This is a genomic window from Streptomyces radiopugnans, assembly GCF_900110735.1.
Classification (GTDB): domain Bacteria; phylum Actinomycetota; class Actinomycetes; order Streptomycetales; family Streptomycetaceae; genus Streptomyces; species Streptomyces radiopugnans.
Map to the genome: position 1 here is coordinate 1 of NZ_FOET01000013.1, position 169,778 is coordinate 169,778.

A 169,778-nucleotide genomic window follows, 5' to 3' on the forward strand; every position below is an offset into this window, starting at 1 on the left:
GCCGTCGTCCATGAAGACCAGCGAGTCGCCGACCTCCCGGGCGAAGCCCATCTCGTGGGTGACGACGATCATCGTCATGCCGTCCTCGGCCAGCCCGCGCATGACGTCCAGCACCTCGCCGACCAGCTCCGGGTCGAGCGCGGAGGTGGGCTCGTCGAAGAGCATCAGCTTGGGCTCCATCGCCAGCGCGCGGGCGATGGCCACGCGCTGCTGCTGGCCGCCGGAGAGCTGGGAGGGGTAGTTGCCGGTCCGGTTGCCCAGTCCGACGCGGTCCAGCAGCTTCAGGGCCCGCTCCCGGGCCGCCGCCCTGGACTCGCCCTTGACCTGGACGGGCGCCTCCATGACGTTCTCCACCGCGGTCATGTGCGGGAAGAGGTTGAAGCGCTGGAAGACCATGCCGATGTCGCGGCGCTGGGCGGCGACCTCGCGCTCCTTGAGCTCGTGGAGCACCGAGCCGCGGCGCCGGTATCCGATCCGCTCCCCGTCCACGGTGAGGCTGCCGCCGCCCACCCGTTCCAGGTGGTTGAGGCCACCGTCAGCCACACGGTGGTCCACAGTCCGCTGAACACCAGGTCGTGCAGCAGGTAGTCGCCGACGGTGGGCCAGTCGAGGTTGGGGTTCTTCGCCAGCGACCACAGGGTGCCGCCGCCCGCGGTGAGCGCGGCGGCGGCGGCCGCCCAGCGGCCCCAGTGGCGTACGGGCACGGTCCGCAGCTCCTGGACGCCCCGCTGCGCCGGCGGGTCGTGGTGGTGGGCGGTGACCGCGGTGGAGGAGGCCATGTCAGTCCACCGCCGCGTTCTTGGTGGCCTTCTCCACACCGATGGAGCGGACGCCGTACTTGTCGAGGATCTTCCCGTAGGTGCCGTCGTCGATGAGCTGCTGGAGGGCGGCCTGGATGGCGTCGGTCAGTTCCGGCAGCCTCTTGCTGACGGCGATGCCGTTGGGCGAGGCGTTGTAACCGCCCTTCGCCTCGGGGTCGTCGACCAGGTCGAAGGTGGAGCCGTCGCCGGCGGTCTTGGCGATGTATCCGGCGGCGGGCTTGGTGATGACGGCGGCGTCGGCCTTGCCGCTGCTGAGCGCGAGCTGGGTGTCGGAGTCCTTGGGGTAGGTCTGGAGGTCGATCTTCCCCTTGCCGGCCTTCGCGCACTTCGGTCCGAGTTCCCCGACGAAGTCGGCCTGGTTGGTGGCGGCCTGGGCGGCGACCCGCAGCCCGCACAGGTCCAGTGCGGTGCGGATCTTCTCCGGGTTGCCCTCGCGCACGAGGATGCCGGTGCCGGAGACGGAGTAGTCGACGAAGTCGAGCACCTTCTGGCGCTGCTTGTTGTCGGTCATGGCGGAGATGGCCACGTCGTACTTGCCCGCCTGGATCGCCGGGACGATGCCGTCGAACTTCTGGGGCGTGAAGGCGAACTCGACGCCGAGCCTGGCGCCGAGCGCCTGGCCCAGGTCGTAGTCGAGGCCGGTGATCCGCGTGCCGCCCTCCTTCTCGAACATCTCGAAGGGCGGATAGGGCACGTCGGAGGCGACGCGGACCTTCCCCGCCTTCCTGATCTGCTCGGGGAGTCTGTCGTGCAGCTCCGGGTCGGTCTCGACGGTGACGCCCGCGACCTTCGCCGACCGGGTGCCTTCCGCGGTCGCCGGTTCGGCGTCACCGCCGCAGGCGGTCAGCGATGCCCCGCACAGCACGGCGGCGCCGAGCGCCAGTGATCTACGCATGGATGGTCCCCTCGGCGCCCTCGAATGAGGTAACAGATGTTACACAGACTTCGATTCGATGAATAAAAGTAATATCCATAACGAATCTGTGAAGCCGGGTTCCCCAGGCGGCCGCCGGACGTGGTCGAATGAGGTGTCATGGCCACCTCGTCCCCTCCGCCCCCTCCCCCCGCGCCGGGGCCGGCCGTCCCTCCGCAGGGCGGGCGCCGGAGCGAACCGGCCGGCCTGGCCGGCCACATGGTCGTGTGTGGCGACAACTCCCTGTCCCAGCGGCTGGTGCGCGAACTCGCCTCCGTCTACGGCCAGAAGGTCACCGTCGTCCTGCCCTCGCTGCGCGGCGGCGACCAGGGCCCGCAGATCGCCGCGCTGGTCGGCGACCGGTGCCTGGACGTACGGGCGGTGGAGGCGCAGGCGCCCGACGACGAGGCACTGCGGGAGGCGGGCATCGAGCACGCCGCCGCGCTGGCGCTGACCTCCGGCGACGACCAGCTCAACATCCACACCGCGCTGCGGGCCCGCCGCATCAACCCCGAACTGCGCCTGGTCATCCGGATGTTCAACCGGACCCTGGGCAGCTATCTGGAGGACCTGCTCGACCGGACCATCGCCGCCCGCGTCCCCGGCCTGGACCAGAGGGCCGTGGACGCCTCCACCACCGTCCTGTCCGACGCGGACACCGCCGCCCCCTCCATGGTGGCGGCGGCCGTGGTCGGCACCAGCAAGGTGATCCACGCCGGCGGGCTGCTGCTGCGGGCCAAGGAGCGCACCGTGGGCACCGCCGACCGCCGCGACCCGCTGTGCACCCTGGCCCTGCTGCCCGACTCCCCGGACTCCGACGAGGGCGACGTCTACACCGACCCCGAGGACCACGACGGCCCCGTACTGCTGCCCGACCCGCGCGAGCTGGAAGGGCTGCCGGACGAGCGCGGCACCGTCGTCCTGGAGGCGATCACCCGCCGCCCCGACCGGGCCGGCACCCCCGCTCCCCGCGTACCGCGGTTACCGGTGGGCAGCTTCTTCTCCCGGAAGCTGCGGGCCGCCCTGCTCGGGCTCACCGCGGTGGTCGTGCTGCTCGCCGCCGCCAACTGGTACGTCACCCGCGAGACGCCGCTGCACGCCGCCTACATCACCCTGCTCAACGTCATGTCCATCAACGAGCCCGAACTGGAGGGCAGCACCGGGGAGCAGGTCCTGCAACTGCTGGGCGGGCTGGCGGGCACCGCGCTGCTGCCGCTGATGGTCGCCGTCGTGCTGGAGAGCTACGGCACCTTCCGCCGGGCGGCCACCCTGCCGCCACCGCCGCACGGCATCGAGAAGCACGTCGTCCTGCTGGGCCTGGGCAAGGTCGGCACCCGTGTGCTGGACCAGCTGCTGGAGCTGGGCATCCCCGTGGTGTGCATCGAGCGCGACGACGAGGCCCGCGGCATCGCCACCGCCCGCGCGCGCCGGGTGCCGACCCTGGTCGCCGACGTCACCGAGGGCGGAGTGCTGGAGGAGGCGGGGATAGCGCGCAGCCGCGCCCTGCTGGCACTGACCAGCGACAGCGGCACCAACCTGGAGGCCACGCTCTACGCCCGCCAGGTCAACCCCGGCCTGCGGGTGGTGATGCGCCTGTTCGACGACGAGTTCGCCGCCACCGTCTACCGCACGCTGCGCGACACCTATCCCGGCGCGCAGACCCGCAGCCGCAGCGTCTCCGCGCTGGCGGCCCCGGCCTTCGCCGGGGCCATGATGGGCCGCCAGGTGCTGGGGGCCATCCCCGTCGGCCGCCGGGTGCTGGTCTTCGCCGCGGTGTCGGTGACGGGCAACCGGCTGCTGGAGGGCCGCACCGTCGGCGAGGCGTCCCGCCCCGGCTCCTGGCGGATCCTGGCCCTGGACACCGCCCCGCCCGACCGCCGCCGCGCCGATCTGGGCTCCCTCACCTCCGGCGCCCGCACCTACACCCTCACCGGCGACCTCGCCTGGCGGCTGCACGACGGCTACCTGATGACGGCGGGCGACCGCGTGGTGGTGGCCGCCACCCGCGAGGGCCTGGGCGTCCTGCTCTCCGGCGAGGATCCGCGCGGGGCGGGCGCGAGTGGGGCGGATGCGGGCGGCGCGGGCGGCGCCGGGGCGGACAGCCCGGCCCCGGCGCCGTGAACCGCGCCGCCGTCCGCCCCGGCGCGCGCTACACGGGACTGCGCTCCGGTTCCGTCCCGCCCGCCACCGCCCGGTCCGGTGCCGGAAGGGTGACGCGGATCTTGGACTGGCCGTGCGGGAGCCGCTCCCAGTCGTCCATGAGACGCGCCGTCAGGCCGTGGCTGGCGGCGAGGTCGGTCAGCGTCTCGGTGCGGTAGTAGAAGTCCTCGCGCAGCACGTGGTGCTCGCGGCCCTCGGTGCGGTCGAAGGTGAAGTCGAAGAAGCCGCCCGGGGCGAGGATCCGTCCCACGTTCTCCAGGCACTGGTCGATGACGTCCAGCGGGGAGTGGGAGAAGACGCTGTGGGCGTGGACGACCGTGAAGTGCCCCTCGGGCAGGAAGTCGAAGGTCAGGTCGTCGGCGATCGCCAGGTGGGGCAGCTTGTCCTGGAGCCCGTAGCGCACGACGGTCCGCTTGGCCTCGATCAGGATGTGGGGCGATATGTCGATCCCGTAGTAGTGGCCGGGCCGGAGATGGTCGATGAACAGCCGGCCGGCCCGCAGGTTGCCGCAGCCGATCTCCAGCATCCGGTCGTCCGGCTTCAGCCCGTGTTCCAGCAGGTAGTCGAACTGCATCCGCCCGATGGCCAGCCAGCGCTCGTACGACGGCCTGCCGCCGACCGCCGCCTCCGGGCTGCGGGCGGCGTCGGAGGCCATCACGGCCCGGTAGTACCCGATGTGGTCGTCGCGGTACTTCGCCCGCAGCCAGGCGTCCCGGGCGGCCCGGCGCAGATGGGCGGGGACGCGTTCGGGATGGCCGATCGCGTAGCGCACCTTGTGGGCGAGGGTGGCGCGGTTCCGGGAGAGCCTGGAGTCGAATGGGGTCTTGGTTCCCATGGAGACCTCCGCGTCGCTCGGGGTCGGGCCGGTGGCGTCAGTATGGGCGCGGCGCCCTCGCCGCACCCTCCGGCTGATCCGATCGGGTGCCCGCCGGGCGCCCCGGGTAAGCCCCCGCCCGGCGGGCCGGGGAAGGCATGGAGGCCGGGGAGGCGTGGTACCCGCCCGCTCCAGGCCCTCTCCCCCGGCAAGGAAGCACACCATGATCGTCGTCACCGGAGCCGCCGGACAGCTCGGCCGTCTCACCGTCGAGGCCCTCCTGGAGCGCGGCGTGCCCGCGTCCCGGGTCGTCGCAGCCGTGCGCTCGCCGGAGAAGGCCGCCGACCTCGCCCGGCGGGGCGTACGGGTGCGGGAGGCCGACTACGACCGGCCCGGCACCCTGGCCGCCGCGTTCGAGGACGCCCGGCGGGTGCTGCTGGTCTCCGGCAGCGAGGTCGGCCGCCGCGTCCCGCAGCACCGGACCGTCATCGACGCCGCCGGGGAGGCCGGGGCGGAGCTGCTGGCCTACACCAGCGTCCTGCACGCCGACACCACCACCGTCCCCGTGGCGCCCGAGCACCGCGACACCGAGGAGTACCTGCGCGACTCCGGCCTGCCCCACTGCCTGCTGCGCAACGGCTGGTACACGGAGAACTACGAGCAGGCCGCCCGCCAGGGCCTGAGGACCGGGGTGATCGCCGGGGCCGCCGGAGACGGCCGGATCGCGTCCGCCTCCCGCGCCGACTACGCGGCGGCGGCCGCCGCCGTCCTGGCCGACGAGGGAACCGACGGCCACGGGGCCCACACGAACGCCGTGTACGAGCTGTCCGGCGACACTGCCTGGACCATGGCCGAATTCGCCGCCGTCCTCACCGACCTGACCGGCACCGAGGTCGTCTACCGCGACCTGTCGGCGGACGGATACGCCAAGGCGCTCACCGGCGCCGGGCTGCCCGAGGAGACGGCCCGGTTCCTCGCCGGGACCGACGCCGCCATCGCCGCGGGCCACCTCGGCGACACCCCCGGCGACCTCTCCCGCCTCATCGGCCGCCCCACCACCCCGCTGCGCGACACCCTCGCCGCGCTCCTCGGGACCTGACCCGTCGCCCGCCGCCCTGTCAGGCGGCGGGCACCAGGGCGGACGGGTGCGGTGGTCCGCCCCGGAGCAGTTCGGACCGGACGGTCTCGCCGCCCGGTCCGACGGGCCCGCCCGAGGCCGGGAAGCCGCCCCGGCGGTCAGGCCGTCCCGGGCGGAACCGGACCGGCTCCCCGTTCCGCGGTCGTTCACGGAACCGCCCTCCGCATGCGGTCCGGCTCCCGGAGAACCGTCACAGCCCGGCTCGGACATCTGCCCGAAGCCACCTGACGGCCGCGCCGCCCAGGACGGGACCGGGACGGCGGGTCACATCACGACAGGGCGGACGTCGCCTGATGCGGCACTAGTTCACGTCCACGTAGTCACCGGAGGAGTTGCTGGCGCCGGTCGTGGTGTTGCCGCTGTAGCGCCAGCGCCAGGTGCCGTCCTGGGAGGCGGTCACCGTCGTCTTCAGGTAGCCGGTACTGCTGGCGGTCACCGACTTGACCGTGGTGTAGGTGCTGGAACCGGCGGGCCTGAACTGCAGCTTCACCAGTCGGCCGCCGTAGTTGTCGTAGCGGTGCAGACTCCAGTTGGCGCGCTGCACGGTGCCGGTGACGGTGATGGGCTTGCCCTTGGCGACGGGCTCGGGGGAGGCGTTCATGTTCCGGATGCGCGAGGCGCGCTGGAGGCGGACCGTCGCGGAGAGCAGGTCGGTGTCGTAACCGCCGCCCTTCTTGATGGCCGTGCCGAGGGTCCTCCAGTCGGTGGCGTCACTGTTGACGAGCTTGTTGCCGTTGCCGCCCGGCATGTCGTCCGGGTCGATGATCATCGTCTCGTCGCAGTCGCGAAAGGTGTAGCCACCCGCGGAGGACTGACTGCAGCTCCACCGGATCGTGGAGTTCGCGAGCAGATACTCGTTGGTCCCGTAGGTGCCCCGGTACGCCTCGACCCACCAGCTGTCGAGCGTGACGTTGCTCTTCACCGTGTACGTCAACGGGGCCTCGACCTCGGCGCTGATGCCGACGACGATGGGCTTGCCGTTGTTGAGCACGACGTTCGAGAACGAGATGTCGCTGTCGGCCGCGTGCGCGGCCGGCGCCGTGAGCCCCACGCCCACCAGCGCCGTGCTCCCGGCCACCGCTGCGGCGGCCGCGCGCCGCACGGCCGAGGTTCTGTGCCGTTGCGGAGCACCGGTCGATATCGAAGTGATCAATCCCCACCCCTGAGTCGAATGCCTGCGCGCGGGCCGACCGCCCGCTGCGGAAACTGTAGATCCCCCGGGGCGGCCCTCCCCTCGGCGCGGCCGCGGGAAGCGGCGGCCGCACTCGGCCCGGGAGGAGGGCCGAGTGCCGGACAGGAACGGTCGGCCGTCCACAGGCTGTCCGGGAACCGGCGGTGCGGGAGGGACAACCGGGGAGGGCCGAGGGCGGCGGCGACGGTGAGGAAGAGCGCGCTGGGCCGGTGCAGGGCCGTGTGCTCGTCCTTGTGTCCCTTCAGCCCGGTCCCGGGAAACCTGGACTCCCCTCCCCCGTGCCAGTGCGCCCGGCCGCGTCCTCACCACCGACCGCGCCGCCTTCCGCGCCCTCCTGCGGGGCGCGAAGGCCGGAACCTTCGGCCACCTACTCCCTTAGAGCCGCCCGGGCTAGGCTCCCGGGCGGGACACGCCACCGGTGAAGGGGGGCCGCTCCATGAGCGGGACAGGGACCGTGGTCGCGGTCAGCAGCAGCAGTGAGCACTCCTTCGGCAAGCCGAACCGGGAGAGCGTCACGCTGCTGGCCGGGCTCGGGGTGGAGGGGGACGCACACGCCGGACGGACGGTCAAGCACCGCTCCCGCGTCGCCAAGGACCCCACCCAGCCGAACCTCCGGCAGGTGCACCTCATCCACGAGGAGCTGTTCGCCGAGGTCGGCGAGGCGGGCTTCACCGTGAAGCCCGGCGAGCTGGGCGAGAACATCACCACCCGCGGCCTCGACCTGCTCGGCCTGCCCACCGGCACGCTGCTGCGCATCGGCGCCGAGGCCGTCGTCGAGGTCACCGGCCTGCGCAACCCGTGCCCCCAGATCGACGGCTTCCAGCGGGGCCTGCTCAAGCGGGTCGTCGGCCGCGACGAGGACGGGAACGTGGTGCGCAGGGCCGGGATCATGGGCGTCGTGCGGGCGGGCGGCGTGGTCCGCCCCGGCGACGCGATCGGGGTCGAGCTGCCGGACGGCCCGCACCGCCCGCTGGAGAAGGTCTGACGCCCGTCCGGCAGCCCCGGGTTACCGGGTGACGGCCGCCGCGCCGCGGCGCTCGGTGGCGGCGATGGTGGCCGAGCCGACCACGCGGGTGCCGTCGTAGAGGACGATCGCCTGGCCCGGGGCGACGCCGCGCACCGGCTCGGTGAAGGCGACGCGCAGCTCGTCGCCGTCCGGACCGCCGACGAGCTCGGCGGTGACCGGCGTCTCGCCGCCGTGGGCGCGCAGCTGGGCGGTGTACGCGCCCGGCCCGGTGGGCGGGGTGCCGCACCAGCGGGGGCGGATCGCCCTGAGGGCGACCACGTCCAGCGCGGAGGCCGGGCCGACGGTGACGGTGTTGTCCACCGGGGAGATGTCCAGTACGTAGCGCGGCTTGCCGTCGGGGGCGGGGTGGCCGATGCGCAGGCCCTTGCGCTGGCCGACGGTGAAGCCGTACGCGCCGGAGTGGGTGCCGAGCTTGTTGCCGTCCTCGTCGAGGATGTCGCCCTCGGCGGTGCCCAGGTGCTTCGCCAGGAAGCCCTGGGTGTCGCCGTCTGCGATGAAGCAGATGTCGTGGCTGTCGGGCTTCTTCGCCACCGCCAGGCCCCGGCGCTCGGCCTCGGCGCGGATCTCGTCCTTGGTGGTGGCGGTGTCGCCGAGGGGGAACATGGCGTGGGCGAGCTGCCGCTCGTCCAGCACGCCCAGCACATAGCTCTGGTCCTTGGCCATGTCGGTGGCGCGGTGCAGCTCGCGGGTGCCGTCCTCGCGGACGACGACGGTGGCGTAGTGGCCGGTGCACACCGCGTCGAAGCCCAGTGCCAGGGCCTTGTCCAGCAGCGCGGCGAACTTGATCTTCTCGTTGCAGCGCAGGCAGGGGTTGGGGGTGCGGCCGGCCTCGTACTCGGCGACGAAGTCCTCCACCACGTCCTGGCGGAAGCGCTCGGCCAGGTCCCACACGTAGAAGGGGATGCCGATGACGTCGGCGGCGCGGCGGGCGTCGCGGGAGTCCTCGATCGTGCAGCAGCCGCGGGCGCCGGTGCGGAAGGACTGCGGGTTCGCCGAGAGGGCGAGGTGGACGCCGGTGACGTCGTGGCCCGCCTCCACCGCGCGGGCGGCGGCGACGGCGGAGTCCACGCCGCCGGACATGGCGGCGAGGACGCGGAGGCGGGGGGCGGGGCTGGGCGCACCGGTCGTGTCAGTCATAGCGCCCTCCAGGGTACGGGGCCGTGCGCGGCCCGGCGGAACCGTACGGGCGTTCCCGGGCGTTGTGCGGTCTGTGAACGAGAGAAACGCCCCGGACCACCGCAGGAGCCGCCGGGCGGACGGAACGGACGGCACGGACCGCACCTCCCGGCCCTCGATCGGCCGCCGCGCCCTGCTCGTCGGCGGTGTCGCGGCGGGGCTGGGCGCCCTCGGGTACGCGGCCCGCGACGAGGTGGCCCGGACGTGGTGGAGGGTGCCGGGCGTGGACCGGCCGCGCACCGAGGGCGAGGTGGACCATCCGGGCGCGGACTGGCTGCCGGCGTCCGAGGCGAACTGGCGGCGGGCCGACCGGCCCTACGACTACACCGTCGACCGGGTGGTGATCCACGTCATCCAGGGCCCCTACCCGGTGGCCCTGAAGGTCTTCCAGGACCCGTCCCACCGCGCCGCGACCCACTACGTGGTGCGCACCTCCGACGGGAAGGTGACGCAGATGGTGCGGGAGCTGGACGTGGCGTACCACGCGGGCAACCGCGAGTACAACGAGCGCAGCGTCGGCATCGAGCACGAGGGCTTCGTGGACCGTCCGGAGACGATCACCGACGCCACCTACCGGGCGTCGGCGGCGCTGACGGCCGGGATATGCGACCGGTACGGCCTGCCCCGGGACCGTGAGCACATCATCGGCCATGTCGAGGTGCCCGGCACCGACCACACCGACCCCGGGCCGCACTGGGACTGGGACCGGTACATGCGGATGGTGCGGGACGTTCCGGTCCGCAAGGCGTGAGCGGGCCTTGAGCAGGCCCTGAACAGATCGTGAGCAGGCCGCCGCCGGGGGCGGGCCGGCGGCCGGGAGCGGCCTACGACAGACCGGCGCCGCGGGCGCGCTCCACGGCCGGGCCGATGGCGGCGGCCACCGCGTCCACGTCCGCCTTGGTGGAGGTGTGGCCCAGCGAGAAGCGCAGGGTGCCCCGGGCCAGCTCCGGGTCGGTGCCCGTGGCCAGCAGGACGTGGCTGGGCTGGGCGATGCCGGCGGTGCAGGCCGATCCGGTGGAGCACTCGATGCCCTGGGCGTCCAGCAGGAGCAGCAGCGAGTCGCCCTCGCAGCCGGGGAAGGAGAAGTGCGCGTTGGCGGGCAGCCGCCCGGCCGGGTCGGGGTCGCCGCCCAGGACCGCGTCCGGCACGGCCTCGGTCACGGCCGCCACCAGCGCGTCCCGCAGGGCGCCGACCTCGCGGGCGAACTCCTCGCGCCGCTCGGCCGCCAGCCGCGCGGCGACCGCGAAGGCGGCGACGGCGGGTACGTCGAGGGTGCCGGAGCGCACGTCGCGCTCCTGGCCGCCGCCGTGCAGCAGCGGTGTGGGGGCCCACTGCCGGCCCAGCAGCAGCGCGCCGACGCCGTACGGGCCGCCGATCTTGTGGCCGCTGACCGTCATCGCGGCCAGTCCGGAGGCGGTGAAGTCCACCGGCACCTGGCCGACGGCCTGGACGGCGTCCGCGTGCATCGGGATGTCGAACTCGGCCGCCACCGCCGCCAGTTCGGCCGTGGGCTGGAGGGTGCCGATCTCGTTGTTGGCCCACATCACGGTGATCAGGGCGACGTCCTCGGGCCTGCGCTCGACCGCCTCGCGCAGCGCCTCGGGGTGGACCCGCCCCAGGGGGTCGACCGGCAGCCACTCCACCCGGGCGCCCTCGTGGTCGGCGAGCCAGTGGACCGCGTCGAGGACCGCGTGGTGCTCCACGGGGCTGGCCAGGACGCGGGTGCGGACGGGATCGGCCGCGCGCCGGGCCCAGTACAGGCCCTTGACGGCGAGGTTGTCGGCCTCGGTGCCGCCGGAGGTGAGGACCACCTCGCTCGGCCGGGCGCCGAGGGCGGCGGCGAGGGCCTCGCGCCCCTCCTCCACCGTGCGCCGGGCCCGCCGCCCCGCCGCGTGGAGGGAGGAGGCGTTGCCGACGAGGCCGAGCTGGGCGGTCATCGCCTGCACCGCCTCCGGAAGCATCGGGGTGGTGGCGGCGTGGTCAAGGTAGGCCATGGTTAACCGATTCTACGAGCCGCCCGGGCCGGGACGGGAGCGAGGACCGGCCAGACGGCCGGTCCTCGCTCCGGAGCCCCGCCCCGGACGCCGCGGGGCGGGCGGGCGCCCCTCAGTCGACCTTGTGTTCGGCCTGGAACATCCAGTGGTGCTTCTCGAGGTCGGCGATGATCGAGATGAGGATGTCCTGGGTCACCGGGTCCGGCTTCTCCGTGGCGTCCATGCGCTCGCGCATCCGGTTCACCACGGAGGCCAGTGCGCCGACCATGACCTCGACGGCCTTGTCGTCCTGGTGCCAGCCGCTCTCCACTCCGGTGATGGCGCTGCCGGAGGCGAGTGCGGAGGCACGGCCGTCGGGGGCCAGGCCCAGGGCCGCGGCGCGTTCGGCGACGGTGTCGGAGTAGGTGCGCGCGGTCTCCACGACCTCGTCGAGCTGGAGGTGGATGGAGCGGAACCGCGGCCCGATCACGGTCCAGTGGACCTGCTTGGCCACCAGCGACAGATCGACCAGGTCCACCAGTGCGCCCTGCAGCGCCTCTCCGACGACCTTGAGGTCCTGGTCGGGCAGTGTGCTCTTCACGGCGTACATCCGTTGACCACCTTCACTTCTCTCACGGGGAGATTTGTCGCGTCTGGCGTTTTTCGTCCCTTTTCAGGCTACCCGTGAAGGGCTTCGCCACTCCCGCGCCACCGGCCCCGCCCACCCGGTCGCGCACCGCGTTCACGCCGGTCACAGCGGGTGCCGGGGCACTCGGGCGACGTCGTTACGTGTGCCCCGCGCCGCCCTCCGCATGCGGCCGCGGCCCTGGCCCCCTCCGCGGAGGGGGCCAGGGCCGCGGCCGGGTCCGGGACCGCGCTCAGGCCGGCAGGGCGCGGGCGAGCTGGCGGGACTGGGCGACGAGCCGGTCCTCGCTGTCCCAGACGTCGGCGTCCTCCTCCAGGAAGCCGCCGGCCAGGTTGCGGGTGGTGACGGCCACCCGCACCGGCCCGGGGGCCGGGCGCCGGCGGACGTGGACGGTCAGCTCCACCGTCGGGACCCAGCCCGACAGGCCCAGCTCGAAGGCGGTGGGCGGCAGGGCGTCCACGGCCAGCAGCAGGGAGAGGGGGTCGTGGTCGCGGCCGTCGGCCAGCCCGAACCAGCCGCGCATCTCGCCGCGCCCGCTGGGCGCGCCGACCGCCCAGCCGACGGTGGCCGGATCCAGGCGCAGGTCGATCTGGTGGGTGATGGGCGGAACGGCGGACGGGTCCATGCCGTCCCTGGCCCCGAGGCAGCTCTCGTACGGCGGGATCTGCGGCGGCTTGGCGCTGGTGCGGACGTCGTCGGGCAGCGCGGCCAGGTCCCCGTAGCTCGCCAGCACGCGGATGCGCTCGACCTCCCGCCCGTCCTCGTCCCGCTGGAGGAGGGAGGCGGCGCCGGTGGACAGGGTGCGGCCGGCGCGCACGGCGGTGGTGCGCACGGTCGCCGGGCCGGGCCGGGAGGCGGTGAGGTAGTGCGCGGTGATGGTGAAGGGGTCGGGGTGCGGCAGTGCGTCGCCGAGGGCGCGGCCGAGCAGGGCCAGCAGGTAGCCGCCGTTGACGGCGTGCCCGATGGTCCACTGGGCGGAGAGGTCGGCGCCGTAGACGCCCTCTCCCTGTGCGGTGACGGCCGTGTCGCGATCGAACGCGCTGGTACCGATGGTTGCCTCGGTCATGGCAGTACACGGTACAGGCTTTTATTACCGGCTAGTAGCCAGGTCTCGACAGGCCCCTCACGCCTCCTCCTCGCTCCCCTCGGTCCGCTGGCTGCGGCGGTGCCAGGCCCTCGGCGCGCGCCAGTTGTAGCGCAGGGCCAGCAGCCGCAGGACGAAGGCGAGGGCGGCCGCCGCGCCGCTGGTCACCCCGTTCAGCTCCCCGGCCTTGATCAGCAGTGCCACCGCCGTCGCCCCGACGACGGCCGGCACCGCGTAGACCTCGCGGTCCCAGCGCAGCAGCGAGGGGACCTCGTTGGCCAGGACGTCGCGCAGCACGCCGCCACCCGCCGCCGTGGCCAGCCCCATGACGACCGAAGCGGTCAGGCCGAGCCCGTAGGCGTGCGCCTTGACCGTGCCGGTGACGCAGAACAGGCCGAGCCCGGCCGCGTCGAAGACCATCACCGCCCGGTTGATCCGCTCCACCTGCGGATGGAGGAAGAAGACCAGCACCGTGGCGGCCAGCGGGGTCAGCAGGTAGCCGAGGTCGGTGAAGGCGGCCGGGGGCACCGCCCCGATCACCAGGTCCCGGAAGAGCCCGCCGCCCAGCCCGGTGACCGAGGCGAGCAGCGCCATGCCGACGACGTCGAAGTTCTTGCGGACGGCGAGCAGCGCGCCGGAGACGGCGAAGACGAAGATCCCGGCCAGGTCGAGCCAGTGCTGGACGGAGGGGGTGAACAGATCCACCCCCCGGTTGTAACAGGTGCCGCGTACGCCGCACCGCCCGCCTCCGCGCTCATGGGGCGGAGGCGGGCGGTGCGGGGGGACACGGCGCCCGAGGGGCCGGGAGAGTGGGGTGTACGGCTCACTCGGCCGCGGTCGCGGCCTTCTCCGTCTTCCCCGTGTTCACGGCAGCGGCCGCCCCGGTGCTCTCGGCGCTCCCGGCCGGCTCGGCCGGCTCGGTGTGCCCGCCGTGGACCACCTGGGCCGCGTTGTGCGTGGGGCTGATCCGGCCGTCGGCGATCTCCTCGGCCCAGTGGCAGGCCACCCGGTGCCCGCCGCCCAGGTCCCGCAGTTCGGGGCGGTCGGTCGCACAGCGCGTCTCCTGCTTCCACGGGCAGCGGGTGTGGAAGCGGCAGCCCGCCGGCGGGTTCGCCGGGGAGGGCAGGTCGCCGGTGAGCAGGATGCGCTCGCGGTTGTCCTCGACCTCCGGATCGGGCACCGGCACGGCGGACATCAGCGCCCGGGTGTACGGGTGCCGGGGCTCGGCGTACAGCGTGTCGCTGGGCGCCTCCTCCACCAGCGAGCCCAGGTACATCACACCGACGACGTCGGAGATGTGCCGCACCACGGCCAGGTCGTGGGCGATGACCACGTAGGTCAGGCCCATCTCCTGCTGGAGCTCCTCCAGCAGGTTGATCACCTGGGCCTGGATGGAGACGTCCAGCGCGGAGACCGGCTCATCGCAGATGATCACGTCCGGTTCCAGGACCAGCGCCCGGGCGATGCCGATGCGCTGGCGCTGCCCGCCGGAGAACTCGTGCGGATAGCGGGAGAGCGCGTTGGCCGGCAGCCCGACCCTCGCCAGGATCCCGCGGATCCTCTCCCTGCGCTCGGCCTGGTTCGCGCCGATGCCGTGGGCCTCCATGCCCTCGGAGAGGATCGACTCGATGTTCTGCCGGGGGTTGAGGCTGCCCAGCGGGTCCTGGAAGACCATCTGGAGCCGGCGGCGGAAGCGGCGCATCTCCTCGTCCGGCAGCTTCGCCAGATCGGTGCCGTCGAAGACGACCTCGCCGTCGGTGACGTCCACCAGCCGCAGTACCGCCCGGCCCAGCGTGGTCTTGCCGCAGCCCGACTCGCCCACCAGGCCGTACGTCTGGCCCGGCTCGACGGAGAGCGAGACCCCGTCGACGGCGTAGACGTGGCCGACCGTGCGGTCGAAGAGGATGCCCCTCCGCACCGGGAAGTGGACCTTCACACCGTTCAGTTGGAGCAGGCTCATGCTCCGGCCTCCTTCTCGGCCGTGCCGGCCGTCTCGACCGCGTCCTTCTCCGCCGGGTCGGCCTTCTCCACCGGCCCGTCCCCCTCCGGCCCGGTGCCGTCGGCGGCGGCGTCCGCCCCGGGCACCTCGTCCGGCTCGGGCAGCACGGACCGGCGCAGCTCGGCGGCGCCCCCGGAGAGCACCGGGTTGACGCACCGCACCTGGTGCCCGGGCTTGCGGGGCTCGCCCAGCACCGGGGTGCCCTGGAGGCACTCCAGCGTGTAGTGGTCGCACCGGGGGGCGAAGGCGCAGCCGTCCTCCCAGGCGATCGTGTCGTTGATGGAGCCGCGCACCGGCCTCAGCGGCTCGCCGCGCGGCGCGTCGAGCCGGGGGATGGAGCCCAGCAGCCCGTTGGCGTACGGGTGGGTCGGCGCCTCGAACAGCTCGCGCCGCGCGGCGGACTCCACCACCTTGCCCGCGTAGAGCACGTTGACCTGGTCGCACAGGCCCGCGACCACGCCCAGGTCGTGGGTGATCATCAGCAGGGCGGTGCCCTCCTGGTCGACCAGTTCCTTGAGCAGTTCCAGGATCTGGGCCTGGATCGTCACGTCCAGGGCGGTGGTCGGCTCGTCGGCGATCAGCAGCCGCGGCGCGCACGCCACCGCCATGGCGATCAGGGCGCGCTGCCGCATGCCGCCGGAGAGCTGGTGCGGGTACTCCTTCAGCCGCCGGTCGGGGTCGGGGATGCCGACCCGGTCCAGCAGGGAGGCGGCCTCCTTGCGGGCGGCCTCGCCCTTGAGCCTCCGGTGCCGGGTCAGGATCTCGGTGACCTGGACCCCGATGGGGACCACCGGGTTCAGCGAGGACAGCGGGTCCTGGAAGATCATCGCGAGCTGGGAGCCGCGCAGGTCCCGCATCCTCCTGCCGCTCAGGGTCAGCAGGTCGGTGCCGTCGAAGTCGGCCCGGCCGCCGACCTTCACGCCCCTGGAGGGCAGCAGCCCCATCAGGGCCAGCGAGGTGACGGATTTGCCGCAGCCCGACTCCCCGACCAGGCCGACAACCTGGCCCTGGTCGACGTCGAAGGACACTCCCGACACGGCCTTCACGTCGCGCCGGCCGCGCTGGGTGAAGGTGACGGTCAGTTCGTCCACGGAAAGCAGGGCCATGTGATCAACTCCGCAGTTTCGGGTCGAGGGCTTCCCGCATCGCCTCGCCCAGCAGGGTGAAGCCGAGGGCGGTGACGATGATGCCCAGCGCGGGGTAGATCGCGAGCATCGGTGCGCTGTCGAAGTAGTCCTGCGCCTGGGCCAGCATGACGCCCCACTCCGGTTCGGCGGCGTCGGGGTTGCCCAGACCGAGGTAGGACAGCGCCGCCGCCTCGATGATGGCGGTGGCCAGGCTCAGGGTGGCCTGGACGATCACCGGGCTCAGCGAGTTGGGCAGCACATGGCCGAGCGCGATGCGCCGCTTGCGCACCCCGAGGGCCCGGGCGGCCAGCACGTAGTCCGAGCCGCCCTGCGCCAGCATGGCGCCGCGCAGCAGCCGGGCGAAGACGGGGATCTGCACCACGCCCACCGCGATCATCACGGTGGTCAGGGACTGGCCCAGGACCGCCGCGATGGACACGGCCAGCAGCAGCGAGGGCAGCGCCAGCATGATGTCGATGACGCGCATCACGACGGTGTCGATCCGGCGGCCGACCTTGCCGCCCAGCACCAGGGCGGCGCCCGAGGCGCCGCCGATCAGCGCGCCGATGGTGAAGCCCAGCAGCGTGGCGACGATGCCGACCAGCAGGGTCTGGCGGGCTCCCACCAGCATCCGGGAGAACTCGTCGCGGGCCAGGTGGTCCAGGCCGAGCCAGTTCTCGGCGCGGGGGCCGACGAAGATGTTCTGGTTGGTGAAGACCTCGCCGCGCCACAGCTGTGCGGTGGGGCTGTACGGGGCGACCCACGGGCCCACGATCGCGACCACCACGAACGCACCGATGATGCACGCGCCGATCACGGCCATCTTGCTGCCCTTGAGCCTGCGCCAGGCCTCGACCCACAGACTGGCGCCCGTGGAGGTCTCGGTGGAGGCGGTGAGCTCGGCGAGCCGGTCGATCTTGTCGGTCTTGGTGCTCATCAGTGCACCCGCACTCTCGGGTCGATAAGGCTGTAGGCGAGGTCAACCAGCAGGTTGATGACGACGTACGCAGCCGCGATGAACATGATGAAGCCCACCAGGACCGGGTAGTCGCGCTCGTCGATGGCGGTCTTGATGAACGAGCCGATGCCGCCGAAGGCGAAGACCGACTCGGTGAGCACCGCGCCCGACAGCAGACCGCCGGTGAGCAGACCGATGGCGGTGACCACCGGGAGCAGCGCGTTGCGCAGCACGTGGCGGCCGCGCACCACCTGCCGGCTCAGGCCCTTGGACTCGGCGGTGCGCACGTAGTCCTCGCCGAGCACCTCCAGGACGCTGGCCCGGGTCATGCGGGTGATGATGGCCAGCGGGATGGAGGAGAGCGCCAGGGCCGGGAGCACCAGGTGCATCGCCGCGTCCCAGGCCGCGTCGAACTCGCCGGTGAGGATGCCGTCCAGGACGTAGAAGCCGGTGACCTCGGTGGCGTCGATGCCGGTGGTCTGGCGGCCGAAGCTGGGGAACCAGCCGAGCTGGACGGCGAAGACCGCCTTGAGCAGGAAGGCCAGGAAGAACACCGGGATGCAGATGCCCACCAGGGAGCCGGAGACCGCGGTGACGTCCAGCCAGCTGCCGCGCCGGCGGGCGGCGAAGTAGCCCAGCGGCACGCCGACGGCGATGGCGATGATCATGGCCGAGATCCCGAGCTCGACCGTGGCGGGGAACGCCCGGGTGAACTCGTCCCACACCGGCTGGCCGGTCTGGGTGGAGACCCCCAGGTTCAGCTCGGACAGCCGCTTGAGGAAGCGGCCGTACTGGATCCACACGGGCTGGTCGAGCCCGAGGGCCGCCTCGATGCGTGCCTTGTCGGCGGCCGTGGCGCGCTCGCCGAGCATGGCCGCGGCGGGTCCACCGGGCAGCCGGTTCAGCCAGATGAACAGCAGAACCGACAGGCCCAGCAGGGTGGGTATCAGTTGGAGCAGTCTTCGTACGACGAGACGCAACACCCCGCGATGCCCCTTTCTTGGTCCTCATGGGCAGGTCCGCCCGGCCACTTCGGATGCCGTGGCCGGGCGGACCTGCGCGCGGTCATGCTTTTACTTGAAGGAGACCTCGGCGAAGTTCTCCTGCGTCAGCGGGGAGACCTTCGGGGGGTTGACGTCCTTGGCGAACGCGATGGACGGCGGGGAGGAGGAGACCGGGACACCCGGGATGTAGTCCATGATCACCTCGTTGGCCTTCTTGTACAGCTCGACCCGCTTGGCGACGTCCGGCTCGGCCTCGGCCTTCTTCACAGCGTCGAAGACCTTGTCGTCGCGGAAGCCCCACTGCTTGTCGTAGCCGGAGAACCAGGTGCCGATGAAGTTGTAGGCGTCGTTGAAGTCACCGGTCCAGCCCAGCAGGTGCAGGTCGCACGAACCGGCCTCGGTGGCGTCCAGGTAGTCCGGGGCCCACTTCATGGGCTTGGGCTCGACGTTGACGCCGGCCTTCTCCAGGTCGGACTTCATCAGCTCGTACATGTCGGCCGGGGCGGGCATGTACGGGCGGGTGACCTCGGTCGGGTAGCAGAAGGTGACCTTCAGCTTCTCCTCGCCGGCCTTCTTCAGCAGCTCCTTGGCCTTGTCGGTGCTGAACTCGTAGGTGGCGACGTCCTTCGAGTAACCGTCGACGGTGTCCGGCATGAACTGGGTGGCCGCCACGCCGCCCTCGGGCAGCTGCGTCTTGACGACGTTCTCGCGGTCGATGGCGTGGGTGAGCGCCTGGCGGACGTCCTTCTTCTCCAGGGCCTTGTTCGCCTCCTGCGAGAAGCCCACGTAGAAGATGTTGAACACACCGCGGACCGGGACCTGGAAGCCTTCCTTCTCCAGGGTCTTCACGTCCGAGGGCGCGACCAGGTCGTAGCCGTGGATGTTGCCGGCCTGCAGCGCCTGGCGGCGTGCGGACTCCTCGGCGATGGTGCGGAAGACCAGCTTCTCGACGCCGGCCTTCTCACCCCAGTAGTCGTCGAACCGCTCGAGGGTGACTTCCTTGTTGCCCTTGTCCCACTCGGTGATCCGGAAGGGGCCGGTGCCCGCGACGGTGCCGGCCTCCTGGCTGTACTTGGGGTAGGAGATGGCGTCGTTCTCGCCGGTGGCCTCCTGCTCCTTGTACTTGTCGATGGCCTTCGGGGAGTGGATGGCCAGCGCTTGGAGGGAGAAGCCGCCGGGCAGGTTGGCCGAGGGCTCGTGGACGCTGATGACGGCGGTGTGCTCGTCCTTCGCCTCGCAGCCCTTGTAGTTGGCCTTGGGCGTGTCCTTGTCCTCGTTCTTGGCGAAGCCGCCGAAGACGGTCTGCCAGTAGTACGAGACCGCGCTGTTCTGGTACGTGCCGGTCCAGTTGAACCAGTGGTCGTAGTTCTTGCACACGGCCTCGGCGGTCAGCTTCTCGCCGTCGTGGAACTTCACGCCCTCCTGGAGCTTGAAGGTCCACTCGGTGCCGCTCTCGTCGGCCTCCCACGACTTCGCGAGGCCGCCGACCAGGTCGGTGCCGCCCGGCTCGTGCTCGATCAGGGCCTCGAAGGCCTGGCGGGTGACCCGGAACGTCTCACCGTCACTCGCCAGCGCCGGGTCCAGAGAGCCCGGGTCTCCGGCGGCGCCGAAGACGAAGGTGTCCCCACCCTCGCTCTTCTCGCCTCGTTCACTGGCACATCCAGTGGCGATCACACCAACCGCGAGGGTCGCCGCGATCGTCTGGACGACCCTGGAACCGGTTATTCGCATGTTCCACCTCAGGGGTCGGTGACGGTTTGACTGCTGGTCGCCCGAACAGTACTGCCCCCGACCATCGGTGTGAACTGTCCGCATGTCGGTGATATAGACCTGAGACCCTGGCGCCCGAAACGGCGACAGCGCAGGTCAAAGCGTGGATACCGGACGAAACAACCGGCCGTCGGCGGGCCGCGGACCGGCGCCCGCGGGGCCCTCGGTACCCCACCGCTCCGGCCCCGCCGCAGACCCCGAGGCGAGCCCCGCGGTGCAGGTCCGTCCGGCCGGTGAGTCCACGTCAGTAGGGGCGGGGGTAGCCGTAGCCGTGCCCGGGGGCCGCCGCGGGGGCGGCGGCGTGGGCGTCGCGGTCGAAGAACGGGCGGGAGTTGGCCCGCAGCCACATGGCGACCGGGTCGTACTCGTCCGACATCGACACCGTGGACACCGCCAGTCCGTCCGGTACCGCGGCCACCGACTGCTGCATCATCGACCGCACCGACTCCACCGCCTGCGGCGCGGAGTCGTACAGGTCGAGCCCGATCACCAGTTGCGGCGCGCCCAGGGCGGGCTGCACCCAGGCCCGGCGCAGGGTGCGCACGGCGGGCGTGCGGTGGGCGTTGTGCACCAGCTGGGCGTAGAAGTGGGGTACGTCCACGGTCGGTTCGCCGATGCGCAGCGGTCCGGCCGGCAGCCTCTCCAGCCCGCCCGCGATCCGGCGCAGGTCCAGCCAGGGGATGCCGACGCCGCCACCGGGCGCGTGCGGGTTGAGCCACAGCCCCCAGCGGTCGGGGAAGAGGGCGGCGGCGATCTCGCGCCCGCCGACCACCTCGTGGTCCCTGGTCCAGCCGGAGGCGGCCAGCTCCTGCTCGGAGGTCACACAGGGCGCGTAGCCGTGCCCGGCGACCTCCATGTTCCCGTACTGGGCGTCGGGGGATCCGGCCCGGCCGTGCCAGAGCAGCATCCACACCCGGCCGGAGGCGAGGGCGTGCAGCAGCGATTCATAGGTGTCGTACCGCCCGGGCGCCACCTGCCGCAGCAGCTGCTCAACGCTTCCACCCGCGCTCACGTGGGCCGCCCCTTCTCGCGTCGTCCTCGCTCACCGGGCCGCGCGCGCGTCCCGCCCCGACATCCAACCAGCTTACGGTCCGCACCCGACAGTGCCCGGACCACTCGGCCGTCTCCGGACACGGAGGCCCGGACCGCGACCGGACCGGCTCCCGGGCACAGCCGCCCGGGACACCGTCCGGCCCGGGTGTCAGTACGGCTGGTCCTGGCGGTTGTAGAAGGGCCGCACGCACTGGCGCATCCAGTCCACGACCGGGTCCTGGGCCGCGTCCAGCAGCACCATCTGCACCGGCCAGCGCACCGGCTCCCGGCCCAGCGCGCGGCCGAGCGCGTCGTGCGCCGCCGCACGGGCCTGCGGGTCCAGCAGGTCCAGCTCCACCCCGACGAACAGCGCGGGCGGGTCGCCCTCGACGCTGGCCAGGCCTCGGCGCGCGGTGCGGACCTGCGGCAGCACCGCGAACTCCCCGGCCGCGGCGGCCAGGAAGTCCACCGGCTCCTCCTGCCAGTCGGGCTCGAAGAGCCGGACCCGGGCGCCGCTCGCCATCCCGGGAATCCCCTCGGCCCCGCCCTCCCGGCACAGTTCGGCCACGGCGGCCGGGGGCAGGGGGACGCCGACGGTGCCCTCGGGGTTGACCGCGATGCCCACCTGCGGCGGCAGGCCGCGGGCGAACTCCCGCGCGGGCGCGACGGCGAAGGACATGTGCGAGCCGACGCACTGCAGGAACTGCTGCTCGGAGCTGAAGACGGGGACGTAGGGCGCTCCGTCGAGCTGGACCGTGGGCAGGTCCAGATTGGGGCTCGTCGGCCCGCCGCCCTCGGGCAGCGGCACCCACAGACTGCTGCGCCCGAGCACCTCGAGCAGCCGGGCGCCCGCTCCGGGGGCGCCGAGGGAGGCGGCGAGGGTCTCCTCCAGCTCGTTGCCGGGCCAGCCGCCGCCGTGCCCCGGTCCGTACTGCTGCGGGATGGTCATGGGAAAACCCTATCGGCACCGGGCGGGTGCGTCCGTCCGTCGTCCGCGCCCGCCTCCACGGGGGCGCGGACGGCGGGCGTCAGTCGAACACCACCCCGTGCAGCGCCCCCGCCGCCGTCCGGTCCAGCAGCACCGAGGCGACGCAGCCCCGGGGCAGCCGTCCGGCCTCCGCGTCCGCCACCAGGCGGCGCACCGCCCGCCGGTGCCGGGCGAAGGCGTACGCCGACACCCCGCGCCCCCGCTCCGCCTGCCCGGCCAGCGCCACCCGGGGCGGTACGTCCAGCAGCAGCAGGTGCACGGCCCGCCCGCGCCGCCGCGCGTCCAGGGCCAGCCAGCGGCGCACCCAGCCCTGGGCGCCGCAGTCGTGCACCACCACACCGGCCCCCGAGGCCAGGGCCCGCCGCAGCGCGAGGTAGTGCGCGATCCTCACCAGGGGGCGGTAGACGGCGTACGGCAGCCGGGCGGGCATCCGCCGCTCCCAGCGCTCCCTCATGTCCTGGGAGTCGATCCGCACCACCGCGTCGTCCTCGGCGACCACGCGGCGGATCAGGGTGGACTTGCCGCTGCCCGGCAGCCCGGAGACGACCACCCGGTCGCCCGCGGGGAAGCGCAGGACCCGGACCGCCGCGGTGCCGCGCAGATCGCGGCCGTCCGCTCTCCCCGCCGCCGCGGGCACCGCCTTGCCCGCGGCCTTCCCCGGCACCGCCTTCCCCGGCGCCTTCGCGGGCCTGCGCCGGGGCGGCGCCCCGCCCTGTGCCGTACAAGCACTCTCCAGGCTGCTCACCGGATACGTCCTCCCCGCTTTCGCGCCACGCGCTCGCGGCGTCACCCAGAGCGTGTCAAGAAGGATGACGGCGGACAAGGTGGCCGCTCACCAGGTGTGTCACGACGCCGTACCCGTCTCGTCACCCCTCTCCTCCCGGACGTGGCGGCGCGGCTTCGCGCCCGCCCGGGGGCGGTGTGCGCCGGGCGTGCGATGATGAGCGTGTCAACTGCATACCGGCCGATCGAGTCCGCACGGGAGAGTTCCCGGAAAACGCTGGTCACGACGGTTTCCGGGGCGCCGAAGGAGCAAGTCCTCCCTTGAATCTCTCAGGCCCCGATACCGTGTGGACGAGGCAGATCTGAAAAGCGGGCGGCCCCCGAGCGGAGCCGTCCCACCCAAGGTGCAAGCCGTGGCCCGCCCGTGCGGACTCGTGGCGAACCTCTCAGGTTCCGATGACAGATGGGGAGGGCGTGTCCTTCCCGCCGTCCTCGCACGACATCGCCACCTCGCCTGGGAGCTTGCCGACCATGAGTGATTCCCCCCGCCGTACCGCCCTCGACTCCGTGCACCGCGCCCTGGGCGCGACCATGACGGACTTCGCGGGCTGGGAGATGCCGCTGCGCTACGGCAGCGAGCGCGACGAGCACAACGCCGTGCGCACCCGCGCCGGCCTGTTCGACCTGAGCCACATGGGCGAGATCACCGTCACCGGCCCGCGGGCCGGCGAGCTGCTGGACCGCGCTCTGGTCGGCCATCTGTCCGCCGTCCCCGTGGGCCGGGCGCGCTACACCATGATCTGCGACGAGTCCGGCGGCATCCTCGACGACCTGATCGTCTACCGGCTGGGCGAGGAGGAGTACCTGGTCGTCGCCAACGCCTCCAACGCCCAGGTGGTCCTGGACGCCCTCACCGAGCGGCTCGACGGCTCCGGTCTCACGGGCGCCGCCGTGCGCGACGACCGCGACGCCTACGCCCTCCTGGCGGTCCAGGGACCCCAGGCCCCCGCCGTCCTGGCCGAGCTCACCGACGCCGACCTCGACGGCCTGAAGTACTACGCCGGGCTGCCCGGCACGGTGGCGGGCGTGGAGGCGCTGATCGCCCGCACCGGCTACACCGGCGAGGACGGCTTCGAGCTGTTCGTCGCCCCGGGCGACGCGGAGGCGCTGTGGCGGGCGCTGACCGAGGCCGGCGCGGACGCGGGCCTGGTGCCGTGCGGGCTGTCCTGCCGCGACACGCTGCGGCTGGAGGCGGGCATGCCGCTGTACGGGCACGAGCTGACCCGCTCCACCACCCCCTTCGACGCCGGGCTCGGCCGCGTGGTGAAGTTCGACAAGCCCGGCGACTTCACCGGCCGTACCGCCCTGGAGGCCGCCGCCGGGCGGGCCGTCGAGAACCCGCCGCGCAAGCTGGTCGGCCTGGTCGCCGCCGGCCGCCGGGTGCCGCGCGCGGGGTACGCGGTGGTCGGCGCGGACGGCTCGGTGATCGGCGAGGTCACCTCCGGCGCCCCCTCCCCCACGCTGGGCAGGCCGATCGCCATGGCGTACGTGGACGCCGCCCACGCCGCCCCGGGCACCGGGGGTGTGGCGGTGGACATCCGCGGTACGCATGAGCCCTACGAGGTCGTCGCGCTGCCGTTCTACCGGCGCGAACGCTGACGGCCCCGGCCGCCCCCGCGCCACCAGCCGTACCGCCCCCCGTACCACCAGCCGCACCACCCGCCCGGGACACCGTCCCACCTGGCAAGACCCGTTTCTCACACCGCATCCCTGATCAGGAGAATCACGCCATGAGCAACCCCCAGCAGCTGCGCTACAGCAAGGAGCACGAGTGGCTGTCGGCCGCCGAGGACGGCGTCTCGACGATCGGCATCACCGAGCACGCGGCGAACGCGCTCGGCGACGTCGTCTTCGTGCAGCTCCCGGAGGTCGGCGACACGGTGACCGCGGGCGAACCCTGCGGCGAGCTGGAGTCGACCAAGTCGGTCAGCGACCTGTACGCGCCGGTCACCGGTGAGGTCACCGAGGTCAACCAGGACGTGGTGGACGACCCGGCGCTGGTGAACTCCGCCCCCTACGAGGGCGGTTGGCTGTTCAAGGTCCGGGTGGCGGACGAGCCGGGGGACCTGCTGTCCGCCGACGAGTACGCCGCCTTCACCGGCGAGTGAGCGGCGGCCCGCCCGCCTCCTCCGCGCCCGGATCCGCCGTCCGCCGCCAGCCCACCACGATCGGAAAGACCCGGATGTCGCTTCTGAACAGTTCCCTGCACGAGGTCGATCCCGACGTCGCCGCAGCCGTCGACGCCGAGCTGCGCCGCCAGCAGACCACCCTGGAGATGATCGCCTCGGAGAACTTCGCCCCGGTCGCCGCGCTCCAGGCCCAGGGCTCGGTCCTCACCAACAAGTACGCCGAGGGCTACCCCGGCCGCCGCTACTACGGCGGCTGCGAGCACGTCGACGTGATCGAGGACATCGCCCGCGAGCGGGTGAAGGCCCTCTTCGGCGCCGAGGCCGCCAACGTCCAGCCGCACTCGGGCGCCTCGGCCAACGCCGCGGCGATGTTCGCCCTGCTGCAGCCGGGCGACACCATCCTGGGCCTGGACCTGGCGCACGGCGGCCACCTGACCCACGGCATGAAGATCAACTTCTCCGGCAAGCTGTACGACGTGGTCGCCTACCACGTGGACGCCACCACCGGCCTGGTCGACATGGAGGAGGTCGAGCGGCTGGCGAAGGAGCGCCGCCCGAAGCTGATCATCGCCGGCTGGTCGGCGTACCCGAGGCAGCTCGACTTCGCCGCCTTCCGCCGCATCGCCGACGAGGTGGGCGCGCTGCTGATGGTGGACATGGCGCACTTCGCCGGCCTGGTGGCCGCGGGACTCCACCCCAACCCGGTGCCGTACGCGGACGTGGTCACCACCACGACCCACAAGACCCTCGGCGGTCCGCGCGGCGGGGTGATCCTGTCGAAGCAGGAGCACGCCAAGAAGATCAACTCGGCGGTCTTCCCCGGCCAGCAGGGCGGTCCGCTGGAGCACGTCATCGCGGCGAAGGCGGTCTCCTTCAAGATCGCGGCGACGGAGGAGTTCAAGGACCGCCAGCGCCGTACCCTGGAGGGCGCGAGGCTGCTGGCCGAGCGGCTGGCGCGGCCGGACGCCGCCGAGGCGGGCGTCGCCGTGCTGTCGGGCGGCACCGACGTCCACCTGGTCCTGGTCGACCTGCGCGACAGCGAGCTGGACGGCCGCCAGGCCGAGGACCGCCTGCACTCCATCGGCATCACCGTCAACCGCAACGCCATCCCGAACGACCCCCGCCCGCCGATGGTCACCTCCGGCCTGCGCATCGGCACCCCGGCGCTGGCCACGCGCGGCTTCACCGCCGACGACTTCCGCGAGGTCGCGGACGTCATCGCCGAGGCGCTGAAGCCCTCGTTCGACGAGGCGAAGGCCAAGGAGCTGGCCGGCCGCGTCTCCGCGCTGGCCGACAAGCACCCGCTGTACCCGGGCCTGTAGGCCCGGGGCGCGGCACCCGGGTGCGCCGCCCGACCGGCGGCGCACCCGGACCCCGGCACCGTCCGGCACCACCCGGCACCGTTCCCCGCCCCGCGCATCCGCGGGGCTCCACGCCCGCCGCACCCGGCGGGCCGCGAACCACGAGCAGACAAGGGAGTCCGCCACCGTGGCCATCTCCGTCTTCGACCTCTTCTCCATCGGCATCGGCCCGTCCAGCTCCCACACCGTCGGCCCGATGCGGGCGGCCGGGATGTTCGCACGCCGGCTGCGCAAGGAAGGCGTGCTGGACCGCACCGCCTCGCTGCGGGCCGAGCTGTTCGGCTCCCTGGGTGCCACCGGCCACGGCCACGGCACGCCCAAGGCGGTGCTGCTGGGCCTGGCGGGCCACTCGCCGCGCACCGTCGACGTGGAGGCCGCGGAGGCGGAGGTAGAGCGGGTGCGGCGGTCGGGCCGGCTGGGCCTGCTCACCGCCGGGAGCGGGGAGGGGGACTCCGAGGGCGGCGAGGGTCGTGAGGGCCGTGACGGCCACGAGATCGCCTTCGACGTCGACCGCGATCTGGTGCTGCACCGCCGCCGCTCGCTGCCGTACCACGCCAACGGCATGACCCTGGCCGCGTACGGCGCCGACGGCGCACCGCTGCTGGAGAAGACCTACTACTCGGTGGGCGGCGGCTTCGTGGTGGACGAGGACGCGGCCGGCTCCGGCCGCATCAAACTCGACGACACGGTGCTGAAGTACCCCTTCCGCACCGGTGACGAGCTGCTGCGCACCACCCGCGAGACGGGCCTGTCCGTCTCGGCGCTGATGCTGGAGAACGAGCGGGCCTGGCGGAGCGAGGAGGAGATCCGCGCGGGCCTGCTGGAGATCTGGCGGGTGATGCGCGAGTGCGTGGCCCGCGGCATGTCCCGGGAGGGCATCCTGCCCGGCGGCCTGAAGGTCCGCCGCCGCGCGGCCGCCTCGGCGCGGCGGCTGCGCGCCGAGGGGGACGCCGCGGCGCGCGCCATGGAGTGGCTGACGCTCTACGCGATGGCGGTCAACGAGGAGAACGCCGCCGGCGGGCGCGTCGTCACCGCACCCACCAACGGCGCGGCGGGCATCATCCCGGCCGTGCTGCACTACGCGATGGAGTTCGTGCCCGGAGCGGACGACGACACGGTCGTGCGCTTCCTGCTGACCGCGGGCGCCATCGGCCTGCTGTTCAAGGAGAACGCCTCCATCTCCGGCGCCGAGGTCGGCTGCCAGGGAGAGGTCGGTTCGGCCTGCTCCATGGCCGCCGGCGGCCTCGCGGAGGTCCTGGGCGGCTCCCCCGAGCAGGTCGAGAACGCCGCCGAGATCGGCATCGAGCACAACCTGGGCCTGACCTGCGACCCCGTGGGCGGCCTGGTCCAGATCCCGTGCATCGAGCGCAACGGCATGGCCGCGGTCAAGGCGGTCACCGCGGCCCGGATGTCCCTGCGCGGCGACGGCCGCCACCACGTCTCCCTGGACAAGGCCATCAAGACGATGAAGGAGACGGGCGCGGACATGAAGGTCAAGTACAAGGAGACCGCCCGCGGCGGGCTCGCCGTCAACGTCATCGAGTGCTGAGGGAGCCGCTCCGACCTGCGGTTCCTGACCTTTCGGAGCTGTCGGGCCCTTTCTCGTCCACACGGCGGAAAGTCCCTGAGAAGTCCCTCGGGAGGAGCGGAAAGTCCCTGGGAAGGGGCCGGGCGGAGCACCCGCACAGCGCCTGATCAGCTCCGGGGTCCTCAGGCGGGCAGCCGTACGGCTGCCCGCCTGGGAACTGGCCGTCTCGGAAAGCGCAGCGCAGCGGGCCAGCCACCCGGCTGGTCCGCCTCGTGAGGCTTCCGCCTCACCCCTCTTTCTTCATGCCCACCACAGCACCGCCTCTCTGTCACCATGTACGGGTGACAGAGAGGAACCTAGGTCAAGGAACGGCAAAGCCGTTCTAACGCTGCAGGTCAGGAAGTGTCCTCTCCGCGCGAGCGGAGGTGTCCCGAGAGACAGCAGCCACCGCGACCAGGGCCACCGGTCCTCTCCGCGCGAGCGGAGGTGTCCCAGTAGGTTGGCGGGATGAGCGATCAACGGAATCTGGAGATGGCCTGGCGCCGCCTCACGGACTGGCTGGAGGCGAATGCCCCGGTCTCCTACGCCTCCCTGCTGCTGCCAGTCCCGGAGCAGGCCATTGAGGCTGCCGACGACCGGCTGAGGCAGCACCTCGGCTTCGGGCTTCCCGCTGAGCTGGGCGCTCTCTGGCGGTTGTGTGGCGGTGTGGAACACCAGTACATCGAGGCCAATGAGGAAGAGGGCGAGGTCGGCTCAGGGGCGTTCCTGCCCGGCGGGATCCTGCTCGGCCCGGCGGACGCTCTTAGGGCGCGGCTGCCCGAGACCGGCCGCGGCGACTCGTGGGGCGCCCCGGTGGTGCCGTGGCTGACCGGCGACGAAGCGGGACCCGAGTCCGGGCACTACGTGGGCGCGGACGGCGTCGGCCGCTGGTCGCTGCCGGGCAACCTGGCCTGCGACAAGCCGGACTTCCCGTCGATCGCCGCCTATCTCGATGCCGTGCACCGCACGCTCACCGAAGGGCCGGCCGACGCCATGGGCCCGGACGTGCCCGGTCTGGTGTGGGGCTGCCTGATCTGGGACGACCCCGAGGCCCCTCTGCTGGACGATGCGCTGGAGCACTGGCACCCCGTCCACTGACCCGTGAGTCCGGGGCCCACCTGGCCGGCGGGCCCCGGACAGCGGCGTGGTGGCTACGGCTTCTTCATCTCGCAGACGAGGGTCGCCGCACCGGTGTTGCACTCCTTGAACCACAGCCGACCGGGATCGACGGCGAACGCGTCGCCGTCGATGACCCGCATCTGCGCCAGGAACTCGTTGCCGTACTTGTTCATCGCGCCCTGGTTGACGTACCCGGACATCGAGGAGCGGCCGCACTTCTCGGTGAACGTCGGTGCGTCGTAGCGGGTGTCGTCGAGGAGGTGTTCACTGCCGTCGTCGGCCTTCGCCGCCACGGTCTGGACGCATTCGCCGCCTCCGGCCTTGCCGGCCGGATTCAACCCGCCGGCGGAAGCGGGCAGGCCCACGGTCTCGTATGCCGAGGCGAACGGCACCTCGTCACAGTTCACCTTGTCCGGATTCGGCAGGGGCACCTGCGGACGGAACTCCGGGTGCAGGAACGTCTTCGGATGCGGCACGAAGCCCTTGGTCGGCACGTACCCGTCGGTTCGGCTGCCGCCGTAGTAGCCGCAGACCCGGGCACGGATCCTCTTCTTGGTCCACGTGGAGTTCACACGGCCGTTGTCCGCGTCGGGACGGTAGTGCATCGGCTCGGCGATCGTCCCCAGGCCCTTGACGCCGGACTTGTTCTGGACCAGCCACAGGTGAGCCGCAGCGGCCGGGTAGTGGGCGGCATCCATCTGGTACTCGGGAACGTACTGCGTCAGCACACATCCCGGATCGCCGTACGATTCGACCTTGTCGCAGCGCACATCGATGCCGGGCGAGCGGGCGTCGCCACCGTCGGTGTCGTCGTCCTTGCCCTCGATCGGTACGTACTCGCTCTCCGGGTTGAAGATGAACCAGATCGGCAGCTCCCTGGACAGCCCGGCGTCGGTGGGGCCGACGCCGTCGGTGGAGCCGTCCCACTTGTGCGTGGCGGTACCCGTGGCCATGTGGGAGTCGACCGGGTTGCTGTCGCCTCCACCCTTCCAACTGAGGTCGCCGTAGAAGTCGAAGTTCTGCACGTCCCTGCCGTCGGTGGCGCCTTCGCACGCGCCGCTGAAGCACATCGAGTCGATATGGGCGATGGGATTGCCGTCACCGAACAGTACGGACCTCTCGTCCCCGGGGAAGTCGTTGTAGACCGGGTTCATCTCGATCCACGTCTTGATCGTCCCGTCGTGCCGGTCGGTCTTGACCTGGAAAGCGATCTCGAAGCCGGCATGGTGCTCCGCGATCTTGACGCCGTTGAGGTAGTACTCCTTCTCGTAGTTCAGGTCGTAGAAGACGCAGGCTTCGTTACGGGTGATCAGTGACTTCTGCGCCTCTCCGGACAGCGACGGCTGGCACCAGGAGCCGGTGACGACCGGATCGGGGTAGGACGGGGCCAGCATCCTGCTCCGCTCGGCCAGTTTCTTCGCGGCCTTACGGGTTCCCGCTAGTGACCGCTCGTCCTTCGGAGTGATGGTGACCGTCTCACCGCCCTTGCTCAGGGTCCGGGACGAGCTGCCCTGTTTCCAGCCCGCAATGCGCTGCGGTTCGTTGAGGTACGCGGCGGCGTCGGAGGTCAGGTCCGGCTGTGGCAGCTTGATGTCGATCTTCTGCGCGCGGTTGTAGTCCCGATTGCCGGCGGTGAATCCGTAGTCCCTGATCGGGCCCACGTTTCCTGCGCGGTCCACGGTGCGCGTCTGCGTCACATGGTTGCCGTCGGCGGCCGGGGTCGCGGTGTAGGAGGCTTCCGGTGCTACGGCCCTGGCTGTAGGCGTGGTGGTGCGCACCGATGCCCAGCCGTGGTCCGCCGGGTCGTCCTCGTACGGGTCGATGCGGTACTGCACCTCGTACGGGGACGGATCGCCGGTCGTGACGTCGAAGCGGCCCTCGATCCCGGCGCCGCCGCCGCCCCAGTTCTCCGGGTAGGTGCTCGACGTGATGGACGCCGGCTCTTCCGGTGCGGTGGTGTCGACGACGAAGTGGGTCCAGGAGGACCAGGAGAGGTTGTAGTGGGTGCCGTCGTAGGCGTTGGTGCGGAACTTGTAGGTCTTTCCGTCCTGGAGCTGTCCGGCCGGGACGGTGACGGAGACGGGCTCGCCCTGCTCGCCGGAGCCGGAGACGAGCAGGCCCTCACCGGCCGGGGTGGTGATGGGGGTGTCGGTGGCGGCGTCGTAGACCTGGAAGGTGCCGGTGACGGTGTCGCCGTCGGGGTCGGTGAAGGTGTCGCGCAGAGTGGGAGTGGTGGTGTTGACCGCCCACACCCCGGCGTAGGACTTGAACGGCCCACCGGCCTGGCGGGCGGTGCCGTCGGAGGGCCGGTAGTTGTAGGTGACGGTGAGCTTGGGCTGGTTGGCCGCGTTGTTCGCGGAGTTGACCCGCTTCCAGGCCCGGACGTCGTCGGTGGCGGCGCGCAGGCCCATGTGGCCGCGGGTGGCCTTCGCGGAGGCCCAGGTCTGCACGAGGGTGTCGACGTCGGCGTTGATCCACCCGTCGGGCTGGGATCCGGTGCAGCCGGGGTTGCCGCGGGTCTGGGTGGAGGAGTGGTACTGCTGGTTCCAGGCGGGCTGGCTGGTCCAGCGCGAGGAGGTGGAGGGTGCGCCGGTGTCCCAGATGGTCCACTGCTGCGCGGTGCAGTCGGTGTTGCCGGAGTGGAAGTTCCACAGCGCCAGGTTGGTGTCGATGATCAGCGCGTCCTGGATCGGTGTGGTGTTCCAGGTGATGAAGGAACGGGCCAGGCGGGTGGTGCCGTCGGCGTTGGTGGTGCCCGGGTTGCCGAAGTCGAGTTCGGTGTCGGTGGACCAGTCGACGCTCTCGCCGCGCTGGACGTAGGTGTCGAAGGTGTTGGACAGGGCGGAGGTGGAGGGGTCCACGGTCACCGGGTACTTCGTGGCCGGGTCGGCGAGGAAGCCGGCGTCGGGGGTGACGACCAGGTCGATCCGGCCGGTGCCCCTGTCGATCACGTCCATGTCGACGCGGGCGCGGCGGGTGTGCTCCCCGGAGCGCTCGTCCACCGACGCGTCCCACATGACCGGGGCGGGCATGGTCGCCCGGGCCTCGCCGGTCCCGGTGTCGGTGAAGGTGACCGAGCCGTCCTTGTTCGCCTTGGCCTTCAGCCCCCCGGCCCTGACCGGGAGGGTGTAGGAGTAGTCCCCGGCAGCCGGCTTCTTCTCGATCTCGACGAACTGCTCGAAGCCGGTCCGGGTGGCCTCGACGATGACGTCGGCGCCGGGCACGGCGTCGCGGTAGCGGGCCGTGGTGCCGTCCAGTTCGGGCTTGGGCAGGCCGCCCTTCCACTGCAGGGTCACCGTCTGGTCACCGCTGCCCAGGGTGACCAGATCGCGGGCGGGGGCGTCCTGGGCAGCGCTCAGGGACTTCGCCACCGTCCCGCCCCGGCCGGCCAGGCGCAGGCCGCTCGGGTGCCGCTTGGCCCGCACGCTCCCGTCGGAGGCGGCGGCGAGGGTGACATCGGCCTTTCGCCACGCGCCGTCCTGCCAGACCCGTTCGGGGCCCGAGGTCAGCTCTGTGGTCAGCGTCCCGTCCGGGTTGGCCACGGTGCGGGTGGTGGCCGTGGTCTCGGCGTGGGCCACGGTCTTCTTCCCGGTCTTCTTCGCCTCGGTGATCGCCCAGGCGATGGAGCCCTCGGCGTGAGCGGCGGCCCAGGCGATGTCGGAGGCGAGGATGTCCGCCTCCGACGGGGCGGTGACCGCGTTCGGCGGGGCGCCCGGCTCGGGGGCCGGCGCGGCGGTCGCCGAGGCGCCCGCCAGGAGCACGGTCTCGGCGACCAGCAGCAGCGCTGCCGCGGCCGCCATCCGGGACACCCGTCTGCGCCGTCTCGACCCGGGTAACTGTGTGTCAGGAGACAAGAAGTACTGCCTTCCTCTTGGGAATTCAAACGTGTGCGCTAGGCGCACAGGTCAAGGACGCTATGCGCGTCAAGCGGGCGGCAGAAGTGCATTTCTGGCCCGGTGGAGGACTGCGGATCGCGTAGGCCGCGTCGGCGTTGCGGCTGCGGAGGCGCGGCCTCTCAAACCTCGGATTGGCCACACCTCAGCGTGGCGTCGAGGGGCGTGAGCGACTGCCCGCCGGTCGCCGATTCACGGACATGCCACGAGGAAGCCGTAGCTGTCGGACGAACCATCGGTAAAGCCTCAGGCATCTCAAGTCGTCGTGCCGAGTGGCGAATTCCGGCCGGAAGCAAGCCTCCGGAACCCCCTCGCCGCAGGGAATGGCCGTCATCACCACCGTCGTGTGAAGACTGCCGGACTCGCATGGCGACGTGCCGCAATCACGTCCGCCCATGCCGGTGAAAGCGCAGTCAAGGGAAGCCGGCACCGCCCTACGCGGCGTCCGTCTCCTTCCGCAGCACCCGCGTGATGCGTTCACCGAGCACCCGGTCCACACCGCCCCCGCACTCGACCCCCAGTGCCGCGGCCAAGTCCCGCACATGGAGGTCGGCCAGGGCATCGGTGAGTTCGGCGAACGCCTCCGCTGCTGCGCGTCCGTGCCGTACGCCCGAGGCGGTGGCGACGCACCCGACCAGTGGCCGACCACCACCGATCCGCCGATCTCCGGCTTGGTCAGGCCGCCGTGCAGCTGCTCCCCGCGCAAGCCGAGGCGATCCGCCCGGCCCATCGGTTCAACAGGACTGGGACGCCTGCTCCCCGCGCGAGCGGAGGTGTTCCAGTTCGCGTAGGGCAGCCGATGACCTCACGCGCGTCACCTCCGTGCTTACGGCGTCGCTTCGCCTGAGCGGCTCAGCCGGTCAGAAGGGGGACACGCCCCATACCATCGGAGGGTGCGGGAGACTTGGCGGTCCTGCGCATGGCTCGTCGGGGGCCGGCTGAAGAAAGTCCCTGAGAAGTCCCTGAAGCCTCGGCGATCGCTTTCCCGCTTCCGTAACGGCAGGTCAGAGCTTGATCGACTGTCCGGGAAGCCTGTAGGTCAAGTACAAGGAGACCGCCCGCGGCGGGCTGGCCGTCAACGTCATCGAGTGCTGAGGCCCGCCCCCTTCCCCTCACTCCGTCCCCGGCCCGGATCCCTTCCGGACCGGGGACGGCCGTGTTCCGCCCCGCCCCCACCGCATCCGGCCACACCCGGCACCACAACTTCCGGAATACCTCCGGAAGTTACGGAACCGATCTCCCGAACCCTGGCCGCATGATCGAGACCGTTGCCGGAAGCAGCCGAGAGAATCCCGCAGTGCATGGCATCTGAGCAGCAGTTATGCCAACCCGGAAAGATTCACGGCGTCAGATTCTTTCCGTAATCCTTGCGGAAGGCGTTGACAACCCAGTGGGGTGAATCAACACTGTCGGCGTCGACAGGCCCCGACCGCTGTCGGCCCGGGCCACCCACCGTGGCCCGGCTCCTCGGTCGTCGGCCGTGCGACGACCGACCGATCGACTCCCACCGTCGTCGTACGGCACCGGCGTGCGGTGGCCGGCCCCCACTCGGGGCCGGCGTAACTCACGCCGGTCCGTACGCGCTGCCTGGCATCGCCGCCAACCCCTACGAGGAGGCACGCACATGCACGACGCCCCCGCACAGCGGAAGAGACGCAGACCCGGCCGCATCGGCCTGCTGCCGAGGAGCAGCCGGTTCGCCCGGCTGAAGCTGCTCATCGCCAGTGCCTGCGCCGCACTGCTCGCGACCCTGGCGCTCCCGCCCGGTGCCGCCCACGCCCAGACCGTCACCTCGAACCAGACGGGCAACCACAACGGGTACTTCTACTCGTTCTGGACCGACGCCCCGGGGACGGTCTCCGCCACCATGGGATCCGGTGGCAACTACAGCACCTCGTGGCGCAACACCGGCAACTTCGTCATCGGCAAGGGCTGGAGCACCGGCGGCCGCCGGACCGTGACCTACTCCGGCAGCTTCAACCCGTCCGGCAACGCCTATCTGACGCTCTACGGGTGGTCCAGGAACCCGCTGGTGGAGTACTACATCGTCGACAACTGGGGCACCTACCGGCCCACCGGGACCTTCAAGGGCACGGTCACCACCGACGGCGGCACGTACGACATCTACCAGACCACGCGCTACAACGCCCCTTCCATCGAGGGGAACAAGACCTTCAACCAGTACTGGAGCGTGCGGCAGCAGAAGAGGACCGGCGGGACCATCACCACCGGCAACCACTTCGACGCGTGGGCCCGGGCCGGAATGCAGCTGGGCAGCCACGACTACATGATCATGGCGACCGAGGGCTACCAGAGCAGCGGAAGCTCCAACATCACCGTGGGCGGCACCTCCGGTGGCGGTGGTGGCGGTGGTGGCGGTGGTGGCGGCTGCACCGCGACCCTGTCCGCGGGCGAGAGGTGGGACGACCGGTACAACCTCAACGTCTCGGTGTCCGGTTCCAGCAACTGGACCGTGACGATGAACGTCCCCTCCCCCGCCACGATCCTGTCGACCTGGAACATCACCGCCACCTGGCCCAGCAGCCAGGTGCTGGTGGCCAGACCCAACGGCAGCGGCAACAACTTCGGGGTCACGATCAAACACAACGGCAACTGGACCTGGCCGACGGTGTCCTGCAGCACCGGCTAGCCCCCGAAGACCGCTCCGAGCACCGCACCTGTGGCGCGGCGGCCCACCGGCCGCCGCGCCACAGCGCTCACGAGGAGACCACCGGGTCCCGGACGGGCGGGCGGCACGCGGCAGGCATCAGGTGGCGGGCGTCACCGCGAGCCCGGGGGCTCCCCCCGCCCGGTCCCCGCCCGCCCGCTCCCGCCCCGTCCGGGGACACGCTCACGGCGGCGGACCGCCCACAGGGCGCGGGCCTGGGTGAGGTGGTGGCGCATGCGCCGCTCGGCGCCGTCCGCGTCGCCGGCCAGCATCAGGTCCAACAGCTCGATGTGCTCGCGCGCGGACTCCACCAGCACACGCGTGCCACCGGCGCCGGTGAGGGCGCCGGCCAGCCCGTGGAGGCGGGAGCGGCGGCGCAGGTCGCCCACGGTCTCGACGAGGCGGGGGTTGCCCGCCAGGGAGAGCAGGCCGAGGTGGAAGCGGTGGTCCGCGTCCAGATAGGAGACCAGATCGCCGGCGCGGGCGGCGGCCATGGCCTCGTCGGCGGCGGGCCTCAGCTCGGCCAGTTGCCCGGCGGTGGCCGCCCGCGCCACCCGGCCGGCGGTCGGGACCTCTATCAGCGCGCGGATCTCGGTGAAGTCCGCCAGGTCCCGCTCGGTGGTCTCGGCCACTCGGAACCCTTTGTTCCGCACCGTCTCGACCAGCCCCTCGCGCGCCAGGTCCAGCATGGCCTCGCGCACGGGGGTGGCCGAGACGCCGTACTCGGCGGCGAGAGCGGGGGCGGAGTAGATCCTCCCGGGCCGCAGCTCGCCCGCGGTCAGCGCGGCGCGGAGGGCGTCGGCCACCTGCTCGCGCACGGGCTGGTGCGGCGAGACGGATCTGCGGGGCCGGGAGTCGCTCATGGTGGCCTTTCGTGACTGGCTGGCCCCCAGCGTAGGCGGTGCCGGCCGGCGCCCCGGCCCCCGTACGGCCGCCCCCCGCCGCGGGGACGGGCGCGCACCCGCGCGTCCGTCCCGCGCCGGTCAGCGGCGGGGCTTGGTCTCGTAGCGGGGACCGAGACCGGGGCCGGCGTCCTCCTGGACCTCGGTGGCCAGCTTGTGGACGGCCACCAGGTCGTGCAGCAGCACCCGGGTGCGCTCCTCGGGCAGGTCCGCGGCCCGGGAGACGTCCTGGAGGTGGACGGGCTCACCGGGGTGCCCGCCCTCCTCCGCGGCGAGGGCGCGGAAGACCTTCTCGTGCTCCTCGCCGTACGGCGGCGTGCCGCGGCCGGTGAAGGTGCGGCCGGTCTGCCCCACCGGGCGGGAGCCGGTGTCCGCGGCGCGCCGGCCCTGCTTGCCCTGGTCGCGGGTCTCCAGCCGCTCCTCGTGAGTGATCGCGGACCGGCCGGTGAGGTGGGTGCGCTGCTTGGACGCGCCGGTGGTCTCGCTCCGCTCGCTGGGCTGCTGTCCGGCCCGCTCGGCCTCGCGGGCCGCGGCCCGCTTCTGGTCCTCGTCGCCTTCCATCTTCTTGCCCGACATGGGGCCTCCCTTCAGTGGCTCGGGACCCCGGTCCCCCGGGACCTCGGTCTCCCGGGGCCTCGAAATCCCGGGGTCGCTTTCGTCGGTCGGTCGGTGTCCCTTCCGCCGGGGCCGCGTCCGCGCGCCTTCAGCGGTCCAGCTCGTCCTCCACCGGAGGCTTGGGGGCGTCCCGCAGGTGCTGCGAGAGTCCCGGCTTGCCGCCCTTCCGGGCCTGCTCGGCCTGCTGGGCGGTGCTGTGCCCGAGGTCGGAGTCGGGGTCGACCCGGACCGAACGCGCGACCTGGTCGCGGTTGTCGTAGCGGTCCGGGGGGATGCCGCGCAGCGCCTTGAGCGCCTCGCCGGACGCGCCGCCGACCTTCGCGGCCCGCAGCAGTTCGTCCTTGTCCGCCGGGAAGTCGACGTCCTTCAGGGCACCGAGGATCTCCTGTACGTCCGTATGAGCCATGCCGTGCGGGTCCCCCGGCATACCGGGATGAAAACCGCCGACGGCGACCGGTCGTCCGCAGGGCTCCTGCCGCCGCCCGCCCTCGGATACCCTCGGCGTCCGCAGCACCGAGCACAGGGGGGCGTCGTGGCCGTCGACTACGTGAAGAGACCTGGTTCCGGATCCGGATCCGGTTCCGGTTCCGGATCCGGATCCGGATCCGGATCCGGTTCCGGATCCGGTTCCGGTTCCGGTTCCGGTTCCGCGATCAGCCTGGAGAAGGTGGAGGCCACCGCCCCCGGGCTGGTGAGCCTGTACAAGCAGGCCGCGGTCAGCCTGGAGAAGCACCGGCTGTCGGGGCAGCGCGCCGCGGTCTACCTGGTGCTGGACCGCTCCGGGTCGATGCGGCCGTACTACCGCGACGGCACCGTCCAGCACCTGGCCGAGCAGGTCCTCGGGCTGGCCGCGCACCTGGACGACGACGGGCGGGTGCCGGTGGTCTTCTTCAGCACCGGCGTGGACGGGACCGCCGAGGTGGCGCTGGAGGACTACGCCGGGCGCGTCGAGGCCCTCCACTCCTCCCTGGGGCACATGGGCCGCACCAACTACCACCTCGCGATGGAGGCGGTGATCGGCCACTACCGGGCGAGCGGTTCCACCGATCCGGCGCTGGTGGTCTTCCAGACCGACGGCGGCCCCACCTCGAAGGCCGCCGCCGAGCGCGTGCTGTGCGAGGCCTCGCGCCTTCCGCTGTTCTGGCAGTTCGTCGGGTTCGGGGAGGACGAGTTCCGCTTCCTGCGGAAGCTGGACGACCTGCCCGTGCCGGGGAAGCGGGCGGTGGACAACGCCGGGTTCTTCGCGGCCGGCCCCGATCCGCGCGCCATACCCGACACGGAGCTGTACGACCGGCTGACCGGCGAGTTCCCCGACTGGCTGCGGGCCGCCCGGGACGGCGGCATCGTGCGCTGACCCGGGCGGCCGGCGGCCCGGGTCAGCGGCGGCCCGTCCACAGGTAGGTGACGGTCACCCAGCCGTTGTCGCGCAGCCCGACGTCGCGGAAGGTGCCGTCGGCCAGGTCGATGCCGGCGGGGTTGAGCACCCGGCGGCCCTTCCCGTCGCGCCCGCCGTTGTAGCCCGTGTAGTACGCGGCCTCCGCCTCGGGCACCCCCCGCGGCAGGTCGCGGAAGGTCTGGCGCACCGAGGACGGGTTCCAGTAGTCGTCCCGGATGTTCCAGGGCCCGACGTCCCACACGGGGGCGGTCACGCAGCGGGCCGGGCCGCAGACCCGCACCGAGTACTCCCTGCCGCCCTTGCGCGACAGGCCCCGCCGGGAGGGCAGGGCCACGAACCGGTCGTTCTTCCGGATGACGTGCCCGTTGGCGGTGGTACGGCCGACCAGGCCGATCCGGGTGGCGAAGACCCGGGTGCCGTACGCGGCGGCCGCCTGCGGCTCCGGCCGGGCGTCCGGGTCGGTGTCGGCCCTCACCTCCAGGCCGCGCAGCCGGATCGCGCCTTCGGGGTCCCACATCGCCAGCCGGACCTGGACGGTGGTGACGGCGCGCGGCAGGACGGCGGTGCCGCCGCCCGCGCCGCCCGCCTCGCGCCACTCGGTCCACGGGCCGCTCCCGTCGCGTCCGCGGACGTCGAGGGCGATCCCCGATCCGTCGGGCACCTGTCCGGCGGGCCTGATCCGGATCCGGTTGGCCTGCCGGTCGAGCCGGTGCGGGGCCAGGACCTGGACGCCGTAGTCGCCGGTCGTGCGCAGCTCCCCGCCGGCGTGGCGGACGCCGCTGTCGTCGGCGTCCACCCGGGACAGGTCGGCCGCCCAGGTCTGGACGGGGCCGGGCGCCTCGCGCGCGGCGGGGGCGGGGGCCGGGGCGGCGGGCGGTGCGAGACCGAGGCAGAGCAGGGCCACGGCCGGCAGTGCGGTACGGGTGGCGCGGAGCGATCGGGGGGTCCGGGGCGCGGAGCGTTGGCGGGCTGGGCGTCTGGTGCGCATCGTGGTCCTTCTGTGTCGTGCCGCGCGCCCGGACCCGGTAGGGAAACGGGGCTCGGCGGGCTCGCTGGGCTCGGCGGGTTCGGTGGGCGCGGCGGACCGGGTGGTTTCGGTGGTACGCCGCACCGGTCGGTGCCACATCGGGTGCATCGACCGACAAAAGCCACTTATGACACAGAAAAGCGGGGCGGTCACCCTGGGTTGCTCCCTGTGGTGACCGCCCCGCCGCGCCGCGGGCGGCGCGCCGCGCCCTACGCCGAACGGGTGGCGGCCTTCTGGCGGGCCTGCCAGAACTCCTCGAAGGACAGCAGTCCGTCGCCGTCGCCGTCATGCTGGTCGATCAGGGTCTGGGCCATGTCCACGGTGAGGGTGTAGTCCCCCAGCTCGCCCAGCACCTTGCGGAACTCCGCCGCGGTGACCAGCCCGTCCCCGTCCAGGTCGAATCGGTCGAACGCCTCGCGCGCGGTCTCCATGTCGGCCATCGCCTGTCGTCCCCTCCCTCGTTCGGTCGTGACGCGCACACCCTAACGGGTCATCACTCGCGCCACTGGAGCCACTGGCGCATCTCAGGGCAGCACACGCCACACCAGCACCGAGCGCGCCGGGAGCGCGGCCGTCTCGCCCGCCGGGTGGACCGTGCCCGGCTCCTCCCGCTGCTCCTCCCGCGCGGTGTCCACCAGCAGCTCGTACGCCTGCCCCCACGGCGGCCCCGGCAGCCTGAAGCCTCCGTCCTCGTGTCCGGCGTGGAGGACGACCAGGAAGCTGTCGTCGACGACCGGGCCGCCCAGCTCGTCGCGCTGCGGGATGTCCCTGCCGGACAGGTACATGCCCAGCGTGGCACCGGGCGCGTACCAGTCGGGCTCGCTCATCTCCTGACCGCTCCCGGTGAACCAGGCCAGGTCCCGCAGTCCCTCCGGTCCGTGCGCGCGCCCGGAGAAGAAGGCCTTGCGCCGCAGGACCGGGTGGGAACGGCGCAGCGCGATCAGCCGCGAGGCCAGGTCGTACAGCTCGCGCCAGGCGGGCTCCTCCAGCAGCGACCAGTCCACCCAGCCGATCTCGTTGTCCTGGCAGTAGGCGTTGTTGTTGCCGCCCTGGGTGCGGCCCATCTCGTCGCCCGCCACCAACATCGGCACGCCGGTGGACAGCAGCAGGGTGGACAGCAGGTTGCGCAGCTGGCGCCGCCGCAGTGCCAGGACCGCCTCGTCGCCGGTCTCCCCCTCCACTCCGCAGTTCCAGGAGCGGTTGTCGTCGGTGCCGTCGCGGTTGTCCTCGCCGTTGGCCTCGTTGTGCTTGCGCTCGTAGCTCACCAGGTCGCGCAGGGTGAAGCCGTCGTGGGCGGTGACGAAGTTGACCGAGGCGTACGGCCGCCGCCCGCCCCAGGCGTACAGGTCGCTGGAGCCCGACAGCCGGTAGCCCAGGTCCCGCACGTCCGGCAGGGCGCCGCGCCAGAAGTCGCGGACGGTGTCGCGGTAGCGGTCGTTCCACTCCGTCCACAGCGGTGGGAAGGCGCCCACCTGGTAGCCGCCCGCGCCCACGTCCCAGGGCTCGGCGATCAGCTTCACCCGGCGCAGCACCGGGTCCTGGGCGATGACCGCGAGGAAGGGGGAGAGCATGTCCACGTCGTGCATGGAGCGGGCCAGCGCCGCGGCCAGGTCGAAGCGGAAGCCGTCCACGCCCATCTCCTGCACCCAGTAGCGCAGCGAGTCGGTGATCAGCCGCAGCACCTGGGGCTGGACGACGTGCAGGGTGTTCCCGCAGCCGGTGTAGTCGGCGTAGTGGCGCGGGTCGTCGGCCAGCCGGTAGTAGCCGCGGTTGTCGATGCCGCGCAGGGAGAGGGTCGGTCCCAGCTCGCTGCCCTCGGCGGTGTGGTTGTAGACCACGTCGAGGATGACCTCGATCCCGGCGGCGTGCAGCGCCCGGACCATCTCCCGGAACTCCCCCACCTGCCGGCCGCGCGTTCCGGTGGCGGCGTACGCGGCGTGCGGCGCGAAGTAGCCGATGGAGTTGTAGCCCCAGTAGTTGCGCAGGCCGCGGCGGAGCAGGTGGTCCTCGTGCGCGAACTGGTGCACCGGCAGCAGCTCCACCGCCGTCACGCCCAGTTTCACCAGGTGCTCGACCGCGGCCGGGTGCGCGAGCCCGGCGTAGGTGCCGCGCAGCTCGGGCGGGATGCCGGGGTGGCGCATGGTGAAGCCGCGTACGTGCAGCTCGTAGATGACCGAGTCGGCCCAGGGGGTCTTGGGGCGGCGGTCGTCGACCCACTCGTCCTCGCCTCCCGGCCCCGCGCCGAGGGCCGAGTCGACGACGACGCCCTTGGGCACGTACGGCGCCGAGTCCCTCTCGTCGCGCACGGTGTCGGCCAGGTGCCGCTGCGGCCAGTCGCGCACGTGGCCGTAGACCTCCGGCGGCAGGAGGTAGTCGCCGTCCACCGCGCGGGCGTACGGGTCCAGCAGCAGCTTGGCCGGGTTCCAGCGGGCGCCCGTCCACGGGTCCCAGCGGCCGTGCACCCGGTAGCCGTAGAGCTGCCCGGGGCCGACGCCGGGGACGAAACCGTGCCAGATCTCCTGGGTGTGCTCCGTCAGCGGGTACCGGGTCTCGTTGCCGTCGTCGTCGAAGAGGCAGACCTCGACGGCCTCGGCGCCGGCCGACCACAGCGCGAAGTTGGTGCCCGCCACCCCGTCCGGGCCGATGTGGTGGCGGGCTCCCAGCGGCTGGGGGCTGCCGGGCCGGAGGGCGGGGGCGTCCGCAGGGGCCGCGGGGGGCCCGGTGTACCGGGACCCCCGGCGCGTCTGCTGTTCGGGTGCGCTCGACACGTCCGACACTTCGTGGCCTCCGGCGGCTCGCGGCGGGGGCGGATTCGGGGCCCGTACGGCGTCCCTGCCGCGCGGGTCCGGTGCCCGGGTCTGGCAGGAGTGTTCCCGTTGGGGCCGTCCGCCTCACCCGTGTGATCGTCTTCTTTCCATCCCCCTGCTCCGGCCGGGTGAGGGCGAGGCGGGACCGGCCCGTGCCCGCCGGGGGCCGGCAAGGCCGGGAGGCGGCGGACCGCGCGGCGTTAACGGGGGCTAACCTGCCCCCATGACTGTGACTCTTGAGGTCGCCGAGGGCGTCGGCACCATCCGACTGAACCGTCCCCCCATGAACGCGCTGGACATCGCCACCCAGGACCGGCTGCGCGAGCTGGCCGAGGAGGCGACGCACCGCGACGACGTACGGGCCGTGGTGATCTACGGCGGGGAGAAGGTGTTCGCGGCGGGCGCGGACATCAAGGAGATGCGGGAGATGGACCACGCGGCCATGGTCGCCAGGTCCCGGGGCCTGCAGGACTCCTTCACCGCCGTGGCCCGCATCCCCAAGCCGGTGGTGGCCGCGGTGACGGGCTACGCGCTGGGCGGCGGCTGCGAGCTGGCGCTGTGCGCCGACATCCGGATCGCCGCCGACAACGCCAAGCTCGGGCAGCCCGAGATCCTGCTGGGGCTGATCCCCGGCGCCGGCGGCACCCAGCGGCTGTCCCGGCTGGTCGGCCCCTCCAGGGCCAAGGACCTGATCTTCACCGGCCGCCAGGTGAAGGCGGACGAGGCCCTGGCCATCGGCCTGGTGGACAAGGTCGTGCCCGCGGCCGAGGTCTACGAGCAGGCGCACGCCTGGGCGGCGAGGCTGGCCGCCGGTCCGGCGATCGCCCTGCGCGCCGCCAAGGAGTGCGTCGACGCCGGGCTGGAGGCGGACATCGACACCGGGCTGGCGATCGAGCGCACCTGGTTCGCCGGACTCTTCGCCACCGAGGACCGTGAGACCGGCATGCGCAGCTTCGTCGAGGAGGGGCCGGGCAAGGCGAAGTTCCGCTGACGCCCGGCCGGTGGGCGGGTCGGCTCACCGGTCCGCCGACCCGCAGGAACCGGGCGGAGCACGGGGGCGCGGAACGGCGCGTGAGCCGTTCCGCGCCCCGCCCCGGCGCACACGACCGGTGCGCAGAAGGCACGGCGAGCCCCCAACGGCCCGCCGCCGGAAGGGAATTCGCGCTGTACGGCCGCGGAACGGCCGTTTCGCGGCCATGATGGGCCCATGGCGGGAGTGAACACGGCGCGCACGGCATCGGCACCGGGGGAGGAACCGGCCCCCGCGATCCCCGGCGACGGACTGGGCGGGACCGGCCCGTTCGACGGGAACGGCTCACTCGACGAGCCGGCCGAGTCCGCCGATACGGCCGCGTTCGGCGACCCGGCCGCCGCGGAGGTACGGCTGCCCAACCGCCCCGAGTCCGCGCGCACCGCGCGCCGCCTCGTCCGCTCCGTCCTGCTGACCCGCTGGGGACTGCCCGAGGCCCTCGCCGAGGACACCGTGCTGCTCGTCTCCGAACTGGTCGGCAACGCCGTACGGCACACCGGGGCCCAGTCCCTCGGGCTGCGGCTGCGGCGGCAGCGCGGCCGGATCCGCGTGGAGGTGCGCGATCCCTCGCGCGGACTGCCCTGCCTGCTGCCCGTCCACGAACTCGACGTCAGCGGGCGCGGGCTGTTCCTGGTGGACCACCTCTCCGACCGCTGGGGCGTGGACCTGCTGCCGCTGGGCAAGACGACCTGGTTCGAGCTGCGGGCCGAGGAGCCCTGACCGGCGCCGGTCCCACGCACCCCCGCCCGCCTCCGCCGCGTCCGGCCGTCCCGGCCCGCGCCCGCCTCAGCGCCCTGCGTACCGCCGCGCGCCCGCCCGGCGCCGCCGGTCGTTGCACAGCAGGCACCGCCCCCAGCCCGGCGGCAGCGGATCGTCCTTGTCCCCGTACAGCGGATCGACCGCTCCGCGCGGATGCTCGCGGCAGCCCGTGCCGCCGCGGTCCTCCCCCAGCGCCCGGGCCGCGTCCAGCGCCCGGCGCAGCGCGTCCGCCAGCTGGTCCGCCTGCTCCGCCGAGGGCTCGCCGTCCAGCGTGAAGACGATGTCGGACGCGGTGTGCAGCGCGGCCCGCAGCTCTCGTAGCTCTGCCTGACTCATACCGGGCAGCGTAGGGGCCCGCACCGACAGCCGCCCGCGGCCCGGGGATCGCGCCCCAGGGCTCGCGGAACGAGGCGGGCTCGGTCGTCAGTCCTACGGCGGAAAACCGAGTGTGTCCTGTCAGTGGTGAAACGTAGTCTCACTCGTGATGTCTGCCACCGCCGCCAGTCCACCGCGTCCCGATCCCCCGCACCCCGAGCCCGGCGGCCCCGGCCTCGGTGCGCCCTCCGGTCCCGCGGCACCCGCCGGGGAGCGGAACCGTTCCGCCGTACGCTCGCTGCTGAGGCTGTGGCCCTTCGTCCGCCCGGTGCGGGCCCGGCTGTTCACGGCGGCGTTCGTCGCGATCCTCGCCTCCTGCCTGGGCCTGGTCATCCCCCTGATCCTGAAGTGGATGGTGGACGGGCCGATCGCCGCCCGCGACACGGGCGGGGTGTGGCTGGGCGGCACCCTGCTGCTGGCCGTCGGCGTGCTGGAGGCCGCGCTGTTCGGGCTGCGGCGCTGGCTGGTGGCCCGTCCGCTGGCCGGGGTGGAGGCGTCGATGCGCGCCGCCCTGTTCCGGCACCTGCAGCGGCTGCCGGTCGCCTTCCACGACCGCTGGGCGAGCGGGCAGCTGCTGTCGCGCGCCACGGGCGACCTGCATCTGATCCGCCTGTTCCTGGCGTTCCCGCTCACCTTCCTGCTGGTGAACGGCACCACCATCGTCGTCGGCTTCGCCGTGCTGCTGTCCCAGGAGTGGACGCTGGGGCTGGTGCTGCTGGCCCCGGTGGCGCCGCTGGTGGTGTTCTGCTCGGTCTTCGAGACGAGGTTCTCCCTCCAGGCCCGCCGGGCGCAGGACCAGATCGGCGATCTGACCACGGTCGTGGAGGAGGCCGTGCTCGGCATCCGGATCATCAAGGGCTTCGGCCGCCACCGCAGCCAGGCCCGTGCCTTCCGCGAGCTCTCGCGGCGGCTGCTGGACACCGAGCTGCGCAAGGCGCGGCTGCTGGGGGGCATCTGGGCGGCCGTCACGGCGCTGCCGGAACTGGCCATCGGCGCGACCCTGGTGTGGGGCACGATCCAGGTGGCCGACGGCGAGCTGTCGGCGGGCACCCTGGTCGCCTTCCTCACCACGGCCCTGGCACTGCGCTGGCCGGTGGAGTCCCTCGGCTTCCTGATCGCCATGAGCAACGAGTCGGCGACGGCGGCCGACCGCTACTTCGAGGTGCTGGACGAGCCGGTTCCGCCGGACACCCTCGCCGCCGGGCGCCCCGCCCCCGACCCGCGCGGGGAGACGGAGGCCGCGCGGGACGGTCTGCGCTTCGAGCGGGTGGTCTTCCGCCACCCGGACTCCTCCCCGGACGCCCCGCCCGTCCTGGACGGCGTCGACCTGCACATCCGCTCCGGCGAGACCATGGCCCTGGTCGGTGCCACCGGCAGCGGCAAGACCACGCTCACGGCCCTGATCCCCCGGCTGTACGAGGCGACCTCCGGCCGGATCACCCTCGACGGCCGGGACATCGCGGCGATGTCCCGCGAGGAGCTGCGCTCGCTGGTCTCCGTCGCCTTCGAGGAGGCCACGCTCTTCTCCGCCTCCGTGCGCGAGAACGTGCTGATGGGTGCGGCGGGGGATCCGGCGGAGGGGGATCTGGCCCGTGCTCTGCGGGTCGCCCAGGCCGAGGAGTTCACCGCGGCGCTGCCGCGGGGGCCGGAGACCCAGGTCGGCGAGCAGGGGCTGAGCCTGTCCGGCGGGCAGCGCCAGCGGCTGGCGCTGGCGCGCGCCGTCGTGGGCCGTCCCCGCTTCCTGGTGCTGGACGATCCGCTGTCCGCGCTCGACGTCCACACCGAGGCGCTGGTGGAGGCCGCCCTGCGCGAGGTGCTGGCCGGCACCACCGCCCTGGTGGTGGCGCACCGGCCGTCCACGGTGCTGCTGGCCGACCGGGTCGCGCTGCTGTCGCGGGGCCGGATCGCCGCCGTCGGCACCCATGCCGAACTGCTGCGCTCCAGCGCGGAGTACCGCCATCTGATGTCCGGCGAGCAGCACGGGCAGTGCGAGGAGGAGCGATGACCGCCACCGTCACCGAACCGCCCCCCGGAGACGGGGACGCGCGGGAATCACGGGACGCGAAGGCAGCACCGCCCGGGCCACCCGGACCGCCCGGACCGCCGGAGGAATCCGAGCGGCCCGAGGCGTCCGACGCCTTCGACCGCGATGTGCTGCCCGCGCCGAAGGGCGCCTCGCTCCGGCTGCTCGGCTCGCTGCTGCGCCCGCTCCGGCCGCGGGTCGCGGTGGCCGCCCTCCTGCTGCTGCTCCAGCAAGCTGCCGTACAGGCCGGGCCGCTGCTGGTCGCGTACGCCATCGACCGGGCGGTGCCCGCCCTGCGCGCCGGCGACGGCGGGCCGCTGGCCGCCGTCGCGGCGGGGTACGCGGTGTGCGCGCTGTCCTCGGGCGGTCTGCAATACGCCTTCGTCCGCGCCGCCGCCCGGGTCAACCAGAGCGTGCTGCTGGAACTGCGCGGCCGGATCTACCGGCACGCCCAGGTCCTCAGCGTGGACTTCCACGACCGCTACACCTCCGGGCGGCTGATCTCCCGCGCCACCACCGACGTCGAAGCGCTGCGCGAACTGCTCGACGAGGGCCTGCAGGAGCTGCTGGGCGTGATCCTGTCGGTGGTCTACATCTGCTCGGTGCTGCTCTGGCTCGACCTCGGCCTGGGCGGCGCGGCCCTGCTCTCCTTCGTCCCGCTCCTGCTGATCGTGCGGAACTTCCGGCGCCGCTCGATGCGGGTCTACCGCAGGAAGTCCACGGCCACCGCGGCGATGATCGTGAAGTTCGTGGAGACGATGAACGGCATCCGCCCTGTGCAGGCGTTCCGCCGCGAGCGGGCGGGCGAGGCGGAGTTCGGCCGTCTCAACGACCGGCATCTGCGGTTCAACGGGGACGCCATCCTGGAGATGGCCCGCTATGTGGTCTCCTCCCGGCTGGTGGCCAACACCGCGCTCGCCGCCATCGTGCTGTGGGGCGCGTACCGGGTGGCGTCCGGCTCTCTGGAGCTGGGCGTGCTGGCCGCGGCGGCGCTGTACCTGCGGCGGCTGTACGACCCGATCGACCGGCTGGGGATGTTCCTCAACTCCTACCAGGCCGCGGCGGCCTCGCTGGAGAAGATCGCCGGGCTGCTCGCCCAGGCGCCCGGCGTCCCCGAGCCGGAGCGCCCCCGGCGGCTGCCGCGGCCGGCCGGCGGGCGCCCGGGCCGTGCCGTGGTCTTCGAGGGGGTGCGCTTCGCCTACCGCACGGGCGGTGAGGTGCTGCCCCGCTTCGACCTGGAGATCCCGGCCGGGCAGACGGTCGCGGTGGTCGGTTCCACCGGCGCGGGCAAGTCCACTCTCGCCAAGCTGCTGGCGCGCTTCTACGACCCCACGGCGGGCCGGGTCCTGCTGGACGGCACCGATCTGCGGGAGCTGGCCACCCCCGAACTGCGGCGCGGGGTCGTCATGGTGACCCAGGAGGCGTTCCTGTTCTCGGGCACGGTCGCCGACAACATCGCGATCGGCCGCCCGGAGGCGACCCGGGAGGAGATCGAGCGGGCGGCGCGGGCGATCGGCGCCCACGACTTCATCGCCGCCCTCCCCGAGGGGTACGACACCGACGTGCGCAAGCGCGGCGGCCGGATCTCCGCCGGGCAGCGCCAGTTGGTCGCCTTCGCCCGGGCGCTGCTGGCCGATCCGGCCGTGCTCATCCTGGACGAGGCGACCTCCTCCCTGGACATTCCCGGTGAGCGCGCCGTCCAGCGGGCCATGGACACGGTGCTGCGCGGGCGCACCGCCGTGGTGATCGCCCACCGGCTGTCGACGGTGGAGATCGCCGACCGGGTGCTGGTCATGGACGCGGGGCGCATCGTCGAGGACGGCTCGCCGGCCGATCTCATCGCGGGCGACGGCCGCTTCGCCGGGCTCCACCGCGCCTGGCGCGACAGCCTGGCCTGACGGGCCGTCCGGCGGACCCCGGGCGGCCCAGCCTGACGGGATGTCTGACGGGATGCCTGACGGTGTCCCCTCCGGCGGGCCGCATCCGCCGGAGGGGACACCCCCGCACCCGACCTCCGTCAGCCTGGCAGCGGCCGATGACGGCCCGGTTTCGCCGCCGTTTCCCTCATGTTCGGTCATCGGACAGCGATTTTCCGACAGCGGACAGATTCCGGCCATTTTCTTGACCTGACCCTGTCATCACCACCGTTTCGGTGTCACTCTCTCCACGCTGTGCACGGCCGCCTCCCCCCACGGGCCCCACACCCGCAGGCGCACCATCTCCGTCTCCACACCGCTCTCCAGCGAGGAGTTCAGCGTGACAGGCAGATCCACCCCCCGCAGACGTGCCACCGCCACCGGCGCCCTCGTCGCCGCCTCGGCTCTCCTGGCCGTCGGCCTCCAGGCACAGGTCTCCACCGCCGCGCCCCAGGCCAAGCCCGATCCCGGCGCCCTCTCGGTCAAGCTCTCGCCCTCCCAGCGGGCCGAGCTGCTCCGCGACGCGGAGGCCGACGGCCCCGCCACCGCCAGGGCCCTCGGCCTGGGCACCAAGGAGAGGCTCGTCGTCCGCGATGTCGTCAAGAACGCCGACGGCACCGTCCACACCCGTTACGAGCGCACCTACGACGGGCTGCCCGTGCTCGGCGGCGACCTGGTCGTCGAGGAGTCGCCCGGCGGTGCGATAGCCGAGGTCGCCAAGGCCACCACGGCGAAGATCGCCGTCCCCACCACCACCGCCCCGGCCTCGAAGAAGCCCGCGAAGGCCGCGGCCGAGGGCAGCAGCGCCCCCCGCAAGGTGGTCTGGGCCGCCGACGGCGAGCCCGTGCTCGCCTGGGAGCGCGTGGTCGGCGGCACCCAGGAGGACGGCACCCCCAGCGAGCTGCACATCGTCACCGACGCGGCCACCGGCGAGAAGCTGGCCGAGTGGGAGGGCGTGCACACCGGCACCGGCGAGAGCATGTACAGCGGCCGGGTCGCCCTGGGCACCAGCGGATCCGGCGGCTCGTACACCATGACCGACGCGGGCCGCGGCAACCACCGGACCTACGACCTGAACGGCGGCTCCTCCGGCACCGGCACGCTGTTCTCCGACGCCGACGACCTCTGGGGCAACGGCTCGCCGTCCAACCGTCAGACCGCCGGCGTGGACGCCCACTACGGCGCGGCCCTGACCTGGGACTACTACAAGAACGTCCACGGCCGAAACGGCATCCGCAACGACGGCAAGGCCCCCTACAGCCGCGTGCACTACGGCAACGCCTACGTCAACGCGTTCTGGACGGACTCCTGCTTCTGCATGACCTACGGCGACGGCGCGAACAACGCCAAGCCGCTCACCTCCATCGACGTCGCCGCCCACGAGATGACCCACGGTCTGACCTCCAACACCGCGGGGCTGCGCTACAGCGGCGAGTCCGGCGGCCTGAACGAGGCGACCTCCGACATCTTCGCCGCCGCCGTGGAGTTCAGGGCGAACAACGGCTCGGACGTCGGCGACTACCTCGTCGGCGAGAAGATCGACATCCGCGGCAACGGCACCCCGCTGCGCTACATGGACAAGCCCAGCCGGGACGGCAACTCCAAGGACTACTGGTACTCCGGCATCGGCAGCGTGGACGTCCACTACTCCTCGGGCCCGGCCAACCACTTCTTCTACCTGCTCAGCGAGGGCAGCGGCGCCAAGACCATCAACGGCGTCGCCTACGACTCGCCGACCTCCGACGGCAAGCCGGTGACCGGCATCGGGATCGCGGCCGCCGAGAAGATCTGGTTCAAGGCGCTCACCGAGAAGATGACGTCGACGACCAACTACGCCGGCGCCCGCACCGCCACCCTCTCCGCCGCGGCCGACCTGTTCGGCACGGACAGCGTCCAGCACAAGGCGGTGGCCCACGCCTGGGCCGCGGTCAACGTCGGCTCCCGGCCCGACGACGGCGGCAACGAGCAGCCGCCCGGCGACAACGTCTTCGAGAACACCGACGACCACGCCATCCCGGACCCGGGCACCGTGGAGTCTTCGATCACGGTGAACAGGTCCGGCAGCGCGCCCAGCACCCTGAAAGTGGACGTGGACATCGTCCACACCTACCGCGGCGACCTCGTCATCGACCTGGTGGCCCCGGACGGGAGCACCTACCGGCTGAAGAACAGCTCCTGGGACTCGGGCGACGACGTCCGGGCCTCCTACACGGTCAACGCCTCCTCCGAGGCGGCCTCCGGCACCTGGAAGCTGCGCGTCCAGGACGTCTACCGCACCGACTCCGGCCACATCAACAGCTGGAAGCTGACGTTCTGATCCGCGTCCCGGTCCACGGTCCGCCCCGCGTCCCGGCCCGCCCTCCGGGCCGGTGAACGCGGGGGGTAAGCGGACGGAAGGGGAGCCGCGCCATCGGCGCGGCTCCCCTTCCCCCGTGTCCCGGCCGGCTCAGCGCAGCAGCACCCCGGCGGCCTCCCGGGCGCCGAGGTCGTCCGGCGGCAGGGTCACCAGGCCCATCTCGGCCGGGCTCGCCAGCAGCGGGTGGGACGGCAGGACGCGGACGGTGTAGCCGAACGGCCCGGTGCGGTCCAGCGCCAACGGGCCCTCGTACAGCCAGCTCCCGTCCTCCTCCGGCCCGCCGGAGGGCTTGAGCGGTACGCGCACGGCGTCGTCGCCCGCGATGGAGTCCGACTCGTCCACCCGACCGGCGACCGCCTGCACCTCCACGTCGCCCGGTTCCAGGCCGCCCAGGGCCACCCGCACCCGCAGCGACAGCGAACCGCCCAGCTCGACGGACTCGCAGACCGACTCCACATGGTCGACCGCCACGCGCGGCCAGCCCGCGCGCACCCGTGCCTTCCACTCCGCCAGCCGCCCGGCGGCGCCGGCGTCGGCCTCCAGCGCCCGGTGGGCGTGGGCGGCGGGGGTGTACAGCCGCTCGGTGTACTCGCGCACCATCCGGTCGGCGAGCACCTTCGGCCCGAGCCGCTCCCGGGTCTGGCGGACCATCTCGATCCACCGCTCGGGCAGCCCGTCACCGGCCGGTCCGCGATCGTAGAAGCACGGCGCCACATGCTCGCGGAGCAGTTCGTAGAGCGCCACGGCCTCTATGTCGTCGCGCCGCTCGCGGTCCTGCGCGCTCTCGTGCGCGGCGCCGGGGCCGCCGCCGTCGGCGGTCGGGATGGCCCAGCCGAAGTCCGGCTCGTACCACTCCTCCCACCAGCCGTCCCGCACCGAGAGGTTGAGGCAGCCGTTGAGCGCCGCCTTCATCCCGGAGGTCCCGCACGCCTCCAGCGGGCGCAGCGGGTTGTTCAGCCAGACGTCGCAGCCGGTGTAGAGCTTCTGCGCCATGGCCATGCCGTAGTCGGGCAGGAAGACGATCCGGTGGCGCACCCGGGGGTCGTCGGCGAACCTCACCAGCTCCTGGATCAGCCGCTTGCCGCCGTCGTCGGCCGGGTGCGCCTTGCCCGCGACGACGAGCTGGACGGGCCGGGTGGGGTGCAGCAGCAGCTCTGTGAGCCGCTCGCGGTCGCGCAGCATCAGCGTCAGCCGCTTGTAGGACGGGACGCGGCGGGCGAAGCCGACGGTGAGCACGTCCGGGTCCAGGACGCCGTCGATCCAGCCGAGTTCGGCGTCCGAGGCGCCGCGCTGCCGCCAGGAGGCGCGCAGGCGCCGCCGCACCTCGTGCACGAGCTGCTCGCGCAGGGTGCGGCGGACCTGCCACAGCCCGGCACCGCCGGCGTCGGCGGGCAGCGCCCGCATCTCGTCGGCGGTCCAGGTGGGGGCGTGCACACCGTTGGTGATGGAGGTGATGGGCACCTCGGCGGCGTCGAAGCCCGGCCACAGCCCGGCGAACATCTCCCGGCTGACCGAGCCGTGCAGCGTGGAGACGCCGTTGGCGCGCTGGGCGAGCCGAAGGCCCATCACGGCCATGTTGAACAGCCCCGGGTCACCGCCGGGGTAGGTCTCGGTGCCCAGCCGCAGCACCTGCTCCACGTCCACCCCCGGCAACTCGCCGTCGTCGCCGAGATGGCGGGCGACCAGAGCGCGGTCGAAGCGGTCGATGCCGGCGGGGACGGGGGTGTGGGTGGTGAACACCGTCCCGGCGCGCACGGCCTCCAGTGCGGTGTCGAAGGGGACGCCCTTACCGCTCATCTCCCGGATGCGCTCCAGGCCGAGGAAACCGGCGTGCCCCTCGTTGGTGTGGAACACCTCGGGCGCGGGGTGGCCGGTGACGCGGCAGTACGCGCGCACCGCCCGCACCCCGCCGATGCCCAGCAGCATCTCCTGGAGCAGCCGGTGCTCGCTGCCGCCGCCGTAGAGCCGGTCGGTGACGTCACGTTCGCGCGGGGCGTTCTCCTCCACGTCGGAGTCGAGCAGCAGCAGGGGGACGCGGCCGACGCGGGCCTGCCAGACGTGGGCGCGCAGGGTGCGTCCGCCGGGCAGCCGCAGGTCCACGCGGACCGTTGCGCCGTCCGGCTCGCGCAGCGGTTCCAGCGGCAGCTCGTTGGGGTCCAGGACGGGGTAGTGCTCCTGCTGCCAGCCGTCGCGCGACAGGCTCTGGCGGAAGTAGCCGTGGCGGTACAGCAGGCCCACCCCGATCAGCGGGACGCCGAGGTCGCTGGCGGCCTTGAGGTGGTCCCCGGCGAGGATGCCGAGCCCGCCGGAGTACTGGGGCAGGGCCGCGGTGATGCCGAACTCGGGGGAGAAGTAGGCGACGGCGGCGGGCAGTTCGCCCTCCGCGCGCTGGTACCAGCGCGGCTCGGTCAGGTACTCCCGCAGATCCCCCGCGGCGGCGGACAGCCGCTCCAGGAAGTCGCGGTCGTGGGCCAGCTCCTCCAGCCTCCGGGCGGACAGGGTGCCCAGTGTCCGCACCGGATCGCCGCCGGACGCCCCCCAGCCGTCGGGGTCGGCGCCGCGGAAGAGCTCTCTGGTCTCGGGGTGCCAGGACCAGCGCAGGTTGTGCGCCAGGTCGCTGAGCGGTCGTAGGGGTTCCGGAAGGACGGGACGTACAGAGAATCGACGAATGGCCTTCACACCTCGACGGTAGCCGGATCTCACCCCTTTTCGCCCTGTAACCGGGAATCACGTCCCCAACGGCTCCATAGGCGCATATGCGCGCACTCGTCGTGCGCCCGCGCACCGCCCCTCCCCGGTCCGCCGCCTGGCACCGGGTGCCGCCACCGGCGCGAAGACGGAAGGAGTTTCCCGGCCCGTGGCGGGAACGGTCAGATTGGGCGCGTTTGCTTACGAGTAGTTCACGTTGAGGCGGATGCCCGCCCCGCCCGGGCGGGCAGTCTCTCCTCCTACCGCCCTTCCCGGGTTCTCCCGGAACAACCGTCACGCCAGCCGAGTGAAAGCGGACAGGAGCGGCCATGCCCCCGGCCCGTCAACGGTCTGTGGAACAGATAGAAAGAACAAAACCATCCGTAACGCCACCAGGTGATCCAATGATCGGTCGCATCCCCGTACTGGACGTCCATCCGCTCGTCGACTGCGGGCGCCGCCCGGCGAAGGCCGTGGCAGGCGAGACCTTCCGGGTCTCGGCCACGGTCTTCCGCGAAGGCCACGACGCGGTCGGCGCGAACGTCGTCCTGCGCGACCCGAGCGGGAACCCGGGCCCGTGGACCCCGATGCGGGAACTGGTGCCGGGCACCGACCGCTGGGGCGCCGACGTCACCCCCGGCGCGGAGGGCCGCTGGTCCTACACCGTCGAGGCGTGGGGCGACCCGGTCGGCACCTGGCGGCACAACGCGAGGATCAAGGTCCCGGCGGGGATCGACGCCGAGCTGACCCTCACCGAGGGTGCGCTGCTGCACGAGCGGGCCGCCGCGGGAGTGCCCGAGGACGACGGCCGCGCGGCCGTCCTGGAGGCGGTGGAGGGCCTGCGCGACGCCTCCCGCCCGGTCGCCGCGCGGCTGGCCGCGGCGCTGGCGCCCGAGGTGGTGTCCGCGCTGGACCGCCACCCGCTGCGCGAGCCGGTCACCGCCACCCGCCCCCTGCCGCTGCTGGTGGAGCGGAAGAGGGCGCTGTTCGGCTCCTGGTACGAGTTCTTCCCCCGCTCGGAGGGCGCGGTGGTGCGGGAGGGCGAGCCGCCCGTCTCCGGCACCCTGCGCACGGCCGCCGAGCGGCTGCCCGCGATCGCCGACATGGGCTTCGACGTGGTCTACCTGCCGCCCATCCACCCCATCGGCGAATCGTTCCGCAAGGGACCCAACAACTCCCTGACCGCCGGCCCCCACGACGTGGGCAGCCCATGGGCCATCGGCTCGGCCGCCGGCGGGCACGACGCGATCCACCCGGACCTGGGCACCTTCGAGGACTTCGACCGCTTCGTGGCGCGCGCCCGCGAACTGCGCATGGAGGTGGCCCTGGACTTCGCGCTGCAGTGCTCCCCGGACCACCCCTGGGTCAAGGAGCACCCGGAGTGGTTCCACCACCGCCCCGACGGGACGATCGCCTACGCCGAGAACCCGCCGAAGAAGTACCAGGACATCTACCCCATCGCGTTCGACGCGGACATGGACGGGCTCGTCGCCGAGACGGTGCGGATCCTGCGGATGTGGATGTCCCACGGGGTGCGGATCTTCCGTGTGGACAACCCGCACACCAAGCCGGTCGTCTTCTGGGAGAAGGTGATCGGCGAGATCAACGGGGCCGATCCCGACGTCGTCTTCCTGGCCGAGGCCTTCACCCGCCCGGCGATGATGCACACCCTCGCCAAGATCGGCTTCCAGCAGTCCTACACCTACTTCACCTGGCGCAACGGCAAGGACGAGCTGACCGAGTACCTCACCGAACTCTCCGGTGACGCCGCCTCGTACATGAGGCCCAACTTCTTCGTCAACACTCCCGACATCCTCAACGAGTACCTCCAGAGCGGCGGCCGCCACGCCTTCGAGATCCGTGCGGTGCTCGCCGCGACCCTCTCTCCCACCTGGGGGGTCTACTCGGGCTACGAGCTGTGCGAGTCGACACCGGTCAGGCCGGGCAGCGAGGAGTACCTTGACTCGGAGAAGTACCAGCTCCGCCCGCGCGACTGGGCGGCCGCGGAGCGTGCGGGCACCACCATCGCCCCGCTCCTCACCGAACTGAACCGGCTGCGCCGCCGCCATCCGGCACTGCAGGAGCTGCGCAACCTGCGCTTCCACCACAGCGACAACCCGTCGATCATCGCCTACTCGAAGCACTGCGCACACCCGTACGCCGACACGGTTCTCACGGTGGTCAACCTCGATCCCCACCACACCCACGAGGCCACGGTCTCGTTGGACCTGACGGAACTCGGCCTCACGCCCGCTCAGGCGAGTGGCGCCGACCTTTTTCCGGTGCGCGACGAGCTCACCGGCGAGACCTATCACTGGGGCAGGGACAACTATGTGCGCCTGGAGCCGGGCCGTGCCGCGGCGCCCGCGCACATCCTCTCCCTGCGACCGTCCCCACAGACCGGAGGGTCACCCAACCATGACCGTCAATGAACCCGTCATCGACACGTTCGAGGACACGCCCGCCAAGGACCGCGATCCCGATTGGTTCAAGAGGGCCGTCTTCTATGAAGTGCTGGTCCGGTCCTTCCAGGACAGCAACGGCGACGGCATCGGCGATCTGAAGGGCCTCACCGCCCGGCTCGACTACCTGCAGTGGCTGGGCGTGGACTGCCTCTGGCTGCCCCCGTTCTTCAAGTCCCCGCTGCGGGACGGCGGCTACGACGTCGCCGACTACACCTCCGTGCTCCCCGAGTTCGGCGACCTCGCCGACTTCGTGGAGTTCGTGGACGCCGCACACCAGCGCGGCATGCGGATCATCATCGACATGGTCATGAACCACACCAGCGACCAGCACCCGTGGTTCCAGGAGTCCCGGCGCGATCCCGACGGGCCCTACGGCGACTACTACATGTGGGCCGACGACGACAAGCAGTACCCGGACGCCCGCATCATCTTCGTCGACACCGAGGCGTCCAACTGGACGTTCGACCCGGTGCGCAAGCAGTACTACTGGCACCGCTTCTTCTCCCACCAGCCGGATCTCAACTACGAGAACCCGCAGGTCCAGGAGGAGATGATCTCGGCGCTGAAGTTCTGGCTGGACCTGGGCATCGACGGGTTCCGGCTGGACGCGGTCCCCTACCTGTACGCGCAGGAGGGCACCAACTGCGAGAACCTCCCGCAGACCCACGAATTCCTCAAGAAGGTCCGCGCCGAGATCGACGCCCACTACCCCGACACCGTGCTGCTGGCCGAGGCCAACCAGTGGCCGGAGGACGTCGTCGACTACTTCGGCGACTACTCCAAGGGCGGCGACGAGTGCCACATGGCGTTCCACTTCCCCGTCATGCCGCGCATCTTCATGGCGGTGCGGCGCGAGTCGCGCTATCCGGTCTCCGAGGTGCTGGCCAAGACCCCGGCCATCCCCTCGGGCTGCCAGTGGGGCATCTTCCTGCGCAACCACGACGAGCTGACCCTGGAGATGGTCACCGACGAGGAGCGCGACTACATGTACGCGGAGTACGCCAAGGATCCGCGGATGCGCGCCAACATCGGCATCCGGCGGCGGCTGGCCCCGCTGCTGGACAACGACCGCAACCAGATCGAGCTGTTCACCGCCCTGCTGCTGTCCCTGCCGGGCTCGCCGATCCTGTACTACGGCGACGAGATCGGCATGGGCGACAACATCTGGCTGGGCGACCGGGACGCGGTGCGCACCCCGATGCAGTGGACGCCCGACCGCAACGCGGGCTTCTCCTCCTGCGATCCGGGCCGGCTGTTCCTGCCCACGATCATGGATCCGGTCCACGGCTACCAGGTCACCAACGTCGAGGCCGCCATGAGCAGCCCCTCGTCGCTGCTGCACTGGACCCGCCGGATGATCGAGATCCGCAAGCAGAACCCGGCCTTCGGGCTGGGCACGTACACCGAACTGCCCTCGTCCAACCCGGCGGTGCTCGCCTTCCTGCGCGAGTACGGGGACGACCTGGTGCTGTGCGTGAACAACTTCTCGCGGTTCCCGCAGCCGACCGAGCTGGATCTGAACGCCTTCAGCGGACGCCACCCGGTGGAGCTCATCGGCGGGGTGCGGTTCCCTCCCATCGGGGAGCTGCCGTACCTGCTGACCCTCGCCGGGCACGGCTTCTACTGGTTCCGGCTGCGCGAGCAGGCGTGAGGCGGGAGTAGGGCAGGTATGGACGGCGGCGGCCCGGGAACAAGCCAGGACACGGATTGGGCCCGGGCCGCCGCGGGCAGTATTCCTCCCACCGCCGATCGCACCACCCACAAGAGTTCGCTAGCCCGCTTGGTGGGTACTCCCCGACACGTCCCGCACCGCCGGACAGCCACAGCCGCAATCCGGGACACTCTGCCGTACCTTTCGTGTGCCCGGGGAAAGGACGCCATGTCGGACAGCTCCTCGCCGCGCGCCGCCGTCGTCGCCACGCGCGAGCCGGAGGGCGCGGCGCTGCTGCGTTCGCTCACGCCACTGCTCACCGAATGGCTTCCGCGGCAACGCTGGTTCGCCGGGAAGGGGCGGCCCGTCAGCGGGTTCGCCCTCGTCGCCGCCACCGAGCTGCTGCCGTGCACGAGCGGGGCCGCGCCGGGCCTGCTGCACCTGCTCGTCCGGGCCCGCCAGCCCGGAGGACCGGAGCAGACCCATCCGGTTCCCGCCGACTGCTACCAGTTGCTGCTCGGCGTGCGCGACGCCCTCCCGCCGCCGCTGGCCGGGTCCCTGATCGGCCACCCCGCCGACGGGCCGCTGGCCGGCCTCACCGTCTACGAGGCCCTGCACGACCCGCGGCTGGCCGCCGTACTGCTGGAGCGGCTGCGCTCCCCCGGCCGGCTCGGCCCGCTGCTCTTCCAGCGGGAGCGCGGCACCACGATCCCGCAGGGGCTGCCGCCCAGGCCGCTGAGCGTGGAGCAGTCGAACTCCTCGGTGGTCTACGGCGACAGCCACATCCTCAAGCTGTTCCGCCGCGTCAGCCCCGGCGTCAACCCCGACCTGGAGCTGCCGCTCGCCCTGGCGCGGGCCGGGTCGGACCGGGTGCCCGCGCCGGCCGCCTGGTTCGAGGCGCGCCCCGGCGAACGCCCCGGCGAGGGCGGCGAGGCGGGCGAGCCGATGACGCTGGGCGTGCTCCAGCCCTTCCTCCCCGGCACCAGCGACGGCTGGCAGCTCGCGCTGGACTCGCTGGCGTCGCACGGCGACTTCTCCCCCTCCGCACGTACGCTGGGCCAGGCGATCGCCGAGGTGCACACCACACTGGCGCAGGCCCTGCCGGTGACGGCGCTGGGGCGCCGCCAGCTGGAGTTCATCGCCTCCGGCATGAACGAGCGCCTGGAGGCCGCGGCCGCCGCCGTGCCCGCCCTGCGCCCGTACCGGGGGAAGCTGCACACCGTCTTCGACGCCGTCGCCGGGCTCGGCCGCGGCGGGCGGTCCTGGTCCGCCCAGCGCATCCACGGCGACCTCCACCTGGGCCAGGCGCTGTGCGCGGGGGACGACGGCCGCTGGTCGATCATCGACTTCGAGGGCGAGCCCGCCCGCCCCATCACCGAACGCCGCCGCCCCCAGCCGGTGGTGCGGGACATCGCGGGCATACTGCGCTCCTTCGACTACGCGGCGTGCCAGCACGCCCGCTCCTCCCCCGAGGAGGCCGGGTGGGCCCGCGAGTGGTCCGAGAAGAACCGTGACGCCTACTGCTCCGGCTACGCCGACGCCTCCGGCTCCGACCCGCGCGACGAGGACGTCCTGCTGCGCGCGTACGAGACGGACAAGGCCGTCTACGAAGTGCTCTACGAGGCCAGGCACCGCCCCGCCTGGCTCGCCATCCCGATGTCCGCCGTCCAGCGGCTCGCGGACACCTGAACGATTCCGTGCACAGGAGGCCCCTTCCGTGACCCCCCGTCCCGACAGCCGACCGTTCTCCGAAACCTCCCCGCGGCCCGTCCGCACCGGCGGCCGGGACGAGGACGCCGTCCCGGCCGCTTCCCCCGGAGCCGCCGGCCCGAAGGACCCGGCCGGAGACCCGGCCCCCTCCGAGGGAAAGGCCGCCGTGAAGAAGGCCGCGGCGAAGAAGACCGCCGCCAGGAAGACCGCGGGCGGGTCCGCCGGGAAGACCGCCGCGAAGAAGACGGCCGTCAAGAAGGCCGCCGCCGGATCCGCCGGGAAGGCCGTGACGAAGAAGGCGGTCACGAAGAAGGCCGCGGCGAAGAAGACCGCGAAGAAGGCCGCGGCCGAGCCATCCGGGAAGACGGCCGCGAGGGCCACCGCGAAAACCGCCGGGGAAACCGCCGGGAAGAAGGCCCCGGCGAGGAAGGTCGCGGCCGGGAAGGCGGCGGCGTCCGAGCCCGTGGCGCTGCGCCAGGACGGGCCGCTGAAGGACCACGCCCCCAACTGGCCCGGCGCCCGCCCGCCGGCACCGCGCCGGAGCGACGACGCCCCGGCCGGGCAGGACGTGGGGCGCGCCGCCGCGCTCGACCCCGGCGAGCGGCAGCGCCTGCTGCACGGCTCCCACCACGACCCGCATACGGTGCTCGGCGCGCACCGGGTGCCCGGCGGGGTACTGTTCCGGGCGCTGCGGCCGTACGCCCGCTCCGTCGCCGTCCTGGCCGGGGGCGTGCGGGCCGAGCTGCACGACGACGGGGACGGGCTGTTCTCCGGCGTGCTCCCGCTGGCCGCCGAGCCCTCGATGCCCTCCTACCGGCTGCTGGTGCGCTACGGGGAGGAGCCCGGCGAGGACGAGGTCGAGACCGAGGACCCGTACCGCTTCCTGCCCTCGATCGGCGAGCTGGACCTGCACCTGATCGGCGAGGGCCGCCACGAGGAGCTGTGGCGGGCGCTGGGCGCGCGTCCCATGACCGTCGACGGGGTGGCCGGCACCCGTTTCACCGTCTGGGCGCCCAACGCCCTGGGTGTGCGGGTCGCCGGGGACTTCAACTACTGGGACGGGACGGCCTCCCCCATGCGCTCGCTGGGCGGCACCGGTGTGTGGGAGCTGTTCCTGCCGGGGGTCGGCGCGGGCGCGCTGTACAAGTTCGACATCACCCGCGCGGACGGCTCCCACACCCTGCGCGCCGATCCGATGGCCCGCCGCACCGAGACCCCGCCGGCGACCGCCTCGATCGTGGAGGAGTCGGCGTACACATGGCACGACGAGGAGTGGCTGGCTCACCGCGCCGAACGCGCTCCCCACCAAGCGCCCCTGTCCGTCTACGAGGTGCACCTGCCCTCCTGGCGCCCCGGGCTGACCTACCGCGAACTGGCCGAGCAGCTTCCGGCGTACGTGAAGGACCTGGGCTTCACCCACGTGGAGCTGATGCCCGTCGCCGAGCACCCCTTCGGCGGCTCCTGGGGCTACCAGGTCACCGGCTTCTACGCGCCCACCGCGCGCATGGGCACCCCCGACGACTTCCGGTACCTGGTGGACCGCCTCCACCAGGAGGGCATCGGGGTGCTGATGGACTGGGTGCCCGCGCACTTCCCCAAGGACGAGTGGGCGCTGGCCCGCTTCGACGGCACCGCCCTGTACGAGCACTCCGACCCGGCCCGCGCCGAGCACCCGGACTGGGGGACGCTGGAGTTCAACTTCGGCCGCACCGAGGTCCGCAACTTCCTGGTCGCCAACGCCGTCTACTGGTGCGAGGAGTTCCACATCGACGGCCTGCGCGTGGACGCCGTCGCCTCGATGCTCTACCTGGACTACTCGCGCGAGCCCGGCCAGTGGACCCCCAACGTGTACGGCGGACGGGAGAACCTGGACGCGGTGGCCTTCCTGCAGGAGATGAACGCCACCGTCTACCGCCGCTGCCCCGGCGTGATCACCGCCGCCGAGGAGTCCACCGCCTGGGACGGCGTCACCCGTGCCACCCACCACACCGGGCCGGGCGGTTTCGGCGGGCTGGGCTTCGGCTTCAAGTGGAACATGGGGTGGATGCACGACTCCCTGGAGTACATGGTCAGGGAGCCGGTCCACCGCAAGTACCACCACAACGAGATGACGTTCTCGATGGTGTACGCCTACTCGGAGAACTACATCCTGCCCATCTCCCACGACGAGGTGGTGCACGGCAAGCGGTCGCTGGTGTCGAAGATGCCGGGCGACTGGTGGCAGCAGCGGGCCGACCACCGGGCGTACCTGGCCTTCATGTGGTCCCACCCGGGCAAGCAACTGCTGTTCATGGGGCAGGAGTTCGCCCAGGGCTCGGAGTGGTCGGAGGCGCACGGGCCGGACTGGTGGCTGCTGGACCCGGCGTACTCGGCCGCCGGCGACCACCAGGGGGTGCGGGATCTGGTCCGCGACCTCAACCGCGTCTACACCGCCACGCCCGCTCTGTGGGAGCTGGACACCGATCCGGCCGGCTTCTCCTGGATCGAGGGGGGCGCGGCCGACGACAACGTCTTCGCGTTCCTGCGGTACGCCGCCGACGGCTCGCCGCTGATCGCCGTCTCCAACTTCTCCCCCGTCGTCCGGCACGACTACCCGATCGGCGTCCCCGAGGGGATCGCCGCCTGGCGGGAGGTGCTCAACACCGACGCCGCGCGGTACGGCGGGAGCGGCGTGGGCAATCCCGGGCCGCTGAAGGCGGACGCGGCCCCGGCGCACGGCCGTCCGGCCGGCATCGCCCCGACACTGCCGCCGCTGGCGACGATCTGGCTCGTTCCCGCCTGACCGGCGGCGAGCCGCGGCGGCCCTGTCCCGGGGGGAACGGGACAGGGCCGCCGCGGGTGGCCCGGGGCGTTCACGGGGAGGTCACACGCCCGCGGGCTCCTTGGCGGCGGGCCCGGTGGGGTCGGGGTCCCGCGTGGTCTCGTCACCGGTGGTCCGGTCGGGGGCGCCGTGGGCGGTGCCGTGGGAGTGGGCGTCGTCGAGGAGGGTCCGCTCGTCGAAGGGGACGCGGCCGGCCAGCACCTCGCCGACCCGCTCCTTGTCGATCTCCCTGGTCCAGGTGCCGACCAGCACCGTGGCGACCGCGTTGCCGGCGAAGTTCGTCAGCGCGCGGGCCTCGCTCATGAAGCGGTCGATGCCGACGATCAGGCCGACGCCGTCCACCAGCTCCGGGCGGTGGGACTGCAGGCCGCCGGCGAGGGTGGCAAGGCCCGCGCCGGTGACGCCGGCCGCGCCCTTCGAGGCGATGATCATGAAGACGAGCAGGGAGATCTGCTGCCCCACCGTGAGCGGGTCGCCCATCGCCTCGGCCACGAACAGGGAGGCCATCGTCAGGTAGATCGCGGTGCCGTCGAGGTTGAAGGAGTAGCCCGTGGGGACGGTGATGCCCACCACCGGCCGGCTCACCCCCAGGTGCTCCATCTTCGCGATCAGGCGCGGCAGCGCCGACTCCGACGAGGAGGTGGACAGGATCAGCAGGAACTCGCGGCCCAGGTACCTCAGCAGGGTGAGGATGTTCACCCCCGCCACCAGCTTCAGCAGCGCGCCCAGCACGACGAAGACGAACAGCAGGCAGGTGACGTAGAAGCCGACCATGATGACGGCCAGGGAGGTCAGCGCGTCCACTCCGGTCTCGCCGACCACCGCGGCGATGGCGCCGAAGGCTCCGACCGGGGCCACCCACATGATCATGGCCAGCACCCGGAAGACCAGCCGCTGGACGTGGCCGATGCCCCGCAGCACCGGCTCGCCGGCCGGGCCCATCGCCTGGAGCGCGAAGCCCACCAGCAGGGCCACCAGCAGGGTCTGGAGGACCTCGCCCTCGGTGAAGGCGGACACCAGCGTCGTCGGGATGACGCCCAGCAGGAAGTCGACGGTGCCCTCACCGGCGCCCTCGGCCTGCGCAGCGCCGGCGCTCCTGGCCTCCTCGGTGAGCTGGAGTCCGGATCCGGGGTCCAGCACGTTGCCGACGACCAGGCCGATGGCCAGGGCGACGGTGGACATCACCAGGAAGTAGCCGAGCGCGAGCCCGCCCACCGCGCCGACCTTGGCGGCCTTCCGCACGGAGCCGATGCCCAGCACGATGGTGCAGAAGATCACCGGCGAGATCATCATCTTGATGAGGTCGACGAACCCGGTGCCCAGCGGCTTGAGTTCCCTGGCCACGCCCGGAGCCGCGAAGCCGAGCGCGATGCCCGCCAGGACGGCGGCGATCACGGCGATGTAGAGGTAGTGGGTGCGGTCCCGCCCCTTGGGCCGGGCGGCCTGCTCGGCCTGTTCGTTCTGCGGTGGCACGTCGGGCTCCTCCGTGTTGCGGCTCCGACTCGCGTGGAGTCCCGGCGACTATGCACCCGGCTGTGAGGCCGATCACGGTTGCGTGCATTACGTGCACGGAAAACCCGTTCGGAACGCGGGATTCCGGCCGTACCGGCTCTCGCGGGCAGGGCCGGCCGCCGTCTCCCGCGGTCCCGGGGAGGGCCGCTCGGGGGATGAGCGGGCAGACTGGTGCCCATGCGTCTGTCCCGCCCCCGCAGCCTGGCAGGCCAGCTCTTCGCGATGCAGGTCGTGGTGGTGGTCGCCGTGGTGGCCGGGTGCGCGCTGTTCACCTACCTGAACGACTGGCGGCAGGCCGAGACCGCCGCCCGGCACCGCGCCACCGCCACCGCCCGTGCGATCGCCGACTCGCCCTCGGTGGCGGAGGCGATCGGCTCGCCGGACCCGAGCGCGCTCCTCCAGCCGTACGCCGAGCGGGTCCGCCGCGACACCGGCGTCACCTTCGTCACGATCATGGACCCGCGCGGCATCCGCTGGACCCACCCCGAGCCGGACCGCATCGGCCTGCGCTTCGTGGGCCACATCGGTCCCGCCCGGCGCGGCGAGACCTTCCACGAGACCTACACCGGCACCCTCGGCCCCTCGGTGCGGGTGGTCACGCCCGTGCGCGACGGCGGCGGGCGGATCGTGGGGCTGGTGAGCGCCGGGATAGCCGTCGAGCGGATCACCGACGAGGTGGAGCGCCAGATGGCCGTCCTGCTCGCGGTGGCCTCGGGCGCGGTGCTGCTCGGCGGGCTGGGCACATATGTGATCAACGCCCGGCTGCGCCGCCACACCCACGGCATGAACGCCGCCGAGCTGAGCCGGATGCACGCCTACCACCAGGCCACGCTGCACGCCGTGCGCGAGGGACTGGTCATGCTCGACGGGCAGCGCCGCGTCGCCCTGATCAACGACGGCGCCCGCGAGCTGCTCGGCCTGGCCGGGCGCGAGGTCGTGGGGCTGGGCGTCGCCGAGCTGGGGCTGCCCGCGCCGCTGACCGGGGCGCTGCTGGCCTCCGAGCCGCGGGTGGACGAGGTCCACCTGACGGGCGAGAGGGTGATCGTGGTGAACACCTCGCCGGTCTCGGCGCGCGATCTGCGCGGCACGGTGGTCACCCTGCGCGACCACACCGAACTCCAGGCGCTCGCCGGCGAGCTGGACTCGGTGCGCGGCTTCGCCGAGGCGCTGCGCTCGCAGGCGCACGAGGCCGCCAACCGGCTGCACACCGTTGTCTCCCTGATCGAGCTGGGGCGCGAGCGGGAGGCGGTGGAGTTCGCCACCGCCGAACTGGAGCTGGCCCAGGCGCTGACCGATCAGGTCGTCGCGGCGGTCGCCGAGCCGGTGCTGGCCGCGCTGCTGCTGGGCAAGGCGGCGCAGGCCAACGAGCGCGGGGTGGAGCTGGTGCTCACCCGGGACAGCAGTGTCGACGACGGCCTGCTGCCGCCGGATCTGCCCGCCCGGGACCTGGTGACGGTGCTGGGCAACCTGATCGACAACGCGCTCGACGCCGCCTCCGGGGACACCGCCGGGGACGCCGTCGCCCGGGTCACGGTGACCGTACGGGCCTCGGAGCGTGAGCTGCTGCTGCGCGTGGCCGACACCGGGCCGGGCATCGGCCCGGAGGAGGCCGAGGAGGTCTTCCGGCGCGGCTGGTCCACCAAGCCCGGCGGGCCCGCGAGCCGGGGACTGGGCCTGGCGCTGGTGCGGCAGACCGCGCGGCGGCACGGCGGCACCGTGGAGCTGGCCGGCGCGCCCGGCGGTGGCGCGGAGTTCACCGTGCGGCTGCCGCTGCGCGCCGCCGCGGGGGCGACGGCGTGACCGGGCCGGGAGCGGGGGCCGGGGGCGGGGGCGGCGGTACGGGGCCCGGGCCGATCAGGGTGCTGGTGGTCGAGGACGACCCCGTGGCCGCCGACGCCCACGCCCTGTACGTCTCCCGGGTGCCGGGCTTCGCCGTCGCGGGGGTGGCGCACTCCCGGGCGGAGGCCGGCCGGGCCCTGGAGCGGCTGGAGGTCGATCTGGTCCTGCTCGACCTCTACCTCCCCGACGGCCACGGCCTGGCCCTGGTGCGGGCGCTGCGCGCGGCGGGCCACACCACCGACGTCTTCGCCGTCACCTCGGCCCGCGATCTGGCCGTCGTACGCGAGGGGGTCTCGCTCGGGGTGGTCCAGCACGTGCTCAAGCCCTTCACCTTCCCCGTACTGCGCGAGAGGCTCCAGCGGTACGCCCGCTTCCGGGAGACGATCGCCTGCGCGGGCGCGGAGGCCCGCAGCCAGGCGGAGGTGGACCGGGCACTGGCCGCGCTGCGGGCGCCGGGGCGCGTCACGCTGCCCAAGGGGCTGAGCCCCGCCACCCTGGAGGCGGTCACCTCCGCACTGCGCGCGGCCGCCGGGGAGGGGCTGACGGCCTCCGCGGCGGCCCAGCGGGTGGGCGTCAACCGGATCACCGCCCGGCGCTATCTGGAGTACCTGGCCGGCACCGGGCAGGCCGAACGCGCCCCGCGGTACGGGCAGGTGGGGCGGCCGGAGCTGCACTACCGCTGGCGCGGCTGACGGCGGCGGCCCCGGTGCCGGGTGGAGCGGGCCGAGCGGCCCGGGACCGGGCCCGGACGCGCACCGCGCCCGCGGCGGCCCCGTTGGAGGGGGCGCGCGGCGGGCGCGGCGGCGCGGATGGCGCAGGCGCAGGCGGAGGCGCAGGCGGCGGGAACGGCCTCGGGCCGGTGGGCGCACCGGTCAGAAGACGGCCTCGGTCTCGTCCATCCGGTCCTGCGGCACCGTCTTCAGCTCGGTGACCGCGTCCGCCAGCGGCGCCATGACGATCTCGGTGCCGCGCAGGGCCGTCATCATGCCGAAGTCGCCGCGGTGCGCGGCCTCCACGGCGTGCCAGCCGAAGCGGGTGGCCAGCACGCGGTCGTACGCGGTGGGGGTGCCGCCGCGCTGCACGTGGCCGAGGATGACCGGACGGGCCTCCTTGCCCAGGCGGTGCTCCAGCTCGATGGCGAGCCGGTTGCCGATGCCGGTGAAGCGCTCGTGCCCGTACTGGTCGATCTGCCCCTTCTCGTAGGGCATCGAGCCCTCGGCCGGGCGCGCGCCCTCGGCGACGCAGACGACCGCGAACTTCTTGCCGCGCGCGAAGCGCTCCTCGATCATCTTGCACAGGTCGTCGACCTGGAAGGGCCGCTCGGGCACGCAGATGCCGTGGGCGCCGCCGGCCATCCCCGCCTCCAGCGCGATCCAGCCCGCGTGGCGCCCCATGACCTCGACGACCATCACGCGCTGGTGGGACTCGGCCGTCGTCTTCAGCCGGTCGATGGCCTCGGTGGCCACCGTGACGGCCGTGTCGAAGCCGAAGGTGCGGTCGGTGGCGGAGATATCGTTGTCGATCGTCTTGGGCACGCCCACCACCGGCAGCCCGGCGTCGGCGAGCATCCGGGCGGCGGTGAGGGTGCCCTCGCCGCCGATCGGGATGAGCGCGTCGAGGCCGAGCCTCTCCAGCAGTTCCTCGGAGTTCTGGCACGCCTCCCGCAGCCGGTCGCGCTCCAGCCGGGCCGAACCCAGGATGGTGCCGCCTCTGGCGAGGATGCCGGAGACGGAGTCGATGTCGAGTTCGCGGTAGCGGCCGTCGAGCAGGCCCTTGAAGCCGTCTTCGAAGCCGATGACTTCGTCGTGCCGGTCGACCACGGCGCGGTGCACGACCGAACGGATCACGGCGTTCAGACCGGGGCAGTCGCCGCCTGCGGTGAGGACTCCGATGCGCATGGGGATCGCTTCTCCTGCTCGCTGCTGGTTCGGGGGTGCGCCGCCGCGATTGTTTCACGCCCTGAACGCATCCCCGCCTCCCGTCTCACATACCGTTCGAGACACGACCGGCACGCGGCATCACGGGCCACGGCGGTAGGGTCAAGGGTAGTCAAAGGAACAAGTGCCCGGATAAGCCCTGTCGGGACCGTTTCCAGGGGGTTTCCGCGGAGTTCCCCGGGGTTCTGCGGGGCCCGCGGGGTTCCCCCCGGGTCCGCGCGGTCTCCCGGGGGCCGTCTCCCGGCTTCCGGCACTTTTCCGCCACGGCGTGCCCGGGTACCCGACGGGAGCAGGGCCCGGAGGGGCCCTGGGCACGACGAACAGGGAGAGCACACGTGGCGCGCAGCGTGTACGTGACCGGCATCGGCCGCGGGGACGGCCGCCAGGTCGTGGAGCTGGGAGTCATGGAACTCCTGTCCCGGCGGACCGGCCGGGTCGGCGTCTTCCGCCCACTCGCCCACGACGGCCCCGATCCCATCTACGACCTGCTGCGCAGCCGCTACCGGCTCTCCCAGCCCGCCGGGACCGTGGTCGGGCTCGGCTACGACGAGGCCGTGGCCGTCCTGGCCGACCGGGGCATCGACGAGCTGGTGTCCCGGCTGGTGTACCGCTTCCACACGGTCGCCCGCGGTTACGAGGCCGTCCTCGTCCTGGGCACCGACTTCGCCGACACCGGTCTGCCCGCCGAGCTGGCGCTCAACGCGCGCCTGGCCAACGAGTTCGGCGCCCCGGTGCTGCCGGTGGTGGCCGGCACCGGCCAGGACACCGACTCGCTGACCGCCGAGGTCCGCAACGCCTACCACGCGTACGCCTCGCTGGGCTGCGAGGTCCTCGCGATGATCGCCAACCGGGTCCCCGACGACGCGGCGGCCGGCGCCGCCGGCCTGGACGGGCATCTGCCGGTGCCGGTGTACGCCCTGCCCGAGGACCCCGCGCTGGCCGCGCCGACCGTCGCCCAGGTCGCCGAGGCGCTGGGCGCGAAGGTCCTCCAGGGGGATCCGGCCGGGCTCGCCCGCGATGTGCGCGGTTTCGTCTTCGGCGGCGCCACGCTGCCGACCTTCCTGCCCGCCCTCACCGAGGGCTGCATGGTCCTCACCCCCGGCGACCGCGCGGACCTGGTCGTCGGCGCGCTGGCCGCCCACTCCGCGGGCTCCCCCGCCATCGCCGGGGTGCTGCTCACCGTCGGGGAGCACCCCGGCGAGGAGACGATGGCGCTGGCCGCCCGGCTCTCCCCGGGCACTCCGGTGCTGTCGGTGCCCGGCGGCTCGTTCTCCACCGCCGGCGAGCTGATGTCCCTGGAGGGCAGGCTGACCACGGCCAACCCGCGCAAGGCGGAGATCGCCCTCGGCCTCTTCGAGGGCCATGTGGACACCGCCCGGCTCACCGAGCGGCTCTCGGTGGTCCGTGGCGACCGGGTCACCCCGATGATGTTCGAGCACGAGCTGATCGAGCGGGCGCGGGCCGACCGCCGCCACGTCGTCCTGCCGGAGGGCACCGAGGAGCGGGTGCTGCGGGCGGCCGAGGTGCTGCTGCGCCGGGGCGTGTGCGACCTGACGCTGCTGGGCGACGAGACCGCGATCCGCAAGCGCGCCGCCGAACTGGGCATCGACCTGGGCCTGCTGGGGCCCGAGGAGCTGCCCGAGGGACCGGGGGCCTTCGCCCGTGCCGTGGACCCGTACACCTCGCCGCTGCGCGAGCGCTTCGCCGAGCTGTACGCCAAGCTGCGCGCCCACCGGGGCGTCACCTACGAACTGGCCTACGACCAGGTGGCCGACGTGTCGTACTTCGGCACCCTGATGGTCCAGGAGGGGCTGGCCGACGGCATGGTCTCGGGCGCGGCCCACTCGACGGCGGCGACGCTGCGGCCCGCCTTCGAGATCATCCGCACCAAGCCGGACGCCGAGATCGTCTCCTCGGTGTTCTTCATGTGCCTGGCCGAGAAGGTGCTGGTCTACGGCGACTGCGCGGTCAACCCCGACCCGGACGCCGAGCAGCTCGCCGACATCGCCGTCCAGTCCGCGGCCACCGCCGCCCGGTTCGGCGTGGACCCGCGGATCGCGATGCTGTCGTACTCCACCGGCACCTCCGGCTCCGGCGCGGACGTGGACAAGGTGCGGCGGGCGACGGAGCTGGTGCGCGAACGCCGCCCGGACCTGCTGGTGGAGGGGCCGATCCAGTACGACGCGGCGGTGGAGCCGTCGGTGGCGGCGACCAAGCTGCCGGAGTCGAAGGTCGCGGGACGGGCCACCGTGCTGGTCTTCCCGGACCTGAACACCGGCAACAACACCTACAAGGCCGTCCAGCGCTCGGCCGGCGCGGTGGCCGTCGGCCCGGTTCTGCAGGGTCTGCGCAAGCCGGTCAACGACCTCTCGCGCGGCGCTCTGGTGCAGGACATCGTCACCACCGTGGCGATCACCGCGATCCAGGCGCAGCAGAGCCGACGGGCCGCGGACGCGGCGGCCGGTCCCGCGGATCCCGCCGGTCCCGCGGATCCCGCCGGGCCCACCGAACCGACCGGCCCCGAGGGGAAGGCTGCGAACGAGTGAGAGGCACCCGCGTCCTCGTCCTGAACACCGGCTCCTCGTCGGTGAAGTACCAGCTCCTGGACATGGCCGACGGCTCCCGCCCGGCCGCCGGCCTGGTCGAGCGGATCGGCGAGCGCACCTCGTACCTGCGCCACGCCCCGGCCGGCGGACCCCGGCGCGAGCGCGAGGAGCCGGTGCCCGACCACCAGGCGGCGCTCAAGGCGGTCGCCGACGAACTGGCCCGCGACGGGCTGGGCCTGGACTCCCCCGAACTGGCCGCCATCGGCCACCGGGTGGTGCACGGCGGGCGCCGCTTCACCGAGCCGACCGTGATCGACGACGCGGTGCTGGCCGAGATCGAGCGCCTGGTGCCCGTCGCGCCGCTGCACAACCCGGCCAATCTGGCGGGCATCCGCACGGCCATGGCGCTGGCGCCGCACCTGCCGCAGGTGGCGGTCTTCGACACCGCCTTCCACACGACGATGCCGGAGTACGCCGCCCGGTACGCCATCGACACCGCCGTCGCCGACGCCCACCGGGTGCGCCGCTACGGCTTCCACGGCACCTCGCACGCGTACGTCTCGCGCAGGACGGCCGAGCTGCTGGGCCGGGATCCGTCCGAGGTGAACGTCATCGTGCTGCACCTGGGCAACGGCTCGTCGGCCTCGGCGGTGCGCGGCGGGCGGTGCGTGGACACCTCCATGGGGCTCACCCCGCTGGAGGGCCTGGTGATGGGCACCCGTTCGGGTGATATCGACCCGGCGGTGGTCTTCCACCTGGCGCGGGTCGCCGGGATGTCGGTGGACGAGATCGACGTCCTGCTGAACAAGCGCAGCGGTCTGCTGGGCCTGTGCGGGGACAACGACATGCGGGAGGTCCTGCGCCGGATGGCGGGCGAGGGGCCGGACGCGGAGTCGGCGAGACTGGCCTTCGACGTCTACGTCCACCGGCTGAAGAAGTACATCGGCGCCTACTGCGCGGTGCTCGGCCGGGTGGACGCGGTGGCCTTCACCGCCGGGGTCGGCGAGAACGCCGCCCCGGTGCGGCAGGCCGCCGTCGACGGGCTGGAGGGTCTGGGCCTGGCCGTGGACGCGGAGCTGAACGCCGCGCGCGGCGGCGGGCCCCGGCTGGTGTCCCCGCCCACCGCGCGGGTGGCGGTGGCCGTGGTGCCCACCGACGAGGAGCTGGAGATCGCCGGCCAGACGTACGCGCTGGTGGGCGACGGCACCGCGGGACGGAAGTGAGCCAGCTCACCCCCTGGAACGTTCCGCCACTGAACAAAAGATAGGATCGCCCCCATGCGCCGTTCCAAAATCGTCTGCACCCTGGGCCCCGCCGTGGACTCCTACGATCAGCTCAAGACGCTGATCGAGGCCGGCATGAACGTGGCCCGCTTCAACATGAGCCATGGCAGCCACGCCGAGCACGAGGAGCGCTACCACCGCCTGCGCAAGGCCTCCCAGGAGACGGGGCGCGCGATCGGCGTGCTCGCCGACCTCCAGGGACCCAAGATCCGCCTGGAGACCTTCGCCGACGGCCCCGTCGAGCTGGTGCGCGGCGACGAGTTCACCATCACCACCGAGGACGTCCCCGGCGACCGCACCATCTGCGGCACCACCTACAAGGGCCTGCCGGGCGACGTCTCCAAGGGCGAGACGGTCCTGATCAACGACGGCAACGTCTCCCTCCAGGTGATCGACGTGGACGGCCCCCGGGTGCGCTGCATCGTCATCGAGGGCGGTGTGATCTCCGACCACAAGGGCATCAACCTGCCCGGCGTGTCCGTCAACGTCCCGGCCCTGTCGGCCAAGGACGTCGAGGACCTGAAGTTCGCGCTGGAGATGGGCTGCGACATGGTGGCGCTGTCCTTCGTGCGCGACGCCGCCGACGTCCGCGACGTCCACCGGGTGATGGACGAGGTGGGCCGCCGGGTGCCGGTGATCGCCAAGGTGGAGAAGCCGCAGGCGGTGGAGAACATGGAGGAGGTCGTCCTCGCGTTCGACGGCGTGATGGTGGCCCGCGGCGACCTGGCGGTGGAGTATCCGCTGGAGAAGGTGCCGATGGTGCAGAAGCGGCTGATCGAGATGTGCCGCCGCAACGCCAAGCCGGTGATCGTGGCGACCCAGATGATGGAGTCGATGATCACCAACTCCCGGCCCACCCGCGCCGAGGCCTCCGACGTGGCCAACGCGATCCTGGACGGCACGGACGCGGTGATGCTCTCGGCGGAGTCCTCGGTGGGGCAGTACCCGATCGAGACCGTCAAGACGATGTCGAAGATCGTCCAGGCCGCCGAGGAGGAGCTGCTCTCGCGCGGCCTCCAGCCGCTGGTGCCCGGCAAGAAGCCGCGCACCCAGGGCGGTTCGGTGGCCCGCGCGGCCTGCGAGATGGCGGACTTCCTCAACGGCAAGGCGCTGGTCGCCTTCACCAAGTCCGGCGACACCGCACGGCGGCTCTCCCGCTACCGGGCCGCCCAGCCGATCCTGGCCTTCACCACCGAGCCCTCCACCGCCTGCCAGCTCACGCTGAGCTGGGGCGTGGAGTCCTTCGTGGTGCCGCACGTGGACCACACCGACGACATGGTGGACCTGGTCGACGCCGAACTGCTCAAGCTCCAGCGGTACAACACCGGCGACACCATGATCATGACGGCCGGCTCGCCTCCCGGCATCCCCGGCACCACCAACATGGTGCTGGTGCACCACCTGGGCAACGACAAGCGCTGACCCGGCCCCTCGGCTTCCCGGCCCCTCGCCCGCGGCGCGGCGAACGGCGGCGGCCCGCGTACCTCCGGAGGTACGCGGGCCGCCGCCGTTCGCCGCGCCGTTCCGCGGGCGTCAGTTCCCGTTGTAGAGGTTCATGCCCGGGATGTGCAGGTCGCCACCGAACTGGCCGGCCTGTCTGACCGACACGTCCGTGAAGAACACCTCCGGGATGTTCAGCGGCGGCGGCGACTCGGGGCTGAAGGTGATCGGGACGAGCCCGAAGAGCTTGCCCTTGAGCTCCTCGGTGTACATCGTCACCGTGCCGTTGCGGATGGTGGAGGTGCTCCCCTTGGCCGCCTCGACGTGCGCGGTGCTGCCGCCGGGCCCTTCCACCAGCTGGTGCAGGTCACGGATGTCCACCGAGCGGGCGGTGAACTTCAGGGCGTTCTTGACCGTGCCGTTGTGGGTGCGGACCTTGACGATGCCGTGGTAGTCCAGGCCGTGGAGGGTGAGCAGACTGGTCTTCAGCACCCACGGGGCGTTGGGCAGCACCGCCTCGGTCTGCTCCTCCTCCGCGTCGGCCAGCGCCTCGGCGTCGTAGGTCGGGCAGGGGAAGGGCTCCTTGCCGGAGGCGTCCGCCCCTGGGACGGCCGTGTCGTCCGGTTCCCCGGTGGCCTTCCCGCCCGCCTCGCCGGCCTTCTCACGCGCCTTGCCGACGGTGTCCTCCACCGCGTCGCCGACGCGGTCGGTGGTGTCCTTCAGGCCCTTGCCGACACCGTCGACGGCACCTTCCGCGGCGTCGCCGACGGCGTCCTCCACCGGGGTGCCGGAGTCGCCCCCGGACTCCCCGGACGGCGACGGGCTCGGCGAGGCGGAGGGCTCGGCCGGGGCCGCGGCCTCGGCCTTCTTCTCGTCCGGGGTGAACAGGTCCTTGATGGCGTCGCCGATGCCCAGCGGGTCCAGCGGGTTGCGCTCCTCGGTCTCCGAGGGGCTCGGCTCGGGCTCCGGCGTGCCGGTGTCCTTCTCCTCCCCGCCTCCGGCGCCACCGGAGGCGGAGCCCGGCCCGGAGCCGGTTCCGCCGTCGGCCGGGGGCTCGGCGGGCGGCGTGGCGCCGGGCTCGGGCGCGGGGGAGGCACCGGGCTTCGCGTCCCGGCCGTCCTGCCCGCTCCGGCCGTCCTGCCCGGACTTCTCCTTCTCCGCCTGCCGTCCGCCGTCCTCCTCCGCCTCCTTGTCGGGCGCGGTCACACACGGCCCGTCCCTGAAGGGGTTCTTCGGCAGCGGCTCGGCGAGCGCGAGCTTGGGGGTCAGCCCCATGCCCATGAGCACGGCCGACGGCATGGCGGCCAGGGCTATCGCCTTGCCCGCGGGAACGTGCAGCCGGGTCAGCAGCGGCTTCCTCGGGGCGGCGTGGCGCGGCCCGCTCCTGGTACGCCGGGGCGGCGCGGCCGCGGTCGCGTCCTCCTGGTTCAACTCGTCAGGCATCACGGCGCGTCCCGTTCTGTCCGTCGTCCGCCCCGGCGGGGGCCTGCTCGACGATGGCCAGGCCCACCTCCTGCGGGGCCTCTTCGGGCGCGGGGGCACCGGGAACGTCCCCGGTCTCCGCGGGCTCGGCCGGCCGCTCCTTGTTCTGCACCCAGGAGAGGCCCATCGCGCCGCCGACCATCGCCAGCAGGAAGCCCACGAAGAGGCCTCCGAGGTTGGAGACCACCAGTGAGACCAGCGCCAGCAGGATGGCGGCGACTCCGGCGAACACCCGGGAGTGCGGCTGGAACCACAGGGTCAGACCCAGCACGAACAGCAGCACGCCGATGATCAGCGATCCGGAGCCCGTGGTGGTCGCCAGCCGGAAGGACAACTGGCTCAGGCTGGGGTCGGCGTACGGGATCCAGATGATCGGCACGCCGCCCAGCAGTGTCAGCAGTCCCGCCCAGAAGGGGCGCTGCCAGCGCCACAGACGGAACGACTGCCGCCAGTGGCTGATGCGTTCACGCGCTCCCGGCGACTCGGCACTCATCAGAAAACAGCTCCCTAGGGCCGAACTGTCCATAAAGATCGATGGCACTGCGGGGAGGCGGAAGACCGGCTCGGCGGTCCCCCGCCCCCTCTCCGCTCAGTGCGTCAGAAGCACTCGTTCTTGCCCTTGGCGACATTCAGCGAAAGGCCGGAGAGCTTGAAGGTGCCGGCGCTGGTGGCCCAGGACGTCTGCTTGACGCCGGTGAGCACGGCCTCGTCGGCCTCCTGCGCGAAGGAGCCCGGAAGCACGGCGTCGCCGTCCTTAAGACCCGGGCCCTTGCTGGTGTCGTTCGCCGAGACGCCGATGTTGATGTTCTTGAACGTGGCGTCGGCGTCGAGCTGGTCGAGGTCGATGTAGAGGTTCTTCGCCTCGACGACCTTGCCGTTGTTGCCCGCGTTCAGCTTCACCGAGACATCGCCGAAGACCGGAACGGGGATCACGACGGACTGGCACAGCCCCCTGAGCTCGGCGCTCTTGAAGGCCGACACCGCGACGGGGACCTTCTTGCCCCCGTGCACGGTGTCGATCGTGCCGTACTGCACGAACCCCTTGCCGTCCAGCCGGTCAACCGAGACCTTCGCCTGCTGGCCGGAGACGCTGAACGACGCGGCGAGTGCACCCTGTGCCAGGGCGACCCCGACCGCCGCCGTGGCGGCAACGCTGGGGACCATGACGACGGCGAACCGCTTCCATCTGGTCCCGCCACGAGCCACAGACTCCATGACTTTCCTCCTTCTCGGACGTACATCTCCGGCCCGGGCCGGACCCGGACGGGATGGGAGAAGTGCTACGTCCTCGGGAAGGAGAGCGCCGTTCCCCGGATTCACCAGATTCCGAAGCGCCGGCGATCACCCCCGAGCGACAACCACTGGCCGCGCTCTCGCGCGACTTGCCGGACAGGCCCTGCCCCTGGGCAGAGACCCCCCTGTCCGCGGCCGGCGTCACCGACGCCGGCCCACCCGGTGGGGACCCATGGTCCGGTTGTGCCCGGATGTGGTGTGCCGGGCTGCGGACGATGGACCGAGCGTGGCCGATCGTGGTCCATGAGAGGCCGGGGCACAAGGGGCTCGTTACTTGCGAGTAACAGGAAGATGACCGCACCCGCGCCGAACGTGATCAAGCGGGCACCCAGGGTTGCCGGAAGAAACGATGGGCGAGCGGATCAACCGGACTTCGCGGGACCAAACACCCCAAGCGGTTTACTGCGAGTAACAGCGGCCGCGATTACCAAGTTTTGGCAAAGGCGCGGCCGCTGTTGATCGTTATGTCAACAAGTCCCGGACCACTGGAACCGGCAGGTCAGAAGAGGACACGGGCAAGGGCACCGCGTGCCGCGACCACCCTCGGATCCTCGTGTCCGACCACCTCGAAGAGCTCCAGCAGACGGACGCGTGCGGCCTCCCGGTCGTCACCCGCCGTGCGGCGGACCGTCTCCACCAGCCGCCCGAAGGCGTCCTCGACGTGCCCGCCCGCCAGGTCGAGGTCGGCCGCCCTCAGCTGAGCCCGGACGTCGGCGGGCGCATCGGCCGCCTCCTTGCGCACCTGTGCCGCGTCCAGACCCTGGATGCGCTGCAGGAGCTCGGCCTGGGCCAGTCCCAGCTTGGCCTCGGTGCTGGCCGGGTCGTCGGCGAGCACGTTCCGGTACGCCTGGATCGCACCGCCCAGGTCCCCCGCGTCCAGCGCGGAGTGGGCGGCGGCCAGCGCCGGGTCCTCCGGGACACCGGGTGCGGCCGGGGCCTGCTCGCCGCCCTCGCCGCCCTCCACGGAGATGCCGGTGATGCCGAAGCGCTGTTCGGCGACCTGGACGAGCTGGTCCAGCACCTCGCGCACCTGCTGCTCGGGTGCCGCACCCTGGAACAGCGGCAGGGCCTGGCCGGCCACCACCGCGAAGACGGCCGGGATGCCCTGCACCCCGAACTGCTGGAAGAGCATCTGGTTGCGGTCGACATCGATCTTGGCGAGGAGGAAGCGCCCTGCGTACTCGTGCGCCAGCCGCTCCAGCAGCGGCCCGAGCTGCTTGCACGGGCCGCACCACTCGGCCCAGAAGTCGATGACGACCGGGACCTCGGCGGAGCGCTGGAGCACCTCCTGCTCGAAGTCCGCCTCCTCAACGTCGATCACCAGGGACACCGGGGCCGCTCCGGCCGCGCCGGCACCACCGGCCCCGCCCTGCTGCCGTGCGGCCCGGGCACGGGCCTCCTCGGCCTTCTGCTTGGCCTCCCCGGCCGCCTTCACCGCGGCGAGGTCGACCACTCCGCTCATGGACATGTTGCGTGGCTGCATGTGACCAGTCTCCCCCGTTCCGGGACCGTTCCGTGCAGCGTGTCGCACATCGGCGCCGGGTCCCCGTCCGGCGCCAGTGGCTGCCGCGTGATCACCGCCGCCCCGGGCCCTCTCCGGGCTCCGCGGAAACGGCGCTGGAACCAGCTTTTCGATACGGCTCGTAGCGTAACTCATGGCCCCGGTTACAGTCACCCCATGGCCGATTCCGCTCGACGCACGGGCAGGCCGCGCAGCGCCGCGGCGGACCGCGCGATCCTCGACGCGACGCGCTCGGCCCTGGCCGAGCTGGGGTGGAGCGGGCTGACCATGGGGGACGTGGCCATGCGTGCGGGAGTGGCCAAAACCACCCTCTACCGCCGCTGGACGAACAAGAGCGAGATGGTCGTGGACGCCGTCGCCGTCCTCTTCGACGAGCTGGAGCTGCCCGACCGCGGCAGTCTGCGGGCGGACGTCGAGGGCGTGGTGCTCTCCTTCGCCGCGCTGCTGGAGCGGCCGGAGGCGAAGACGGCGCTGATGGCCGTCGTCGCCGAGGCCACCCGTGACGAGGCGCTGCGCGCCCGCATCCGCACCGCCATCGTGGAACGCCAGAAGCACCTGGTGGTCACGGGCCGCCGCCGCGCCCAGGCCCGCGGCGAGCTCCCGCCCGACGCGCCCGGCCCGGAGGGCACCGCCGCGGCGGACCGCGCCGCGGACCTGATCTTCGACGTGATCGCGGGCGCGGTCCTCCACCGCTCACTGGTCAGCGCGCAGAGGGTCACCCCGGCGTGGGCCCGCGCCCTGACCGCCCTGCTGCTGCACGGTCTGTCCCCCGCCGGGCCGGCCGCCGAGCCCGCCCCGGACGGCTCCGGCGGCGCCTGACGGCGGCCGCCCGCCCGGCCCCGTTCCCGGAGGAACGGGGCCGGGCGGCGGTCCGGTGCGGTGCGGTCCGGTGCGGTCCGGTGCGGTGACCGGCGCGCGGTGGCCGACGGCCGGTCGCACGCCGCGCCGCCTCAGAAGCCGGCGGGCTCGGTGTAGACGCCCCACTCCTCGCGCAGCACCCCGCAGATCTCGCCCAGCGTCGCCTCGGCGCGCACCGCGTCCAGCATGGGCTCGATCATGTTGGAACCGTCCCGGGCGGCGGCCAGCATCCCGTCCAGGGCGGCGCGCACGCGCGCGTCGTCGCGCGCGGCCTTGCGGTCGGCCAGCACGCGCACCTGCTCGCGCTCGACCTCGTGGCTGACCCGCAGGATCTCCAGGTCGCCGGTGACCGAGCCGGTGTGGCAGTTGACGCCGACGACCTTCTTCTCGCCCTTCTCCAGCGACTGCTGGTAGCGGAAGGCGGCCTCGGCGATCTCGCCGGTGAACCAGCCGTCCTCGATGCCGCGCAGGATGCCGGAGGTGATCGGGCCGATGGGATGGTTGCCGTCCGGCACCGCCCGGCGGCCGCGCTCCCTGATCTGCTCGAAGATCTTCTCGGCGTCGGCCTCGATCCGGTCGGTCAGCGCCTCGACGTACCAGGAGCCGCCCAGCGGGTCGGCCACGTTGGCCACGCCCGTCTCCTCCATCAGCACCTGCTGGGTGCGCAGCGCGATCTCCGCGGCCTGCTCGCTGGGCAGGGCGAGGGTCTCGTCCAGGGCGTTGGTGTGCAGGGAGTTGGTGCCGCCCAGCACGGCCGCCAGCGCCTCCACGGCGGTGCGCACCACGTTGTTGTACGGCTGCTGGGCGGTGAGCGAGACGCCCGCGGTCTGGGTGTGGAAGCGCAGCCACTGCGCCTTCTCGCTCTTCGCGCCGTACACGTCCCGCATCCAGCGCGCCCAGATCCGCCGGGCGGCGCGGAACTTGGCGATCTCCTCGAAGAAGTCCACGTGCGCGTCGAAGAAGAACGACAGGCCGGGCGCGAAGGCGTCCACGTCCAGGCCGCGCGAGAGGCCCAGCTCCACGTAGCCGAAGCCGTCGGCGAGGGTGTACGCCAGCTCCTGCGCGGCCGTCGAGCCGGCCTCGCGGATGTGGTAGCCGGAGACCGACAGCGGCTTGTACGCCGGGATGCCCCGGGCGCAGTACTCCATCAGGTCGCCGATCAGGCGCAGATGCGGCTCCGGCTCGAAGAGCCACTCCTTCTGCGCGATGTACTCCTTGAAGATGTCCGTCTGGAGCGTGCCGTTGAGGACGGAGGTGTCCACGCCCTGCCGCTCGGCGGCCACCAGGTACATGCAGAACACCGGCACGGCCGGGCCGCTGATCGTCATCGAGGTGGTGACGTCGCCCAGCGGGATGTCCCGGAAGAGGACCTCCATGTCGGCGGCGGAGTCGATGGCGACACCGCAGTGGCCGACCTCGCCCAGCGAGCGCGGGTCGTCGGAGTCGCGGCCCATCAGGGTCGGCATGTCGAAGGCGACCGACAACCCGCCGCCGCCGGCCGCGAGGATCATCTTGTAGCGCTCGTTGGTCTGCTCGGCGTTGCCGAAGCCCGCGAACTGGCGGATGGTCCAGGTCCGGCCGCGGTAGCCGGTGGGATACAGGCCGCGGGTGAAGGGGAACTCACCGGGCCAGCCGATCCGCTCGAACCCCTCGACGGTGTCGCCGGGCGCGGGACCGTAGACCGGCTCGACGGGGTCGCCGGAGAGCGTGGTGAAGTCGGCGTCCCGCTTGCGTGCGGCGTCGTACCGGGCCTGCCAGCGGCGGCGGCCCTCTGCGATGGCGTCAGCGTCCATACGCACAAATTTACTAGGACGTCCAAGTAATTGTCGATGGAAGACCGCCCGGTGCGGCGTGGCGCACACGGGCGGCCCAGTGGATCCCGAGGGGCGCGCGAGGGCCGGCCCCGGCGCGCGGGGCGGCGGTCAGGCCTCGGCGGGGACGGCCGCGTCGTCCTCGACCAGCGGTCCGACCTCGCGCGACACCTTCCGCTCGACGAAGAACGCGGCGGTGGGGACGGTGCCCGCGAGCAGCACCCAGGCCAGCTTGCCGAACTTCCACTTCGCCTTGGAGCCCAGGTCGAAGGCGAAGACCAGGTACAGCACGTACAGCCAGCCGTGGGCGATGCTGACGACACTGGTGAAGCCCTCGGCGCCGTCCATCTCCAGCAGGTACTTGCCGATCATGCCGATGACCAGCAGGACCAGCAGGACACCGGTGACGTAGGCCATCACCCGGTAGCGGGTGAGCACGCTCTTCTTCATGCACACGAGCGTAACCGGCGCTCCGCGGGGCCCGGCCGGGGCCCCGCGGCCGGCGGATCCCGGCGGAAAGCCGGCTCAGCTCTCCTTGAAGTCCCCCGCGGCCACGCGCAGCGGCCTGAGCAGCGCGAAGATCTCGTCGCACTCCTCGTCGTCGTACGCGCCGAGCCCGAAGTCCATCGCCATCAGGTCGCGGGTGGCCGCCTCGCACACCTCGCGCCCCCGGTCGGTGATGGAGGCGAGCGTGCCGCGGCCGTCGTTGGGGTTGGGGCGCTTGGCCACCAGGCCGGACCTCACCAGGCGGTCGACGGTGTTGGTCACGGAGGTGGGGTGGACCATCAGCCGCTCGCCGATCTTCGACATCGGCAGCTCACCCGCCTTGGAGAAGGTCAGCAGCACCAGCGCCTCGTAGCGGGCGAAGGTCAGCCCGTAGGGCTTGACGACGGCGTCGACCTCGGCGAGCAGGATCTGGTGCGCGCGCATGATCGAGGTGATCGCGGCCATCGAGGGCACGGAGCCCCATCGCTGCTTCCACAGTTCGTCGGCGCGGGCGATCGGGTCGAACGTCAGGCTGAGCGGCTTCGGCACGGTTACGACCTTACCGGCCGGTCATATCGTGGTCAGCTCCGTCTCAGCACTCGGGCCGCCCGGCGGCACGGCCGCCGCCGGGCGGATAAGGGGGCGGCGGTCAGCCCAGGTGCCGCTCGACGGTGGCGACCTTCGAGGTCAGGCCGTCGGTGACACCGGGGCGGACGTCGGCCTTGAGGACGAGCGAGACGCGCGGCGCCCGGGCCTCGACGGCGGCCACCGCCCGCCGCACGACCTCCATGCACTCGTCCCACTCGCCCTCGATCGAGGTGAACATCGCGTCGGTGCGGTTGGGCAGCCCGGACTCGCGCACCACGCGCACCGCGTCGGCGACGTACTCCCCCACGTCCTCGCCGACCCCGAGCGGGGTGACCGAGAAGGCGACGATCACGCGTCCACCGCCCCCGTGCGGGGCCGCTCGGTCTGCTTGGCCCGCTCGGCGCGGGCCCGGGCGGCGATCACGCTCGCCTCGGTCTCGCGGCGCAGCAGCCTGTCGGCGTAGAAACCGCCGCCGGGCAGCACCGAGAGCGCGAAGTAGAGCGCGGCGCGGCCCAGCGGCCACTTGGCGCGGTTCCAGGCGTCCAGCCAGAAGATCACGTAGAGCACGAAGAGGGCGCCGTGGACGGCGCCCATCACCGGTACCGCGTTGAACTCGGTCGTGCGCTTGAGCACGGAGCACACCAGCAGCAGCAGGAAGGAGACTGCCTCCGGGGTGGAGATCAGCCGGAGGCGGCGGAGCGCTGAAGCGGTCTTGAGGTCCACGGGGAGATCCTTTGTGAAGGGATGCACAAGCTATGCCATTGTGGCAGCCTCCCCCCGGAGACCCTCGTCCGGGTAGATTCGCACCGTGGCTCGGTTCCGACTCCAAGGCGGCAAGGTCCTCGCCGTCGACCTGGCAGGCGACACGGTCAGGGCCAAGAACGGCTCGATGGTCGCCTACGACGGCCAGATGGCCTTCAAGAAGCTCTCCGGCGGCGGCGAGGGCCTGCGCGGCATGGTCACCCGCCGCCTCACCGGTGAGCAGATGGAGATGATGGAGGTGAAAGGGCAGGGCACCTGCTACTTCGCCGACCGCGCGAGCGACATCAGCCTGGTGGCGCTCCAGGGGCAGAAGCTCCACGTGGAGTCCAGCAATCTGCTGTGCGCCGACGGTTCCCTGCGCACCGGCACCGCCTTCACCGGACTGCGCGGCGCCTCGCAGGGCAACGGCCTGTTCACCACCACCGTCGAGGGCACCGGCACGGCGGCGCTGATGTCGGACGGCCCTGCGGTGGTGCTGCGCGTCACACCGCAGTCGCCGCTCCAGGTGGACCCGGGGGCGTACGTGGCCCACACCGGGAATCTGCGGCAGGAGTTCCAGACGGGCGTGAACTTCCGGACCTTCATGGGCGAGGGGTCCGGCGAGTCCTTCCAGATCCGCTTCGAGGGCGAGGGGCTGGTCTACGTCCAGCCCAGCGAGCGGAACACGATCGGCGGTGACGTCTGATGCCGTTCAGGGAGATCGGCTCCAAGATGGTCGAGGCCCGGGTGGCGCCCGGGCAGCGGATGTTCAGCCAGCGCGGCGCGATGATCGCGTACAAGGGCGAGGTCTCCTTCACGCCCAACATCCAGGGCGGCCAGGGCGGCATCGGCTCGATGATCGGGCGGCGGCTGGCCGGCGAGGCGGCTCCGCTGATGACGGTCGAGGGCGACGGCACCGTGCTGTTCGGCCACGGCGGCCACCACGTCGAGGTGATCGAACTGTCCGGCGACACCCTCTACGTGGAGGCGGACCGGCTGCTCGCCTTCGACGGGACGCTGGAGCAGGGCACGATGTTCATGGGCTCCCAGGGCGGGGTCATGGGCATGGTGCGCGGCCAGGTGACCGGGCAGGGGCTGTTCACCACGACGCTCAAGGGGCACGGCTCGGTGGCCGTGATGGCCCACGGCGGGGTGCTCCGGCTCCCGATCGCCCCGGGCCGCCCGGTCCACGTCGATCCGCAGGCGTACGTCGCCCACCACGGGGACGTGCGGAACAAGCTCTCCACGGCGCTCGGCTGGCGGGACATGGTCGGGCGCGGCTCGGGCGAGGCGTTCCAGCTCGAACTGTCCGGGCAGGGCGAGGTGTTCGTACAGGCCAGCGAGGAGAAGCTGTGAACGGTCCGGTCGTCCACGACGCCCACACACTGCCGTCGAACGACAACGTCAACCCCTACGCGTTCTGCGTCGACCTGTCGGGCCGGTGGTTCCTGCAGAAGGGGAAGATGATCGCCTACTACGGGCAGATCACCTTCAACGGCATCGGCCACGGCCCCCTGGACCGGCTGGTCGCCGCCAGCTTCCACTCCCCGCTGCACGCCTCGGACTGGGTGGTCGCCGAGGGCAAGGGCAGGATGCTGCTCGCCGACCGGGCGTTCGACGTGAACTCGTACGACCTCCAGGACGGCAACCTCACCATCCGCTCGGGCAACCTGCTGGCCTTCGAACCGAGCCTGGCGCTGAAGCAGTCGATCGTCCCCGGTTTCGTGACCCTGCTGGGGACGGGGAAGTTCGTGGCGGCCTCCAACGGCGAGGTGCACTTCGTGGAGCCGCCGGTCCGGGTCGATCCGCAGGCGCTGGTCGGCTGGGCCGACTGCCCCTCGCCCTGCCACCACTACGACCACCAGTACATGCGCGGTGTGCTCGGCGGGCTGCGGGCGATGACCGGCATCGGCGGCGTCTCCGGCGAGGAGCACCAGTTCGACTTCACCGGGGCGGGCACGGTGCTGATCCAGTCGACCGAGGTGCTGATGGAGGAGCGGGACACCGGCGCCCCTGCGCCGTCGCAGCCGGGCGTCCCCGGCGCGGGCGGCGGGCACGGTGGGCACGGCGGACATGGCGGGCAGCAACTGCCGCAGCTTCCGGGACAGTTGGGCGGCATCCAGCGCCGCTTCGGACTGTGACCGGAGCGCTGCCCCGGGTGAGGGTCCCCGGCGGGAGCGCTTCCGGCCGCCGGGTAGAGTCCGGGGCATGGAGAGCGACAAGGAAACCCGCTGGCTGAGCGGAGGGGAGCAGCGCGCCTGGCGCGTCCACCTCGATGTCAACAGGCTCCTCATGCACCAACTGGAGCGGGACCTCCAGCCGTTCGGGCTGACCATGAACGACTACGAGATCCTGGTGAACCTCTCCGAGTCGGACGACCACCGGATGCGGATGAGCGACCTGGCCGCCGCCACCCTGCAGTCCAAGAGCCGTCTGTCCCACCAGATCACCCGCATGGAGAAGGCCGGGCTGGTGCGCCGGGAGAACTGCGAGTCCGACAAGCGCGGGCTGTTCGCGGTGCTGACCGAGCACGGCTGGAAGACGATGCGCGAGGTCGCGCCGCACCACGTCGCCTCCGTGCGGCGCCACTTCATCGATCTGCTCGCGCCCGAGGCGCTCGACGGACTGCACGGCTCGCTGGTCCCGGTCGCCGAACACCTGCGGTCGCTGCGCGGGCGCGGTTGAGGCACCCCGTCAAACCCCCGCGTCCCGCGGGGAGTCCGTGGGGGATGATGAGGGGGACCCGCTCGACTGCCGTGACGGACAAGACGCGACGGGTCCGCGGCTGACTGGCCCTTTCCGGGGGAGCGCTGGACCGGACGAGCGGGAGGGTCCTCTGCCACCGGACCCGCGCCAAGAGGTAACCGCCGATGAGCCAGCCACCACCGGGCCAGCCCCCGCACGACGGCTTCGGCCCTCCGCAGTATCCGGGCGGGCAGCCGCAGCAGCCCCAGCAGCCGCCTCAGCAGCCCCCGCCGCCGCAGGGCGGCCCGCCCCAGGCCCCGCCGCCGGGCTATGGCGGGCCCGCGGCGTACCCCCAGGGCGGGCAGCCGGGCTACGCCTACCCGCAGCCCGGGCAGCAGCCGCCCCAGCAGCCCTACGGGCAGCCGAACCCGTACGCCGCCTATCCGCCGCCTCCGCAGGCCGGCGGAGGATCCGGTCCCAAGGGGACGCAGGGCAGGGTGGCCCTCATCGTCGGCGGCGCCGTGGTGGCGCTCGCCCTCATCGGCGGCGGGGTCTACCTGGCGGTCGGCGGTGACGACGGCGAGCCCGCCGCCACCGCCGCGAGCCCCTCCCCCGGCGTCTCCTCCGGACCGGCCGAGGAGACGGACGAACCGGAGGAACCGACCGAGGAGCCGACCGAGGACCCGCTCGGCGACTACGACGAGCCCACCGACGAACCGGTCGACGAACCGGCCGGGGCCCCGCCCGCCCAGAACGACTTCAAGGGGCAGTGGCAGGGCGAGGGCGCCAGGACGCTGACCGTCGGCAAGGTGTTCGAGAGCGGGGAGGCCGAGGGGAAGAACTCGGTCTCCTGGATCGAGTTCGGCGGCGACGGCATATGCGTGGGCATCGGCGAGAACCAGAGCCGCGGCTACCGGATCGCGCTCAAGTGCGGCGAGGGCGATGACGAGGAGTACATCGCGGGCACCGCCAGCAAGACCTCGGACGGCGAGAGCATCAAGATCAAGTGGGACGACGGGGGCGGAACCGACACCCTCGACTGGATCGGCGACGACAACGTCTAGTGCCGCCCCGGGCGGGCCGGGGCCGCGGCGGGCAGCCGCAGGGTGAACAGGGCGCCGCCCCCGGCCGCCCGGCCGACGGTGAGGGTGCCGCCGTGCCGGGCCGCCACGTCGCGGGCGATGGCCAGCCCCAGCCCGGCGCCGCCGTCGTCCCGGCTGCGCGCGTCGTCCAGCCGTACGAACCGCTCGAAGATCCTCTCCCGCTCCTCCTCCGGCACCCCGGCGCCGTCGTCGGCGACCTCCAGCACGGCCTGCCCGTGTTCGCGGCCCACCCGCACCCGGACGCGGGAGGCCGCGTGGCGCTGGGCGTTGTCCAGGAGGTTGCCGAGCACCCGGGCGAGCCGGCCGCGCGAGCCCGACACCTCCACCGGTTCCCCGCCATCACCACCATCGCCGCCCTCGTCGTCCTCCAGGACGACGGCGATCCGGTCCCCGGTGCGCTGCGCCAGTTCCTCCCGCACCAACGCGTACAGGTCCACCCGCGCGTCACCGGGGCGCTCCCCGGCGTCCAGGCGGGCCAGCAGCAGCAGATCGGCGGCGAGGGCCTGCAGCCGTACGGTGTCGTGGACCGCGCCGTCGATGTCGAGCAGTCCGGGGTGGGCTGCGGCGACCTCCAGCTGGGTGCGCAGGGAGGCGATCGGGCTGCGCAGCTCGTGCGAGGCGTCGGCGACGAAGCGGCGCTGCCGTTCGACGGAGGCCTCCAGGGCGCTCAGGGTCTCGTTGGTGGTCCGCGCCAGACGCGCGACCTCGTCGCGGGAGGGTGGTTCGGGCACGCGCCGGGACAGGTCGGTGCCGGCCGCGACGGCCGCCATCTCCCGCCGGATGCCCTCCACCGGGCGCAGCGCGCCCCGGGTGACCAGCCAGGTGACGCCTCCGACGACGGCGAGCAGCGCGGGCAGCCCGGCGAGCATGGTGCCGGTGACGGTCGAGACGGCCTCCTCCTGCTCGGCGAGGGAGGCCCCGGCGTAGACGGTGACGGGGACGCGGTCGCGGGTGACGCCCTGCACGGCGACCAGGCGGAAGTCCTGCGTCGCCACCGCCCGGGAGCGGTCGTAGGTCACCTCGCCGTCCTCGTCGACGGGCAGGGCGGCGGTGCGGGTGACGCTGTTGCGGTCCACCGCGACGGGCTCGTCGGACGGCGTCGGGGCGGCGCCGCCCCTGTCATCGTCGTCACCGTCGTCGTCGCGGTCGTCGTCGCTGTCGTCGTCACCTCTGCCGCCGTCGTCGTCGCCGCTGTCCTCCGGAGAGGGCGTGACGGGCGTCCGCCGGGGTTCCGCGGGCCTGTTGAAGTCGGCGACGGGCCCGCGTCCGCGCAGCGGGGCGCCGGCTCCGAGCACCGTGCCGAAGGCGTCCACCACCTGCACCGGCTCGTCGTCCGCCAGCGCGTCCACTCCCGCCACCTCGTCCGCCGGCACGTCGGCGACCCCGGCGGCGACCTCGCGGGCGGTGGTCTCGGCGTGCAGCCGGGCGTTCTCGGCGAGGCCTCCGCGGAGCACCTCGACCACCGCGACACCGGCCGCCACCAGGGCGACCGCCACCACGAGCGTGGCGCCGAGCGCGGCGCGCACCCGGACGGTGAGCCGGGCCAGCGGGGAGGGCAGGGGCCTACGCACCGTTCCGCACCAGCCGGTACCCGGCGCCGCGCACAGTGGCGATCGCCGCGCTGCCCAGCTTGCGGCGCAGCGCGCTGACGTACACCTCGACGATGTTGACGTCGCCCTCGTAGGCGAAGTCCCAGACGTGTTCGAGGACCTCCGCCTTGGAGACCACCTCCCCGGCGCGCACCGCCAGGTACTCCAGGACGGCGAACTCCTTGGCGGTCAGCGCCACCTCGCGCCCGTCCAGGGTCACCCGCCGCGCGGCGGGGTCCACGGTCAGCCCGCCCACCCGCAGCACGGCCGCCCCGCCCCGGGTGCGGCGGCGCAGCAGCGCCCTCACCCGGGCGAGCAGCACCACGTAGGAGAACGGCTTGGTGAGGTAGTCGTCGGCGCCGGTGTCGAGGCCCTCGGCCTCGTCGTACTCGCCGTCCTTGGCGGTCAGCATCAGGATCGGCGTCTCGTCCCCGGCGGCGCGCAGGGCCGAGCAGACCCGGTAGCCGTTCACGCCCGGCAGCATGATGTCGAGGACGATCAGGTCGTAGGAGCCCTCGGTCGCCCGGTGCAGCCCGTCCCGGCCGTCGTGGACCACGTCGACGGCGAACCCCTCGGCCGTCAGGCCCCTGGCCAGCGACAGGGCGAGCCGCTTCTCGTCCTCCACGATCAGTACGCGCATGGGGTCAGCCTGCCAAAAGCCGCCTGAAGAGATCTTCAGGCGGCTTCAGGAAGCCCTCAGCCGCGCCCTGCGACGGTGTTCCACGTCAGATGCGGAACCCGTCTGCAGGGAGGAACACCCATGAACCGCAAGCTGGTCGTCGCCGCCGTCGCCACCGCCGCCCTCGCCGTCGGCGGTGGCACCCTCGCCTTCGCCGAGGACGACACCGATCGGAGCGCCCTGGCCGCTAGCCTGCGGGCCGGCGCCGACACCGACGACCGGGACGACAGCCGGGACGACAGGAGCGACGACGACCGGGGCGAGCGGCAGACGCTGCGCGGCGCCGGGATCACCCTCCAGGAGGCCGTCGCGGCCGCGCTGAAGGCCGTGCCGGGCACGGCGGAGTCCGCCGAGCTGGACGACGACGACAGCGACCGGCTGGTCTGGGACGTCGACGTCCTGGGCGAGGACGGCGCCTGGCACGAGGTCTCGGTGGACGCGGACAGCGCCGACGTGCTGGAGCGGGGCGCCGGCTCGGACGACGGCGACGACGCGGAGGACGACCGGGACGACGACACGGACGACCGGGACGACGACGCGGAGGACCGGGGCAAGGCCGACGCCGACGACCGGGACGACGACAAGGGCGGCGACGACCGGGACGACGACCGCCGCGAGGGCTGACGGCCGTCCCCCGCCGGGCTCACTCGCCCGTCAGCCCCGCCACCAGCTCGTCGGCCGCCGCGTACGGGTCGAGCGTCCCGCCCACGATCCGCTCGGCCAGCGCGTCCAGGCGCCGGTCGCCGCGCAGGTCGCCGATGCGCTCGCGCAGCGCGGTCACCGCGATGGTCTCCACCTCGCGGGCCGCGCGCGCCCGGTGGCGCTCGGCGAGCACCCCGCGCTCCTCCATCCAGGCCCGGTGCTTCTCCAGCGCCTCGACGACCTCGTCGACGCCCTCGCCGCGCGCGGCGACGGTCTTGACGATCGGCGGGCGCCAGTCGCCGGGCCCCCGGGCCTCGCCCAGGCCCAGCATGTGGTTGAGCTCGCGGGCGGTGGCGTCGGCGCCGTCGCGGTCGGCCTTGTTGACCACGTACACGTCGCCGATCTCCAGGATCCCGGCCTTGGCGGCCTGGATGCCGTCGCCCATGCCGGGTGCGAGGAGGACGACGGAGGTGTCGGCCTGCGAGGCGATCTCGACCTCGGACTGGCCGACGCCGACCGTCTCCACCAGGACCACGTCGCAGCCGGCCGCGTCCAGGACGCGGATGGCCTGCGGGGCGGCCCAGGCCAGGCCGCCGAGGTGGCCGCGGGTGGCCATGGAGCGGATGTAGACGCCGGGGTCGGAGGCGTGCTCGGACATCCGCACCCGGTCGCCCAGCAGCGCGCCGCCGGAGAAGGGCGAGGAGGGGTCCACCGCGAGGACGCCGACCCGCCTGCCGGCCTTGCGGTACGCGGTCACCAGCGCCGAGGTGGAGGTGGACTTGCCCACCCCCGGCGAGCCGGTCAGGCCGACGACGTACGCGTTGCCCGTCAGCGGCGCCAGCGCCGCCATGACCTCCCTGAGCTGCGGGGAGGCACCCTCCACCAGCGAGATCAGCCGGGCCACGGCCCGGGGCCTGCCCTGCCGTGCCTGCTCCACCAGTCCGGGGACGTCCACCGCCATGCGTGCTGCGCTCCTCGCGTTACTCGGCCGTCGCCGGCCCTCGTCGGCCTTCATCGGCCCTCGTCGGCCGCCGGGTGGCCACTGTGGCCGGCCGTCCGGTCCGGCCGTCATTCTTCCCGCGCCGCTCGCGCGCCGCCGTGCCGCCGGTCACACGGGCCCGCACCCGCCGGGTACGGCGTACGGGCCCGTGCGACCGCGCCGTCACTTCCTGGGCACCCGCACGATCAGGGCGTCGCCCTGGCCGCCGCCGCCGCACAGCGCCGCGGCGCCGACGCCGCCGCCGCGGCGCTTGAGCTCCAGGGCGAGGTGGAGCACGATGCGCGCGCCGGACATACCGATCGGGTGACCCAGCGCGATCGCGCCGCCGTTGACGTTCACCTTTTCGTGGTCGATGCCGAGGTCCTTCATCGACTGCACCGCGACGGCCGCGAACGCCTCGTTGATCTCGATCAGGTCGAGGTCGCCGACCTCCAGGCCGTCCTTCTTCAGGGCGTGGCGGATGGCGTTGGACGGCTGCGACTGCAGGGAGTTGTCGGGGCCCGCGACGTTGCCGTGGGCGCCGATCTCGGCGATCCACTCCAGGCCCAGCTCCTCGGCCTTGGCCCTGCTCATCACGACCACCGCGGCGGCGCCGTCGGAGATCTGCGAGGAGCTGCCGGCGGTGATGGTGCCGTCCTTGGCGAAGGCCGGGCGCAGCCTGCCCAGGGACTCGGCGGTGGTCTCGGGCCGGATGCCCTCGTCCTTGGAGAACAGGATCGGGTCGCCCTTGCGCTGCGGGATCTCCACCGGGGTGATCTCGGCGTCGAACAGGCCGTTCTTCTGCGCGGCGGCGGCCCGCTGGTGGGAGAGGGCGGCGATCTCGTCCTGCTCGGCGCGGCCGATGCCCAGGCGGGTGTTGTGCTTCTCCGTGGACTCGCCCATGGCGACGTTCTCGAAGGAGTCGGTCAGGCCGTCGTGGGCCATGGCGTCCAGCATCTGCACCGCGCCGTACTTGAAGCCCTCGCGGGACTTCGGCAGCAGGTGGGGGGCGTTGGTCATGGACTCCTGGCCGCCGGCGACGACCACGTCGAACTCGCCGGCGCGGATGAGCTGGTCGGCCAGCGCGATGGCGTCCAGGCCCGACAGGCAGACCTTGTTGATCGTCAGCGCGGGGACGTTCATGGGGATGCCGGCCTTGACGGCGGCCTGGCGCGCCGGGATCTGCCCGGCGCCGGCCTGGAGCACCTGGCCCATGATCACGTACTCGACCTGGTCCCCGCCGATGCCCGCGCGGTCCAGGGCCGCCTTGATGGCGAAGCCGCCCAGGTCGGCGCCGGAGAAGGTCTTCAGGGAGCCCAGCAGGCGGCCCATGGGCGTACGGGCGCCCGCGACGATCACGGAGGTGGCGGCGGACGCCGAACGGGTCTCGGGGTTCGTCTTTTCGGTCACGGTGCGGCCCCTTCGGAGCAGGGAGTTAACGAGGGTTATCGCCAATGTACTGAGCGGTACCGTCCCGGGTCACCGGTCGGTCGGTGTGACCGTGCGCACGTTGCGTAACCACACTCCGAGACGGTGCACTGTCTTCCATGCTGACGCGCATCGACCACATCGGTATCGCCTGTTTCGACCTGGACAAGACGGTGGACTTCTACCGTGCCACCTACGGCTTCGAGGTGTTCCACACCGAGGTGAACGAGGAGCAGGGGGTGCGCGAGGCCATGCTGCGGATCAACGGCACGGACGACGGCGGCGCCTCCTACCTCCAGCTCCTGGAACCGACCCGCGACGACTCCACGGTGGCCAAGTGGCTGGCGAAGAACGGCGAGGGCGTGCACCACATCGCCTTCGGCACCGCGGACGTCGACGGCGAGGCCGAGGCGATCCGGAACAAGGGCGTCCGGGTGCTGTACGACGAGCCGCGCACCGGCTCGATGGGCTCGCGGATCACCTTCCTCCACCCCAAGGACTGCCACGGCGTACTCACCGAACTGGTCACCTCCGCTTCCTCACACCACTGACGCCCGCTCCCCCGGCCGGTAGAGTGGCCGTTCGGCCGGGGCTGCGGGCCGGCAGGGGCCCGTCCCATGTTCCGCCGATGATCTGACACCATTTCTCCGAAGGGTCAGTTCACCTTCACCACGACCAGGGGACGGATGGGACCGCGCAGTGCGGGGCTACGACCGCTACGAGGCTGACGACCACCTCTCTCAGCTCGAAGCCGAGATGAAGCGGCTGAAGGACGAGCGGGAAAAGGCGATCGACCACGCCGACGACCTCGGCTACCAGGTCGAAGTGCTGCGCGCCAAGCTGCACGAGGCGCGCCGCGCTCTCGCCGCGCGCCCGGCCGGCTACGACAACCTGTCGCACCAGGCCGAGCAGCTGCTGCGCAACGCCCAGGCGCAGGCCGAGCAGTTGCGCGCGGACGCCGAGCGCGAGCTGCGCGAGGCCCGGGCCCAGACCCAGCGGCTCCTGCAGGAGCACGCCGAGCGGCAGGCCCGTATGGAGGCCGAGCTGCACGCCGAGGCGGTCGCCCGCCGCCAGCGGCTGGACGAGGAGCTGGCCGAGCGCCGCGCGACCGTCGAGTCCCACGTCAACGAGAACGTCGCCTGGGCCGAGCAGTTGCGCGCCCGCAGCGAGTCGCAGGCCCGGCGGCTGATGGACGAGGCCCGCGCCGAGGCCGAGCAGACCCTGGCCGCGGCCCGCGCCGAGGTGCAGCGGCTGACCGAGCAGTCCCGGCAGCGCCTGAACTCCGAGGCGGAGGCCGCCAAGGCCGAGGCCGAGCAGGTGCTGCGCCGGGCCCGCGCGGACGCCGAGCGGCTGCTGAACGCCGCCTCCACCCAGGCGCAGGAGGCCACCGAGCACGCCGAGCGGCTGCGCACCTCCACCGCCGCCGAGTCCGAGGCCGCCCGCCGCGAGGCCACCGCGCTGGCGCGCCAGGCCGAGCAGCGGATGCAGGAGGCCGAGACGGCGCTGCGCGAGGCCCGCGCGGAGGCCGACCGCGTCCTGGCCGAGGCGCGCGAGGCCGCCGCCAGGCGGCTGGCCGACGCCGAGTCTGAGAACGAGCAGCGCGGGCGTACCGCCAAGGCCGAGATCGCGCGCATGGTCGCCGAGGCCACCAAGGACGCCGAGGCCGCCAAGGCCGAGGCCGAGCAGGTGCGGGCCGACGCCCGCGCCGAGGCCGAGCGGCTGATCGCCGAGGCCCGCGAGAGCGCCCGCGCCAAGTCGGCCGAGGAGTCGGCCGCCCAGCTCGCCGAGGCCGCGCGTACGGCCGAGGAGGTGCTCACCAAGGCGTCCGAGGAGGCCAAGGCCACCACCCGGGCCGCCACCGAGGAGGCCGAGCGGCTGCGCACCGAGGCCGAGGCGGAGGCCGACCGGCTGCGGGCCGAGGCGCACGATCTGGCCGAGCAGCTCAAGGGCGCGGCCAAGGACGACACCAAGGAGTACCGCGCCAAGACCGTCGAGCTCCAGGAGGAGGCTCGGCGGCTGCGCGGCGAGGCCGAGCAGCTGCGCGCCGACGCGGTCGAGGAGGGCGAGCGGATCCGCGGCGAGGCCCGCCGCGAGGCCGTCCAGCAGATCGAGGAGGCCGCCAGCCGCGCCGAGGAGCTGCTCAGCCAGGCCAAGGCGGACGCCGAGGAGACCCGCGGCGCCGCGGTGGCCGAGGGCGAGCGGGTGCGCACCGAGGCGATCGAGCGGGCCACCGTCCTGCGCCGCCAGGCCGAAGAGGCACTGGAGCGGGCCCGTGCCGAGGCCGAGGAGCTGCGGACCGCGGCCGAGGAGCAGGCCGAGCGGACCCGCGAGGAGGCCGAGCAGGCCGGCCGCCGGCTGCGCGAGGAGGCCGAGCAGGCCGTCACCGCCCGCCGCGCCGAGGCCGACGCGGAGCTGGAGCGGCTGCGCGAGGAGGCCGAGCAGCGGCTGACCGCCGCCGAGGAGGAGCTGCGCGGGGCCCGTGAGGAGGCCGAGCGGCTGCGCGAGGAGACCCGCGCCGAGACCGAGCGGCTGCGCGCGGAGTCGGCGGAGCGGCTGCGCGGTCTGCGGGAGCAGGCCGAGGAGGAGGCCGAGCGGCTGCGCACCGAGGCCGTCTCCGACGCCGCGCAGGCCCGCGCCGAGGGCGAGGCCCTGGCGGTGCGGCTGCGCACCGAGGCGGCGACCGAGGCCGAGCGGCTGCGCACCGAGGCGCAGGAGACGGCCGACCGGGTGCGGGCGGAGGCGAACGCCGCCGCCGAGCGCATGGGCGCCGAGGCGGCCGAGGCGCTGGCCGCCGCCCAGGAGGAGGCCTCCAGGCGCCGCCGCGAGGCCGAGGAACTGCTCACCGGCGCCCGCCAGGAGGCGGACCGGGAGCGGGCCCAGGCCCGTGAGCAGAGCGAGGAGTTGCTCGCCTCGGCCCGCAAGCGGGTCGAGGAGGCGCAGGCCGAGGCCGAGCGGCTGGTGGCCGAGGCCGAGCGGCGGGCCGCCGAACTGGTCTCCGCCGCCGAGCAGAAGGCCCAGCAGGTACGCGACTCGGTCGCGGGCATGCACCAGCAGGCCGAGGAGGAGATCGCCGGTCTGCGTTCCGCGGCCGAGCACGCCGCGGCGACCCTGCGCCGGGAGGCGAAGGAGGAGACGGACGCCGCCAAGTCGCTGGCGGAGCGCACCGTTTCGGAGGCGATCGCCGAGGCGGACCGGGTCCGGGCCACGGCGGACGAGGAGGCCGAGCGCACGCGCGCCGAGGCCGACCGCGTACGGGACGAGGCCCGTGAGGCGGCGGCGCGCCGGCTGGGCGACGCGGCCGAGCAGGCCGACCGGCTGGTCGCCGAGGCCCGCGAGGAGGCCGTACGCATCGCGGCGGCCGCCGAGGAGCAGGCGGACACCATGGTGGGCGCCGCCCGCAAGGAGGCCGGGCGGCTGGTGGCCGAGGCGCGGGCGGAGAGCACCTCGCTGGTGGAGAAGTCCCGCAGCGACTCCGACACCATGCTGGAGGAGGCCCGCCGCGACGCGAGCGCCATCCGGGAGCGGGCCGAGGAGCTGCGCTCGCGCACCGAGGCCGAGGTCGAGGAACTGCACGAGCGGGCGCGCCGGGAGGCCGCCGAGGCGGTACGGTCCGCCGGCGAGCGTGTGGACAAGCTGGTGAAGGCGGCCGACGAGCAGCTGGCCGAGGCGAAGGAGAAGGCCCGTCAGACCCGCGCGGAGGCCGACTCCGAGGCGAGCAGGGTCCGTATCGCCGCGGTGCGCAAGGCCGAGGGGCTGCTCAAGGAGGCCGAGCAGAAGAAGGCCGCGATCGTCCGGGAGGCCGAGAAGGTGCTCGCCGAGGCGGAGGCCGAGGCGAAGCGGACCCTGGAGAAGGGCAAGCGCGAGCTGGACGTGCTGACCCGCCGCCGCGAGGACATCAACGCCGAGATCTCGCGCGTCCAGGACGTGCTGGAGGCGCTGGAGTCCTTCGAGTCACCCGGCAGGGGCAAGTCCGACAAGGACGGCAAGGGGGGAAAGGGCTCTGACGGAGGATCGAACGGAGCGGTCAAGGCCGGTGTGGGAGCGGGAGCGGCGCATGGCGGCGGCAAACAGGGCAAGAACTGAGCCACTCGAACGGGCGTACATTGTGCATATCAAACCGGCATCTTCTCGAAGACACGCCGTTTTCCCCCCTAGGATTCCCTCTATCACTCTCCCGTCCGACCCCGTCTGACCGACAGGAACCCCATGAGCGACAACACCTCTCCCTTCGGCTTCGAGCTCGTGCGGCGCGGCTACGACCGCGGTCAGGTGGACGACCGCATCGCGAAGCTCGTCGCCGACCGTGACAACGCGCTGGCCCGTATCGCCTCGCTGGAGAAGCGCATCGAGGAGCTGCACCTCGAGACGCAGAACGCACAGGCGCAGATCAACGACTCCGAGCCGTCGTACGCCGGACTGGGCGCCCGTGTCGAGAAGATCCTCCGTCTCGCCGAGGAGGAGGCCAAGGACCTGCGCGAGGAGGCCCGCCGGGCCGCCGAGCAGCACCGGGAGCTGGCCGAGTCCGCCGCGCAGCAGGTGCGCAACGACGCCGAGGCGTACGCCGCCGACCGCAAGGCCAAGGCGGAGGACGAGGGAGCCCGGATCGTCGAGAAGGCCAAGGGCGAGGCCGCCACGCTGCGCGCGGACGCGCAGAAGGACGCCCAGGCCAAGCGCGAGGAGGCCGACGCCCTCTTCGAGGACACCCGGGCCAAGGCCGCGCAGGCCGCCGCCGACTTCGAGACCAACCTGGCCAAGCGCCGCGAGCAGTCCGAGCGCGACCTGGCGTCCCGTCAGGCCAAGGCCGAGAAGCGCCTGGCGGAGATCGAGCACCGCGCCGAGCAGCTCCGCCTGGAGGCCGAGAAGCTGCGCACCGACGCCGAGCGCCGCGCCCGCCAGACGGTGGAGACCGCCCAGCGCCAGGCCGAGGACATCGTGGCCGACGCCAACGCCAAGGCCGACCGCATCCGCAGCGAGTCCGAGCGCGAGCTGGCGGCGCTCACCAACCGCCGCGACAGCATCAACGCCCAGCTCACCAACGTCCGCGAGATGCTGGCCACGCTCACCGGCGCGGCCGTCGCCGCGACCGGGCAGCCGAGCACCGACAGCGGCGAGGAGTCGCTGGGCGTCCCCGCCCAGCAGTCGCGCTGAGGCACGCCGACTGCGCCGACCGGGTCGGCCGCACCGGCAGACGGTGGGACACCGCGCCCCGTACCGCCCTTCGGCGGTGCGGGGCGCCGCCGTCTCCGCCCGCCTTTCGCGGAGGGCGCCGCGCCCCGGGAGCGGACGGGAACCGAACTCCCCCCGGTAGCCTCCTAGTCCAGACGGGGCCCAGCGCCCGGACCGCGACGGCCAGCAGGGGCGGAAGAAGCATGATCGAAGCAGTCGGCCTGACGAAGCGCTACGGCGCCAAGACGGCCGTGCACAACCTCTCCTTCCGGGTGAGGCCGGGGATGGTCACCGGCTTCCTGGGGCCCAACGGCTCGGGGAAGTCCACCACCATGCGGATGATCCTGGGGCTGGACGCCCCCACCGAGGGGCGCGTCACCATCGGCGGCCACCCGTACCGCAGGCTCCCCAACGCGCCCCGGCAGGTGGGTGCTCTGCTGGACGCCAAGGCGGTGCACGGCGGGCGCAGCGCCTACAACCACCTGCTCTGCCTGGCCCGGCTCTCCGGCATCCCCGCACGCCGTGTGGACGAGGTGCTGGGCGTCGTGGGCCTGCGGGAGGTGGCGAAGAAGCGCTCCAAGGGCTTCTCGCTCGGCATGGGCCAGCGGCTGGGCATCGCCGCGGCGCTGCTGGGCGACCCGCAGGTGCTGCTGTTCGACGAGCCGGTCAACGGCCTCGACCCGGAGGGCATCCTCTGGATCCGCAATCTGATGAAGAAGCTGGCCTCCGAGGGACGCACGGTCTTCGTCTCCAGCCACCTGATGAGCGAGATGGCCCTGACGGCCGACCACCTGATCGTCATCGGCCGCGGCCAGTTGCTCGCGGACATGTCCGTGAAGGACTTCATCGCGCACAACTCCGCCGACTTCGCCCGGGTGCGCACCCCCGACGACGCGCCGGATCAGCGCGACAGGCTCGCCGCCGCCCTCACCGAGGCCGGCGGCAGCGTCCGGCCGGAACCGGACGGCGCGCTGCGGGTGTCCGGGCTGCCGCTGCCGCGGATCAGCGATCTGGCGCACGGGGCGGACGTACGGCTGTGGGAGCTCTCCCCGCACTCGGCCTCCCTGGAGGAGGCGTACATGCGCATGACGCAGGGCGCGGTGGACTACCGGTCCACCGAGGACACGCGGGCCGGGCTCCTGGCGCAGCCGCCGGCGGGGTACGCGGGCCCGCCCGCGGGGTACGCGGCGCCGCAGGCTGCGGGGCAGACCGCGGGGTGGCCGAACCCGTACGCGGTACCGCCGCAGCAGACCTGGCAGCCGCCGCAGCCGCCCGTGTCCGCGCCGGTGCCCTCCCCCGCCCCCGCCCCCGCCGACCCGATGATCGAGCGCGACAGCGAGGACGCCCGATGAGCACTCCCCAGCACAGCCAGGCCGTGCCCCCCGTGCCGCCGGGCGCCCACCGGGCCGCACCGCAGACCGCACCGCAGGCGTTCTCCGGCCCGCCCCCCGGCGGCCACGGCTACGCCTCGCCGATCCCCGTCCGGCGCACCCATCTCGGGCACGCCGTCGCCTCGGAGTGGACCAAGATCCGCTCGGTGCGCTCGACGGTGTGGACGCTCGCCGTGATGTTCGTCCTCGTCGTCGGCGTCGGCCTGCTCATGGCCCTCGCCCTCGGCAGCCAGGACGGCCTCGGGATGCCGGTGCTGGCCGGCGGTTTCTTCGGCCTGATGCTGGGCCAGCTGTGCGTGATCACGCTCGGGGTGCTGGTGATCACCTCCGAGTACAGCACCGGGATGATCCGCACCACCCTCACCGCCTGCCCGCAGCGCGGCCGGGTGCTTGTCGCCAAGGCGCTGGTCTTCTTCCTGCTGTCCTTCACGGTGACGCTGGTCGCCTGCGCGCTGACCGCGTTCCTCCAGGCGGCGATGATCGAGGGCAAGCCCGTCCCCGAGTACATCGATCCGCAGATGCTCAACGAGGAGACGGCCGCCACCGGGCAGGCCGTCGCGTCCGCCGGCGAGTGGCTGGGCGCGACGGTCGGCGCCGCGCTCTACGTGGCGCTGCTGGGCCTGCTGTCGCTGGCGGTCGGCACGCTGCTGCGCAGCACCCCGGGCGCGATCACCACCATGCTCGGGCTGGTGCTGCTGCCCTTCATCGTCTCCCTGTTCCTCTTCACCGAGAGCGTGCGGGAGTTCGGCGAGAAGCTGCGCGAGTACTCGGTGCTCAACGGCCTGTCCTCGCTGTTCCGCATCCCGTTCGAGGGCGGTTCGGCCGACACCGGGTGGCCGCTGCTCTGGCTGCTGGCGGGCGTCACGCTCGCCGCGCTGATCGGCGCGTACGCCCGCATCTCCGCCCGCGACGTCTGACGGACGCCTCCGCCCCGCGCGGTCAGTACCGCGGGGCCTGACGGGACCGCTGGAGCCGTGCGCTCCGGCGGTCCCTGGCGTTCCAGCACGCCCGGTGCCAGTGCCGCCGGTCGTCCACCCGCCCGTCGCGCTGCCAGGCCACGACGTGCGGCACCCCGGGCGGGATCTCCTGGTCGCAGCCGGGGCAGCGGTAGTGCTTGGCGGCGGACTGCCCGCTGATCTGCCGCACCACCCACTCCTCGCCGCGCCAGTCGTCGGTGTGCTCCATGCCGTAGCGGCCGTCCGCCTCCCCGTCGCGGCGGGCGGACCTGCCACCGCCGCGCGGGCGGTTTCGACGCGGGGACAACAGGCACCTCACGTGGTCTCGGGGGCTTTCGGGCCCGTCGGCGGACTGCTCCGTCCAGCCTACGCAGGTCGCGGGCGGCCTCGCGCCGCACGCCCTCGCTCCCTTCCCCTTCCCGCCTCCCGTGCGGTCCGAAAAAATTCCCGGCAGGCCGTGCCCTTGGCACGTGTCAGGCGTTGTTGCCTCAAGGGGACCGCTCGGAGATCCGTCGCGGGGCGGCGCCGGGGCGGTCCGGTACCGGGCAGGAGGCTGTGGCGATGCGCATCGGGACTTTCGTACTGGCGGGGCAGTTCCCGGGGCAGGGGCAGGGGGAGGCGCTCCACCGTGCCCTGCGCTCCGCGGAGGCCGCCGAGCAGGCCGGACTGGACTCCGTGTGGGTGGCCGAGCACCACTTCGTCCCCTACGGGGTCTGCCCCTCGGCGATCACCATGGCCGCGCTGCTGCTGGGGCGCACCCGGCGCATCGAGGTGGGCACGGCCGTGAGCGTGCTCCCCACCGTGCATCCGGTCGCCCTGGGCGAGCAGACCGCGCTGCTGCACCTCGTCTCCGGCGGCCGGTTCACCCTCGGCGTCGGCCGCGGCGGCCCCTGGGTGGACCTGGAGGTCTTCGGCGGCGGCGCCGAGGCGTACGAGCGGGGCTTCCCCGAGTCGCTGGACCTGCTGCTGCGCTGGCTGCGCGAGCCGCGCGTCGGCGCGGACGGCGAGCGCTACCGCTTCCGCGAGGTCCCCGTCGTGCCGCGCCCGGACCAGGGCCTGGGCGGGCCGGACGCACCGCCCGTGCTGGTCGCCTGCACCTCCCCCGCCTCCGTACGGCTGGCCGCGGCACGCGGGCTGCCGATGCTGCTGGGCATGCACTGCGGGGACGAGGAGAAGGCCGACATGGTCGCCCTGTGGCGGCGCGAGGCGCTGGCGGCGGGAGCCGACCCGGAGGCCGTGGCGGCGGCCGGACACGTGTCGGCCGGGGTGGCGCAGGTGGCCGACACCCGCGACGAGGCCGTGGAGACACTCACCAAGGCGATGCCCGGCTGGCTGCGGCAGGGGCTGGAGGCCCACACGACCGTGGACGGCCGGGCGCGCTCGATGCGCGATCCGCTCGCCTACACCGAGCTGCTGTGCTCACTGCACCCGGTCGGCCCGCCCCGGCTGTGCGCGGACCGGCTCGCGGCCACCGCCGAACGGACCGGGATCGGCCGGTTCGCCCTGCTGGTCGAGGGCTCCGGCGACCTGGCCGGCACCGAACTGAACGTTCAGCGCCTGGGCGCCGAGGTGCTGCCGCTCCTCCCCCGAGCAGCGGCAGCTCTTGCGTCTTCGGGCACACCATCGGGCACAGCGCCGGACGAGGGCGCGGGGGCGACGGGCGAGGCTCCGTGACCGGCCGCCGGCCCGCTCGCCGCCCGCCCGCGGTCAGCAGTCGCGCAGTTCCGGCGACTGGTTGAGGAGCTGGCCGCGGACGGAGGTGAAGCGGGCGAGCCGCTCGTCCGCGGAGGGGTCCAGCGGGAAGACCGCGACCCGGTGACAGTTCTGGAAGGCCAGTCTCACACCGAAGTGGCGCTCCAGCGCGCCGCGTATCGCGTCGCTGGCCAGTGCGCGCAGCAGCTGGCCGCGCGCCTGCTCGTCCGGCGGCGGCGTCTGGTTGTCGGCGAACTCCCCGCCGTCCACCCTGAGTTCGGCCACCAGAGAACTGATCATGTCCCATGCGTAGGGCAGGGACGTACGGACGCAGTCGACGAAGGCCGCCTCGTCGACCTCGCCTCGCTCGGCCTGCTCCAGGAGGGCCGGTGAGACGTCGAGCGACATGGGTTCTCCTCTCGCGATCCCGGGCATACCAGGACCTCAGGGACGGAATGTCGGGGCTGCGCGTAACCGAGCGATCTCGTACGGCGACCCCCAGGCTGCAACGTTATGCCCGCGCGTACTGCGGCACCAGGCTCGTGGGCACACAACAAGCCACGCTCGAACGGTGATCGAACGGGGAGAAGCAGGGGCGAATCGCGTGGACCGCCCGTCGTCCAGTAGCGTGGCCGACCATGCGTCTCGTCATCGCCCGCTGCTCCGTGGACTACGCCGGAAGGCTCACCGCCCACCTCCCGTCGGCTCCCCGTCTCATCCTGGTGAAGGCCGACGGATCGGTCTCGGTCCATGCGGACGACAGGGCCTACAAGCCCCTCAACTGGATGTCTCCGCCATGCACCCTCAAAGAGGGCGAGGAGAACGGCGTCGGCGTCTGGACGGTGGTCAACAAATCGGGGGAGAAACTCATCATCACGATGGAGGAGGTCCTGCACGACTCCTCGCACGAACTCGGCGTCGATCCCGGCCTGATCAAGGACGGCGTGGAGGCCCATCTTCAGGAACTCCTCGCTGACCGAATGGAGACCCTCGGCGAGGGCTGGTCGCTGATACGGCGTGAGTACCCCACCGCCATCGGGCCGGTGGACATCCTGTGCCGGGACGCGGAGGGGACCACCGTCGCGATCGAGATCAAGCGGCGCGGCGAGATCGACGGCGTCGAGCAGCTCACCCGCTATCTGGAGCTGCTCAACCGCGATCCCCACCTCGCCCCGGTGCGCGGGGTGTTCGCGGCCCAGGAGATCAAGCCGCAGGCACGCGTGCTGGCCACGGACCGCGGCATCGACTGCGTCGTCCTCGACTACGACGCGCTGCGCGGCATCGAGGACGACAAGCTGCGGCTGTTCTGACCTCCCTCACCCACCCGGTACGAACGCCAGGGCCGGAGCCGCGCGCCGAGCGCGGGGCTCCGGCCCTGGCGTGTCCGGCCGGGCTCCAGGTCAGATGACCGGGCTCTCCGCGGAGTCCTGGGACACCTGGCCGCTGCTCGGCGCGGCACTGTCGGACGCCGTCCCGCTGGCGGTGACGCTTCCGCCGCCCGTGGAGTCACCGGGGGGCTCCGGTTCTCCGGGGGGCTCGCTCGTCTCCCCTTCCGTTTCCGTCGGCGGGTCGGTCGGCTCGTCCGTCTCGTTTTCCGTTTCCGTCGGCCTGGTGGTCGGCTTCTTCGTAGGCGTCGGAGTGCTCGGCCTGGTCGTCGTCTCGGTGGGCTCCCCCGCGCCCCCGGAGGTCGTGTCGTTCTCCTCCTCCGTCTCCTCGGAGGCGTCACCCGAGTCGGAGGCTCCCGGAGAGGCCGAACCCGTCCCGCTGTCGGACGGCTCACCGGGGACGGCCGGTGCGCTGCTCGCCCCCGGCTTCTCACCGCGCTCGTCGCCGTCGTCCGGCGCGGGCTCGTCGACGGTGATGCCGTCGTCCTCCCGGGAGGTGACCGCCGGGTTGACGTTGCCGGCGGGCTCCTCGCTCCCCGAGGTCATGCCGATCGTCACGACCGTGCCCACCAGTGCGGCCAGCAGCGCGCCCGCGCCCGCCGCGAAGACGTTGCGCCGGGCTCCGCGGATCGCGAGCCCGCGCGGGCCGCGGCGGCCGTCGTCCGGGCCGGCCGCGCCGTGCGCGGTCCGTACGAACGGCGTCGGCCGGGTCAGCGCCTCGCTGCCGAAGGTGCCGCTGCCGGGCGTCTCGTCGAAGGCGCTGCCCACCGTCACCGGCGGAACCGCCAGGGCCGGGGGGAGCTTGTCGAGCCTCGGCGTGCTGCCGGTGGTCTGCGGCCCGGGCGGGACCGGCGCCACGGGCGGCGGTACGGAGGCCCCGGACTGCTTCGCCGGAGTCGGGCGTCTGGGAAGCGCGGGCGGAGTGGAGGCGTCGGGCGCGGCGGGCGGCACCGCGACGGCCGGCAGCGACCCGCCGAGGGCCTTCCCCGCGTCCCCGGGCCCCCCGGCGGCCTTGTCCCGGCCGCCCTCGGCCTCGATCGCGAAGCGGTCCTCGACCAGGGCCAGCGCACGCCGTCCGGCGACCGTGCCCCGGCGGTCCGCGAGCACTCCGCGCAGCCCGATGGAGGCCTCGAGCTCGGCGCGGGCCCGGTCCAGGTGGCCGGTGCACAGGGCGAGCACCCCGAGGTCGTGGTGGAAGTACGCCTCCTCGGCGACCTCGCCCGCCGTACGCGCCGCCTCCTGGCCGCCGCGCAGGATCCGCTCCCAGGGGCCCCAGAGCAGCGAGGCGGCGAGCATGGGTGCGGCGGTACGGGCCAGCAGCACGGCCGCGCTGGCGTGGCCGCCGCGCTGGGCGCCCTGGACGGCGGCGAGGACCGCCTCGGCCTCCTGCGCCACCCGCTCCGGGGTGACCGAGGGGTGGCCGGTCCACCAGGCGTAGTGCCGGGCGGCGGTGCGGGCGCGGTCGTCGGCTCCGTCGGCGTATCCGGCGTCGGCCAGTTGCCCGGCCACGTCCGGGGCGAGCCGGTGGTACGTCCCGGCGGTGGTGACCAGGCCGCAGGCGAGCAGCTCGCCCAGGGAGGCGTCGGCGTCGGCGTCGTCCACCAGCGCGGGCAGGTGGGCCGGGTGCGGCAGCACGCCGCCGAGCGCCACGGCGAAGCGCAGCACCTCGCGGGTGCTCTCGGACAGCCGGGCGGCCAGGAGGGCGGCGGGGGCCGCGCCCTCGGCGAGCGTCGGCAGCGGTGAGCCGGTCCGGCCGCTCCTCCCCGCGTCCTCGGCGGCCTCGTCGTCCTCGGCGTCCGCCTCGTCACCGCCGCTGCCGTCGCCGCCGGCCGCCGGCCGCGCGGCCTCCGCGTCGCGCTGCCGCAGCAGCGCACCGGCCTGGACGAAGCGCAGCGGCAGCCCCTCGGACTCGAACCACAGGTCCCCGAGCCAGCCGACCTCGTCCTCGGTCAGCGGACGGCGGACGATGCGCTCCATCAGCTCCCGGCAGGCGGAGCGGCTGATGCCGGAGAGGACGACCTCCTCCAGGGGCGCGTCGGCGGAGGGCGCGGGGGCGTCGGGCGCGGCCGTGATCAGGAAGGCGCACTCGGGGGTGGCGTCGAGGAGGGAGTCGAGCGCCTGGCCGCCGAACTCGACGTCGTCCAGCAGGACGACCGCGCCCACGCCGCGCACCGCCTCCTCCAGCTCGGCGCGGTCGGGGCGGTGCCGGGGCGCGTCGTGGACGGCGGCGAACAGCTCGTACAGCACGTCCGCGGCCGTGCGCTGGGTGCCGCTGAGCCGGATGACGCCGTCCGGGGCGAGGTCGGCGCACTCGGTGGCGACGGCGGCCAGCAGGGAGCTGCGTCCGGAACCGGGCGCCCCGGTGAGCCGGACCGAGCGCCCGCGCCTGAGCAGTTGGAGGAGGCGCTCGCGCTCCGCCGTGCGTTCCAGCAGCGGCAGGTCGGGCAGGGAGATCCCGGCGGGGAGCGGTGCCACGGCGGCGCGCTCACGCTCGGCGCGGGAGTCGGGGGTGCGCCGGCGGGGTGCGCCGGGGCGCTCGCCGGGCGGGCAGGGCTCGATCTCGCTGCCGTCGACGGGATTGATGGTCAGCAGGTACTCGCCCGCTATGAGCGGGATCGCGCGGGTGGTGCTCCCGCTGTCCTGATCCTCGGATCCCCGGTCGTTCGGGTCCATGGTGGTGCCCCCAGATGCGGTGCGTACTCGAAGCTCAGCTCTCCAGGGCCGACCGCACGCTCGCCTTCGCTCGTGGTCCGGTGGCCGTCCGCAGCGCAGTGTAGGCGGCGGGTCCCAGAACCCTATTGCCTGGCCCGGGAGTGGGGGCAAGCCCGGACGGGGCCCCTGACCCAATAGTTATGGCTTGGTCAGGGTCCCGCCCTCGGCGAGCCCGCCTCCCTCGATGGCCAGGATGCGGTGCAGGCGGGTGGCCACCAGCAGGCGCTGCATCTGGGGCGGCACGTCCCGCAGGACGAGGCGGCGCCCGCAGCGGCCCGCCCGCCGGTGCGCGCCCATGATCACGCCGAGGCCGGTCGCGTCCCACGAGTCCAGCTCGGCGAGGTCCAGCACGAGATCGCCCTCTCCGGAGTCGACCGCGGTGTGCAGGACCGAACGGGCGTCCGCCGCGCTGCGGACGTCGAGGCGACCTCCGACGACCAGTTCAGCGTGGTCGCCCCTGATGTGCATATCCGCTCCCCCGGAAAAGAAGTGGTCCGTCTGTGACTGTTGTCTGCATATGTCTCACCACAACTGACTGCCCGTTCGGCGGCGGAGTTGCCGCCCGCCGCCGAATCGACACCGAATTCACCCGTAGGGGCGACCCGCCTGTGTGCCGTACGGGCCCTTCAGTAGCGGTAGAAGCCCTGGCCGCTCTTGCGGCCGATGTCCCCGGCGTCCACCATGCGCCGCATCAGCTCCGGCGGGGCGAACTTCTCGTCCTGGGACTCGGTGTAGATGTTCTCCGTGGCGTGCAGCAGGATGTCGACGCCGGTGAGGTCCGCGGTGGCCAGCGGGCCCATGGCGTGCCCGAAGCCAAGCTTGCAGGCGATGTCGATGTCCTCGGCGGTCGCCACGCCCGACTCGTGGAGCTTGGCGGCCTCGACGACCAGGGCCGAGATCAGCCGGGTGGTGACGAAGCCCGCGACATCCCGGTTGACGACGATACAGGTCTTGCCGACGCCCTCGGCGAACTCCCTTGCCGCGGCGAGGGTTTCGTCGCTGGTCTTGTAACCGCGCACCAGCTCGCACAGCTGCATCATCGGCACCGGGGAGAAGAAGTGGGTGCCCACGACCCGCTCGGGGCGCTCCGTCACCGCCGCGATCTTGGTGATCGGGATGGCGGAGGTGTTGGAGGCGAGCACGGCCTCGTCCCTCACCAGGCCGTCGAGCGTGCGGAAGATCTCCTGCTTGACGTCGATCCGCTCGAAGACGGCCTCGACCACGATGTCGGCCTCGGACGCGGCGTCGAGGTCGGTGGTGGCGGTGATGCGGCCGAGCGCCGCCTCCGCGTCCTCGGCGGTCAGCTTCCCCTTCGAGACGAACTTGTCGTACGAGGCCCGGATCCCGTCCGTGCCGCGCCTGAGCGCCTCGTCGGTGACGTCGCGCAGCACCACGTCCCAGCCCGCCTGGGCGGAGACCTGGGCGATGCCCGATCCCATGAGTCCGGCTCCGATGACGGCGAGCTTCTTGGCCACGTGTATGTCCCCTCTGCGGCTTTGCGGTGCGACTCTCAGGCGGACCCTAGCGCCCGTGAACGCGTGGTGGGCGGGGAAGAGATGCGCGTCACGTCTCACATGGCGGACATCACACTCGCGCGGGTCATCCGGCGGCCCGCCGCGCGTAGTTGGGGGGTACGGCGGGCGGGGGCACGCGGCGGCCCGTGACGGTGGGCACACCTCCGCTCCGGCGGGCCGGAGCGTGGCTAGGCTCGGTCCATGGTCAACCTGACACGCATCTACACGCGCACCGGCGACGACGGCACCACCGCCCTCGGCGACATGAGCCGTACCGCCAAGACCGACTCCCGCATCTCGGCCTACGCCGACGCCAACGAGGCCAACGCCGCGATCGGGGTGGCCATCGCGCTCGGCGGGCTGCCCGAGGAGATCACCAAGGTCCTGGTCCGGGTGCAGAACGACCTGTTCGACGTGGGTGCGGACCTGGCCACGCCGGTGGTGGAGAACCCCGAGTACCCGCCGCTGCGGGTGCGGCAGAGCTACATCGACAAACTGGAGGCGGACTGCGACCGCTTCCTGGCCGATCTGGAGAAGCTGCGCAGCTTCATCCTCCCGGGCGGCACCCCGGGCGCGGCCCTGCTCCACCAGGCGTGCACGGTCGTGCGCCGCGCCGAGCGCTCGACGTGGGCGGCGCTGGAGGAGCACGGCGAGGTCATGAACCGTCTGACGGCGACCTACCTCAACCGGCTGTCGGACCTGCTGTTCATCCTGGCCAGGTCCGCCAACAAGGAGGTGGGCGACATCCTCTGGGTCCCCGGCGAGAACCGCTGACCCGCGGGGGGCTGCGGCCCGCCGGCGCCCGAAGCCCCCGTCCCGCCTCCGGGGACGGGGGTTTCGGGCGCCTCCGGCACGCGCACCGGCGCGGGTCGTCAGTGCCCGGCCGCCTCCCGCTCGGCGGGCCGGGAACCGCCGAGGTCCCGCGGCTCCCCCCGGGGCGTCCTCGGCTTCTTGGGCCAGATCGTGTAGCTGAGCGCGATGACCACGCTGATGCCGATGACGAGGAGCATCTTGGTCTGCCACTGCACCAGCGACTCGCTCCGCCCGGCGTCCCCCACGTACCAGACCGCGCCCTGGAGGAGCGCCAGGGCGACCGCCGCGCCGAGCACCGAGCGGGCGCACATCTTCCACTCGTGGACGGCGCGCGCCGTCCCGTACTTCGGGGGCCTGGCAGGCGGCGGACCGCCCGCGAAGCGGTGGGCGAAGTGCCCGTCGGCCCACTTGATCACGTAGTGGCCGTAGGCCACGGTGAAGCCGATGTAGACGGCCGCCATGCCGTGCGTCCAGTTCCCCTCGGCGCCGTTGCGCAGGTCGATCGCGGTGGCGCACAGCAGCACCACCTCCAGCAGCGGCTCGCACAGCAGCACGGCGGCGCCCAGCCGGGGCCTCCGGGCCGGGTAGCGCAGCGCCAGCCCGGCGGCGAGCAGCACCCAGAAGGCCACCTCGCAGGCGATGATCAGTGTGACGACCACGGCGGACCACTCCTCTTCCCTCTGCGGCTCCAGCCTGGCCGCCGCCCGGCCCCGGCGCGTCGTCTGCCGTGACGATCCCGGACTGCATCCTTCGATGTACTCCGCCCGCTCCCGTACCGGCCCGTACGCGGAGGCGGGCAGCCGGTGCGGCGGTGTTGGATGGCAGGGTGAGCACCACCCGTCCCCCGTTGCCCCGCCCGCCCCGGGAGGACCTGCTGATCGCCGCCGCCGGCCTGGTGGGCGGGCTGGCGATGTGGGCCCTGGGGCTGTTCAACAACCCGCGCCCCCCGCTCGGGGGCGGCTGGGTGCTGCTGCCGCTGGCGGTGATGGCCCTGGCGGAGGCGCTGCGCCGTACCGCGCCGTCCGCCGCGCTGGCGCTCGGGGCGGTCGCGCTGGCCGGCGACCTGGTCACCCGGTCGCTGCTGGCGACGATCGTGATGTTCTCCGACGTGGTCTACGCGGCCGTGCTCTACGGCGGACCGAGGCTGTCGCGGGCCGTTCCGCCCGCGAGCGCCGCGCTGACCGCCGCCGTGACCGTGGGCACCCTGACCGCCGTCCGCGACCCGCAGGCACTGCTGGTGGGGTTCGTCTGCGGGCTGATCACGGTCGGTCCGGCGTGGACGGGCGTCATCGTCCGCGACCACCGCAACGCCGCCGCCGCCGAGCGGCTGCGCGCCGAGCAGACCGCGCTGCTGGCGGAGATGGACCGCGTGCAGGCCGTCACCGCCGAGCGCTCCCGGGTGGCCCGCGAACTGCACGACGTGGTCGCGGGCCACCTCTCCGCCATCGCCATCCACGCCACCGCGGCGCAGTCGCTCGACGACCGCGCCGCCACCGGGGACGCGCTGGCCGTGATCCGCGAGAACAGTGTGCAGGGGTTGGCCGAAATGCGCCGTCTGATCGGTCTGCTGCGTACCGCCGGCGGCGATGAGGAGGTGTCCGCCGCACCGACCCTGGACGGCCTGGACGCGCTGCTGGCCCACGCCCGCAGACACGGCGCGGCCGGAGGGCTCTCCTTCGCCCTGCGCGACGAGCGCTCCGGCGGCCCCCTTCCGGCCCCCGTGGAACTGGCGGCCTACCGCATCGCCCAGGAGTCCCTGACCAACGCGCTCAAGCACGCCTCTCCCGGAGAGGTGACCGTCGTCCTGACCTCGCCCGGCGGGGACGGGGAAGGGGACGGCGGCGGTGGTGGTGAGGGCTCGCTGACCATCACCGTCACCAGCCCCTGCGACCGGCGCCCCGGCCCGCGCGCGCCCGGCTCGGGCGCCGGGCTGGTCGGGATGCGCGAACGCGCCGAACTGCTGGGCGGCGCCTTCGTCGCGGGTCCGGTCGAGGCGGCCGGCGGCACACGGTGGGAGGTGCGGGCGGTACTGCCCCTCGGGGAGAGCGCCCGGAACGCCGCGGACGGCGGAAGCGGCGGAAGCGGCGGAAGCGGCGGGGACGGAACGAGGAGGAGGGGTGGAGCATGACCATCCGGGTGCTCGTGGCCGAGGACCAGTCGGCGGTGCGCGCCGGGCTCGTCCTGATCCTGCGCGGTGCGGCGGACATCGAGGTCGTCGGGGAGGCGCCGGACGGCGAGGAGGCGGTGCGGCTGGCCCGTGAACTCCGGCCGGACCTGGTGCTGATGGATGTGCGGATGCCGCGCCTGGACGGGGTCTCGGCAACCGAGCGGGTGGTCGGCGAGGGGCTGGCCGACGTGCTGGTGCTGACCACCTTCGACCTCGACGCGTACGTCTTCGGCGCGCTGCGCGCGGGTGCGGCGGGCTTCCTGCTCAAGGACAGCGAGGCGGCGCAACTGGTGGACGCGGTACGGGCGGTGGCACGCGGCGAGGGGGTGATCGCCCCGGTCGTGACGCGGCGGCTGATCCGGGAGTTCGCCCGTTCCTCCGCGGTCCCCGGGGGCGGGCGCCGGGCCGATCCCGCCGTGCTCGACGTCCTCACCCGGCGCGAGCGCGAGGTGCTGGCGTGCCTGGGCGAGGGGCTGTCCAACGCGGAGATCGCCGCACGGCTGGCGATGGCGGAGGCGACGGTGAAGACGCACGTCAGCCGACTGCTGGCGAAGCTGGAGCTGCGCAGCAGGGTGCAGGCAGCGGTGCTTGCCCAGGAGTTGGGGGTGACCGAGGGATGAATTCCTTATTGGTGCATACCTGTTGACCGGTGGTCCAGACCAATCTACGCTCCAGGTCAACTGCACGCCCATGCCATGCACATGGCACTCTTCACGAGCGGCGCAGGAGACCCCCAACGGCCCGGTCCGGCACCGGGCCCTGTGCGAGGAGCGCTCTTGAGAACGAAGACCACCGCACACCGCATCAGACGGAAAGCCATAGCGGCCGCGGCCGCGATGCTGATGCCCCTCGGCGCCCTGGTCGCCCTGGCCTCCCCGGCCCAGGCCGCCGAGCAGGCGACCGCCACCTTCTCCAAGCCCTCCGACTGGGGAAGCGGCTTCGAGGGCAAGTGGACGATCAAGAACACCGGTGACACCACCATCAGCAGCTGGACGCTGAAGTGGGACTTCCCCACCGGTACCAAGGTCGGCTCCGCCTGGGACGCCACCGTCACCAACTCCGGCAACACCTACACCGCCAAGAACATGGGCTGGAACGGCACCCTGGCCCCCGGCGCCAGCGTCAGCTTCGGCTTCAACGGCACCGGCACCGGCTCCCCCTCCAACTGCACCGTCAACGGACGCCCCTGCGACGGCTCGGGCGGGGGGAACCCCGAGGACGCCCCGCCCGGCGCACCCGGCACCCCCACCGCGAGCGGCATCACCGACACCTCCGTCAAGCTGAACTGGGGCGCCGCGAGCGACGACAAGGGCATCAAGAACTACGACGTCCTGCGCAACGGCGCCAAGGTCGCCACCGTCACCGGCACCTCGCACACCGACTCCGGCCTGACGGCGGGCACCACCTACACCTACTCGGTGGTGGCGCGCGACACCGCCGACCAGACCGGACCGGCGAGCGGTTCCGTCACCGTCAAGACCACCGGCGGCGACGGCGGGGGCGGCACCCCGGGCCAGTACGTCAACCTGGGGTACTTCACCGAGTGGGGCATCTACGGGCGCAACTACCACGTGAAGGACATCGTCACCTCCGGCTCCGCCGAGAAGCTGACGCACATCAACTACTCCTTCGGCAACGTCCAGGGCGGCAAGTGCACCATCGGTGACGCCTTCGCCGCGACCGACAAGGCCTACACCGCCGAGCAGAGCGTCGACGGCAAGGCCGACACCTGGGACCAGCCGCTGCGCGGCAACTTCAACCAGCTGCTGAAGCTGAAGAAGATGTACCCGCACATCAAGGTCCTGTGGTCCTTCGGCGGCTGGACCTGGTCCGGCGGCTTCCCCGACGCCATGAAGAACCCGGCCGCGTTCGCCAAGTCCTGCAACCAGCTGGTCAACGACCCCCGCTGGCAGGGCCTGTTCGACGGCATCGACCTGGACTGGGAGTACCCCAACGCCTGCGGTCTGACCTGTGACACCAGCGGCCCGGCCGTGATGAAGACCATGGCCCAGGCGTTCCGCGCCGAGTTCGGCGACCAGCTCGTGACCGCCGCGATCACCGCCGACGCCTCCAGCGGCGGCAAGATCGACTCGGCGGACTACGGCGGCGCGGCCCAGTACCTCGACTGGTACAACGTGATGACGTACGACTACTTCGGCGCCTGGGACAAGACCGGGCCGACCGCCCCGCACTCACCGCTGACGTCGTACGCCGGCATACCGAACCAGGCGTTCAACTCCGACGCCGCGATCCAGAAGCTCAAGGCCAAGGGCGTCCCGGCCAAGAAGCTGCTGCTGGGCATCGGCTTCTACGGCCGCGGCTGGACCGGCGTGACCCAGAAGGAGCCCGGCGGCACCGCCACCGGCGCCGCGCCCGGCAAGTACGAGGCGGGCATCGAGGACTACAAGATCCTCAAGGACCGCTGCCCGGCCAACGGCACCGTCGCCGGCACCGCGTACGCGCACTGCGGCAACGAGTGGTGGAGCTACGACACCCCGGCCACCATCACGGGGAAGATGGACTACGCCAAGAAGCAGAACCTCGGCGGAGCCTTCTTCTGGGAGATCAGCGGAGACACCGCGAACGGCGAGCTGATCACCGCCATCCACAACGGGCTGAACAAGTGACGCCCGGGCGGTGACCCGCCCCACGCACCACCGGAAGTGACAGAACCGGGGAGACGGCCCGTAAGCCGTCTCCCCGGTTCGCTGTCCGTGCGGGCCCTCCCCGCACCGGGGAACCGCCCAGGCTACATCCGCCCTCCCCCGGACTCCGTCCGGGGCCCCAGGCACCGGGAGTACCGCTCAGGCGACGTTGACCCTTTGTCCTGGGGGGGCCGCTTCGAGCCAGGCGAGGAAGCCGGTCAGGGCGTCCTCGCTCATCGCCAGCTCCACCCGGGTGCCGCGGTGCGAGCAGGCCAGGATCACCGAGTCCGACAGGAGCGCCAGCTCCTCGTCCCCCTCGGGCCTGCGGCGCTCCAGCACCTCGATCGCCTCCCGCTCCAGCAGCCTGCGCGGCCGCGGCGCGTAGGAGAAGACCCGGAACCACTCGATCCGATCGCCGCTGTAGCGGGAGACGCCGTACACCCAGCCCTTGCCGCCGGCCTCGGCTCCCTCGCCGGCATCCGGCGCGTTCCACCGCAGACTGCAGTCGAAGGTGCCGCCCGGCCGCTGGATCAGCCGCCGCCGCAGCCCGAAGGCGAACAGCCCCAGCAGCACCAGAGCCAGCACCGCCCCGGACAGCACGAGAGCGAGGACCATCTTCACCGACCTCCTCGCCTCGTCCGTCCGTACAGCAGCCAGCAATCACCTCAGCCGCGGACCGCTCCGGAGCGATGATCCGGTGCGGTCCGCGGCTGGGGCACGTACATGTGCGCGGGTCTCAGCGCGCGCTCGCCAAGGCGGCCCGAAGCCGGATCTCGGCGCGGCGCTCGGCGGCGGCGTCCGCCTCCGACTTCGCCCGCTCCAGCGCGCGCTCGGCGCGCTGGACATCGATCTCCTCGGAAAGCTCCGCGATCTCCGCGAGCAGCGACAGCTTGTTGTCCGCGAAGGAGATGAAGCCGCCGTGCACCGCGGCGACGACGGTGCCGCCCCCGCTCTCGCCGGTCGTACGGATCGTCACCGGGCCCGGCTTCAGCACACCGAGCAGCGGCTGGTGGCCGGGCATGACGCCGATATCACCCGACGAGGTGCGCGCGACGACCAGGCTGGCCTCGCCCGACCAGACCTTGCGGTCCGCGGCGACCAACTCGACGTGCAGCTCAGCCACAGTGGCTCCTCGAAACTGGGGTTTTCACAGGATAACGGTGCGCGGGGACAGGGGGCGGGTGGACCCGCCCCCTGTCGTGGGGCGCGGACGTCAGGAGACGCCCAGCTCCTTGGCCTTGGCCTTGAGGTCGTCCAGGCCACCGCACATGAAGAACGCCTGCTCCGGGAAGTGGTCGTACTCGCCGTCGGCGATCGCGTTGAAGGCCGCGATCGACTCGTCCAGCGGAACGTCCGATCCTTCCAGGCCGGTGAACTGCTTCGCCGCGTGGGTGTTCTGCGACAGGAAGCGCTCGATACGGCGGGCGCGGTGGACGACCAGCTTGTCCTCCTCGCCGAGCTCGTCGATACCGAGGATGGCGATGATGTCCTGGAGGTCCTTGTACTTCTGCAGGATCCCCTTGACGCGGGTGGCGCACTGGTAGTGCTCCTGCGAGATGTAGCGCGGGTCCAGGATCCGGGAGGTGGAGTCCAGCGGGTCCACCGCCGGGTAGATGCCCTTCTCCGAGATCGGACGCGACAGAACGGTGGTCGCGTCCAGGTGGGCGAAGGTCGTCGCCGGGGCCGGGTCGGTCAGGTCGTCCGCGGGCACGTAGATCGCCTGCATCGAGGTGATCGAGTGGCCGCGGGTGGAGGTGATGCGCTCCTGGAGGAGGCCCATCTCGTCCGCCAGGTTCGGCTGGTAGCCCACCGCGGAGGGCATGCGGCCCAGCAGGGTGGAGACCTCGGAACCGGCCTGGGTGAAGCGGAAGATGTTGTCGATGAAGAACAGCACGTCCTGCTTCTGGACGTCGCGGAAGTACTCCGCCATCGTCAGACCGGCCAGGGCCACGCGCAGACGGGTGCCCGGGGGCTCGTCCATCTGGCCGAAGACCAGCGCGGTCTGCGGGAGAACGCCGGACTCGGCCATCTCCTCGATCAGGTCGTTGCCCTCACGGGTGCGCTCGCCGACGCCGGCGAACACGGAAACGCCCTCGTGCAGCTTGGCCACACGCATGATCATTTCCTGGATGAGGACGGTCTTGCCGACGCCCGCGCCGCCGAACAGACCGATCTTGCCGCCCTTGACGTACGGGGTCAGCAGGTCGACGACCTTCAGGCCGGTCTCGAACATCTCGGTCTTGGACTCGAGCTGGTCGAAGGCCGGGGCCTTGCGGTGGATCTCCCAGCGCTCGGTGACCTCGGACTCGGCCTCCGGCTCGTTCAGGATGCGGCCCAGGGTGTTGAACACCCGGCCCTTGGTGACGTCGCCGACGGGCACGGTGATGCCGTGGCCGGTGTTGGTCACCGGGGCCTGGCGGACCAGGCCGTCGGTCGGCTCCATGGAGATCGCGCGGACCAGGCCCTCGCCCAGGTGCTGGGCGACCTCGAGGGTCAGCGTCTTCTTCGCGCCCTCCTCGGCCGGGTCGGCGACCTCGACGGTCAGCGCGTTGTAGATCTCCGGCATCGCGTCGACGGGGAACTCCACGTCGACGACCGGGCCGATGACCCGCGCGACGCGGCCGGTGGCCACGCCCGCCGCAGCGGTCGGCTCAACAGTGGTGGTCATAGTTGTCAGTCACTCCCCGCAGAAGCGTCGGCCAGCGCGCTGGCACCACCGACGATCTCGCTGATTTCCTGGGTGATGTCGGCCTGGCGGGCCTGGTTGGCAAGCCGCGTGAGCGACTTGATGAGGTCCTCGGCGTTGTCCGTCGCCGACTTCATCGCACGCCGGCGGGCGGCGTGCTCGGAGGCGGCGGACTGGAGCAGCGCGTTGTAGATCCGGCTCTCGACGTACCGCGGCAGCAGAGCGTCGAGAACCTCCTCCGCCGACGGCTCGAAGTCGAACAGCGGGAGGACCTGCTCCTTCTTCTCCACCTCGCCCTTGGCCTCGTCGAGGCTGAGGGGAAGCAGCCGCTTGTCGACCGGGTTCTGCGTCATCATCGACACGAACTCGGTGAAGACGATGTGCAGCTCGTCCACTCCGCCCTCGGCGGCGTCCTTGCGGACCGCCTCGATCAGCGGCCCGGCGACGGCCTTGGCGTCGGCATAGACCGGACGGTCGGTGAAGCCCGTCCACGACTGGGCGACCTTGCGGTCACGGAAGCCGTAGTAGGCCACGCCCTTGCGGCCGACGATGTAGGCGTCGACCTCCTTGCCCTCGGCCCGCAGCCGCTCGGTCAGCCGCTCGGCCTTCTTGATGGCGTTGGCCGAGTAGCCGCCGGCCAGTCCGCGGTCGCTCGTGACGAGCAGGACCGCGGCCCGGACCGGCTTCTCGGACTCGGTGGTCAGCGGGTGCTGGGTGTTGGAACCGGTGGCGACGGCGGCGACGGCCCGGGTCAGCTCGTCGGCGTACGGAGTCGACGCGGCCACCTGGCGCTGTGCCTTGACGATGCGCGAGGCGGAGATCATCTCCATCGCCTTGGTGATCTTCTTGGTCGCGCTGACGGAGCGAATCCGCCGCTTGTAGATCCTGACCTGCGCGCCCATGGATCAGCCCTCGCCCAGCAGCTTGCCGTCCGAGGTCTCGAACTGCTTCTTGAAGGAGGCGATGGCGTCCGACAGCGACTGGAGGGTGTCGTCGGACATCTTGCCGCCCTCGCGGATGCCGGTCATCAGGTCCTTGCGCTCGCGGTGCAGGTGCTCCAGCAGGTCGCTCTCGAAGCGCCGGATGTCCTCGACGGGGACGTCGTCCATGCGGCCGGTGGTGCCCGCCCAGATGGAGACGACCTGGTCCTCGGTCGGGTACGGAGCGTACTGCGACTGCTTGAGCAGCTCGACCATGCGCTTGCCGCGCTCCAGCGCCGCCTTGGAGGCGTCGTCCAGGTCGGAGCCGAAGGCGGCGAACGCCTCCAGCTCGCGGAACTGGGCGAGGTCCACGCGGAGCCGGCCGGAGACCTGCTTCATGGCCTTGTGCTGGGCCGAGCCACCGACTCGGGAGACGGAGATACCGACGTTCAGCGCCGGGCGCTGGCCCGCGTTGAACAGGTCGGACTCCAGGAAGCACTGGCCGTCGGTGATGGAGATGACGTTGGTCGGGATGAACGCCGAAACGTCGTTCGCCTTGGTCTCGATGATCGGCAGACCGGTCATCGAGCCGGCGCCCATCTCGTCCGAGAGCTTGGCGCAGCGCTCCAGCAGCCGGGAGTGCAGGTAGAAGACGTCGCCCGGGTAGGCCTCGCGGCCCGGCGGACGGCGCAGCAGCAGGGACACGGCGCGGTAGGCGTCGGCCTGCTTGGACAGGTCGTCGAAGATGATCAGGACGTGCTTGCCCTGGTACATCCAGTGCTGGCCGATGGCCGAGCCGGTGTAGGGGGCCAGGTACTTGAAGCCCGCCGGGTCGGACGCCGGGGCGGCGACGATGGTGGTGTACTCCAGCGCGCCGTTCTCCTCCAGCGCCGCGCGCACGGAGGCGATGGTGGAGCCCTTCTGGCCGATGGCGACGTAGATGCAGCGGACCTGCTTGTTCGGGTCGCCGGAGCGCCAGTTGTCGCGCTGGTTGATGATCGTGTCGATCGCCAGGGCGGTCTTGCCGGTCTGGCGGTCGCCGATGATCAGCTGGCGCTGGCCGCGGCCGATCGGGGTCATCGCGTCGACGGCCTTGTAGCCCGTCTCCATCGGCTCGTGCACCGACTTGCGCTGCATGACCGTGGGGGCCTGCAGCTCGAGGGCGCGGCGGCCCTCGGTCTCGATCTCGCCGAGGCCGTCGACCGGGTTGCCCAGCGGGTCGACGACGCGGCCGAGGTAACCGTCGCCGACCGCGACGGAGAGGACCTCGCCGGTGCGGCGCACCGTCTGGCCCTCCTCGATGCCGCTGAACTCGCCGAGGACGACCGCACCGATCTCGCGCTCCTCGAGGTTGAGGGCGAGGCCGAGGGTGCCGTCCTCGAACTTCAGCAGCTCGTTCGCCATGGCCGAGGGAAGACCCTCGACCTTCGCAATGCCGTCACCGGCAAGGCTGACCGTCCCGACCTCTTCGCGCGAGGCCGCGTCCGGCTTGTACGACTGGACGAAGTTCTCCAGCGCGTCCCGGATCTCATCCGGCCGGATCGTGAGCTCCGCCATCTGGGTTCCCTGCTCTCCTTGTTGGGCCCGTATATGTCTGCTACGGCCCAACTCGGGCCGCCAGTACTGCTTCTTGAGTTGGTTTGGTGCCTGCGGCCGTACCGTCCGCCGGCCGCCGGGTCAGCCCGCCATCCGCCGGGTCGCCGACTCCAGGCGCTCCGAGACGGTGCCGTCGATGACCTCGTCGCCGATGCGCACCCTGATCCCGCCGAGGATCTCGGGATCCACGTCGAGGTTGAGGTGCACCTCGCGCCCGTACAGCTTCGCCAGCGCGGCGCCCAGGCGCTGCTTCTGGCGGTCGCTGAGCGGTACGGCGGTCGTGACCACGGCGACCGAGCGGTTGCGGCGCTCGGCTGCCAGCCCGGAGAGGGCTTCGAGCCCTCCCTCAAGACTACGGCCACGCGGCTGCTTCACGAGGCGGACGACCAGCCGCTCGGTGGCGGGCCTGGCGCGGCCCCCGAGCAGCCGGTGCAGCAGCTCGGTCTTGGCAGCCTTCAGCTCGTCGTCGGCGACCTTGCCGCCGAGGACGGCGCGGAGCTCCGGCGAGGAGGCGACCGTCCGGGAGAACCGGAACAGCTCGTCCTCGACGTCGTCCAGGGTGCCGTCGCGCTCGGCCGCGGTGAGGTCGGCCACGTCGGCGAGCTGCTCGACCGCGTCCACCAGGTCGCGCGAGCGCGACCAGCGGGAGCGGACCATGCCGGAGACCAGGTCGACGGCCTCGCCGCCCACCTGGCCGGCCAGCAGGCGCCCGACCAGCTCGGCCTTGGCCTCGCCGGGCTGCGCCGGGTCGGTCAGGACCCGACGCAGCGACACCTCGCGGTCGAGCAGCGCGGTGACCGCGGCCAGCTCGTCGGCGAGCCGGGCCGCGTCGACGGACGTGGAGTCCGTCAGCGCGTCCAGTCGCTCCCGGGCTGCGGCCAGTGCTTCGCGGCTCGCTCCGTTCATCGGGCGGCTCCGGTCTCGGCGGAGGCCGCCTTCGTCTCGAGCTCGTCGAGGAAGCGGTCGATCGTGCGGCTCTGCCGGGCGACGTCCTCGAGGGACTCGCCGACCAGCTTGCCGGCCAGGTCGGTGGCGAGCTTGCCCACGTCCTGGCGCAGCGCCTGCGCGGCCTGCCGGCGGTCGGCCTCGATCTGGGCGTGACCGGCGGCGATGATCTCCTCACGCTGCCGCTGACCCTCCGCGCGCATCTCGGCGATGAGCGCGGCGCCCTGCTCCTGCGCCTCCTGGCGCAGGCGCGCGGCCTCGTGGCGGGCCTCGGCGAGCTGGGCCTTGTACTGCTCGAGGGTCTGCTGCGCCTCGATCTGGGCCGCCTCGGCCTTCTCGATGCCGCCCTCGATGGCCTCCCGCCGCTCGTCCAGAACCTTGTTGATGTTCGGGAGGAGCTTCTTGGCGAGGAACCCGAAGACGATGGCGAACGCGATCAGGCCGATGACGAGCTCTGGGATCGGCGGGATCGGAGGATTCTGAGGCTCCTCCGCCGCCAGCTGTACCAGGGCGTTCACATCAGTGCCTTTCGTCGAAAGAGGCTGTCAGTGGGTCTTGCTCACTGACCGAACACGAACGGCATGACGATGCCGATCAGGGCCAGGGCCTCACAGAAGGCGAAGCCGAGGATCTGGTTGGCGCGGATCAGACCGGCGGCCTCGGGCTGGCGGGCCAGGGCCTGGGTGCCGTTGCCGAAGATGATGCCGATGCCCACGCCGGGACCGATCGCGGCCAGGCCGTAGCCGATGGAGCCGAGGGAACCAGTGACAGCGGCGAGGTTCGCAAGGTCGGACATGCCGTATCTTCCTTCTTCTTCATGAACCGGTGGGGGTTGGCCACCGGACAGCCAGGGGTTGGGTGGCGCGAGGGGGCTCAGTGGTGCTCGGCGAGCGCGCCCTGCACGTAGTTGGCGGCCAGGAGGACGAAGACGTACGCCTGGACTGCCTGGATGAAGAGCTCGAACGCGGTGAGGACGATCACCATCACGAACGAGACGCCGGCGTAGGCGATGCCGATGCCGTTCAGCAGGTACCAGGCGGCGATGGTGAACATCACCAGCAGCAGGTGGCCGGCGAACATGTTGGCGAAGAGCCGGACCGCGTGCGTGAACGGGCGGACGAGGGTGTTCGAGAAGAATTCGATCACGACGACCAGCGGGAGGACCGCGCCGAGCGACTTGTCGTAGCCCGTGAGGTTCTTCAGACCGCCGCCGAAGCCGTGCTTCCTGAACGTCAGGTACATCCACGTGACGTAGACGAGCAGCGCCATACCCGCGGGGAAGGCGATGATCGAGGTCACCGGGAACTGGGCCAGCGGGACGATGGACCAGAGGTTCATGATCCAGATGAAGAAGAACAGCGCCACCATGAAGGGCACGAACTTCTCGCCGTCGCGCTTGCCGAGCGTCTCGTAGACGATCCCGCGGCGCACGAAGTCGTAGCCGGCCTCGCCGACCATCTGCAGCTTGCCGGGCACCAGCTTCGGCTTGTTGAAGGCGGCCCAGAAGAAGCCGACGACCACGACCGTGCTCAGCAGCGCCAGCAGGATCGGCTTGTTGAACTCGAACCCGCCGATCGTGAACATCGGCTCGAAGATGAACGAGTGCAGGCCCGGAGCAGGAAAGCCGCACCCGTCGAAGATGTGGCAGTCGACCTCGAAGGCGAGCATCTGGTCAGAACTCACCGCGGGCTCCTTCAACATGGCGCATGGGTACGGCAACCTCGATGTGTCGGCGCGGCGCGCGGCCACGGAACGGCACTGGACTGGACTTGCGATTCTGGGGGCGGCTGATGGGCTGCGCTGGCTGCCGCTTCCGTCCCGGAGAACCTATGGACGAACCAGCGGATTCAGCCACCCGCGCCTGCGATACCGCAGTTGGCACCGGACGATAGCAGGAGTTCGAAAGCGCCTTTATCCCGGCCCTACGCGTCACGGCTTGGACCCCTGCACGGCGGGGCCGTTCCCCTTGGACGACTCGGGCTCCACGTACATGATCTTGGCCTTCATGTGCGCGCGGGCCTGGGCGGCGATCCACACCAGAGTGGTCCCGAGCAGGGAGAAGGCGAACACCTTGGTGTCGAACAGCGTGGTGTTCTTGAAGACTGCGAGCACGACCGCGAGCAGCAGGATCTGCGTCGTGTAGAGCATCAGGCCCATGGCCTGGAACAGGTACGGGAAGGACCTGGCGACCCACTGGAGCACGGTGAGACCGATCCCCATGAAGAGGATCACGATGACGGCTCCGAACGCCGCGCCGATCACACCCTGGCCGCCGGCGAACACGCCACCCGCGACCGCGGCCACGGCACCGGCGGCGGCGGTCGGGACGGCGCAGTGCAGCAGCATGCGAACGTCGTTCGACTGCATGGGGAAGGCTCCGAGTTTCGGGGGCGTCTTGCGTCGCTGACGAGCGTATCCCCGGCGAATGAGGACGAAGGCCTCACCCCGTCGGACCGCCGCACTACGGTCCTTACAGGGGGTTACCGGGTTCTCGTGAACGGTATCACAAACTATTTGATGAGGTCTTTACCTACATCGTGTGCGGACTCTCACACGAGCGGGGTAACCGGCGCGGCGTCGCGCTGACGGACGCCGGGAAGACTGCTATGTGGGGCGCACGGCCGCTCACGACCGGCTGTCGACCCGGCTGTCGGCCCTGTCCTCGCGCCTTCCCCCGCGCCGCGCCAGGCGGTCGTGCTCCCGCAGCGAGGTCGCTCCGTTCGCCCTGCCCCCGGGCTTCGCGGCGGACTCCGCCGGACCCTCCGCCCCCGCTTCCGGCTCCCCCACCGGACCGCGCCGGGCGCGGTAGCGCGGCGGCACGACCGCCTGCGCCCAGCGCGGCACCCTCGGGGTGAAGCGGGGCAGCAGCAGGATCACCAGCCCCACCGCGCTCAGCAGCACGATCGCGAGCACGATGACCAGGCTGGAGGAGCGCACCGAGAAGGCCACCGCGCCGAAGGCGATCAGCGCCGACCAGAAGTACATGATCAGCACCGCGCGGCTGTGGGAGTGGCCGATCTCCAGCAGCCGGTGGTGCAGATGGCCGCGGTCGGCGGCGAACGGCGACTGGCCCCGCCAGGTGCGCCTCACGACCGCCAGCACCAGGTCGGCGATGGGCACCGCGATGATCGTCAGCGGCAGCAGCACCGGCATGTAGACCGGCACCATCGTCTGGACCGTGGTCTTGACCGAGCCGGTGGTGTCGGTGATGACGTCCGGGTCGACCTGCCCGGTGATGGAGACCGCCCCGGCGGCCAGCACCAGACCGATGAGCATCGACCCGGAGTCGCCCATGAAGATCCGCGCGGGGTGCATGTTGTGCGGCAGGAAGCCCAGGCACATGCCCATCAGGACGGCGGCGAAGAGCGTCGCGGGGGCCGCGGCCTCGATGCCGTAGCCGTACCAGATCCGGTAGGCGTACATGAAGAACGCCGCGGCCGCGATGCCGACCATGCCGGAGGCCAGGCCGTCCAGGCCGTCGACGAAGTTGACCGCGTTGATGGTGACGACGACCACCGCCACCGTCAGCAGCGTGCCCTGCAGCGGGGTCAGCGCGACGTTGCCCACGCCCGGTACCGGCAGCCACAGGATCGTCAGACCCTGCCAGACCATCACGCCCGCGGCGATCATCTGGCCGCCGAGCTTGATCAGCGCGTCCACGCCCCACTTGTCGTCCAGGACGCCCAGCAGCCAGATGAGGCCGGCGCCGGCCAGCAGCGCGCGGGGCTCGTCGGAGAGCCGGAAGACGTCGCCGACGTTGGTGAGCTGGGAGGCCGCCAGCAGACCCGCGCACAGCCCGCCGAACATGGCGATGCCGCCGAGCCGGGGCGTCGGTTCGCGGTGCACGTCGCGGGCCCGGATCTCGGGCATCGCGCCCGCCGCGATCGCGAACTTCCTCACCGGACCGGTGAGGAGGTAGGTGACCGCGGCCGTGACGCACAGCGTCAGCAGGTATTCACGCACGGATTCCCCAGAACTCTCGCGGGCTCACCGGGCTCACGCCCGGGACACCACACCTTAGACAACGGCCCGGTGCCGGCGGTTGCGCGCCCGGCACCGCCCGGTACGGTCTCACGTCCGCGCCGGGACCCCCGTCAGGGCCGTGACCACCGGATCCAGGGCCGCGTTGATCTCCTCGCCGACACTGCGGAAGTACGTGATGGGGGCGCCGTAGGGATCGTAGACCTCGTCGGCCTCCGCGCTGGGCGCCAGCAGCCAGCCGCGCAGCGCCGCGGCGGCCCGCACCAGGGCGCGGGCGCGCTCGACGACCCCGCCGTCGGCGTCGGGTCCGGGCAGGGTGGCGGGGTCGATGGCCCGCACCAGACGGGTGAACTCCTTGAGCGTGAAGGTGCGCAGTCCCGCCGAGTGCCCCATGGAGATCACCTGCGCCCGGTGGTCGCGGGTGGCGGTCAGCACCAGGTCGGCTCTGATGACGTGCTCGTCCAGCAGTTCGCGGCCGAGGAAGCCGGACGGGTCCGCACCGTACTCCAGCAGGACCTCCGCCGCGTGCTCCTCCATCGGCGCGCCCTCGTGCCCCCACGTCCCCGCGCTCTCCACCACCAGTCCGCCGGCCCGCTCGTCGCCGAGTCTGGCCACCAGGGCATGCCTGGTCAGCCGCTCGGTGATGGGCGAGCGGCAGACGTTTCCGGTGGAGACGTGGAGGATGCGGAAGACCGGTATGCCATGCTCCTCGGACGCCCCGGCGGGCGGGGTCAACTGGCGACCTCGAGGTCGGGCACGACCTTGCGCAGCTCCTCCGCGCTGATCGCGCCCGCGCGCAGCAGCCTGGGCACCGGGCCGGTGACGTCGACGATCGAGGAGGGCACCGAGTCGGGGGTGGGGCCGCCGTCGAGGTAGACGGCGACGGAGTCGCCCAGCATCTCCTGGGCGGCGTCGCAGGTCTGCGGGGCCGGGTGCCCGGTGAGGTTGGCCGACGACACCGCCATCGGGCCGGTCTCGGTCAGCAGCTCGATCGCCACCGGGTGCAGCGGCATGCGGACGGCGACCGTGCCGCCGGTCTCGCCCAGGTCCCAGGTCAGCGATGGCTGGTGGCGGGCGACGAGGGTGAGCGCGCCGGGCCAGAAGGCGTCCACCAGTTCCCACGCCTGCTCGGAGAAGTCGGTGACCAGGCCGTGCAGGGTGTTCGGGGAGCCGATCAGGACGGGTGAGGGCATGCCGCGCCCGCGTCCCTTGGCCTCCAGCAGGTCGCCGACGGCCTCCGGGGTGAAGGCGTCGGCGCCGATGCCGTAGACGGTGTCCGTGGGCAGCACGACGAGTTCGCCTCGGCGGACCGCCGAGGCTGCCTCGCGCAGGCCGGTCGCGCGGTCGGTCGCGTCGGAGCAGTCGTAACGCCGTGCCATTTACGGCACCTCCCTGCGTGCTGTGGCAAAACGGGGCCGGTTGTTGAGGTCGGGGTGGTCCGCGGCGTCCGCCCAGCCGCGGTCCTCGGTGAAGATCCAGGGGACCTGGCCGCCCTGGGTGTCGGCGTGTTCGACGACGACCAGGCCGCCGGGGCGCAGCAGGCGGTGCGCGGTGCGTTCGATGCCGCGGATGACGTCCAGTCCGTCCTCGCCCGAGAACAACGCCATCTGCGGGTCGTGGTCACGTGCCTCGGGGGCGACGTACTCCCACTCGGTGAGCGGGATGTAGGGCGGGTTGGAGATGACGAGGTCGACCTGGCCGTCCAGCTCGGGCAGGGCGGTCAGGGCGTCGCCGTGGTGCAGGGTGACGCGGGAGCCCTCGGTGTTCCTGCGGGCCCACTCCAGCGCGCCGTCGTCCAGTTCCACGGCGTGCACGCGCGAGCGCGGCACCTCCTGGGCGAGCGCGAGCGCGATGGCCCCGGAGCCGGTGCACAGATCGACGATCAGGGGCTCGGCGACGTCCATGGCGCGTACGGCGTCTATCGCCCAGCCGACCACCGACTCGGTCTCGGGGCGCGGCACGAACACCCCCGGACCCACCTGGAGCTCCAGGTAGCGGAAGAAGGCCCGGCCGGTGATGTGCTGGAGCGGTTCGCGGGCCTCGCGGCGGGCGACGGCCTCCCAGTAGCGGGCGTCGAAGTCGGCGTCGGCGACGCGGTGCAGTTCCCCGCGCCTGACGCCGTGCACGTACGCCGCCAGCTCCTCCGCGTCGAAGCGCGGGGAGGGCACTCCGGCGTCGGCGAGCCGCTGGGTGGCCTGGGCCACCTCGGCGAGCAGTACGTTCACGTTCCTCGTCCTCCACCCGTCCCTGCGCGCCCCGCCCCGGGGCGCCGCACGGTTACTGAGCCGCGGCCAGCTTGGCCGCGGAGTCGGCGTCCACGCACGCCTGGATCACCGCGTCCAGGTCGCCGTCCAGCACCTGGTCCAGGTTGTACGCCTTGAAGCCCACCCGGTGGTCCGAGATCCGGTTCTCCGGGAAGTTGTAGGTGCGCACCCGCTCCGACCGGTCCACCGTACGCACCTGGCTGCGGCGCGCGTCGGAGGCCTCCCTCTCCGCCTCCTCCTGGGCCGCCGCCAGCAGGCGGGCGCGCAGGATGCGCAGCGCCTGCTCCTTGTTCTGCAGCTGGCTCTTCTCGTTCTGGCAGGAGACGACGATGCCGGTGGGCACGTGGGTGATGCGTACGGCGGAGTCGGTGGTGTTCACGGACTGGCCGCCGGGGCCGGAGGAGCGGTAGACGTCGATCCGCAGGTCGCCGGGGTTGATCTCGACGTCGACGTCCTCGGCCTCGGGCAGGACGAGGACGCCCGCTGCGGAGGTGTGGATGCGGCCCTGGGACTCGGTGGCGGGCACCCGCTGGACGCGGTGGACGCCGCCCTCGTACTTCAGCCGGGCCCACACGCCCTGGCCGGGCTCGGTGCTGTTCTTGGTCTTCACCGCGACCTGGACGTCCTTGTAGCCGCCGAGGTCGGACTCGTTGGCCTCGATGACCTCGGTCTTCCAGCCCTGCCGCTCGGCGTAGCGCAGGTACATGCGCAGCAGGTCGCCGGCGAACAGTGCGGACTCCTCGCCGCCCTCGCCCGCCTTGATCTCCAGGATGACGTCCTTGTCGTCGCTGGGGTCGCGCGGGACGAGCAGCAGCCGCAGCCGCTCGGTGAGCTCCTCGCGCCGGGCCTCCAGCTCCTTGACCTCGGCGGCGAAGTCCGGGTCGTCGGCGGCCAGCTCGCGGGCGGTGGCGATGTCGTCGCCGGTGCGCTTCCAGTCGTGGTAGGCGCCCACGATCGGGGTCAGCTCGGCGTAGCGCTTGCCCAGTCTGCGGGCGTTGGCCTGGTCCGCGTGGACGGCGGGATCGGCGAGCCGCTTCTCGAGGTCGGCGTGCTCACCGATCAGTTCCTCGACCGCCTCGAACATCGTTGAGTCCTTCGTGTGGAGAGAGGGCTGCCGGGACGGCAAAACGCCGGTCCGGCCCTCCCTGGGGGACGGCCGAGGACCGGCGTTCGGGGTCGCTACTTCTTGTTCCTCGACCCGGCGTTCTTGCCGAAGCGGGCCTCGAAGCGGGCCACGCGGCCACCGGTGTCGAGGATCTTCTGCTTGCCCGTGTAGAACGGGTGGCACGCGGAGCACACGTCGGCACGGATGGTGCCGTCGGTGACGGTGCTACGGGTGGTGAAGGAGTTTCCGCAGGTGCAGCTGACCTGGGTCTCCACGTACTCCGGGTGGATGTCGCGCTTCAAGGTCTCTCCTAGGTATCGGGAGGGTTCCGGGTCGCACCGGCTCCTCGCGCCCGATGGGCGGGCTGCGGGGATGTCTGCCTGCGCGTGAACCGGGACCGACGCACCAGTCTGCCATTACTGGCCGCACCTCCCAAAACCAGGTGGCGGCGGATGCTATTCCCCGGCTTCCACGGCGTCCTCGGCTTCCTCGGCCTCCTGGGCCGCGGATCCCTTGGTGACGGAGTCGGGAATCGGCCGGTCCGCCTTGAGCGCGTCCCAGACCCGCTCCGTCTGCACCCCGATCGGCACCACCCGGTTGGGATCGGCGTAGGAGTAGCGCACCGGCAGGGTGACCGTCTCGATGTCCTCGGAGCCGATGTCCTTCACGGCCCCGGCCAGGCCGGCCAGGTCGGAGGCCGACGCCAGGGCCGCGTCGGTGGTGAGGTGGGAGGTGACGGTGTCGAGGAGGTCGTAGGTCTTCTTGGGGTCGGAGAACACCCCGACCTCCCTCACCCGGTCGGCGAAGGCCCCGACGAAGGCGTGCTGGAGCTTTATGCGGCCCAGGTCGCTGCCGTTGCCCACGCCCTTGCGGGTGCGGACCAGGCCCAGGGCCTGCTCCCCGTCCAGGGTGTGGCGCCCCGGCTCCAGGCTCAGCCGGCTGTCGTCGTCCTCGATCGGCTCGGTGACGGTGATCTCCACCCCGCCCAGTTCGTCGACCACCTTCTTGAAACCCGTGAAGTCGAGCTCCACGTAGTGGTCCATGCGGATGCCGGTCATCGACTCGACCGTCTTGACGGTGCAGGCGGGGCCGCCGATCTCGTACGCCTGGTTGAACATCGCGCGCCGGGCGGCGGGCGCCGTGCCGCCGCCGGTCTTCTCGCACTCGGGCCGCTCGACGAGGGTGTCGCGGGGGATGGAGACGACGGACGCCCGGTCGTGGGCCTTGTTGACGTGGACGATCATCGCGGTGTCGGAGCGGGCGGTGCCGTCGTCGCGGCCGTAGCGGGAGTTGTCCCCGGAGCGGCTGTCGGAGCCGAGCAGGAGGATGTCCAGCGTGCCGTCGGGGACGTCCGCGGGCCGGTCGGGGCCCAGGACGGAGTCGATGTCGACGCCGGCGATGTTGCCGTCGATCCTGAGGTAGACGAGCCCGAATCCGGCCCCGGCCAGCACGAGGGCGCCGACCGTGGCCCACACGGCCGCGTACAGCCCCCTGCGCCGCCGTGGGCGCGGGCTTCGGCGCTCCTGCCCACCGCTCTCCCCGCCGCCGGTGGTGGTGTCCTCGTCCGCCATGTCGTTCCTCGTCTGCCGTACGTCTCCCCTGCCGTGTGGGGCTGCCGCGGGGCCGTCCGGCGCCGTGGGAACCGCCGGACCGGGCCGGGCCGGACGGACGGCGGTCGGCGAGGGGCTTCCCTCTCCACTTGCGACGACGTACCCCCATCGGGCCTGATCACTCCGCGCCCCCGGGGCGGGCCGGACGGGCGCGGCGGCAGACCGGTGGCACGGTGCCCGGCACCGCGGTGGCACACGGCGAGGGCCGCCCCACCGTTGTGCGGTGGGGCGGCCCTCGCCGTGCTGTGCCGTACTGCCGTGCCGGCGCAGGTCAGTCGCCGTTGCCGGGTGCCGGCGTCGTCTTCTGGATCTGCATCAGGAACTCGGCGTTCGACTTCGTCTGCTTCATCTTGTCCAGCAGCAGCTCGATGGCCTGCTGCTGGTCCAGCGCGTGCAGGACGCGCCGCAGCTTCCAGACGATGCCCAGCTCCTCGGCGCCCATCAGGATCTCCTCCTTGCGGGTGCCGGACGCGTCGACGTCCACCGCCGGGAAGATCCGCTTGTCGGCGAGCTTCCGGTCGAGCTTGAGCTCCATGTTGCCGGTGCCCTTGAACTCCTCGAAGATGACCTCGTCCATCCGCGAGCCGGTCTCGACCAGCGCGGCGGCCAGGATCGTCAGGGAGCCGCCGTCCTCGATGTTCCGCGCGGCGCCGAAGAACTTCTTCGGCGGGTAGAGCGCGGTGGAGTCGACACCACCGGACAGGATGCGGCCCGAGGCGGGGGCGGCCAGGTTGTACGCGCGGCCCAGGCGGGTGATGTTGTCCAGCAGCACCACCACGTCGTGGCCGAGCTCCACCAGCCGCTTGGCCCGCTCGATGGCCAGCTCGGCGATGGTGGTGTGGTCCTCGGCGGGGCGGTCGAAGGTCGAGGAGATGACCTCGCCCTTGACCGACCGCTGCATGTCGGTGACCTCCTCCGGCCGCTCGTCCACGAGCACGACCATCAGGTGGCACTCGGGGTTGTTGCGGGTGATGGAGTTGGCGATCGACTGCAGGACCGTGGTCTTGCCCGCCTTCGGCGGGGCCACGATCAGGCCGCGCTGCCCCTTGCCGATGGGCGAGACCAGGTCGATGATCCGCGAGGTGAGGTGGTTCGGCTCGGTCTCCAGCCGCAGCCGCTCCTGCGGGTACAGCGGGGTGAGCTTGCCGAACTCGGGCCGGCCCTTGCCGCTCTCGGGCGACATGCCGTTCACCGAGTCCAGGCGGACCAGCGCGTTGAACTTCTCGCGCCGCTCGCCCTCGCGCGGCTGGCGGACCGCGCCGGTGACGTGGTCGCCCTTGCGCAGGCCGTTCTTGCGGACCTGGGCCAGGGAGACGTACACGTCGTTCGGGCCGGGCAGGTAGCCGGAGGTGCGCACGAACGCGTAGTTGTCGAGGATGTCCAGGATTCCGGCGACCGGGATCAGGACGTCGTCCTCGGAGATCTGCGGCTCGGCGGCGAAGTCGTCGCGGCCCCGGCGGCCCCGGCGGTCGCGGTAGCGGCCCCGGCGCCCGCGGCGGCCGCCCTCGAAGTCGTCGTCGCGGTCACCGCGGTTGTCGCGGTCACCGCGGTTGTCGCCGCGGCCCTGGCGGTTGCCGCCGTCCTGGCCCTGCTGCTGGCCGCCGTCCTTGCGGCGGTCGCGGTCGCGCTGGCGGCCCTTGCCCTGACGGTCGCCGCCCTTGTCCTGCTGCTTGTCCTGCTTGCCGCCGTCGCCCCTGCCCTCGGCGGGCCTGTCCTCGGCGGTCTCGGCGGCGGCCGGGGCCTCGGCGCCCCTGCCCTCGCTCTTGCCACCGCGGCGACGGCGCTCACCGGCGGGCTCGTCGCTGACGGGCTGGCCGGGGATGTCGATCTGCTGCTGAGCGGCCTCGCCGGCGCCCTCGGCGCTCTCGCCCGTACGCGCCTTGGAGGTCGCGCGACGGCGCGGCTTGCTCTCGGCGGGGGCGGCCGGGGCCTCGGCAGCGGCGGCGGGGGCGGAGCCCGAGCCGTTCTCGGCCTGCTTGGCCCGGATCGTCTCGATCAGCTGGCTCTTGCGCATCCGCGCCGTGCCCTTGATACCGAGACCGGAGGCGACTTGCTGCAGCTCGGCGAGAACCATGCCCTCGAGGCCCGTGCCGGAGCGGCGACGCCTGGGGGCGGTACCGGATGCGGGCGCGGCAGGGGCGTCCGTGGCGGGCGCGGCGGCTTCGGCGGCGTCCACGCCCATCAGATCGGTGGTATCGCTCACGAAGGGTCCTTCCCTGGAGCGGGCGTCGGCCTGTCTGGCTCGGCGACCGGTTGTGCTGTCCGGCTGCGGTCTTCGTCTCGACCGGGCCGGGGCGGTGGTTCCGCCCGGATGTACGGCGGAGGAATCAGTACATAGTCAATACACGGTGTGGCGTGAGGGGATGACGTGCGTCAATCACGCCGTTCCGGAGCGAGCTCGACACTGCTCGGCAGGCTGCTCAGGCAGTTCTGGAGGCTCCCGGAAGAAGGAGTGGTCCCTTATGGGACTGTACCCATGGGATCACGGAGAGCACCGCACCGCCCTCGGGTCGTCCCAGGAGGCTGCGAGTGCAGACTTGAGGTTAACACTACCGGACCCAACAAACATTCCCCCTCTCCGAGGCCCGCATTCGTGTCACCGGCCCGTGCCGGCCAGCGGCAGCACACCGGCTCCCGCCGTGTCGAGGGACAGCCGGTTGGCCGCCCATCCGTCGCCCGCCAGTCGCGCGACCTTGTCGGCCGTGGCCTCCTGCGCCAGCGCCAGGACCGTGGGCCCGGCGCCCGAGATGACGGCGGGCACCCCGTCGGCGCGCAGCCGGTGCACCAGCTCCACGCTCTCCTCCATCGCGGGGGCGCGGTACTCCTGGTGGAGCCGGTCCTCGGTGGCGGGAAGCAGGAGTTCGGGGCGGCGGGTCAGCGCCTCGACGAGCAGGGCGGCGCGGCCCGCGTTCGCGGCGGCGTCCACGTGCGGGACGGTGCGGGGCAGCAGTCCGCGGGCGGTCTCGGTGAGCACCGGCCGGTCGGGGACGAAGACCACCGGGACGACGGTGGGGTCCGGGTCCATCCTGATCGCCCGCGCGGCGCCGCCGTCGGTCCAGGCGAGGGTGAAGCCGCCGAGCAGGCAGGCGGCCACGTTGTCGGGGTGCCCCTCTATCTCCGTGGCCAGCTCCAGCAGGGCGGTGTCGTCGAGTTTCTCGGCGCCGCCGGTGGTCACCGCGCGGGCGGCGATGACGCCCGCGCAGATGGCCGCCGAGGAGGAGCCCAGGCCGCGGCCGTGCGGGATGCGGTTGGCGCAGACGACCTCCAGGCCGCGCGGCTGGCCGCCCAGCAGGTCGAAGGCCGTGCGCAGGGAGCGTACGAGCAGGTGGCTCTCGTCGCGGGGCAGGGTGTCGGCGCCCTCGCCGGCGATGTCGATGTGCAGTCCGGAGTCGGCGACGCGGACCACGACGTCGTCGTACAGGCCGAGGGCCAGACCGAGGGCGTCGAAGCCGGGGCCGAGGTTTGCGCTGGTGGCGGGGGTGCGCACCCGGACGGCGGCGGCGCGGAACGCGGGACCGGCCATCGCTCGTTGACTCTCCTTGGTGTGACTGTCCTGGGGGACTGCGGGGACTGTGCTGCTCGGATGCTCGGTCGGATGTGCGGGCGGACGCCGGTCCGGTGCGGGTCGCGGACGCGCTGCGCGACGTCTTGGGGAACCGCGGCTGGGAGCCGGACCGGTCCACTGACCTCTGGCACATGCCGTGTGACAGGTCGGGACGTAGTCCCACCCTATCGAAGGACGGTTCGGTGGCGGTACAGGGCGTACGGGAGGCGCACGATGCGTGTCGCGCGCTGCCGGTGCGCCCCCGTGCCGGGTGCGTGCCCACCAGGGGCCGCGCCCGGCACGGGGGGCGTCACACGTCCCGCGTCCTCACACCAGGCCGAGGCGCTCGGCCGCGGTGTCCGCGTCGACGGGGACGACGGTCGGCTGGGGAGCGCCCTGCACGGCCCAGTCCGGGTCCTTCAGCCCGTTGCCCGTGACGGTGCAGACGATCCGCTGGCCGGGGTCGACCTTCCCCTGCTCGGCCGCCTTGAGCAGGCCGGCGACCGAGGCGGCCGAGGCCGGCTCGACGAAGACGCCCTCCTGCGCGGCCAGCAGCCGGTAGGCGGACAGGATCTGACGGTCGGTCACCTCGTCGATGAGTCCGCCGGACTCGTCGCGGGCCGCCTCCGCGTACTCCCAGGAGGCCGGGTTGCCGATGCGGATGGCGGTGGCGATGGTGCGCGGGTCCTTGACCGGCTCGCCCCGCACGATGGGCGCCGAGCCGGAGGCCTGGAAGCCCCACATCCGCGGTGTGCGGGAGGCGTGGACCCCGCCGTCGGGGCCGGGCGCGGCGTACTCCCGGTAGCCCCTCCAGTAGGCGGTGATGTTGCCCGCGTTGCCGACCGGCAGGACATGGATGTCGGGGGCGTCGCCGAGCATGTCGACGACCTCGAACGCGGCGGTCTTCTGCCCCTCGATCCGCACCGGGTTGACCGAGTTGACCAGCGACACCGGGTAGTTGTCCGACAGTCCGCGCGCCAGGGTGAGGCAGTCGTCGAAGTTGCCGTCGACCTGGAGGATGCGGGCGCCGTGCACCAGCGCCTGGCCCATCTTGCCCATCGCGATCTTGCCCTGCGGCACCAGCACCGCGCAGACCATCCCCGCGCGCACCGCGTAGGCGGCGGCCGAGGCCGAGGTGTTGCCGGTGGAGGCGCAGATGACGGCCTTCGCGCCCTCCTCCTTCGCACGGCTGATGGCCATCGTCATCCCGCGGTCCTTGAAGGATCCGGTGGGGTTGGCGCCCTCGACCTTGAGGTGGACCTCGCAGCCGGTGCGCTCGGAGAGCACCTGTGCGGGCACGAGCGGAGTACCGCCCTCGCGCAGGGTGACGACGGGGGTGTCGTCGGTGACCGGAAGCCGGTCTCGGTACTCCTCGATGATGCCCCGCCACTGGTGGGTGCCGGACATTCGAGGAGTACTGGTGCCAGGACTGGCGGTGGTGGCGGTCATCTCTCTCATTCCCCTTCGACCCGCATGGTGCTCGCGACACCCCGTACGGTGTCCAGTCTGCGCAGCGCCTCGACGGTCGCCGACAGGGCCGCGTCGGAGGCACGGTGGGTGACGACGACCAGCGACGCGCCGTCGCCGGGGCCGTCCATGCCCTGCTGGCGCACGGTGTCGATGGAGACCCCGTGCTCGGCGAAGACGGTGGCGCACTGGGCGAGGACGCCCGGTTTGTCGGCGACGTCCAGGCTGATGTGGTAGCGGGTGACCACCTCGCCCATCGGGCTCACCGGGAGCTGGGCGTAGGCGGACTCCCCCGGCCCGCGGGCTCCGGCGAGCCTGTTGCGGCAGACGGCGACCAGATCGCCCAGCACCGCCGAGGCGGTGGGCGCGCCCCCCGCGCCGGGCCCGTAGAACATCAGCTGACCGGCGGCCTCCGCCTCGACGAAGACCGCGTTGTACGCCTCGCGGACGGAGGCGAGCGGGTGGGTCAGCGGGATCATCGCCGGGTGGACGCGGGCAGTGACCGACCGCCCGTCGGCGGCGCGCTCGCAGATGGCCAGCAGCTTGACCGTGCAGCCCATGCGCCGCGCGGAGGCGATGTCGGCGGCGGTGACCTCGGTCAGCCCCTCGCGGTGCACGTCGTCCAGGCGGACGCGGGTGTGGAAGGCGATGCCGGCCAGGATCGCGGCCTTGGCGGCGGCGTCGAAGCCCTCGACGTCGGCGGTCGGGTCGGCCTCGGCGTACCCCAGGGCGGTGGCCTCGTCCAGCGCCTCGGAGTACCCGGCGCCGGTGGAGTCCATCCGGTCGAGGATGAAGTTGGTGGTGCCGTTGACGATGCCCAGGACGCGGTTGACCTTGTCGCCGGCCAGGGACTCGCGCAGCGGGCGCACCAGCGGGATCGCGGCCGCGGCGGCGGCCTCGTAGTAGAGGTCCACCCCGTGTTTCTCGGCGGCCTCGTGGAGGGCCGAGCCGTCCTCGGCCAGCAGCGCCTTGTTGGCGGTGACGACACTGGCGCCGTGCTCGAAGGCGGTGTTGATCAGGGTGCGGGCCGGCTCGATGCCGCCGATGACCTCGACGACCACGTCGATGTCCTCGCGGGCGGCCAGGGCGGCGGCGTCGGTGGTGACCAGCTCGGGCGCTATGCCCTCGCGGACCCTTCCGGGGCGGCGGACGGCGACCCCGGCCAGTTCGACCGGGGCCCCGATCCGGGCGGCGAGGTCCTCCGCGTGCGTCGTCATGATGCGCGCCACCTCTGAGCCGACGACCCCACAGCCCAGCAGCGCCACCTTCAGCGGACGCGTACGCATCATCAGACCTCGCTTCTTCACAGTCCTGTGGACTCAAGTCTCACGCACGGGTGGCCGGATCCCCCGCCACATCCAGCATGCGAGACGTCGTCCTCTCCTTTTGAGACGGCCCGGTCGGGGCCGCCGTCCGGACGGCCGGTCTCCGTCCGGCCGTCCGGTACCGCCCGGCATCAGCCGGCGCCGGGCGGTGCCGACCTGCGTCGGCCGGCCTCAGCCGACGTCCAGGCCGAGCAGGTCCTCCTCCGTCTCGCGCCGCACGATCACCCTGGCCCTCCCGCCCGAGACCGCCACCACCGGCGGCCGCAGGGAGTGGTTGTAGTTGCTCGCCATGGACCGGCAGTACGCGCCGGTGGCCGGGACGGCGAGCAGGTCACCGGGGGCCAGGTCGGCCGGGAGGAAGGCGTCGCGCACCACGATGTCGCCGCTCTCGCAGTGCTTGCCGACCACGCGCGAGAGCATCGGCGCGGCGTCGGAGGTGCGGGAGACCAGCGCCACGGAGTACTCGGCGTCGTACAGCGCGGTGCGGATGTTGTCGGACATGCCGCCGTCCACGCTGACGTAGGTGCGCAGGCCCTGCAGCTCCTTGACGGTGCCGACCTCGTAGAGGGTGAAGGTCGTCGGGCCGGCGATGGCCCGCCCCGGCTCCACCGACAGCCGCGGCACGGCCAGCCCGGCGGCCCGGCACTCGTGGGCGACGATCTCGTGCAGCGACTTGGCGATCTCGTGGGGCTCGCGCGGGTCGTCGTCGGGGGTGTAGGCGATGCCCAGACCGCCGCCGAGGTCGATCTCGGGCAGCTCCACGCCGTGCTCGTCGCGGACCTCGGTCAGCAGCTGCACCACGCGGCGCGCGGCGACCTCGAAGCCGGCCATGTCGAAGATCTGCGAGCCGATGTGGGAGTGGATGCCCACCAGCTCCAGGCTGTCCAGCTTCAGCACCCGCCGCACCGCCTCGGCGGCCTGACCGTCGGCGAGCGCGAGCCCGAACTTCTGGTCCTCGTGGGCGGTGGCGATGAACTCGTGGGTGTGCGCCTCCACGCCCACCGTCACCCGGATCTGCACCCGCTGGCGCCTGCCGAGCCGCTCGGCGATGTGCGCGACGCGGGCGATCTCCTGGAAGGAGTCCAGCACGATCCGGCCGACCCCGGCCTCCACGGCCCGCTCGATCTCGGCGGTGGACTTGTTGTTGCCGTGCAGTGCGATGCGCTCGGCGGGCATCCCGCCGGCCAGCGCGGTGGCCAGCTCGCCGCCGGAGCAGACGTCGAGGTTGAGGCCCTCCTCGGTCAGCCAGCGCACCACCGCGCGGCACAGGAACGCCTTCCCGGCGTAGAACACGTCGGCCTCGTCGCCGAAGGCCTCGCGCCAGGCGCGGCAGCGGGCCCGGAAGTCGTCCTCGTCCAGGACGTAGGCCGGGGTGCCGAACTCCTCGGCCAGCGCGACGACGTCCAGCCCGCCGACGGTGGTCACCCCCCGCTCGTCGCGGGCGACGGTACGGGCCCACACGCGCGGGTCGAGGGCGTTGAGGTCGGCGGGCGGCGGGGTGTAGTGGCCCTCGGGCAGGACGTCGGCGTGGCGGGGCCCGGCGGGGTGTGCGGAACGGCTCATGATCGCTTCGTGATCTCCATCACAGATGTACGGGTGCGGTGACGCCCAGTCGGGACAGGCCGCCGGCCAGCACCGTCCCGGCGGCCTGGGCGAGGGCCAGCCGGGCCCGGTGGGCGGCCAGGGGTTTCCGCTCTCCGGCGGGCAGCACGGACCCGTGTATGCCGAGGAGGCCGTCGGCGACCGTTCCCAGGTGGCGGGCGAGCCGGCCGGGGTCGCCCAGCGCGGCGATCCGCTCGTACTCGGCCAGCGCACCCAGCAGGTCCGCCTCGCGCGGCGCGTCGTAGGCGTACCCGCCGGCCCCCGCCTCGGGGCCGAAGCCCAGGGCACGCGCGCCGCGCAGCAGCGCCCGGGAGCGGGCGTGGGCGTACTGGACGAGGAAGAGGGGGTTGGACTCGCGCTGCTCCAGCAGCCCGGGGCCGGGCTCCTCACCGGTCGCGGCGGCCCAGTTGCGGACGTCGCGGGCGGGGTCGGTGCGCTCCGCCACCGGGGACTCCCCGTCCCCCGCCGCGAGGGCCCCCACCAGTTCCGCGCGGGCCCCGCCCGCCACGGTGATGTTGAGGAAGCCGGGACCGGCGACCGCCACCTCGGCGATGCCCTCCTCGCGCGCCAGCCTCTCCCGCAGGATCTCGGCGACGCCCCGCGCGGGCCGCCCGGTGACGGCGGCCAGCCGCAGTGCGGCGTTGGTGGCGTAGTCCCCGCAGCCAGGCCGCGGCGGGCGCCCCACGGTGATCCGCTCCGGCAGCCCGTCCAGCGCCTCCAGCGCGCCCGGGGACAGCTCGCCCAGCGCGCCGTCGCCGGCCGCGCGGCGCACGGTGCGCAGCACGGTGCGCGAGAGCTGGGCGGGAGTCACGCGTCAAGGGTATGGGAGAGGGGGTGGAGGTGCGCGAACGCGTTCCGAAGGATGACACGCACCTCACACCGGCCCGTGCCCACCGCCCCGTCCCGCGGGGCTCATCCCGCTCACCCCGGCTGCCGTGTCACCCCGGCTGCCGTACGGCGGGCTCAGTCCCGCACGTCCCGCCGTCACCGCGCCCGCCGGCGGCCAGCCGCCGCACCGTCCGCACCAGCTCCACCGGCTCGAACGGCTTGGCCACGAACGCGTCCACCGCCGCCGCCCGCACCTGCTCGCTCCTCAGCTCCGACCGCGTACAGGCGCTGACGATCGCCAGGGGGATGCCGCGCGTCCGCTCGTCGGCGCGCAGCCGCTCGGCGGTCCGCAGGCCGTCGAGCCGGGGCATGGCCACATCGAGCGTGATCACATCGGGCCGCACCCGCTCCACGATCTCCAGGCACTCGGCACCATCGGCCGCGGTCACGACCTCGAAGCCTTCGAGTTCGAGGTTGACCCTGATCAGCTGCCGGATGACCTTGCTGTCGTCCACCACAAGGACCCGGCCGGACACGCCAGGCACACCCCAGAGACTAGGCCCACACCTCCGCCTGCGTCCGGCTTTCGCCCTTTTCCGCCCGCCCGGCACCGGCAAACCCTGTCCGATCCACCCCCGGGAAGCTGGTAGTGTTCTACCCGTCGCCGCGATCAACCGACCGCCGCCGACAGGCCCCCGTAGCTCAGGGGATAGAGCAACGGCCTCCGGAGCCGTGTGCGCAGGTTCGAATCCTGCCGGGGGCACCTTGAAGAAGGTGCCGAAACGCCCCGCCACCAGCCACAACGCTGGATGCGGGGCGTTGTCGTGTGTGTGGCTGCCCGGGACAAGGATCCTGCCTCCGTCCTCGTCCGGCGACCGCACCCATGGCGCCCCCACGGGTTCGGGGTTCACGGCGGGCGTTCCGGTCGCCCCGCACGGTCGGCACTCTTTCCCACCCTCGTGACACAGCCGTGGTCGAGGCCAGGAAGAGGCGACTCAACTGCCCTCGCCCACGGCTTCCCTCCGCAACCACGACCGGTGGCATCCGGAGTAGCATGAAGAGTATGAGCGAGCCTACTCAGAAGTACTCGATCACGATGCCCCGGGACATCGCCGAGGCCGCCCGCGCCCGCAGCGGCCCCTCCGGTCTCTCCTCCTATGTCGCCGCCGCCGTGGCCCGCCAGATCGAGCGCGACAACCTCAACGAACTCATCCAGGTCGCCGAGGCCGAACACGGACCCGTCACCGAGGACGAGATCCAGGCCCTGCGCGACCAGCTCCAGCAGGCGCGCCGACAGCAGAGCGGCGACGGGGCGAGCGCGGCGTGACACATTCTCCGGCCACCCCGGGCGGCACGCTCGTCCTCGACAGTGAGGGGCTGGCCAAGGCCGTACTGCGCGATCGCGCGGTCACCGCCTGGCTCGCCCTCGCCCGCGCCGACGACCTGCGTGTGATCACGTCCGCGGCCACTCTGGTGGAAGTGGTGCACCCCCGCATCAACCGCCCCGCCTTGGAGTGGACCCTCTCCCGTCTCGTCGTCGAACCGGTCACCGAGCCGATCGCCCGCCACGCCGCCGCCCTCCTCGCCGATGCCGGTCTGCACGGCCACAAGTACGCCATCGACGCCATGCTCGGCGCGACCGCCCTCGCCGCCCCCGGGCCCGTCACCGTGCTCACCTCGGACCCGGAGGATCTCGACGCTCTCTGCGGACCGCGTGTCACCGTCATCAAGGTCTGACGCCCGCGCGCCGGGGTGGACAGCGCACTTCGGGATCGCGGGACGTACGCGGGGCCCTGGACCCGGCGGCGCGTCAGCCGAGCCTCCGGCCCAGCGATCGGGCGGGCTGCGCCCCGGTCGGCTCGACGGCGGTGGGGACGAGGACCACCTGCTGGAAGGTCCAGCAGTCGCCGGACTCGGTGGCGATCTCCGCGCCGCAGTCGGCGCAGGCCAGGTTGGGCCCGTCATGGCCGTCGGGGCCGCAGCAGCCGTTGCGCCGCCCCTTGCCGTGGATCGGCCGCAGACCCCGGACGTCCGCCGGGGAGAGGACGATGCTGTTCCGCGGGCCGCCCGGAAGCAGGACCCTGCCCCCGTCCTCGTCCGGCGACTCCACCCACGGCGCCCCCGCGGGCTCGGGGTCCACGGCGAACGTTCCCGGCGCCATACGCGGCGGGCACTCCTCCCCGTCCTCCATCTCGTACGGGGCCCGGGCATCGTCGGGATCCGGAAGAGGCACCTCACGGACCGGGCGCGTCACCTCTGCCCGGCACTTCACACAGCGGAAGACCATCACCGGCTCATCGTCACCCCCCTCGGCCACCCGAGCCACCGAATACCTCCCGGGCCGGCTGTCTTCTTCGTCCGGTGACTCGGCAACCTCGTCGGGGCCCACCTGCCCGCCAACGCGGCGCGCTGCTGCGGATGGGTCTTCAGACAGCGTCGCGGGCTTCGGTGATCAGCCGCTGCGCCTCCAGCACCGCATCGCGCAGACGCCCCGGCCGTACGCCCTCCCGCGCCATCCACTCGTCCAGGCGGGGGCGCAAGTGCCGGACCATGCCCGGGCCGTGCCGCCGCAGCACCGAGCGGCTGACCGAGATCTCCTCCTGGATCTCACGGCGGAGGTCGTCGGTCCAGCCCTGTTCCGTGTCCACCCGGCCCAGAGGGGCCTTGAGGGCGGCCACGGCCCCGTCGAGCACCGCGAGCAGGTCCATGATCCTCCGGGGGTGTGGGGAGGCGCGCCCCGGGACGAGCGGGTCGTCGTCGTATCCGTCGATCGGCACCGGGCAAGGATGCCATCCGCCTCCGGCGGGCACGCGGTCGCGCGGGGTCGTTCAACTCGGGCCGGCGGTGGGAAGGTTCCCGCTGGAATCGGCCCGGCCCGGCGGGGCCGCGACCTCGACGGGATGTGCCCATGTTGCATGTGCGCTTCGACAGCGGGGAGTTGGCCCGGTTGCGGGTGGCACGGCGGACCGACCCGCTGTGGGAGGCCGTCCTGAGCCTGCACCTGCTGCAGAACCGGCAGGCCGCGCTCGTCTTCGACCCCTGGCGGCAGGAGGTGCGCGCGGCGCTGGAGCGGCACCGGATGCTCCCGGTGGTCCGGGAGCTGATGCGGCTGTGCCCGCCCGCCCCGTACTTCCCCGACTTCCTCACCCCCGGCCGCGGTGAGGACGACGTGGACGCGGCCCTGGACCGGGTGCTGGCCACGCCCCGGCGGCGGCTGGCCGACGAGTTGGCGCGGGTGTACGTGCGCGGTCCGGTGCCGCGGAGCGTGCGGTGGGTGGCCGAGGGCGGGGCGGAGGCGCTGCGGTGGCTGGGAGACACCCTGCGCCGCTACCACGACGTGGCGGTGGCGCCGTATCTGGCGGCCATCCGGGCGCGGGCCGCGGCCGACCGCGCCCGGCGGGGCGAGGCCGCCCTGACGGGGGGCGCGGAGGCGCTGCTGGAAAGCTACGCCGCGCCCGAGGGGTGGGAGTACGGCGGGCGCGCGCTGCGGGCGCCTTATCCACTGGAGCGCGAACTGCGTCTGGAGGGACGGGCGCTGACGCTGATGCCCGGCTTCTTCTGCGTCCGCACCCCGCTGGTGCTGGCTGACGACTCGCTGCCGCCGGTCCTGGTGCACCCGCTCTCCCCCGCGCCCGGCTGGCTGACCCGGCTGCGGCGGGACGAGGCGGCTCCGCCGGTGGCGCAGCTGATCGGCGGTACGCGCTCGCGGGTGCTGGAGTTGCTGGAGGAGCCGGTGACGACCACCGGCCTGGCGGCGCGTACGGGCCTGGCGCCCTCGACGGTGAGCCACCATGTGGCGGTGCTGCGGGACGCGGGGCTGGTCGTCTCGCGGCGGGACGGGATGCGGGTGCTGCACCGCCGCACCCCGCTCGGCACGGCCCTGCTGGACGGACCCGTCCCCTGAGCCGGGCGCTCGTGGGGCGACACTCGGGGACGGGTCCGCGCGGCCCTACGGGCAGTCGGGTACGCCGGGGATCCTGTTGTCCGGGGTGTCGGCGTAGATGTTGGTCATGTAGCCGCCGTACTGGGGCAGGTAGGCCCACCAGTCGTTGGTGTAGGGCGGCACGGAGACCGTCTGGCCGCGCTTCTGACAGCCGACCAGGACGTCGACGCCGGCGGGCAGGGTGGTCACCACGGAGGAGCCGGTGGTGGGCCCGGTGCGGACGCGGACGCCGGAGCCCCAGGTGCCGACCCAGGTGCCCGCCGGGCGCCGGGCTCCGGGGACGTCGAGCGAGCCGACCAGCTCGGTGAGCCGGGAGTAGGCGGTGCCGTACGTGGTTCCGTCGGGGTGGAGGGTGAGGACGGCCACGATGGCGCGGTCGTCGCCGCCGACCGTGCCCGTGGAGTGCAGGGCCTCGCTCACCAGGTCCAGCTCCCTCGCCGAGCCGGAGGCGGCGGAGGCGGCGGAAGCCTTGGCGGCCGGGGTGTCGGCGGTGCAGCCGCCGGAGGCGAAGCCGGACCAGCCCTGCTTGATCGCCCAGGGCCGCTCGAAGGCGGAGGCGATGCCGGAGTACTGGTCGTAGCCGTCGCTCGCGCAGCGGGTGGCCTGCCGCAGGTTGCCCATGACGAAGTCGCGTACGGGCACGGGCGCGGCGTCGAGGACGTGGCGGTAGATCCGTACGGTGTCCGCGGCGGTGGTGGCGGTGTAGCCCCAGTAGCCGGGGTGGGTGGAGGGCGGCGGGGCGGTGCCGGTGAGGGCGAGCCGGGAGACCATCCGGTTCACGATCGCACCGCCTCCCCGGGTGGACCAGTAGTGGCTCGCGGCGGAGTCGTCGCTGCTGCGCAGCATGGCCGTCAGACGGGTGCGGTCGGCGTCCGGGAGGGCGTCCGGGCCGCGGTCCCACAGCAGGTCCAGCACGATGAGCAGCTTCATCACGGAGGCGGAACGGAAGCGCAGGTCCGCGTTGATCCGCTCGGTGAAGGCGCCGGTGCCGCGGTCGAAGACGGCGACGCCCGCGGTGACTCCGGCCGGGATGCGGGCCTGCGGCCCCGGCCCGTTCCGGGCGGCCGACGCGGGGGCCGCCAGACCCGTGCCGAGCATTCCCAGGGCGAGCAGGAGGACGGCGAGCGGGGTCCGTACGCGGTGCGGGGCGGCGGTACGCCGCCGGGTGGCCCTCCGCGGTGCGGGCGGGGGCTCGGTCGGGGGGTGTGCGTGCATCGTGTGCCGACTCCTCGGGGCCGCAGGGGGAGAGGGAGAGGAGGAAGGGGGAGGGGGATGGGTGGGAGGAGGCCGCGGTCGCGGCGAGCGAGCGAGCGAGCGAGCGAGCGAGCGGCCATCGTGGGAGCCGGATGTCGTCGGGGGCAAGGCATTCAAGCTGGTTCGAAAGGCTCCCGCGGCCCGTTGTGAGGGGGCGCCGGTCCGGTTACGTTCCCACCACCGCGCAGCCGGCGGCCGGCGCGTTCCGCGGGCCGCGGTCCCCCACCCTCACACCACGAGGAGCCACCGCATGTCTTCGCGATCCCCCATACCCTCCCCCTCGCGGCGCCGGCCGTTCGGGCGGCTCCTGGCCGTGCTGGCCGGGGCGCTGGCCGTGCTGGCCGGGACGCTCGCCGCGACTCCGGCCACGGCGGCGGAGGCCGGCACGATGGCCGCCCCCAACTTCAAGGCCCCCTACGCCTGCGGCCAGAGATGGACCTACAGCCACCACTCCGCGGAGGTGCGCCGCGCGCTGGACTTCGTACGCGCCGACGGCGGCTCCACCGCGGGCGCCCCCGTCCTGGCCTCGGCGGCGGGCACCGCGACCCGGCACTACCAGGCCGGTGGCGCGGGCAACTACATCGTCATCGACCACGGCGGCGGCTGGAAGACGTACTACTTCCACCTGGCGTCCTTCTCCGTGGCGAGCGGCGCCTGGGTCGGGCAGGGGCAGCAGATCGGCACCACCGGCAGCACCGGCAACTCCTCCGGCGCCCACATCCACTACGAGCAGCTCTACAACGGCGTCGGGCAGAACATCCGCATCAACGGCTCGGCCCTGGCCTACCCCGGCAGCTACCACCAGTACTACCTCACCAGCGACAACGGCTGCGGCGGCGGGAGCAGCTTCATGACCTGGGGCTCGGGCGTACGCGTCCGGGCCGACGCCTACCTCTCCTCGGCCGTGGTGACCACCCTGGCCGGTCCCACCCGGGTCACGGTCGTCTGCCAGAAGCAGGGCGACACCGTCAACGCCGAGGGCTACACCAACAACTGGTGGAGCAAGCTCCGCGACCAGGGCGGTTTCATCTCCAACATCTACATCGACCACCCCGACGCCAAGCTGCCGGGCGTGCCGAACTGCTGACGCGCGGCGCGACCGGACACCGAGGGGGCCCGGCCGTACGGCCGGGCCCCCTCGCCGCCCTCTCGCCTCCCCCTCGGCTCCTCCTCCCCTCAGCCGATCGGGTTGGATGGACCGGAGCGCCGCCAAGCCGCCGGCGGGCGGCCGTACACGGAAGAGGGGCAGTCCGCACATGGGATTCACGCCAGGCCGCCGCATCACCCACTGCCCGTACTGCGGCACGCCCTACCCGGACGGCGCCGGGTGGCCCAGGGACTGCGCGGGCTGCGGCGAGACGAGCTGGGCCAACCCCCTGCCCGTCGCGGTCGCGCTCCAGCCCGTCGCCACCGCCGGGGGCGGCCGGGGCCTGGTGGTGGTACGGCGGGACATCGAGCCCTTCCGCGGTGAACTGGCGCTGCCCGGCGGTTACATGGAGCTGGGCGAGAGCTGGCGGCAGGCCGCCGTGCGCGAGCTGTGGGAGGAGACCGGGCTCGAGGCCGCGGCGGAGGGCGTGTCCCTTCTCGACGTCCACAACGGGGGCACCAGTCTTCTCGTCTTCGGTCTGCTGCCCGAGCGGGACGCCGCCTCCCTTCCCCCGTCGGCGCCCACGGCCGAGGCCACGGAGTGGCTGGTGCTGGAGGAGCCGGCCGAGCTGGCCTTCCCGGCGCACACCGAGGTGATGCGCGCGTATCTCACGGGGGAGGCCGCCGGTCCGGGCGTGTAGGTCGGCGCACCTCCGGACCCCGGCACGGCACGGGCCGGGAGCGGCACGGCAGCACGGCGGCACGGAGCGTTCCGGCGGTCCGGAGCGGTCTCACGGGCCGGCGCCGGGGCCGGCATCCGGGAGACGGTGCCGGAAAGACCGTTTCGAGACGGTTTACCCCCCGATCGCGCGGGGCTTTCGAAGCCATGTCACGAGAAGGCGTTTACGAGCGCTTCATACGGCGATACCTTGAAGCAATGGGAGCGCTCCCAGCGGCGGGTCGCGGACGACCCCCACGCCTTCCGGCCGACCGCCGCCGAGGGGAGCGCCTCCACGTACGGCTGCACACCCGGCGACGGGTCGCGGCCGGTCCGGCCCGCTCCGCGGGCGGGCTCCGGCGGCCGCCCGCCGACGCGGAAGACTCCGAAGGAGACCCCCCACCATGGCTGTTCAGCACACCGCCCGGCGCAGGACGCCGGCCCGCTCCCCCCGCTCCTTAGCCCTCCTCGGGGCTGCCCTGTTCGGCCTCGTCATGGCCTCCGCACCCACCCCGGCGACGGCGCACGGCGCGACCATGATGCCGGGCTCGCGCACCTACCTGTGCTACCAGGACCTGGTCAGGAGCGGGCACCAGATGCCGTCCAACCCGGCCTGCGCGGCCTCGGTCCGGGAGGACGGGACCACCGGGCTGTACAACTGGTTCGCCGTGCTCGACTCCAACGGCGGCGGACGCACCACGGGCTACATCCCGGACGGCAAGCTGTGCAGCGGCGGCGACCGGGGACCGTTCGACTTCTCCTCGTACAACGCCGCCCGCAGCGACTGGCCGAAGACGCACCTCACCTCCGGCGCCAACGTCCAGATCAAGCACAGCAACTGGGCGCACCACCCGGGACGCTTCGACGTCTACATCACCAAGCAGGGCTGGTCCCCGAACAAGGCCCTGGCCTGGGGTGACCTGGAGAAGATCAACACCGTGACCAACCCGCCGCAGTCGGGCAGCGTCGGCTCCGAGAGCGGCCACTACTACTGGAACGTCCAGCTGCCGCAGCGTTCCGGCCAGCACATCATGTACATCCACTGGACCCGCTCCGACAGCCAGGAGAACTTCTACTCCTGCTCCGACGTCGTCTTCGACGGCGGCAACGGCAATGTGACGTGGTGACCGGAAGGCGCTCCGCCCCAGGGACGCGCTGACCTCACAGGGCCCCGCCGGACTCGTCCGGCGGGGCCCTTCCGTGTGCGCACGGCCGGAGGAGACCGGCGGGGGCGCACGCGGAAGGACCCCGCGGATTCGGCCGGTCCGGCGACCCGCGCCTCCGGACGGACACTCACCTCCCCGCCGTGGCGCGGCAGGGCCGTCCGGGCGGCGGGGCAGGCCGCTGACCTGCGGTGGAGCGCCGGCACCCTCACCCGCGCGGCGCAGCCGGACGGGAATCGCCTCCGGGCGGCCGCAAGGGCTCTGAGCTGGGCTTTAGCCGACTTGACTACTGAACGTGATGGATTGCGTGCACATATGTGCCGATTTAACGTGAATTGCGCGTGGTAGTGATCGGCTCATCACGGGCCGTGACGCAGTCCATGTGTCCTTTCCCCGGGCCCGGTCCCGCATCGGGCCCTCCCCTCCCAGGAGGTTTCTCCACAATGGTCAAGTCGAAGCTCAGCAAGCTCGCCCTGGTCGCCGCCGGTGGCGCCGTCGCACTCGCCACCGCCGCCGGGCCCGCCTTCGCCGAGCCGCCCGCCCCCTCCGCCGACCTCGGCCGGCAGAGCGTCGAGGCCCCGCGCGCCGGTGCCGAGACGCGCAACCCGGAGATGGCGCCGGAGTCGATGGACGACAGGCGTCACCACACCTACAAGGGCCAGGTCATCGCCCGCTCCGGCCTGAACGTCCGCAGCCACCCCAACACCCGCAGCCGGGTTCTGGCGACCCTGCCCTACGGCAAGGTCATCCACATCGAGTGCAAGGTGAACAGCCAGTACGTGGACGGCAACCCGCGCTGGTACAAGCTGGACCGCAAGCACCACCACCACGACGGCTGGGTCTCCGCCCGCTACGTGAAGAACATCGGCCCGGCCCCGCACTACTGCCACCGCTGACGGCCGCGGCCCAACCATCGGCGCCCGTCCGCGTCGCCTTCCCGGCGGCGCGGGCGGGCGCCGCCGCGCGCGGGCGTCCGAGTGACGGAAAGCCCCGCGCCGCCCGGGCGCCCGCCGCTACCGTGCGGTCCATGACGACCAACGCCGCGCACCAGCTCGCCCAGGTCAACATCGCCCGCCTCAAGGCTCCTCTGGACTCCCCCCTGCTGAGGGACTTCACCGAGGCCCTCGACCCGGTCAACGCCGTCGCCGACGGCGCCGACGGCTTCGTGTGGCGGCTGCAGGGCGAGTCGGGCGACGCCACGGACGTACCCGTCTTCGGGGACGACTGGCTGATCGTCAACATGTCCGTGTGGCGGGACCTCCCCTCGCTCACGGCGTTCATGTACACCGGCCGCCACCGGGAGCTGCTCAAGCGGCGGTACGAGTGGTTCGAGCGGGTCGCCGAGGCGATGACCGCCCTGTGGTGGGTGGAGGCCGGGCACCGCCCCTCCGTGGCCGAGGCCGAGGAGCGCCTGCTGCGCCTGCGGGAGCAGGGCCCCACGCCGTACGCGTTCGACCTGCGCACGACCTTCGGTCCGCACGGCCGGGAGGGCTGACCCGCGGCGGGCGGGGCGGCGGAGCGCGTCCCGCCCGGTCGTGCGCGGGGGATTGACGGGCTTGCTGACGAGCGGTCTCATAAGAGGCGAGTCAGGTGTGACCGTCAGTAACTCGACAGTGAGGTGGCCGTGCGATGACGACCGCGACCGATGCCGGACGGCTCCGGGACGCCCTCGGGCCGCTCAGGGACCGCGAACAGGTGGCCGAGCGCCTGCTCGAGTCGTCGGCCAAGCACTCCTTCGACCCCGACCGGGAGCTGGACTGGGACGCGCCCTTCGAGGAGGGCAAGTGGTTCTGGCCGCCGGAGCTGGTCTCCCTCTACGACACTCCGCTGTGGAGGCGGATGTCCCAGGAGCAGCGCATGGACCTCGCCCGCCGCGAGGCCGCCTCGCTCGCCTCGCTCGGCGTCTGGTTCGAGATCATCCTCATCCAGCTGCTGGTGCGCCACATCTACGACAAGCCCATGGACAGCTCGCACGTGCGCTACGCCCTCACCGAGATCGAGGACGAGTGCCGGCACTCCAAGATGTTCACCCGCTTCATCTCCAGGGCCGGTGTGCGGCCGTACCCGGTCCCGCGGTTCCACCACAACCTGGCACGGGTCCTCAAGACCGTCTCCACCACGCCCGGTTCGTTCACCGCGACCCTGCTGGGCGAGGAGGTCCTGGACTGGATGCAGCGGCTGACGTTCCCCGACGAGCGGGTCCAGCCGCTGGTGCGCGGCATCACCCGCATCCACGTCGTCGAGGAGGCCCGGCACGTGCGCTACGCGCGCGAGGAGCTGCGCCGCCAGATGGTGAGCTGCCCGCGCTGGGAGGCGGAGCTGACCCGGATCAGCTCCGGCCAGGCGGCCCGGGTGATGTCCGTGTCCTTCGTCAACCCGCAGGTCTACACCGATGTCGGGCTCGACCGCCGCGAGGCGGTCGCCCAGGTGAGGGCCAGCGGCCACCGCCGCGAGGTGATGCAGACGGGCGCGAGGCGGCTGACGGAGTTCCTGGACGAGATCGGGGTGCTGCGCGGGGCCGGCCGCAGGCTGTGGCGGAGCTCCGGGCTGCTGGCGTAGGGCGGGGCGGGCGGCGCCACGGACGGCGGTACGGGCGGTGGTGCGGACAGCGGTACCGACCGTGCGGGCGGGACGGAGGCGGCCGGCGGCGGTTACCCTGCCCGCATGACCGCCCCGGCATACCGCAGGCTCACCGTGGAGGAGCGGCGCGACCAGCTCATCGGCACCGCGCTGGTCCTCTTCGCCCACCGCGCCCCCGAGGACGTCTCGCTCGACGACGTCGCCGCGGCGGCCGGCGTCTCGCGCCCCCTGGTCTACCGCTACTTCCCCGGCGGCAAGCAGCAGTTGTACGAGGCCGCCCTGGGCAGCGCGGCCGACGAGCTGCGGCGGTGCTTCGCCGAGCCGCAGAGCGGTCCGCTCAGCCGCCGGCTGTCGCGGGCACTGGACCGCTACCTCGCCTTCGTCGACGGGCACGACGCGGGGTTCGCCGCCCTGCTGAGGGGCGGCAGCGTCGCCGAGACGTCCCGCACGGACGCGATCGTGGACGGGGTGCGGCGGGCCGCGGCCGAGCAGATCCTGCTGCACCTGAAGGTGGAGCCGGGACTGGAGCCGGGCCCGCGGCTGCGGATGGCGGTCCGCACCTGGATCGCCGCGGTGGAGGCCGCCTCGCTGATCTGGCTCGACGAGGGCAAGCAGCCGCCGCTGCCGCAGTTGCGCGACTGGCTGGTGGACCACTTCCTCGCCCTGCTCGCCGCCACCGCCGCCGGTGATCCGCGGACGGCGGAGATCGCCCGTGCCGCGCTGGCGCTGGAACGGCCGGACGGACCGGCGGGCCGGCTGGTGCGGCAGGTGGCCCCGGTGGTCGGCGACGCCCTCCACCTGCTGTGACACTGGAACGGTGAGAAGCGAGGAGACGGCGTTCACCGGCGGGCCGATGGACGGGCGGGTGCTGCCCGTCCTGCTCGGCCCGACGGGACGTCCGCCGAAGTACTACGAGATCCCCGTCCCCGACCCGGCAGGCGGCCGGCCCGTCGTCCACGTCTACCGCCTGGAGGCGGTCTCCGGCGGCGGGGGGTGGTCGGTGCTGCCGCGCGGCTGGCGGTACGTCCACCAGCCGGAGGGCAGGCCGCGGCGCGGACCGAGGTGGCCGTGGAGCCGGCCGGGCGGACGGCGCCTGTCCGGCGGCCGGTGAGCCCGGAGGAATGCGGGCTCAACTCGCCCTGGGATTTCAGGAGTTGTAAGAGAACCTTAAATGAGAGCGCTCTCAAGCAAAAGTCTTGACCTTTGAACGCGCTCTCAGCACAGTGGCTCCATCCGGCCTTCCTCCCGCCCCTCCGGGTGGCGGCCGGACGCACGTCCCTGCATGTCGTGCCCATGCCAGTACCACGTCCGTCAGGAGATCCCCACCGTGGTGTCACGCAGAAGGTTCCTCGGCCTGTCCGCCGCAGCCGTCTCGGCCCCCGTCATCGGGTACGCCGCCACGTCCTCGGGCTTCGCCGCCGACCCGCCCGCCCGTACGGCCGCCGCCGTCCCGACCGTGCGGTTCGCCAACGAGACCGGCCGGTCCACCGCGTTCGCCTACGTCCACGCCGACGTGCCCGGCGGCGGGCAGGGCTTCCTCAACCCCTCCACCGGCCGTCTGGACCCGATCCCCAACCCGGCCGAGCGGATGCACGACCTGAGCGGCTTCCTCGAATCCCACCGGATCCCGTTCGACCGCGACATCCCCCTCAACGACCACCTCACCGGCGGCCGGGCGTACGTCTCGCTCGGGCAGAGCGTCTCCTTCTTCGCCAACCCCAACGCGGGCGGCGCCGCCGGCGCCCTCGTCCAGCCGTCGGCCGCCAACCCCGCCGACGCCTCGTACCGCATCGCCTGGGACTACTGCGAGTTCACCTACAACCCGAGCGGGATCTGGGGGAACATCACCTGTGTGGACGGCGTCGCCCTCCCCATCGCCCTGACCCTCACCCCCGGCAGCGGGCAGGTGCAGCACGTCGGCGGCATGCCCGCCGGCGGGACCGCGGCTCTGGCCGAGCGGCTGCGGGGAGCCGGCGGCGACTGGGGCAAGTGCGCGCTGTACGACGGCGACCGGCTGGTGCGGGTCTCCAGCCCGGCCAAGCTCCCGGGCCTGGGCACGGAGGTGTTCGCCGGGCACTACCGGTCCTACGTCGACGAGGTGTGGCACGCCTACCGCGCCGACGGCGGCCGGGACCTGCGGATCGCCCTGGGCGACGTCTGGCCGGGGAAGACCGTCACCGGCCGGACCCACGGCGACCGGCTGGTCTTCGAGGGCATCACGGACGGCTCACCGGCCTCCTTCGCCAAGCCGGGGACGGCCGGCACCACCGCCGAGGCCGACATCTTCGGCTGCGACGGCACGCTCCACGGGATCAACGCCACCCAGCAGGGGCGCATCGCCGCCGTACTGGGCGCCGCGCTGTGCCGCACCACGCTGCTGAGCAACCCCTCCCAGCCCGACGCGACCTCCGCGGAGTTCTACACCCACGGCCCCCGGTACGAGTACGCGCGGGCCGTGCACGAGCTGGCGGCCGACGGCCGCGGCTACGCCTTCCCCTACGACGACGTCACACCCACCGAGGAGAGCGATCTGGCGGGCGCGGTGATGTACACCGAGCGGCCCGGCGACTGGGCGCTGGCCATCACCGTCAAGCGGCCCGTCTGAGGCACCCCGTCCGAGGCACCGGCCGGTGTCCGGTCCCCGTTCCTCACGGCGGTCCGCGGTGTTTCGCAGCGGTCCGCGGCGTCTTACGGCGTTTGCCGTAACCGGGACGGCGGTCCGGAGGCCGGCTCGGGCCCCGCGTGCCACGATCGCCGCAGGAGCCCCGCGGGGAGAACCGCGGGGCGGTGCGGAGCGCGGAGGTGAGCCGGTGGCGAGGGTGCGGGTCCGTCTGGTGCGGGCGGTGGTCGCGGCGGTGACCGGTGCCGCGGTCGCCGCCGGAACCGGGCCGGCCGCCGCCGCGGCCCCGTCACCCCCTCCTTCTCCCGCCCCTCCCCCGTCTCCCCCGTTCCCTCCAGCGGTCCCGGACGGCACGGGCCTGGAAGGTACGGGCCCGGCGGACGGGGCGGTCGGGGGCGCCGGAGCGGGCGGCGGCGTGCCCGTCAGCGAACTGCTGACCCGGATGCGGGACCTGTACCGGCGGGCCGAGGACGCCGGCGAGGCGCACGGCGCCGTCGAACGGGAGGTGGCCGAGCGGCGCGGGAAGGTCGACCGGCTCCAGCGCGAACTGGCCGGCACCCGCGTACGGCTGGCGGAGGCCCGTGACGAGACCGGACGGCTGGCCCGGCAGCACTACCGGGGCGCCTCCGGCGTGCTTCCGCCCTCTCTCCGGCTGCTGTTCGGCCGCGACGAGCGGGAGGTGCGGACGGTGCTGGAGCACGGACGGGCGGTGGAGCGCGTGCTCGGCGACCGGGCCGCCGCGGCGGCCCGGCTGGCGGCCGAGGAGCGGCGGCTGGACCGGCTCGCGACCCGGGCGCGCGGCGCCCTGGACCGGCAGCTCGCGCTCGCCGCCGACAGCGGGCGCCGGCGGGACGAGGCCGGGCGGCGGCTGGCGGAGGTGGAGCGGGCGCTCGCCTCGCTCGGCGACGGCGAACTGGCCGTGCTGCGCCGCGCGGAGGCGGCGCAGCACGGCCGGTGAGGTCTACGGCCGGCGGGACGCGCGGGGCCGGCGGGAGGGACGGCTCAGGCCGAGGCCAGGCTCGCCAGGTACGCCTGCGCCTTCTCCGGGTCGAAGAACCAGTTCTCCAGGTCGGAGGGGTCGCTGAAGGCGTTGGCGAAGCGGTCCGCCAGCTCCTGGTGCTCCATGCCCGCGCCGATCAGCTGCAGCACGTGCTCCGGCGGCGGCGCCAGCAGCCCGTTCGACCACTTGGTGACGTGCCGGGCCGTGTCCTGCCAGAAGCGCTCGAACGTGGCCTGCATCCACTCCTCGTCGAACGGCTCGTCACCGCGCTCCAGGATCGCGGCCAGATAGGAGGCGGCGCACTTGGACGCGGTGTTGGAGCCCTGGCCGGTGATCGGGTCGTTGGCCACCACCACGTCCGCCACGCCCAGCACCGCGCCGCCCGAGGGGAGGCGGCCGACCGGCTTGCGGACGGTCGGCGCGTAGCGGCCGGCGAGCGTGCCGCCCGCGTCGGTCAGCTCGACCTTGCGGGCCCGGTCGTACTCCCACGGGGTGAAGCGCTTCATCAGCTCCAGCGTGAGGTCGAGGTGCTCGGCGGGGTCCTTGACGCCCTGGAAGACGTCCAGCGGGCCGCCGGGGATCCCCTCCCAGAACAGGATGTCGCAGGCGCCGGAGACGGTGTATCCGGGGATCATGAACAGCTCGCCGACGCCCGGCACCAGGTTGAAGCGCACCGCCAGCATCTCGGGGTGCTCCGGGCGCCGCTCCAGGCCGTGCACGTAGGACACCGCCAGGGCGCGCTGCGGCTTGTCGTACGGCGAGCGCGAGGCGTCGCGCTCGAACATCGTCACCAGCTCGCCCTTGCCCGCCGCGACGAGCACCAGGTCGTAGGTGCGGGCGAAGAAGTCCAGGTCGGAGACGGCCGCGCCGTGGATGACGAGCTGGCCGCCGCGCTGGGCGAAGGTCTCCAGCCAGCCGGCCATCTTCACGCGCTGGTCGATCGACTGCGCATAGGAGTCCAGACGGCCCACCCAGTCGATGACGCGGGACCCGTCGGGGCCGACGACCGAGACGCCCAGGCCCTCGGTGCGCGGGCTCTGGTCCTCCCAGAAGTTGATCTCCAGATCGCGCTCGTGCTGGAGGGCCTGGTCGAACATGCACTGGGTGGACATGACCCGGCCGCCGCGGATCTCGTCCGCCGTGCGGTTCGACATCACGGTGACCTCGTAGCCGTGCGACTGGAGGCCGAGCGCGAGCTGGAGGCCGGACTGGCCGGCTCCGACGATGAGTATCTTCCGCATGGCGGTTCTCCCCTGGAGTGCCTGGGTGATGGGGTGCCTGGGTGTGGGGTCGTGAGGGCGGTGGGGCGGGACCGGCCGCCGGTCAGGCGGGGGTGAGGTCCAGCGCGTGGCCGACGAGCGCCGTCAGCGAGTCGACGACCGTGTCCCGCTTGCGCGCGTCCATGATGACGACGGGCACGCGGTCGGGGACGGACAGCGCCTCGCGCACGTCCTCGGCCTCGTAGTACTCCGTCCCCTCGAAGTGGTTGACGGCGACGACGTAGGGCAGGGCGCAGCTCTCGAAGTAGTCGAGCGCCGGGAAGCAGTCCTCCAGCCGCCGGGTGTCGGCCATCACCACCGCGCCGATCGCGCCGCGCGCCAGGTCGTCCCACATGAACCAGAAGCGCCGCTGGCCGGGGGTGCCGAACAGGTAGAGCACCAGGTCGGCGTCGAGGGTGACGCGGCCGAAGTCCATGGCGACCGTGGTCGTGGTCTTCTCGGGGGTGGCGGTGATGTCGTCGGTGCCCTCGCTCGCCTGGGTCATCACCGCCTCGGTGGTCAGCGGTTCGATCTCGGAGACCGAGCCGACGAAGGTCGTCTTTCCCACGCCGAAGCCTCCCGCCACCACGATCTTGACGGAGATCGGGGCGCGTCCGCGCTCCTCCTGCCAGGGCTGGAGCTTCTCGGCGCTCTGTGCCGGGTCGTTCACGGCGTCCACCACGGGTCTTTCTCGGGGTCTGCGTCGGTGTCGGTGTCGGGATCTGCGTCGAAGTCTGTGCCGGGTTCGGTGCCGGGGCCTGTGCCGGTGTGCCGGCCGGTCGTCCGCGCCGCGGTGCCCCGCACGGTGCCGGGCGGGGTGCGGGGTGGCCCGTCAGAGCCTGCGGAGTCCACCCAGCACCCTCTCCAGCAGTGCGCGGTCGGGGCGGTCGTTGTCGTAGCCGGTGCCGTAGACCCGGATGCGCCCCTGGTCGGCGAGGTCGCTGAGCAGTACGCGCACCACGCCCAGCGGCATCCGCAGCCGGGCGGCGATCTCGGCGACCGAGCGCATCCTGCGGCACAGCTCGACGATGGCCCGCATCTCGGGCATCACGCGGTCGCGCAGCCCGCCGGAGGTCAGCTCCAGGCGCGCTTCGGGGGCCTCGATGGCGGCCACGAGGGTCTCCACCAGCAGGACGTGCCCGAAGCGGGTGCGGCCTCCGGTCAGGGAGTAGGGGCGCACGCGCGCGGGTTTGCGTACGGGCAGCGGGCTGTGGGAGGTCACTGGTCCAGCTCCATCGACGTGCGCAGTTCGGTGCGGAGTTCGGGGGTGAGGACGTGTCCGGCCCGGCCGACGAAGAGGGCCATGTGGTACGCGACGACGCTCATGTCGCAGTCGGGCGCGGCGTGGACGCCGAGCAGCGAGCCGTCGCTGATGGACATCACGAACAGGCTGCCCTCGTCCATCGCGACCATGGTCTGCTTGACGGGCCCGGCGTCCATCAGCTTCGACGCGCCCTGGGTGAGGGAGCCGAGACCGGAGACGATGGTGGCCAGGTCGGCACCGGCGTCCCTGGGGCCGCGCTCCGGCCGCCCTCCGGGCTCCCGGCGCGGGGCGGCGCCGTCCGCGTTCTCTCCCTCACCGCGCTCCTCGCGGTCCGGTCCGCCGCCGGGACCGGCGTCTCCGGCGGTTCTGCCCGGTTCGGAGGAGAGCAGGAGCAGGCCGTCGGAGGACACCACGGCGACGGACCGTACGCCGGGGACCTCGTCGACCAGGTTGGACAGCAGCCAGCGCAGGTTGCGTGCCTGCCTGCTGGGCGTGTGTGCGGTGGTGGGCGCGTTCACTTGCGTGCCTCCTCGACAGTGCCACCCGTGTCCGTCGCCTCCGCGCGGTCTTCCGCCGGGCCGTCGCTGCGGCCGGCGGCGACCTGCTCGGCGGCGATCTGCGCCTCCGCGTCGCGCTGGCCGTCCCGGGCCCCCTGCTGGAAGCCGCCGAGCCGCCTGCGCAGTTCCTCGGCCTTCAGCCCGCCCGTACGGGGGCGGGGGATGTCGGCCGCGGTCTCCACGGTCTGCGGTGTGCGCTTGGGGAGCCCCTTGGCGGTGACGGTCCGCGGGGCGGGGGAGGTCCCGTCCTCCGGAGCGGAGGCCGGGGTGGGTCCGGGCGCCGGCGCCTCGTCCCGGGCCCGGCTGTGCTCACGGGGGTCCTCGGGCTCGACGTAGTACGGGCCCGCGGCCCGGACCAGGGCGTCGCGCGCGGGGTCGGCCGCGGCCTCGTCGGCCTCCGCGACGTCGGTGACGCCGGCCACCGGGGTACGCCGGGAGTGCCCCCCGCCGGGGGGCGGCGGGGTCTCCTCGGTGATCCGGGGGATCTGCGCGGTATCGGTGACGTCGGCGGTGTCGGCGCCCTCGCCGTCCGCTCCCGCCCCCGCCGCGTCCGTGCCCGCCGCGCCGGCGGCCGCCGTCACCGGGCGCACGCGGTCCGGGCGGGGCGGCAGCGCGTTGCCGTTGGCCTCGGCGACCGTGCCCGGCAGGGGCTGCGCCGTGCCCGCGGTGGCGGCCCTGGCCCCCGCGAGGGCCCCGGGCACCGGGCGGTCGGGCAGCAGGGCGCGCGGCAGGACGGCGACCGCGGTGATGCCGCCCTGCTCCTGCTCGCGCAGCTGCACCCGCACCCCGTGCCGCGCGGCGAGCCGGGCCACCACGTACAGGCCCATGCCCAGCGCGTCGCCGTCCTCGGGGACGACGGAGGCGCCGTCGGCCAGCTTGGCGTTCAGCTCGGCGAGCCGCTCGGCGGAGGAGCCGATGCCCTCGTCCTGGACGGAGAGCATGATCTCGCCGCTCTCCAGCATCCAGCCCGACAGCCGCACCTCGGCGTCCGGCGGCGAGAAGGCGGTGGCGTTGTCCACCAGTTCGGCGATCAGGTGGCTGATGTCGTCGGCGGCGGAGCCCGACACCTGGGCGTGCGGCGGCAGCGCGGCGATCTCCACCCGCTCGTAGCGCTCGATCTCGCTGATCGCGGCGCGCAGCACGTCCAGCAGCGGCACCGGCTCCCGATGGCCGGTGGCGTGGTCGGAGCCCGCCAGGAGGAGCAGGTTCTCGCTGTGGCGGCGCATACGGGTCGCCAGGTGGTCGAGTTTGAAGAGAGCCGCGAGCCGCTCCGGCTCCTTCTCCTCGTGCTCCATGGACTCGATCAGGGCGAGCTGCCGCTCCACCAGCCCCAGCGTCCGCAGCCCCAGGTGGACGAACGTGCCGTGGGAGGCGCCCTGCCGGCGCTCCGGGCGCTCGCCCTCGGACTCGCTCCCGGCGGCCCCGGCTGCGGACTCGGGCTCGCTCCCGGCGGCGGCCTTCGCGGACTCGTGGTCGCGCAGCAGCCGTTCGTGCTCGGCGGTCAGCGCGGCCAACTGCTCGCGCGCGGCGGCGAGTTCGGCGGCCAGTCCGGCGGTTGCGGCGGTTCCGTCCTCACGCGCGGGGCCGGCGTCCGGCGCCCCGGCGGCCTCCGCGGAGCCGGACGCCGCGGAACCCGCCGCGGCCTCGGCCCGGACGGCGCGCTCGTGCAGCTCGGCGGCGGTGTCCCGCAGGCGGTTGACGGCGCGTACGACGTCTGCGAACTCGTCGTTGCGGCCGGTGTACACCACCGGCTCCTCGCCCACCGGATCGGCGGCCACCCGCTCGCCGCCGCGCCGCAGGACCGCCAGCGGGCGGGCCATCGAGCGGGCGGTCTGCACGCTGATGCCGACGGCGAGCAGCAGGCAGATCCCGAGCAGGGCGGCACGCAGCTCCAGCGCGGTGACGTCGTCGTCGCGCAGCCCCTCCAGCCTCTTCACCTCGGCGGCCGCCAGCGAGGACTCCATGCTGCGCATGCGGTCCACCCGGGCGGTCAGAGCGGACTCCACGCGGTCGGGGTTCAGGGCGCGGTCCTGGTGGTCCAGCCGCGGCTGGTCGGTGAGGCGGGCCAGGTAGCGCTCGGCCAGCGTCACGTCGGTGCCGGTGACGGTCCTGGCGTACGCGTCCCGGTCGGAGGCGAGCGCGGTCTGGTCGAAGTCGGCGAGGGCGGCCTGCTCGCGCAGGTGCGCCTGCTGGGCGGCGGCGGCCAGACGCGGCTGCTCGCCCTCGCCGGCGAGCGCGGCCAGCAGCAGCCCGCGGGCGGCGGAGGCCTGCTCGACGGCGCGCCCGAGGTCGGGGAGCGCGTCGGCCGTCGCGTTCTCGGCGCGTGCGGGCAGGGCGCGGGTGGTGGCGGCGGTGACGCCGCCGAGGGACTGGATGAGCTGGGTGTAAGCCTCGTACGTCTCGGCGGCGCCGCTCTCCCCGGCCACGGCCCGCTGGCGGGTGTCGGGGAAGGCGTCGAGCAGCCGCCGTATGTCGGCGGGGGCGTCGGCGCTCAGCTCCCGGATGCCGCGGTCCACCCGGGCGCGCTCCCGTTCGGAGAGCCCCTCGCCGTCCCGGCCGGTGCGGCCGGCGGCGATGTAGCGGACGACGGCGTCGCGCTCGTCGGCCAGGGCGTGGGAGAGCGAGACCGCGCGGCGGCCCAGGTCGGCGCGGTCGACCAGTCGCTGGGAGTCGGTCAGATCGCGCGAGGCGGTGGCCACCGAGGGCGCGCCCGCGGCGAGTACGGCGGCCGCGCACAGGACCACGGAGACGAGGAGTCTGTTGCGCACCCGCGCCCTGCGCCCTGTGGGGGGCGGTGTGGAGGCTGTGCCGTCCTGGCGGTCCTGCCGGCTGCTCCGGTGTCGCTTCTTCCCCACCCGTGCTCGCAATCTCGTTCCGCCGTCCCGGATCCGTCCGGGACGCGACAGTCCAGTGTGTGCGGCAAGGGACCGTATCCCGTCCGTTCACAGTTGCCCGCGGCGGCCGACGTTTCCATCGCCGCGGCGGATGTGGAGGCGGTCCCCCTGCCAGGCCACCCGAAGGAGTGAACATCACGGGGGAGTTGCCGAACAACTCCGATGCCGCGGCCAGTTCGGCCACACACCGGCCGGGGGTTGGAAATCCGCCCGGCCTTTTGGCAATATTCGCGCCCACCGTTTCACGGACACCACGATTCCGGTAGAACTCCGGCGAAGAGCAGCAGGTCGCGACACTGGTCCAGACCTGTCTCCCGCTCCCCCGCCCCCTCCCGGGCCCGCTCCGGCACACTGGCGCGCATGCGGATCGAGATGGCGAGCGAGCCCGGGAGCCTCCAGGTCCCCAACGAGGACTACGCGTCGGTAGCCCTACCTGCGGCGGGAAGGGGCGGGGCGCTGGTGGTGCTGGACGGCGTGACTCCGCCACCGGAGGACACCGGGTGCGCGCACGACGTGCCCTGGTACGTGGCCCGCCTGGGCGGGGCACTGCTCGAACTGTCCGGTTCGCGGCGGGATATGACGCTCAGGGAGTGCCTCGCCTCCGCCATCGGCCGGACCGCCTCCGCCCACGGCCCGGGGTGTGACCTTTCTCACGTCCGCACCCCGCAGGCGACGGTGGTGCTGGCCCGCTGGGACGAGTCGGTCGTCGAGCACCTGGTGCTCTCCGACTCGGCGCTGCTGGTGGAGGGCGCGGACGGTTCGGTGACGCCCGTCCTCGACACCCGGCTGGACGGGCTGCGGCCCGCCGCGCGGGCGCTGCCCCCGGCCGGGCGGGCCGCGTACCTGGAGTCCCTGCGCAACGCGGAGGGCGGCTTCTTCACCGCGGCGGCCGATCCGGCGGTGGCCGGGCGCGCGGTGGTGGGCTCGGCGCCCCGCGAACGGGTGCGCGCGCTGGCCGCGCTGAGCGACGGCGCCACGCGCTGGACGGAGACCTTCCGCCTGGGCGACTGGACCGCGCTGATGGCGGTGCTCCGCAAGGAGGGGCCCCGGTCGCTGATCGGCCGGGTGCGCACCGCCGAGTCGGCCGACCGCGCCGGCACGGCCTTCCCGCGCGGCAAGGCGCACGACGACGCGACGGCCGTGCTGGTGGAGTTCTAGTGTCGCGTCAGCCAGGTTTTGCCCGGTGGCGAGGCTCCCCCGGCCGGAGGCCGGGGGTGTGCGTGCCAGGGCGGCGAGCGGGGTGGACCCCGGCTGACGCGGCACTGGACGGCCCCCGGGCGTCCCCGGCCCCGCCGGCCGGGGACGCCCGTACGAACCCGTCCGCTCAGACCGCGACCGGGAGGTCCGCCGCCGCGGGGGTCAGCGCCAGCTCCAGGACCTGGCGGACGTCCGAGACCGGGCGGACGTCCAGCTTCCGCAGCACCTCCTCGGGCACGTCGTCCAGGTCCGGCTCGTTCCGCTTCGGGATGACCACCGTGGTGATCCCGGCGCGGTGGGCGGCCAGCAGCTTCTGCTTCACCCCGCCGACCGGCAGGACGCGGCCGGTCAGCGAGACCTCGCCGGTCATCGCCACGTCCGGGCGGACCTGGCGGCCCGACAGCAGCGAGGCCAGCGCGGTCGTCATGGTGACGCCCGCGCTCGGCCCGTCCTTGGGCACCGCGCCCGCCGGGACGTGGAGGTGGACGCCGCGGTCCTTCAGGTCGCCGACCGGCAGCTCCAGTTCGGCGCCCCGTGAGCGCAGGTAGGACAGGGCGATGTGCGCGGACTCCTTCATCACCTCGCCGAGCTGCCCGGTCAGGGTCAGGCCGGAGCCGCCCGTCTCCGGATCGGCCAGCGACGCCTCGACGTAGAGGACGTCCCCGCCCGCGCCGGTGACGGCCAGCCCGGTGGCCACGCCGGGGACGGCGGTGCGCCGCTCGGCCGGGCCCTGGGCCGACTCCGGAGTGTGGTGCGGGCGGCCGATCAGGGCGCGCAGATCGTCCGCGCCGACCGTGAACGGCAGCTCGCGTTCGCCCAGTTCGTGCTGGGCCGCCACCTTGCGCAGCAGCCGCGCCACGGACCGCTCCAGGTCGCGCACCCCCGCCTCGCGGGTGTACTCGCCGGCCAGCCTGCGCAGCGCGTCCTCCTCCAGCACCACCTCGCCGGACTCCAGCCCGGCGCGCTCGCGCTGGCGGGGCACCAGGTGGTCGCGGGCGATGACGACCTTCTCGTCCTCGGTGTAGCCGTCCAGCCGGACCAGCTCCATACGGTCCAGCAGGGGCTGCGGGATGGACTCCAGGACGTTGGCGGTGGCCAGGAACACCACGTCGGACAGGTCGAGTTCGACCTCCAGGTAGTGGTCGCGGAAGGTGTGGTTCTGCGCGGGGTCCAGCACCTCCAGCAGGGCGGCGGCCGGATCGCCGCGGAAGTCGCTGCCGACCTTGTCGATCTCGTCGAGCAGCACGACCGGGTTCATCGAGCCGGCCTCCTTGACGGCCCGCACGATCCGGCCCGGCATCGCGCCTACGTAGGTGCGGCGGTGGCCGCGGATCTCGGCCTCGTCGCGCACCCCGCCGAGCGCGACGCGGACGAACCTCCGCCCCATCGCCCGGGCCACGGACTCGCCCAGGGAGGTCTTGCCGACGCCGGGCGGTCCGACCAGGGCCAGCACCGCGCCGCCCCGGCGTCCCCCCACCACGCCCAGGCCCCGTTCGGCCCGGCGCTTGCGGACGGCCAGGTACTCGGTGATGCGCTCCTTGACGTCCTCCAGGCCGGCGTGGTCGGCGTCCAGGACGGCGCGGGCGCCGGCGATGTCGTAGGCGTCCTCGGTCCGCTCGTTCCACGGCATCTCCAGGACGGTGTCCAGCCAGGTGCGGATCCAGCCGCTCTCGGGGCTCTGCTCGGGGGCGCGCTCCAGGCGGTCGGCCTCCTTCAGGGCGGCCTCGCGGACCTTCGGCGGCAGGTCGGCGGCCTCCACCCGGGCGCGGTAGTCGTCGCCCTCGTCGCCCGGTTGCCCGCTCAGTTCGGCCAGCTCCCTGCGGACGGCCTCCAGCTGGCGGCGGAGCAGGAACTCGCGCTGCTGCCTGTCCACGCCCTCCTGGACGTCCTTGGCGATGGCCTCGGCGACGTCCTGCTCGGCGAGGTGGTCGCGCAGCCAGGTGACGGCCAGCCTCAGCCGCTCCACCGGGTCGGTGGTCTCCAGCAGCCTCACCCGCTGCTCGGATCCCAGGAACGGGCTGTAGCCGGAGTTGTCGGCGAGCTGCCCGGGGTCGTCGATCTGCTGGACGCGGTCCACGACCTGCCAGGCGCCGCGCCTGCGCAGCCAGCTGGTGGCCAGCGCCTTGTACTCCCTGACGAGTTCGGCGACGGCACCGGGCAGCGGATCGGGGGTGCTCTCCTCGATCTCGGTGCCCTCCACCCACAGGGCGGCGCCCGGCCCGGTGGTGCCCGCGCCGATCCGCACCCGGCTCACGCCCCGGATCAGGGCGCCGGGGTCGCCGTCGGCGAGCCGGCCGACCTGCTCCACACGGCCGAGCACCCCGATGCCCGCGTAGGAGCCGTCGATGCGCGGCACGAGCAGGACCCGCGGCTTCTCCCCCTTGCCGCCGGTCCTGCCGTCCCCCGCGCCGTCGGGACCGCCGGAGCCGGCCGCGCCGTCTCTCACGGCGGACTGGGCCGCCTCCACCGCGGCCCGCACCTCGGCGTCGGACAGGTCCAGCGGCACCACCATCCCGGGCAGCACCACCTCGTCGTCGAGCGGCAGCACGGGCAGGGTGAGCGTTGCAGGCGACAGAGCCATGATCTCTCCCTCGGCAGACAAGTTGAGCTGACAGGACTCAATGCCCTTTCAATGTCCGGGAGACGCGCGGTGTTCCCCTCCGCGTGTTCGCTGCGAGCGATCACCTCGCTTCACGGCCCGCCCGGTGCGCTCCGCCCGCCGGCGGCAGGATGGGCGGCATGACGGCCGACAGGCACGACAGGCAGCCCCCGTATCCCCCGTACGAGACGACGGCCGGCCACGGGACCGGCACCCCCCTCGTCCTGGACCGCCGCGACGGCCCCCACGGCGAGGTCGTCCTGCGGCGGCACGGGAGGCTGCTCCAGATCATCGCCAACGGCTGCTTCCTGATGGACACCTCCGACGGCCGCTCCGAGCGCCTGCTGGTGCGGGCCGCGCTGGAGGAGCTGGACGCCGGCGGCGGCCGGCCCTCGCCGTCCGTGCTGATCGGCGGGCTGGGCGTCGGCTTCTCACTGGCCCAGGCGGCGGCCGAGCCGCGCTGGGCGCGGATCACCGTGGTCGAGCGGGAGGAGGCGGTGATCGACTGGCACCGCGACGGCCCGCTCGGCGAGATCTCCTCCGGGGCGCTGGCCGACCCCCGGGTGCGGATCGTCCGCGCCGACCTCCTGGCGCACCTGGCCGGCGGCGGATCCGGGGGCCCGCCCGGCGGCGAGGAACCGTACGACGCGCTGTGCCTGGACATCGACAACGGTCCCGACTGGACGGTCACCGAGGACAACGGCTCGCTCTACACCCCCGCCGGGCTCGCCGCCTGCGCCCGGCGGCTCGCCCCGGGCGGGGTGCTGGCCGTGTGGTCCGCGCAGCCGTCCCACGCCTTCGGCGAGGCTCTCCGGAATGCCGGGTTCACACGGGTGCGCACCGAAGAGGTGCCCGTCGCCCGAGGCGTCCCGGACGTGGTCCACCTCGCCACCCGACCGGCGTAGCGCACCGCACACGCGCCGTTTACGCTCTAGCGAGAAACCGAGCGGTAGGGCGAGACGTATGGACCACAGGAACACCACGCAGTCCCACGGCGGCACCGCCGCCGCGGCGGCCACCCCGGGCGCCCAGCGCCGGATCCTGGTCGTGGAGGACGACCCGACCATCACCGAGGCGGTCGCCGCCCGGCTGCGCGCCGAGGGCTTCCAGGTCCGCACCGCCGGGGACGGCCCGGCGGCGGTGGAGGCGGCCGAGGTGTGGCAGCCCGACCTGCTGGTACTGGACGTGATGCTGCCGGGCTTCGACGGCCTGGAGGTCTGCCGCCGGGTGCAGGCGCAGCGGCCGGTACCGGTGCTGATGCTCACCGCCCGGGACGACGAGACCGACATGCTGGTCGGCCTGGGGGTCGGCGCGGACGACTACATGACCAAGCCCTTCTCCATGCGGGAGCTGGTCGCACGCGCCCACGTCCTGCTGCGCCGGGTGGAGCGGGCCACGATCGCCGCCGCCTCCCCGCGCTCGGGCACGCTGCGGCTGGGCGAGCTGGAGATCGACAACGCCCAGCGCCGGGTGCGGGTCTCCGGCAGGGACGTCCACCTCACCCCGACCGAGTTCGACCTGCTGGTCTGCCTGGCCAACTCCCCCCGCGCGGTGCTCTCCCGCGAGCAGCTCCTGGCCGAGGTGTGGGACTGGGCGGACGCCTCGGGCACGCGTACGGTCGACAGCCACATCAAGGCGCTGCGCCGGAAGATCGGCGCGGAGCGGATACGCACCGTCCACGGCGTCGGCTACGCGCTGGAGGCGCCCGCCCCGGCCTCCGACTGGGCGTGAGCGTGACGGGCGCGGGCCGCCGCCGGCGTTCCCTGTGGAGCCGGTTCTGGGAGGGCGTGCGCCCCGTGGACCCGTTCCGCTCGGTGAAGGCCGCGCTGGGCGCGCTGGTGATCGTCACGGTGGCGATCACCACCCTGCTGACCATCGTCGCGGTCCACTCGGCCATCGAGCTGCGGGTGATCGCCCTGCTCGCGGTGATCGCCTCGCTGGTGGTCACCCAGTTCGTGGCGCACGGGCTGGCCGCGCCGCTGGACGAGATGACGGACGCCGCGCGCTGGATGGCCCGCGGCGACTACAGCCGGCGCGTCCGCGTCGACCGCCGCGACGAGCTGGGCGAGCTGGCCGGGACCTTCAACCGCATGGCCGCCGACCTGGAGGCCGCCGACCGGCACCGCAAGGAGCTGGTGGCCAACGTCTCGCACGAGCTGCGCACCCCGATCGCGGCGCTGCGCGCGGTGCTGGAGAACGTGGTGGACGGAGTCTCCGAGGCCGATCCGACGACGATGGACATCGCGCTGCGGCAGACCGAGCGCCTGGGCCGCCTGGTGGAGCACCTGCTGGACCTGTCCAGGCTCGACAACGGCGTGGTGCCGCTGCACTCCCGCCGCTTCGAGGTGTGGCCCTACCTGGCGGGCGTGCTCAAGGAGGCCAACATGACCAAGGGTCAGGGACACTCCCGCACCGACGTCCACCTCCACCTGGACGTGACCCCCTCGGACATGGTCGCGTACGCCGACACCGAGCGGCTGCACCAGGTGGTCGCCAACCTGATCGACAACGCCGTCAAGCACAGCCCGCCCCACGGCCGGGTGACGGTGCGGGCACGGCCCGGCCGGGCGCCGCTGAGCCTGGAGCTGGAGGTGCTGGACGAGGGCCCGGGCATTCCGGAGGCGGACCGCGAGAGGGTCTTCGAGCGCTTCGGCCGCTCCGCCTCGGCCGAGGGCGGCGACGGCGGCACGGGGCTGGGGCTGGCCATCGCGCGCTGGGCGGTGGATCTGCACGGCGGGCGGATCGGGGTGGCCGAGTCCCCGCGCGGCTGCCGGATTCGTGTCACCCTTCCCGGCGATACGTCCAAACTTGAGTTGACGTAGGCTCGGAACAGCCGCGAGGTGAGGGAGCGAGGCAGGGGCCACTCCCTGGGGCGCCCCTTCCCAGAAGCGGTCGAACCATGTTCGTTTCCCGCTCAGGAAAGCGCCGAAACGCGCCCGTGGATGTGACTTAGACGACGCAAACACCATGCCGACTGCACCGAACGGTGCAGGGGGCGTAGCCTTTATTTCTGCTGTCCACCCACACAGGTAAGCGGAAGAGGGCGGTTGCCGCCGTGTCGCCACAGGCCCCCAAGACTTCGAGTTCCCCCAGGACCGAGCAGGACGGGCAGGGAAAGAGTCCTGCCGCCGGTTTCGGTGCCAACGAGTGGCTCGTCGACGAGATCTACCAGCAGTACCTCCAGGACCCGAACTCCGTAGACCGGGCCTGGTGGGACTTCTTCGCCGACTACAAGCCGGGACAGGCCGCCGGAGGAGCCGCGGCCCCCAGCGCGTCGAAGCCGGCGGGTGAGCCCCAGGCGTCACAGGCCCCCCAGCCGCGGCAGACGGCGCCCGCCGCGAAGACCCCCGCGGGCAGGACCGCCGAGCCCGCCGAGCCCGCGGCCAAGGCCGCCCCTCCCAGGAGCGAGCCCGCCAAGGCCGCCCCTGCGAAGGGCGAGCCCGCCGGCAAGGCCGCTCCCGCGAAGAGCGAGCCCGCCGGGACCGGTGACGGCCAGGCGGCCGGCCCGGAGTACGTGCCGCTGCGCGGCCCGGCCGCCGCGGTCGCCCGGAACATGAACGCCTCGCTGGAGCTGCCCACCGCCACGTCGGTGCGCGCGATCCCGGTGAAGCTGCTCATCGACAACCGCATCGTCATCAACAACCACCTCAAGCGCGCCCGCGGCGGCAAGGTGTCCTTCACGCACCTCATCGGCTACGCCATGGTGCAGGCGCTCAAGGCGATGCCGTCGATGAACTGGTCGTACACCGAGAAGGACGGCAAGCCGACGCTGGTCAAGCCCGACCACGTCAACCTCGGCCTGGCCATCGACCTGGTGAAGCCCAACGGCGACCGCCAGCTCGTGGTGGCCGCCATCAAGAAGGCCGAGACGCTGACCTTCTTCGAGTTCTGGCAGGCCTACGAGGACATCGTGCGCCGCGCCCGGAACAACAAGCTGACGATGGAGGACTTCTCCGGCGTCACCGCGTCGCTGACCAACCCCGGCGGCATCGGCACCGTCCACTCGGTGCCGCGCCTGATGCCCGGCCAGGGCCTGATCATCGGCGTCGGCGCCATGGAGTACCCGGCGGAGTTCCAGGGCACCTCGCAGGACACCCTGAACAAGCTGGGCGTCTCCAAGGTCATGACGCTGACCAGCACCTACGACCACCGTGTGATCCAGGGCGCCGCCTCCGGCGAGTTCCTGCGGATCATGCACCAGCTGCTGCTCGGCGAGAACGGCTTCTACGACGAGATCTTCGAGGCGCTGCGCATCCCCTACGAGCCGGTGCGCTGGCTGCGCGACATCGACGTCTCCCACGACGACGACGTCACCAAGGCCGCCCGCGTCTTCGACCTGATCCACTCCTACCGGGTCCGCGGCCACGTCATGGCCGACACCGACCCGCTGGAGTACAAGCAGCGCAAGCACCCCGACCTGGACATCACCGAGCACGGCCTCACCCTGTGGGACCTGGAGCGGGAGTTCGCGGTCGGCGGCTTCGCCGGCAAGTCCCTGATGAAGCTGCGCGACATCCTGGGCGTGCTGCGCGACTCGTACTGCCGCACCACCGGCATCGAGTACATGCACATCCAGGACCCCAAGCAGCGCAAGTGGATCCAGGACCGCGTCGAGCGCCCGCACTCCTCGCTGGAGCGCGACGAGCAGCTGCGCATCCTGCGCAGGCTCAACGCCGCCGAGGCGTTCGAGGTCTTCCTGCAGACCAAGTACGTGGGCCAGAAGCGCTTCTCGCTGGAGGGCGGCGAGTCCGTCATCCCGCTGCTGGACGCCGTGCTCGACGCCGCCGCCGAGGCGCGTCTGGACGAGGTCGTCATCGGCATGGCCCACCGCGGCCGCCTCAACGTGCTGGCCAACATCGTGGGCAAGTCCTACGCCCAGATCTTCCGCGAGTTCGAGGGCAACCTCGACCCGAAGTCGATGCACGGCTCCGGCGACGTGAAGTACCACCTGGGCGCCGAGGGCACCTTCACCGGCCTGGACGGCGAGGAGATCAAGGTCTCCCTCACCGCCAACCCCTCCCACCTGGAGGCCGTGGACCCGGTCGTGGAGGGCGTGGCCCGCGCCAAGCAGGACATCATCGGCAAGGGCGGCACGGACTTCACCGTCCTGCCCGTCCAGCTCCACGGCGACGCGGCCTTCGCGGGCCAGGGCGTTGTGGCCGAGACGCTGAACATGTCGCAGCTGCGCGGCTACCGCACCGGCGGCACCGTGCACGTGGTCATCAACAACCAGGTCGGCTTCACCGCCCCGCCGGAGTCGGCGCGCTCCTCGATGTACGCCACGGACGTGGCGCGGATGATCGAGGCGCCGGTCTTCCACGTCAACGGCGACGACCCGGAGGCCTGCGTCCGCGTGGCGCGGCTGGCCTTCGAGTTCCGCCAGGCGTTCAACAAGGACGTGGTGATCGACCTCATCTGCTACCGCCGCCGCGGTCACAACGAGGCCGACAACCCGCACTTCACCCAGCCGGTGATGTACAACCTGATCGACAAGAAGCGCTCGGTGCGCAAGCTCTACACCGAGTCGCTGATCGGCCGGGGCGACATCACGCTGGAGGAGGCCGAGCAGGCGCTCCAGGACTTCCAGGGGCAGCTGGAGAAGGTCTTCACCGAGGTCCGCGACGCCACCAGCCAGCCGGCCCCGGCGGAGGTGCCGGTCCCGCAGGCGGAGTTCCCGGTCGCGGTGGACACCGGCGTCAGCGCGGAGGTCCTCAAGCGGATCGCCGAGTCCCAGGTCAACATCCCCGAGCGGATCACCGTCCACCCCAGGCTGCTGCCGCAGCTCCAGCGCCGCGCGGCGATGGTGGAGGAGGACAGGATCGACTGGGCGATGGGCGAGACGCTCGCCGTCGGCTCGCTGCTGATGGAGGGCACCCCCGTCCGGCTGGCCGGCCAGGACTCCCGCCGCGGCACCTTCGGCCAGCGCCACGCGGTGCTGGTGGACCGGGAGACCGGCGAGGACTACACCCCGCTGCTGTACCTGTCCGAGGACCAGGCCCGCTTCAACGTCTACGACTCGCTGCTGAGCGAGTACGCGGCGATGGGTTTCGAGTACGGCTACTCCCTGGCCCGCCCCGAGGCGCTGGTGATGTGGGAGGCGCAGTTCGGCGACTTCGTCAACGGCGCGCAGACGGTCGTGGACGAGTTCATCTCCTCGGCCGAGCAGAAGTGGGGCCAGACCTCCGGCGTCACGCTGCTGCTGCCGCACGGCTACGAGGGCCAGGGCCCGGACCACTCCTCGGCCCGGATCGAGCGCTTCCTCCAGCTGTGCGCCCAGAACAGCATGACGGTCGCGATGCCGACCCTGCCGTCGAACTACTTCCACCTGCTGCGCTGGCAGGTGCACAACCCGCACCACAAGCCGCTGGTCGTCTTCACCCCGAAGTCGATGCTCCGGCTCAAGGCGGCGACCTCGAAGGCGGCGGAGTTCACCTCCGGCGGCTTCCGCCCGGTGATCGGCGACGCCTCGGCGGACCCGGCACAGGTGCGCAAGGTCGTCTTCTGCTCCGGCAAGGTCTACTACGACCTCGCCGCCGAGCGGAGCAAGCGGGGCGCGACCGACACCGCGATCATCCGGCTGGAGCGGCTGTACCCGCTGCCCAGCAAGGAGATCCAGGCCGAGATGGCCCGCTACTCCGGTGCCTCGACGATCGTGTGGGCGCAGGAGGAGCCGGCGAACCAGGGTGCGTGGCCGTTCATCGCGCTCAACCTGGTGGACCACCTCGACCTGTTCATCGGCTCGGGGAAGGCCCCGAACGCGGACCGGCTGCGCCGGGTCTCGCGTCCGTCGTCCTCCTCCCCGGCGGTGGGCTCCGCCAAGCGCCACCAGGCCGAGCAGCAGCAGCTGGTCAACGAGGTCTTCGACCTCTGAGGCCCGCGGCCCGGAGGCCGAGGGCGGCCCGCCGCCGTCCGCAGACCCCGTGGGGCCCGCACCGTCACGTCGACGGTGCGGGCCCCACGCCCGTGGTACCGACGCACACCATCAGGCCCGGACAGGGAGATATCCATGTACTTCACCGACCGCGGTATCGAGGAGCTGGCGCAGCGGCGCGGCGAGGAGGAGGTCACCTTCGAGTGGCTCGCCGAGCAGCTGCGGACCTTCGTCGACCTCAACCCGGACTTCGAGGTGCCCGTCGAGCGGCTGGCGACCTGGCTGGCACGCCTGGACGACGAGGACGAGTGACGGCGGGCGGCGCCCGCGGCCGTGCGCTCTCCTTGACTTCCCGGCACCGCGATATATCGTGTCTTCACAGAGACGCGATATGTCGTCGTACGCCGATTCAGGGGAGGCCGCCGTGCCAGGCCGGTCCGAGTGGTCCGTGGACGCGCCGTGCGGGCTCGTCTTCGAGGAGGACGTCCACACCCTGCGGGTGCGCGTCGTGGGCGGCGCGGTGAACGTCGTCGGCGCCGACGCCCCGCCCGCCAGACTGGAGGTCGGGGCCGTGACCGGGCCCCCGCTGACCGTCCGCCTGGAGGACGGCACGCTCACGGTCGCCTACGACGACCTGCCCTGGAAGGGCTTCCTCACCCTCCTGGACCGCGAGGCGTGGCGGCACAGCGCGGACGTGTCGCTCGCCGTGCCCGCCGGCGTCCGGGTCGAGGTCGGCGTGGTCGGGGCCGACGCGGTGGTCACCGGCATCGAGGGACGCACCGAGGTGCGCGGGATCACCGGCGGCATCACGCTGGTGGGCCTGCGCGGCGACGTACGGGCCGACACGGTCTCCGGCGGTGTCCAGGCGCAGGGCGTGACGGGGGGCCTGCGCTTCAGTTCCGTCTCCGGCGATCTGACGGTCATCGACGGCGGCGGCTCGCCGGTGCGGGCCGACTCGGTCAGCGGCGACATGGTGGTCGACCTGGCCCCGGCCCGGGAGCGGCGGCGCACCGACGTCCGGCTGAGTTCCGTGTCGGGCGGGATAGCCCTGCGGCTGCCCGAGCCGGCCGACGCCGCCGTGGAGGCGGGCACCGCCGGGGGCTCGGTCTCCTGCGCCTTCGAGGATCTGCGGATCTCCGGGCAGTGGGGTGCCAGGCGTGTCACCGGCACCCTGGGCACGGGCGACGGACTGCTGCGGGCCACCACCGTCTCCGGCTCGATCGCCCTGCTGCGGCGCCCGGAGCCGGAAGCCGGCGAGGAGGCCGGCGACCCCTGTCCGGCCGGCGGCGCGCCCGCGCCGGCCGAGCCCTCCCCCCGTAAGGACGTGTGACATGCCCCCCGTCTTCGCCCACGGCCGACTGCGCCTGTACCTGCTGAAGCTGCTCGACGAGGCGCCGCGCCACGGCTACGAGGTGATCCGGCTGCTGGAGGAGCGCTTCCAGGGGCTGTACGCGCCCTCGGCCGGCACCGTCTACCCGCGGCTGGCCAAGCTGGAGGCCGAGGGCCTGGTCAGCCACACCACCGAGGGCGGCCGCAAGGTCTACTCGCTCACCGACGCCGGCCGCGCCGAGCTCGCCGACAGGCAGGGCGAGCTGACCGAGCTGGAGCTGGAGATCCACCAGTCGCTGGCGGCCCTGGCCGCCGACATCCGCGAGGACGTCAGCGGCGCGGCCGGCGACCTGCGCCGCGAGATGCGCGAGGCGGCCGAGCGGGCCCGCGGCGCCGGCCGGGCCCCGGACGCCGAGGACACCGCGGAGGCCGGGGGTCCCAAGGGCTCCGAGGGTGCCGAGGGCGGCGGTGCGTCCGGGCCCGGCCGGGAGAAGGCCTGGGAGGGCGCGTGGGAGGGGGCCTGGGGCGACAAGGAGGCGCTGCGGGCCGCGCGCGAGGAGATGCGCCGGGCCGGTGAGCAGTGGAAGGAGCAGGCCCGCCGCGCCCGCCAGGAAGCCCAGCAGGCCAGGCTCCAGGCGCGCAGGGCCCGCCAGGCGCGGGACGCCGCCCTTCAGGAGGCCGAGCGGATCGCCCGCCAGGTCCAGGAGCAGGTGCAGTCGCACGCCCGGCAGGGCGACTGGCAGGGCGCTGTACGCGCGGGCATGTCGGAGCTGGGCAGGCACCTGGGCGGTCTGGGAGGCCTGAGCGGGCTGGGCGACCCGGGCGGCACCGGCGGCCGGAGCACGCCCCGGGCGCGGCACACGGGGCCGGAGCACGCGGGACCGGACGACCGGGCGGGCACGGCACAGGCGCCGGTCCCGGAGTGGGCCGAGGAGCCCGCCGCACCGTCCGGCGACCCCCGGCGCGATCTGGAGCGGCTGCTGGACCGGTTCCGCGACGACGTGCGGGACGCGGCCCGCGACCACGGGGTGGGCGAGGAGCAGCTGCGCGAGGCCCGCCGCCATCTGTCGACGGCGGCGGCCCACATCGTCTCCCTGCTGCGGTCGCCCGGCTCCGGCGGCCCGGACGGTCCGGACGCCACGGGAGCGTAGGGGCACGCGCGGTGGCCCGCCTCCCCTCGCTCCGGAGGGGAGGCGGGCCACCGCGCCGTCAGACCGTCAGGACGATCTTGCCGAAGAGGTCGCCCGTCGCCATCTTCTCGAAGCCCTCGCGGGCCCGGTCCAGCGGGAGCGTGGAGTCGATCACCGGGCGGACGCCCTTGGCCGCGCAGAAGTTCAGCAGCCCGGCCAGCTCCTCCTTGGAGCCCATCGTGGAGCCGACGACCTTCAGCTCCAGGAAGAAGATCCGGTTCAGCTCGGTGGCCGGCGGGTTCGGGCCGCTGGTGGCGCCCGAGATGACCAGCCTGCCGCCGGGCTTGAGGGACTTCACCGAGTGGGACCAGGTGGCGGCCCCCACCGTCTCGATCACCGCGTCCATCCGGTGCGGCAGCCGCGCGCCGCTCTCGAAGGCCGCCTCGGCGCCCAGTTCCTCGGCCCGCCTGCGCTTGGTCTCGTCGCGGCTGGTGGCGAAGACCCGCAGGCCCGCCGCGGCGCCCAGCACGATGGCCGCCGTGGCGACGCCCCCGCCCGCGCCCTGCACCAGGACGGAGTCCCCGGGACGCACCTCGGCGTTGGTGAAGAGCATCCGGTACGCGGTCAGCCACGCCGTCGGCAGGCAGGCCGCCTCCTCGAAGGAGAGCTCCTTCGGCTTGGGCAGGACGTTCCACTGCGGTACGGCGACCCGCTCGGCGAAGGTGCCCTGGTACTTCTCGGTCAGGATCGAGGGCCGCTCGCGCGGCCCGACCCCGTGTCCGGTCGCGCCGATGACGGAGTAGAGCACGACCTCGTTGCCGTCGGCGTCCACCCCGGCCGCGTCGCAGCCGAGGATCATCGGCAGCGACTCCTCGCCCAGGCCGACGCCGCGCAGGGACCACAGGTCGTGGTGGTTGAGGGACGCCGCCTTGACGTCGATGGTCGTCCAGCCGAGCGGAACGTCCGGCTCAGGACGCTCGCCCAACTCGAGTCCGTTCAGCGGCTTGTCTCGGTCGATGCGCGCGGCATAGGCAGCAAACATGATCAGAACCCTAGGCCGCGCCGGGCCTTCGCGGAACCGGGCGGCGGTGTGACACGCGCCGCTGGCCGCGCAGGGCGGCCGGACGCCGGACCGGCGCCGGAAGGCACCCGCCGGAGGACACCGGAAAGGCGCGGGGCGGTGCGGACCCCGGGCCGGGGTCCGCACCGCCCCGCGACGGCGGCCGTGTCTCAGAGGACCTTCGACAGGAACGCCTTCGTCCGCTCGTGCTGCGGATCGGTCAGCACGTCGCGCGGGTGGCCCGACTCGACGACCACGCCGTCGTCCATGAAGACCAGCGAGTCGCCGACCTCCCGGGCGAAGCCCATCTCGTGGGTGACGACGATCATCGTCATGCCGTCCTCGGCCAGCCCGCGCATGACGTCCAGCACCTCGCCGACCAGCTCCGGGTCGAGCGCGGAGGTGGGCTCGTCGAAGAGCATCAGCTTGGGCTCCATCGCCAGCGCGCGGGCGATGGCCACGCGCTGCTGCTGGCCGCCGGAGAGCTGGGAGGGGTAGTTGCCGGTCCGGTTGCCCAGTCCGACGCGGTCCAGCAGCTTCAGGGCCCGCTCCCGGGCCGCCGCCCTGGACTCGCCCTTGACCTGGACGGGCGCCTCCATGACGTTCTCCACCGC

Annotated in this window: 144 protein-coding genes, 1 tRNA gene, 2 pseudogenes and 1 riboswitch; of the genes and pseudogenes, 65 read left to right on the forward strand and 82 right to left on the reverse strand. The window is 72.8% G+C overall.

Going from position 1 to position 169,778, the window contains the following annotated elements; genetic code table 11:
• Positions 1-528: pseudogene (locus BMY40_RS28700) on the reverse strand (amino acid ABC transporter ATP-binding protein); the annotation flags it as partial.
• 252 nt (positions 529-780) lie between these two features.
• Positions 781-1,716: an ABC transporter substrate-binding protein gene (locus BMY40_RS20530; protein WP_093661777.1), complete on the reverse strand. Its 936-nt coding sequence runs from the start codon at positions 1,714-1,716 to the stop codon at positions 781-783.
• Positions 1,717-1,854: 138 nt separating this feature from the next.
• Here BMY40_RS20530 and BMY40_RS20535 point away from each other — a divergent pair, with 138 nt between their 5' ends.
• Positions 1,855-3,855 carry an NAD-binding protein gene (locus BMY40_RS20535; protein ID WP_425443147.1) on the forward strand — a complete coding sequence of 667 codons (2,001 nt, stop codon included), beginning with the start codon at positions 1,855-1,857 and terminating at the stop codon, positions 3,853-3,855.
• A gap of 28 nt (positions 3,856-3,883) precedes the next feature.
• On the opposite strand, the gene BMY40_RS20540 is transcribed toward BMY40_RS20535, so the two are convergent.
• Positions 3,884-4,729, reverse strand: a complete 846-nt coding sequence (locus BMY40_RS20540) for a class I SAM-dependent methyltransferase (protein WP_093661779.1) — start codon at positions 4,727-4,729, stop codon at positions 3,884-3,886.
• A gap of 202 nt (positions 4,730-4,931) precedes the next feature.
• On the opposite strand from BMY40_RS20540, the gene BMY40_RS20545 reads away from it, so the two are divergent.
• Entirely contained in the window at positions 4,932-5,807 is an 876-nt protein-coding gene (locus BMY40_RS20545) for an SDR family oxidoreductase (protein ID WP_093661781.1), read from the forward strand.
• 340 nt (positions 5,808-6,147) lie between these two features.
• Here BMY40_RS20545 and BMY40_RS20550 read toward each other — a convergent pair whose 3' ends face one another.
• Positions 6,148-6,948: a hypothetical protein gene (locus BMY40_RS20550; protein ID WP_093661783.1), complete on the reverse strand. Its 801-nt coding sequence runs from the start codon at positions 6,946-6,948 to the stop codon at positions 6,148-6,150.
• 526 nt (positions 6,949-7,474) lie between these two features.
• Between BMY40_RS20550 and BMY40_RS20555 the strand changes: the two genes are divergently transcribed.
• A complete protein-coding gene (locus tag BMY40_RS20555; RefSeq protein WP_093662030.1) occupies positions 7,475-8,023 on the forward strand; it encodes an MOSC domain-containing protein in 549 nt (182 codons plus the stop codon).
• Positions 8,024-8,044: 21 nt separating this feature from the next.
• On the opposite strand, the gene mnmA is transcribed toward BMY40_RS20555, so the two are convergent.
• A complete protein-coding gene (gene mnmA / locus BMY40_RS20560) occupies positions 8,045-9,202 on the reverse strand; it encodes a tRNA 2-thiouridine(34) synthase MnmA (protein ID WP_093661785.1) in 1,158 nt (385 codons plus the stop codon).
• Positions 9,203-9,359: 157 nt separating this feature from the next.
• On the opposite strand from mnmA, the gene BMY40_RS20565 reads away from it, so the two are divergent.
• Positions 9,360-9,992, forward strand: coding sequence for an N-acetylmuramoyl-L-alanine amidase (locus BMY40_RS20565; protein WP_245770223.1), 633 nt, complete (start codon positions 9,360-9,362; stop codon positions 9,990-9,992).
• Between the two features lie 73 nt (positions 9,993-10,065).
• Here the strand turns inward: BMY40_RS20565 and BMY40_RS20570 are convergent, their stop codons facing one another.
• The 12 genes from BMY40_RS20570 to BMY40_RS20625 all read right to left on the reverse strand — a co-directional run bounded on the left by BMY40_RS20570 (position 10,066) and on the right by BMY40_RS20625 (position 22,567).
• Positions 10,066-11,235 (reverse strand): cysteine desulfurase family protein, encoded by a 1,170-nt coding sequence (locus tag BMY40_RS20570; protein ID WP_093661787.1) that lies wholly within the window; start codon positions 11,233-11,235, stop codon positions 10,066-10,068.
• A 112-nt stretch (positions 11,236-11,347) separates the two neighbouring features.
• Positions 11,348-11,824 (reverse strand): Dps family protein, encoded by a 477-nt coding sequence (locus BMY40_RS20575; protein WP_093661789.1) that lies wholly within the window; start codon positions 11,822-11,824, stop codon positions 11,348-11,350.
• A gap of 268 nt (positions 11,825-12,092) precedes the next feature.
• The gene (locus tag BMY40_RS20580) at positions 12,093-12,926 is read right to left on the reverse strand and encodes a thioesterase family protein (RefSeq protein ID WP_093661791.1); all 834 of its coding nucleotides are present in this window, start codon (positions 12,924-12,926) and stop codon (positions 12,093-12,095) included.
• Positions 12,927-12,983: 57 nt separating this feature from the next.
• Positions 12,984-13,649 (reverse strand): trimeric intracellular cation channel family protein, encoded by a 666-nt coding sequence (locus BMY40_RS20585; RefSeq protein ID WP_245770215.1) that lies wholly within the window; start codon positions 13,647-13,649, stop codon positions 12,984-12,986.
• Between the two features lie 118 nt (positions 13,650-13,767).
• Positions 13,768-14,904, reverse strand: a complete 1,137-nt coding sequence (locus BMY40_RS20590) for an ABC transporter ATP-binding protein (RefSeq protein ID WP_093661793.1) — start codon at positions 14,902-14,904, stop codon at positions 13,768-13,770.
• Positions 14,901-16,049, reverse strand: coding sequence for an ABC transporter ATP-binding protein (locus BMY40_RS20595; protein ID WP_093661795.1), 1,149 nt, complete (start codon positions 16,047-16,049; stop codon positions 14,901-14,903). Before BMY40_RS20595 ends, BMY40_RS20590 begins: the two co-directional genes overlap by 4 nt.
• Positions 16,050-16,053: 4 nt before the next feature.
• Positions 16,054-17,007: an ABC transporter permease gene (locus BMY40_RS20600; protein ID WP_093661797.1), complete on the reverse strand. Its 954-nt coding sequence runs from the start codon at positions 17,005-17,007 to the stop codon at positions 16,054-16,056.
• Positions 17,007-18,011 carry an ABC transporter permease gene (locus BMY40_RS20605; RefSeq protein ID WP_093661799.1) on the reverse strand — a complete coding sequence of 335 codons (1,005 nt, stop codon included), beginning with the start codon at positions 18,009-18,011 and terminating at the stop codon, positions 17,007-17,009. The genes BMY40_RS20600 and BMY40_RS20605 overlap by 1 nt, the downstream gene beginning before the upstream one ends.
• 90 nt (positions 18,012-18,101) lie before the next feature.
• Complete coding sequence (locus tag BMY40_RS20610) at positions 18,102-19,763, reverse strand: ABC transporter substrate-binding protein (RefSeq protein WP_093661801.1); 1,662 nt, start codon at positions 19,761-19,763, stop codon at positions 18,102-18,104.
• Positions 19,764-20,046: 283 nt separating this feature from the next.
• On the reverse strand, positions 20,047-20,814 hold the full coding sequence (locus tag BMY40_RS20615; RefSeq protein WP_093661803.1) for an enhanced serine sensitivity protein SseB C-terminal domain-containing protein: 768 nt from the start codon (positions 20,812-20,814) through the stop codon (positions 20,047-20,049).
• A gap of 189 nt (positions 20,815-21,003) precedes the next feature.
• Complete coding sequence (locus tag BMY40_RS20620) at positions 21,004-21,783, reverse strand: enhanced serine sensitivity protein SseB (protein WP_093661805.1); 780 nt, start codon at positions 21,781-21,783, stop codon at positions 21,004-21,006.
• A 79-nt stretch (positions 21,784-21,862) separates the two neighbouring features.
• Positions 21,863-22,567, reverse strand: coding sequence for an AAA family ATPase (locus BMY40_RS20625; RefSeq protein ID WP_093661807.1), 705 nt, complete (start codon positions 22,565-22,567; stop codon positions 21,863-21,865).
• A 224-nt stretch (positions 22,568-22,791) separates the two neighbouring features.
• Positions 22,792-22,901, forward strand: a riboswitch (glycine riboswitch).
• Between the two features lie 175 nt (positions 22,902-23,076).
• Here BMY40_RS20625 and gcvT point away from each other — a divergent pair.
• The 5 genes from gcvT (at position 23,077) to BMY40_RS20650 (ending at position 28,760) form a co-directional block, all read left to right on the forward strand.
• Positions 23,077-24,204: a glycine cleavage system aminomethyltransferase GcvT gene (gene gcvT / locus BMY40_RS20630; protein WP_093661809.1), complete on the forward strand. Its 1,128-nt coding sequence runs from the start codon at positions 23,077-23,079 to the stop codon at positions 24,202-24,204.
• A gap of 131 nt (positions 24,205-24,335) precedes the next feature.
• Positions 24,336-24,713: a glycine cleavage system protein GcvH gene (gcvH, locus tag BMY40_RS20635; protein WP_093661811.1), complete on the forward strand. Its 378-nt coding sequence runs from the start codon at positions 24,336-24,338 to the stop codon at positions 24,711-24,713.
• 74 nt (positions 24,714-24,787) lie between these two features.
• Positions 24,788-26,056 (forward strand): serine hydroxymethyltransferase, encoded by a 1,269-nt coding sequence (glyA, locus tag BMY40_RS20640; protein WP_093662036.1) that lies wholly within the window; start codon positions 24,788-24,790, stop codon positions 26,054-26,056.
• 166 nt (positions 26,057-26,222) lie between these two features.
• Positions 26,223-27,644: an L-serine ammonia-lyase gene (locus tag BMY40_RS20645; protein WP_093661813.1), complete on the forward strand. Its 1,422-nt coding sequence runs from the start codon at positions 26,223-26,225 to the stop codon at positions 27,642-27,644.
• A gap of 486 nt (positions 27,645-28,130) precedes the next feature.
• Positions 28,131-28,760 (forward strand): SMI1/KNR4 family protein, encoded by a 630-nt coding sequence (locus tag BMY40_RS20650; RefSeq protein ID WP_093661815.1) that lies wholly within the window; start codon positions 28,131-28,133, stop codon positions 28,758-28,760.
• A gap of 53 nt (positions 28,761-28,813) precedes the next feature.
• Here BMY40_RS20650 and BMY40_RS28980 read toward each other — a convergent pair whose 3' ends face one another.
• Positions 28,814-32,581, reverse strand: a complete 3,768-nt coding sequence (locus BMY40_RS28980) for a DNRLRE domain-containing protein (RefSeq protein ID WP_143071797.1) — start codon at positions 32,579-32,581, stop codon at positions 28,814-28,816.
• 1,717 nt (positions 32,582-34,298) lie between these two features.
• Here BMY40_RS28980 and BMY40_RS20665 point away from each other — a divergent pair.
• Entirely contained in the window at positions 34,299-35,324 is a 1,026-nt protein-coding gene (locus BMY40_RS20665) for a glycoside hydrolase family 11 protein (protein WP_093661817.1), read from the forward strand.
• A gap of 131 nt (positions 35,325-35,455) precedes the next feature.
• On the opposite strand, the gene BMY40_RS20670 is transcribed toward BMY40_RS20665, so the two are convergent.
• The 3 genes from BMY40_RS20670 to BMY40_RS20680 all read right to left on the reverse strand — a co-directional run bounded on the left by BMY40_RS20670 (position 35,456) and on the right by BMY40_RS20680 (position 37,265).
• Positions 35,456-36,205 (reverse strand): GntR family transcriptional regulator, encoded by a 750-nt coding sequence (locus BMY40_RS20670; RefSeq protein WP_093661819.1) that lies wholly within the window; start codon positions 36,203-36,205, stop codon positions 35,456-35,458.
• Between the two features lie 120 nt (positions 36,206-36,325).
• The gene (locus BMY40_RS20675; RefSeq protein ID WP_093661821.1) at positions 36,326-36,820 is read right to left on the reverse strand and encodes a hypothetical protein; all 495 of its coding nucleotides are present in this window, start codon (positions 36,818-36,820) and stop codon (positions 36,326-36,328) included.
• Positions 36,821-36,947: 127 nt separating this feature from the next.
• Positions 36,948-37,265, reverse strand: coding sequence for a DUF2795 domain-containing protein (locus tag BMY40_RS20680; RefSeq protein ID WP_093662040.1), 318 nt, complete (start codon positions 37,263-37,265; stop codon positions 36,948-36,950).
• A 246-nt stretch (positions 37,266-37,511) separates the two neighbouring features.
• Between BMY40_RS20680 and BMY40_RS20685 the strand changes: the two genes are divergently transcribed.
• On the forward strand, positions 37,512-38,213 hold the full coding sequence (locus BMY40_RS20685; RefSeq protein ID WP_245770224.1) for a vWA domain-containing protein: 702 nt from the start codon (positions 37,512-37,514) through the stop codon (positions 38,211-38,213).
• Positions 38,214-38,235: 22 nt separating this feature from the next.
• On the opposite strand, the gene BMY40_RS20690 is transcribed toward BMY40_RS20685, so the two are convergent.
• The 3 genes from BMY40_RS20690 to glgX form a co-directional block, all read right to left on the reverse strand.
• Positions 38,236-39,159, reverse strand: a complete 924-nt coding sequence (locus tag BMY40_RS20690) for a hypothetical protein (RefSeq protein ID WP_093661823.1) — start codon at positions 39,157-39,159, stop codon at positions 38,236-38,238.
• Positions 39,160-39,491: 332 nt separating this feature from the next.
• Complete coding sequence (locus BMY40_RS20695) at positions 39,492-39,722, reverse strand: EF-hand domain-containing protein (protein ID WP_093661825.1); 231 nt, start codon at positions 39,720-39,722, stop codon at positions 39,492-39,494.
• Between the two features lie 84 nt (positions 39,723-39,806).
• A complete protein-coding gene (glgX, locus tag BMY40_RS20700; RefSeq protein ID WP_245770216.1) occupies positions 39,807-42,050 on the reverse strand; it encodes a glycogen debranching protein GlgX in 2,244 nt (747 codons plus the stop codon).
• Between the two features lie 262 nt (positions 42,051-42,312).
• Here glgX and BMY40_RS20705 point away from each other — a divergent pair, with 262 nt between their 5' ends.
• Entirely contained in the window at positions 42,313-43,080 is a 768-nt protein-coding gene (locus BMY40_RS20705) for an enoyl-CoA hydratase/isomerase family protein (protein ID WP_093661829.1), read from the forward strand.
• Between the two features lie 216 nt (positions 43,081-43,296).
• The gene (locus BMY40_RS20710; protein ID WP_093661831.1) at positions 43,297-43,839 is read left to right on the forward strand and encodes an ATP-binding protein; all 543 of its coding nucleotides are present in this window, start codon (positions 43,297-43,299) and stop codon (positions 43,837-43,839) included.
• 66 nt (positions 43,840-43,905) lie between these two features.
• Here BMY40_RS20710 and BMY40_RS20715 read toward each other — a convergent pair whose 3' ends face one another.
• Complete coding sequence (locus tag BMY40_RS20715; RefSeq protein WP_093661833.1) at positions 43,906-44,214, reverse strand: hypothetical protein; 309 nt, start codon at positions 44,212-44,214, stop codon at positions 43,906-43,908.
• 148 nt (positions 44,215-44,362) lie between these two features.
• Between BMY40_RS20715 and BMY40_RS20720 the strand changes: the two genes are divergently transcribed.
• The 3 genes from BMY40_RS20720 (at position 44,363) to BMY40_RS20730 (ending at position 50,509) form a co-directional block, all read left to right on the forward strand.
• On the forward strand, positions 44,363-46,258 hold the full coding sequence (locus tag BMY40_RS20720) for an ABC transporter ATP-binding protein (protein ID WP_093661835.1): 1,896 nt from the start codon (positions 44,363-44,365) through the stop codon (positions 46,256-46,258).
• A complete protein-coding gene (locus BMY40_RS20725; protein WP_093661837.1) occupies positions 46,255-48,174 on the forward strand; it encodes an ABC transporter ATP-binding protein in 1,920 nt (639 codons plus the stop codon). Before BMY40_RS20720 ends, BMY40_RS20725 begins: the two co-directional genes overlap by 4 nt.
• A gap of 358 nt (positions 48,175-48,532) precedes the next feature.
• Entirely contained in the window at positions 48,533-50,509 is a 1,977-nt protein-coding gene (locus BMY40_RS20730; RefSeq protein WP_177214080.1) for a M4 family metallopeptidase, read from the forward strand.
• A gap of 129 nt (positions 50,510-50,638) precedes the next feature.
• Here the strand turns inward: BMY40_RS20730 and glgP are convergent, their stop codons facing one another.
• Complete coding sequence (glgP, locus tag BMY40_RS20735) at positions 50,639-53,227, reverse strand: alpha-glucan family phosphorylase (protein WP_093661840.1); 2,589 nt, start codon at positions 53,225-53,227, stop codon at positions 50,639-50,641.
• A gap of 413 nt (positions 53,228-53,640) precedes the next feature.
• Between glgP and BMY40_RS20740 the strand changes: the two genes are divergently transcribed.
• The 4 genes from BMY40_RS20740 (at position 53,641) to glgB (ending at position 61,844) form a co-directional block, all read left to right on the forward strand.
• Positions 53,641-55,668, forward strand: coding sequence for an alpha-1,4-glucan--maltose-1-phosphate maltosyltransferase (locus BMY40_RS20740; protein ID WP_177214081.1), 2,028 nt, complete (start codon positions 53,641-53,643; stop codon positions 55,666-55,668).
• On the forward strand, positions 55,655-57,352 hold the full coding sequence (treS, locus tag BMY40_RS20745; protein WP_093661844.1) for a maltose alpha-D-glucosyltransferase: 1,698 nt from the start codon (positions 55,655-55,657) through the stop codon (positions 57,350-57,352). The genes BMY40_RS20740 and treS overlap by 14 nt, the downstream gene beginning before the upstream one ends.
• A 228-nt stretch (positions 57,353-57,580) precedes the next feature.
• Positions 57,581-59,041 (forward strand): maltokinase N-terminal cap-like domain-containing protein, encoded by a 1,461-nt coding sequence (locus tag BMY40_RS20750; RefSeq protein ID WP_093661846.1) that lies wholly within the window; start codon positions 57,581-57,583, stop codon positions 59,039-59,041.
• Positions 59,042-59,069: 28 nt separating this feature from the next.
• On the forward strand, positions 59,070-61,844 hold the full coding sequence (glgB, locus tag BMY40_RS20755) for a 1,4-alpha-glucan branching enzyme (RefSeq protein WP_093661848.1): 2,775 nt from the start codon (positions 59,070-59,072) through the stop codon (positions 61,842-61,844).
• Between the two features lie 81 nt (positions 61,845-61,925).
• Here glgB and BMY40_RS20760 read toward each other — a convergent pair whose 3' ends face one another.
• On the reverse strand, positions 61,926-63,356 hold the full coding sequence (locus tag BMY40_RS20760) for a cation:dicarboxylate symporter family transporter (RefSeq protein WP_093661850.1): 1,431 nt from the start codon (positions 63,354-63,356) through the stop codon (positions 61,926-61,928).
• A gap of 216 nt (positions 63,357-63,572) precedes the next feature.
• Here BMY40_RS20760 and BMY40_RS20765 point away from each other — a divergent pair, with 216 nt between their 5' ends.
• A complete protein-coding gene (locus BMY40_RS20765) occupies positions 63,573-65,195 on the forward strand; it encodes a sensor histidine kinase (RefSeq protein WP_093661852.1) in 1,623 nt (540 codons plus the stop codon).
• A complete protein-coding gene (locus BMY40_RS20770) occupies positions 65,192-65,926 on the forward strand; it encodes a response regulator (RefSeq protein WP_093661854.1) in 735 nt (244 codons plus the stop codon). The genes BMY40_RS20765 and BMY40_RS20770 overlap by 4 nt, the downstream gene beginning before the upstream one ends.
• A gap of 180 nt (positions 65,927-66,106) precedes the next feature.
• Here the strand turns inward: BMY40_RS20770 and BMY40_RS20775 are convergent, their stop codons facing one another.
• Positions 66,107-67,132 carry an ATP-dependent 6-phosphofructokinase gene (locus BMY40_RS20775; protein ID WP_093661856.1) on the reverse strand — a complete coding sequence of 342 codons (1,026 nt, stop codon included), beginning with the start codon at positions 67,130-67,132 and terminating at the stop codon, positions 66,107-66,109.
• Positions 67,133-67,506: 374 nt separating this feature from the next.
• Here BMY40_RS20775 and pta point away from each other — a divergent pair, with 374 nt between their 5' ends.
• Genes pta through pyk form a run of 3 tightly spaced genes read left to right on the forward strand, consistent with a single transcriptional unit; the run spans position 67,507 to position 72,422 of the window.
• Positions 67,507-69,717: a phosphate acetyltransferase gene (gene pta, locus BMY40_RS20780; RefSeq protein WP_093661858.1), complete on the forward strand. Its 2,211-nt coding sequence runs from the start codon at positions 67,507-67,509 to the stop codon at positions 69,715-69,717.
• Entirely contained in the window at positions 69,714-70,940 is a 1,227-nt protein-coding gene (locus BMY40_RS20785; protein ID WP_093661860.1) for an acetate kinase, read from the forward strand. The genes pta and BMY40_RS20785 overlap by 4 nt, the downstream gene beginning before the upstream one ends.
• Before the next feature lie 54 nt (positions 70,941-70,994).
• Entirely contained in the window at positions 70,995-72,422 is a 1,428-nt protein-coding gene (pyk, locus tag BMY40_RS20790) for a pyruvate kinase (RefSeq protein WP_093661862.1), read from the forward strand.
• A gap of 111 nt (positions 72,423-72,533) precedes the next feature.
• Here the strand turns inward: pyk and BMY40_RS20795 are convergent, their stop codons facing one another.
• The 4 genes from BMY40_RS20795 to BMY40_RS20815 all read right to left on the reverse strand — a co-directional run bounded on the left by BMY40_RS20795 (position 72,534) and on the right by BMY40_RS20815 (position 76,698).
• A complete protein-coding gene (locus tag BMY40_RS20795; protein ID WP_093661864.1) occupies positions 72,534-73,883 on the reverse strand; it encodes a hypothetical protein in 1,350 nt (449 codons plus the stop codon).
• Positions 73,876-74,415 (reverse strand): DUF6114 domain-containing protein, encoded by a 540-nt coding sequence (locus BMY40_RS20800; RefSeq protein ID WP_093661865.1) that lies wholly within the window; start codon positions 74,413-74,415, stop codon positions 73,876-73,878. The genes BMY40_RS20795 and BMY40_RS20800 overlap by 8 nt, the downstream gene beginning before the upstream one ends.
• 104 nt (positions 74,416-74,519) lie before the next feature.
• Positions 74,520-75,137 carry a DUF6230 family protein gene (locus tag BMY40_RS20805; protein ID WP_093661867.1) on the reverse strand — a complete coding sequence of 206 codons (618 nt, stop codon included), beginning with the start codon at positions 75,135-75,137 and terminating at the stop codon, positions 74,520-74,522.
• A gap of 577 nt (positions 75,138-75,714) precedes the next feature.
• Complete coding sequence (locus BMY40_RS20815; protein WP_093661869.1) at positions 75,715-76,698, reverse strand: tetratricopeptide repeat protein; 984 nt, start codon at positions 76,696-76,698, stop codon at positions 75,715-75,717.
• Positions 76,699-76,893: 195 nt separating this feature from the next.
• Here BMY40_RS20815 and BMY40_RS20820 point away from each other — a divergent pair, with 195 nt between their 5' ends.
• Positions 76,894-77,556, forward strand: coding sequence for a TetR/AcrR family transcriptional regulator (locus tag BMY40_RS20820; protein ID WP_093661871.1), 663 nt, complete (start codon positions 76,894-76,896; stop codon positions 77,554-77,556).
• A gap of 131 nt (positions 77,557-77,687) precedes the next feature.
• Here BMY40_RS20820 and icmA read toward each other — a convergent pair whose 3' ends face one another.
• From icmA to BMY40_RS20845, 5 genes are all read right to left on the reverse strand, one after another.
• Positions 77,688-79,388 carry a coenzyme B12-dependent isobutyryl-CoA mutase large subunit gene (gene icmA / locus BMY40_RS20825; RefSeq protein WP_093661873.1) on the reverse strand — a complete coding sequence of 567 codons (1,701 nt, stop codon included), beginning with the start codon at positions 79,386-79,388 and terminating at the stop codon, positions 77,688-77,690.
• A 129-nt stretch (positions 79,389-79,517) separates the two neighbouring features.
• Positions 79,518-79,856, reverse strand: a complete 339-nt coding sequence (locus BMY40_RS20830; RefSeq protein WP_093661875.1) for a DUF3817 domain-containing protein — start codon at positions 79,854-79,856, stop codon at positions 79,518-79,520.
• Positions 79,857-79,931: 75 nt separating this feature from the next.
• Positions 79,932-80,441 carry a MarR family winged helix-turn-helix transcriptional regulator gene (locus tag BMY40_RS20835; RefSeq protein WP_093661877.1) on the reverse strand — a complete coding sequence of 170 codons (510 nt, stop codon included), beginning with the start codon at positions 80,439-80,441 and terminating at the stop codon, positions 79,932-79,934.
• A gap of 100 nt (positions 80,442-80,541) precedes the next feature.
• Complete coding sequence (locus BMY40_RS20840) at positions 80,542-80,832, reverse strand: MTH1187 family thiamine-binding protein (protein WP_093661879.1); 291 nt, start codon at positions 80,830-80,832, stop codon at positions 80,542-80,544.
• Positions 80,829-81,203 (reverse strand): DUF3817 domain-containing protein, encoded by a 375-nt coding sequence (locus BMY40_RS20845; protein ID WP_093661881.1) that lies wholly within the window; start codon positions 81,201-81,203, stop codon positions 80,829-80,831. The genes BMY40_RS20840 and BMY40_RS20845 overlap by 4 nt, the downstream gene beginning before the upstream one ends.
• Positions 81,204-81,288: 85 nt before the next feature.
• On the opposite strand from BMY40_RS20845, the gene BMY40_RS20850 reads away from it, so the two are divergent.
• The 5 genes from BMY40_RS20850 (at position 81,289) to BMY40_RS20870 (ending at position 84,970) form a co-directional block, all read left to right on the forward strand.
• Entirely contained in the window at positions 81,289-81,927 is a 639-nt protein-coding gene (locus BMY40_RS20850) for an AIM24 family protein (protein WP_093661883.1), read from the forward strand.
• On the forward strand, positions 81,927-82,577 hold the full coding sequence (locus tag BMY40_RS20855; protein ID WP_093661885.1) for an AIM24 family protein: 651 nt from the start codon (positions 81,927-81,929) through the stop codon (positions 82,575-82,577). Before BMY40_RS20850 ends, BMY40_RS20855 begins: the two co-directional genes overlap by 1 nt.
• On the forward strand, positions 82,574-83,362 hold the full coding sequence (locus BMY40_RS20860; protein WP_093661887.1) for an AIM24 family protein: 789 nt from the start codon (positions 82,574-82,576) through the stop codon (positions 83,360-83,362). Before BMY40_RS20855 ends, BMY40_RS20860 begins: the two co-directional genes overlap by 4 nt.
• 67 nt (positions 83,363-83,429) lie before the next feature.
• Complete coding sequence (locus BMY40_RS20865; protein WP_093661889.1) at positions 83,430-83,906, forward strand: MarR family winged helix-turn-helix transcriptional regulator; 477 nt, start codon at positions 83,430-83,432, stop codon at positions 83,904-83,906.
• Positions 83,907-84,091: 185 nt separating this feature from the next.
• Positions 84,092-84,970 carry a flagellar basal body-associated FliL family protein gene (locus tag BMY40_RS20870; protein ID WP_093661891.1) on the forward strand — a complete coding sequence of 293 codons (879 nt, stop codon included), beginning with the start codon at positions 84,092-84,094 and terminating at the stop codon, positions 84,968-84,970.
• On the opposite strand, the gene BMY40_RS20875 is transcribed toward BMY40_RS20870, so the two are convergent.
• Both BMY40_RS20875 and BMY40_RS20880 read right to left on the reverse strand, forming a co-directional pair.
• Positions 84,967-86,493, reverse strand: a complete 1,527-nt coding sequence (locus BMY40_RS20875) for a sensor histidine kinase (RefSeq protein ID WP_425443148.1) — start codon at positions 86,491-86,493, stop codon at positions 84,967-84,969. The genes BMY40_RS20870 and BMY40_RS20875 overlap by 4 nt on opposite strands.
• A 79-nt stretch (positions 86,494-86,572) precedes the next feature.
• The gene (locus BMY40_RS20880; protein WP_093661893.1) at positions 86,573-87,238 is read right to left on the reverse strand and encodes a response regulator transcription factor; all 666 of its coding nucleotides are present in this window, start codon (positions 87,236-87,238) and stop codon (positions 86,573-86,575) included.
• A 120-nt stretch (positions 87,239-87,358) separates the two neighbouring features.
• Between BMY40_RS20880 and BMY40_RS20885 the strand changes: the two genes are divergently transcribed.
• Positions 87,359-87,901 carry a PepSY domain-containing protein gene (locus BMY40_RS20885; protein ID WP_093661895.1) on the forward strand — a complete coding sequence of 181 codons (543 nt, stop codon included), beginning with the start codon at positions 87,359-87,361 and terminating at the stop codon, positions 87,899-87,901.
• A gap of 19 nt (positions 87,902-87,920) precedes the next feature.
• Here BMY40_RS20885 and meaB read toward each other — a convergent pair whose 3' ends face one another.
• A complete protein-coding gene (gene meaB / locus BMY40_RS20890; RefSeq protein WP_093661897.1) occupies positions 87,921-88,880 on the reverse strand; it encodes a methylmalonyl Co-A mutase-associated GTPase MeaB in 960 nt (319 codons plus the stop codon).
• Positions 88,881-89,081: 201 nt separating this feature from the next.
• Positions 89,082-90,308 (reverse strand): acetyl-CoA C-acetyltransferase, encoded by a 1,227-nt coding sequence (locus BMY40_RS20895; RefSeq protein ID WP_093661899.1) that lies wholly within the window; start codon positions 90,306-90,308, stop codon positions 89,082-89,084.
• 137 nt (positions 90,309-90,445) lie between these two features.
• Between BMY40_RS20895 and mce the strand changes: the two genes are divergently transcribed.
• The 5 genes from mce (at position 90,446) to BMY40_RS20920 (ending at position 97,800) form a co-directional block, all read left to right on the forward strand.
• Positions 90,446-90,877, forward strand: a complete 432-nt coding sequence (gene mce, locus BMY40_RS20900) for a methylmalonyl-CoA epimerase (protein ID WP_093661901.1) — start codon at positions 90,446-90,448, stop codon at positions 90,875-90,877.
• Positions 90,878-91,025: 148 nt separating this feature from the next.
• Positions 91,026-94,409, forward strand: coding sequence for a polarized growth protein Scy (scy, locus tag BMY40_RS20905; RefSeq protein ID WP_093661903.1), 3,384 nt, complete (start codon positions 91,026-91,028; stop codon positions 94,407-94,409).
• Between the two features lie 123 nt (positions 94,410-94,532).
• Positions 94,533-95,474 (forward strand): coiled-coil domain-containing protein, encoded by a 942-nt coding sequence (locus tag BMY40_RS20910; RefSeq protein WP_093661905.1) that lies wholly within the window; start codon positions 94,533-94,535, stop codon positions 95,472-95,474.
• Positions 95,475-95,695: 221 nt separating this feature from the next.
• Positions 95,696-96,844 (forward strand): ABC transporter ATP-binding protein, encoded by a 1,149-nt coding sequence (locus BMY40_RS20915; protein ID WP_093661907.1) that lies wholly within the window; start codon positions 95,696-95,698, stop codon positions 96,842-96,844.
• On the forward strand, positions 96,841-97,800 hold the full coding sequence (locus tag BMY40_RS20920; RefSeq protein ID WP_093661909.1) for an ABC transporter permease: 960 nt from the start codon (positions 96,841-96,843) through the stop codon (positions 97,798-97,800). Before BMY40_RS20915 ends, BMY40_RS20920 begins: the two co-directional genes overlap by 4 nt.
• A 22-nt stretch (positions 97,801-97,822) precedes the next feature.
• On the opposite strand, the gene BMY40_RS20925 is transcribed toward BMY40_RS20920, so the two are convergent.
• The gene (locus tag BMY40_RS20925; protein WP_093661911.1) at positions 97,823-98,146 is read right to left on the reverse strand and encodes an ATP/GTP-binding protein; all 324 of its coding nucleotides are present in this window, start codon (positions 98,144-98,146) and stop codon (positions 97,823-97,825) included.
• A 254-nt stretch (positions 98,147-98,400) separates the two neighbouring features.
• Between BMY40_RS20925 and BMY40_RS20930 the strand changes: the two genes are divergently transcribed.
• Complete coding sequence (locus tag BMY40_RS20930) at positions 98,401-99,513, forward strand: LLM class flavin-dependent oxidoreductase (RefSeq protein ID WP_093661913.1); 1,113 nt, start codon at positions 98,401-98,403, stop codon at positions 99,511-99,513.
• Between the two features lie 33 nt (positions 99,514-99,546).
• Here BMY40_RS20930 and BMY40_RS20935 read toward each other — a convergent pair whose 3' ends face one another.
• A complete protein-coding gene (locus BMY40_RS20935) occupies positions 99,547-99,939 on the reverse strand; it encodes an SCO5389 family protein (RefSeq protein ID WP_093661915.1) in 393 nt (130 codons plus the stop codon).
• A 230-nt stretch (positions 99,940-100,169) separates the two neighbouring features.
• Here BMY40_RS20935 and nucS point away from each other — a divergent pair, with 230 nt between their 5' ends.
• Positions 100,170-100,841, forward strand: coding sequence for an endonuclease NucS (gene nucS / locus BMY40_RS20940; protein WP_177214082.1), 672 nt, complete (start codon positions 100,170-100,172; stop codon positions 100,839-100,841).
• A gap of 90 nt (positions 100,842-100,931) precedes the next feature.
• On the opposite strand, the gene BMY40_RS20945 is transcribed toward nucS, so the two are convergent.
• From BMY40_RS20945 to BMY40_RS20955, 3 genes are all read right to left on the reverse strand, one after another.
• Positions 100,932-103,589 (reverse strand): hypothetical protein, encoded by a 2,658-nt coding sequence (locus BMY40_RS20945; RefSeq protein WP_093661919.1) that lies wholly within the window; start codon positions 103,587-103,589, stop codon positions 100,932-100,934.
• A 177-nt stretch (positions 103,590-103,766) separates the two neighbouring features.
• Positions 103,767-104,096 carry an STAS domain-containing protein gene (locus BMY40_RS20950; protein WP_093661921.1) on the reverse strand — a complete coding sequence of 110 codons (330 nt, stop codon included), beginning with the start codon at positions 104,094-104,096 and terminating at the stop codon, positions 103,767-103,769.
• 158 nt (positions 104,097-104,254) lie between these two features.
• On the reverse strand, positions 104,255-105,103 hold the full coding sequence (locus BMY40_RS20955) for a 3-hydroxyacyl-CoA dehydrogenase family protein (RefSeq protein WP_093661923.1): 849 nt from the start codon (positions 105,101-105,103) through the stop codon (positions 104,255-104,257).
• Positions 105,104-105,343: 240 nt separating this feature from the next.
• Here BMY40_RS20955 and BMY40_RS20960 point away from each other — a divergent pair, with 240 nt between their 5' ends.
• Positions 105,344-105,916, forward strand: coding sequence for a cob(I)yrinic acid a,c-diamide adenosyltransferase (locus BMY40_RS20960; RefSeq protein WP_093661925.1), 573 nt, complete (start codon positions 105,344-105,346; stop codon positions 105,914-105,916).
• A gap of 98 nt (positions 105,917-106,014) precedes the next feature.
• On the opposite strand, the gene BMY40_RS20965 is transcribed toward BMY40_RS20960, so the two are convergent.
• Positions 106,015-106,614 carry a hypothetical protein gene (locus BMY40_RS20965; protein WP_245770218.1) on the reverse strand — a complete coding sequence of 200 codons (600 nt, stop codon included), beginning with the start codon at positions 106,612-106,614 and terminating at the stop codon, positions 106,015-106,017.
• 167 nt (positions 106,615-106,781) lie between these two features.
• On the opposite strand from BMY40_RS20965, the gene BMY40_RS20970 reads away from it, so the two are divergent.
• The 3 genes from BMY40_RS20970 to BMY40_RS20980 all read left to right on the forward strand — a co-directional run bounded on the left by BMY40_RS20970 (position 106,782) and on the right by BMY40_RS20980 (position 110,749).
• Positions 106,782-108,083, forward strand: a complete 1,302-nt coding sequence (locus BMY40_RS20970; RefSeq protein ID WP_245770219.1) for a sensor histidine kinase — start codon at positions 106,782-106,784, stop codon at positions 108,081-108,083.
• Entirely contained in the window at positions 108,080-108,742 is a 663-nt protein-coding gene (locus BMY40_RS20975) for a response regulator (protein ID WP_093661927.1), read from the forward strand. Before BMY40_RS20970 ends, BMY40_RS20975 begins: the two co-directional genes overlap by 4 nt.
• 216 nt (positions 108,743-108,958) lie before the next feature.
• On the forward strand, positions 108,959-110,749 hold the full coding sequence (locus BMY40_RS20980; RefSeq protein WP_412695317.1) for a glycoside hydrolase family 18 chitinase: 1,791 nt from the start codon (positions 108,959-108,961) through the stop codon (positions 110,747-110,749).
• A gap of 177 nt (positions 110,750-110,926) precedes the next feature.
• Here BMY40_RS20980 and BMY40_RS20985 read toward each other — a convergent pair whose 3' ends face one another.
• The 24 genes from BMY40_RS20985 to BMY40_RS21100 all read right to left on the reverse strand — a co-directional run bounded on the left by BMY40_RS20985 (position 110,927) and on the right by BMY40_RS21100 (position 135,176).
• Entirely contained in the window at positions 110,927-111,382 is a 456-nt protein-coding gene (locus BMY40_RS20985) for a DUF2550 domain-containing protein (protein WP_093662050.1), read from the reverse strand.
• 121 nt (positions 111,383-111,503) lie between these two features.
• The gene (locus tag BMY40_RS20990; protein WP_093661929.1) at positions 111,504-111,890 is read right to left on the reverse strand and encodes a F0F1 ATP synthase subunit epsilon; all 387 of its coding nucleotides are present in this window, start codon (positions 111,888-111,890) and stop codon (positions 111,504-111,506) included.
• A 90-nt stretch (positions 111,891-111,980) separates the two neighbouring features.
• A complete protein-coding gene (gene atpD / locus BMY40_RS20995) occupies positions 111,981-113,435 on the reverse strand; it encodes a F0F1 ATP synthase subunit beta (RefSeq protein ID WP_093661931.1) in 1,455 nt (484 codons plus the stop codon).
• Positions 113,436-113,440: 5 nt separating this feature from the next.
• A complete protein-coding gene (locus BMY40_RS21000) occupies positions 113,441-114,355 on the reverse strand; it encodes a F0F1 ATP synthase subunit gamma (protein WP_093661933.1) in 915 nt (304 codons plus the stop codon).
• 3 nt (positions 114,356-114,358) lie between these two features.
• Complete coding sequence (gene atpA, locus BMY40_RS21005; protein ID WP_093661935.1) at positions 114,359-115,930, reverse strand: F0F1 ATP synthase subunit alpha; 1,572 nt, start codon at positions 115,928-115,930, stop codon at positions 114,359-114,361.
• A gap of 120 nt (positions 115,931-116,050) precedes the next feature.
• Positions 116,051-116,875 carry a F0F1 ATP synthase subunit delta gene (locus BMY40_RS21010; protein WP_093661937.1) on the reverse strand — a complete coding sequence of 275 codons (825 nt, stop codon included), beginning with the start codon at positions 116,873-116,875 and terminating at the stop codon, positions 116,051-116,053.
• Positions 116,872-117,432: a F0F1 ATP synthase subunit B gene (locus BMY40_RS21015; protein ID WP_093661939.1), complete on the reverse strand. Its 561-nt coding sequence runs from the start codon at positions 117,430-117,432 to the stop codon at positions 116,872-116,874. Before BMY40_RS21015 ends, BMY40_RS21010 begins: the two co-directional genes overlap by 4 nt.
• 41 nt (positions 117,433-117,473) lie before the next feature.
• On the reverse strand, positions 117,474-117,710 hold the full coding sequence (gene atpE / locus BMY40_RS21020; RefSeq protein WP_093661941.1) for an ATP synthase F0 subunit C: 237 nt from the start codon (positions 117,708-117,710) through the stop codon (positions 117,474-117,476).
• A gap of 77 nt (positions 117,711-117,787) precedes the next feature.
• On the reverse strand, positions 117,788-118,597 hold the full coding sequence (gene atpB / locus BMY40_RS21025; protein ID WP_093661943.1) for a F0F1 ATP synthase subunit A: 810 nt from the start codon (positions 118,595-118,597) through the stop codon (positions 117,788-117,790).
• Between the two features lie 246 nt (positions 118,598-118,843).
• Positions 118,844-119,281, reverse strand: a complete 438-nt coding sequence (locus BMY40_RS21030; protein WP_093661945.1) for a Cg1360 family ATP-synthase-associated protein — start codon at positions 119,279-119,281, stop codon at positions 118,844-118,846.
• A 258-nt stretch (positions 119,282-119,539) separates the two neighbouring features.
• Positions 119,540-120,877, reverse strand: coding sequence for an MraY family glycosyltransferase (locus tag BMY40_RS21035; RefSeq protein WP_093661947.1), 1,338 nt, complete (start codon positions 120,875-120,877; stop codon positions 119,540-119,542).
• Positions 120,878-120,985: 108 nt separating this feature from the next.
• Positions 120,986-121,630, reverse strand: a complete 645-nt coding sequence (locus tag BMY40_RS21040) for an arsenate reductase/protein-tyrosine-phosphatase family protein (protein WP_093661949.1) — start codon at positions 121,628-121,630, stop codon at positions 120,986-120,988.
• The gene (locus BMY40_RS21045; protein ID WP_093661951.1) at positions 121,627-122,274 is read right to left on the reverse strand and encodes an L-threonylcarbamoyladenylate synthase; all 648 of its coding nucleotides are present in this window, start codon (positions 122,272-122,274) and stop codon (positions 121,627-121,629) included. Before BMY40_RS21045 ends, BMY40_RS21040 begins: the two co-directional genes overlap by 4 nt.
• Positions 122,275-123,120, reverse strand: a complete 846-nt coding sequence (gene prmC, locus BMY40_RS21050; RefSeq protein ID WP_093661953.1) for a peptide chain release factor N(5)-glutamine methyltransferase — start codon at positions 123,118-123,120, stop codon at positions 122,275-122,277.
• A gap of 52 nt (positions 123,121-123,172) precedes the next feature.
• Entirely contained in the window at positions 123,173-124,243 is a 1,071-nt protein-coding gene (gene prfA / locus BMY40_RS21055; protein WP_093661955.1) for a peptide chain release factor 1, read from the reverse strand.
• Positions 124,244-124,338: 95 nt separating this feature from the next.
• On the reverse strand, positions 124,339-124,566 hold the full coding sequence (gene rpmE, locus BMY40_RS21060) for a 50S ribosomal protein L31 (protein WP_093661957.1): 228 nt from the start codon (positions 124,564-124,566) through the stop codon (positions 124,339-124,341).
• 153 nt (positions 124,567-124,719) lie between these two features.
• Positions 124,720-125,835: an LCP family protein gene (locus tag BMY40_RS21065; protein WP_093661959.1), complete on the reverse strand. Its 1,116-nt coding sequence runs from the start codon at positions 125,833-125,835 to the stop codon at positions 124,720-124,722.
• Between the two features lie 310 nt (positions 125,836-126,145).
• Positions 126,146-128,077 (reverse strand): transcription termination factor Rho, encoded by a 1,932-nt coding sequence (gene rho / locus BMY40_RS21070; RefSeq protein WP_093661961.1) that lies wholly within the window; start codon positions 128,075-128,077, stop codon positions 126,146-126,148.
• Positions 128,078-128,470: 393 nt separating this feature from the next.
• A complete protein-coding gene (gene thrB / locus BMY40_RS21075) occupies positions 128,471-129,397 on the reverse strand; it encodes a homoserine kinase (protein ID WP_093661963.1) in 927 nt (308 codons plus the stop codon).
• A 348-nt stretch (positions 129,398-129,745) separates the two neighbouring features.
• On the reverse strand, positions 129,746-130,825 hold the full coding sequence (gene thrC, locus BMY40_RS21080; RefSeq protein WP_093661965.1) for a threonine synthase: 1,080 nt from the start codon (positions 130,823-130,825) through the stop codon (positions 129,746-129,748).
• A gap of 47 nt (positions 130,826-130,872) precedes the next feature.
• Complete coding sequence (locus tag BMY40_RS21085; protein WP_093661967.1) at positions 130,873-132,174, reverse strand: homoserine dehydrogenase; 1,302 nt, start codon at positions 132,172-132,174, stop codon at positions 130,873-130,875.
• A gap of 207 nt (positions 132,175-132,381) precedes the next feature.
• Positions 132,382-133,773: a diaminopimelate decarboxylase gene (gene lysA, locus BMY40_RS21090; RefSeq protein WP_093661969.1), complete on the reverse strand. Its 1,392-nt coding sequence runs from the start codon at positions 133,771-133,773 to the stop codon at positions 132,382-132,384.
• Between the two features lie 19 nt (positions 133,774-133,792).
• The gene (locus tag BMY40_RS21095) at positions 133,793-134,623 is read right to left on the reverse strand and encodes an arginine--tRNA ligase (RefSeq protein WP_093661971.1); all 831 of its coding nucleotides are present in this window, start codon (positions 134,621-134,623) and stop codon (positions 133,793-133,795) included.
• 127 nt (positions 134,624-134,750) lie between these two features.
• Positions 134,751-135,176, reverse strand: coding sequence for a response regulator (locus BMY40_RS21100; RefSeq protein WP_177214088.1), 426 nt, complete (start codon positions 135,174-135,176; stop codon positions 134,751-134,753).
• A 155-nt stretch (positions 135,177-135,331) separates the two neighbouring features.
• Between BMY40_RS21100 and BMY40_RS21105 the strand changes: the two genes are divergently transcribed.
• From BMY40_RS21105 to BMY40_RS21115, 3 genes are all read left to right on the forward strand, one after another.
• Positions 135,332-135,403, forward strand: a tRNA-Arg gene (locus BMY40_RS21105).
• Positions 135,404-135,703: 300 nt separating this feature from the next.
• Positions 135,704-135,967, forward strand: coding sequence for a CopG family transcriptional regulator (locus tag BMY40_RS21110; RefSeq protein WP_093661973.1), 264 nt, complete (start codon positions 135,704-135,706; stop codon positions 135,965-135,967).
• Positions 135,964-136,377: a PIN domain-containing protein gene (locus tag BMY40_RS21115; RefSeq protein ID WP_093661975.1), complete on the forward strand. Its 414-nt coding sequence runs from the start codon at positions 135,964-135,966 to the stop codon at positions 136,375-136,377. The genes BMY40_RS21110 and BMY40_RS21115 overlap by 4 nt, the downstream gene beginning before the upstream one ends.
• A gap of 73 nt (positions 136,378-136,450) precedes the next feature.
• Here BMY40_RS21115 and BMY40_RS21120 read toward each other — a convergent pair whose 3' ends face one another.
• Together BMY40_RS21120 and BMY40_RS21125 are read right to left on the reverse strand one after the other, a co-directional pair.
• The gene (locus tag BMY40_RS21120) at positions 136,451-136,801 is read right to left on the reverse strand and encodes a hypothetical protein (RefSeq protein ID WP_143071798.1); all 351 of its coding nucleotides are present in this window, start codon (positions 136,799-136,801) and stop codon (positions 136,451-136,453) included.
• A 265-nt stretch (positions 136,802-137,066) separates the two neighbouring features.
• On the reverse strand, positions 137,067-137,417 hold the full coding sequence (locus tag BMY40_RS21125; RefSeq protein ID WP_245770221.1) for a hypothetical protein: 351 nt from the start codon (positions 137,415-137,417) through the stop codon (positions 137,067-137,069).
• A 131-nt stretch (positions 137,418-137,548) separates the two neighbouring features.
• Here BMY40_RS21125 and BMY40_RS21130 point away from each other — a divergent pair, with 131 nt between their 5' ends.
• Positions 137,549-138,544, forward strand: coding sequence for an ArsR/SmtB family transcription factor (locus BMY40_RS21130; protein ID WP_093661979.1), 996 nt, complete (start codon positions 137,549-137,551; stop codon positions 138,542-138,544).
• A 45-nt stretch (positions 138,545-138,589) separates the two neighbouring features.
• Here BMY40_RS21130 and BMY40_RS21135 read toward each other — a convergent pair whose 3' ends face one another.
• Entirely contained in the window at positions 138,590-139,681 is a 1,092-nt protein-coding gene (locus BMY40_RS21135) for an SH3 domain-containing protein (RefSeq protein WP_093662056.1), read from the reverse strand.
• Between the two features lie 406 nt (positions 139,682-140,087).
• Between BMY40_RS21135 and BMY40_RS21140 the strand changes: the two genes are divergently transcribed.
• The 10 genes and pseudogenes from BMY40_RS21140 to BMY40_RS21185 all read left to right on the forward strand — a co-directional run bounded on the left by BMY40_RS21140 (position 140,088) and on the right by BMY40_RS21185 (position 148,962).
• Positions 140,088-140,924: a M23 family metallopeptidase gene (locus tag BMY40_RS21140; RefSeq protein ID WP_093661981.1), complete on the forward strand. Its 837-nt coding sequence runs from the start codon at positions 140,088-140,090 to the stop codon at positions 140,922-140,924.
• Positions 140,925-141,093: 169 nt separating this feature from the next.
• Positions 141,094-141,624 carry an NUDIX domain-containing protein gene (locus BMY40_RS21145; protein WP_093661983.1) on the forward strand — a complete coding sequence of 177 codons (531 nt, stop codon included), beginning with the start codon at positions 141,094-141,096 and terminating at the stop codon, positions 141,622-141,624.
• 421 nt (positions 141,625-142,045) lie between these two features.
• Positions 142,046-142,762 (forward strand): annotated as a pseudogene (locus BMY40_RS21150) (lytic polysaccharide monooxygenase auxiliary activity family 9 protein); the annotation flags it as partial.
• A gap of 485 nt (positions 142,763-143,247) precedes the next feature.
• A complete protein-coding gene (locus BMY40_RS21155) occupies positions 143,248-143,700 on the forward strand; it encodes an SH3 domain-containing protein (RefSeq protein ID WP_093661987.1) in 453 nt (150 codons plus the stop codon).
• A gap of 131 nt (positions 143,701-143,831) precedes the next feature.
• Positions 143,832-144,299, forward strand: a complete 468-nt coding sequence (locus BMY40_RS21160) for a DUF3291 domain-containing protein (protein ID WP_093662058.1) — start codon at positions 143,832-143,834, stop codon at positions 144,297-144,299.
• Positions 144,300-144,433: 134 nt separating this feature from the next.
• Positions 144,434-145,363 carry an AurF N-oxygenase family protein gene (locus BMY40_RS21165; protein ID WP_093661989.1) on the forward strand — a complete coding sequence of 310 codons (930 nt, stop codon included), beginning with the start codon at positions 144,434-144,436 and terminating at the stop codon, positions 145,361-145,363.
• Positions 145,364-145,468: 105 nt separating this feature from the next.
• Entirely contained in the window at positions 145,469-146,191 is a 723-nt protein-coding gene (locus BMY40_RS21170; protein WP_093661991.1) for a TetR/AcrR family transcriptional regulator, read from the forward strand.
• A 10-nt stretch (positions 146,192-146,201) separates the two neighbouring features.
• Complete coding sequence (locus tag BMY40_RS21175) at positions 146,202-146,495, forward strand: hypothetical protein (protein WP_093661993.1); 294 nt, start codon at positions 146,202-146,204, stop codon at positions 146,493-146,495.
• Positions 146,496-146,711: 216 nt separating this feature from the next.
• Entirely contained in the window at positions 146,712-147,989 is a 1,278-nt protein-coding gene (locus tag BMY40_RS21180) for a glycoside hydrolase family 64 protein (RefSeq protein WP_177214084.1), read from the forward strand.
• Between the two features lie 430 nt (positions 147,990-148,419).
• Positions 148,420-148,962, forward strand: coding sequence for a coiled-coil domain-containing protein (locus tag BMY40_RS21185; RefSeq protein WP_093661997.1), 543 nt, complete (start codon positions 148,420-148,422; stop codon positions 148,960-148,962).
• Positions 148,963-149,006: 44 nt separating this feature from the next.
• Here the strand turns inward: BMY40_RS21185 and BMY40_RS21190 are convergent, their stop codons facing one another.
• The 5 genes from BMY40_RS21190 to BMY40_RS21210 form a co-directional block, all read right to left on the reverse strand.
• The gene (locus tag BMY40_RS21190) at positions 149,007-150,245 is read right to left on the reverse strand and encodes a styrene monooxygenase/indole monooxygenase family protein (RefSeq protein ID WP_093661999.1); all 1,239 of its coding nucleotides are present in this window, start codon (positions 150,243-150,245) and stop codon (positions 149,007-149,009) included.
• 82 nt (positions 150,246-150,327) lie between these two features.
• A complete protein-coding gene (locus tag BMY40_RS21195) occupies positions 150,328-150,945 on the reverse strand; it encodes a GTP-binding protein (protein ID WP_093662001.1) in 618 nt (205 codons plus the stop codon).
• Between the two features lie 150 nt (positions 150,946-151,095).
• Positions 151,096-151,485, reverse strand: a complete 390-nt coding sequence (locus BMY40_RS21200) for a DUF742 domain-containing protein (RefSeq protein WP_093662003.1) — start codon at positions 151,483-151,485, stop codon at positions 151,096-151,098.
• A complete protein-coding gene (locus tag BMY40_RS21205) occupies positions 151,482-152,045 on the reverse strand; it encodes a roadblock/LC7 domain-containing protein (RefSeq protein WP_093662005.1) in 564 nt (187 codons plus the stop codon). Before BMY40_RS21205 ends, BMY40_RS21200 begins: the two co-directional genes overlap by 4 nt.
• Complete coding sequence (locus BMY40_RS21210; protein WP_143071799.1) at positions 152,042-154,852, reverse strand: sensor histidine kinase; 2,811 nt, start codon at positions 154,850-154,852, stop codon at positions 152,042-152,044. Before BMY40_RS21210 ends, BMY40_RS21205 begins: the two co-directional genes overlap by 4 nt.
• A gap of 486 nt (positions 154,853-155,338) precedes the next feature.
• Between BMY40_RS21210 and BMY40_RS21215 the strand changes: the two genes are divergently transcribed.
• Positions 155,339-156,136 (forward strand): hypothetical protein, encoded by a 798-nt coding sequence (locus BMY40_RS21215; protein WP_093662009.1) that lies wholly within the window; start codon positions 155,339-155,341, stop codon positions 156,134-156,136.
• A gap of 166 nt (positions 156,137-156,302) precedes the next feature.
• Here BMY40_RS21215 and lon read toward each other — a convergent pair whose 3' ends face one another.
• On the reverse strand, positions 156,303-158,756 hold the full coding sequence (gene lon / locus BMY40_RS21220; protein ID WP_093662011.1) for an endopeptidase La: 2,454 nt from the start codon (positions 158,754-158,756) through the stop codon (positions 156,303-156,305).
• A 158-nt stretch (positions 158,757-158,914) separates the two neighbouring features.
• Between lon and BMY40_RS21225 the strand changes: the two genes are divergently transcribed.
• The 7 genes from BMY40_RS21225 (at position 158,915) to BMY40_RS21255 (ending at position 168,125) form a co-directional block, all read left to right on the forward strand.
• On the forward strand, positions 158,915-159,679 hold the full coding sequence (locus BMY40_RS21225) for a spermidine synthase family protein (RefSeq protein ID WP_245770222.1): 765 nt from the start codon (positions 158,915-158,917) through the stop codon (positions 159,677-159,679).
• Positions 159,680-159,737: 58 nt separating this feature from the next.
• Positions 159,738-160,505: a response regulator transcription factor gene (locus BMY40_RS21230; protein ID WP_093662012.1), complete on the forward strand. Its 768-nt coding sequence runs from the start codon at positions 159,738-159,740 to the stop codon at positions 160,503-160,505.
• Positions 160,496-161,596, forward strand: a complete 1,101-nt coding sequence (locus tag BMY40_RS21235; protein ID WP_425443149.1) for a HAMP domain-containing sensor histidine kinase — start codon at positions 160,496-160,498, stop codon at positions 161,594-161,596. Before BMY40_RS21230 ends, BMY40_RS21235 begins: the two co-directional genes overlap by 10 nt.
• Before the next feature lie 233 nt (positions 161,597-161,829).
• Positions 161,830-165,645, forward strand: a complete 3,816-nt coding sequence (locus BMY40_RS21240; RefSeq protein ID WP_093662016.1) for a multifunctional oxoglutarate decarboxylase/oxoglutarate dehydrogenase thiamine pyrophosphate-binding subunit/dihydrolipoyllysine-residue succinyltransferase subunit — start codon at positions 161,830-161,832, stop codon at positions 165,643-165,645.
• A 135-nt stretch (positions 165,646-165,780) separates the two neighbouring features.
• Entirely contained in the window at positions 165,781-165,957 is a 177-nt protein-coding gene (locus tag BMY40_RS28090; RefSeq protein ID WP_093662018.1) for a DUF6104 family protein, read from the forward strand.
• A 112-nt stretch (positions 165,958-166,069) separates the two neighbouring features.
• Positions 166,070-166,975 (forward strand): DUF4097 family beta strand repeat-containing protein, encoded by a 906-nt coding sequence (locus tag BMY40_RS21250; RefSeq protein WP_177214085.1) that lies wholly within the window; start codon positions 166,070-166,072, stop codon positions 166,973-166,975.
• Position 166,976: 1 nt separating this feature from the next.
• Entirely contained in the window at positions 166,977-168,125 is a 1,149-nt protein-coding gene (locus BMY40_RS21255; protein ID WP_093662022.1) for a PadR family transcriptional regulator, read from the forward strand.
• 58 nt (positions 168,126-168,183) lie between these two features.
• Here BMY40_RS21255 and BMY40_RS21260 read toward each other — a convergent pair whose 3' ends face one another.
• Positions 168,184-169,146: a zinc-binding dehydrogenase gene (locus tag BMY40_RS21260; protein WP_093662024.1), complete on the reverse strand. Its 963-nt coding sequence runs from the start codon at positions 169,144-169,146 to the stop codon at positions 168,184-168,186.
• Between the two features lie 188 nt (positions 169,147-169,334).
• Positions 169,335-169,778 (reverse strand): amino acid ABC transporter ATP-binding protein (locus BMY40_RS21265; protein ID WP_143071800.1); only part of this gene is annotated, 444 nt, incomplete at its 5' end.

Coding starts and splice junctions, on each gene's coding strand:
- BMY40_RS20705 (WP_093661829.1), top strand. CDS start 42,313: ATGACTGTGACTCTTGAGGTCGCCGAGGGCGTCGGCACCATCCGACTG.
- BMY40_RS21135 (WP_093662056.1), bottom strand. CDS start 139,681: ATGCTCGGCACGGGTCTGGCGGCCCCCGCGTCGGCCGCCCGGAACGGG.
- BMY40_RS20865 (WP_093661889.1), top strand. CDS start 83,430: ATGGAGAGCGACAAGGAAACCCGCTGGCTGAGCGGAGGGGAGCAGCGC.
- BMY40_RS20725 (WP_093661837.1), top strand. CDS start 46,255: ATGACCGCCACCGTCACCGAACCGCCCCCCGGAGACGGGGACGCGCGG.
- BMY40_RS20670 (WP_093661819.1), bottom strand. CDS start 36,205: ATGAGCGACTCCCGGCCCCGCAGATCCGTCTCGCCGCACCAGCCCGTG.
- pyk (WP_093661862.1), top strand. CDS start 70,995: ATGCGCCGTTCCAAAATCGTCTGCACCCTGGGCCCCGCCGTGGACTCC.
- atpD (WP_093661931.1), bottom strand. CDS start 113,435: ATGACCACCACTGTTGAGCCGACCGCTGCGGCGGGCGTGGCCACCGGC.
- BMY40_RS21260 (WP_093662024.1), bottom strand. CDS start 169,146: ATGTTTGCTGCCTATGCCGCGCGCATCGACCGAGACAAGCCGCTGAAC.
- BMY40_RS21065 (WP_093661959.1), bottom strand. CDS start 125,835: ATGGCGGACGAGGACACCACCACCGGCGGCGGGGAGAGCGGTGGGCAG.
- BMY40_RS21230 (WP_093662012.1), top strand. CDS start 159,738: ATGGACCACAGGAACACCACGCAGTCCCACGGCGGCACCGCCGCCGCG.
- BMY40_RS20710 (WP_093661831.1), top strand. CDS start 43,297: ATGGCGGGAGTGAACACGGCGCGCACGGCATCGGCACCGGGGGAGGAA.
- mnmA (WP_093661785.1), bottom strand. CDS start 9,202: ATGACTGACACGACCGGTGCGCCCAGCCCCGCCCCCCGCCTCCGCGTC.
- BMY40_RS20855 (WP_093661885.1), top strand. CDS start 81,927: ATGCCGTTCAGGGAGATCGGCTCCAAGATGGTCGAGGCCCGGGTGGCG.
- BMY40_RS20590 (WP_093661793.1), bottom strand. CDS start 14,904: ATGAGCCTGCTCCAACTGAACGGTGTGAAGGTCCACTTCCCGGTGCGG.
- BMY40_RS20885 (WP_093661895.1), top strand. CDS start 87,359: ATGAACCGCAAGCTGGTCGTCGCCGCCGTCGCCACCGCCGCCCTCGCC.
- BMY40_RS20530 (WP_093661777.1), bottom strand. CDS start 1,716: ATGCGTAGATCACTGGCGCTCGGCGCCGCCGTGCTGTGCGGGGCATCG.
- BMY40_RS20680 (WP_093662040.1), bottom strand. CDS start 37,265: ATGGCTCATACGGACGTACAGGAGATCCTCGGTGCCCTGAAGGACGTC.
- atpA (WP_093661935.1), bottom strand. CDS start 115,930: ATGGCGGAGCTCACGATCCGGCCGGATGAGATCCGGGACGCGCTGGAG.
- BMY40_RS20765 (WP_093661852.1), top strand. CDS start 63,573: ATGCGTCTGTCCCGCCCCCGCAGCCTGGCAGGCCAGCTCTTCGCGATG.
- BMY40_RS20600 (WP_093661797.1), bottom strand. CDS start 17,007: ATGAGCACCAAGACCGACAAGATCGACCGGCTCGCCGAGCTCACCGCC.
- BMY40_RS20820 (WP_093661871.1), top strand. CDS start 76,894: ATGGCCGATTCCGCTCGACGCACGGGCAGGCCGCGCAGCGCCGCGGCG.
- gcvT (WP_093661809.1), top strand. CDS start 23,077: ATGAGTGATTCCCCCCGCCGTACCGCCCTCGACTCCGTGCACCGCGCC.
- BMY40_RS20595 (WP_093661795.1), bottom strand. CDS start 16,049: ATGGCCCTGCTTTCCGTGGACGAACTGACCGTCACCTTCACCCAGCGC.
- BMY40_RS20815 (WP_093661869.1), bottom strand. CDS start 76,698: ATGCAGCCACGCAACATGTCCATGAGCGGAGTGGTCGACCTCGCCGCG.
- BMY40_RS20675 (WP_093661821.1), bottom strand. CDS start 36,820: ATGTCGGGCAAGAAGATGGAAGGCGACGAGGACCAGAAGCGGGCCGCG.
- BMY40_RS20950 (WP_093661921.1), bottom strand. CDS start 104,096: ATGCACATCAGGGGCGACCACGCTGAACTGGTCGTCGGAGGTCGCCTC.
- BMY40_RS20575 (WP_093661789.1), bottom strand. CDS start 11,824: ATGTACGCCGTGAAGAGCACACTGCCCGACCAGGACCTCAAGGTCGTC.
- BMY40_RS21215 (WP_093662009.1), top strand. CDS start 155,339: ATGCGGATCGAGATGGCGAGCGAGCCCGGGAGCCTCCAGGTCCCCAAC.
- BMY40_RS20910 (WP_093661905.1), top strand. CDS start 94,533: ATGAGCGACAACACCTCTCCCTTCGGCTTCGAGCTCGTGCGGCGCGGC.
- BMY40_RS20930 (WP_093661913.1), top strand. CDS start 98,401: ATGCGCATCGGGACTTTCGTACTGGCGGGGCAGTTCCCGGGGCAGGGG.
- BMY40_RS21225 (WP_245770222.1), top strand. CDS start 158,915: ATGACGGCCGACAGGCACGACAGGCAGCCCCCGTATCCCCCGTACGAG.
- BMY40_RS20985 (WP_093662050.1), bottom strand. CDS start 111,382: ATGGTCCTCGCTCTCGTGCTGTCCGGGGCGGTGCTGGCTCTGGTGCTG.
- mce (WP_093661901.1), top strand. CDS start 90,446: ATGCTGACGCGCATCGACCACATCGGTATCGCCTGTTTCGACCTGGAC.
- BMY40_RS21110 (WP_093661973.1), top strand. CDS start 135,704: ATGAGCGAGCCTACTCAGAAGTACTCGATCACGATGCCCCGGGACATC.
- BMY40_RS21000 (WP_093661933.1), bottom strand. CDS start 114,355: ATGGGCGCGCAGGTCAGGATCTACAAGCGGCGGATTCGCTCCGTCAGC.
- lysA (WP_093661969.1), bottom strand. CDS start 133,773: ATGAGCCGTTCCGCACACCCCGCCGGGCCCCGCCACGCCGACGTCCTG.
- BMY40_RS21155 (WP_093661987.1), top strand. CDS start 143,248: ATGGTCAAGTCGAAGCTCAGCAAGCTCGCCCTGGTCGCCGCCGGTGGC.
- BMY40_RS20545 (WP_093661781.1), top strand. CDS start 4,932: ATGATCGTCGTCACCGGAGCCGCCGGACAGCTCGGCCGTCTCACCGTC.
- BMY40_RS20540 (WP_093661779.1), bottom strand. CDS start 4,729: ATGGGAACCAAGACCCCATTCGACTCCAGGCTCTCCCGGAACCGCGCC.
- BMY40_RS20610 (WP_093661801.1), bottom strand. CDS start 19,763: ATGCGAATAACCGGTTCCAGGGTCGTCCAGACGATCGCGGCGACCCTC.
- BMY40_RS21010 (WP_093661937.1), bottom strand. CDS start 116,875: ATGAACGGAGCGAGCCGCGAAGCACTGGCCGCAGCCCGGGAGCGACTG.
- BMY40_RS20980 (WP_412695317.1), top strand. CDS start 108,959: ATGCTGATGCCCCTCGGCGCCCTGGTCGCCCTGGCCTCCCCGGCCCAG.
- BMY40_RS20870 (WP_093661891.1), top strand. CDS start 84,092: ATGAGCCAGCCACCACCGGGCCAGCCCCCGCACGACGGCTTCGGCCCT.
- treS (WP_093661844.1), top strand. CDS start 55,655: ATGACCGTCAATGAACCCGTCATCGACACGTTCGAGGACACGCCCGCC.
- icmA (WP_093661873.1), bottom strand. CDS start 79,388: ATGGACGCTGACGCCATCGCAGAGGGCCGCCGCCGCTGGCAGGCCCGG.
- BMY40_RS28980 (WP_143071797.1), bottom strand. CDS start 32,581: ATGGCGGCCGCGGCAGCGCTGCTGCTGGTCGCCGAGACCGTGCTCCTG.
- prfA (WP_093661955.1), bottom strand. CDS start 124,243: ATGTTCGAGGCGGTCGAGGAACTGATCGGTGAGCACGCCGACCTCGAG.
- BMY40_RS20960 (WP_093661925.1), top strand. CDS start 105,344: ATGGTCAACCTGACACGCATCTACACGCGCACCGGCGACGACGGCACC.
- BMY40_RS20650 (WP_093661815.1), top strand. CDS start 28,131: ATGAGCGATCAACGGAATCTGGAGATGGCCTGGCGCCGCCTCACGGAC.
- BMY40_RS21120 (WP_143071798.1), bottom strand. CDS start 136,801: ATGGCGCCGGGAACGTTCGCCGTGGACCCCGAGCCCGCGGGGGCGCCG.
- BMY40_RS20830 (WP_093661875.1), bottom strand. CDS start 79,856: ATGAAGAAGAGCGTGCTCACCCGCTACCGGGTGATGGCCTACGTCACC.
- lon (WP_093662011.1), bottom strand. CDS start 158,756: ATGGCTCTGTCGCCTGCAACGCTCACCCTGCCCGTGCTGCCGCTCGAC.
- BMY40_RS21255 (WP_093662022.1), top strand. CDS start 166,977: ATGCCCCCCGTCTTCGCCCACGGCCGACTGCGCCTGTACCTGCTGAAG.
- nucS (WP_177214082.1), top strand. CDS start 100,170: ATGCGTCTCGTCATCGCCCGCTGCTCCGTGGACTACGCCGGAAGGCTC.
- BMY40_RS20795 (WP_093661864.1), bottom strand. CDS start 73,883: ATGCCTGACGAGTTGAACCAGGAGGACGCGACCGCGGCCGCGCCGCCC.
- BMY40_RS20975 (WP_093661927.1), top strand. CDS start 108,080: ATGACCATCCGGGTGCTCGTGGCCGAGGACCAGTCGGCGGTGCGCGCC.
- BMY40_RS20720 (WP_093661835.1), top strand. CDS start 44,363: ATGTCTGCCACCGCCGCCAGTCCACCGCGTCCCGATCCCCCGCACCCC.
- gcvH (WP_093661811.1), top strand. CDS start 24,336: ATGAGCAACCCCCAGCAGCTGCGCTACAGCAAGGAGCACGAGTGGCTG.
- BMY40_RS21085 (WP_093661967.1), bottom strand. CDS start 132,174: ATGATGCGTACGCGTCCGCTGAAGGTGGCGCTGCTGGGCTGTGGGGTC.
- BMY40_RS20750 (WP_093661846.1), top strand. CDS start 57,581: ATGTCGGACAGCTCCTCGCCGCGCGCCGCCGTCGTCGCCACGCGCGAG.
- BMY40_RS20535 (WP_425443147.1), top strand. CDS start 1,855: ATGGCCACCTCGTCCCCTCCGCCCCCTCCCCCCGCGCCGGGGCCGGCC.
- BMY40_RS20805 (WP_093661867.1), bottom strand. CDS start 75,137: ATGGAGTCTGTGGCTCGTGGCGGGACCAGATGGAAGCGGTTCGCCGTC.
- BMY40_RS20800 (WP_093661865.1), bottom strand. CDS start 74,415: ATGAGTGCCGAGTCGCCGGGAGCGCGTGAACGCATCAGCCACTGGCGG.
- BMY40_RS20740 (WP_177214081.1), top strand. CDS start 53,641: ATGATCGGTCGCATCCCCGTACTGGACGTCCATCCGCTCGTCGACTGC.
- BMY40_RS20935 (WP_093661915.1), bottom strand. CDS start 99,939: ATGTCGCTCGACGTCTCACCGGCCCTCCTGGAGCAGGCCGAGCGAGGC.
- BMY40_RS21145 (WP_093661983.1), top strand. CDS start 141,094: ATGGGATTCACGCCAGGCCGCCGCATCACCCACTGCCCGTACTGCGGC.
- BMY40_RS20915 (WP_093661907.1), top strand. CDS start 95,696: ATGATCGAAGCAGTCGGCCTGACGAAGCGCTACGGCGCCAAGACGGCC.
- BMY40_RS20620 (WP_093661805.1), bottom strand. CDS start 21,783: ATGACCATCCCGCAGCAGTACGGACCGGGGCACGGCGGCGGCTGGCCC.
- BMY40_RS20775 (WP_093661856.1), bottom strand. CDS start 67,132: ATGCGCATCGGAGTCCTCACCGCAGGCGGCGACTGCCCCGGTCTGAAC.
- BMY40_RS20920 (WP_093661909.1), top strand. CDS start 96,841: ATGAGCACTCCCCAGCACAGCCAGGCCGTGCCCCCCGTGCCGCCGGGC.
- BMY40_RS21030 (WP_093661945.1), bottom strand. CDS start 119,281: ATGCAGTCGAACGACGTTCGCATGCTGCTGCACTGCGCCGTCCCGACC.
- BMY40_RS28090 (WP_093662018.1), top strand. CDS start 165,781: ATGTACTTCACCGACCGCGGTATCGAGGAGCTGGCGCAGCGGCGCGGC.
- thrB (WP_093661963.1), bottom strand. CDS start 129,397: ATGGCCGGTCCCGCGTTCCGCGCCGCCGCCGTCCGGGTGCGCACCCCC.
- BMY40_RS21160 (WP_093662058.1), top strand. CDS start 143,832: ATGACGACCAACGCCGCGCACCAGCTCGCCCAGGTCAACATCGCCCGC.
- BMY40_RS20715 (WP_093661833.1), bottom strand. CDS start 44,214: ATGAGTCAGGCAGAGCTACGAGAGCTGCGGGCCGCGCTGCACACCGCG.
- glyA (WP_093662036.1), top strand. CDS start 24,788: ATGTCGCTTCTGAACAGTTCCCTGCACGAGGTCGATCCCGACGTCGCC.
- BMY40_RS20580 (WP_093661791.1), bottom strand. CDS start 12,926: ATGACCGAGGCAACCATCGGTACCAGCGCGTTCGATCGCGACACGGCC.
- BMY40_RS21140 (WP_093661981.1), top strand. CDS start 140,088: ATGTCTTCGCGATCCCCCATACCCTCCCCCTCGCGGCGCCGGCCGTTC.
- BMY40_RS20945 (WP_093661919.1), bottom strand. CDS start 103,589: ATGGACCCGAACGACCGGGGATCCGAGGATCAGGACAGCGGGAGCACC.
- BMY40_RS21190 (WP_093661999.1), bottom strand. CDS start 150,245: ATGCGGAAGATACTCATCGTCGGAGCCGGCCAGTCCGGCCTCCAGCTC.
- BMY40_RS21130 (WP_093661979.1), top strand. CDS start 137,549: ATGTTGCATGTGCGCTTCGACAGCGGGGAGTTGGCCCGGTTGCGGGTG.
- BMY40_RS20695 (WP_093661825.1), bottom strand. CDS start 39,722: ATGGCCGACATGGAGACCGCGCGCGAGGCGTTCGACCGATTCGACCTG.
- BMY40_RS20570 (WP_093661787.1), bottom strand. CDS start 11,235: ATGGCCTACCTTGACCACGCCGCCACCACCCCGATGCTTCCGGAGGCG.
- meaB (WP_093661897.1), bottom strand. CDS start 88,880: ATGGCGGTGGACGTCCCCGGACTGGTGGAGCAGGCACGGCAGGGCAGG.
- BMY40_RS20555 (WP_093662030.1), top strand. CDS start 7,475: ATGAGCGGGACAGGGACCGTGGTCGCGGTCAGCAGCAGCAGTGAGCAC.
- atpE (WP_093661941.1), bottom strand. CDS start 117,710: ATGTCCGACCTTGCGAACCTCGCCGCTGTCACTGGTTCCCTCGGCTCC.
- BMY40_RS20880 (WP_093661893.1), bottom strand. CDS start 87,238: ATGCGCGTACTGATCGTGGAGGACGAGAAGCGGCTCGCCCTGTCGCTG.
- BMY40_RS20665 (WP_093661817.1), top strand. CDS start 34,299: ATGCACGACGCCCCCGCACAGCGGAAGAGACGCAGACCCGGCCGCATC.
- BMY40_RS21165 (WP_093661989.1), top strand. CDS start 144,434: ATGACGACCGCGACCGATGCCGGACGGCTCCGGGACGCCCTCGGGCCG.
- BMY40_RS21045 (WP_093661951.1), bottom strand. CDS start 122,274: ATGGCACGGCGTTACGACTGCTCCGACGCGACCGACCGCGCGACCGGC.
- BMY40_RS21170 (WP_093661991.1), top strand. CDS start 145,469: ATGACCGCCCCGGCATACCGCAGGCTCACCGTGGAGGAGCGGCGCGAC.
- thrC (WP_093661965.1), bottom strand. CDS start 130,825: ATGTCCGGCACCCACCAGTGGCGGGGCATCATCGAGGAGTACCGAGAC.